184 protein-coding genes, 3 tRNA genes and 2 pseudogenes (2 of these 189 running past the window's edge) are annotated in these 230,686 nt (G+C 46.2%); 109 read left to right on the top strand and 80 right to left on the bottom strand.

From position 1 onward, the window contains the following. The 9 genes from BDI_RS08000 to BDI_RS07960 form a co-directional block, all read left to right on the top strand. Positions 1-834 carry the 3' portion of a M3 family metallopeptidase gene (locus BDI_RS08000; protein ID WP_008779650.1) on the top strand. 1,287 nt of this gene lie to the left of the window's left edge, so only the last 834 of its 2,121 coding nucleotides appear in the window; its start codon lies off the left edge, out of view; its stop codon occupies positions 832-834. A 41-nt stretch (positions 835-875) separates the two neighbouring features. Next, entirely contained in the window at positions 876-3,035 is a 2,160-nt protein-coding gene (locus tag BDI_RS07995) for a M3 family metallopeptidase (RefSeq protein ID WP_005866465.1), read from the top strand. 117 nt (positions 3,036-3,152) lie between these two features. Beyond that, positions 3,153-4,085, top strand: coding sequence for a tyrosine-type recombinase/integrase (locus BDI_RS07990; protein ID WP_005857932.1), 933 nt, complete (start codon positions 3,153-3,155; stop codon positions 4,083-4,085). A 528-nt stretch (positions 4,086-4,613) separates the two neighbouring features. Beyond that, on the top strand, positions 4,614-5,726 hold the full coding sequence (nusG, locus tag BDI_RS07985; RefSeq protein ID WP_011965899.1) for a transcription termination/antitermination protein NusG: 1,113 nt from the start codon (positions 4,614-4,616) through the stop codon (positions 5,724-5,726). A 5-nt stretch (positions 5,727-5,731) separates the two neighbouring features. Beyond that, positions 5,732-6,136: a hypothetical protein gene (locus tag BDI_RS07980; protein WP_005857929.1), complete on the top strand. Its 405-nt coding sequence runs from the start codon at positions 5,732-5,734 to the stop codon at positions 6,134-6,136. Between the two features lie 173 nt (positions 6,137-6,309). Further along, positions 6,310-6,738: a BT0820 family HAD-type phosphatase gene (locus BDI_RS07975; protein WP_005863166.1), complete on the top strand. Its 429-nt coding sequence runs from the start codon at positions 6,310-6,312 to the stop codon at positions 6,736-6,738. A 47-nt stretch (positions 6,739-6,785) separates the two neighbouring features. Next, the gene (locus BDI_RS07970) at positions 6,786-7,583 is read left to right on the top strand and encodes a polysaccharide biosynthesis/export family protein (RefSeq protein WP_011965900.1); all 798 of its coding nucleotides are present in this window, start codon (positions 6,786-6,788) and stop codon (positions 7,581-7,583) included. Positions 7,584-7,620: 37 nt separating this feature from the next. After that, positions 7,621-10,074 (top strand): GumC family protein, encoded by a 2,454-nt coding sequence (locus tag BDI_RS07965; protein WP_011966524.1) that lies wholly within the window; start codon positions 7,621-7,623, stop codon positions 10,072-10,074. A gap of 14 nt (positions 10,075-10,088) precedes the next feature. Next, complete coding sequence (locus tag BDI_RS07960; RefSeq protein WP_011966523.1) at positions 10,089-11,228, top strand: MraY family glycosyltransferase; 1,140 nt, start codon at positions 10,089-10,091, stop codon at positions 11,226-11,228. Positions 11,229-11,277: 49 nt separating this feature from the next. Here the strand turns inward: BDI_RS07960 and BDI_RS07955 are convergent, their stop codons facing one another. Together BDI_RS07955 and BDI_RS20870 are read right to left on the bottom strand one after the other, a co-directional pair. Beyond that, positions 11,278-11,724 (bottom strand): N-acetylmuramoyl-L-alanine amidase, encoded by a 447-nt coding sequence (locus BDI_RS07955; RefSeq protein ID WP_008772489.1) that lies wholly within the window; start codon positions 11,722-11,724, stop codon positions 11,278-11,280. 31 nt (positions 11,725-11,755) lie between these two features. Beyond that, the gene (locus BDI_RS20870) at positions 11,756-11,839 is read right to left on the bottom strand and encodes a smalltalk protein (RefSeq protein WP_158303814.1); all 84 of its coding nucleotides are present in this window, start codon (positions 11,837-11,839) and stop codon (positions 11,756-11,758) included. Positions 11,840-11,858: 19 nt separating this feature from the next. Here BDI_RS20870 and BDI_RS21340 point away from each other — a divergent pair, with 19 nt between their 5' ends. Next, positions 11,859-11,981, top strand: coding sequence for a hypothetical protein (locus tag BDI_RS21340; RefSeq protein WP_255223120.1), 123 nt, complete (start codon positions 11,859-11,861; stop codon positions 11,979-11,981). Between the two features lie 103 nt (positions 11,982-12,084). Here BDI_RS21340 and BDI_RS07950 read toward each other — a convergent pair whose 3' ends face one another. Next, positions 12,085-12,582 carry an HU family DNA-binding protein gene (locus BDI_RS07950; RefSeq protein WP_005855743.1) on the bottom strand — a complete coding sequence of 166 codons (498 nt, stop codon included), beginning with the start codon at positions 12,580-12,582 and terminating at the stop codon, positions 12,085-12,087. Between the two features lie 229 nt (positions 12,583-12,811). On the opposite strand from BDI_RS07950, the gene BDI_RS07945 reads away from it, so the two are divergent. Beyond that, positions 12,812-13,051: a DUF4248 domain-containing protein gene (locus BDI_RS07945; RefSeq protein WP_009017759.1), complete on the top strand. Its 240-nt coding sequence runs from the start codon at positions 12,812-12,814 to the stop codon at positions 13,049-13,051. 133 nt (positions 13,052-13,184) lie between these two features. On the opposite strand, the gene BDI_RS07940 is transcribed toward BDI_RS07945, so the two are convergent. Next, the gene (locus BDI_RS07940) at positions 13,185-15,017 is read right to left on the bottom strand and encodes a DUF3987 domain-containing protein (RefSeq protein WP_011966522.1); all 1,833 of its coding nucleotides are present in this window, start codon (positions 15,015-15,017) and stop codon (positions 13,185-13,187) included. Between the two features lie 55 nt (positions 15,018-15,072). Continuing rightward, positions 15,073-15,636: a BT4734/BF3469 family protein gene (locus tag BDI_RS07935; RefSeq protein ID WP_005855750.1), complete on the bottom strand. Its 564-nt coding sequence runs from the start codon at positions 15,634-15,636 to the stop codon at positions 15,073-15,075. A gap of 137 nt (positions 15,637-15,773) precedes the next feature. On the opposite strand from BDI_RS07935, the gene BDI_RS07930 reads away from it, so the two are divergent. The 13 genes from BDI_RS07930 (at position 15,774) to BDI_RS07870 (ending at position 30,785) form a co-directional block, all read left to right on the top strand. Further along, positions 15,774-16,202 carry a hypothetical protein gene (locus tag BDI_RS07930; protein WP_005855752.1) on the top strand — a complete coding sequence of 143 codons (429 nt, stop codon included), beginning with the start codon at positions 15,774-15,776 and terminating at the stop codon, positions 16,200-16,202. A gap of 69 nt (positions 16,203-16,271) precedes the next feature. Further along, on the top strand, positions 16,272-16,565 hold the full coding sequence (locus BDI_RS07925) for a nucleotidyltransferase family protein (RefSeq protein WP_005855753.1): 294 nt from the start codon (positions 16,272-16,274) through the stop codon (positions 16,563-16,565). Continuing rightward, positions 16,558-16,932, top strand: coding sequence for a HepT-like ribonuclease domain-containing protein (locus tag BDI_RS07920; RefSeq protein WP_005855755.1), 375 nt, complete (start codon positions 16,558-16,560; stop codon positions 16,930-16,932). The genes BDI_RS07925 and BDI_RS07920 overlap by 8 nt, the downstream gene beginning before the upstream one ends. A gap of 219 nt (positions 16,933-17,151) precedes the next feature. Then, on the top strand, positions 17,152-18,699 hold the full coding sequence (locus BDI_RS07915; protein ID WP_011966520.1) for a lipopolysaccharide biosynthesis protein: 1,548 nt from the start codon (positions 17,152-17,154) through the stop codon (positions 18,697-18,699). Positions 18,700-18,799: 100 nt separating this feature from the next. Next, entirely contained in the window at positions 18,800-19,738 is a 939-nt protein-coding gene (locus tag BDI_RS07910) for a glycosyltransferase family 2 protein (protein WP_011966519.1), read from the top strand. A gap of 46 nt (positions 19,739-19,784) precedes the next feature. After that, the gene (gene wzy, locus BDI_RS07905) at positions 19,785-20,966 is read left to right on the top strand and encodes an oligosaccharide repeat unit polymerase (RefSeq protein WP_011966518.1); all 1,182 of its coding nucleotides are present in this window, start codon (positions 19,785-19,787) and stop codon (positions 20,964-20,966) included. Continuing rightward, positions 20,957-22,039 (top strand): glycosyltransferase family 4 protein, encoded by a 1,083-nt coding sequence (locus BDI_RS07900; RefSeq protein WP_011966517.1) that lies wholly within the window; start codon positions 20,957-20,959, stop codon positions 22,037-22,039. Before wzy ends, BDI_RS07900 begins: the two co-directional genes overlap by 10 nt. Before the next feature lie 373 nt (positions 22,040-22,412). Beyond that, on the top strand, positions 22,413-23,459 hold the full coding sequence (locus BDI_RS07895) for a glycosyltransferase (RefSeq protein ID WP_011966516.1): 1,047 nt from the start codon (positions 22,413-22,415) through the stop codon (positions 23,457-23,459). Continuing rightward, positions 23,456-25,573 (top strand): bi-domain-containing oxidoreductase, encoded by a 2,118-nt coding sequence (locus BDI_RS07890; RefSeq protein WP_011966515.1) that lies wholly within the window; start codon positions 23,456-23,458, stop codon positions 25,571-25,573. Before BDI_RS07895 ends, BDI_RS07890 begins: the two co-directional genes overlap by 4 nt. After that, complete coding sequence (locus tag BDI_RS07885; protein ID WP_009017767.1) at positions 25,555-27,141, top strand: alginate lyase family protein; 1,587 nt, start codon at positions 25,555-25,557, stop codon at positions 27,139-27,141. The genes BDI_RS07890 and BDI_RS07885 overlap by 19 nt, the downstream gene beginning before the upstream one ends. Positions 27,142-27,202: 61 nt before the next feature. Continuing rightward, a complete protein-coding gene (wecC, locus tag BDI_RS07880; protein ID WP_011966514.1) occupies positions 27,203-28,408 on the top strand; it encodes a UDP-N-acetyl-D-mannosamine dehydrogenase in 1,206 nt (401 codons plus the stop codon). A 29-nt stretch (positions 28,409-28,437) separates the two neighbouring features. Continuing rightward, positions 28,438-29,598, top strand: a complete 1,161-nt coding sequence (wecB, locus tag BDI_RS07875) for a non-hydrolyzing UDP-N-acetylglucosamine 2-epimerase (protein ID WP_011966513.1) — start codon at positions 28,438-28,440, stop codon at positions 29,596-29,598. Beyond that, the gene (locus BDI_RS07870; protein ID WP_011966512.1) at positions 29,595-30,785 is read left to right on the top strand and encodes a glycosyltransferase family 4 protein; all 1,191 of its coding nucleotides are present in this window, start codon (positions 29,595-29,597) and stop codon (positions 30,783-30,785) included. The genes wecB and BDI_RS07870 overlap by 4 nt, the downstream gene beginning before the upstream one ends. Before the next feature lie 195 nt (positions 30,786-30,980). Here BDI_RS07870 and ndk read toward each other — a convergent pair whose 3' ends face one another. Next, complete coding sequence (gene ndk / locus BDI_RS07865; protein ID WP_011966511.1) at positions 30,981-31,442, bottom strand: nucleoside-diphosphate kinase; 462 nt, start codon at positions 31,440-31,442, stop codon at positions 30,981-30,983. A 224-nt stretch (positions 31,443-31,666) separates the two neighbouring features. Beyond that, positions 31,667-32,296, bottom strand: a complete 630-nt coding sequence (locus BDI_RS07860; protein WP_005855789.1) for a master DNA invertase Mpi family serine-type recombinase — start codon at positions 32,294-32,296, stop codon at positions 31,667-31,669. A gap of 208 nt (positions 32,297-32,504) precedes the next feature. On the opposite strand from BDI_RS07860, the gene BDI_RS07855 reads away from it, so the two are divergent. Beyond that, positions 32,505-35,354 (top strand): bifunctional fucokinase/fucose-1-phosphate guanylyltransferase, encoded by a 2,850-nt coding sequence (locus BDI_RS07855; RefSeq protein WP_229038777.1) that lies wholly within the window; start codon positions 32,505-32,507, stop codon positions 35,352-35,354. Between the two features lie 200 nt (positions 35,355-35,554). Next, a complete protein-coding gene (locus tag BDI_RS07850) occupies positions 35,555-38,113 on the top strand; it encodes a DUF5686 and carboxypeptidase-like regulatory domain-containing protein (protein WP_011966509.1) in 2,559 nt (852 codons plus the stop codon). 8 nt (positions 38,114-38,121) lie between these two features. Here the strand turns inward: BDI_RS07850 and dinB are convergent, their stop codons facing one another. From dinB to BDI_RS07835, 3 genes are all read right to left on the bottom strand, one after another. Further along, entirely contained in the window at positions 38,122-39,183 is a 1,062-nt protein-coding gene (dinB, locus tag BDI_RS07845) for a DNA polymerase IV (protein WP_009276332.1), read from the bottom strand. A gap of 90 nt (positions 39,184-39,273) precedes the next feature. Then, positions 39,274-40,038 carry a peptidylprolyl isomerase gene (locus BDI_RS07840; protein WP_008780281.1) on the bottom strand — a complete coding sequence of 255 codons (765 nt, stop codon included), beginning with the start codon at positions 40,036-40,038 and terminating at the stop codon, positions 39,274-39,276. 5 nt (positions 40,039-40,043) lie between these two features. Then, on the bottom strand, positions 40,044-40,715 hold the full coding sequence (locus tag BDI_RS07835) for a peptidylprolyl isomerase (RefSeq protein WP_008780282.1): 672 nt from the start codon (positions 40,713-40,715) through the stop codon (positions 40,044-40,046). Positions 40,716-40,912: 197 nt separating this feature from the next. On the opposite strand from BDI_RS07835, the gene BDI_RS07830 reads away from it, so the two are divergent. From BDI_RS07830 to BDI_RS07820, 3 genes are all read left to right on the top strand, one after another. Continuing rightward, positions 40,913-42,187 (top strand): MBL fold metallo-hydrolase, encoded by a 1,275-nt coding sequence (locus tag BDI_RS07830; RefSeq protein ID WP_011966508.1) that lies wholly within the window; start codon positions 40,913-40,915, stop codon positions 42,185-42,187. Positions 42,188-42,283: 96 nt separating this feature from the next. Beyond that, on the top strand, positions 42,284-43,447 hold the full coding sequence (locus BDI_RS07825; RefSeq protein ID WP_011966507.1) for an aldo/keto reductase: 1,164 nt from the start codon (positions 42,284-42,286) through the stop codon (positions 43,445-43,447). A gap of 17 nt (positions 43,448-43,464) precedes the next feature. Beyond that, positions 43,465-44,490: an alpha/beta hydrolase gene (locus BDI_RS07820; protein ID WP_011966506.1), complete on the top strand. Its 1,026-nt coding sequence runs from the start codon at positions 43,465-43,467 to the stop codon at positions 44,488-44,490. 202 nt (positions 44,491-44,692) lie between these two features. On the opposite strand, the gene BDI_RS07815 is transcribed toward BDI_RS07820, so the two are convergent. Both BDI_RS07815 and BDI_RS07810 read right to left on the bottom strand, forming a co-directional pair. Continuing rightward, positions 44,693-45,595, bottom strand: a complete 903-nt coding sequence (locus BDI_RS07815; RefSeq protein ID WP_005855808.1) for a nucleotidyltransferase — start codon at positions 45,593-45,595, stop codon at positions 44,693-44,695. Between the two features lie 82 nt (positions 45,596-45,677). After that, positions 45,678-47,213, bottom strand: coding sequence for an alpha-N-arabinofuranosidase (locus BDI_RS07810; RefSeq protein ID WP_011966505.1), 1,536 nt, complete (start codon positions 47,211-47,213; stop codon positions 45,678-45,680). A gap of 182 nt (positions 47,214-47,395) precedes the next feature. On the opposite strand from BDI_RS07810, the gene BDI_RS07805 reads away from it, so the two are divergent. Both BDI_RS07805 and BDI_RS21335 read left to right on the top strand, forming a co-directional pair. Continuing rightward, complete coding sequence (locus BDI_RS07805) at positions 47,396-49,438, top strand: M13 family metallopeptidase (protein ID WP_009276336.1); 2,043 nt, start codon at positions 47,396-47,398, stop codon at positions 49,436-49,438. Between the two features lie 146 nt (positions 49,439-49,584). Continuing rightward, complete coding sequence (locus tag BDI_RS21335; protein ID WP_009276337.1) at positions 49,585-49,710, top strand: hypothetical protein; 126 nt, start codon at positions 49,585-49,587, stop codon at positions 49,708-49,710. A 7-nt stretch (positions 49,711-49,717) separates the two neighbouring features. Here the strand turns inward: BDI_RS21335 and BDI_RS07800 are convergent, their stop codons facing one another. Beyond that, on the bottom strand, positions 49,718-50,587 hold the full coding sequence (locus BDI_RS07800; protein ID WP_008778253.1) for a helix-turn-helix domain-containing protein: 870 nt from the start codon (positions 50,585-50,587) through the stop codon (positions 49,718-49,720). Between the two features lie 195 nt (positions 50,588-50,782). On the opposite strand from BDI_RS07800, the gene BDI_RS07795 reads away from it, so the two are divergent. Then, complete coding sequence (locus tag BDI_RS07795; protein WP_005855817.1) at positions 50,783-51,004, top strand: winged helix-turn-helix domain-containing protein; 222 nt, start codon at positions 50,783-50,785, stop codon at positions 51,002-51,004. 275 nt (positions 51,005-51,279) lie between these two features. Here the strand turns inward: BDI_RS07795 and BDI_RS07790 are convergent, their stop codons facing one another. From BDI_RS07790 to BDI_RS07780, 3 genes are read right to left on the bottom strand one after another with little or no spacing between them, the layout of a single operon-like run. Then, on the bottom strand, positions 51,280-52,389 hold the full coding sequence (locus tag BDI_RS07790; protein ID WP_005855818.1) for a SusE domain-containing protein: 1,110 nt from the start codon (positions 52,387-52,389) through the stop codon (positions 51,280-51,282). Positions 52,390-52,417: 28 nt separating this feature from the next. Continuing rightward, complete coding sequence (locus BDI_RS07785) at positions 52,418-53,965, bottom strand: RagB/SusD family nutrient uptake outer membrane protein (RefSeq protein ID WP_005855819.1); 1,548 nt, start codon at positions 53,963-53,965, stop codon at positions 52,418-52,420. A 20-nt stretch (positions 53,966-53,985) separates the two neighbouring features. Further along, positions 53,986-56,955 carry a SusC/RagA family TonB-linked outer membrane protein gene (locus tag BDI_RS07780; protein WP_011966504.1) on the bottom strand — a complete coding sequence of 990 codons (2,970 nt, stop codon included), beginning with the start codon at positions 56,953-56,955 and terminating at the stop codon, positions 53,986-53,988. Positions 56,956-57,155: 200 nt separating this feature from the next. Between BDI_RS07780 and BDI_RS07775 the strand changes: the two genes are divergently transcribed. Together BDI_RS07775 and BDI_RS07770 are read left to right on the top strand one after the other, a co-directional pair. Beyond that, positions 57,156-58,169, top strand: a complete 1,014-nt coding sequence (locus BDI_RS07775; protein WP_005855821.1) for a LacI family DNA-binding transcriptional regulator — start codon at positions 57,156-57,158, stop codon at positions 58,167-58,169. 127 nt (positions 58,170-58,296) lie between these two features. Beyond that, positions 58,297-59,661, top strand: a complete 1,365-nt coding sequence (locus tag BDI_RS07770; protein WP_005855828.1) for an MFS transporter — start codon at positions 58,297-58,299, stop codon at positions 59,659-59,661. 146 nt (positions 59,662-59,807) lie between these two features. Here BDI_RS07770 and BDI_RS07765 read toward each other — a convergent pair whose 3' ends face one another. Together BDI_RS07765 and BDI_RS07755 are read right to left on the bottom strand one after the other, a co-directional pair. After that, a complete protein-coding gene (locus BDI_RS07765) occupies positions 59,808-60,002 on the bottom strand; it encodes a hypothetical protein (protein ID WP_005855829.1) in 195 nt (64 codons plus the stop codon). 393 nt (positions 60,003-60,395) lie between these two features. Beyond that, positions 60,396-60,797: a hypothetical protein gene (locus BDI_RS07755; protein WP_005855834.1), complete on the bottom strand. Its 402-nt coding sequence runs from the start codon at positions 60,795-60,797 to the stop codon at positions 60,396-60,398. Between the two features lie 93 nt (positions 60,798-60,890). On the opposite strand from BDI_RS07755, the gene BDI_RS07750 reads away from it, so the two are divergent. Beyond that, positions 60,891-61,781, top strand: coding sequence for a 1,4-dihydroxy-2-naphthoate polyprenyltransferase (locus BDI_RS07750; protein WP_008780291.1), 891 nt, complete (start codon positions 60,891-60,893; stop codon positions 61,779-61,781). Here BDI_RS07750 and BDI_RS07745 read toward each other — a convergent pair. Both BDI_RS07745 and BDI_RS07740 read right to left on the bottom strand, forming a co-directional pair. Next, positions 61,767-62,699, bottom strand: a complete 933-nt coding sequence (locus BDI_RS07745) for a DMT family transporter (RefSeq protein ID WP_005855838.1) — start codon at positions 62,697-62,699, stop codon at positions 61,767-61,769. The two genes, BDI_RS07750 and BDI_RS07745, sit on opposite strands and share 15 nt — an antisense overlap. A gap of 152 nt (positions 62,700-62,851) precedes the next feature. Next, positions 62,852-63,052: pseudogene (locus tag BDI_RS07740) on the bottom strand (SDR family NAD(P)-dependent oxidoreductase); the annotation flags it as partial. 120 nt (positions 63,053-63,172) lie between these two features. On the opposite strand from BDI_RS07740, the gene BDI_RS07735 reads away from it, so the two are divergent. Then, positions 63,173-64,249 (top strand): linear amide C-N hydrolase, encoded by a 1,077-nt coding sequence (locus tag BDI_RS07735; protein WP_005855840.1) that lies wholly within the window; start codon positions 63,173-63,175, stop codon positions 64,247-64,249. Positions 64,250-64,376: 127 nt separating this feature from the next. Here BDI_RS07735 and BDI_RS07730 read toward each other — a convergent pair whose 3' ends face one another. From BDI_RS07730 to BDI_RS07710, 5 genes are all read right to left on the bottom strand, one after another. Next, entirely contained in the window at positions 64,377-64,922 is a 546-nt protein-coding gene (locus tag BDI_RS07730) for a DJ-1 family glyoxalase III (protein WP_005868002.1), read from the bottom strand. 9 nt (positions 64,923-64,931) lie between these two features. Continuing rightward, the gene (locus BDI_RS07725) at positions 64,932-65,786 is read right to left on the bottom strand and encodes an energy transducer TonB family protein (protein WP_011966501.1); all 855 of its coding nucleotides are present in this window, start codon (positions 65,784-65,786) and stop codon (positions 64,932-64,934) included. A gap of 5 nt (positions 65,787-65,791) precedes the next feature. Further along, positions 65,792-66,202, bottom strand: a complete 411-nt coding sequence (locus BDI_RS07720; RefSeq protein ID WP_005855860.1) for an ExbD/TolR family protein — start codon at positions 66,200-66,202, stop codon at positions 65,792-65,794. A gap of 91 nt (positions 66,203-66,293) precedes the next feature. After that, on the bottom strand, positions 66,294-67,004 hold the full coding sequence (locus BDI_RS07715) for a MotA/TolQ/ExbB proton channel family protein (protein WP_005855862.1): 711 nt from the start codon (positions 67,002-67,004) through the stop codon (positions 66,294-66,296). 53 nt (positions 67,005-67,057) lie between these two features. Further along, the gene (locus tag BDI_RS07710; RefSeq protein WP_005855864.1) at positions 67,058-67,774 is read right to left on the bottom strand and encodes a pyridoxine 5'-phosphate synthase; all 717 of its coding nucleotides are present in this window, start codon (positions 67,772-67,774) and stop codon (positions 67,058-67,060) included. A gap of 84 nt (positions 67,775-67,858) precedes the next feature. Between BDI_RS07710 and BDI_RS07705 the strand changes: the two genes are divergently transcribed. The 12 genes and pseudogenes from BDI_RS07705 (at position 67,859) to BDI_RS07650 (ending at position 81,913) form a co-directional block, all read left to right on the top strand. Continuing rightward, complete coding sequence (locus BDI_RS07705) at positions 67,859-68,518, top strand: CBS domain-containing protein (protein WP_005855866.1); 660 nt, start codon at positions 67,859-67,861, stop codon at positions 68,516-68,518. A 15-nt stretch (positions 68,519-68,533) separates the two neighbouring features. Beyond that, the gene (locus BDI_RS07700; RefSeq protein ID WP_005855867.1) at positions 68,534-69,409 is read left to right on the top strand and encodes an NAD kinase; all 876 of its coding nucleotides are present in this window, start codon (positions 68,534-68,536) and stop codon (positions 69,407-69,409) included. 245 nt (positions 69,410-69,654) lie between these two features. Next, positions 69,655-70,617, top strand: coding sequence for a glycosyltransferase (locus BDI_RS07695; RefSeq protein WP_041525570.1), 963 nt, complete (start codon positions 69,655-69,657; stop codon positions 70,615-70,617). A gap of 19 nt (positions 70,618-70,636) precedes the next feature. Then, positions 70,637-71,326 (top strand): hypothetical protein, encoded by a 690-nt coding sequence (locus BDI_RS07690; RefSeq protein WP_011966499.1) that lies wholly within the window; start codon positions 70,637-70,639, stop codon positions 71,324-71,326. Positions 71,327-72,006: 680 nt separating this feature from the next. Further along, the gene (locus BDI_RS07685) at positions 72,007-72,888 is read left to right on the top strand and encodes an AraC family transcriptional regulator (RefSeq protein ID WP_005855873.1); all 882 of its coding nucleotides are present in this window, start codon (positions 72,007-72,009) and stop codon (positions 72,886-72,888) included. 141 nt (positions 72,889-73,029) lie between these two features. Then, positions 73,030-74,598 (top strand): PAS domain-containing sensor histidine kinase, encoded by a 1,569-nt coding sequence (locus BDI_RS07680; protein ID WP_011966498.1) that lies wholly within the window; start codon positions 73,030-73,032, stop codon positions 74,596-74,598. Between the two features lie 288 nt (positions 74,599-74,886). Beyond that, the gene (locus tag BDI_RS07675) at positions 74,887-75,426 is read left to right on the top strand and encodes an FHA domain-containing protein (protein ID WP_008771771.1); all 540 of its coding nucleotides are present in this window, start codon (positions 74,887-74,889) and stop codon (positions 75,424-75,426) included. Between the two features lie 339 nt (positions 75,427-75,765). Continuing rightward, positions 75,766-76,965 (top strand): annotated as a pseudogene (locus BDI_RS07670) (MFS transporter). Between the two features lie 61 nt (positions 76,966-77,026). After that, entirely contained in the window at positions 77,027-78,469 is a 1,443-nt protein-coding gene (locus BDI_RS07665; protein WP_011966495.1) for a TolC family protein, read from the top strand. A 27-nt stretch (positions 78,470-78,496) separates the two neighbouring features. Continuing rightward, the gene (locus tag BDI_RS07660; protein WP_009276350.1) at positions 78,497-79,483 is read left to right on the top strand and encodes an HlyD family secretion protein; all 987 of its coding nucleotides are present in this window, start codon (positions 78,497-78,499) and stop codon (positions 79,481-79,483) included. Between the two features lie 62 nt (positions 79,484-79,545). Further along, entirely contained in the window at positions 79,546-80,721 is a 1,176-nt protein-coding gene (locus tag BDI_RS07655) for an ABC transporter permease (RefSeq protein WP_009276351.1), read from the top strand. Then, positions 80,705-81,913, top strand: coding sequence for an ABC transporter permease (locus tag BDI_RS07650; protein WP_008771774.1), 1,209 nt, complete (start codon positions 80,705-80,707; stop codon positions 81,911-81,913). Before BDI_RS07655 ends, BDI_RS07650 begins: the two co-directional genes overlap by 17 nt. Here the strand turns inward: BDI_RS07650 and BDI_RS07645 are convergent. Next, on the bottom strand, positions 81,905-82,630 hold the full coding sequence (locus BDI_RS07645; RefSeq protein ID WP_011966494.1) for an MBL fold metallo-hydrolase: 726 nt from the start codon (positions 82,628-82,630) through the stop codon (positions 81,905-81,907). The genes BDI_RS07650 and BDI_RS07645 overlap by 9 nt on opposite strands. A gap of 125 nt (positions 82,631-82,755) precedes the next feature. On the opposite strand from BDI_RS07645, the gene BDI_RS07640 reads away from it, so the two are divergent. Further along, positions 82,756-84,483 (top strand): tetratricopeptide repeat-containing S1 family peptidase, encoded by a 1,728-nt coding sequence (locus tag BDI_RS07640; RefSeq protein ID WP_011966493.1) that lies wholly within the window; start codon positions 82,756-82,758, stop codon positions 84,481-84,483. Between the two features lie 208 nt (positions 84,484-84,691). Here the strand turns inward: BDI_RS07640 and BDI_RS07635 are convergent, their stop codons facing one another. The 3 genes from BDI_RS07635 to BDI_RS07625 form a co-directional block, all read right to left on the bottom strand. Beyond that, complete coding sequence (locus BDI_RS07635; RefSeq protein ID WP_011966492.1) at positions 84,692-85,402, bottom strand: phosphatase; 711 nt, start codon at positions 85,400-85,402, stop codon at positions 84,692-84,694. Then, positions 85,399-87,018 (bottom strand): ribosomal protection-like ABC-F family protein, encoded by a 1,620-nt coding sequence (abc-f, locus tag BDI_RS07630; protein ID WP_011966491.1) that lies wholly within the window; start codon positions 87,016-87,018, stop codon positions 85,399-85,401. Before abc-f ends, BDI_RS07635 begins: the two co-directional genes overlap by 4 nt. 300 nt (positions 87,019-87,318) lie before the next feature. Continuing rightward, positions 87,319-87,771: a copper resistance protein NlpE gene (locus BDI_RS07625; protein WP_011966490.1), complete on the bottom strand. Its 453-nt coding sequence runs from the start codon at positions 87,769-87,771 to the stop codon at positions 87,319-87,321. A gap of 163 nt (positions 87,772-87,934) precedes the next feature. On the opposite strand from BDI_RS07625, the gene BDI_RS20215 reads away from it, so the two are divergent. Continuing rightward, positions 87,935-88,111 carry a DUF4250 domain-containing protein gene (locus BDI_RS20215; protein ID WP_005855899.1) on the top strand — a complete coding sequence of 59 codons (177 nt, stop codon included), beginning with the start codon at positions 87,935-87,937 and terminating at the stop codon, positions 88,109-88,111. A gap of 12 nt (positions 88,112-88,123) precedes the next feature. Here the strand turns inward: BDI_RS20215 and BDI_RS21330 are convergent, their stop codons facing one another. The 7 genes from BDI_RS21330 to BDI_RS07595 form a co-directional block, all read right to left on the bottom strand. Next, on the bottom strand, positions 88,124-88,252 hold the full coding sequence (locus tag BDI_RS21330; RefSeq protein WP_255348933.1) for a hypothetical protein: 129 nt from the start codon (positions 88,250-88,252) through the stop codon (positions 88,124-88,126). Then, positions 88,249-89,109, bottom strand: coding sequence for a nitroreductase family protein (locus tag BDI_RS07620; RefSeq protein ID WP_009276355.1), 861 nt, complete (start codon positions 89,107-89,109; stop codon positions 88,249-88,251). The genes BDI_RS21330 and BDI_RS07620 overlap by 4 nt, the downstream gene beginning before the upstream one ends. A gap of 94 nt (positions 89,110-89,203) precedes the next feature. Beyond that, positions 89,204-90,205, bottom strand: a complete 1,002-nt coding sequence (locus BDI_RS07615) for a GGGtGRT protein (protein WP_005855903.1) — start codon at positions 90,203-90,205, stop codon at positions 89,204-89,206. Positions 90,206-90,214: 9 nt separating this feature from the next. Next, entirely contained in the window at positions 90,215-90,406 is a 192-nt protein-coding gene (locus tag BDI_RS07610; RefSeq protein ID WP_005855905.1) for a hypothetical protein, read from the bottom strand. Beyond that, complete coding sequence (locus BDI_RS07605) at positions 90,399-91,091, bottom strand: iron-sulfur cluster assembly scaffold protein (RefSeq protein ID WP_005855907.1); 693 nt, start codon at positions 91,089-91,091, stop codon at positions 90,399-90,401. Before BDI_RS07605 ends, BDI_RS07610 begins: the two co-directional genes overlap by 8 nt. A 123-nt stretch (positions 91,092-91,214) precedes the next feature. After that, positions 91,215-91,661 carry an OsmC family protein gene (locus BDI_RS07600; RefSeq protein WP_008771780.1) on the bottom strand — a complete coding sequence of 149 codons (447 nt, stop codon included), beginning with the start codon at positions 91,659-91,661 and terminating at the stop codon, positions 91,215-91,217. An 11-nt stretch (positions 91,662-91,672) separates the two neighbouring features. After that, positions 91,673-92,797, bottom strand: a complete 1,125-nt coding sequence (locus BDI_RS07595) for a TlpA disulfide reductase family protein (RefSeq protein ID WP_011966489.1) — start codon at positions 92,795-92,797, stop codon at positions 91,673-91,675. 421 nt (positions 92,798-93,218) lie between these two features. Here BDI_RS07595 and BDI_RS07590 point away from each other — a divergent pair, with 421 nt between their 5' ends. The 6 genes from BDI_RS07590 (at position 93,219) to BDI_RS07565 (ending at position 108,644) form a co-directional block, all read left to right on the top strand. Next, on the top strand, positions 93,219-98,213 hold the full coding sequence (locus tag BDI_RS07590) for a DEAD/DEAH box helicase (RefSeq protein WP_011966488.1): 4,995 nt from the start codon (positions 93,219-93,221) through the stop codon (positions 98,211-98,213). A gap of 358 nt (positions 98,214-98,571) precedes the next feature. Then, on the top strand, positions 98,572-100,215 hold the full coding sequence (locus BDI_RS07585) for a diphosphate--fructose-6-phosphate 1-phosphotransferase (RefSeq protein ID WP_005855923.1): 1,644 nt from the start codon (positions 98,572-98,574) through the stop codon (positions 100,213-100,215). A gap of 120 nt (positions 100,216-100,335) precedes the next feature. Further along, on the top strand, positions 100,336-102,642 hold the full coding sequence (locus BDI_RS07580; protein WP_011966487.1) for a beta-galactosidase: 2,307 nt from the start codon (positions 100,336-100,338) through the stop codon (positions 102,640-102,642). 380 nt (positions 102,643-103,022) lie between these two features. Then, positions 103,023-106,313 (top strand): SusC/RagA family TonB-linked outer membrane protein, encoded by a 3,291-nt coding sequence (locus BDI_RS07575; protein WP_008771785.1) that lies wholly within the window; start codon positions 103,023-103,025, stop codon positions 106,311-106,313. Between the two features lie 39 nt (positions 106,314-106,352). Then, positions 106,353-108,131 carry a RagB/SusD family nutrient uptake outer membrane protein gene (locus BDI_RS07570; protein ID WP_009276362.1) on the top strand — a complete coding sequence of 593 codons (1,779 nt, stop codon included), beginning with the start codon at positions 106,353-106,355 and terminating at the stop codon, positions 108,129-108,131. A 6-nt stretch (positions 108,132-108,137) separates the two neighbouring features. After that, entirely contained in the window at positions 108,138-108,644 is a 507-nt protein-coding gene (locus BDI_RS07565) for a hypothetical protein (protein ID WP_008771787.1), read from the top strand. A 454-nt stretch (positions 108,645-109,098) separates the two neighbouring features. On the opposite strand, the gene BDI_RS07555 is transcribed toward BDI_RS07565, so the two are convergent. Both BDI_RS07555 and BDI_RS07550 read right to left on the bottom strand, forming a co-directional pair. Then, positions 109,099-109,596, bottom strand: a complete 498-nt coding sequence (locus tag BDI_RS07555; protein ID WP_011966485.1) for a glucosaminidase domain-containing protein — start codon at positions 109,594-109,596, stop codon at positions 109,099-109,101. A 34-nt stretch (positions 109,597-109,630) separates the two neighbouring features. Continuing rightward, positions 109,631-110,089, bottom strand: coding sequence for a hypothetical protein (locus BDI_RS07550; protein ID WP_005855948.1), 459 nt, complete (start codon positions 110,087-110,089; stop codon positions 109,631-109,633). A gap of 141 nt (positions 110,090-110,230) precedes the next feature. On the opposite strand from BDI_RS07550, the gene BDI_RS07545 reads away from it, so the two are divergent. After that, positions 110,231-110,452: a DUF4248 domain-containing protein gene (locus BDI_RS07545; protein WP_005868065.1), complete on the top strand. Its 222-nt coding sequence runs from the start codon at positions 110,231-110,233 to the stop codon at positions 110,450-110,452. A 301-nt stretch (positions 110,453-110,753) separates the two neighbouring features. Here BDI_RS07545 and BDI_RS07540 read toward each other — a convergent pair whose 3' ends face one another. Both BDI_RS07540 and BDI_RS21030 read right to left on the bottom strand, forming a co-directional pair. Beyond that, on the bottom strand, positions 110,754-112,910 hold the full coding sequence (locus BDI_RS07540; RefSeq protein ID WP_011966483.1) for a BT4734/BF3469 family protein: 2,157 nt from the start codon (positions 112,908-112,910) through the stop codon (positions 110,754-110,756). Between the two features lie 119 nt (positions 112,911-113,029). After that, positions 113,030-113,374: a hypothetical protein gene (locus tag BDI_RS21030; RefSeq protein ID WP_005855952.1), complete on the bottom strand. Its 345-nt coding sequence runs from the start codon at positions 113,372-113,374 to the stop codon at positions 113,030-113,032. 163 nt (positions 113,375-113,537) lie between these two features. Between BDI_RS21030 and BDI_RS07530 the strand changes: the two genes are divergently transcribed. From BDI_RS07530 to BDI_RS07480, 11 genes are all read left to right on the top strand, one after another. Beyond that, positions 113,538-114,230 carry a hypothetical protein gene (locus BDI_RS07530; protein ID WP_005855955.1) on the top strand — a complete coding sequence of 231 codons (693 nt, stop codon included), beginning with the start codon at positions 113,538-113,540 and terminating at the stop codon, positions 114,228-114,230. Next, entirely contained in the window at positions 114,227-116,980 is a 2,754-nt protein-coding gene (locus BDI_RS07525; protein WP_011966482.1) for a TonB-dependent receptor, read from the top strand. Before BDI_RS07530 ends, BDI_RS07525 begins: the two co-directional genes overlap by 4 nt. 12 nt (positions 116,981-116,992) lie before the next feature. Then, positions 116,993-118,153 (top strand): DUF4249 domain-containing protein, encoded by a 1,161-nt coding sequence (locus BDI_RS07520; protein WP_009017809.1) that lies wholly within the window; start codon positions 116,993-116,995, stop codon positions 118,151-118,153. 10 nt (positions 118,154-118,163) lie between these two features. Continuing rightward, complete coding sequence (locus BDI_RS07515; protein ID WP_011966481.1) at positions 118,164-119,846, top strand: hypothetical protein; 1,683 nt, start codon at positions 118,164-118,166, stop codon at positions 119,844-119,846. 55 nt (positions 119,847-119,901) lie between these two features. Beyond that, positions 119,902-120,111 (top strand): DUF6722 family protein, encoded by a 210-nt coding sequence (locus tag BDI_RS07510; RefSeq protein WP_005855965.1) that lies wholly within the window; start codon positions 119,902-119,904, stop codon positions 120,109-120,111. Positions 120,112-120,286: 175 nt separating this feature from the next. Next, entirely contained in the window at positions 120,287-121,309 is a 1,023-nt protein-coding gene (locus tag BDI_RS07505) for a threonine aldolase family protein (protein ID WP_009017811.1), read from the top strand. Between the two features lie 14 nt (positions 121,310-121,323). Further along, positions 121,324-123,210: an endonuclease/exonuclease/phosphatase family protein gene (locus tag BDI_RS07500; protein ID WP_011966480.1), complete on the top strand. Its 1,887-nt coding sequence runs from the start codon at positions 121,324-121,326 to the stop codon at positions 123,208-123,210. Positions 123,211-123,218: 8 nt separating this feature from the next. Continuing rightward, positions 123,219-124,544 carry a nucleobase:cation symporter-2 family protein gene (locus tag BDI_RS07495; RefSeq protein ID WP_011966479.1) on the top strand — a complete coding sequence of 442 codons (1,326 nt, stop codon included), beginning with the start codon at positions 123,219-123,221 and terminating at the stop codon, positions 124,542-124,544. A 6-nt stretch (positions 124,545-124,550) separates the two neighbouring features. Beyond that, positions 124,551-125,117, top strand: a complete 567-nt coding sequence (xpt, locus tag BDI_RS07490; protein WP_005855972.1) for a xanthine phosphoribosyltransferase — start codon at positions 124,551-124,553, stop codon at positions 125,115-125,117. Positions 125,118-125,127: 10 nt separating this feature from the next. Then, complete coding sequence (locus tag BDI_RS07485) at positions 125,128-125,541, top strand: PaaI family thioesterase (RefSeq protein WP_005855973.1); 414 nt, start codon at positions 125,128-125,130, stop codon at positions 125,539-125,541. 27 nt (positions 125,542-125,568) lie between these two features. Beyond that, entirely contained in the window at positions 125,569-127,428 is a 1,860-nt protein-coding gene (locus tag BDI_RS07480; protein ID WP_011966478.1) for a serine hydrolase, read from the top strand. A gap of 195 nt (positions 127,429-127,623) precedes the next feature. On the opposite strand, the gene BDI_RS07475 is transcribed toward BDI_RS07480, so the two are convergent. Beyond that, positions 127,624-127,695 (bottom strand) — tRNA-Met (locus BDI_RS07475). Between the two features lie 150 nt (positions 127,696-127,845). On the opposite strand from BDI_RS07475, the gene BDI_RS07470 reads away from it, so the two are divergent. The 10 genes from BDI_RS07470 to BDI_RS07425 all read left to right on the top strand — a co-directional run bounded on the left by BDI_RS07470 (position 127,846) and on the right by BDI_RS07425 (position 140,694). Continuing rightward, complete coding sequence (locus BDI_RS07470; protein WP_011966477.1) at positions 127,846-128,439, top strand: TetR/AcrR family transcriptional regulator; 594 nt, start codon at positions 127,846-127,848, stop codon at positions 128,437-128,439. A 16-nt stretch (positions 128,440-128,455) separates the two neighbouring features. After that, positions 128,456-129,400, top strand: coding sequence for a 3-oxoacyl-ACP synthase III family protein (locus tag BDI_RS07465; RefSeq protein ID WP_005855976.1), 945 nt, complete (start codon positions 128,456-128,458; stop codon positions 129,398-129,400). A 20-nt stretch (positions 129,401-129,420) separates the two neighbouring features. Continuing rightward, positions 129,421-130,167: a 3-oxoacyl-[acyl-carrier-protein] reductase gene (fabG, locus tag BDI_RS07460; RefSeq protein ID WP_005855977.1), complete on the top strand. Its 747-nt coding sequence runs from the start codon at positions 129,421-129,423 to the stop codon at positions 130,165-130,167. Between the two features lies 1 nt (position 130,168). Continuing rightward, positions 130,169-130,843 carry an RluA family pseudouridine synthase gene (locus tag BDI_RS07455; RefSeq protein WP_005855978.1) on the top strand — a complete coding sequence of 225 codons (675 nt, stop codon included), beginning with the start codon at positions 130,169-130,171 and terminating at the stop codon, positions 130,841-130,843. A gap of 279 nt (positions 130,844-131,122) precedes the next feature. Continuing rightward, a complete protein-coding gene (locus BDI_RS07450) occupies positions 131,123-132,289 on the top strand; it encodes an efflux RND transporter periplasmic adaptor subunit (RefSeq protein ID WP_005855980.1) in 1,167 nt (388 codons plus the stop codon). Next, positions 132,286-135,450 (top strand): efflux RND transporter permease subunit, encoded by a 3,165-nt coding sequence (locus BDI_RS07445; protein ID WP_008780328.1) that lies wholly within the window; start codon positions 132,286-132,288, stop codon positions 135,448-135,450. The genes BDI_RS07450 and BDI_RS07445 overlap by 4 nt, the downstream gene beginning before the upstream one ends. Next, positions 135,447-136,799, top strand: coding sequence for an efflux transporter outer membrane subunit (locus tag BDI_RS07440; RefSeq protein WP_011966475.1), 1,353 nt, complete (start codon positions 135,447-135,449; stop codon positions 136,797-136,799). Before BDI_RS07445 ends, BDI_RS07440 begins: the two co-directional genes overlap by 4 nt. Positions 136,800-137,058: 259 nt before the next feature. Continuing rightward, positions 137,059-137,991: a homoserine O-acetyltransferase MetA gene (gene metA, locus BDI_RS07435; RefSeq protein ID WP_005855991.1), complete on the top strand. Its 933-nt coding sequence runs from the start codon at positions 137,059-137,061 to the stop codon at positions 137,989-137,991. Beyond that, the gene (locus BDI_RS07430; RefSeq protein WP_009017823.1) at positions 137,992-139,836 is read left to right on the top strand and encodes a peptidase U32 family protein; all 1,845 of its coding nucleotides are present in this window, start codon (positions 137,992-137,994) and stop codon (positions 139,834-139,836) included. A gap of 39 nt (positions 139,837-139,875) precedes the next feature. Beyond that, a complete protein-coding gene (locus tag BDI_RS07425; protein ID WP_005855996.1) occupies positions 139,876-140,694 on the top strand; it encodes a peptidylprolyl isomerase in 819 nt (272 codons plus the stop codon). A gap of 153 nt (positions 140,695-140,847) precedes the next feature. On the opposite strand, the gene BDI_RS07420 is transcribed toward BDI_RS07425, so the two are convergent. Then, the gene (locus BDI_RS07420) at positions 140,848-141,315 is read right to left on the bottom strand and encodes a WbuC family cupin fold metalloprotein (RefSeq protein WP_008771811.1); all 468 of its coding nucleotides are present in this window, start codon (positions 141,313-141,315) and stop codon (positions 140,848-140,850) included. Positions 141,316-141,435: 120 nt separating this feature from the next. On the opposite strand from BDI_RS07420, the gene BDI_RS07415 reads away from it, so the two are divergent. The 4 genes from BDI_RS07415 to BDI_RS07400 all read left to right on the top strand — a co-directional run bounded on the left by BDI_RS07415 (position 141,436) and on the right by BDI_RS07400 (position 147,641). Next, the gene (locus tag BDI_RS07415; protein WP_008771812.1) at positions 141,436-142,893 is read left to right on the top strand and encodes an MBOAT family O-acyltransferase; all 1,458 of its coding nucleotides are present in this window, start codon (positions 141,436-141,438) and stop codon (positions 142,891-142,893) included. 5 nt (positions 142,894-142,898) lie between these two features. Then, positions 142,899-143,807, top strand: coding sequence for a hypothetical protein (locus BDI_RS07410; RefSeq protein WP_011966474.1), 909 nt, complete (start codon positions 142,899-142,901; stop codon positions 143,805-143,807). A 44-nt stretch (positions 143,808-143,851) separates the two neighbouring features. Continuing rightward, positions 143,852-146,587, top strand: a complete 2,736-nt coding sequence (locus BDI_RS07405; RefSeq protein ID WP_011966473.1) for a hybrid sensor histidine kinase/response regulator transcription factor — start codon at positions 143,852-143,854, stop codon at positions 146,585-146,587. A gap of 175 nt (positions 146,588-146,762) precedes the next feature. Then, positions 146,763-147,641 carry a carbohydrate kinase family protein gene (locus tag BDI_RS07400; protein WP_011966472.1) on the top strand — a complete coding sequence of 293 codons (879 nt, stop codon included), beginning with the start codon at positions 146,763-146,765 and terminating at the stop codon, positions 147,639-147,641. 292 nt (positions 147,642-147,933) lie between these two features. Here BDI_RS07400 and BDI_RS07395 read toward each other — a convergent pair whose 3' ends face one another. Beyond that, entirely contained in the window at positions 147,934-148,422 is a 489-nt protein-coding gene (locus BDI_RS07395) for an SPOR domain-containing protein (protein WP_005856008.1), read from the bottom strand. Positions 148,423-148,507: 85 nt separating this feature from the next. On the opposite strand from BDI_RS07395, the gene BDI_RS07390 reads away from it, so the two are divergent. Beyond that, entirely contained in the window at positions 148,508-150,619 is a 2,112-nt protein-coding gene (locus tag BDI_RS07390) for an alpha/beta hydrolase family protein (protein WP_011966471.1), read from the top strand. A 68-nt stretch (positions 150,620-150,687) separates the two neighbouring features. Here the strand turns inward: BDI_RS07390 and BDI_RS07385 are convergent, their stop codons facing one another. After that, a complete protein-coding gene (locus BDI_RS07385) occupies positions 150,688-151,746 on the bottom strand; it encodes a class I fructose-bisphosphate aldolase (protein ID WP_011966470.1) in 1,059 nt (352 codons plus the stop codon). A 155-nt stretch (positions 151,747-151,901) separates the two neighbouring features. On the opposite strand from BDI_RS07385, the gene BDI_RS07380 reads away from it, so the two are divergent. Next, positions 151,902-152,453 (top strand): NADH peroxidase, encoded by a 552-nt coding sequence (locus BDI_RS07380; protein ID WP_005856013.1) that lies wholly within the window; start codon positions 151,902-151,904, stop codon positions 152,451-152,453. A 138-nt stretch (positions 152,454-152,591) separates the two neighbouring features. After that, positions 152,592-152,678 (top strand) — tRNA-Ser (locus BDI_RS07375). A gap of 8 nt (positions 152,679-152,686) precedes the next feature. Here the strand turns inward: BDI_RS07375 and BDI_RS07370 are convergent. Further along, positions 152,687-153,208 (bottom strand): GNAT family N-acetyltransferase, encoded by a 522-nt coding sequence (locus tag BDI_RS07370; RefSeq protein ID WP_005856094.1) that lies wholly within the window; start codon positions 153,206-153,208, stop codon positions 152,687-152,689. 41 nt (positions 153,209-153,249) lie between these two features. Continuing rightward, positions 153,250-155,448, bottom strand: coding sequence for a tetratricopeptide repeat protein (locus tag BDI_RS07365; protein ID WP_005856096.1), 2,199 nt, complete (start codon positions 155,446-155,448; stop codon positions 153,250-153,252). A gap of 86 nt (positions 155,449-155,534) precedes the next feature. Here BDI_RS07365 and lepA point away from each other — a divergent pair, with 86 nt between their 5' ends. Beyond that, entirely contained in the window at positions 155,535-157,322 is a 1,788-nt protein-coding gene (gene lepA, locus BDI_RS07360; protein WP_005856098.1) for a translation elongation factor 4, read from the top strand. Positions 157,323-157,418: 96 nt separating this feature from the next. On the opposite strand, the gene BDI_RS07355 is transcribed toward lepA, so the two are convergent. Then, positions 157,419-158,258, bottom strand: coding sequence for a CvfB family protein (locus BDI_RS07355; RefSeq protein ID WP_011966469.1), 840 nt, complete (start codon positions 158,256-158,258; stop codon positions 157,419-157,421). Between the two features lie 196 nt (positions 158,259-158,454). On the opposite strand from BDI_RS07355, the gene BDI_RS07350 reads away from it, so the two are divergent. The 3 genes from BDI_RS07350 to BDI_RS07340 are packed head-to-tail and all read left to right on the top strand — an operon-like array spanning position 158,455 to position 161,749. After that, entirely contained in the window at positions 158,455-159,258 is an 804-nt protein-coding gene (locus tag BDI_RS07350; RefSeq protein WP_008780411.1) for a polysaccharide biosynthesis/export family protein, read from the top strand. 7 nt (positions 159,259-159,265) lie between these two features. Further along, entirely contained in the window at positions 159,266-160,879 is a 1,614-nt protein-coding gene (locus tag BDI_RS07345; protein ID WP_008780412.1) for a GumC family protein, read from the top strand. A 6-nt stretch (positions 160,880-160,885) separates the two neighbouring features. After that, entirely contained in the window at positions 160,886-161,749 is an 864-nt protein-coding gene (locus BDI_RS07340; protein WP_008771823.1) for a LicD family protein, read from the top strand. A gap of 44 nt (positions 161,750-161,793) precedes the next feature. Here BDI_RS07340 and BDI_RS07335 read toward each other — a convergent pair whose 3' ends face one another. From BDI_RS07335 to BDI_RS07325, 3 genes are read right to left on the bottom strand one after another with little or no spacing between them, the layout of a single operon-like run. After that, positions 161,794-162,873, bottom strand: coding sequence for a glycosyltransferase family 4 protein (locus BDI_RS07335; RefSeq protein ID WP_011966468.1), 1,080 nt, complete (start codon positions 162,871-162,873; stop codon positions 161,794-161,796). Beyond that, a complete protein-coding gene (locus BDI_RS07330) occupies positions 162,870-164,093 on the bottom strand; it encodes a glycosyltransferase family 4 protein (protein WP_011966467.1) in 1,224 nt (407 codons plus the stop codon). The genes BDI_RS07335 and BDI_RS07330 overlap by 4 nt, the downstream gene beginning before the upstream one ends. Then, complete coding sequence (locus tag BDI_RS07325) at positions 164,071-164,976, bottom strand: O-antigen ligase domain-containing protein (RefSeq protein WP_229033905.1); 906 nt, start codon at positions 164,974-164,976, stop codon at positions 164,071-164,073. The genes BDI_RS07330 and BDI_RS07325 overlap by 23 nt, the downstream gene beginning before the upstream one ends. 1,213 nt (positions 164,977-166,189) lie before the next feature. On the opposite strand from BDI_RS07325, the gene BDI_RS21025 reads away from it, so the two are divergent. Then, entirely contained in the window at positions 166,190-167,812 is a 1,623-nt protein-coding gene (locus BDI_RS21025) for a hypothetical protein (RefSeq protein ID WP_011966465.1), read from the top strand. 214 nt (positions 167,813-168,026) lie between these two features. Here BDI_RS21025 and BDI_RS07315 read toward each other — a convergent pair whose 3' ends face one another. The 3 genes from BDI_RS07315 to BDI_RS07305 form a co-directional block, all read right to left on the bottom strand. After that, the gene (locus BDI_RS07315) at positions 168,027-169,271 is read right to left on the bottom strand and encodes an oligosaccharide flippase family protein (RefSeq protein ID WP_008771829.1); all 1,245 of its coding nucleotides are present in this window, start codon (positions 169,269-169,271) and stop codon (positions 168,027-168,029) included. Positions 169,272-169,296: 25 nt separating this feature from the next. Next, complete coding sequence (locus tag BDI_RS07310) at positions 169,297-171,114, bottom strand: aminotransferase class I/II-fold pyridoxal phosphate-dependent enzyme (RefSeq protein ID WP_008780419.1); 1,818 nt, start codon at positions 171,112-171,114, stop codon at positions 169,297-169,299. 144 nt (positions 171,115-171,258) lie between these two features. After that, positions 171,259-172,206 (bottom strand): ornithine cyclodeaminase, encoded by a 948-nt coding sequence (locus tag BDI_RS07305; protein WP_008771831.1) that lies wholly within the window; start codon positions 172,204-172,206, stop codon positions 171,259-171,261. A 123-nt stretch (positions 172,207-172,329) separates the two neighbouring features. Between BDI_RS07305 and BDI_RS07300 the strand changes: the two genes are divergently transcribed. Next, positions 172,330-173,646, top strand: a complete 1,317-nt coding sequence (locus BDI_RS07300) for a UDP-glucose dehydrogenase family protein (RefSeq protein ID WP_008780420.1) — start codon at positions 172,330-172,332, stop codon at positions 173,644-173,646. Positions 173,647-173,649: 3 nt separating this feature from the next. Here BDI_RS07300 and BDI_RS07295 read toward each other — a convergent pair whose 3' ends face one another. Genes BDI_RS07295 through feoB form a run of 3 tightly spaced genes read right to left on the bottom strand, consistent with a single transcriptional unit; the run spans position 173,650 to position 177,634 of the window. Beyond that, positions 173,650-174,894: a metallophosphoesterase family protein gene (locus tag BDI_RS07295; RefSeq protein ID WP_008780421.1), complete on the bottom strand. Its 1,245-nt coding sequence runs from the start codon at positions 174,892-174,894 to the stop codon at positions 173,650-173,652. A gap of 44 nt (positions 174,895-174,938) precedes the next feature. Next, the gene (locus tag BDI_RS21460) at positions 174,939-175,094 is read right to left on the bottom strand and encodes a FeoB-associated Cys-rich membrane protein (protein ID WP_085931154.1); all 156 of its coding nucleotides are present in this window, start codon (positions 175,092-175,094) and stop codon (positions 174,939-174,941) included. Between the two features lie 50 nt (positions 175,095-175,144). Beyond that, on the bottom strand, positions 175,145-177,634 hold the full coding sequence (feoB, locus tag BDI_RS07290; protein ID WP_008780422.1) for a ferrous iron transport protein B: 2,490 nt from the start codon (positions 177,632-177,634) through the stop codon (positions 175,145-175,147). A gap of 137 nt (positions 177,635-177,771) precedes the next feature. On the opposite strand from feoB, the gene BDI_RS07285 reads away from it, so the two are divergent. Next, entirely contained in the window at positions 177,772-178,257 is a 486-nt protein-coding gene (locus BDI_RS07285; RefSeq protein WP_005856155.1) for a hypothetical protein, read from the top strand. 16 nt (positions 178,258-178,273) lie between these two features. Beyond that, the gene (locus BDI_RS20200; RefSeq protein ID WP_011966464.1) at positions 178,274-178,684 is read left to right on the top strand and encodes a 2-amino-4-hydroxy-6-hydroxymethyldihydropteridine diphosphokinase; all 411 of its coding nucleotides are present in this window, start codon (positions 178,274-178,276) and stop codon (positions 178,682-178,684) included. Here BDI_RS20200 and BDI_RS07280 read toward each other — a convergent pair. From BDI_RS07280 to BDI_RS07240, 9 genes are read right to left on the bottom strand one after another with little or no spacing between them, the layout of a single operon-like run. Further along, entirely contained in the window at positions 178,628-179,641 is a 1,014-nt protein-coding gene (locus tag BDI_RS07280; protein WP_005856160.1) for a class I SAM-dependent methyltransferase, read from the bottom strand. The genes BDI_RS20200 and BDI_RS07280 overlap by 57 nt on opposite strands. After that, positions 179,625-180,758 carry a hypothetical protein gene (locus BDI_RS07275; RefSeq protein WP_005856162.1) on the bottom strand — a complete coding sequence of 378 codons (1,134 nt, stop codon included), beginning with the start codon at positions 180,756-180,758 and terminating at the stop codon, positions 179,625-179,627. The genes BDI_RS07280 and BDI_RS07275 overlap by 17 nt, the downstream gene beginning before the upstream one ends. Before the next feature lie 4 nt (positions 180,759-180,762). Continuing rightward, positions 180,763-181,998, bottom strand: coding sequence for a glycosyltransferase (locus tag BDI_RS07270; RefSeq protein ID WP_005856164.1), 1,236 nt, complete (start codon positions 181,996-181,998; stop codon positions 180,763-180,765). A gap of 14 nt (positions 181,999-182,012) precedes the next feature. Next, positions 182,013-182,648: a PIG-L deacetylase family protein gene (locus BDI_RS07265; RefSeq protein WP_005856167.1), complete on the bottom strand. Its 636-nt coding sequence runs from the start codon at positions 182,646-182,648 to the stop codon at positions 182,013-182,015. Positions 182,649-182,686: 38 nt separating this feature from the next. Further along, complete coding sequence (locus BDI_RS07260; RefSeq protein ID WP_010184336.1) at positions 182,687-183,994, bottom strand: polysaccharide deacetylase family protein; 1,308 nt, start codon at positions 183,992-183,994, stop codon at positions 182,687-182,689. Then, the gene (locus tag BDI_RS07255; protein WP_005856171.1) at positions 183,985-184,938 is read right to left on the bottom strand and encodes a GNAT family N-acetyltransferase; all 954 of its coding nucleotides are present in this window, start codon (positions 184,936-184,938) and stop codon (positions 183,985-183,987) included. Before BDI_RS07255 ends, BDI_RS07260 begins: the two co-directional genes overlap by 10 nt. Positions 184,939-184,979: 41 nt before the next feature. Continuing rightward, entirely contained in the window at positions 184,980-186,032 is a 1,053-nt protein-coding gene (gene recA, locus BDI_RS07250; RefSeq protein WP_005856173.1) for a recombinase RecA, read from the bottom strand. Between the two features lie 9 nt (positions 186,033-186,041). Beyond that, positions 186,042-186,500 (bottom strand): thioredoxin-dependent thiol peroxidase, encoded by a 459-nt coding sequence (gene bcp, locus BDI_RS07245; protein WP_005856182.1) that lies wholly within the window; start codon positions 186,498-186,500, stop codon positions 186,042-186,044. A 1-nt stretch (position 186,501) separates the two neighbouring features. Continuing rightward, positions 186,502-187,695, bottom strand: coding sequence for a saccharopine dehydrogenase family protein (locus tag BDI_RS07240; protein WP_005856184.1), 1,194 nt, complete (start codon positions 187,693-187,695; stop codon positions 186,502-186,504). 202 nt (positions 187,696-187,897) lie between these two features. On the opposite strand from BDI_RS07240, the gene BDI_RS07235 reads away from it, so the two are divergent. Then, positions 187,898-190,183 carry a sensor histidine kinase gene (locus tag BDI_RS07235; RefSeq protein ID WP_008780426.1) on the top strand — a complete coding sequence of 762 codons (2,286 nt, stop codon included), beginning with the start codon at positions 187,898-187,900 and terminating at the stop codon, positions 190,181-190,183. Positions 190,184-190,189: 6 nt separating this feature from the next. Further along, on the top strand, positions 190,190-191,377 hold the full coding sequence (locus BDI_RS07230) for a THUMP-like domain-containing protein (protein WP_011966462.1): 1,188 nt from the start codon (positions 190,190-190,192) through the stop codon (positions 191,375-191,377). A 182-nt stretch (positions 191,378-191,559) separates the two neighbouring features. On the opposite strand, the gene BDI_RS07225 is transcribed toward BDI_RS07230, so the two are convergent. The 3 genes from BDI_RS07225 to BDI_RS07215 all read right to left on the bottom strand — a co-directional run bounded on the left by BDI_RS07225 (position 191,560) and on the right by BDI_RS07215 (position 197,097). After that, a complete protein-coding gene (locus BDI_RS07225; RefSeq protein ID WP_011966461.1) occupies positions 191,560-192,390 on the bottom strand; it encodes a hypothetical protein in 831 nt (276 codons plus the stop codon). A gap of 34 nt (positions 192,391-192,424) precedes the next feature. After that, complete coding sequence (locus tag BDI_RS07220; protein WP_005856192.1) at positions 192,425-195,346, bottom strand: ATP-binding cassette domain-containing protein; 2,922 nt, start codon at positions 195,344-195,346, stop codon at positions 192,425-192,427. An 83-nt stretch (positions 195,347-195,429) separates the two neighbouring features. Further along, complete coding sequence (locus BDI_RS07215; RefSeq protein WP_005856194.1) at positions 195,430-197,097, bottom strand: putative transporter; 1,668 nt, start codon at positions 197,095-197,097, stop codon at positions 195,430-195,432. Positions 197,098-197,194: 97 nt separating this feature from the next. On the opposite strand from BDI_RS07215, the gene BDI_RS07210 reads away from it, so the two are divergent. Then, positions 197,195-197,548: a hypothetical protein gene (locus BDI_RS07210; protein ID WP_005856195.1), complete on the top strand. Its 354-nt coding sequence runs from the start codon at positions 197,195-197,197 to the stop codon at positions 197,546-197,548. A gap of 99 nt (positions 197,549-197,647) precedes the next feature. Further along, positions 197,648-199,954, top strand: coding sequence for a TonB-dependent receptor (locus tag BDI_RS07205; protein WP_005856196.1), 2,307 nt, complete (start codon positions 197,648-197,650; stop codon positions 199,952-199,954). A 191-nt stretch (positions 199,955-200,145) separates the two neighbouring features. Here BDI_RS07205 and BDI_RS07200 read toward each other — a convergent pair whose 3' ends face one another. The 7 genes from BDI_RS07200 to BDI_RS07170 form a co-directional block, all read right to left on the bottom strand. Next, positions 200,146-202,026, bottom strand: coding sequence for a B12-binding domain-containing radical SAM protein (locus BDI_RS07200; protein ID WP_011966460.1), 1,881 nt, complete (start codon positions 202,024-202,026; stop codon positions 200,146-200,148). Positions 202,027-202,043: 17 nt separating this feature from the next. Next, the gene (gene yihA, locus BDI_RS07195; RefSeq protein ID WP_005856199.1) at positions 202,044-202,646 is read right to left on the bottom strand and encodes a ribosome biogenesis GTP-binding protein YihA/YsxC; all 603 of its coding nucleotides are present in this window, start codon (positions 202,644-202,646) and stop codon (positions 202,044-202,046) included. A gap of 44 nt (positions 202,647-202,690) precedes the next feature. After that, positions 202,691-204,154, bottom strand: a complete 1,464-nt coding sequence (locus tag BDI_RS07190; protein WP_008780431.1) for a sodium:solute symporter — start codon at positions 204,152-204,154, stop codon at positions 202,691-202,693. A gap of 41 nt (positions 204,155-204,195) precedes the next feature. Further along, the gene (locus BDI_RS07185; protein WP_011966459.1) at positions 204,196-205,779 is read right to left on the bottom strand and encodes a bifunctional metallophosphatase/5'-nucleotidase; all 1,584 of its coding nucleotides are present in this window, start codon (positions 205,777-205,779) and stop codon (positions 204,196-204,198) included. Between the two features lie 225 nt (positions 205,780-206,004). Beyond that, complete coding sequence (locus BDI_RS07180; RefSeq protein ID WP_011966458.1) at positions 206,005-208,383, bottom strand: ABC transporter permease; 2,379 nt, start codon at positions 208,381-208,383, stop codon at positions 206,005-206,007. A 148-nt stretch (positions 208,384-208,531) separates the two neighbouring features. Further along, a complete protein-coding gene (locus BDI_RS07175; protein WP_008780433.1) occupies positions 208,532-209,845 on the bottom strand; it encodes a SpoIID/LytB domain-containing protein in 1,314 nt (437 codons plus the stop codon). Between the two features lie 17 nt (positions 209,846-209,862). Next, positions 209,863-211,860, bottom strand: coding sequence for an OPT family oligopeptide transporter (locus BDI_RS07170; RefSeq protein ID WP_005868174.1), 1,998 nt, complete (start codon positions 211,858-211,860; stop codon positions 209,863-209,865). A 485-nt stretch (positions 211,861-212,345) separates the two neighbouring features. Between BDI_RS07170 and recR the strand changes: the two genes are divergently transcribed. The 3 genes from recR to BDI_RS07155 are packed head-to-tail and all read left to right on the top strand — an operon-like array spanning position 212,346 to position 214,697. Continuing rightward, a complete protein-coding gene (gene recR, locus BDI_RS07165; protein ID WP_005868175.1) occupies positions 212,346-212,972 on the top strand; it encodes a recombination mediator RecR in 627 nt (208 codons plus the stop codon). A gap of 25 nt (positions 212,973-212,997) precedes the next feature. Continuing rightward, positions 212,998-214,164: a glycosyltransferase family 2 protein gene (locus tag BDI_RS07160; protein ID WP_011966456.1), complete on the top strand. Its 1,167-nt coding sequence runs from the start codon at positions 212,998-213,000 to the stop codon at positions 214,162-214,164. Positions 214,165-214,181: 17 nt separating this feature from the next. After that, entirely contained in the window at positions 214,182-214,697 is a 516-nt protein-coding gene (locus tag BDI_RS07155; RefSeq protein WP_005856217.1) for a GNAT family N-acetyltransferase, read from the top strand. On the opposite strand, the gene BDI_RS07150 is transcribed toward BDI_RS07155, so the two are convergent. After that, complete coding sequence (locus tag BDI_RS07150) at positions 214,689-215,285, bottom strand: YqgE/AlgH family protein (RefSeq protein ID WP_005856219.1); 597 nt, start codon at positions 215,283-215,285, stop codon at positions 214,689-214,691. The two genes, BDI_RS07155 and BDI_RS07150, sit on opposite strands and share 9 nt — an antisense overlap. Before the next feature lie 120 nt (positions 215,286-215,405). Continuing rightward, a complete protein-coding gene (locus BDI_RS07145; RefSeq protein ID WP_005856221.1) occupies positions 215,406-216,719 on the bottom strand; it encodes a pyridoxal phosphate-dependent aminotransferase in 1,314 nt (437 codons plus the stop codon). A gap of 144 nt (positions 216,720-216,863) precedes the next feature. Between BDI_RS07145 and BDI_RS07140 the strand changes: the two genes are divergently transcribed. Both BDI_RS07140 and BDI_RS07135 read left to right on the top strand, forming a co-directional pair. Continuing rightward, positions 216,864-216,937, top strand: a tRNA-Asp gene (locus BDI_RS07140). A 143-nt stretch (positions 216,938-217,080) separates the two neighbouring features. Beyond that, positions 217,081-217,983, top strand: coding sequence for a helix-turn-helix domain-containing protein (locus BDI_RS07135; protein WP_011966455.1), 903 nt, complete (start codon positions 217,081-217,083; stop codon positions 217,981-217,983). Positions 217,984-217,996: 13 nt separating this feature from the next. Here BDI_RS07135 and BDI_RS07130 read toward each other — a convergent pair whose 3' ends face one another. Together BDI_RS07130 and BDI_RS07125 are read right to left on the bottom strand one after the other, a co-directional pair. Continuing rightward, positions 217,997-218,560: a sugar O-acetyltransferase gene (locus tag BDI_RS07130; RefSeq protein WP_005856224.1), complete on the bottom strand. Its 564-nt coding sequence runs from the start codon at positions 218,558-218,560 to the stop codon at positions 217,997-217,999. A gap of 125 nt (positions 218,561-218,685) precedes the next feature. Beyond that, positions 218,686-219,930, bottom strand: coding sequence for a family 20 glycosylhydrolase (locus BDI_RS07125; RefSeq protein WP_011966454.1), 1,245 nt, complete (start codon positions 219,928-219,930; stop codon positions 218,686-218,688). Between the two features lie 100 nt (positions 219,931-220,030). Between BDI_RS07125 and BDI_RS07120 the strand changes: the two genes are divergently transcribed. The 3 genes from BDI_RS07120 to BDI_RS07110 all read left to right on the top strand — a co-directional run bounded on the left by BDI_RS07120 (position 220,031) and on the right by BDI_RS07110 (position 224,213). Beyond that, the gene (locus tag BDI_RS07120; RefSeq protein WP_009017861.1) at positions 220,031-220,528 is read left to right on the top strand and encodes a hypothetical protein; all 498 of its coding nucleotides are present in this window, start codon (positions 220,031-220,033) and stop codon (positions 220,526-220,528) included. Further along, the gene (locus BDI_RS07115; protein ID WP_005856231.1) at positions 220,525-221,436 is read left to right on the top strand and encodes a ThuA domain-containing protein; all 912 of its coding nucleotides are present in this window, start codon (positions 220,525-220,527) and stop codon (positions 221,434-221,436) included. Before BDI_RS07120 ends, BDI_RS07115 begins: the two co-directional genes overlap by 4 nt. Positions 221,437-221,969: 533 nt before the next feature. Then, positions 221,970-224,213: an ATP-binding cassette domain-containing protein gene (locus BDI_RS07110; protein ID WP_009276768.1), complete on the top strand. Its 2,244-nt coding sequence runs from the start codon at positions 221,970-221,972 to the stop codon at positions 224,211-224,213. 75 nt (positions 224,214-224,288) lie between these two features. Here BDI_RS07110 and BDI_RS07105 read toward each other — a convergent pair whose 3' ends face one another. Next, complete coding sequence (locus tag BDI_RS07105) at positions 224,289-227,111, bottom strand: sugar-binding domain-containing protein (RefSeq protein WP_011966453.1); 2,823 nt, start codon at positions 227,109-227,111, stop codon at positions 224,289-224,291. Between the two features lie 84 nt (positions 227,112-227,195). Between BDI_RS07105 and BDI_RS07100 the strand changes: the two genes are divergently transcribed. The 4 genes from BDI_RS07100 to BDI_RS07085 all read left to right on the top strand — a co-directional run. After that, entirely contained in the window at positions 227,196-228,131 is a 936-nt protein-coding gene (locus BDI_RS07100; protein ID WP_011966452.1) for a tyrosine-type recombinase/integrase, read from the top strand. 523 nt (positions 228,132-228,654) lie between these two features. Continuing rightward, positions 228,655-229,767, top strand: a complete 1,113-nt coding sequence (nusG, locus tag BDI_RS07095; protein ID WP_011966451.1) for a transcription termination/antitermination protein NusG — start codon at positions 228,655-228,657, stop codon at positions 229,765-229,767. A gap of 54 nt (positions 229,768-229,821) precedes the next feature. Beyond that, entirely contained in the window at positions 229,822-230,211 is a 390-nt protein-coding gene (locus BDI_RS07090; RefSeq protein WP_005856242.1) for a hypothetical protein, read from the top strand. Next, positions 230,208-230,686 carry the 5' end (the start) of an MraY family glycosyltransferase gene (locus BDI_RS07085; protein WP_005856244.1) on the top strand. 664 nt of this gene lie beyond the right edge of the window, so the window shows 479 of its 1,143 coding nt (coding positions 1-479); its start codon is at positions 230,208-230,210; the stop codon falls past the right edge of the window. The genes BDI_RS07090 and BDI_RS07085 overlap by 4 nt, the downstream gene beginning before the upstream one ends.

Here is a 230,686-nt window from a genome sequence, read left to right as displayed (position 1 = left end):
GATGGTACGCATCTGGGCGTATTGTATATGGATTTCTTTACCCGCCCGGGCAAAGGAGGTGGCGCATGGTGCGGCGGTTACCGTTCACAAACGTATAAGGATGGGAAACGGGTAGCCCCGGTGGTTACTACCGTATTTAATTTCAGCAAACCGGCGGAGGGACAACCGGCGCTTTTGACGGCCGACGAGACCGAGACCGTATTCCATGAGTTCGGTCATGCCTTGCACGGTTTATTCTGCGATGTTCATTATTATGGCGTGTCCGACGTGCCTCGTGACTTTGTGGAGCTACCTTCGCAAGTCGATGAGCATTGGGCCGTTGAGCCGGAGGTATTGAAAGTGTACGCTAAACATTACCAGACCGGCGAGGTAATACCGCAAGCCCTTGTAGACAAGATGATCAAGAGTGGCAAGTATGGACAAGGCTTCGCTACGACGGAGTATCTGGCCGCCTCTTATCTGGATATGGATTATCATGTATTGAAAGAGATCCCTGCCGATTTGGATATCGAGAAATTTGAGGCGAAGGTCTTGGGCGATCGTGGTCTGATCCGTCAGATTCCGTCTCGCTATCGCTCCACTTATTTCGGACATACGATGGAAGGTGGATATACAGCCGGTTATTATAGTTATATCTGGGCGGAAGTGTTGGATTGCGACGCTTTCCAAGCTTATAAGGAGACGGGTAATATCTTCAACCCGGAGGTTGCCTCTAAATTCCGTAAATACGTACTGACCCCGGGCGGCATCGACGACGCTATGGACATGTACGTGAATTTCCGTGGCAAACAACCTAGCATCGATCCGCTGTTGGAGAACAGAGGGCTAAAATGAGCAGAACAATTTATAACTCATAAATCAAAAAATCAGTAAAGATGAAACAATTAATTATGGCAGCAGGATTAGCCGTTATGCTTACTGCCTGCGGTACTTCCGAAAAGAAGACCGTGGAGGGTGAGAACCCGTTCTTTGCGGAATATACCACCCCGTTTGGAGTTCCACCTTTTGATCAAATCAAGTTCGAGCACTACAAACCGGCCCTATTGCAAGGCATGGAAGAGGGACGCAAGGAGATCGAGGCGATCGTGAATAACCCGGAGGAGCCGACGTTCGAGAATACGATTGTCGCTTTGGATGAGCAGGGTGCGTTGCTTCGGAAGGTCCAGATCGTTTTCGGTGGACAGAATAGCGTGAATACGAATGATGAGATGCAGGCGTTAAGCCGTGAGATGTCGCCGCTATTGTCAAAATATAGTGATGATATCAACTTGAATCCGAAATTATTCGCTCGTGTGAAGGCGGTATACGATAAGAAGGATGAGTTGGGTCTCGATAAGGAGCAAATGAAGTTATTGGAGGAGACTTATAAGGACTTCGTTCGGGGTGGCGCTAATCTTTCCGCTGAGGATCAGGCTAAATTGCGTGAGTTGAATAGCAAGATCTCCATGCTACAGCTTACTTTCGGACAGAATATGCTGAAAGAGACGAACGCTTTTAAATTGGTGATCGACAAGCAGGAGGATCTTTCCGGTCTGCCCGAGACCTTGATCGCTAACGCCGCTCAAGCGGCTAAGGATGCCGGGATGGAAGGCAAATGGGTATTTACCTTGCAGAACCCGAGCGTGATGCCGTTCTTGCAATATTCCGATAAACGTGAGTTGCGTGAGAAGATGTTCAACGCTTATATCAACCGTGGTAATAATAATAATGAGAACGATAACAAGGAAGTGGTTCGTGATTTGGTTGCCGCTCGTTTGGCGAAAGCGAAGTTGATGGGCTATGATGATTACGCTTCTTTCGTGTTGGAGGATCGTATGGCGAAAAGCTCGGATAAGGTTTATCAATTGTTAGATGAGGTTTGGAAGCCTGCTTTGGCGAAAGCGAAAGAGGAATTGGCCGATATAAACGCCGAGATCAAGAAAGAAGGCGGCAATTTCGAGGCCGAGGGCTGGGATTGGCGTTATTATTTCGAGAAGGCCAAGAAGGCTAAATTCAATTTGGATGAGAATGAGGTTCGTCCTTACTTGAAGTTGGATAATGTTCGTGAGGGTGCTTTCTATGTAGCTAATAAGTTATATGGTATCACGTTCACCCCGATCCGTAATATTCCGTTGCCTTATCCGGAAGCGCAGGCTTTTGAGTGCAAAGATAAGGATGGCTCTCATTTGGGCGTTATTTATTTCGATTTCTTCCCTCGTGCTAGCAAGCGTGGTGGTGCGTGGTGTGGTTCTTATCGTCCGCAGGCTTATAAGGATGGCAAGCGTGTGGCTCCGGTCGTAACGATCGTTTGTAACTTTAGCCAGCCCGCTCCGGGACAACCTGCGTTGTTGAGCGCTGATGAGGCGAATACATTGTTCCATGAGTTCGGTCATGGTTTGCACGGCTTGTTCCGTGACGTGCATTACTCCGGTGTTTCCGGTGTTCCTCGTGATTTCGTGGAGTTGCCTTCACAGGTTATGGAGCATTGGGTATTCGAGCCGGAAGTATTGAAGGTGTACGCTAAGCATTATCAGACCGGCGAGGTGATCCCGGCCGAGTTGATCGAGAAGTTGGATAAGAGCGGTAAGTACGGACAAGGTTTCGCTACGACGGAGTATCTGGCGGCTTCTTATCTGGATATGGATTTCCATGCGATCAGTGGTGACGCTGCGGATAAGAAGGTGATCAAGTTCGTTGACCAGACGAATAATGTTCCGGCCAACTTGAACGTGATGGATTTCGAGCAACAGACGTTAGGCCGTCGTGGTTTGCTGAAACAAATCCCTTCCCGTTACCGTACGACTTACTTCAACCATACGATGGGTGGCGGCTACACCGCCGGCTATTATAGCTACATCTGGGCTGAGGTATTGGATTGCGACGCTTTCGAGGCATTCAAGGAAACCGGCGACATCTTTAATCAAGAATGTGCCGATAAATTCCGTAAATATGTCTTGACCCCGGGCGGTATCGACGACGCTATGGATATGTACAAGAATTTCCGTGGCAAGGAACCGGGTACGGATCCGTTGCTGAAGAATAGAGGACTGAAATAATCTAGAAATGGAGATTTTATAAAGGCGGACCGGTTGGTTCGCCTTTTTTTGTATATGCTCAACCTCCCGGATCTGTATTACATTTGCTAAGTTTTATCACGAAAAAATAGCGATAGTATGGAGAAAAAGGATTTAGTAGAAGGGATGAGGTTGTATATCTATAAATTGCGTGTGGATGGGCGTTATTCCACGGCGAAGAGCTATCAGGATGCATTGAACTCATTCATGCGGTTTTGTGGGTTGGAGGTAATTCCCTATATCTATGTCAATAAGGAGAACCTTCGGCGTTATCAGGCCTTTTTGTTGAATAAAGGATGTACATGGAACACGGTGTCGACCTATATGCGTCGGATCCGTTGTGTGTACAACATGGCGGTGGAGGAAGGGTTGGCCCCCTATATCCCTTATTTATTTAAGGGAGTTTTCACGGGTATAGAGAGCAAACGCAAAAAGGCGTTACCACAGGATTTATTACGTTCTCTGATGACGGCCTCATTAGATGATCCGGAACTGAGAAAAACACGGCAGGCATTGTGCCTGATGTTCCAGTTTTGCGGTATGGCATTCGTGGATTTCGCTCATCTGAAAAAGGAGAATGTCCGGGGTGGGGTTTTGGAATATAAACGCCAGAAAACGGGTACTCCGATGCTTATAGAGGTACAATCTACCGCATGGGAGTCGCTGAGGGAACTGTCAAGTGATGTAGGTAAGGACTCACCCTATTTGTTTCCTTTCTTGAAAGGGATAAAAGTGGGAAAAGAAGCCTACAAGGAGTACACTTCCGCTTTGGCCCATTTTAACCGGAATTTGAAGAGGTTGGCGAGAGCCTGCGGTGTGTCTATCCCGATCACCTCATATTCGATCCGTCATTCTTTTGCGATGATTTTGAAGGAACAGGATGTCCCGATTGAGATGATCAGCGAACTATTGGGCCATAAATCGATCAAGACTACGCAAATCTATTTGAAAAGTTTCTCGTTGGAAAAGATGTCTGCGGTGAATAAAATTTGTTTTGAGAGTGTGTACAATCATGTACCGAAAGTAGGGTAAAGGGAGTAGGCTACTTGGGGAGTAGCGTATTCTTTCACGGCGCAAATGTAGTAAAAAATAACTAAAAACAAGCAAACAAATGCGCTTGTTTACTCATTGTAGGCGTTTGATCCTCTCTATTTTTTGATTTTCCTGTTTTATCCTAGACGTATAGACATGGTGATGCGGGTGAAATGACCTCTTGTTCCCGGTATCATTCCACCATGCCTTATAACCTGTGTGTATTCCTGTAGAGACGGGGCATGCCCCGTCTCATCCCCTCCAAATGGTAACTTAAAGCTACTATCAGACAGTGGGAGACGGGGCGTGCCCCGTCTCTACAACCGGGTGATAACCGTTCTCGCACCTTTTAGGCTACTCCCCAAGTAGCCTAAGATTTCGAGAGATGGTAATTTTCAGTAATGCCATATTTAAAAATATAAAACGCTGTTTATCAAGATGATGTAAATGATTCTTGGTAGGGCTCTGAATTGCCGTGGGGTCTGTTTTCGGACCATGGGATAACCACTGGAAAAGATAATCATAGAGATGGATATATTAACAGGCAAGTGCTCGGATAGGTTCATGGCGCATGTTCTGAAGCGACGTGACCAGGAGGCCGTCCGCTGGTACGTGCTCACGCTCCCTACCGCCGGTGGCGGGCGTGACAGGATCAGCCCCTCGAAGGGGCTGGACGCTGAGCTTTCCCGCCGTGAGCGTCGTGGGGAGGCCTTGTTCGAGTATTTCTCCCCCTCGTATGTCGAGGCGAGGAAGGTGGGCGGCAAGATGGTCAACACGAAACGGCCCCTGCTGTACAACTACGTGTTCGTCCACGCCTCGGAGAACGAGATCTTTAGCCTGAAGCGTACGCTTCCCCTGTATAATTTCCTCCCCCGGGTTTCCTCCGGCGGGCGGTCTTATTTCCCGTACCTCTCGGATCGTGAGATGGATACCTTGCGTTGGGTCGCGGCTTCTTACTCCAACGAGCTTCCCGTATACGTGCCAGATAGCGGCCGCTTGTTGAAAGGCGACCGTGTGCGTATCACCTCCGGCCCTTTTACCGACATGGAGGCGGAGGTGGTGGTGCAGCCGGGCGGTGGGCATAAGGACGTGATGGTGCGTATCCTCGACTGTCTGTGGGTCCCCTTGTTCGAGGTGAGAGCTGGGGAGTACGAGTTGATCGAGCTGAACACGGGGGGCAAGCACGTGTATACCCATTTGGACAACGACCGTCTGTCGGAGGGCTTGCACGGGGCCTTGGGCCGTTACCACGCCTCTGGCGTGGTAGTGGATGAGGATGCCCGTCTGGCCCGTGAGGTCCTGCGTGGCTACGCCTCTCTCCGTGGTGAGACCGACGTGATCCGTTGCAAGCTTTACTCTTTGCTCCTTCCAGCCTATCTGCTTTTGGGCGAGTCGGATGAGTTCGATCGTTTGCTCTCCACGATGCGCAGCATGCTCCCGGTGATAAAAGCGCCGCAATCCCGTGCCTTGTTGCTGGTCACGCTGTACGGCTGTACGGACAGCAGCCTCTACCAGCGCATGGCGCACGAGCTGGTTGGCCCTTGGATGGAGGAGGCCTCGCCCAAGAGGAGCAAGTCCGTGTTGATACGTCGTTTACGGGATTACGACCGCTGGTTCGGGCACGGGAACGGCGATGAATAAAAGATATGAGAGAAGAGAGAGAGACATGCGGCGTCCCTTCGGGCATCCGGCTGATGAACCTGTTGCGTGAGCGTTTGACAGAGATCATGGATCGTGAGCGTGCGAACCGAAACTCAATACACCTGTATTGCACGGGTCCCTACTGGGTAGCGTTCGAGCGTTCGGCCTACCAGCTGCATCGTGCGTTCCCGGATAGCGAGACCACTCCGTTGCGCCTGTTCGCCTACCCGTTCCCGATCGTGATGGTGTCCGTTACGGATCGCTCGCTCCGCTCATATACCCGCAAGCATATCTTGAGAAGAGACGGGTCGGATTACAAGCTATTGACCGTCCCCGGGTTTCCCTTGGCGGACTACCGTGAATGGCACGCCGGCGAGGTGGAGGGCTTGCCCCGGTTAAGCGAGAATTAGATAAGGGCAGAAAAGAAACGGTCGGATCCCCCGGATGGCAATGGCCGTCTCTAGCGGCTAGGAGACCCCTTGGCTTTGGCCGATAGGCTGACCCCGCTTTAACATATACCACTCCGGCCGTCCGGTGGTCCGGCCCTTTTATAATTGAGAATTGAAAATTGAGAATTAAAGAGATGATAATAGCGGTAGATTTCGACGGTACGATCGTCGAGCACAAGTATCCGGCGATCGGTCGTGAGCTTCCTTTCGCCATCGAGACGTTGAGGAAATTGCAATCGGATCGGCATAAGCTGATCCTTTGGACGGTCCGTGAGGGCGGGCTCTTGGAGGAGGCGTTGTCCTTCTGCCGTGAGCGTGGCTTGGAGTTCTACGCGGTGAACCGTGACTACCCGGAGGAGGAGAGAGACCGGAACAACCACTTCTCCCGCAAGCTGAAGGCGGACGTTTTCATCGACGACCGCAACCTCGGCGGCCTCCCGGACTGGGGCACGATCTACGAGATGGTGACCAAGGGACTGAGCTATGAGGACTTGACGCGTAAATACGAGTCGGAATACGAGCCGGAGAAACCCAAAGGTTTCCTGTCCCGCCTTTTCCGTTAAGTCCGTGTCATCCGTGTTTAAAGAAATAAAAACGATAACAAAATAATATGAAGATCAAAAGACTACTGTTCCTATTCTCGCTGCCCCTTTTGCTGGCGGCGTGCACGTCCTACAAGAACGTGCCCTACCTCCAGAACCCGGAGGCGGTGAACGATTTCGAGGGGACGCTTCCCCTGTATGACGCCAAGATCATGCCGAAGGACCTGTTGAGCATCACGGTCAACACGACGGACCCTCAGGCGGCGGCCCCGTTCAACCTGACGGTGCAGACCCCGTTGAACGCGGCCCTGACGAACATCAACACGACGACGCAACCCACGTTGCAGCAATACCTCGTGAACAACTCCGGCGAGATCGACTTCCCTGTGATCGGTACGCTGAGGGTCGGCGGCTTGACGAAGAACGAGGCGGAGAGCCTGATCCGTGAGAGATTGAGGCCTTACTTGAAGGAGGCGCCCATCGTGACGGTGCGCATGGCGAACTACAAGATCTCGGTCTTGGGCGAGGTGGCCCGTCCGGGCAGCTTCACGATCGGGAACGAGAAGGTGAACGTTCTGGAGGCGTTGGCGATGGCCGGCGACATGACGATCTACGGCGTACGTGACAACGTGAAGCTGATCCGCGAGGACGAGAGCGGGAAGCGCAAGATCATCAACCTTGACCTGAACAACGCCGGAATCGTGACCTCCCCGTATTATTATTTGAAACAGAACGACATCCTTTATGTCACGCCGAACGAGACGAAGGCGAAGAACTCCGATATCGGTAACAGCACGACGTTGTGGGTGAGCTCGATCTCGATCTTGGTCTCGATCGCCGGCCTGTTGGTGAACATACTTAAATAATTGAAAATAGAGAATTGAGAATTGAAAATTTAGAGAGATGGTGGACGATGGTATAAATACAAGCAATAATAATAATAACAATCCGGAGGGGGAGGATCGTGAGATCAATCTTTACGCCGTGTTTTTCAAGTATATGGTTTATTGGCCTTGGTTCGTGGCGAGCGTGCTGGCCTGTTGTATCGGCATGTACGTGTTCCTGCGTTACCAGACGCCGGTGTATAACGTCACGTCGTCGGTGCTGATCAAGGAGGACGAGAAGAAGGGGGCTAACGCCGCCAGCGGCCTTGCCGCCATACAGGACCTCGGCATGCTCTCGATGACGAGCAACTTCGACAACGAGGTCGAGATCCTGAGGTCCCGCACGTTGATCAAGAAGGTGGTGAGTGACATGGGCCTATATATCGACATGGAGGAGTCGAACGCCTTGGGCTTCAACCCCCCGTTATACAAGAACTCCCCCGTTAACGTGTTCATCACCCCCGAGGAGGCGGACCGTCTGGTGGCCCCCGTCGAGCTGCGCATGCGCTACACGAAGGAGGGTCAGCTAACGGTGAGAGCGGAGTACAAGATCGACAAGGAGGGTGACGAGGAGACGATGGAGCAGGGCTTCGACAGGCTCCCCGCCATATTGCCCACCCCCGTGGGGGTTTTCAGTTTCACGGGCATGGATTCCATACCCGAGTTGGAGGGCGGGGAGATCGAGCTGGTGGCCCACGTCCATACGCCCACGTCCACTGCCGAGGCTTACGGCAAGGAGTTGAGCGTGACACCCTCGTCCAAGACGACGACGATCGCCAAGGTATCCTTGAGGAACACGGTGAGGCGACGAGGCGTGGACTTCATCAATCGCTTGGTGTCGTTCTACAACCAGGACGCCAACGACGAGAAGAACGAGGTGGCGCAGAAGACGGCTGAGTTCATCGAGGAGCGCATCGGCATCATCAACGGCGAGCTGGGCACTACGGAGAGCGAGCTCGCTGCCTTCAAGCAACGCTCCGGCCTGACGAATTTGACGAGCGACGCCCAGATGGCTTTGCAGGAAAGCTCGAGGTATGAGCAACAACGTACGGAGAACGCCACGCAGATCAACTTGGTGCAGTATCTCCGCAATTATATCGACGATCCTGCGAACATGGACGAGGTGATCCCTGCCAACGTGGGCCTGCGGGATCAAAACCTCACCTCTGTCATCGACCAGTACAACACGATGATCATCGAGCGCAAGCGCCTGTTGCGCACCTCTTCGGACAGCAACCCGGCCATCATCAACATGAACGCCGGCATCGAGGCTATGCGCCGCAACGTGAGGACGACGGTGAACAGTGTCTTGAAGGGTCTCCAGATCGCCAAGGCGGACATCGACCGTCAGGCGAGCAAGTTCGAGAGCCGCATCAGCGACGCCCCGAGGCAGGAGAAGGAGTTCATGACGATCTCCCGCCAGCAGGAGATCAAGGCCACGTTGTACGTCATGCTGTTGCAGAAGCGTGAGGAGAACGCCATCACGCTGGCAGCCACGGCAAACAACGGCCGCATCATCGAGGAGCCGCTCGCCGATGAGCGTCCTGTCGCCCCGAAGAGGATGGTTTTCATGCTTGCGGCGTTGATCTTGGGCCTGGCGATCCCGGTGGGCATTGTCTACCTTCATGACCTGTTGAAATACAAGATCGAGAACCGTGAGGACGTCGAGGCGATCACGGGCGTGGCTATCTTGGCGGAGCTCCCGTTGGTCAAGAAGACGGGTGAGGGCTCGATCGTGGTGCGTGAGAACAAGAACGACCTGATGGAGGAGATGTTCCGGGGGTTGCGCACGAACCTCTTGTTCATGCTAGGCAAGGACGAGCGTGTGATCCTTTTCAGCTCCACGCAACCGGGCGAGGGCAAGTCTTTCGTCGCTGGCAACTTGGCGGTGAGCTTGGCTTACTTGGGCAAGAGGGTGGTGGTGGTCGGCATGGACATCCGCAAGCCGGGCCTGAACAAGGTGTTCAATATCTCCCGTAAGATGGAGGGCATCACGAACTACCTTAGCGACCCTGATCACGTGGAGTTGTTTGACATGGTCCAGCGATCCGATATCAGCCCTAACCTCGATATCCTCCCGGGCGGTCCCATCCCCCCGAACCCGACTGAGCTGGTCGCCCGTGACGTGCTGGAGAAGGCTATCGCCCGGTTGAAGGAACGCTACGACTATGTCATCTTGGATACAGCCCCTATCGGCATGGTTACGGACACGGCGATCATCGGCCGTGTGGCCGACATGTGCGTGTACGTCTGCCGTGCGGACGTGACACCGAAGGCCGGTTTCAGCTACATCAACGTGTTGCGGCGTGAGCGAAAGTTCCCGAAGCTCGCGACGGTGATCAACGGCTTGGACATGACGAAGCGCAAGAACAGCTACGGCTACGGTTACGGCAAGAAATACGGCTACGGCAAGGGATACGGTTATGGCTACGGCTATGGTTACGGTTTCGAGGCCGGTGACAAGAAGAAATAACTAATACGCAAATCATGCAAATAACATTACTACTACTGTCGGGCTTCCTTTTCTCCGTGCTGTTCGGGATGGTGATCATCCCGAGGATCTTGGTGATCTCCCACAAGAAACGGTTATATGATGTCCCGGATTCCCGTAAGGTACATACGACGCCGGTCCCCCGTCTGGGCGGCCTGTCGTTTTTTCCGGTGATCCTGATGTCCATGTTCCTTGTGATAGGCTTCCGCCTGTACTTTTGGGATATGGGCTCATCGAGCCTGTCGTTCAACATGCTCTATGAGTATCTCTTTCTGTTCGTGGGCATGACGTTACTCTATCTAGTGGGTGTCTGCGACGATCTAGTGGGTGTTGGCTACCGTTACAAGTTCGCCGTCCAGATCGTGTCGGCGTTATTATTAGTACTGTCCGGTAATTGGTTCGGTTCCTTGGGAGGCTTGTTCGGTGTGTACTCGGTTCCCGCTTGGGTGGGGATCCCCGTCACGGTCTTTATCGTGGTGTATATCACGAACGCCATTAACTTGATAGACGGTATCGATGGCTTGGCCTCCGGTTTGTGCAGTATCGCCCTGTCGGTCTTGAGCGTGATCTTCTTTATCCGCATGCAGTATGTGTACGCCTTGTTGGCCATCTGTACGCTGGGAGTCCTCATGCCTTTTTGGTGTTACAACGTCTTTGGCAACGCAAACCGTGGCCATAAGCTCTTTATGGGTGATGCGGGTAGTCTTACGCTGGGCTACGTGATCAGTTTCCTGATCATCCATCTGTGCGTGTCGAACCAAGTCTCACCGGAGTTACCAAATCCCTATATGGTGATCGCTTTCTCCACGGTCTTGGTCCCTTTACTCGATGTGATCCGTGTGGTGCTTCATCGCCTTCGTAATCATCGTAACCCGTTCTTGCCCGATAAGAATCATTTCCATCACAAGCTGCTTCGTACGGGTATGCGTGTACGGATGGTGATGGTGACGATTCTGTGCGTATCTGTTTTTTTCATCGTATTGAATGTCTTATTGGCCATGAAGGTAAACGCCACCTACCTCTTGCTCTTGAACTTGGTTTTATGGTCTATCCTTCACTTGACGATCAACCGCTTCATAACGAGGCATCATAAAGAGCAAGAGCTGAAAGAGATAGGGGGTATTTTTACAAAGTAAGTCGTGAAACCGGACAATCTAGCGAGTGAATGACGAGCCGGTATCTATTTTATAAGACGAGATACTCCTCCCTTGCGTCAAAGCAAGGGCAAGCCTTGCGTATGTAAGGGCTTAATTGGTAATGTCCTAGGATGCGTGCCTCCGGATAGTCCCTTCGTAATTGCCGTAGCAGATCCATCAAGGTACACCGCTGGGCGTAGGTCCGGGTATCAGCTGGACGGCCTTGTTCGTCGAGTCCTCCCTCGTAACATATACCGATACTTTTGTCGTTCCATCCGGCTGCGTGCGCCCCGATCTGATTGACCGGCCGGCAGCGGTGTAATTCCCCGTCCCGTGTGATATAGAAATGATAGCCGATATCGGCGAATCCCCGTGCCTTGTGCGATGAACGGAGCGCCTCCACAGGAAAATCCCTGTCATATCGTGTAGCCGAGCAATGAATTACAAGGAGGCGAACCTCCCTGTAATTCTGGTAGAAACAATAAGCCTTACCCATGATAATTGAAAATTGAAAATTAGAGAATACATTATTGGATGCCAAGTGCTCCCGCGATGGCGGTAGCTACGGCGATGATCACTTTGATAATGGTACTCCATACGGACTTTTTCATGAATTATGAATTTTAAATTATGAGTTATGAATTAGGAATCCCGGCTGATATAAGAGGAAAGCTTCGCTTTCCTTCGGACGGCCTCAGCGGACGGGCGTCAAGCGAAGAGACCGTAGCGAGCGTGAGGAGCATCCCTGTCTGAGCGTAGCGAGTTGGGATGCGACAGCGAGCGTAGGTCTCGAAGTAGCCCGTCAGCGTCAGCCTTGACCTTTTGGTTACTTTTGGGTCAAGCCAAAAGTGACACGTTAGATCTCATCAGGCGACTCCGAATCCCCACCCCCAGCAGCCGGCTTCTTCGAGATATCCACGGTAGTCTCCCCAGCCTTCTCCGCACGGAGCACCGCTTGCTGAGCCTTGCGAGTAGCCACAGGTTGGAACTCCAGCCCGGCGAAGACATTCTTCAAGTCCTCGCCCGGTATATACTGGATACTAACCCCGGTGATGTTTGTAGATGTGAATTTCTCAAGACTCTCCGCACCCTCGTTGAGGATATGGAGCCGGAATTTACCCAGTTCGCCGAAATCCACCTGTTTCCCCTCTTGGAGGGCATCGAGCAGGTTCTCGACAGTGGAGATCAATACCGCCACCACATCCGCCCGGCTGACGGTGGTTTGCATGGATACCCGGCGGCTCAGCTGCTTGAGCGATAGCTCACCATTGATCTGTGCCGTGGCGTACGCTTTCGCCGGCTCGTCTTTCTTGATAGGGTTGGTCCGAAGGGACACGCTGTAATTTAAAGCCATAGATTTGATAATTAAAAATTGATAATTGAAAATTGAAAATGAAATCGATTTGTTTTCGATAACGAATGTACGACATTCGGTTTCCTCTGAAATGAATACCGCTGACAGTGGATGAATAAGGGAGATAAAAGAGGAGATATGCTGAAAAATAAACATCCGTATAGTTGTTCGTGTCGTATGTTTTAAGTATCTTTATACCAATAAGATAAATCTTAAAAATGCGAACGATATGCGAACAGGATATACACAAATCGACGAGTGGCCCGTGCGGCCCTATTCCAAGCGGGAGCTGGCCATGGCCTACGCCCCCGAGATCAGCCCCGTCTCGGCCCTGAACCGGCTGGCGGAATGGATGCGGTATAACGATCGTCTGACCCGGGAGCTTGGTGATACGGGCTACCGCTCGAGGCAACGGGTCTTCACCTCCCTGCAAGTGGAGCTGATCTTCCGTTACTTGGGTCGTCCTTGAGAGGAGACACCGCCACCCGTCGGTATAGGCGAGCGGCGATGCCGGTACTGGCATCAGACAACGCCAGTACTGGCGTAGGGCTGCGACGGTAGTGCTTACGGGCAATGACAGTAGTGGCATTTCCTTCATTCCTTCATTCCTTCGGGCGTCCCTCACGCACACACACGTGCGAGGAGAAAGCGTACTCGCCCCGTGCGGTCTTGATCAGTGTTCCCTTCTCCAGCATCCGTTTGAGGGAGGAGTCGAGTGTTTTCTCGGGTATGCCGTTCTTCGCTGCCTCCTCCACGGCCTGCCGACGGCAGAACATCATTGGGAGGGCATTGAATAAAGCCTGTTCAGGAGAGGTCTGGACAGGGATGGCCTCGGAGGTAGGCAGGAAGCCCAGCACGTAGCTCGAATGGCGGTAAAGAGGCTCTATGAGCGTGAGTACGGCTTGGAAATCCTCGTCGGTGACCCGCAGGTCCAGCTTGGGGACGATACCATCCTTGATATTCTCGATGGGTATCTCCGGGGCGGGGGAGAGACCGGGGGAATTGAAAATGGAAAATTGAGAATTGAAAATTTTTTGTTGGGGAGGGAGGAATTTCTCCAAGGCTCTCAACAGGGCTACTATACTCAGGATCCGGCAGGTATTGATGGCGATACGGGCGACGGCGCTTCGCATGGAACCTCCATAGGCGTAACCGGCGTGGGAGAATAACTGGGCGAACCGTTGGTTGAACAGCTCTTTCTGTTTCTCGGATAGCCTTAGCTGGATCGTTTGGACCGATCCGTTGATCAGGTCCAGTACCTGTTTCCATTGTGTTCCCCATGTGGCGAAGCGTAGGCCGTAATCCTCGCTTTCCGAATCGAATTGGTCCATCCACTCATCGATAGGTGGCATGAAATAGAATAACTGGCGAGAGAACAGGCCGTTCTCCGCCGAGGGGATTAGCGGCTTTACTTGCGCCGGGGTTCCACTTAGCAATACGCTGAGATAAGACTCATCGCATTCCCGGTACTCATGATTAGTACGCCGGTTGAAGGCCAGTCGCTCATGGTCGTGGCATTTACGCAAGGTATCGCTCCAATGGCCGTGATCCGCTCCGATGGCGGTACTCACGGTATCAGCCTCGGTCTCGCAGATCAGCCCCACGCCGTCGGCCTCTATGAGGTTCTCTAAGATACCGGTACCCGAGTTATCGCCGGCTATGAGGAACATCTTGAGGGGCGGTTGTTCCGGCTCGGGCGTCTCGGAGCGTTTCTTGCCGAGTGAGTCCCATCGGTTCTTTTCCTCCCGATAATTCTTTAGGCTGTCTTTGTAGCGGGCCATCATCTCCTCGTGAATAGGTTCAGCTAGGCGCCTGACCCATGTCAAGGCTCCTTTTCCGGAGGCGGGAGGCGCTACGATGAAGGTTTGTAGGCATGGATACATGTATTTTTGTCCGTATAACACCCGTACCCGCTTGTTCAAGGTGCCCCCGAGTACGGTGAATACTCCCAGCAGGAGTATGTCACGCTGGGCGATGGAGTTCCCGCAATCGATCATCTGCTTGATGAACGGGGGCCACGGATAATTCGGGAAAGCGGGTGGCAAGTCCTCACGTGCGTACGTATGTGCGTGTGTGGGTGTGAGAGGGGCTTGAAGGTTTGAAGGATTCTTGTTCTCCCTCGGGTATTGGCGGAAGGTGTCGGCCAGTTGCTTGTCCGTTTTTACGCCGGCAATCTCGGCCCAGTGGAAGACGGAGCCTAATCCGTTGCGCCCGTTGCCCGCTTTGAGGGCGTGGTCGTATAGCTTGTCCGCTTCTTCGTAGACGTATTTCTCGGACAGGCGGCAGATGCGATGAAAGAACGTCCTTCCCGCTTCCCCGCAATCGTTGGCGGTGGCGAAGGCGATCGGCATATACTCTTGGTAAGTGGGAGCGATGTTCGCCCCTTGGTGTTCGATGGCGGCGACAAGCCGCTCTAAATCTGATAATGGGTTCATTTGATTTATAAGTTATAATTTATGATTTAAACTGTCAACAGTCACTTGTCAACTATCAACTCTCCCGCAGCTTAGCGGAGGGATCATGGCAGAGGAAACACGCCCGTGAGAGATCGGCGTTTGAGGCATCCGCATTCAATCCGTATTTCCATTTCAGGTATTCCCATGCCGATAGCCGTGCCTTATCAAAAGATTCCTCTATGGAAGCCTTGGGTGAGAGCCGGTAGGGGACGAGCAGTTTCACGCCTGTGGTGCTTGGGCTGACGAAAGCTAGGTCCGGTCTCAGTTTATTATCGGCGAACAAGGTGTCTCGCCAGTGGAGGGTTTCCTCCGGCGAGGGGAGATGGTCGATATCGATGACAAACTCTCCGGAAAGGAATAACAGGCGGTCTTCCTTGCGATAGGAGAAGACCCCGGCCGGTGTGACGTATGGCAGTAAGTTTTGCTTCAGTTTGCGGAACCGTTTCTCGTCGCTCAAAGCGTCCTGTACGCTGAGCGTTCGTTCTTTCAGCCACTCGTTGGAGGTGATATAGGTATGCAACTGTTTGACACTGGTCACGCCACTCGGCACTTGATTGGAGATGGGGGCGTTGAAAAAGGACATGATACATTCTTTCATTAACTCGTTTGATTTAAAGTTTAGGCTGGTAAAGGAAAGGTAAAAGAGTGAGAAAAAACGGTCCGGTAAGTTATTTGCACCTATCGGTAAGTTATTTGCGCATAAAAGTAATTCGGTGACAGGAAAAAGAAGAAGATATGAGTGAAGAGAAAGCGAGCCCGTGTGTGCTGCACATCCATGGCGAGAACATACAGGTGCTGCCCAACGCCATGTTTGCCATTCAATATATTTGCTTGGACCCGGGAGAAAAGCCGGAGGTCGTTTCGGAAAAAGACGTGAGGCCGGATCCGGAGCCGTGTGATTTATTAGCCTCCTATATCCAAGACGAGGAGGTGCGTCACGACTTCGTAAAGCGAATCGCCCAATGCCCGGATGTGGCCACCCTCTGCCAAACGGTGCTGACCGACCTTTTCAACGAGGTCTTTTGCGACTGCGTGGAACCGGCCAAACTTATCAAGAGCAAGGAATTCATCAACGCCATCATCCCCCTGCTCCCCTTCAAGCAAGGCAAGAGCTTGCGCAATATCCGGCGGGCGATCGTGAAGTATGTGCTGGGGGAGGGGTAGGTGTTTTGGTTTATGAATGATTGCATAATTGGATATTTATTTGTTTCTTTGTCAATATTCTATTTTCTTATGAAGTCGAGACAAGAGATCCTAGCGTTATTAAGAGACTTCAAGGTTCGTAAAGGCAAAAAGTACGGAATCTTGAAGATGGGTATCTTTGGCTCTGTAGCTCGTGATCAACAGACGGAAAGCAGTGATGTGGACATTTATTACGAGGGTGAGGCGCAAGGGCTTTTCTCTCTCTCCCATTTGAAAAATGAATTGGAAGAATTGTTGGGAAGCCCGGTGGATATCATCCGTCTTAGAGACCGGATGAATCAGTTGCTTCGTAAACGAATCGAGAGGGAGGGAATCTATGTTTGATACGGAGTTGGCCTTGGATACCTTGTCGCAGATAAAGGATACTCTTTCAATGATAATGGCAAGAACTTCGCATATTCATAAGGTTGATGATTTTTATATGAATGAGTCTGGTATGATTCTATTGGATAGTGTTTGTATGAAACTTGTCGCTGTAGGTGAGGCAATCAAAAATCTAGACAAAATAACGAATAAGGAATTACTTCTTAAATATCCGGCTGTAAACTGGAAGGATATTAAAGGGATGAGAGATATCATTGTCCATCATTATTTTGATATTGACGCAAGCGTGATACTTTATAGTCTTCAAAAGGAGGTTCCGGATTTGTACTCCACTATTTGTGTTATGCTGAGGGATTTGTCTCGGTGACTTATCACGATAAATATAGTTTAAACTCATTTTAAATCAAGACACTCGTTTTTTGCCCTACTGGTTTACCGGCGGGATGGGAGTGGTTTGTGTACTTGTCTTTATTCCTAGTAAATCAGAGAATAATAAGCGGATAGCGAAGAATACGCTGTTCCTCTACGTGCGTATGCTCTTTATCATGGAGAGCAATTTTTGTATTAAACACAATTCTTTGTAGCAATGGTAACAGACTCACGAACTTCGAAAAGTATAAAAAATAGTTTGGTAGCCTTGGCTTTTTATTTTATTAATCTGGTTCTTCAATTTTTCTCCCGTAAGGTATTCTTGGATTATCTTGGGGCAGAGATCTTGGGACTGAATACTACGGCTACCAATTTGCTTCAGTTCTTGAACCTTGCGGAATTAGGAATAGGATCAGCCATTGCTTGTACATTATATAAGCCTTTATTAGAGAAGGATACGGTTGCTATCAATGAGATTGTTTCCTTGCAAGGCTGGTTGTATCGGCGTATCGCATGGATCGTGATAGTGGGAAGTCTCGTGTTGATGGCGTTTTTCCCTTGGATCTTCGCTAAGATGCCGTTACCCTTATGGTATGCGTATGCTTCTTTCGGAGTGCTGCTAGTTAGTGCATTGCTGAGTTATTTTGTTAATTATAAGCAGATCGTTTTATCCGCTGACCAGAAAGAGTATAAGATCCAGTATAGCTATAAGGCCTCGATGTTGATTAAAACCCTTTGTCAGATATTGGCGATTCGATATTTGAGAGACGGTTATGTATGGTGGTTGGTATTGGAGATTGTGTTTGCGATCGTAGCTTCGTTGGTGTTAAATAGAATGGTCCGGCAGACTTATCCATTTCTAGAAACTAAATTAGGACGAGGTCGGGAATTATCGAGAAAGTATCCAGCTATTATTAAGAAAGTTAAGCAATTGTTTTTTCATAAGATCGGTAGCTTTGCTTTGACACAAACTAGCCCGATCATTATTTACGCCTACACTACACTAACTGTAGTGGCGTTATATGGCAATTACATGTTGGTTATCCTTGGGATTCAAACTTTGATGACTGCCATTTTTAATAGCATGAACGCAGGAATTGGGAATTTAGTGGCAGAGGGAAATCGTAAACAGATTATGTCGGTGTTTGAGGAATTATTCTCTGTTCGTTTTCTATTCACTTGTATAATGTGTTTTGGAGTGTTTATGTTGACTCCTTTATTTATAATACTTTGGGTGGGTAATGAATATGTGATGGATACCATGACATTGCTATTGATGACTGTTACTTTGTTTATTCAATTAAACCGTACGACCGTGGATGCTTATATCAATGCTTATGGTTTGTTTGGTGATATTTTTGCTCCAGTTACGGAGGCTTCTATCAATATCTGTTTGTCTGTGTTATTAGGATATTTTTGGGGGTTAAATGGTGTATTGTTGGGTGTGTTGATAAGTTTATTTCTTGTTGTTTTTTGTTGGAAACCTTATTATTTGTTTCGAAAAGCTTTGAAACAACGATTGAAATTGTATATAATTATGTACGTTAAGCATTTAAGTGTTGCAATTGTTAGTATAATACTTATTTATTCTGTATTGAAATTTGTCCCAATGCACTCATTTGAAAGTGCTTTATCTTCTTTTGTATATGGAGTGTTTATTACAATTTTGTATACACTCATTCTTTTATCTATGTTTTATTTTTTAGGACTTGGTTTGAATCGCTTTATTCGAAGAATTCAAAGTATGATGAATGGGAGAAAATAGTATAGTGATATATAGGTTGTATGATACATTAAAAAGTTAGCTAAGATAGGCTGTATGGTTTATAATATTCAAAGTAAAAAATGTTTAATAAATATAACAAATGATACCTGTAATTTCTATTATTGTTGCTGTTTACAAAGCGGAATCCTGCTTGCGGCGTTGTGTAGACAGCCTGCTAGCACAGACTTTTCAAGACTATGAAATTTTGCTGGTAGATGATGGGAGTCCCGATCGTTCCGGAGAAATTTGCGACGAGTATGCCCGGAAGGACAATCGTGTCCGTGTATTCCATAAAGAGAATGGTGGAGTAGCGTCCGCTCGACAGTGTGGAATGAACAATGCAAGAGGCGAGTACGTGATACACGCTGACCCAGATGACTGGGTGGAACCGAATATGCTGGAGGAACTATACGGAAAGGCAAAAGAAGAAAATGCAGATATGATAATTTGTGATGTATGGCGGGATACTTCCAAGAAATCTACTTACGTGAAGCAACGGTTATTTATATTAGAGCATTGTGTGATGCTAAAAGATGTGTTCCAGCAGCTGCATGGCAGCTGCTGTAACAAGCTCGTTAAGCGAGCTTGTTACAGCAAATATGATGTGAATTTTCCGGAAGGGTTGTCATATGGAGAAGATACTTATGTCAGTGTATGCCTGTTGGCACATCCTATAAAGATGGCATATGTACCAAAAGCATTTTATCATTATGTCCAAAATGTAAATTACAGCTCGTTAACACGTCGTCCTGTGAAAATTTTGGTAGAGCAATGTGAAAAACTCTGCGATTTACTTCGTTGCAAATTATCAGAGAATCAATTTAAAGAAATTTATCCTGCTTTACGATATAGGCAAGCATGTGTTATCCTAACATCTGCAGGAGAAAACCCATATATCGTAACATTTAAAAAAGATTTTGAAGGTGTGAGAAAAGCTATTCTTCATCAAAACTTCTCTTTTAAGAGGAAGACTCTTTTTTGGATAGCATTCTATATATCACCTTATATTGCACGTTTTTTTTATACTTTTTGTCGTTAACTATTGTTGAATCTTATCATAAACAGTTAGCAATTTTATTAGTTTTATGTCTGATGTCTCAAGAATAGATACATATGGTGCAAAGCTGGTTTTACTGCCATATATGTTGGCAATAATTGGCAGTTGTTTGTATACCATTATATTGGGAGTGTATAACGGGGATTTCATACAACGTGATGTGTTATTTCCGTTACCTGCTTTGTTGGTTATAGCTGTATTGACTATCATTCCTTATATAGGTATATATGGATTGTATAAACGGTATAGGTCTAAAGAGACAGAAAATGTACCCGATAAGTTCAAGGTTGCGATAATTCGCAATATTACATGGCTTTTATTGTTGGTTCATATAGGTCTACTCTTTACTGGATATGGCCAAATGGGAACTTCGATAGAAATAGACGGCGGATTTTTTTCTTATATCCGTTCGGCTTTCTTCAAGTTGATGGTACGTCCATGGGTTATTGCTTATTTGCTGATTTCCAATAGCCGTAAAAATCTTGCTGTAACTGTTCTTTTGTTTTCTATTCACACGATTCTTGCTCATTCTTTAGGAGGGTTCTTTATTCTATTACTCATCTTATTGTTTAGGCAAGGCAAGAAGGTGAAATCTTTTGTGAAGCGAAATTTCTTGTTTGTATTAGCGATACTCTATTTGGTTCCGATTGTTGTCTCTTCCGCTTATAATGTTCGTGCACAATTAAGGGGACAAGGAGGGATGAGTGAAACTTCAAACATTGATATAATGGTTGGGAAATTATGTGGACGAATAAGTAGTTTTTCCAACAGTGCCTATATTTTACAGAACTCGTCACAAAATGTTTATGATTTGGAATTAATCCCCGATTTTTTTTACTTTTATGATACATTACATTATTGGGGATACAGACCTGAGTTTAAGAGTACTGGATTCTATGTGGAAGAGCAAATAAAGCATTCAAAATTAGAAAACAGTTCAACTATGCCTGGTGTCATAGGGGTTTTAATAATGTCATATGTTAAATCTCCTTACATATTTCTTTTTAACCTGTTTCTGATGACTTTTCTTCTTATTATAATATTTAATCTAACAAAGAGGATAGGATTTCCAAATGCTTCTGGAATTGCTTATATTTTAACAATAGAGTTTGCTACAAGTGGAGATATTTCAGCTCTTTCTAATACTATATATACCCTGCTGATAATATGGTTTACATTGTCTATATCAAACATAATAATATGGAAATGAAAAAGAAAAAGAAAGTACTTGTGTTATATCCATCGGGGAATTATCTATATCCTACGACAGGAGGAGAATTATATGATTCTTATCTTTTTAAAAGAATACTTTTTTCTGGACAGATAGATATGTCCTTTTTTACAAAGGATCATACTAGACACATTAATAAGTGGTTGTTGCCTGCATACATACTCTGGTCGTGTAGGAGAATCGGTTCATACGATGCTGTATTCTTAAATAGCAGTTGGTTTGCTCAATCTATTTGGTTGCTTTATTTTTTCAGAATATTTTATCCTAAGTTGAAAGTCTACGTTATTCATCATCATTTTCGGTATCAGGAAATGTCTGGAATAAAAAGACTATTACAATACATGTTGGAATGGCTGGGGCTGGGGGTGTCTTTCGCTGTTATAACTCCCAATCCATATACGCATTCCTTGATAAAGCAGATGAGACCAGATAGTCGTACTGTTTTTCTCGAAATGGCATTCAAGAAAGATGTTCCAACATCTTCTTGCTATGTGTTAAAACGGTTATTATTTGTTGGTACTGTATATCAACGGAAAGGACTTTTATATCTACTGGAGGCAATAGGACAGATGTCTGAAAAGGAAAGATCTGGGATTCATTTGGATATTGTGGGAGATCTTTCTTACAAAAAATACTATAAACGTCTGTTGTCTTTGGTTCACTTATATGGGTTGGAGGATGTTGTAACTTTTGTAGGACGTATATCAGATGAAGAATTGAAGTCATATTATTCTCGAGCATATTGTTTTGTATTTCCGTCTTTGTTGGAAGGTTATGGTATGGTGTTAATTGAAGCAATGTCTTACGGACTGCCAGTGATAGCGTTTGACAATTCAGCTATACCTTTTACAGTAAAAAATGATAGAAATGGCATATTAGTGAGGGATAAAAATATATTGGATCTTAAAAAATCCATTTTAAAACTATGTGTAGATACAGATTACCATCGGAAATTGTGTGATGGTGCTCTAGATACTTATCGCAATGCTCGTTCTCTTTCTGATTTGGATGTAGATATAGAAAATTTTGTAATAAAGGAACTAATAAACTAAATCAATATGGAAGTGATTCCGGAGTGTGAATATTTATTACTTATTATAGTTTACTTGGTGATAAACTCTCAATAAAGGGCTCATAGTTAAAAGTAATACATTCGTTACTTACAAAAAATAAAAATTATGTATAGCATCGAATATTTAGAACGATTTTTTTAGTATCAATCAGAGGTATCACCAAGTAGTGACTCTCTTAAGTCCTTTTGTGAAAAGAATAAAGTGCCCTGTAATATCTTTAAAAGTGGTATAAGGTTATTCGTGAAAGAATAGCCGAGGTAAAGGTTGACGCTAGGAGGATCCATCTTTCAGTAATTCTCCTCGTTCTTTCATTACTATAGATGAATATTTAATATCTAATAAATAAGTTGTAATGAATTCTATTAATATTATTAATATTCTAGGAGTTTATCCTCCGCCTTTAGGAGGTGTGTCTATTCATGTTAAGCGATTAATACATGGCTTAAATAAATATAGATTAATCTTTCTAATAAATTATGGATCTAAAGTGAAAGGTTTTGAATATATAGAAAATATACATTCATTGCCATTTTATATTTTTTCTTTATTGTGGAAGAGAAGAAGGATTATACATGTTCATTCAAATTCATATGTAATATTTTTACTCCTTTTGCTATTTGGAATTCGTCATAAGATTGGTGTGACATTACATAATCAAAGAATAGCGAGGATGAAGTCTTCGTTTAAACAATTTGTGTTTACATCGTTTTTTCATAGAGCGGATTTTATTATTTTGAATAGTAAAAAGTATTCAGATATTCTTGTTCAAAAGTATAGATTGTCAGAAAATCGATTGCATGTGATTCCTGCTTTTATTCCTCCGATGAAGTCTGAGTCTTGTGGATTGCCAAAGGGGGTGTTAGAATTTAGAAAAAAATGTAATTATCTGATTTCTGCAAATGCTTTTCGTTTGGTTGTTGAAGATGGTTTGGATTTATATGGATTAGATCTTTTGATAGACTTGATTTATGATTTAAGGAAGGATGGTATTAATGCAGGTTTGTTATTCTGTTTGCCAGAAATAGGTAATAAAAAATATTATGAGGAGCTTCAGAAAAGAATTGAGAATTATCATTTAAAAGAGTATGTGAAGATAGTTTCTGGTATAATACAAAACGCATTTGAATATTGGAAGATTTCAGATGTTTTTATTCGTCCTACTACTACTGATATCGAGGGGATATCTGTAAAAGAGGCTTTGTGGGTAAATACTCCTGCTATAGCAAGTGATGTATGTGAGAGACCTGCGGGAACATTACTTTTTGAAAACAGAAACTATTTAGATTTAAAGGATAAAGTGTTGAAAATCTATAAGAAGGATAAATATGAGACTATAGATTTTAGAGAAAATGTACCTGATGTTGTAAATGAAATATTGAAAATATATAATTCTTTATGAAACAAATAATTCAAGACCTCAAATCCGGATCAACCATCTTGGAAGAAGTTCCTGTTCCTCAAGTAAAATCCGGCTATGTTTTAATCCAAACGACTCGTACGCTAGTATCTTTAGGAACGGAGCGTATGCTCGTGGAGTTCGGAAAGGCGAACCTGATTGATAAGGCACGGCAACAACCGGATAAGGTGAAGCAAGTTTTGGACAAGATAAAGACGGATGGTTTACAACCGACACTGGAGGCCGTGTTCAATAAGCTAGGGCAGCCTTTGCCTTTGGGATATTGCAATGTCGGACGTGTAGTAGCAGTCGGGAAAGGTGTTGCGGAATTCAAGGTGGGCGATCGGGTGGCCTCGAACGGGAACCATGCGGAGTTTGTTTGTGTGCCGAAGAATCTGGTGGCGAAGGTGCCGGATGATATAACGGATGAGGAAGCGGCCTTTACGGTGATTGGCTCGATTGGTTTGCAGGGAATCCGCTTGCTGAATCCTCAGTTGGGAGAGACGGTTGTGGTGGTCGGTCTGGGATTGATCGGTCTGGTGGCGGCGCAGTTGTTGAGAGCGAACGGCTGTAAGGTTATCGGGGTGGATTTTGACCAGCAGAAGGTGGATATGGCCGCCTCGAAGGGAATCGTGGCTGTTAATCCGGGCAGAGGTACGGATCCGGTAAGGTTCGTGGAGGATTATACGGGGGGTATCGGTGCGGATGGTGTCTTGATCACGGCCTCCACGCAAAACCATGAGGTGATCCATCAAGCGAGTGAGATGTCCCGTAAGAGGGGACGGATCGTTTTGGTGGGTGTTGTCGGATTGAATATGCGAAGGGATGACTTCTATAAGAAGGAGTTGAGTTTTCAGGTATCTTGCTCGTATGGGGCCGGACGTTATGACGAGGAATATGAGAACAAGGGGCACGATTATCCGTTGGCTTATGTCCGCTGGACGGAAAAGCGTAATTTTGAGACGATACTCCACGCGATCTCTTCCGGATCGTTGGATGTCAAGTCGTTGATAACGGAAGAGGTGGACTTGGCCGATTATGAGGAGATTTACGGCGATATGCGTAAGAAAGGATCGATCGCTTCCATATTACGTTTTCCCGCTGATTCGAAGATGGAGTCAGTTGTCTCTATCGGCAGTAATGCCTTTGTGAGTGGAAATGGCAAGATCGGGATTATTGGGGCGGGTAATTATACCTCCGCCATGATCATACCTTGCTTGGCTAAGGCCCATGCTAGAATCAAGTATATAGCGAGCGCCCAAGGATTGTCCGCCAAGATATTGGCGAGGAAGGCGGGGGCGGAGAACGCCACGTCGGACTATCAAAATATATTGAAAGATCCGGAGGTGGATTTGGTGATGGTCACGACACGCCATAACCTGCATGCCCGGATGGTGATAGAGGCTTTACGGAATGGGAAAAGCGTATTCGTGGAGAAACCGTTATGCTTGAATGAGACGGAATTGGATGATATCATACGGGCTTATCAAGGGGCTCCTGAGGGCACGACCTTGACGGTTGGTTTTAACCGGCGTTTCTCTCCGTTCGCCGAGAAGATGAGGCGATTGCTAGGTGACGGACCTAAAAATATAGTGGCGACGATGAACGCCGGATTTATCCCGCGGGAAGTGTGGGTGCATGATCTTGAGATAGGTGGAGGGCGGATCATTGGAGAGGCTTGCCATTTTATCGATCTATGTTCCTTCTTGGCGGGCTCGGAGGTCGTGGCGGTCTGCATGAATGCGTTAGGCGAAAATCCGGAGGAGAATACGGATAATGCCAGCATATTGCTTCGTTACGCGAATGGGACGAACGCCGTGATCAATTACTTTGCGAACGGCTCGAAATCGTACGCCAAGGAACGTGTGGAGGTTTTTTCTCAGGAGAGGGTCTTGGTCTTGGATAACTGGCGTAAATTGACCGGGTATGGTTTTAAGGGTTTCTCATCGATGAAGGCCGGTATGGATAAAGGGCAAAAACGTCAATTTACGTTGTTGAATGAACGTATCCGGGAGGGCGGTGAGCCATTGATTCCATTTGAGAGTATATTGAATACGACGAAAGCTACTTTCGCTTGCATTACGAGCTTGAAAGAGAGATGTTGGGTGAATCTCTAAAATTATATATTTCTACTCTTCGGAACTTGAGATCTCGCCAAGTTCGTTATCAAGTCTGGTATAGGCTACGGGCATATATTAGGAAATACAGGAGCTTTCGGTATGTATTGTCATTACCGAGAGTGGGACATCCTTTGTCTTTTAAACTTTTCATCTCGAAATATACGGACTTGGATAGTGTTACGGGGCATTTCTCTTTCTTGGGTACGGAATCCGCTTTTCTAGGATGGAACGATGAGAGCTTTGGTAAGTTATGGTCCTATAATCTAAATTATATGGACTACCTTCATCAAGAAACTATATCTTTCGAACAGGCCGTTTGCTGGATCGATAAGTTTGTCGATGAAATAGAGGGGAATAGGAATGGTCTGGAACCTTATCCGATCGCTTTACGAGGCATCAATTGGATCAAGTTCCTGTCGAAATATCATCCTTATATTCTGGCTGAGAATAAACGAAAATGGGATTCCTCCTTGTATGCCCAATATCAGATTTTACTGGATAATCTGGAATATCATCTTTTAGGGAATCACTTATTGGAAGACGCTTTCTCCTTGTTATGGGCCGGGCTTTATTTTAAGGATGAGCCGATCTATCAAAAGGCGAAAGGCTTATTGTTGCGGGAACTGGAAGAGCAACTCCTTCCGGATGGCGCTCATTACGAGCAATCACCGATGTATCATTGTATATTATTGGATCGATTGCTGGATTGCTATAATGTCTCTGTAAATAATTTGCGGTTTATAGGGCAGGAAGGTTTGAATGAACGCTTACGAGAAAAAGCCGGTGGTATGTTGGGACATTTAGCCTCTGTCGTTTATAAAGATAATACGATACCTCTCCTGAATGATTCCGCTGAGGGAATCGCGCCTTCTCCGACTCAATTGTTTGCATACGCTAAGCGATTGGATATGGACTGGGAAAAGCTTCCGATGGGAGCGTGTGGCTATCGAAAATTGATGGCGGGCCATTGGGAGGCTATCGTGGATGTTGGAGACATAAGGGCCTCTTACCAACCCGGCCATTCGCATGCGGATACGTTCAATTATGAGTTGCGGATAGGGGGTAAGCCTTTCGTTATGGATACCGGAATTTCTACGTATGAAAAGACAGCCCGTAGGCAATACGAGCGTGGCACGGCGGCCCATAATACGGTGGTGCTAGGGGATAAGAACTCTAGCGAGGTATGGGGAGGCTTTCGTGTGGGGAGGCGGGCAAGGGTGACGCTTCTTAAAGATTCTCCGAATGAGGTAGAGGCTTGGCATGATGGTTTTGGCTCATTGGGTAGGCATCTGCGAAAATTTACGATTGATAAGGATCGTTTTAGGATAGAGGATTCTGTCTCAACAGCCGTGAAAGCCGTAAGCTTGATCCATCTGGCTCCGGATGTGGAGATCATATCTTGTTCACGAAATGAGATAGTGACGAGTATCGCGGCGATAAGAGTGGCCGGCGCATCCTCTGTCGAGATTGTAGATGACCAAGTGTCATTTACGTATAACCGTTTTCACCTATCTAAGACAATTCGTATTCATTTTGTGAAGAGACTTTCTTATACAATCGGTTGATCGTTATTGGACCATTCTTGATCTGCCTAATATCTTACTTAAAAAATAACACATATTTCTTATGAAAGCATGTTTCATGGGGTTGGGCTATATTGGCCTGCCCACGGCTATTATTGCCGCAAAGCACGGGGTGGAGATCGCCGGCGTGGATATTAACGCTCAAGTGGTGGAGGTTACCAACCAGGGGAAATTGCATATCATCGAGCCGGGTATGGAGGAGATGTTGCGGGAGGTACTGGCCTCCGGACATTTCAAGGCGTACACCGAGCCTCGGGTGAGCGACGCTTATTTCATGGTGGTACCCACTCCTTTCAAGGGGGATCATGAGCCGGACGTATCGTTCGTTGAGTCGGCTACCCGTATGGTGCTTCCTTTGTTGAAGGAGGGGGATTTGTACGTGATCGAGTCTACATCGCCGGTGGGGACGACCGAACGGATGGCTAGGTTGATTTTCTCGGAGCGGCCGGAACTGGAGGGCAAGATCTATATCGCTTATTGCCCGGAGCGGGTGCTTCCGGGTAACGTGATCCATGAGTTGGTGCATAACGACCGGGTCATCGGCGGCATGGACGAGGCCTCCACCCGTAAGGCGATGGAGTTCTACGGCCAGTTCGTGAAGGGTACGCTTCACCCAACGAATAGCAAGACGGCCGAGATGTGTAAATTGACCGAGAACTCAAGCCGGGACGTACAGATCGCTTTCGCCAATGAGCTGTCGTTTATTTGTGATAAGGCCGGGATCAATGTGTGGGAGCTGATCGATTTGGCGAACAAGCATCCCCGTGTGAATATCTTACGGCCGGGTTGCGGAGTTGGCGGTCATTGCATAGCGGTGGACCCTTATTTCATCACGGCGGAGTTTCCGATGGAGAGCCGTATGATCTCGACGGCCCGTGAGACGAATAATTACAAGGCTTTCTGGTGCGCTGAGAAAGTGAGGAACGCCATGCTGCGGTTTGAGTTGAAGCATGGGCGTAAGCCGGCGGTGGCAATGATGGGCTTGGCTTTCAAGCCTGATATCGATGACTTACGTGAATCGCCGGCCAAGGGAATAACGACGAAGGTGTTGCAATCGTGCAACAACGCTGATATCATGGTGGTGGAGCCGAACGTTTCGGAGCATAAGTTGTTTAAGCTGACCCCTTATAAGGAGGCATACGAGAAGGCGGATATAGTGGTCTTCTTGGTGAATCATAGGGAGTTTGCGGGGTTGAATTATCGGGATGACGTGGAGGTGCTGGACTTTTGCGGGACATTCAAGAAATAATCGTTCGCTAAATAGAAGAATACGCAGTAATGAGAAAAATAATGTTAGTATTCGGGACCCGTCCCGAGGCGATCAAGATGGCTCCGCTGGTGAAGGAGTTCCAAAAACATCCGGAGTCGTTCGAGACCATCGTGTGCGTTACCGGACAGCATCGGGAAATGTTGGATCAAGTGTTAAAATTGTTCGAGATCACGCCGGATTATGATTTGAATATCATGAGGCAGGGTCAGGACTTATATGACGTGACCGCCCGTGTCCTTACCGGTATGCGTGACGTGTTGCGTGAGGCGACACCCGATGTCGTGCTGGTGCATGGGGATACCACCACGAGCACGGCGGCCGCCTTGGCCGCTTTCTACCAACAGATACCTGTAGGTCATATAGAGGCCGGCCTTCGTACCCACAACATCTATAGCCCATGGCCGGAGGAGATGAACCGTCAGGTCACGGGGCGTATCGCCACGTATAATTTCGCACCCACGCGGTTGAGCAAGCAGAACTTGATGCGAGAGGACGTGAATCCGGACTCAATCTTGGTTACCGGCAATACGGTGATAGACGCCTTACGGCAAGTGGTGACTAAGATAAAGACGGACGCTGAGCTGGACAAGGAGTTGGAAGGCGTGCTTTTACGTTCGGGGTATGACGTGAACCGTCTGGTTGAGGGTAAGAGATTGGTGTTGATCACGGGTCATCGCCGGGAGAACTTCGGTGATGGATTCATCCATATGTGTACCGCTATCAAGGACTTGACCCGGAAGTATCCGGAGGTGGATTTTGTCTATCCTATGCACTTGAATCCTAATGTGCGCAAGCCGATTCACGAGGTATTCGGCGAGGATCTTTCTCATTTGGAGAATATGTTCTTCATTGAGCCATTGGAATATCTGTCGTTTGTCTATCTGATGGAGAAATCAACGATAGTGCTGACCGATAGCGGCGGTATCCAAGAGGAGGCCCCCGGATTGGGCAAGCCCGTGTTGGTGATGCGTGATACGACCGAGCGTCCGGAGGCTCTCGCGGCAGGTACGGTGAAACTGGTCGGAACGGACTATGATAAGATCGTGAGCGAGGTCTCGGCGTTGCTTGATGATACTGTTTATTACGATGCGATGAGCAAGGCGGTTAATCCCTATGGGGATGGATTGGCTTGCGGAAGGATCGTGGAATTTTTGAACCGGAAGGAATGAGGGTCTTGATCGTTTCTCCCTCTTATCTTCCAGAGATCGGTGCGGCACCCTCACGCATTACGAACATGGCGGAGGGACTGTCTGGCTTAGGGATAAAGGTGGATGTGTTGACTTGCTTACCCAATTATCCCAAGGGACGTATCTTTGATGGATATAGGGGGGCTTTTTCCAAGACAGAGGATGTAAACGGGATAACGGTCTTCAGGTACTGGACGTATGCCTCGATCTCGAAGAAACCGTTGGTCCGTCTTGCCAGTATGTGCGCTTTCGCCACGACCCTTTGGTGTTTCGCTCTCAAGCGTAAGCGTATAAAATCTTATGATAAGGTGATCATCCAGACCCCTCCTGTTTTGGCGGCGGCCTCGGCCATGTTGCTTTTTCGTTGCTGCTACCGGAAAAAGGTGGTACTGAACGTCTCAGACCTTTGGCCATTGTCGGCCGTGGAGCTGGGGGCCATGAAAGAGGGGGGCGTTTATCATGGGGTGATGGGGCGTATCGAGCGGTTCCTTTATCGTAAGGCCACGGCCTGTCAAGGGCAGAGTAAGGAGATCGTGGATTATATAAAACGGTATGAGCCGGGCAAGGCCTCGTTCTTGTATCGGAATTTGCAGCATCGTTTTGTTTTACCGAATCAAACCCCTTCTTCTCGAAAGCCTTTCAGGATCGTCTATGCCGGTTTGCTGGGCGTGGCGCAGAATATATTGGAGTTGATAGAGTGTGTCGATTTTAAAGGGATGGGAGCGGAGCTTCATTTATTTGGAGGGGGCAATCAAGCCTTGGAGATAGAGGATTATGTGAGGACACATGATAAAGGGGTCTTTTATCATGGCTCTTTGCCCAAGGAACGGATGCGTGAGGAGCTTACACGTTACCATGCCTCCATTATCCCCTTGACGGTTCGTATAAGGGGGGCGGTACCTTCTAAATTATTTGATTTGCTGCCGTTAGGCGTTCCTATCTTGTTTTGTGGAGGCGGCGAGGGCGAGGAGATTGTAAAGGAGAATCAGTTGGGCCTTGTCTCGGCCCCCGGAGATTATGAGCGACTTTCTAAAAATGTACAAGCCATGAGCCACTTGCCGGATGAGGAGTATCGACAGCTAAAAGCGAACTGCTTAAGATTATCCCAGACGACTTTCTGTTTTGAAAGGCAACTGGAGGTGTACAAACGTTTTTTATCGGCTTTCTAATTTCAGGATGAAATCCCTTAAACATTTTGCAGGGATGCCCTGTTATAGATATAGTAGTGTGTTTTTCATGGTATTAGATTTTTAGATTAGTAATTAGGTTGTTCATTCAGTTCGGGAGAATAGGATGTTGGTTTCTAAATATGAGAGCCGGAAAGGTGAGAATGATTTCTCTCGTTTCCGGCTATTCTTTTTTATTTAAAACTCGTCATTGGCGTAAAGACTCAATAGGTTTTTCAGCTCATAATCGAATATCTCGTCATCCTTGAAGAAGCGTTTCAATTCGATCTCGGCTGTCTCCGGTGAGTCTGATGCGTGTACGATATTCTCTTGTACGCTCATACTATAATCTCCCCGTATCGTACCGGGAGCGGCGTTTCTACCATTGGTAGTGCCGGCCAAGGTTCTTACTACATGTATGGCATCTACCCCTTCCCAGCAACATACAATTACCGGGCATACACTCATTGCGTCCTTGATACGTTGGAAGAAAGGCTTTTCTTTCAGGTGGGCGTAGTGCTCACTCAAGATCTCGTCAGTTAGCCAAACCATCTTCATGCCGGCCAGACGGAGTCCCTTCTTTTCGAAACGGGTTACGATTTCACCGATCAGCCCTCGCTGAACGGTACAAGGCTTTAAAATAACCAATGTTTTTTCCATAAGATTTATATTAAAAGATTAAACAAATGTTTGATGTCTTGAATACATGTTAACCTTGCGGCGTTTTATGAATGATAGAGGAATAAAGGATGAAATGTTTTTTAGGATATTTCAAGTATATTTCTATCTTATTCCTCCGCAAGTTAATGGGAATAAACAAATAAACGAGCGATAAGTCTGCTAAACTAAACTAATTTAACATACGTTAATTATTGCTTGAGTTGTTAATCCTTCTGTATTCTTTTCCATTTCCGTGGAATTTCCGGATGAGTCTTGAGAAATTCCCTCAAGGTTTGCCGGTTTACTCCCAGTTTCTTGCTGATATATACTTTAGTCTTATGTTCTTTAATATACTGCAAGATCATCTCTTCCTTACCTTTTAGCTTACAGGCTTCCGGTCGCTCTCCTTTTGGACGGCCCAGTTTGGCACCTTGCACTTTTTTCCGAGCCAACGCTTCTTTCGTTCGTTGCGAAATCAGGTTGCGTTCAATTTCGGCGCTTAGGCTAAATGCGAATGCCAAGATTTTACTGTTAATGTTATTTCCGAGTTCGTAACCTTCCTTTACCGTAAATACAATGATGTCTCTTTCCATACATTGATGAAGGAAGCTCATAACTTGCATAAGATTACGTCCGAGACGTGACAGTTCCGTCGTGATCAGGATGTCGCCTTTACGTATTTGCTTTAATAATTTACCAAGTTGGCGATCGGCGATTACTTTTGTCCCGCTGATCGTCTCATCTACCCACCTGTCGATTCTCATGTTCCTCGATTTTGTGAATTTCTCAATCTCGAATCGCTGGTTTTCAGTAGTTTGTTTGTCTGTACTGACTCTTACATAACCGTATACCATATGTCCTATATTTAATTAAACAACAACCAAGATACTGGAAACGGATTGATTGATAGTGTGTTTTAGTAAAAACAAACTTTTTTATGGGTGTGTTAAAGAAGTTGAGTGGGTTTGAACTCCATACAAATTGTAATAAAAAGGGTTAATGGATATCCGTATAGAAAATTTAAGTTACTTTTGCTTTCGAAAAATAAGAAGGAGTCTTAGAATGATCATGGGTATGAAAAAGTTATTGTCTTTACCTCCAAATTTGGTTGATTGTTTCCATGCGATAGAGCATGTAAGTACGGAGGAATGGTTTTGCACCTCGGATCCGGTAGGTGCCCGCTTGGGATCCGGGGGAGGAACGACTTGGTTGTTGGAGGCCTCCCGGCGAAAAGAGGCCCCTGATGTATCCGTGGAGGAGTGGTTGGGACAGGAGAAGCGTATCTTGTTGCATGCCGGAGGGCAAAGCCGCCGTTTGCCCGGATATGCGCCATCCGGGAAAATATTGACTCCGATCCCTGTGTTTCGCTGGGCAAGAGGGCAGAGGTTATCCCAGAACTTATTGTCTTTGCAATTACCTCTTTATGAACGGATCATGAAAAAGGCGCCGGAATCGCTTCATACCTTGATCGCTAGCGGTGACGTATATATCCGTGCTAACCAGCCTTTGCAGGAGATTCCTGAGGTAGATGTGGTTTGTTACGGTTTATGGGTCGAGCCTTCGTTGGCCAAGAATCACGGGGTTTTTGTATCGAGCCGTAAGTCTCCGGACACTCTGGACTTCATGCTACAGAAGCCTTCGTTGGAAACTTTGGGGGAATTGGCGGGTAGTCATTTATTCTTGATGGATATCGGTATCTGGCTGCTAAGCGACAAGGCGGTGCGGTTATTAATGAAACATTCCTATACCGAAGATGGCAAGGCGATGAAGGCGTATGATTTATATGCTGAGTTCGGGTTGGCCTTGGGGAAGAATCCACGTATCACGGACTCGGAGTTAAATCAGCTTTCAGTAGCGATTCTGCCGCTTCCGGGTGGAGAGTTCTATCATTATGGAACTAGCCGTGAGTTGATTTCCTCTACATTGGCGGTACAGAACTTAGTTAGGGATCAACGTGCGATCATGCAGCGTAAGGTGAAACCACATCCCGCCATGTTTGTGCAGAATGCGGTGTTACACCAGAAATTGACCGCTGAGAATTCGGAATTATGGATAGAGAATAGTTATATCGGTGAGAATTGGACGTTACGTGGCCAGCAAATTATAACGGGTGTTCCGGAGAATAATTGGAACTTATCCCTGCCGGAAGGTATCTGTGTAGATGTTGTCCCGGTAGGGGAAACCAATTGGGCGGCAAGGCCCTATGGTTTTAATGACTTGTTTAAAGGGGCCTTGTCTGATGTGTCTACCTTGTTTATGGGGAAACCTATCTTGACTTGGGCGATGGAGCGAGGTATCACCTTGGGAGGGAATGAGGATATACAAAACGCACCTTTGTTCCCTGTTTGCCAAACCGTGGATGAGCTGGGAAAAGTGCTGCGCTGGATGATTACGGAGCTGGATAGGGAAGAGGGAAAGCATATTTGGCTTTCCGCCCGAAAATTATCGGCGAATGATTTGTCCGATCAAGCGAATTTACGCCGTTTAGTAGCTCAGCGAGAAGTTTTCCGTAAAAAAGACTGGTCATTATTGGCCGCTAATCATGAGAAAAGTGTATTCTATCAATTGGATCTTTCGGATGCAGCGGAAAGCTTCGCCAAAGACAAGATTGTCTTACCGAAAGCCCTTCCCGAGGATAATCCGTTGATGAAAAGGATACATAATCATATGTTCCGTTCTCAGGTGATGAAGATCTCGGGGGTAGCGTATAAGGAGGAGGAGCAAAAGGCTTTCGCTTTGTTGCGGGAGGGGCTGGTCGGTTCCGTCCTCGGAAGTAAGCAGCAGCCGTGTTTGAATGTCTATCGGGACCAGATCGTATGGGGACGTAGTCCGGTACGTATTGATTTGGCAGGTGGGTGGACAGATACGCCGCCCTATTGCTTATATGCGGGTGGAAACGTGGTGAACGTGGCGATCGAGTTAAACGGGCAACCACCACTACAAGTCTATATCAAGCCTTCCGATACCCATAAGATTATCCTTCGCTCGATCGATCTGGGAGCGATGGAGGTTATCTCTTCATGGGATGAGCTTCGTGATTATAATAAGGTAGGATCGCCGTTTTCCATCCCGAAAGCGGCTTTGGCCTTGGCGGGATTTGTCCCGGAATTCTCGGCGGAGGCTTATGCTTCTTTGGATGTCCAGCTGGAAGCTTTTGGTAGCGGGCTCGAGATTACCTTGTTGGCGGCGATACCGGCGGGTTCCGGTTTAGGCACTAGCTCGATCCTCGCGGCTACCGTGCTGGGCGCTATCTCTGATTTTTGTGGCTTGGCTTGGGATAAGAATGAGATCGGAAACCGCACCTTGATTTTAGAACAATTGCTGACTACCGGCGGGGGATGGCAAGATCAATACGGTGGTGTATTGCACGGTTTGAAACTCTTGCAAACGAACGAGGGTTTTAATCAGAATCCTTTGGTACGTTGGCTGCCGGAATATTTGTTTACTGATCCGGAATACCGGCCTTGTCATCTTCTTTATTATACGGGAATTACTCGTACGGCGAAAGATATTTTGTCGGAAATCGTACGGGGTATGTTCTTGAATAGCGAGGTGCATTTAGGTCTTTTGTCCGAGATGAAAGCCCATGCGCTCGATATGTACGAGGCGATCCAATGCGGAGACTTCGTGGCTTATGGTAAATTGGTCGGAAAGACTTGGGAGCAAAATAAGGCACTCGATTCCGGAACGAATCCGGCGGCGGTGGAAGCTATTATCTCCAAGATACAGGCTTATGCCTTGGGATATAAACTTCCGGGAGCAGGCGGTGGTGGTTACTTATATATCGTAGCGAAAGACCCGGGTGCGGCCCTGCAAATCCGAAAGATATTAACTCTTTCTCCACCCAATTCGAACGCCCGGTTCGTGGAGATGAGCTTGTCGAATAAGGGGCTTCAGATTAGTCGTTCGTAGGTTCGTGCCACGCCGGTATAGGTGTTGGCTTACGCTGGTATAGATACAGGCCTATGCCTATACTGCTGAGGGGCGTTGCGTATATACGTGTGTATTTTTGCCTGTTTTGTTGCTAATTGGAATATATTGCATGTGTTTTGGAACATTTATATAAATGATCCTGTTGTACTTTTGCGGAGTTTAATGAGGTGTCAGATCTGATGGGGAAGAGAATTGTTTTTATATGGCTTTTATTGGCGTTCGCTTGGGTAGCGAAGAGCCAGAACTACATGATAAAAGGAATCGTGACTGATTCCATTACGGGAGAACCTTTGCCTTATGTGGCTGTGATTTTGAAGGGAACTACGATAGGTGCTACGACAGATCTGGATGGGGCTTTTACGCTCTCCTCTTCATCTAAGGTACGTACTTTACAGGTCTCTTATTTGGGTTATACGGAGAAAGAATTGAAATTCGTTCCGGGTAAAGCGGAACATTTGAAGATTCAGCTAGCTCCGACAAGTATTAATTTGTCGGAGGTGATCATCAAGCCGGGAAAGGAAAGATATCGGAAGAAGGATAATCCTGCGGTTACCTTTATCAAAAACGCTATCGCACGTCGGGAGAGCAACGATCCTCGTAATCATGATTATTTTCGGTATGATCAATACGAGAAGATGGTCTTCGCTATGAACGATTACCAACCGAAACCGAAAAAGGATGGAAAGGCGGGAAAGTTTGACTTCTTGACTGAGTTTATCGATACGTTGGAGGTGGGAAAGACGATCTTGCCGGTATCCGAACGTGAGAAAATCCAGACCGTTTATTATCGTAAAGACCCGAAGACGGAAAAGAGGGTCGTTCAGGCTACGAAAGCGGCTGGTGTGGATGAGGTCTTCTCACGAGACGGTATGCAACAGTTCTTGAATGAGGTATTCCGGGAAGTGAATATCTTCCAGAATGATATTCCTTTGTTCTTGAACCGTTTCGTTAGCCCTATGTCTACGATGGGACCTAACTTCTATAAATATTATTTGCTAGACACGGTGGAGGTCGCCGGACAGAAGTGTGTGGATTTGGGTTTCGCTCCGTTTACTCCGGAGACGTTCGGCTTTACGGGACATCTTTTTATCACGTTGGATTCTACTTATTTCGTGCAGAAGGTTAAGTTGAATGTCCCGAAGAAGATCAACTTGAATTTTGTCGGTGGAATGACGATCGAGCAGACTTTCGACCGTGCCCCGGATGGGACTCGTATCATTACGAAAGATGATATCAACGTGGACTTCAAATTGACGGAGAAATCGAAAGGAATGTATGCCCGCCGTTTGAATATCTATTCGAATCAAGCATTTGAGGGACCCGATGATCCTAAAGTATTCGAGGAGAGCGCACCTATTATTATACCGATGGAAGCTTATCGCCGTTCGGCGGATTTCTGGGAGGAGAATCGTCCTACTGAGGCGGGAACTCGCAAGCAGAATAACGTGGAGTTGCTAATGGCGAAACTTCGTTCCGTTCCTATTTTCTATGTGACGGAGAAGGTTGTTTCGATCCTTACCTCCGGTTATATCGCGACGAATAAGATTCCGGAGAAGAGCAAGTTCGAGTTTGGTCCGATGAACACCTATATCAGTGGTAACGCGATTGAGGGGGCCCGCTTCCGTGTCGGTGGAACCACGACAACGGCGTTCAGTAAACGTCTTTTCTTGGATGGTTATTTGGCTTATGGATCGAAAGACCGCAAGTTGAAATATGATGGTATCGTAGAATATTCTTTTATCGATAAGAAGGATTATCGGAAAGAATTTCCCGTGCATTCTATTCGGTTTGAGTACCTATATGATATTAACCAGTTAGGTCAGCAGTATATGTATACCAACAAGGATAATATGTTCTTAGCCTTGAAGCGGCAGAAGGATACACGTGCCACCTATTTAAGGAATATGGAACTGACCTATTACCGTGAACATTATAACGGCTGGGCTTATGGGGCGGTACTTCGGAATTTTAAGGAATACTCAACCGGTTACGCCGCATTCGACCGTATCGGTCCGGATGGCCAGATCACGGCTACCGATTCCTACCGGATGTCGGAAGTGGAGTTTAAGTTCCGTTTTGCCCCGAATGAGAAATTCTACCAGACTCGTAATTACCGTTATCCGATTACGCTTGACGCACCGGTATTCACCTTGAACCATACGATGGCTTTCCAAGATGTATTAGGTAGTTCGTATGATTATCAGAAGACGGAGATCGGTATCCAGAAACGCTTCTGGTTCTCTGCTTTCGGTTATGTGGATATTCTCGCTAAAGCAGGTAAAGTTTGGACAAAAGCCCCTTATCCTTTGTTGATCTTGCCAAACGCAAACTTGTCGTATTTGGTGCAACCGGAATCTTATACGAATATGAATGCGATGGAGTTCATCAACGATGAGTACGCTTCGTGGGATATTACTTATTTCATGAACGGAGCCTTGTTGAACCGTATCCCGCTTATCAAGAAGTTAAAATGGAGAGAGGTCTTTTCTTTCCGGGGTATGTTCGGACACTTGACGGATAAGAATAATCCGTATATCAGTGAGCAGAATGAAGGCTTGTTCTTATTCCCGCAGGGCTCTTACCTGATGGACCCGTCTACTCCTTATATGGAGGCGGGTGTCGGTATCGAGAATATCTTTAAGTTCTTGCGTTTGGATTATGTATGGCGTCTGACCTATAAGGATCATCCGGGCATCCAGACAAAGGGTATACGTTTTATGATGAAGCTATCCTTCTAGGGCAAGTATTATTTCCAGTCGCTGAACTCAAAACTTAATTGTTCCCAACGGTCTTTCGTATGAGGCTCCTCTTTTACGGGATTAGATACGGATAGGCCGATCAGTCGGATGGGATGCTCGGTATATTCCACTTCTTTCAGCAATTCCTTGGCCAAGGGAAGGATCTTATCTAAGGTTGTTAACTCTTCCGGACGGCTGAGGCTTCTCGTGATTTGGTTGAAATCGTGGAACTTGACCTTTAAGGTAAGTGTGTTTCCCTTGAATCCGGAACGTTCCAGCCTGCCGATAAGTTCGGTCGCTACGTGATAAAGCTCGATGATAACAGAGGATTTGCGGGAGATATCTTTTTCTAGCGTATGCTCGCAACCTACCGACTTCCGGATTCGTACCGCTTCTACGGGACGGTTGTCTATACCTCTGGCAAACTCATAATAAAGTATTCCCGCCTTTCCGAACTGGCGGGTAAGCATCTCCCCCGAACATTCCCGTAATTGCAGCCCGTTGTGGATACCGAGTGTATGCATTTTCCGGGCTGTTACGGGGCCTACTCCCCAAAAGGACTCAATGGGAAGACGTGCTATGAAATCGAGGGCTTGGCTTGGATGGATGGTGCATAATCCATTGGGCTTTCGATAATCCGAGGCTATTTTCGCTAGAAATTTGTTGTAGGAGACTCCCGCTGACGCTATCAGGTTCAAGTTTTCCCAGATCCGTTTCTTGATCTCCTTGGCGATATCTACAGCGAGAGAGATGCCTTGTTTATTATCGGTGACATCCAAGAAGGCTTCATCCAAGGAAAGGGGTTCTATGATATCCGTATAATCGTGGAAGATCTCGTGGATCTGGCGTGAGACGGATTTATATACGTCCATCCTTCCGTGTACGAATATCAGGTCCGGGCATAAACGTTTGGCTTTTTGAGACGCCATGGCGGAACGTACCCCATATTTCCGGGCCTCGTAGCTAGCGGCGGCTACTACGCCTCTCTGCTCCGCATGCCCGACCGCTAGGGGTTTTCCTCGCAACTCCGGATTGTCTCGTTGTTCCACCGAGGCATAAAAGGCATCCATATCGATATGTATGATCTTTCTCAAGATAGCTCTTTTATTACTGATATTCGCGATAAGCCCCTTCGTCGGTTTATGAAGCCGATAACCGCATTATAAGATCTCTACGGAGTTAATGACGATATTCTCGGTCGGACGATCTTGCTTGTTGGTCTTGGAGGACTGTATGGCGTCTACGACATCCATGCCTTCCACCACTTCTCCGTAAACCGTGTATTGATTGTCGAGGAACGGTACGCCACCTACATTCTTGTAAGCCTCACGGAGTTCCGGGTTTAACTTTACCTCGTCTTTCCGCTTCTCGGCCTCCAGCTCGGTCTTGCCGATCAAGGTATCACGAAGGATCGCCAGTTCTTCCTTGTTACCACTGCGATAGAATTCCATGATCTTAGACTTGTTCTCGTTTTGCAGGCGGGCGAATATCTCTTGTTTCAGACGGCCTTCCAGTTGCTTTTCCATCTGGTTCAACTCTTGTTCCGAATACTTTTTCCCCGTTACGATATAGAATTGGGAGGCGGAAGAGGCCTTTTCCGGGTTCACTTCGTCTCCGGTACGTGCGGCGCAAAGGGTTCCTTTCTTATGGAAATATTTCGGGTAACGGAATTCGGCGGGAACGGTATAGCCCAGATCGCCCGCTCCCAGTTGCTTGTTCATTGGGGCATCCTTGGAAGTTACGTCACCTCCTTGTATCATGAAATCCTTGATCACACGGTGGAACAGCAAGCCGTTATATTGCCCTTCTTTTACCAACTTGATAAAGTTATCACGATGTAATGGCGTGTCGTTATATAATTTCAACTTTATATCTCCTTTGTTGGTGTGCATAAGCACCTTTGTCTCAGTTGCTTGATTTTCCATTTTACTTATTTTTCTATGAGTTTCATTGACTTGATCTTTATGTTCTTCGTGGGCCTGTCTTCGGCGTTCGTCTCGACGAACTGTATCTTATCCACGACTTTCATACCCTGTATAACCTCTCCGAACACCGTATAGTTGCCGTCCAGATGAGGCGTTCCGCCTTCCAGCATATAGGCTTCTTTTTGCTCCGGCGTAAACTTGATGCCTTTCTCCTTGGTCATCTTATCTAGCTCCATCTCCGTAAAGAACTTTCCGGTTACGATATAGAATTGAGTCGCTGATGAGGCCTTCTCGGGATTCTCCTCATCCGGGGTACGTGCGGCACAGAGCATTCCCCGCTTATGGAAATATTTCGGATACACGAACTCGGCGGGGATGGTGTAATCTAGATCTCCGTCGCCCAGATGTGCGTCCAAGGGAGCGTCTTTCGAGTTGATATCGCCTCCTTGTATCATGAATTGCTTGATAACCCGATGGAACAATAATCCATCGTAACGGTGTTCTTTTACGTTCTTGATAAAATTATCCCTGTGCAACGGCGTGTCGTTGAACAGTTTCACCTTAATCTTACCCATATCCGTATCAATCAGCACCAATGTCTCAGTCTCTTGCGCATGCAGCGGGCATAGCGAAAGCATAAATACCGAAACAAACAACATCGTAAGAATCCGTCTCATATTTATTTCTATTAGTTTTAGATGGACAAAAATAAGAATAAATATCGATATCTATGATCAAAGGAATAGGTCTAAACATGATTTCTTTGGTAGGAAACCGTAATAGCGTTACAAACATCTGTAATATGTGCACATCGTTTTATGTTGAATCTAGGTAATTTTGTCATAGAAATTTAAAACTCTAAATTCAATATACTATGAGAGCAAGTATCTTAGCTATTTTAATTTTAGGGGGGATTGTCTTAAACATAAAGGCTCAGTTTTCTTATAATGAAAAGGGTCAAGCCATCCCTCCTGCATCACAACCTTTCTGCAAAGAGGCTTTTGAGTCAACCGGGCATACGGTTATACGCTGGTTGGGGAACGCTGGCTTTCTGATTAATAGCCGTGGTACGTGTTTGATGGTCGATCCTATGTTGAAGGGATTTGATATGCCTTTGTTAATAAATATGCCGATCGCCCCTAAAGATGTTCCCCATTTGGATGCGGTATTGATCACTCATTGCGACAATGATCATTACAGTGTTCCTACTTGTACGGAAATGTCTTCTGTATGCCGGGAATATCATTCTACATTCTACATGGATTCTTTGATGGAAGCACAGGGTTTGAACTCTTTCGGACATCGTATCGGGGAGACTTTTAATGTTGGTCCGATTTCTATCAAGTTAACTCCGGCTTACCATACGTGGCAAAATGAGTATCCGGGATATACGCGTGAATTTAAGGTTGAAGATTATTGTGGTTTCCTCATGAAAACACCGGATGGCTTAATTTGGGCACCGGGAGATTCCCGCTTTCTTCCTGAGTTCTTGGAATTACCTGCCCCGGACGTGATTTTCTTTGATTTTTCGGATGATTCATGGCATATAGGATTGGAGGGAGCCATAAAGATCGCAAATGCTTATCCTAAAGCGCAGCTTCTCCTGTCTCATTGGGGAACGGTGGATGCTCCCGATATGAAACCATTCAATGCCGACCCTAAAATGCTAGAAGAGCGTATCTTCAATCCGGAACGTGTTCATGTCTTAGCCCCGGGAGAAGCTTTTGACCTTGTAGCTCTCAGCTCTAGCGAGGGTGAACAAAGTGCCGAGACATTGATTTTCCCTGCTGACGCAAAGGCTTCGTCGGAGTATAATACGGGGGATGTCTATGTCTCCTTGTTGAAGGAGTCTGGTAATACGATGATCGCGCATTTTATATTCAAACCTTACAGTCGTAATTTCTGGCATTACCATCCGGATGCCGAACAAACCTTGTTAGTACTTGATGGAGAAGGATATTATCAAGAGGAAGGAGGAGAGAAACGTGTGATCCGGAAGGGTGATGTGATCGTGACACCTCCTAATGTACGCCATTGGAATGGGGCGACACCGGGTAGCTCTATCGTGTGTATGACCATTACGGAACATGCGATCGAGAATCATGCCGTACAGCTCCGGGCTGTGACGGATAAGGAGTATGACCGATGAAATTGGTATGTCTATCTGTGGTTTTGATACATGTTTGGATGTAGGAACGTAGTATTTTTGCCGTGAATGGAATATTAATTAGAAAGGTCATAAGTTATGAGAAAGTACAATGAGATAAGCCGTCGGGGATTTTTGAGGTCGGCGGTATTGGCAGGAACAGGGATCTGTGCTTCTTCCGTATTCAATGGAATGGTTGCCTGTGAGGGCGTGAACAGGCAAGGACCCTCGGCCTTGGATTGTAAAACTAATGCCGTGGTCGGTGTAAAGCGGACATTGGGAAGTGGTACGGCTTCCATGGTTGTATCGGCTATGGGATTTGGTTGTATGGGATTGAATCATCATCGCGGCCAGCATCCCGGCAAGAAGCAAGTAATCGCTTTGGTACATGAGGCCATCGATCGTGGTGTTACTTTGTTCGACACGGCAGAGAGCTATGGTTATCAAACGAATGAACGATTAGTTGGCGAAGCGTTGAAAGGTTATTCGGACCGGGTATTTGTAACTACTAAATTTGGGCATAAGTTTGTGGATGGCGTACAAATCAAGACAGAGGAAGATAGTTCTCCCAACAATATACGTAAGGTGTGCGAGAACTCGCTTCGCAATCTTGGAGTAGAAACTCTCGGTATGTTTTACCAGCATCGTGCGGACCCGAACACTCCGATTGAGGTCGTCGCTGAGACCGTGAACGAATTGATCAGAGAAGGCAAGGTATTGCATTTCGGACTTTGCGAGGTGAATGCCGATACCATCCGCCGTGCCCATAGGATCTGCCCTGTTACGGCTATACAGAGTGAATATCATTTGATGCATCGTGCCGTGGAGGAGAGCGTATTGCCGTTGTGTGAGGAATTGGGTATTGGTTTTGTTCCTTATAGTCCGATAAATCGAGGCTTTTTGGGAGGCTTGATTAACGAGTATACTCGATTTGATCCGGAAAACGACAATCGTCAAGATTTACCTCGTTTTCAACCGGAAGCTATCCGTGCCAATATGCGGATCGTGGAAGTGCTGAATGCTTTTGGGAGGACACGGGGGATCACGCCCGCACAAGTTGCCTTGGCATGGTTAATGAATAAGAAACCTTGGATCGTAGCTATACCGGGGACTACGAAGCTGTCTCATCTGGAGGAGAATTTACGTGCTGCGGATATCATTTTCACGGCTAGCGAAATGAGAGAATTAGAGGATGCCGTTTCCGCTATCCCTGTGGTGGGAAGCCGTTATAATGCGCTACAGGAATCAAAAGTACAGAAATAGATTAAGCTATCGGAAATATGAGACCTGTTTTTATACTTGGTATCATTCTCTTGCTTGTTGGATGTAAACAGCGAGATGAGCGTGTTCTGATGGTGGATGAGCAAGGCAGCTTCGCTGTTGGAGGTACGGTCTTGGTTGATTCATTAGGGCATACTTTTCATGGCGACCATGCGTACGTATTTTATCAAAAGCCGGTCGGAGCGAGGAAATACCCATTGGTATTCGCCCATGGTGTAGGGCAGTTTTCTAAGACATGGGAAACCACACCCGACGGGCGTGAGGGCTTCCAGAATATTTTCTTACGTCGCCGGTTTTGTGTCTATCTTGTCGATCAGCCTCGTAGAGGGAACGCCGGTAGAGGTACGGAGAGCGTGACAATTTCTCCGGCGTTTGACGAGGAGGTTTGGTTTAACCGTTTTCGTGTAGGTATCTGGCCGGATTATTTTGAAGGAGTACAGTTTAAGCGGGATAAGGAAACCTTGGACCAATACTTTCGTCAAATGACGCCGACTATTGGCACGACGGATTTTGAGGTCTATTCGGATGCCTACGCCGCTTTGTTCGACAAGATAGGCCCGGGCGTATTTATTACCCATTCGCAAGGCGGGCCCGTTGGATGGAATACATTGCTTAAGACGAGAAACATTAAGGCTATCGCATCATACGAACCGGGTGGAGCGGTTCCTTTTCCGGAAGGGCAATTGCCGGAGGAGGCTAAGTTTATTACGCTTTCCAAGAAAATGGAAGGCATTGAAGTACCTATGTCCGTATTCATGGAATATACCAAGGTCCCTATCGTCATTTATTATGGAGATAATTTACCCGAAACCGATGAGCGTCCGGAGTTATATGAATGGACACGCCGTTTGCGCTTGATGAAGATATGGGCAAAAATGCTGAATGATCAGGGTGGGGATGTCACCGTTATTCATTTACCGGAGGTAGGATTACATGGCAATACCCATTTCCCTATGTCGGATTTAAATAATATAGAGGTTGCGGATTTGCTTTCTGAATGGTTACATACAAAAGCTTTGGACTAGGTCTTTTGGGTAATGGAAATATATATAGTATCGTTTTCATTAGGAGGTATTGATCTTTTCACAGAGGTGAAAAGATCGTATCACCCCCGTGAAAAGATCGCTTCACAGAGGTGAAAAGATCGCTTCACAAGGGTGATACGATAAGAGTCTTAGGCCACGGCTGTTACTTCCTGCTGAGGAATCAGCCATAAGGACCTTATAATCAGAATAATTTGCTTGGATATTCGCCTGCGTCTACCAAGGCTTGGATCTTATCCACAACGCCTTGACGATCCGCCGCGTAAGTTACGCCGAACCATTTGGAGGTTGTATCCAATACTTTCACACGGGCTGTTCCTTCCGTGATCAATTTATTTACCATCAACGGGATGAAATATTCACTCTTTAAATTACCCATATTGGCTTTTAGGAACTCCTTGAAATATTCCTCGGAATACTCGAAGTAATCGGGAGTGAAGCCCCACATATTCATGGATACCGGCGTATTTTCTTCCAATACGACCTTCTTTCCGTTCTCGTCTACAAACTGGATATCTCCGTCGATACGTTCGATAGCGGTACGCTCCACGACGCCTGTCAGATAACCTTCCTCGTTCGTGGCGCAAACACCACGTGCTACGGAACCGCTCTCGCTCAACGTATTACCTACACGGTAGCCTACCATGCAATAATCATTCTTCTTGCCATCCATCTCAGACAATTGCTTGCCTAATACGGCGAAGCTGTCACGTCCGTAGAAATCATCGGCGTTGATTACGGCGAAAGGCTCATTGATAACCTTCTTGCCCATCAATACGGCATGGTTGGTTCCCCACGGTTTCTCACGTCCCTCCGGGCAAGTGAAGCCCTCCGGAAGATCGTTCAAATCTTGGAATACGACTTCAACCGGGATATGGTTCTCATATTTGGAGATGATTTTCTCACGGAAGTCTTTCTCGAAAGATTTGCGGATAACGAATACAAGTTTACCGAACCCGCCACGAATAGCATCGAAAATAGAATAGTCCATGATGGTCTCGCCATTGGGACCTAGGCCGTCCAATTGTTTTAATCCTCCATAACGACTACCCATTCCGGCTGCCAATACAAATAATGTAGGTTTCATAATGCGTTTCTTTAATGTGTTTTTTAATTCTTCGGGCAAAGTTAATAATTATAGAAACATTGCCATGTTATTGTCCGTCTTTTTATAAAACTTCTAATACGACGATCGACATGGGAGGCAGGCTGACGCTTAACTTTCCCTTTTCCACCTTGGCTCCCTTGAAAACTTCCGGCTTGACCTTCTCCGGCGAATCGAATGTGTTATAGTCGTTTATGGAGGACGCTGTCAGGATACGCCCGTTCACGCTCTTTATCGTTACGTTTTGCAGGTCGATATGGATGTTCTCGCTTTGCCGGGGATCTACGTTCGCCAACGAGATATGGATTTTACCCTGCGAATCCCGGGATGCGGAGGCGCTTACGACCGGCACTTCCCGGTTGTCTCTTACTTTCTCCTTGTCGCAGATTAAGTCCATCGGCAAAAAGGTAGCGTCTTGATGAACCTTGTACATCTCGAACACATGGTAAGTAGGCGTAAGCACCATGTCCTTGCCTTTCGTGAGGATCATGGATTGCAATACATTGACAATCTGTGCGATATTGGCCATTTTTACCCGATCCGTATATTTGTGGAAGACATGTAGGGTAAGAGCGGCTACGAAAGCGTCGCGCATCGTGTTTTGCTGGAACAGATGGCCGGGGATCGTACCGGGTTCCACATCCCACCAAGTACCCCATTCGTCTACCATGAGGGCTATATTTTTCTTCGGGTCGTATTTATCCATGATAGCGATATGCTTTTTAACGACATCCTCTATCTCAAGGCATTTTCCTAAGGTCCAGTAATAATCCTCCGTGTTGAAATCGGTAGCGGAGCCTTTATTGTTCCAATCTCCTACTGTATAATAATGTAAAGAGATACCATCCATGCGTCCGCCGATTTGTTTCATCAGCGTCTCGGTCCAGTTGTAATCATAATCGCTGGCACCGCTGGCGATCTTGAACAAGACATTGCTATCATAGTTACGGCAATACGTAGAGTAACGACGGTAAAGGTCGGAATAATATTCCGGTCGCATACTGCCCCCGCATCCCCAACTCTCGTTCCCAACGCCGAAAAACTTGACTTTCCATGCCTTATCCCGGCCATTTTTCCGGCGTAGGTTGGCCATAGGGCTGTCTCCTTCCGAGGTCATGTATTCCACCCATTTAGCCATTTCCTCAACCGTACCGCTTCCCACGTTTCCGCTGATGTAAGGCTCACAACCTAATAACTCACATAGATTCAAGAACTCATGGGTTCCAAAACTATTATCCTCAATCGTCCCTCCCCAGTTATTATTCACCATTTTCGGGCGATTTTCCTTGGGGCCGATTCCATCCATCCAATGATATTCGTCGGCGAAGCAACCGCCCGGCCAACGTAAGTTCGGGATCTGTAGTTTCTTCAACGCGTTTAAGACATCCGTACGGTATCCTTGGGTATTAGGGATGTCGGACTCTGGTCCCACCCATAAGCCACCGTAGATACAACTCCCTAGATGTTCGGCGAATTGCCCGTAAATATGTTTACTGATCTGTTGGTTACCTTGCTCCAGATAAATACGGATATTCGCGTCTCGTTGAGCGAATAAAGGAAGGGCGATAAATGCCCAAACGCTGATTATTAGTTTCTTCATGATATAAATGATTTATTGGCAAAGATACACTTATTCTTGAATATATAAATCCTTTTATCGTTCGAAAAACACGTACGTGTTTTCGGAAAAAGTCGTACATGTTTTAAAAGAAACACGTACATGTTTTTCTTTTGCGTATTTATCGTATCTTTGTAAGGTTTTAAGGCAAAAGACTAAACAAAATGAGAAAGAGAAAAATGTTTCCGTTTTTAGCGGCTGGGATAGTCGCTTTAGCGAGTTGTAACACTCCTCAGAAAGAGGTAGTGAAGATCGCTGCTATTAATCCTGCGAATATGGATACCACGGTTGCCGCAGGTACGGATTTTTATGAATACGCTTGTGGTGGATGGATTAAGAATAATCCTTTGAAACCGGAATACGCTCGTTTCGGAACTTTCGACCAATTACTAGAGAATAACCAAGAGCAGCTCCGGGTATTGATCGAGGAACTTAGCGCTACGCCCCATGAGGCGGGTAGTGTCGCCGGGAAGATCGGCGCTTTGTATGCGATGGGATTGGATAGCACGAAGTTGAATGCCGATGGAGTGGCTCCTATCAAAGAGGAACTGGCCGCTATCAATGCGCTGGCGACGAAATCGGATGTCTCTAAGATGGTGGCTACGCTTCATAAGGAAGGCATGGCTCCGTTCTTCGCTTTGTTCGTGGACGCTGACGAGAAGAATAGTGCCATGAATATCGTCCAGCTGTATCAGGCTGGTATCGGAATGGGCGATCGGGATTATTATTTGTTGGAAGATGAAGGTTCCGCTAAGATGCGTGACGCTTACAGGGCTTATATAAATAAGTTATTTACGTTGGCCGGCTCAAGCCCGGAACAGGCGGATGCGGCGGTGGATGCCGTGATGAAAATAGAGAAGGCTATCGCTGAGATCTCTTATGGCCGTGAGGATTTGCGTGACTCCCAGAAAAACTATAATAAATTGGCTTACGAGGATTTCAAGCAAATAGAATCCCCGTTGGATTGGGATGTATATTTTGAATCCATGGGATTAGCCGGGCTGAAAGAGTTGGATGCGAAGCAAATCAACTTCTATAAGGATATGAATAAGGCTTTGCAGAATACGACGGTCGATGAGCAAAAATATTATTTGGCGTTTAATTTATTGAGTGCGGCGGCTCCGTACCTAAGTGATGATTTTGTAGACGCTGATTTTGAGTTCTATGGAAAGGTAATGTCCGGAAAGCAGGAACAACAACCTCGTTGGAAGCGTTCGTTGAATACGGTAAACGGTGCGTTGGGCGAGGCTGTCGGCGAGATGTATGTAGAGAAATACTTCCCGGCTTCTTCTAAGGAAAAGATGTTGACGCTAGTGGGGAATTTGCAGACTGCTTTGAGCGAGCGGATCAATGGCTTGGAATGGATGAGCGATACGACTAAGGCGAAAGCGCAAGAGAAATTGGCCGCTTTTACGGTGAAAATAGGTTATCCGGACAAATGGCGTGATTATAGTGGCTTGGAGATCAAGGACGATTCTTATTGGGCGAATGTCCGCCGTTCTAACATCTTCGATATGGCCTATCAATTGGCGGACGTGGATAAGCCGGTCGATAAGTCTCGTTGGCATATGAATCCGCAGACCGTGAACGCTTATTACAATCCGACTACGAATGAGATCTGTTTCCCGGCTGCGATCCTTCAGCCTCCATTCTTTAATCCGGATGCCGATGATGCGGTGAACTATGGCGCTATTGGCGTGGTAATCGGCCATGAGATGACGCATGGATTCGATGATCAGGGACGTAACTACGATAAGGATGGTAATTTGATCGATTGGTGGACTGCCGAGGATGCTGTTCGTTTCAAGGAGCGTGCTGATAAATTGGTTGATCAATATGACCAGATTATCGTAATAGATACGCTTCATGCCAACGGACGTTTTACGTTGGGTGAGAATATCGCCGACCACGGAGGTTTGTTGGTCGCTCACCAAGCTTATTTGAATAGCTTGAAGGGCAAAGAGACTCCGGCCCCGATCGATGGCTTCACGAATGAACAACGTTTCTTCTTGGGATATGCGACGTTGTGGGGACAAAATATCCGTCCCGAGGAGATCCGTCGTCGTACCAAGATCGACCCGCATTCATTGGGAAAATGGCGTGTGAACGCTGCCTTGCGTAATATCGCCCCGTTCTATGCCGCTTTTGACATTAAAGAGGGTGATCCGATGTTTATGGCTCCGGCTGATCGGGTAGTTATCTGGTAACCCAAATACAGAGTTTATATAAATGAGGGAAGTATGTCACGTCAAAAAGGCATACTTCCCTTTTTTCGTTTATCCCGATTTGGCGGTCTGATGCACTTTTCTTATTTTTGTTTGATTAAGAACGTTATACATGAAAATTTTATACCATGCGAAACTATATATCAATCGCCTTACTTTTCTTGGCATCTTCTGTTTTTGCGTATGATCCTCCCACGATGGGATGGAGCTCATGGATGCCCGATATCGATGGTATGGTTTTACTAAAGAAGTGATTGCTGGCTACGTGCTTGAGGGAATTTTCATTCTTCTATATTCTTGAGGTGTCATTCCCGTATGCTGCCTGAAATATTTGTTGAAAAAAGACAGGTTGTTAAAGCCTAAAGAGAAAGCGATCTCTTTTACGGTTAAGTCTGTTGATCTTAATTGTGCCTTGGCATCCATCGTGATAATGGAGGAGATGATTTCCAAAGGAGTAAGTCCGATCGCTTTCTTAATAGTCGTGCAGAAATGAGGTAACGACAAATTTAATTGAGCGGCGTAAAAAGAAACGCTGTGCTCGGTGGTATAATGCTCTACGACAAGTTGGATAAACTTACGGTAAATCTCATTGGTGCGCGTACGGATTCCATTTGTCCAATGGCTATGATTTTTATATAACTCAGCCGTTCCTTGCATGAATATCGTGAGATAAGCGATGACTAGGTTTTTATTTACCATAGAATAAGACGGGGATAAGGATTGCGCACGTATCAATAAACGGTATCCGTCAATATATAATTGAGCTACAGATTCTTCCAGCGGCATGATCGGATGTTCCGTGATAACGGGAAGAAAGCTCATGGTTGATTTAATAAAATTGATGTTTGTCATAAACTCCGAAGAGAATCCGGCGAAATAGAAACGTGCGTCGTCCGATATTTCATGAAACTGGATAAAATTGCTGGGCACTAAGGTCACGAAATCATATTTGTTAATCGTATACTTCGCTAGATTGATAGAAGCCTGCACGGAACCTTCTACACAAAGGAGAAACAAACCTGCCTTTATCTTATGAGGCAGCTTGCTGTATTTGTTTAGCGTCTCTTTTGTGATACGATCTCCGACGATAAAATCGTTCGTGATATCGAATGTGAGCATTTCCTTTTCCATATCTAATCGGTAATTCGTCTCAAATATAGGAATTAATAAATACTTATTATTCAAGATAATAAAAATAGAACATAGAAACGAAAGAATGGATATTGATTCCCTAAAATTTAAGGGCGAACTTTACAAATGACTACTAATCGTAGGAAAGAGGAAACAAAAAGAATATAGTTTGTTTACTAGAAAAATATTTTGATTATGGAAAAAGGAAGAATTGGACTAAACGCAGGAAAAGTGTGGCATGCGCTAAACGAGGTAAATGAAATATCTACGCAAGAGTTAAGCCGTAAATTGTCTTTAAGTATTGAGGACCTAGCCTTGGCTATTGGCTGGTTGGCTAGAGAAAACAATATTTATATCACGAGAAAGAATGGTTTGTTGTATGTCAGCAATGGCATCAAATCCAATATGTACTATTAAAAGGAAACAAAAAAAGGCTATCCATCACGGACAGCCAATCTCAATTGTTAACCTTAAATCTAATACCATGAAAAACACAGTGCAAATATAGAGATTTTATGTTATGTAGCATAATGAATAGTTTGGAAATCTCATTTGCTTAACTTGATTTAACAAAATCATGTTCTAAAACATATCTTTTGAGGCATAATTCATAAACACAAGCGTTACTTTTATCTATTACCACCTTTACTTGACTTTTAAATCAAGTAAAGGATGGTAATTTAAGTAATGCCTTATTCGGCTAGTAGAATGATATGTTTCGTTAAGTCATTAAACTTGATAAAATAGGTACCGGCGGAAACCTTTACATTATCACCTCCGTCAAATTTGGCGAATTGTCCTTGTTTATCGTTCCATAAACTATTGCTGCCACCGAAACTTACGGCCCAGTCATGATCCGCACGTAATTTCAAACCGCCATCGGACGGAATCTCTATTTTCTCGCCGATCCAGATGTGCTTGTCGTAACTAGCCTGTTGTAAATCTAGATCACCACCCCAATCATTGAAGTCTCCAATCAGGGAGATTTGTTTGTATTCGGTTGTCGCTCCGGTATAAGGTTCGATGCTGTATTTGTTACCAGCCAAGTCTAACGTGATCGTATAATAGCCATCCTGCGTGAAGCCTTCGATATTACCGCTACCGCCGTCATTGCTTAATGCTCCGTCGCTGTCGTAACCCCATTGAATGCCCCAATCACCCGGGGTTTGAATGATCTTGAATGCGCTACCGGCTTTTACGAAACCTGTGTAAGTGAATAACATATTATTGACATCGTCATCAGCGAATATACGCATCGATGGGTCGTTATTGTTCCATCCGTTGTCGAATATGTCACCCACAAAATAAACTTGGGTACGGGCGCCACTATATGGAGTGATCGCCATGTTTACCGTGTTCGAATAAAGTTCGGGAACACTGTCGTTAATAAATGCTTTAAGACGGAAGTCCACATTATAAGCTACGGTAGGATTAACCATTCCCAAATTGTTCATGGCATCATTCAGCTCGAATGTCTTGATCAAGACTTTTTCGCCGGAACCGGTAGTTGGCAGCGACTCGAATTTCTCGAATTCAGTTCCTCCTTCACAGACTTGTACGGTATACGTTACACCTGCCGCAAAACCGTAATCCGGTTGTTCACAGGTAAAAATATCGATGATACTACTGGCATTTTCCGGCATTAAAGTATATGAACTGTTATTCGGAGCATTGAGGGTAAAAGATATATTATTACCTTCTGAGTCCTTTAGGTCATTGATAACCGGATCTTTATCGTCCGTGCAGGCAGAAAAAGCACAGATGCCCGCAAACACGATGGATAATATATTGACTTTATTCATAATTGTTACTTATTAATAGGTTTTACGATTAATAACCCGGATTTTGTTTCAAGTTACTGTTTGCCACGAGTTGGGTCGAAGGAATCGGTAACAATGAGAAGTGACTGGAGATTGAAGTACCTCCCGCTGTCTCGCCTTTCCAATCCCAAGTATAATTGGAGGTGAACTTATTGTAGCGGATCAAATCCGTACGGCGTTGCGCCTCAAAATAGAACTCACGGGCCTTCTCATCAAGCACAAAATCCAAAGTAAGATCGGTTGCCGTAATTTCCGTGGCTTTCGCTCTTTTCCGTAGCTGGTTAATAGCGCTTAAAGCGGCTTGTTTATCGCCTCCCGCCCGTATTGTGGCTTCGGCAAAGGTCAGATTAGCCTCGGCTAAACGGAACAATGGGAAATCCATATCCGGGAACTGCTGATTCGGATCGTGACCGATTTGTCCGGATTTCGTGATATTCTTGAATTTAGTTACAGAATAACCTTCTGTAAACTCGGTCGGCTTATTGATCTCGAATGTACGGTCTGTAGTCCAGAAAGAGGCACGTGTATCAGTTGTTTTCGATAAGTCTCCGTCAGAAGCGAACTTTTTCACCAATGCCATGCGGGCACGGTTACCACCCCATGCTTCTTTAGTCCCGAAATCAACCAGTGCGTTCATGTCACCACTGATAAAGCTGGCGATAAAGAACAATCCGGACCAAGAGCGGGTCTGTACGCCATCATAACAAATCGGCAGGATCATCTCGGGAGAGGTGTTGTTATCTGCAAGGAAATTATCTCCATAATTAGGAGCCAGAGAGAAACCGGCGTCCATGACTTTCTTTGAGTATTCAGCGGCGGCAGACCATTGAGGGGTACCTGTATATACTTCTGCGTTCAGATATAAGCGAGAAAGTAGCATCCATACGGCGGCTTGATCGGCACGTCCATATACATTTGCACGGGGAGCCTTCATTTGTGGCTCGATTTCTTTCAACTCTTTCTCTATATAGGTATAGAGATTCGCCCGGGTAATCCGTTCGGGAACATAGGTACCGATACCCGTGTTCTCATCAACGAACGGGACATTGCCATATAAATCAATCAAATAATAATAATCCAAGGCACGGATAAAACGAACTTCAGCACGCTGTGTAAGACTTTCCTCGTCATCCTTGCCCTCTGTCTGTATTAAGAAGTTATTACACTGAGCGATTTGGATGTACAGACGGTTGAACATATTCAATACCACACCGTTCGAGGCGGTAAACTTAGCGAAGTTCAAGGGATATACATCCACGTCGCCAGACCAAGCGCAAATCGCCTCGTCCGTAGGAAGCTCATTCAGGTTGAATAGCATACGCATCAAACCCGACGCTCCCTCATCCGTGTCGGCGATATCTCCTTGTCCGTCGGGACCTTTATTTCCTGTGATGGCTAATCCCGCATAGATCTTGGCGAAATTGGCGTTCTGATCGAACTCTACGTTTAGGTTCGGATCGATAGGCGTAACATCGAGATCACCTAGGCAAGAGGTGAAGTTTACGCTGAAAACCAGCGATAAAGCCGGTATTATATATTTAAAGAATTTCGTATTCATATAGATATCCTGATTTAAAATTAGAAGTTAAGACTTACACCGAGTATACCTACCAATGGGCGAGGATATACGTTCTTATCGATACCGAAGGTCTTATCAGCTGCGTTCGCTACCTCCGGATCCAATCCTTTATATTTCGTGATAACAAAAGGATTCTGTACGGTTCCGTAGATACGTCCGCCCAATACGCCGAATAATTTGTTGAAAGAGTAACCCAACGTGATATTATCGCAGCGTAAGAAGGATGCGTTTTGTACATAATAATCGGACAATACGTTCATGTTCTGGAAATTCGTATCGAAAGCGGATAGCGGACGGTTGGATAGATAGCCTTTATTGTTAATACTACCTTCACTTAATGCCGCATTGGATGAGGCTACATTATTATATACATAGTTCCCGAGGTTGGAACGAAGTGAGAAACTGAAATCCCATGCTTTCCATACCAATTTAGAAGTAAAGCCCATCGTTACATCGGCTGCCGGTTTATGGCAGAAATAACGGTCCTCATCATTGATCACACCATCTCCGTTGCGGTCCACGTATAATCCTTCGATCGGATTACCCTGTTGATCATATACCTGCTCGTATACATAGAATGAGTTCGCCGGGTGATTCACACCTTGTGCCTGTATCATGGTCCCGGTACCACCTTCTACGGTTCCTGTCAATACGATGGATGAGGCGTCATCCTGTGCGGTTAGCTTCGTAATCTCGTTGTTGTTCCAAGCGACATTAAAGCCTAGGTCCCATTTCCAATCAGAGGTTGAGATCGCTTTAGCGTTGATGGAGAACTCAACACCTTGATTTCTCAAAGAACCGATATTGCTGACGATACGGTTCTTGAAGTTTGTTCCGGCCGGTACGTCGATCACATTGATCAAGTCCTTAGTTTCCCTGTAATAATAATCCAAGGATGAAGTGATACGGTTATCTAAGAATCCGAAGTCGAATCCGGCGTTCCAAGTAGTAGTCTCCTCCCATTTCAAGTTCGGGTTGTAACCGTCGGGACGGGCGATAGGAACAAATTGGTCGCCAAATTGATAGTAGGCTCCGTCTTGTCCCGCGAAATAAGTCGCCATATACGGGTAGTCTCCTTGCGAGATATCCTGTTGACCGGTAATACCATAACCCAAGCGTAGTTTTAAATCCGATACAGCGTCCACGTCTTTCATAAAGCCCTCTTCCTTGATCTTCCATCCTAAAGCCACGGAAGGGAACAATCCCCAACGGTTGTCTTTAGAGAAGCGGGAAGTGCCATCGTTACGTAAGGTAGCGGTGATAAGATAGCGATTCATGAATGAATAATTGACACGTCCGAAGAAAGAGATCAAATAACTTTCTGTCTTGAAAATATAAGAAGTCGGGTTATCTCCGTTCAAGTTATTGTATGCGTTCTCTGTGGAACGATGGAAATGTTGCCAAGAGTAACCAGCCATGATATCAAAATGATGCTTTTCATTGAAATCCTTAGCGTATTGCAAATAAAAATCCAATAGGTGATTGTATTTGTCGATTGTCTCATAACCTGTTTTGCCGTTATCCACGTAACCTAATGGAGATTCTTTCGGATAGTAAATGTCTTGCGTACCGGTAGCCATATCCATACCTAAATTCAAGTTCGCACGTAATTCGGGAAGGAAATGGAATTTATAATCAACTTGGATATTACCGACCAAGTTTTTAGAATTAGCCTCTTCTTTTTTCTGTTGAAGCATCGCTACCGGGTTTTTTGTAGCGATTGAGATAAATTCACCGGCATTTTCCCAAGCAAAATAACCTCCGTATTTACTGTTGCCGTTCATGACTGGTTGAGTCGGGTCGAATGCGATTGCCGCTCCGATAGCTCCCGTATCGGCGAAACGATTATTTGAGATCATTCCCTTGGCGTTGAAGTTAATATTTAAATGATCTTCGAAGAAACTGGGAGCTAGGTTTACAGATCCAGTATAACGTTCGAACTTAGAGGTTTTCAATATACCATTTTGGTTTGTATATCCGACGGATACACGATAAGGCATATTATTCAAGCCTCCGGATACCGTGATATTATGATCGGTTCCCACGGCTGTACGGAAGATCTCTTTCTGCCAATCCGTATTTTCTTTTCCTAATAATTTAACGGCGCTTGATTCCGCCCCAAAACGATCCGTTACGAAATTACGATATTCGTCAGCTCCCATAACATCGATTGATTTGGTCTTCGTGCTGATAGAAACGTTTCCATCGTACGTAACCCGTGGGCGGGAGCCTTTTTCACCTTTCTTAGTGGTGATAAGAATCACACCGTTAGAGGCACGCGAACCATAGATCGCTGTGGCGGATGCGTCTTTTAATACGGTGAATGTTGCGATATCGTTCGGGTTGATCGTACTCAACGGGTTGGATACCCCTTTGATACCGTCATTGTCGATCGGAAGTCCATCGATAACGATCAGCGGGTTGTTGCTGGCCGATAAGGAAGAACCACCACGGATGCGGATACTGGCTCCCGAACCCGGAGCTCCACCGTCAGTCGTGATATTTACACCGGCGATTTTACCGTTGATCATATCGGTTGCGGTGGTGGTCAAACCCCGGTTCATCTTATCTGGCTTAATGGCCGTCACGGAACCGGTAGCGTCATCTTTCTTCACCGTACCATAACCGATTACGACAATCTCGTCCAATACTTCCGTATCTTCTTGTAATACGACAATTAAATTACTTTGTCCTTGGTTGATAATGTCTTGTGATTTGTAGCCTATGTAAGAAATACCGATCGTACTTCCTTTAGGCGCCGAAAGCATAAAGTTACCGTCGAAATCGGTAACAGTTCCATTCGTAGTTCCTTTTTCAAGGATACTAGCCCCAATGATGGGTTCACCTTTCGCATCTTTCACGTTGCCTTTGATCGTGACGTCTTGTGCGAAAACATTGCAGGAGAGAAACAATCCTATCAAGATAGATAAGATTACTCTTGCGTCGCAAGAATACATTTTTTGTTTCATGCATTAGACAGTTTAAGATTAATACTCTATTATATTTATTGAATTTTAGCCATAGTATGTGAATGCAAATGTATGTTTATCAAACCTCTCATGTTGTTAAAATGTTTGTCGATACCCCTATAAATTTACGCAAACGTTCTCGCAAACGTTTGCATTGTATGACCTAAATACATATCTTTGATTTTATAAAAAAGAGAACCATGAAAAAGCGTCAAATCACGATAAAGGATATAGCGAAAGCCTTGCATATTTCCCCGTCAACAGTCTCTCGTTCCTTGGCTGATCATCCGGATATCAGCCAAGAAACCAAGAATATAGTGAATGCTTACGCTCGTGAACATAAATATAAGCCCAATGCCTTAGCCTTGAGTTTACGGACAAATAATACGAAAACAATCGGTGTTATTTTACCGCAGATCGTACATTATTTCTTTTCTTCTGTTTTATCCGGTATAGAGGATGAGGCGGAAAAGGGAGGGTATCGTGTTATTATTTGTCAAAGTAATGAGAATTATGAGAAAGAAGTAAAAGGTGCGCAAGCTTTATTGGAAGCACGTGTTTGCGGTGTCTTGGCTTCTGTCGCTAAAACAACGACGATCTACAATCATTTCCAAGAACTAATCGATAGCGATATACCTATGGTGTTTTTTGATCGTATATGCACGGGGATCTTGACAGACCGGGTGGTCGTTGATGATTATGCCGGGGTTTGTTCCGCTGTTGAATACTTGATTCGTAGCGGTTGCCGGCGAATCGCCTTTTTCGGATCTCCTTCTCATTTAGCGATCTCTAATAATCGTAGGATGGGATATGAGGATGCTTTGCGTAAAAATGGATTACCGGTAGATAAAGAGTTAATTAAGATTTGTGATAATTATACCGAGGCGCTTCGGTTGACCCCGGAATTATTGTCGTTGCCCAATCGTCCGGATGCGTTCTTCGCCGTAAATGATGAGACTGCTATAGGGGTGCTGAATGTTGTCAAGGCCAAGGGATTGAGGATACCCGATGAGGTTTCGATTTGTGGGTTTACGAATAATAGCTTAGCGGAAGTTAGTGATCCCCTGCTGACCTCCGTGGATCAACATGGTTATGAGTTGGGAGCTATCGCTATGCGTTTACTGATAGAACGTTTGAATGGCGTGCGTGACGGGGATCGTATCGTGAGCAAGATTATCAAGACAAATCTGGTGGTGAGACAGTCTACCCGTTAAAAAAGTAGCTTCCGAAAACGTTTGCTCTACTTCTTTGCATGAATTTGAATAGGGACGACGTCCTGTTTCGGAATAATTCCGTATGTTTGTCACCAAACAAATAAATACCTTAAAAAACATAATTCTCATGAAAACAAAACCATTTTTGAGTTTTTGGCAAATTTGGAATCTAACTTTCGGTTTCTTGGGCATTCAATTCGGTTTCGCCCTTCAGAACGCAAATTCAAGTAGAATACTTCAAACCTATGGAGCGGATGTAGAGCAACTATCCTTATTTTGGTTAGCGGCTCCGCTGACAGGTATGATCATACAACCTATCATTGGTCATTATTCCGACCAAACATGGTGCCGTTTAGGACGTCGGCGTCCGTTTTTTCTGGTAGGAGCTATCTTTACGACGATTGCCTTGATATTGATGCCGAATGCGGGATTGTTCTTGTCACCCGGTACAGAGACGGCTATTTTATCTCCCGTATTGATTGGTGCGGGTATGTTGATGATCATGGATGCTTCCATCAATGTAACGATGGAGCCTTTCCGTGCCTTGGTAGGGGATATGCTACCCGATGAGCAGCATACGACTGGCTTCTCGATCCAGACTTTCTTGATCGGCATCGGTGCTGTCGTTGGTTCCTTGTTGCCGAGTATTATGAATAAGGTGTTTGGTTTATCTAATACGGCGGTTGCTGGTGAGGTTGCCGATAATGTTAAATTCGCCTTTTATGCCGGTGCGGCGATTTTATTAGCGAGCGTATTATGGACAATTTTTAAGACAAAGGAATATTCCCCAGAAGAGATGGCTGAGTTTCGGCTTTCCGGTGGTGAGGTCATTGAAAAAAGGCGGGATAGCAATGGTTTTATGGAGATCATGCATGATATCTTTCATATGCCTAAAATAATGTTACAGTTAGGTTTATGCCAGTTTTTCGCTTGGTTTGCCTTGTATTCCATGTGGGTTTATTCTACGCCTGCTATCGCTGAACATGTATATGGGGCAACAGATCCTGCTTCCGCCGAATATGCGATGGCTGGCGATAAGGTAGGTGAGTTATTCAGTATCTATAATTTTGTGGCGATGTTATTCGCTTTATTATTGATCCCGATTGCCCGTCATTTAGGTCGGAAAATGACTCATGCCCTCTGTTTATGCCTAGGAGGGGCAGGGTTGGTTTCTCTCTATTTGTTGAATAACACAGGAATGATGGTCTTTTCTATGATTGGCATCGGTATAGCGTGGGCAAGTATATTGGCGATGCCTTATGCTATTCTTTCCGATAGTCTTCCCGCTGATAAGATGGGTACTTATATGGGTATATTTAATTTCTTTATAACGATACCTCAGATCACGAATGGAATCATTCATGGATGGATTGTACGTAATGTTTATCATGGGCATGCCGTGTTCGCTTTGTTAACGGGAGGTGTTTTCTTGTTTTTCGCCGCCGCCGCAGTTAGTCTTGTCAAAGAGAAAAAGTTCAGTAGAAAAGTGTAAGGTATATAAGTCCGGTTTCCTGTTGTCAAGCGTAAAAACGCTATACCCAAGTCAAACAGCAAGTTATTATAATGTAGGTAGAAAAACGTATCTCAGATAATCCCGGGTCACCCCGGGACAACAACAGGAAACCAATGGACTAACTACTAAAAGGCTTCTTCCTCTTCCTTTTGGCGTGATCCTATGACGCGAAGAACTAACATCGCTACCGTAATCACACCGAGGGATCCCATGGTTACGTTTTTAGTAACCTCATTGTCAAATGTTGTAGTTCCGACTAATACCAATACGATAAATGAAACCATCATGATTGCATCAGCCAAATCCTTATTTATTCTCATGATCTTCTTATTTTTTTAGGATTCGATAATTGTTGTATTTTATTATTCTTTTTCCAAGACTTCCTCTTCCGATGACGTCCCGGTACTACTCAGTCCTTTCATTATGCCATATAGACCAACACATAGAGTACCCATAACTACTACTAATTTAATATAGTCGTTAGGGATGATAGAACTGCATGCGAATACACAACCTGCGATTGTTAGAAGAACATAAAGATATATACGTATTTTACCTGATTTATTAGTTGTCATAATTGTAATTTTTAATTGTTTATAATAATGTAAATGGGCAATAACTCCCCGGAAATATTGATTTAATAAATGCAATATTCCTACCGATAAGACATATCAATGACTTACCGAAAGATACAAATATGAAACAATTAAAAACTAAATAATGAGTTTTCGTAGGGCAAAGACATGCTCTCCCATACGACACAGAAGTGTGGATAAATTTATGATCTGATAAGTGGATATATGTTGAGATACTCTATGAAGTTGATTTACTCCTCTCAAACGCATGTCTTGAAGGGATTTCTCCATATTTTTCCATATCCGTATTTCGATAGTGTTGTTTGCCGTTTGTGAAATCCTGCGGGGAGTTAAGCAGTTACTGCTTTTCAGCTCGTTACTTAATACTTCGAAACGACGTTGGGCATCTGCCGTGTTTTTTTCTTTCATAACGGCCTCTTTAGTCGCAGACATAACCTCATCCATACTCTTTGTTCCTTCTTCGGGAGCAAACAGCATGAAGCTAATCAACAGACCTAATATGAATAGAAAATTCTTCATGGCGCAAATATACAAGTATTTCTTTAGATAATAACAACAGTATATGTTATTTGTTTTTTATTTTTGTAGTTATTTTAAGAATAAAACAATAGAATGGAGAATAACAGATCGAGAATTCAAGCTTGGTTAGAGGCGGCACGTCCGAAAACGTTGCCGGCATCATTTAGTCCGGTATTAGTTGGGTGTGCGCTGGCTTACAGGGATGGAGTATTTAAATTGGCTCCGGCGATCCTTTGTGTTTTGGTGGCTTTACTTGCCCAGATAGCCAGTAATTTTGCCAATGATTATTTTGATTTTAAGAAGGGGGCGGATAAGGAGGACCGGTTAGGCCCGGAGCGAGCGGTGGCTTCCGGTTGGATAACTCCTAAGGCAATGCTATGGGGGACTTTTATCACGTTGGGGCTTTCTTGTCTATGTGGCTGTTTCTTGTTGTTCTTTGCCGGCTGGGAGCTCATCGGTGTAGGAATTGCTATTGCGATTTGTGTCTTGGCTTATTCAGCAGGGCCATTTCCTTTGGCTTATAACGGGCTGGGGGATGTGTGTGTCGTATTGTTTTATGGGATTATTCCGGTTTGTTTTACGTATTATGTACAAGCATTATCGTTTTCCTTATTGTCATTCTTGCTTTCGTTGTCATTGGGGCTGTTGTCCGCTAATATTTTGATCGTGAATAATTACCGGGATTATGAGCAAGATAAGGCGGCTCGTAAACGGACTACGATTGTGCTATTCGGGCGTACGTTCGGGTTGGTAACTTATTTGCTGAACGGTATATTGGCTTTTTTGATCACGCTGCCTTTATTGATGGATGCCTCACCTTGGCTTGTTTGTTTATTCGCGGCTTTTAGCGTGCTGTTTGCCGCCACATGGCTGGAGATGAAACAGTATCAAGGCCGTGAGCTTAATAGAACTTTAGGGCATACGGCACGGAATGTATTTATCTATGCCGTGTTGCTTTCAGTTGTATTGTTATTTGGTTCTTAAGATGTGCCGTGCTTTGAACAATCGCTTGGCCTCATGGAGATTTTTCTGTATGTATTTGGACAGGATAATCAATGTAACCGCTACGATAATCAGTAAGATTCCTAAAGCGAGGTGAGGGGTGAAAGGCTCTCCAAAGACTAAAACACCTACGCAGACGGCTGTCACGGGTTCTGTTGCTCCCAGTACGGAAGTTAGGGTGGAACCGATATGGTGTACGGCTTGTACCAATGTAATGTTAGATACTACGGTTGGCAAGAAGGCTAATAAGACGAGGTTAATAAAAGAGGGCAGGTCTGGAATGGGTTGGATTCCTGTTCCTGCCTGTGCTTTTATGAAAAATAAAGAGGTACTGACGATAAATACATAGAACGTAAGTTTTCGTCCCGGCATATCATGTACCCTCGATTTATTGACGGTGACGATATAGAGGGCATAAGCGACGGCGGAAAGTAATACGATGATTACGCCTAGCCCGTTTAATCGCATCTCTCCTCCATCAATGGATAGACGGGCTACTCCACAAATAGCGAGCCCGATCGCCAAGAGCGTAATCCATGATGTTTTTTCTTTGAATACAAACAGCATGAATAGGGTTACGAATATCGGATAGGTGAAATGTAGAGTCGTGGCGATTCCCGCCGCCATAAAATTATAGCCCCAAAACAGGAACATTGCCGAGCCTGTATAAAAAGCACCCAATAAAATCAATATCGGTAGGTTTCGCATCTCTGTTCTGAAAGATTCCTTTTTTGCTAGAAGCATACCCGATAAGGCGATGGCCGCGAATAAGAAACGATAGAACAATATCGAATCAAACCGCATACCCTTCTCCATAAGAGGCAATGTAAACAAAGGGATTAAACCGAATGTAACAGAAGTCGCTATTCCATAAGCGAAACCTTTTAGATTATTATTCATATTATACTTTTTGATAAAATGACCGCAAACATACAAAAAAGTCTTGAAATAACATGGGGTTAAAATGCCCCTGCTACTTTTGTGGCATTATATGCTAAATGTATAAAGAGAAGGAATCGCTCTCTTACTAATAATGTAAATAAGAACTTTCATCAATGTGAAATATCCTCTATCGTCGGATTATGGCAAGTCATACCTCCATCAGAGATGATAGTCTGTCCGGAAATGTAACGGGTTAAATTGATGACGCCAGCTTTGCTCATACCATAAAGAGTTCCCCGGAAATCTCCTGTCAATCCTCCAATGGAGGCTACGTTTACGATGCTTCCTTTTCCTTTTACGGTCATTGAAGGGGTCGCTAGCATGTCCAATGCCGCTTGCTCCGCCGGTAATAAGTGCTGTTTGTCTATCTAAAATTTCTTTTCTTGAAAACATCCTTTTCCTGTCGCTTGTTTTTATCAAAAATGATACTTATGAGACATTTCTTTATTTTATTTGCGATTGCCGGCTTGCTTATTAATCCTTCCGCTGCAGAGGCTTGCACCGGTATTACCTTAAAAAGCAAGGACAGTACGACTATTGTAGCACGTACGATAGAATGGGGTGGAAGTAATTTGAACAGCCAGTATGTCGTGGTTCCAAGAGGATACACCGAACGATCGTATACTCCGAATGGGGTTGATGGAATGACTTTCACGGCACGTTATGGATATGTGGGCTTGGCAGTGGAGCAAAAGGAATTTATCGCCGAAGGACTCAATGAGGTTGGGTTATCGGCTGGATTGTTTTATTTTCCAAAGTACGGTGAATATGAGAAATATAATGCCGCAGTTCGGGATAAAAGTATCTCTGATCTGCAATTAGTGTCTTGGTTGTTGGGGGAATGTTCAAATGTAGAAGAGGTGAAAGAGGCTGTTAAGAAAGTGCATGTTATCAATATAGATCCCCGTGCGTCTACCGTTCATTGGCGGTTTGCCGAGCCGTCGGGACGTCAACTGGTTCTTGAGATTATTAAGGGTGAGCTACACTTCTATGAGAATACGTTAGGAGTTCTGACTAATTCTCCCAGTTTCGAGTGGCATCTGACGAACCTGAATAATTATGTTAATCTTTTCCCGGGTACGGCCCCCAATCAACAATTAGGAAATATCGAGTTGTCTTCATTTGGTGCGGGAAGCGGTTTCCTTGGGATTCCGGGCGACGTAACTCCACCGTCACGTTTCGTTCGTGCGGCTTTTTACCAAGCTTCGGCCCCACAACAAGAAACCGCATTGGAAACGGTCTTCCAGTGTTTCCAGATATTGAATAATTTTGATATTCCCGTAGGGATCGAATTCCCATTAGGGCAAGTTCCTTGCGATATACCGAGCGCTACTCAATGGACTTCGGTTACGGATATGCGAAACCATGTGATTTATTACCGTACGATGTACAATAGCGTTATTCGGAATATAGATTTACGTTCCATTGATTTCTCCACGGTTCGTTATCGTGCGGTATCCATGGATGGGACGAAGCGACAAGCGGTTGAAACGATCAAAATAGAATAGGGCAGTGAGCTCTTTGGGGGATATCTCGTAAGTCAATAGGATAGGTGATAAAACTCAATGGAATAGGAAACATAACTCAATGGATTACGTTCCCTATTCTATTGGGTTTCGACTGATGATCTAAATCTTATAATAGTAATCCGGCCGCAACTTCCTCCGCAACTGCGTCACCTTTTAGTACAGATACTAAAGCTAGGCCAAAATTGAATACCAAGCCCGGTCCTCTACCGGTTACCACATTTCCATCTACCTCGACAGCCTCGCCTGTTACGGTGGCACCAATCAATTTCGGTTCGAACCCGGGGTAGCAAGTGGCTTTGCGACCTTTTAACAAACCTAGACCGCCTAATACCATCGGAGCTGCGCAGATAGCCGCTACGATACGTCCTTCACGGTATTGTTGTAATAAGACTTCTTTCACCGGTTCCGAATTGTTCAAGTTGGATGCTCCGGGCATGCCTCCGGGTAAGATCAAGGCATCAGCATCCGAAAGATCGATTTCGGTAAATGTGGCGTCAGCCGTATATTCCATATTGTGAGCGCCAATCACTTTACGGTCGTCTGTGATGGAGACTGTTTTCGTGTCTATACCTCCGCGACGCAAAATGTCTACGGTTCCCGTGGCTTCCATTTCCTCGAAGCCATTCGCTAAGAATACGATCGCTTTCTTCATAAGATTCAATTATTTAAATTTGTACACGTAAGTAATAGTACCACTCTGGTTATTAGCGCCGCTGATACTGTTGAACTTCGCCTTTCGAGCCGCGTCCAAAGCGCTTTTACGCATGGAGGCGTTGTCGATATTAGTTCCCCGGCCTACCTCGGCAAATATAACGTTGCCTTTCGGATCTACGGTTATATTGATAACAATACGCCCCTCCTCTTGGATCGTATAAGCGGGACGGGGGAGACCTCCGGCACCAATGGAACGGCCGTTCAAATTAAATGATCCGTAACCGCCTACGCCTTCATTCGCCCCGTGATCAGAGTTACCGAACGGACTTCCTTGGTTACCGGTTCCGCTTTCAGCGTCGCCTTGGCTGTTACCCTCGGCGTTTCCCATACCAAAAGCTCCGGCCACCTTGTTGCTAATGGCTTGTTCCTTCTTGCGGCGTTCCTCGGCCAGACGTCTCTTCTCGGCTTCTTCCCGGCGGATACGTTCTTTCTCCTCCTCTTCTTTCTGTTTCTTCTCAGCCTCTTGTTTCTTGCGTTTCTCTTCCTCATTCTTCTTTTTAGCCTCCTCAAGGGCTACGCTTTCCTCGATATCTTGAGTGATGAGTTCCTGCTTGGGTGTTTCCACTTGCGGCTCCGGTACGGGAGGAGGGGGAGTGGTCGTTTCCTGAGGCGGTTCTTGCCCGGTATATTTGGGCTCGAACATTCCGGCGGCGGCATCTACATTCCCGAAATTAACGAGTACACCCCCGTCTTCATCCGGTACCTCGGTTTTCAATACGGTAAACCAAAGTATCAGTAGAATGACACCGTGAAAAGCAACGGTACCGATCAAACTGTATATGTCATCCTTATTCAGTCTCATATCTGTTATTTCTGCGGACGGGTGGCAAGCACCATCTTGAATTTATTCTCGTTCGCTATATTCAGTATCTTTACAATCTCTTTGTAAGGCACGGTCTCGTCGGCATATAAGGCGACGAACATCTCCGGTTCCTTTGCGTAACTATCTTGCAAGAAAGGAGTGATCTCATCAAATGAGACCTGTACCTCTTTTTGCTTTCCAAATGCCACGTAGTAATTCAAGTTCGCGTCTATCGTTACCCTCGTAAGAGGTTTCGCCGCTGTTTGCTTTTGCGCTTGCGGCAAGGTAACCTTGATGGCGTTCGGGATTACTACGGTAGAGGTAACCATGAAGAAGATCAGCAAGAGGAATATGACGTCGGTCATAGAGGCCATGCTGAACGCTTCGTTTACCTTTGTTCTTCTTTTTAGAGCCATAATTTTTTATAATTGAAAATTGAAAATGGAGAATTGAAAATTAAATAGAGGAGAGTTGGCTCATCTTCAATTTTCAATTCTCCATTATCAATTAATTAGCCGGTTCATTTAATAAATCCATGAATTCCATCGTACGAGCCTCCATCTTGTTCACGACGTTATCTACTTGAGATACCAGATAGTTGTACGCGAACAATGTAATGATACCAACTACCAGACCGCCAACGGTTGTTACCAAGGCCTCATAGATACCGCCGGATAATAGGGAGACATCAACATTGGTGCCTGCGTTTGCCATATCGAAGAAAGCACGTACCATACCGGTTACCGTCCCAAGGAAACCAAGCATGGGAGCTCCGGCGGCGGTCGTAGCGATCAAGGGGAAACCTTTTTCCAGTTTAGCGATCTCCAAATTTCCGACATTCTCGATCGCTACGAGTACATCGTTCATCGGACGGCCCAAACGGGTAATACCTTTCTCGATCATACGGGCGGAAGGCGTGTTGGTGCTCCTGCATAAATTGAGAGCCGAGTCCACTTTTCCCTCGTGAATATAGTCTTTGATACGATTCATGAACGTCTCGTCTTCTTTTCCCGCACGGCGAATGATGATCAGACGTTGAACAAAAATATAAATAGCCATCAGAGAGAGCAGTAACAATACCACCATAATCCAACCTCCCTTAAAGGCAAGGTCTATCACATTGATTTCCGCTTCCGTAGGAAGGGTTACAGCCGTTAAATCCGGCATTTGATCTGCCGCCTGAGAGCCCACGGCCTGTAGTGAAAGTAAAATACTCATCGTTTCGAATTATGAATTATAATTTATGATTTATAACTATAAACTGTCACTTGTCAACTATTCAAGCATGCCTTGTATAAAGCGATCGTCTCTTGCAAACCATGGTAGAGCGCATCACAAATCAAGGCATGGCCGATAGAAACCTCCTCCAGCCAAGGGATATTCTTGTTGAAGAAAGCCAGATTTTCTAAGTTCAAATCGTGTCCGGCATTTACGCCTAATCCTAAGTTTTTAGCTAATTGCGCGGCCTCGACAAAAGGAGCGATCGCTTTGTCACGATCTTCCGGATAATAGGTCGCATAAGGTTCCGTATATAATTCAATACGGTCCGTACCTGTTTTCGCCGCTAGCTCGATATTCGCCAAGTCTGTTCCGACGAAGATGGATGTACGGATTCCTTGTGAGGTAAAGGTGTCTACCAATTCGCTTAAGTAATCGAAATTGTCCTTTACGTTCCAACCTGAGTTCGACGTGATGGCATCCGGAGCGTCCGGAACCAGTGTGACTTGGGTCGGTTTTACCTTCAATACCAAGTCGATGAATTTATCACAAGGATAGCCTTCTATGTTAAATTCTGTCCGGATAAGAGGTTTTAGTCCATAAACATCGCTATAGCGTATGTGTCGTTCATCCGGACGGGGATGAACCGTAATTCCTTGTGCCCCGAATAATTCACAGTCTTGCGCCACTTTCAGCACGTTTGGCATATTGCCACCTCTCGCATTACGAATAGTAGCAACCTTGTTAATGTTTACACTTAAATTTGTCATTGTATATCGTATATCTTTTTTCTTTCATTACATTTGCACAAAAGTATCGGCAAATTTAGCAGGATTTAGGGAATTAACAGAATAATGTTGGTGAAAGATTTCATAACAAAGGAAATTCCGGTGTTAAAAAGTTTTGACACAGCGGAATATGCGTTGGCATTAATGGAGGATTTTAAACTCAAGCATCTTCCGTTATTGAGTGATAGCGCATACCAGTGTTTAGTGTCGGAAAAAGACTTATTGGCGCTGCCGGATCCTTCGGCTACGATCGGTGAGCCGGTTTTATTCGCTCCGGCGATTTCGGAAAATAGACATTTACATGAAGCGTTGGCAATGATAACCCGATATGGATTGAGCCTGTTGCCTGTGGTTTCCGTGGACGGAACTTATTTGGGGGCGATTACCCGGGATCGTTTGGTGGATGCTTTATCCGAGCTATGTAATGCGGAGGCGGCTGGAAGCGTGATCGTATTGGAAATGATGCCACAGGATTATTCATTAACGGATATCGCCCGTTTGGTAGAGGCGAATAATGCCCATGTCCTTAATTTGCTATCCCATCAAGATAAAGATACGGGCCGTCTGCTTATAACCCTTAAGATCGATTTGGAAGATGCCTCTCCCGTGATCCGTAGTTTCGAGCGTTTCAATTATACGGTGCTTTATCATTTTATGGAGAAGGGGATGGTGGATGATATGTTGCGGCAGCGGATGAATGAGTTATTACATTATATGAATATGTAAAGTAAGGAGCGTAGAATGAAAGTTGGAATATTTGGAAGTGAATATCAGATCGAGAGACAGAATCTGATTAAACGCCTGTTTGAGAAGCTTCGTGAACAAGAGGCTGATATTTATGTGGACAGCCCTTTTTATACATTCCTTACCGATGCTTTTGGTTTTGAGCCAGTGGTGAGCGGGCTATTAGTGGGTGATGAGTTTGATCTGGATATAGCCCTTAGCGTGGGAGGAGATGGTACGTTCCTTCGTACGGCGGCCCGGGTAAATAAACAGGATATCCCTATTTTAGGCATTAATACCGGACGGCTGGGTTTCCTTGCGGATGTCAGCAGTAATGAGGTTGAGGATACGCTGGATGAGATTTTTAAGAATTACTATAAGGTAGAGGAACGAACCCTCTTGCGTTTATATACGGAAGACCGTGCGTTTCGCGGATATAATTATGCCTTGAACGAGATCGCCGTGCTGAAGCGTGATAGTTCCTCGATGATTACGATTCATACATTCTTGAATGGGGAATATCTGACTTCTTATCAGGCGGATGGTTTGGTAGTGGCTACACCTACCGGTTCCACGGCCTATTCGATGAGCGTAAATGGGCCGATTATCGTCCCGCAAAGTAATAGCATTGTCTTGAGTCCGGTCGCTCCGCATTCCTTGAACGTGCGTCCGTTGGTGATTCCGGATTCAGATATAATAACGCTTCGGGTAGAGAGCCGGAATAAATATTTTCTGATCTCTTTGGATGGACGTTCGGAAATATTCCCGGCAGGTATCGAATTAAAGATGAGCAAGGCCGATTATACGACGAAAGTCATCAAGCGCTATAACCATACTTTTTATCAGACGCTTCGGGAAAAATTAATGTGGGGGGCAGATGTGCGAATGAAATAATATTGTGTGCGTCCAGTCTTTGTCCAAATAGTAGCGGATAGTATTGTATTTTGTAAGCTATTGATAAATAGATTATTCTGCATGAATGAACTGAACGTATCTTATGTCTTTTGTCCAGTTTTTCTATTATGGGGTAAAAAATAGGGGGTATTCGATGTCCAGCTATGTCCTCTATTTGTCCAGTGCCCTTTTTTGATACACGCTTTTTAACTCTTTACTTTTGTCGGCAGATTAAATCTAGCTTAATGGAAGTATTTTCAATTATTATTCCTGTCTACAATCGTCCGGAGGAGATAGACGATTTATTAAACAGTCTTACCCGGCAGACATATGTACATTTTGAGGTTATCGTAGTGGACGACGGTTCTTCTATACCTTGTGAGTCCGTAGTCAATGCCTATAATGACCGCTTGAGGATTCGCTATTTCTATATAGAGAATTCAGGCCCGGGCTTGGCTCGCAATCAAGGGGTACGTTATGCGGAAGGAGAGATCGTGATTGTCTTGGATTCGGATTGTATCGTTCCGGCCAGCTATCTGGAACAAGTACACGAGTCCTTGATGCGTTATAAGGTGGATGCCTTTGGTGGTGCCGACAGGGCGCATTCTTCTTTTTCCGCTATACAAAAAGCGGTCAATTACTCGATGACTTCTTTCTTTACGACAGGAGGGATCCGAGGAAGCCGGAGACATTTGGATACATTCTATCCTCGGAGTTTTAATATGGGAATGCGGAAAGAGGTGTATGAAGCCTTGGGTGGTTTCTCTGATATGCGTTATGGAGAGGATATAGATTTTAGTATCCGGATTTTTGCGGCAGGCTATAAATGCCGTTATTTTCCGGGCGCTTGGGTCTATCATAAGCGAAGAACAAATTTCGTCCAGTTTTTCCGGCAAGTATGGCATTCGGGGTACGCTAGGATTATCTTGTACCAGAAGTACCCGGAATCATTGAAATGGGTACATTGCCTGCCGGCCTTATTTGTGGTAGGTCTGCTGGGAGTATGTATTTCCGCTTTTTTCGTTCCAAAGGTATGGGGGCTATTGTTATTTTATATTTCGCTGATCTTTTTTGACGCTTTAGTGAGAAATAAGAACGGAATCGTTGCGTTGTTATCTATCATAGCGGCTTTTGTCCAATTGATCGGATATGGGACAGGCTTTTTGGAAGCGATTTGGAGAGAGGGAATTCTAAGAAAGAAGTATTAAGATAATAAATACTATTTATATGAAGTTTGCGCTGCACACATCTACTGCCATAAGCTCGGTTCTAAAGGAGCCGGAGCATTTCTATGTAGATATTTATTATCTGATCATTTTAATCATCGTTACTTTTGCCCTACTTTTATTATCTTTTTTACGTTATCACCTTTATAAGACAAAAAAGGAGAAAGAACTGAGAGAAATAGCGAGTCTTGTGGATAAAAATGAAATCTTGATACAACGTTATAGTCGTGAGATGTCGCACATCAAGGAGCAATTGGAAGCGAAGGAGAAATGCTTGATGGAATACCAGCATGCGGCTCAGTGGAAAGCGCATCGTGACGTGGAATCCTTGATCAAGGAAAAGGAACGTTTGGCGAAGTGTTTGCTGGAACAGTTGGATACGTTCAAGAAGTTGAAGATACTTTCTAAATCGGAAACGATATTGCCGGATTCGGATTGGAGAAACTTGATCGAGATCGTAAATACTCTTTATGATGATTTTATAAGTCGTTTACGTGTCGCTTATCCGGATTTGACGGAGGATGCCATTCGTTTTTGTTGCTTGATCAAATTGCGGCTAACCTCGGCGGAGCTGATGTCAGTCTTGAATGTGACGAAGGACGCTATCTATAAACGCAAATTTCGTTTGAAAAAAGAATTGATGCCAGATGATGATCCTCGTTCCCTCGACGATTTCTTGGGAAGCTATTAGATCTGAACGAATAGTTTTCTTGTTAATAACTATGTTTTAGGGCATGATTTCGTTAAATCGAGTTAAGCGAATGAATTTTGCAAATAATTCAGTATGCTACATAACATAAAACCACCTATATTTGTACTGTGTTTTTCATGGTATTAGATTTAAGGTTAACAATTGAGATTGGCTGTCCGTGACGGATAGCCTTTTTTTGTATAGAGGCATGAATACACGAATTTTTGAGAACACTGCTTAAGCGCCCCTTTCCGAGGGTAACATCCATACTTTCAAAGTAAGCTAATTTCATCGGCAAAGTAAGTTAACTTGCTTTGGTATTTCAGCTAACTTACTTTGTCAATGAAGCTAATTGTATTTTTATGATCTTTTTCGGTTATTCTTTGTCTGTTTCGATTTTGTATACAATTGATGTGTTTTTGTACGCTTTTAGTTTAGTTATGCATTTAATAGTCAATTTTTTATTATATAATTTTGTCTTGTGTTTTTTTATGATTTCCTTGGTTAGCTGTTAGCACCAATTGATATATAAGGTTTGATGGCTAATAGAAGAGGGGGTAAGGAAAGAAAAATATCAAACGAATATACTTGGGACCTTAACGGACAGAACAAAATATAATATTATTCTGTTGATTGTTGTTGGAGGTAAGATTTCGTATTCCCTTAATTTATAAGAGTATATGCAAGAGAATAGGTATAATACATGTGATCGTTTTTTAGGCGGATTAGAAAAAGACTTTATTATTACGGAACAGATTGAAGATAGTCCATTGACTTCAGAACCTTCTTTTTTGGATTACGGGATAATAGCAGTATGTAATAGAGGTAGTGCGATCATTCATTTGCTTGATAATAAGCATGTATGGAATAAGAATGAATTGATTTTCTTATTTCCGAGACAGTTATGCTCAATGCGGAACGTGAGTGAGGACTTCTCGGCGAAGTTTATCATCATACCACATGTACTACATGGGGATGTATTAAGTTCCTTACGTCATTTTGATCCGGGATTTCATTTTTTCGTGAAGGATCATTTTTACTATAATATAGAGGATAATAATGGTATTGAGCGTTTTCAATCATTTTGCAAATTGATAGAGAATGAGCTTGAGCGGTATCGGGGTAATGGGCTTCTGAGGGAGCGGATTATATGTTACTTGGGGATTTTTTACATGGATGTTTACGACTATTATGTGAAAGTGCGTAAGAAAATCCCTTTCAGGACTAGTTTGAGAAAAGAGCAATTGATCTATGATTTCTGTAGTCTCGTGGCAGAGAATTTCAAGAATCACAAGAATGTCGGATTTTATGCGGATAAATTGAATATAACGACAACTTATTTAAGTGCGATCATGAATGAAAGGTGTGGCATTTCAGCCAAGGAGTTTTTATCTATCTATATAGTGTTAGAGGTAAAGTCGTTGCTACGTGACTCTCGATTAAATATACAGGAGATCGCTATATTGACTAATTTTCCGTCTCAATCGACATTGAATCGCTTCTTTCGTCAACGGACGGGAATGACTCTTTCTCAATATCGAAAACATATATTTTCAACATGATTATGTTTGATTTTCATATTATTTCTATAACTTTAAACTTCTGCTGCAATCGTTATTATCGTTCATTTGTTGTATAAATAACAGAGGAGATTGCTTGATTGATTTAAAGTAGGGAATTAGTGGTTATAATTTAATATGACGATGGGACAATGTAATAAAATGCTAGAGGAAATGAGCTTTAATGCCCTATTCCAGAAATTACCTGTTGGAATTGAAGTTTATGACGAGAGGGGGCAGCTAGTGGATCTCAATAGGACGGACGAGAATTTGTTCGCTATAAGCCGGAAGGATATTATGGGAATAAATCTTTTCGAGAATCCTAATTTTCCAGAGGACAAGATCGCTCGTCTGAAACAGGGAGAAATGGTTGTGTTCGATTGTAATTATGAATTTGATAATATACAAACGAATGAGTACTATAACATAGACCCAAAAAAGGAAGGTATAAATTTACGTCTGTCTATTAAATGTGTGCCGTTGAAAGGAGAGGCTGAAGATATCTGTGGATATGTACTAATGTTTACGGATGAGACGGAAGAATATCAAAAGTCGGAGAAAGTAGAGGAACTGTTCACGAAGTTGAAAACGGTTATGCGTTGCAGTGATTCCTTGCTGTGGGAATATGATGTTAAAACCGATAAGATGCATATCGATCTGGATTTACGTGTTTTAGGTAATAAATCCAGATTGAGAGCAAGTAACTTGACAACGAAAAAAGATTTTTGTGAGATCGTACATCCGGAAGATCGGGAAAGGGTACTTGTACAAGGCTTTGAAAAGATTGTTACGGGTGAGATCGGTGAATATAGTATTCAATACCGACAGCTTTTTGAGGGGCAATATGTTTGGGTGAGAGCGTATGCGTACCCTTATAAATATGATGAGGCGGGAAGACCAGCGAAAATCCTTTATTACTTGATGGACATAACGGATGAGATCGCCATGCAAGATAAATTGCGCTGGGTGGAACGAGAGCGTCAACGGAAAGAATATGAGTTAGCTAAGGCTAAAGAGGCGAATCGGCTTAAGTCTATGTTCTTGGCGAATATGAGTCATGAGATCCGTACGCCTTTAAATGCTATTGTTGGTTTTGCGAATATACTGGCAGAGACCAAGGAGATAGAGGAGGAGGAACGAGAGTTTTATGTGGATATCATTGACAAGAATAGTGAATTGCTTCTGCAATTGATTGAGGATATCCTTGATTTCTCAAAGATTGAGGCGGGAACCTTTGACATTACGAAGAAAAATTTTGATTTTAAGGAGATCTGTGAGGAAACTTATGCGGTACATGCCTTGAAGATTCCGAAAAACGTTCGATTTGTTTTCGACCGGGGCTCACAACCCGTGACCGTTTTCTCAGATCCGAAACGAGTCATACAGGTTATTTCTAATTTCTTGACAAATGCGATTAAGTTTACTTCGGAAGGTGAGATCAAATTAGCCTATAAGGTATCGAATGATGAAATACGAGTTTCGGTCTCGGATACGGGAATGGGAATCTCGGATGACGATTGTAGAACTATATTCGATCGCTTTGTTAAGTTGAACGCTTGCAAACAAGGTACCGGATTAGGATTGGCGATTTGCAAAAATATTATCGAGAAACTAGGGGGACGAATCGGGGTAGAATCTACATTGGGAGTAGGTTCCACTTTTTGGTTTACCTTGCCTTTGAAGGAGATTAAAGAGAATGAACCTAAGTTCTAAGGGAATATATATTATTTTACGGATATGTTTTAAAGCATGGTTTTGTTAAATCTGGTTAAGGAAATGAGATTTGCAAATAAAATATTATGCTACATAACATAAAACCTCTATATTTGCACTGTGTTTTTCATGGTATTAGATTTAAGGTTAACAATTGAGATTGGCTGTCCGTGATGGATAGCCTTTTTTGTTTCAAAAAATCATAACCATGAGATTTTAGGAGTGTAGCTGAAGGTTTTTTCGTAAATTTGCGCTCCGTTTGTAATACTAGATCCTGTATTTAAGTGTATGAAAAGAGTATTCTGTCCAAAATGTGATAATCAGTTGTCTTTTGATGAGACCAAATATCCGGAAGGGAAGGTATTAGCCTTCGTCTGTCCGCAGTGTGGAGCGCAATTTAAGATTAAATTGGGCCGAAAGGTGGTGAAGACGGCTACCGGTGAGGAAAAAGAGGTGAAGGAACCGGATTTCTCTTGCGGTTATATTACCATTATCGAGAATGGTTTTGCTTTTAAGCAAGATCTACCATTAGTGATGGGAGATAATGTGATTGGTCGCCGTAATAAGGATACGGAAGGTGTAGATGTCCCTATTATCACGAGCGATCCAAGTATGGGGCGTAAGCATTGTGTGATTAATGTAAAGAAAGACACTAATGGCAAGTTCGTTTATATGGTGCGTGACTTTCCTAGCTTGACCGGGACTTTTGTGAAAAATGTATTGGTCGGTAAAAAAGAACAAGTACGTATCGGGGAGGGTACGATCGTAACGATTGGCGCTACTACTTTTATCTTACATTCGGCGAACGAGGGAGAAGAAGAGGAATAAATATAAAAAACTTCAGAGGCTGTTCCCGTTAATGATCTCGATCTTTAACTTCGGGTCGGAATGATGGCAGATAAGGGATTTTGGCGTTTGTTTTGGGAGTGAGTTATAAGATATATGCTCATTCCGGGATACAGCTCTGAAGTATCACTGAGAAAACAAGGCTCATAGGTATTAAGATTAAGCCGATTAACATAAAGAAATGAAAAGAACCGAAAGAATAGTTGTATTAACTATGGTTAAAATAGGCTCTTAGGGTTTGTTTTTCTAGAAATTAGCTAACTTTTTGTGTGGTTTTTGAAATGTTAATGAGCATGAGGTTAAATAGAAATATGGACAGTCATGGAGCAGGTTCCTAAACAGCAGCCGGTAAATAAAACAGCATTCCGGGTATTAGTGGCGTTAAGCGTTACGCATTGTTTGAATGATTCGTTGCAATCCGTTATCTCGGCGGTTTATCCACTTTTCAAGGATGATTTAGCGTTGAGCTTCGCCCAAATCGGGTTGATTACGCTTGTTTATCAATTATCCGCTTCTGTTTTCCAGCCTATAACCGGTTTGGTTTTTGATAAGCGTCCCGTGGCTTGGTCGTTACCTATTGGTATGAGTTTTACGTTGGTCGGCTTGTTGAATCTCGCTTTTTCCTCTACGCTCCATTGGGTCTTGATCTCCGTATTCTTGATAGGTATCGGGTCTTCGGTTTTGCATCCGGAAGCGTCCCGGATTACCTCGCTAGCGTCGGGAGGGCGTAGGGGATTGGCACAATCGCTTTTTCAAGTGGGTGGTAATTAGGGCGGATCGTTAGGTCCGCTACTGGTTGCTTTATTGGTGGCGCCTTATGGACGGACTCATATCGCTTTGTTTTCTATACTGGCATTCGTCGCTATTTTGGTGATGATTCCTATCTGCCGTTGGTATAAGGCGTATTTGAGTCGGGTGAAATGGCAGAAGAAGTCGGGTGAGACGCATGTGGAGATGCCTCTTTCTTTGGGAAAAACAGTCTTTTCGATCTCGATATTGCTGACCTTGATTTTCTCTAAATATATCTATATGGCTAGTTTGAATAGCTACTATACCTTTTACTTGATCCATAAATTCGGGGTGAGTGTACAGACTTCGCAGATCTGTTTGTTCGTCTTCCTGATCGCTACGGCCATGGGAACCTTGGCGGGTGGTCCTATCGGTGATAAGATAGGACGGAAATATGTGATTTGGGGATCGATTCTAGGGGCAGCCCCATTTAGCTTGTTGATGCCGCATGTGGGATTCGCTTGGACGATCGTGCTTAGTTTTTGCGTGGGTTTGGTCTTATCATCGGCGTTCCCGGCTATTTTGTTGTATGCGCAAGAGTTGCTTCCTTATAAATTAGGTCTTATCTCGGGACTTTTCTTTGGATTTGCTTTCGGTGTGGCGGGTATAGCCTCGGCCGTATTAGGAAATATGGCGGATCATTATGGAATAGAGGCTGTCTACAACGTATGTGGCTTCATGCCTCTTTTAGGACTGGTTACTTGGTTCCTTCCCAACTTGAAAAAGAAGTAAAAACAATCCTCCCTTTTTCGCTGTTATTACTCCAACTGAACGTCAATTACTAAATGAGTTTATGGTGAGTAATATAGTATCTTACAGTATTCTTTTGCTGTATCTTCTTCCATGCGCTTCATGGAGCCAAGGGAACGATGTGGATTTAAGCTTGGAACAATCTCTCGACCTGCTTCATAAGGAAAATAAAAGCTTGAAAATAGCCGGGAAAGAAGTGGAATGGGCTCGGAATGAGCATCAAAAGCTAAACGCTTTTTGGTATCCGTCGGTGAACGCCGCGGGTGCTTTCGTACATATGTCGAATCCGATAGAGGTACGGCAGTCGCTGAGTAAATATACGGAACCGGCGAAGGAGTTTGTCCATAATTATATCCCGGATAATGAGCTGATCATGTCGGTATTGGATAAGATCGGGCAAGGTACTTTCTCGCTTCCGCTGATCTCCCAAAACATCACTTCTATAGACGCTACGGTGACGTGGCCTGTTTTCACGGGAGGAAAACGTATCTACGCGAACAAGATCGGAAAGACGATGGTCTCTATAGCGGAGGTGAATAGGAATCAAGTGGATGCCAACCAACAATCCTTATTGATCGAGGCTTATTTCGGGCTTCGTCTGGGACAAAGTGTGGTGGACGTAAAAACGGAAGTGTACAATTCTTTGAAAACCCATTATGACCAAGCCCTTAAATTAGAGCAAAACGGGATGATCAATCGGGCCGAGCGTCTGTTCGCTCAGGTAAGTATGGACGAGGCGAAACGAGAACTGGAATCGGCCCGTAAGGATTTAACGGTCGCTCAACAGGCGTTTAAAAGCTTGATTAATATGGAGGAGGGGAGTGACGTACGTACCACGACTCCTTTATTCATTAATGAGGCGCTTCCTCCGGCTCAATACTTCAAGGATCTGGTTCCGATGAATAATTATATAGTCAATCAATTGAAATTGCAGCAGGTTGTAGCCGATAATCAACTAAAGATCGGCCGGTCCGCTTATGTCCCGAATATCGCTTTATTCGGCAAACAGACTTTGTACGCTGATGGACTGGATAAATATTTGTTGCCTCGTACGATGGTGGGAGTTGGTTTTACGTGGAATATTTTTGATGGCTTGAACCGGGAGAAAACCATCCGGCAGGCAAAGATCGCTAGTCAGTCGCTTCGTTTGGGTAAGGAGAAGGCGATTACGGATCTGGAGGTCGGTATCGATAAATTCTACAGCCAGCTACAAAATGCCTTGGATAACGTAAAGGCTTTGGATACGACGATCGAGATGAGCCGGGAACTGGTCCGGGTGCGGAAGAAATCCTTCCAAGAGGGAATGGCTACTTCTACGGAGGTAGTCGATGCCGAGGTTATGCTGGCGAAGGTGAAGACCGCTTTTCTTTTGGCTTATTATCAGTATGATGTAGCCTTGATTAATCTGCTGTCTGTCTGCGGTACGCCGGAGCAGTTCCACCAATACAAGATGGAGGGAAAGACCGAGGAGCTTTTGGGGAATTGAAAATTGAGAATTGAAAATTTAGGAGTTATGGATAAAACTAAGAGATATTTGAGTGTGGCCTTCGTCGCAGTCTTGGCGATTGTTATAGTTGTCTCGTTGATCGGGATGATCTTGTTGAAAAAGAAGCCGGTGATCTTGCAAGGGCAGATCGAGGCAACGGAAATACGTATCTCCGGCAAGTTACCGGGGCGTATCGATACCTTTCTGGTAAAAGAGGGACAGAATGTACGCCAAGGCGATACCTTGGTCGTCATCAATAGTCCGGAGGCGTTGGCTAAATATCAACAGGTGAACGCCATGGAGAACATTGCGAAGTATCAGCACCAGAAAGTGGATGAGGGTACACGAAAGCAAATCATCGCTTCCTTGCAACAATTGTGGAATAAATCCAAATCGGATTTACAATTGGCGAAGATTACCTATGATCGGGTCAATGCCTTGTATAAAGATAGCGTGGTAACCTCACAGCGTAAAGATGAGGTGGAGGCCATGTATAAAGCGGCTGAGGCCGCCGAACGTGCCGCTTATAGCCAATATCAAATGGCGGTAGACGGGGCGCAGATACAAGATAAGGAGAGCGCCCGCTCGTTGGTGACGGCGGCGCAAGGAACCGTGGAGGAGGTGGCGGCTCTCTTACAGGACGCTCGGTTGACGGCTCCGGAATCCGGACAAATCTCAGCTATTTTCCCGAAACGGGGAGAGTTGGTTGGGGCCGGGATGCCAATCATGAACTTAGTCGTATTAGATGACGTGCATGTGGTATTGAACGTACGTGAGGATCGTTTGCCTTTATTTAAGATGGGAGGAACGTTTGTCGCCGATGTACCGGCGATCGATCAGAAGGATATTGAGTTCAAGATCAATTATATCAGTCCGTTGGGCAGTTTCGCTACTTGGAAGTCTACCAAGCAGACAGGTAGCTATGACTTGCGTACCTTCGAGATACATGCCTTGCCGGTGGAGAAGGTGGAGGGATTGCGTCCCGGTATGTCCGTACTCTATCAACTCCCTTGATACTATCCAGTTGTAGAGACGAAGCACGCTCCGTCTCTACAACTAAATAATTTATTGTCGCTATGCTAAAGAAGAGTCCTTTCTATATGGTTTTACGTCGGGAACTGGATCGCATGGTTTCCCGGAGATTATATTTCGGGGTGTGTATCGTGTTGCCTTTGTTCTGTATATTCTTCATGTCTACGATTTTCGGAAGCGGGCAGATGGAGAATATACCGATAGCGGTAGTGGACCAAGACAACACCTCCATGTCTCGGGAGATCATCCGGCAGGTAGAGGCGGTACCGACTTTCCGGGTAACCCGGCATTATACGGACCAAGAGACCGCTCGCCATGCTACCCAAGCAAAAGAAATCTACGGTTATTTAGTGATCCCCAATCAGTTTGAGGCGGATGCCACGGCGGGGCGTGACGCTACTTTATCGTATTATTACCACTATGCCTTGTTGAGCGTGGGCGGTGAGGTACGTGGGGCCTTCGAGACCCTGCTGCGTACGCTTTCGCTCGCCCCGGTGGTTGTGCAAGCTACGGCGATGGGGGTGGGGGAGAATCAGATAACCACCTTCCTATTACCGGTACGATCCAGTAGCCACCCGCTGTTCAACCCGGATCTGGATTATTCCGTTTATCTGAGCAATCCTTTTTTCTTTGTCTTTTTCCAAGTGATCATTTTGCTGGTTACGGTGTACGCTATCGGTAGCGAGATCAAGTTCCGGACAGGCGATGAGTGGCTGGAGGCGGCACGGATGAACATGTTCGTGGCGGTGGTGGGCAAACTGCTCCCTTATACGATTATCTTTTGTATCATGAGCGTCTTCGCTAACTATATCATGTTCGGGGTCATGCATATTCCTTTCGCTTGCGGTTTCTGGCCATTGAACTTGACGGCGATCTTGTTCGTGGTCGCTACGCAAGCGTTGGCGGTATTCCTGTTCTCGTTGTTTCCCGCTATAGCGATCGTGATTAGCGTGGTGTCTATGGTCGGTTCGCTGGGGGCTACTTTATGCGGCGTTACTTTCCCGGTCGATTCCATGTACGCTCCCGTACATTACGCCTCGTACCTGTTTCCGGTACGGCATTTCGTGGAGATCAACCAGAACTTATTGTATGGCGATTACGGATTTCCTTATACATGGGTAAACGTAAGTTCGTTGTTTGCGTTTATGTTATTGGCATTGGTGCTGTTGCCACATTTGAAAACCGCTATTTTAAGTCATAAATATGAGAACATCCGATAATATGAAAGGAACCTTGGCGGATATCGCTTCCTTGGTCAAGGACGAGTTTAAGACGATCTCCACGAGCTACGCTATCTTGCTCGTCTTGGTAGGAGGTATATTTCTCTATGGCCTGCTGTATAATTATATGTATGCCCCGGATCTGGTGCGTAACGCCCCGGTGGTAGTCGTCGATGACTCAAAGACCGACTTGAGCCGGGAGTACATCCGTTTACTGAACGCCACTCCGCAAGTCTCGGTAATCGCCGATGGTTTAGATTACGCCGAGGCGCAGGAGTGGATGAAGGAGGGGGATGCCGTAGGTATCTTGTATCTTCCCTCTGATTTCGAGACCCGGGTGGCACGAGGGAATGAATCCCTGTTTATCATGTACCAGACGACAAGCGCCTTCCTATATTATATGGCGATGCAGGAGGCGTCCAGCGGTGCCATGTTGGCGTTGAACGATCGGTATCGTCCGGAGATGTTGGTGTTCTTGCCCCAGCAAGACGCTTCCAAGATCGTTTCGGCGCAACCCATATCAGTGGTCGGGACGGCGTTGTATAATTTTACGGAAGGATATGGAACCTATTTGATCCCGGCGGTATTGATCGTCATTATGTTCCAGACCTTGTTGATGGTGATCGGTATGATAAGCGGGGAAGAGCGGGATTCGGGTACCATCGTTCGTTTCGCTTCCGAGGGATTATCCTTTGGCCGGATCGCTAGGGTGATAATCAGCAAGACCTTTGTGTATTGCGTATTGTATACGATTTTCGCTTTGTTCTTGTTGGGCTTGATACCGCTATTGTTTGGCCTGCCGGATATCGGTAATTATCTGAACACCTTGATCCTGCTGATACCCTTCTTGCTGGCTACCAGCTTCTTTGGGCTGGCCGCCTCTTATTTCTTTACGGACTCGGAGGCTCCGTTATTGATGATCGCCTTCTTCTCGGTAGGCTTGATCTTTCTTTCCGGAGTCTCTTATCCCTTGGAATTGATGCCTTGGTATTGGCAAATGGCCCATTATATCATTCCGGCGGCTCCCGCTACGCTGGCCTATGTACAGCTCAACTCGATGGGAGCGTCGATTGAGCAAGTCGGTGTGGAGTACGTGACGTTGTGGGTGCAATGTGCCGTTTATTTCCTCTTGGCTTGCTGGGTGTACCGGCGGAATATCTTAAAGGCTAGCCGTGCCTTGTCGTCATTGTAGCTCCCGTATCCTGACGTCGATGCCGCTATCTTTCAAGGCATCTTTCAACTCGCCGATCTTCGTATCCCCGTAATGGTAAGGGTATAAGATTTTAGGCGAGAACATCCGGGCCGCTTTCGCCGCTTGCGAGACGGTCATGGTATAAGGCTGGTTGACGGGAAGGAAAGCGATATCGATGTCTTTCAGGTCTTTCATCTCCGGGATGTCTTCCGTATCGCCGGCTATATAGACTCTTAGTCCGTCGAACGTGAGGATATAGCCATTATCCCGGTGGCGGGGGTGATATTTATCCCGTCCGGGTGTGGTGTTATAGGCGGGGACGGCCTCTATCTTCATATAGCTGATGGAGGTATCCGTATCGCCGTTTTTCAGGACCTTCCCTTTTCCCAGCTTCTTTTGGCTGTTCTCGTTGGCGATGATTTCCGTATCGCTTTTCTCGACAGCTTGTATCGCTTTCGGGTCCAGATGATCGCCATGCTCGTGGGTGATCAAGATGATATCGGCTTTCGGGAAAGTCGTATAATCGGCGTATTCGGAGACAGGATCTACCTGTATCGAATGATTGTCGTACGTAAGCATCAGGCTGCCGTGCTTGATGAACGTGATGGTCAGTTCTTTTCCGCTCTTGGTCTTGAAAGAATCCGAGGCGAAGTTACTAGCGGAGGCTAAGCTCGCCATGAATAAACTACACATAAGCATACATGATTTTAGTCTCATAATCTCGCGGTTTTTTATAAGTGTTTCCGCAAATATACTCATAATAGATTAATTCCCTAATTTGTTCGCCTATCCGGTATAAATATTTACATTTGCGACGTATATTCTGATAACATGAAAACGAAATGAGAAGAATTGTTCTGTTGATTACGATTTGTTGCCAAGTATTTTGGGTGGCGGCGCAAAAGAAAGCGCCCAAATGGATGGATAAGCAACGAAAGGCGGTGGTTACCGTCACCACTTATGGAAAAGATAACCAGAAGAAAGCGTCCGGTACGGGATTTTTCATAACCGAGACCGGTGAGGCGTTGTCCGGCTATTCCTTGTTTAAGGATGCGGCGAGGGCGACCGTGACCGACGCTGACGGAAAAGAATATCCGGTAAGCCGCATCTTGGGGGCTGATGAATTATATGACGTGATCAAGTTCAAGGTAGAGGTGCCGAAGAAAGCCGTGTTCTTGCCGATCGCCCGTGAGCCGATCTCGCAAGGAGCTACCGCTTATCTGATGCCTTACTCGACCGGTAAGATCACGAAGTTCGGGGAAGGACCGGTCTCGGAGGTCAGTAAGTTGAAGGAGCCGTTCAGCTATTATAAATTGTCGATGGCGCTGGAAAGCGGGCAGGTAAACGCTCCTGTATTGACGGCGGACGGCGAGGTGTTCGGCTTGGCGCAGGAAGACGCGTCGGGGAAGAAGGAAGATTCCTACGCGGTCTCGGCGGGATATGCGAATAGCTTGACGATTCAGTCGGCGGACGCCTTTAATTCCACCTATAGCCGGATTGGTATCCGGAAGGCGTGGCCGGCGGACGCGAGCCAAGCGCAGGTCTCCTTATACCTGATGGCAAGCTCGCAAGACCCGAAGACGTATCTGGCTACCTTGAATGATTTCATCGCCACTTTCCCGGATTCTCCCGACGGGTATTTGAACCGTGCCAATCATTACGCTTACCACCGTGCGGATCTGGCTCCTACGGAGGCCGAGCAGGGGGCTTGTCTGGATAAGGCGTTGGAAGATATAAACACGGCTTCCCGCTTCAGCGAGCGGAAAGGGGATGTCTGGTTCAACCGAGCCAAGCTGATCTACGGTGTGGCCGCCGCGGATACGACCTTGAATAAGGAGCAGTGGACCGTCGATGCCGCTACCGAGGCGATACAAAAAGCGATCGGGGAGGAGGACTTGCCGGTCTATCGCCAATTGGAAGGGGACATCCATTTTTATAAAGGAGATTTCGAGCAGGCGTTCGCTGATTATATGAAGGTGAACGATAGCGATATGGCTTCCTCTACCTCTTGGTATTGGGCGGCGAAGGCGAAGGCGAATATCCGGGGCGCTAACTTCGGGGATATCATCGCCTTGCTGGATAGCGCCATCGCCAAATGCGGCAACCCGCCAACGAACGAGGCCGCTCCCTATATCTTGGAACGGGTGGATCTCCGCTTGAAACTGATGCAATACAAGGAGGCCGTGGACGATTATGATTTATACTACGATCTCTTGAAAGGACAGGTCGGCGACCGCTTCTTCTATTACCGCGAGCAAGCGAAGTTCCGCATGAACGATTTCCCCGGAGCCTTGGCTGATATCCAATCCGCGATCCGCTTGAATCCGGGCGACCCGACTTATCCGGCGGAGGAAGCGTCCGTATATATCCGTATGGAAAACTATGATCAGGCGTTGAGGAGCTTAGAGAATGCCTTGCGGATCGCTCCGGATTTCGCCTCTTGCTACCGTCTGCGAGGCATCTGCTACGTCCGTCAGGGTAAGAAGGCGGAAGCGTGCGAGGCTTTCAACAAGGCGAAGGAGTTGGGTGATCCTGTCGTGGACAAATTAATAAAGGAACATTGTAAGTGACGAGATATCCGGGCAGGTATGCACGTCCGTATCTACCCAGCTGCAGGTCCGTATCTGTCTGGTTGCAGGTCCGTATCTGTCTGGTTGCAGGTCCGTATCTGTCCGGTTGCAGGTACGTATCTGCACGGATGCACGTCCGTATCTACCCCGCTGCAGATACGTATCTGCGCGGTTGCAGGAATGTATCTGCCCGGATGTAAGGCACCGCTTATCTCCCTATGAACTTCTTGAACGCCTCTACCTTGTCGTTCAATATCAATTCCTCCGGAAATCGTGTCTCTTGCAATAACTCGTAGATATGATCGTACCGGGCTATATCGAAAGAGATATGCGCGTCGCTCCCTAAAATCACAGGAACCTCGTATTTCTTGCATAGGCGCAAGATCGTGAGGTTATTATCCCGGGCGGTGAGTTTCTTGCGGACCGGGTTGAGAGAGCTGTTGTTGATCTCCAGCAACGTGTGATGCTCTTTGGACGCTAATACGATAGGCTCGAAATCCACCTCGGCCGTGCCGTCTCCCGGGTGGCTGATGATGTGGACATGCGGGTTGCGGATCGCCCCGATCATCGCCTCCGTGTTCTGCTCGACCGTTCCCGGTTTGTAGCAAAGCGAGTGGATGCCCGCTATCCGGATATCCAGCATCGGGAAGTACTCCTCGCCCATATCGATCGTACCCTTATAGTCGATGATGTTCAATTCCGCTCCGAGCAATAACTCGACACCGTATATCCGGCGGGGAACCACATGTAGGTTGCGGAAGTAAATCGGGGAGCATGCCCCCGGTATGCCGGGGGCATGCTCTGTTATACCTAGTAACTTCAATCCTTTCTCGGAGGCGGCCACTGCCATTTCTTGCAGGGTGCTAAAGGCATGCCCACTGGCTACCGTATGGGTATGCACGTCAAGTAACGTCTTCATAAATTCGTCTTTAACCTACCCGCGAAGGTAGTTATTATTTGGTGGATACCCAATTCCCGGATAAAATAAGCGTCGTGCGAGATCAGCAAGATCGTGCCCCTGTACGCACGGACCATGGAGGTGATAATCTCGATGCTTTGGATGTCGAGATTATTGGTCGGCTCATCTAGGATAAATAGGTCCGGAGTCTGGTTACTGATCATCAAGCAACAGAATGCCAACCTCATTTTCTCGCCTCCGCTCAGCTTCCCGCAGCTCTTCTCCCACGTGTCGTGCGGGAAGAGGAAACGGTTTAGCAAAGTCTTGATCTCGTGCTCTTGGAAATGACGCTCGTTGAAGGCTTGCGCTTGCTCGTACACCGTCCGGCCGTTCCGGACGATCGAGTATTCTTGGTCGATATAGATAGAGGAGAAATCCGCACGGATCAAGGAACCGCTACGAGGCGGTAACTGGCCGGTAATCAACTTCAGCAAAGTCGTCTTGCCGGAACCGTTATCGCCTTGTATCAGCCACCGTTCCCCACTCTTGATCTGGAAGCTCATCGGGGAGGGCCATAGATCGCCGGCCTCGGCGTAACCGAAATTGATCTCCTTGGCGGTAACCAATATCTTGCCTTCGTGTAAGCCGGATGCGCTGAAATCCAGTTTCATGCCTTGAAGGTCGGGTAGGGAGGAGAGCATTTGCTTTAGCTCGTTGGCAAGGTTCTCCATCTTGTCCTCGTGAACCTCTTTTAGTTTGGAGGCGCTTTTCTCGGCGTTCTCCTTCAATCCGCCCATCATGATCCGGGGGATTCCTTTCCGGACGCTTTGCTTCTCTCCCCGGGATTCATGCTTTTGTTTTCGCTCGGCTACCTCACGGGCGGTTTTCCTGACCCTGCGAAGCTCTTTCTCCTTCGCTTCCAGTTTCTCTTGCATGGAAGCCTGTTCCTGTTCTTTTTGTTCCTTGTAGAAATCATAATTACCCCCGTAAAGGGTGATCCCCCCGACGGATAATTCCGCTATGGAAGCTAATAGGTTCAATAAGGTACGATCGTGGCTGACGACCAACAAGGTGATACGGCAAGACGTGATGAAATCGTATAACTTCTCCCGGCTGCGCCTATCCAGATGGTTAGTCGGCTCATCCAATAGCAGGATCGAGGGTTGGTGGATCTCGATTCCGGAGAGGAAAACCTTGGTTTTCTCGCCGCCACTTAATGTGCGCATCGGTTGGGAGAGGAGGATATGCTCCAAACCCCAAGCGTGCAGGGCGGCGAGGCTCCGTTCCTCGATCGTCCAGTCATCCGCCAGCGTATTGAAATTAGAGAGGGAGGCGTCGCCCTCGGTAATCGCCCGCAAGGCTTCTAGTTTCCCGTCGATACGTAGGGCCTGGGCCACCGTCAGGTTATCATATTGCCCGAAATGCTGGGGTACGTAATAGGGTGGGGTCGGATAGATAATCTCCCCTTCCTGCGCTTGCAAGGTTCCAGCCAAGATACGGAGGAAGGTGGATTTTCCCGATCCGTTGTTCCCGACTAAGGCTACCTTTTGCCCCTTGTTGATCGTCAAGTCGATCCCCTTGAATAAGACTTGATTGTCCGGATGTATATACGTGATTTTTTGCGCTACGATACTCATAGTGTGAACTGATTTAAAATGTGAGATACTAAAATGGATAAGAAATACCGATGATGATCGGTTTCACTATAGCCTCGAATCTGTCGTCACGAAATCAGCCCTATACGGATAGAGGGCTTTCCGGATGGAAAGAACGACATCTTGAGATAAATTAAGCGGCTATTCTCATTGGAGTAATTATATAGTTATATAGGGACGCAAAGTTAGGAATAGTTTTGGGTTTAGGCAAATGAGTATATACTTTCATGTACAAAAGGGTATGCTTTTGCCCTTGAAAGTATATACTTATGGGGATAAAGCCTAGAATTTCTTTGTTTGCTTAAGGATATAGAACTTGGCTAAGTCGCCCGTGATGGGTTGCTTCTGCTGGTCCAGCATTTTCAGTTGGCCTTCCTCTACCTTATAATACGTGATGTCTCCCCCTTCTTGTCTCGCCGTCAAGACGTTACCATCCAGCGTGTAAGTTCCCTTATCATTAAAAATACCGTCTTTCTCGTCAATATATTCGGAGCGGAGGGTAAAGGTTTTATCCTTGTTCAATGTCAAGGTCGTTTTAATACCCGGCGAGCTGGCGGCTGGTAATGTCCCTTCGTAAACACCCCAGTAATCCAAGGAAGTCTCTGCGTTGTGCATATCCGGTACTTGGGCGGTTTCCTGCTTGTTCTTGTCTGTTTGCGTGGCGTCTGCCTTTGGGTTGCCGCTACAGCTGAATAGGGCTGCGGCTACCGCTACTACTAATACATATTTTTTCATGTCATTCAATTGAATTATAAGTTCTCGTTATTTAAAACCAGTTTGTAGGTTGTTTTGTTGCGTACCGATATTCAAATAATAAGGATCGTGTCTGGGTTCCATCTGGCGAAAAAGCATTATCTTTGTGTTGTAAAACATAGATAACATTTTTATTCGTAAGATTATGTCATTACCAAACGATCCGATGATGCTATTCAGCTTCATCAATATGAAACTTCGTGACAATTATTCTTCCCTCGACGATTTATGCGAGGATTTGCAAGTGAACAAGAAATCCCTTCTTACAAAGCTTAAAGACGCTGGTTTTGAATACAGCCCGGAGCATAATAAGTTCTGGTGATCGGGAGTGATCCTAGCCCGGTAAACCTATGAGATCCGAACCATAGGTCAATGACTTACGTATCGTAATCCATTGACTTACGATGCGTAATCCAATGGATCGCATACCCCGGTCGACAAGGTTGTCTCCATCAAGTCTCATTCGATATAGTTCTTGACGATCTCTTTCCGGTCCGTATACTTCGGATACTTAAAAGCCGGTATGCCGAGCGCCATGATCGCTTGTATCTTGCCGTCGATCCCTAGCGTCTTGGCGAGCGTATCTTTTCCTTCCTGCCGGATAGCGGTGAGCACAAAGCCCATATAGATCTGGCTTACCCCAAGCGATTGCGCCATCAAGGAGGCGTTTTGATAAGCGAGGTTAGCGTCCTCACTTCCGAATCGGTTGGACTTCGGTGTATGGATCAGTAGCAGGGCGGTGGCTTTCCGGAGAATCGGATCTTTACCCGCCTTGTGTTCCTCTTTCAACCGATTGAATACCGGTACGTATTTATAGACATCCTTCATAAACGGCTTGACCACACATTTCACGACGGGATTCAATAATAGCTTCGCCAAGGAGTCGAACACGCCTATCGTATAATCGCTCACCTGCCGTAGCTTTCGCGGATCGGTGACGACGGTGAACGAGAGACTTTGGGAGTTTGTAGCCGTCGGCGCAGAATGAGCGGCCTCCACGATCTTGTCCAGCATCTCCTTGGGGACGGGCCTCGAGGTCAATGTCCGGTTGGAACGGCGTGACTTGATCAGCAACATCACCTGCTCCGGCGTAGGCATTTGGCTGTAATCGATCGTATGCGTTTTCTCCGGCGGGAATTCGCTGTGCGACACGGAGCCCGTCGGACATACGTCCACGCAATGCCCGCAAACGATGCAGCTTTCCACACGTACCAGCCCGATCGTCTCTCCGGCCCTTTCTTGCGTGAATATATCCGAAGGGCATACCCGTACGCATTTCCCGCATTTGATGCAACTCTCTTGGTCTATGTTTAGTGTCATCCTTTTCCTCCTTTTGATAAGTAAAATAAAAACTCCTGCAACCATCAAGATTACAGGAGTCTATATATAAACAATTATTTTATTGTTTAGTTGATTACTTCTTCATAGCTTCCTCGATAGCAACCGCTACGGCAACCGTAGCACCTACCATCGGGTTGTTACCCATACCCAAGAATCCCATCATTTCTACGTGAGCAGGAACGGAAGAAGAACCAGCGAACTGAGCGTCACCGTGCATACGGCCCATTGTGTCCGTCATACCATAAGAAGCAGGACCAGCGGCCATGTTGTCCGGGTGCAAAGTACGGCCCGTACCACCACCAGAAGCAACAGAGAAATACGGGTGACCGTTCTCCATACATTCTTTCTTATAAGTACCGGCTACCGGGTGTTGGAAACGAGTCGGGTTTGTAGAGTTACCCGTGATAGATACGTCAACACCTTCCTTACGCATGATAGCTACACCCTCACGAACGTCGTCAGCGCCGTAGCACTTAACTTTCGCACGAAGACCGTTAGAGTAAGCTTTCTCCTCGATAACGTTCACCTCACCTGTCATGTAGTCGAACTGAGTCTGTACATACGTGAAACCGTTGATACGAGAGATGATCTTAGCGGCATCCTTACCTAAACCGTTCAAGATAACACGCAACGGCTCTTTACGAACCTTGTTTGCCATCTCGGCGATCTTGATAGCGCCCTCAGCTGCGGCGAAAGACTCGTGTCCAGCCAAGAAAGCGAAACACTTCGTCTCCTCACGAAGCAAACGAGCGGCCAAGTTACCGTGGCCGATACCCACCTTACGGTCATCCGCAACAGAACCAGCGATACAGAATGCCTGCAAACCGATACCGATAGCCTCGGCAGCCTCGGCAGCGTTCGTACAACCTTTCTTGATAGCGATAGCGGCACCTACTACGTAAGCCCAGCAAGCGTTCTCGAAACAGATCGGTTGAGTTTCCTTACACATTGTATAAGGGTCGATACCCTTAGCATCGCAGATAGCCTTTGCGTCTTCGATACCGTTGATACCATATTCGTTTAATACCGCGTTGATATGATCAATACGACGGTCATAACTTTCAAATAAAGCCATATTATTTTTTTACTTTTTAAAATTCTTATTTACTAGGAATAAAGATATCAGAAAGTTGAAAACCAATACACCGCCACAACAAGCCACGTAAAACGCCAACCACGGTTTCTCCGGCTTCATCACGAAATACGTGATAAGCGTAGCCACAGCCGTGATAACACTCAGCCCGATGAGGACACGTGTAAATGTTTTCTTATTCATTACGAGGATCGATATATTTTACAGCTTCTTTGAAACGACCGTAAGAGCCTTTCGCCTTTTCCAGTGCCTCGTTAGCGTCCATACCCTTCTTAACCATATCCATGAATTTACCCAAGTGGATGAATTCATAACCGATTACTTCGTCATCAGCGTCTAATGCCATGCGCGTGCAATATCCCTCGGCCATCTCCAAGTAGCGGGGACCTTTAGCCAATGTACCGAACATCGTACCCACTTGGCTACGCAAACCTTTACCAAGGTCTTCCAAGCCAGCGCCTACAGGCAGACCTCCCTCTGAGAAAGCGGACTGTGTACGACCGTAGACGATCTGCAAGAACAACTCGCGCATAGCGGTGTTGATAGCGTCACAAACAAGGTCTGTGTTCAATGCTTCCAAAAGAGTTTTACCCGGAAGGATCTCAGAAGCCATAGCCGCTGAGTGAGTCATACCGGAACAACCGATTGTCTCTACAAGAGCCTCTTGGATGATTCCTTCTTTAACGTTTAATGTCAGCTTACATCCACCTTGTTTCGGCGCGCACCAACCGATACCGTGAGTCAAACCAGAGATATCAGTGATCTGAGTTGCTCTAACCCACTTTCCTTCTTCAGGAATCGGAGCGCACTGGTGGTTAGCTCCCTTCTTTACAACACACATGTGTTGAACTTCATGTGAATAAATCATAATCGCTAATTTATTATATTAAAGTGTAATAAAACCTTATGCTAATTTTATAGTAATATCGCTTTCTCTAAAGATCGCACAAAGATAAATTTTTTAATCCAGCCATGCAAGAGGCGGGATTTGTTATTTGTCGTTAGGGTATGGTTTTAACGGTTCCCCATTTAACAGGATCTCGTACGTGATAGGGGCGATCTTTTTCATCATAAGGCCTACTCCGCAATATTTTTCTTGCGACAAGCGGATCGCCTTGTCTATCTTGGCTGCGTCTTCCTTGTTCCCTTGGATATGGTAGGTCATGTGGAATGCGGTGTATACCATGGGGATGGTGTCGGAGCTCTCGGCCTTCACGTCAATGGATACTTTCTCGAAACGTACCCTCATCTTGTTGAACAAAGGGATTACGTCCATGGCGCTGCATCCGGCTAAGGCTACGAGCATTAGGGCTTTGGGACGGGGGCCCTCGTCGTTGCCCCCGTTCTCCATATCCCTGTCTATTGTCACCTTATGCCCGTCTAGCAAGGTCTCGAATGTCAAGTCCTTTTCCCAGTTTAGAGTGATTTGAGCGGACATGTTATTCTTGTTTATTTTAGTATTTCTTGAAGTTTAGCGTCGATCTCCTCGCCATGTAGGTTCTTGGCGATGATCGTTCCGTCCTTATCCACCAATACGGTGTGAGGGATGCTGTTTACCCCGTATAGTTGAGCACCGGAGTTTTTCCAGCCTTGCAAGTCGGAGAGTTGGGTCCATGTGATATTCAGGTCCTTTACGCCTTTCGCCCATGCGTCAGCCTTGCTATCCAAGGAGATACCAACGATCTCGAAACCTTTGTTCTTGTATTTCTTGTAAGCGGCTACCAAATTCGGCATATCCCGGCGGCAAGGAGGACACCAGCTTGCCCAAAAATCGATCAACACGATGTTCTTGCCATTGCCTACGAACTCGGATAGCTTGTGCGTCTTACCGTTCGGGTCGGCCATCTCGAAGTCCACGAACTTCTTGCCTACGGCTACGGTTTTCAGTACATCTAGGTGAGCCATGAGCTTATCGATGTTCGGAACGGCCTTGAAAGCGGAGTCCGCCTTGGCGATAATCTCGTTCTGGGCAGCCTCGTCCAAGCTATAACGGAAATCGTATAATAACTTGGCGGCGGATTGCTTGGTCGTATTATTCAATATGTAAGTCTTGACGGCATCGGTTACCTTTTGGTCGATCTCGTCATATTTCTTCTCGGCGGCGCTTACGACTTCCTTGTCCTCAGATTTCATGTCGGCGGAAAGCTTCTCCAAATCCGCACGCAAAGTCTTCATTTGTGCTTGCAGGGCTTTCAATCCGTCATTCTCCGGTGTTCCAGAAACGGCGGAAGCGGCCTCGTCAAGAACAGCCTGTAATTTACCGTTCTCCAGTACGAATACGCTTGTAAAAGGAGCGTTCTCGCCGGAAGCGGCACGTTTGGGTTCCACGACATCCTCGGCGAAGGCGAGTTTGCGTAGGGCAGGGGCGCTCTGTGTTCCTTTGAACGTGAACGTGCCGTTCTGCACCAATGCGCTATCCATTGGGGCGGCGTCTTGTACGCCATATTCATACAGGTAAACGTATTTTCCGTTTAGATCGGTGTTCGCTACGGTACCGTTGATCTCGTAACCCGGTTTTTCGCTGCATGCGGCTAGGAGCAGAGCTGATGCGGCAAGAGTAAGATACTTTTTCATTTTGTATTTGTGTTATGTAAGTAATGTATTAAAATATGGAATATTGACTTCGCGAATATACGAAGTCTTTTGGGAAAAAACGTTGCCCGATGACATTTACATAAGGCTTTGCTCCGAAAAAAGAAATATTCTCGCTTATCTTATCTGTAGAAGAGTGAATTTTTAAGTATAGTGTTGTTTTTCAATTTATTGCAGTTTTGTTGTTTTTTATGCTTAGGAAACTTTAGTTTCTTCTAGGGAAAACAAAAGTTTTCCTATGAATAAACAAGAGTTTCTCCCGTATAAAACTCTTGTTTCTATCGGAAGAAACAGATGTTTCTTTTAGAAGGTCGGCTATGTCTCCAATGAAAATCTGTCCGAGTTATTGAAATAAGTGGAGTTTTATGTACTTTTGAGGACTAAACAACGGACGATTGAGACAATGACATTTAAAGAAGTACTTCAAAGATTCCGTACCGGATCTTTTACCGAAAGAGAAAAGGGAGCGAAGTTTGAGAAACTGATGAAGAGATGGTTCCAAACGGACCCTCGCTATGCGGATAAATTGCAGGAGGTTTGGCTTTGGGAGGAATTTCCGGGAAAAAAGGATTTCGGCGGGAAAGATCTAGGTATAGACTTGGTGGCGAAAACTGATTTGGGTGATTATTGGGCCATCCAGTGTAAATGCTATGACGAGAAGGCCGTCATAAGCAAGGCGGTCGTAGACTCCTTTATATCCACCGCTCATCGTGCGTTTATAGATGATTTAACCTTGAAGACCACGTATTTCAGTAACCTGATCTGGGTTTCTACCACCTTGCGCTGGGGAGCGAATGCGGAAGAGACGTTGAAAGGTCAAGACATTTCGGTGACTCGTATCAATATGCATGAGTTGGAGGCTTCTCCGGTTGATTGGGATAAACTCTTGAAAGGGGATACGGGAAAAGCGGCTTTACGGGAAGGTAAACAGCCTCGCAAGCATCAGTTGGAAGCGATGAAAGCGGCTCATGAATATTTTAGGGTACATGACCGGGGAAAACTAATCATGGCTTGTGGAACGGGAAAAACGTACACCTCCTTGGAGATCATAGAGCAAGAGACCGGGGGCAAGGGACTGATTTTATTCATGGTCCCCAGTATCGCTCTTTTAGGACAATCGCTGAATGCTTGGATGACAGATACGAAATACAGGATGAAGGCTGTTTGTATTTGCTCGGATTCCAAGGCTTCCAAAAGGAACGATTTCGATAATGACGAGACGAGTATCATCGATAACCCATTGCCCGCCACGACAAATATCAACTCGATAAAACGGCAATTATTAGGCTATAAGGATACGGACGGACTGGTTGTCGTATTCTCGACCTATCAAAGTATAGATGTCTTGGCCGAGGCGCAGCGAGCGCTATTGGAGGCTGATCCGTCTTATGGTATATTCGATTATATCGTTTGCGACGAGGCGCATCGGACAACCGGTTTTAAGCAAAAAGGTCGTGATGAGAGTCATTTTACTAAAATACATGACAATGACTTGATCCGGGGGAAAAAGCGTCTTTACATGACGGCTACCCCACGTTATTATAATGACAATGCCAAGGCGACGGCTAAAGACAAGGATTTAGTGTTGTGGAGCATGAATAACCCGGACTATTATGGCGAGGAGTTTTTCCGGATCGGATTCGGACGTGCCGTGCGTGAGGGACTGCTGACGGACTATAAGGTATTGGTGCTGACGATTAGCGAGGATGATATCCCGGATTCTATCCTAGAGGATGTCAAGGATAAGCAACAAAAGGAAATAAAGATGGACGACGCCAGTAAGCTCATCGGTTGTATCAATGGCTTGTCCAAACGTATAAAAGGAGATAAGGGGGTTACGAAGGAGGCGGACCCGGTATTGATGCGGAGGGCCGTGGCGTTTTGCTCGACCATTAATCCGAGTGAGCGGGGGAGCGGTATCTCTTCCAAGGGGTTTGCTGCCGTGATGCCTACGATGGTGAGAAAATATAAGGAATCCTTGTCGGAGGAAGTACGGGAAGAGGTCGTGGATATCGAGGTTCAACATATCGACGGGGCGATGAATGCCGCTACACAGGAGGAGAAGATCGCTTGGCTGAAGGAGGAGACCGGCAATCCGAACGAGTGCCGTATTCTATCGAACGTGCGTTGCTTGTCCGAAGGGGTGGATGTGCCGGCTTTGGACGCTGTTCTTTTTGTCGCCGCCCGTAATAGCGAGGTGGATGTCGTGCAGAGCGTGGGGCGTGTGATGCGTACGTTCCACAAGGGGGCTTCGGATGAGAAGAAATATGGTTATATCATTGTCCCGGTAGTCGTTCCGGCAGATGTGGAGCCGGAGAAGGCGATGGAGGATAACGAGCGTTTTTCCGTGGTCTGGAAAATCTTGAATGCCTTGCGTGCCCACGACGATGAGTTTAACGCTACGGTCAATAAGATACATTTGAATAAGGTGAAGCCTCCCAAGGTGGTTGTCGCCGGGATACCGCAAGGCTCGGGCCGGATGCACGGGAAGGATTGGATGCCCGATCCGCAGGATCAACAGACGGGGGCGACCGAGCTAAGTAATGAGGAGATCGCTCGCCAGTTGGAACTTCGTTTCGGTTCTTTGCAAGATGGGATCTACGCGAAGATGGTCGAGAAGGTCGGAGATCGCCTGTATTGGGAGAACTGGGCGAGGGAGATCGGTTTGATCGCCCAGAAATTTATAGAGCGCATCGCCCGTGTCGTGAAAGAGGGATTGCACAAAGAGGCTTTCGTTGAATTCTTGAATGGCTTGCAAAAGAACTTGAACCCTTCCATTGACGAGGGACAAGCGGTGGAGATGCTGGCGCAGCATATGATTACACGTCCGGTATTCGATGCCTTGTTTAAGGACTATCAGTTTGTCAAGAATAATGCGGTCAGCCGTAGTATGCAACGTATGTTGGAGCTACTGGAGAGCGAGGCCATGGAAAAGGATACGGAGGTATTGAATAAATTCTATGAGAACGTGCGCATGAACGTAGGCGATATTGACAATCTGGAAGGAAAGCAGACGCTTATCAAGAATCTGTATGAGAAGTTCTTCAAGGGCGCTTTCCCGAAGACCGTGGATAAGCTGGGTATCGTTTATACACCGGTGGAATGCGTGGATTTTATTATCCATTCCGTTGACGATATCTTGCGCAAGGAATTTGATTGCAGCCTTTCGGATGAGAATGTGCATATCTTAGATCCTTTCACGGGGACAGGTACTTTCATTACCCGTTTGTTACAAAGCGGTTTGATCCGTCCGGAAGATCTGGAACGTAAATATAAGAATGAGATTCATTGCAATGAGTTGGTCTTGCTCGCTTATTATATCGCTGATGTCAATATCGAGAGCGTCTTTCATAGTCTCGTAAAGCGAGATACTTATTTGCCGTTCGAGGGCATTTGCTTAACGGACACTTTCCAGACAACCGAGAACGAGGAGAATGTCTTGGATCAGACTTGGTTTCCCGAGAATGCGGCGAATGTGGATAAGCAAAAGAAAGCTCCGGTACGGGTTATAATGGGTAATCCTCCGTACTCGGTCGGACAGAAATCGGCGAATGATAATGCGCAGAATTTGAGTTACGCTCATTTGGATAAACGGATTGCCGAGACGTATGCCAAAGCCGCTCAAGCGACTAATAAGAACTCTCTTTATGATAGTTATATTAAGGCGTTTCGTTGGGCGAGTGATCGTATTGCGGATTGCAAGGATGGGGGTGTGGTAGCTTTCATTAGTAATGGGGCTTGGATTGATGGAAATGCTCAAGAAGGATTTAGGAAATGTCTTGAGGATGAATATTCGAGTGTATATGTGTTTAATTTAAGGGGAAACCAACGTACGAGTGGTGAGTTGTCTCGTAAAGAAGGCGGTAAAATATTTGGTTCAGGTTCTCGTACGCCTATATCAATCACCTTCTTAATAAAGAACCCGAAAAAGAAAGGGAAAGCGACGATTCTGTATCATGATATTGGTGATTATTTATCTCGTGAGCAGAAGCTTAAAAAGATAAGTGAGTTTGGTTCCGTTGATTCTAGTAAATTACAATGGGAGATTGTTGCTCCGAATGAGAAAGGGGATTGGATTAATCAGAGAGGGGATGTGTTTGATTCTTTGATACTTTTGGGTGATAAGGATAATAAAGCTAATAAGCTAACTCTATTTAATGCTGTTTATGCAAGAGGCATAGGTTCTTCTCGCGATTCATGGGCTTATAACTATTCGAGACAAAAAATGCTTGAGTCAATGAGACGATCAAATGAGTTCTATAATGAGCAAAGATTAAAATATCAAGAATATAAAAGGTATAATCCGAATATTGATGTTGTGAGTTTTATTGACAATGACCCATTAAAAATAAGTTGGAGTAGAGCTTATAGACAAGATGTAGAAAAAAATAGAGAGCATTTTTATGATGTTAAATATGCCTCTATAGGGTTGTATCGTCCATTTTCAAAGCAAAATTTGTATTTTGATAAGACTGTTCTAAATGATGTAGGACCTATTTTTAATATGTTCCCGACTTCAAGTCATAAGAATTTAGTGATTTGCGTTAGCGGTGTCGGCGTAACAAAAGACTTTAGCTGTATCATAACAGATATGCTTCCAGATTTAGAACTTATAGGAAAGAGTCAATGTTTCCCTCTCTACTGGTACGAAGAAAACAAGAACAAGCAGCAAACCTTGTCCTTATTCGATACCGAATCAAGCGATGATTACATCCGTCGAGACGGAATTACCGACTGGATACTGAAAGAAGTCCGTACCCGTTTCGGAAATGCCCGGAAGATCACGAAAGAAACCATCTTCTACTATGTGTATGGCTTGCTTCATTCCCCAAAATACCGGGAAGCCTTTGCGGCCGATTTGAAGAAATCCTTACCACGTATCCCGATCGTGGAAGATATAGACGCATTCCTCGATTTCTCCTATGCGGGTAAGCAACTGGCTAATCTGCATCTGAATTATGAGGAAATACCTGCGTATGAGGGCGTGACAGTCATTGGCGACAGGCAAAAGGAGGAAGCCCCGGATGGTCGTATGATTGCCGGAACTACGGATCTATATGCGGTCAAGGTGGATTATAAATACTATGAGGTAGAGAAAATGCGATTCCCCAAAAAGGGGCAAAAGGATACGATTATCTACAACAGCTCGATTCGCATAGAGAACATACCCGATGAGGCGTATGAGTACATCGTGAACGGTAAATCCGCTATCGAATGGATCATGGAGCGCTATCAAGTGAAAACCGATCCAAGTAGCTTGATCAAGAACGATCCGAATGACTGGAGCCGTGAGCATGATAACCCCCGTTATATCTTGGACTTGCTACTCTCCGTAATCAACGTGAGCGTACAAACCATGGAGATCGTCAAAAAGTTACCGGATTTAAAGTTGGAATAAGAAAATAGTAAAAGGGGCTTCTTGTGAGGAATTCATATTTATTATTTTATAATCTAGAGATACACCTAGGGATAAAGCTTGCATGCATATAAAGTCTTTATGTAAAGGAGCTAAAAAGGTGTGTTTATACGATAAAGTATTATGTATTTGGGGCGGACGATGAAGGAGTTGATCTATATTGTCAGACCTGTTTTAGGAAATCGGCTTGTAAAGTGTTAATCATTCCTTCGGAACCAATTTTAGGGTGATTTTTCAATGAACATATCCCCTTGTCTTTTTATTAATACGGATTTTTTTCCTTATATTCGCGTCACTTTTGAACACGTATCAAATAATTTCTAAATAAATCAATTAAGAAATGACAAAGAGTGCATTACAAATCGCAAGAGCAGCTTACCAACCGAAGGTACCCGCTGCGTTGAAAGGTGCAGTGAAAGCCGTTGACGGCGAGTATACTCAATCAGTAGCCGATCAGGAAGAAATCAAGAAATTGTTCCCGAACACTTACGGAATGCCGATCGTTACATTCGAGAAGAGTAACGAGGAGAAGGCTATGCCTGTCATGAACGTTGGTGTGATCCTTTCCGGTGGTCAGGCTCCCGGTGGTCACAACGTGATCGCTGGTTTGTTCGACGGTATCAAGGCTCACAACGCAGATTCTCGTCTGTATGGTTTCATCTTGGGCCCGGGCGGTTTGATCGATCATAAATATATGGAATTGACGGCTGATATTATCGACGAGTACCGTAACACGGGCGGTTTCGATATGATCGGTTCCGGACGTACGAAATTAGAGACGAAAGAGCAATTCGATAAAGGTCTTCAGATCTTGAAAGAGCTTGATATCAAGGCTTTGGTTATTATCGGCGGTGACGATTCTAACACGAACGCTTGCGTATTGGCCGAGTATTACAAGGCTATTGGCGCCGGCGTACAGGTAATCGGTTGCCCGAAGACGATCGACGGCGACTTGAAGAACGCCCAGATCGAGACCTCTTTCGGTTTCGACACGGCTTGTAAGGTTTACTCCGAGGTAATCGGTAACATCCAACGTGACTGTAACTCCGCCCAGAAATACTGGCACTTCATCAAATTGATGGGTCGCTCCGCTTCTCATATCGCTTTGGAGTGCGCTTTGCAGACTCAACCGAACGTTTGTATCATCTCCGAGGAGGTTGAGGAGAAGAATATGTCTTTGGACGATATCGTTACTTACGTGGCTGGTATCGTGGCTAAACGTGCCGCCGAGGGTAATAACTTCGGTACGGTATTGATCCCTGAGGGCTTGATCGAGTTCGTTCCGGCTATGAAACGCTTGATCGCCGAGTTGAACGACTTCTTGGCTAAGCACGACGCTGAGTTCAAGATGATCAAGAAGAGCGAGCAACGTGCTTATATCATCAGCAAGTTGACGAAGGAGAACTCTGATCTGTATGCTTCTCTTCCGGAGGGCGTAGCTCGTCAGTTGTCTTTGGACCGTGACCCGCACGGAAACGTACAGGTTTCTTTGATCGAGACTGAGAAGTTATTGTCTGAGATGGTTGGCAAGAAATTGGCTGAGTGGAAGGCCGAGGGCAAGTACGTAGGCAAGTTCGCCGCACAACACCACTTCTTCGGTTACGAGGGTCGTTGCGCCGCTCCGTCTAACTACGATGCGGACTACTGCTACTCTTTGGGTTACACGGCATCTTGCTTGATCGCCGCCGGTAAGACAGGTTATATGTCTTCCGTACGTAACACGACCGCTCCCGCTGATCAATGGATCGCCGGTGGTATCCCTGTTACTATGATGATGAACATGGAGAAACGTCATGGCGAGATGAAGCCGGTTATCCAGAAGGCTTTGGTTAAGCTTGACGGCGCTCCTTTCAAGGCGTTCGCCGCTAACCGTGACGAGTGGGCTTTGACTACTAGCTATGTATATCCGGGTCCGATCCAGTACTTCGGTCCGACGGAGGTTTGCGACCAGCCGACTAAGACTTTGCAGTTGGAGCAAGCTTAATACAGACTTATACATTATATAATATATAAGCTAGAGAGGATGTCATTTATTTGGCATCCTCTTTTTATTTACATACATTTGCCACGAGATCTTAAACCTAAAAATAAATCTTTATAACACATGGATTCCATGAAAAAGAAAATCGCCTATCTATTGCTCCTTTTGATGCTGATACCTGTCGGCTCGTTCGCCAAGGAGAAACGTACGTTCGAGATCAAGGACGGTCATTTTTATGTAAACGGGAAGGTAACCCCGATCCTCTCGGGTGAGATGCATTACCCTCGTATCCCTCATCAATATTGGCGGCATCGCCTTCGGATGATGCGAGCGATGGGCTTGAATACGGTCGCTACCTATGTCTTCTGGAACCTGCACGAGACGGAGCCGGGTAAATGGGATTTCGAGGGAGACAAGAATCTGGCCGAGTATATCCGGATAGCGGGAGAGGAGGGATTGATGGTGATCCTCCGTCCCGGCCCGTACGTATGCGCCGAGTGGGAGTTCGGTGGTTATCCGTGGTGGTTGCAGAATATACCGGGCATGGAGATCCGCCGGGATAACCCGGAGTTCTTGAAACGCACGAAGCTTTATATCGATAAGCTTTACGAGCAGGTCGGCGACTTGCAGGTGTCGAAAGGCGGCCCTATCATCATGGTGCAGGCCGAGAACGAGTTCGGCTCTTACGTGGCGCAACGTAAGGATATCCCCTTGGAGGAGCATCGCCGCTACAACGCCAAGATCAAGCGGCAATTGGCGGACGCCGGTTTCAACGTGCCTCTGTTCACCTCGGACGGAAGCTGGTTGTTCGAGGGCGGTTCCACCCCGGGAGCGTTGCCTACGGCGAACGGGGAGAGCAACGTGGAGAACTTGAAAAAGGTGGTGAACGAGTATCACGGGGGAGTAGGCCCGTATATGGTAGCCGAGTTTTATCCCGGTTGGCTGATGCACTGGGCGGAACCATTCCCCGATATAAGCGATTCCGGCATAGCGAGGCAGACGGAGACGTACCTCCAAAACGATGTCTCTTTCAATTTCTATATGGTTCATGGCGGTACGAATTTCGGTTTCACCAGTGGCGCCAATTACGACAAGAAGCATGATATCCAGCCGGACTTGACCAGCTACGACTACGACGCCCCGATCAGCGAGGCGGGTTGGGTGACCCCGAAGTTCGACTCGATCCGCAACGTGATCCGGAAATACGTCACTTATGACGTCCCCGAGGCCCCAGCCCCTATACCGCTGATCGAGATCCCGTCGATCTCCTTGACGAAGGTAGCCGATGTGTTGGCCTTGGCGAAAGAAGGGGAACCAGTAGCGTCTCCGACACCTCTCACGTTCGAGCAATTGAACCAAGGATACGGCTACGTCTTGTACTCTACCCATTTCAACCAACCCCTGAAAGGCCGTTTGGAGATACCGGGCTTGCGTGATTACGCTACGATCTACGTGGATGGCGAGCGTGTCGGCGAGTTAAACCGTTGCTTCAACCAATATGCGATGGAAATCGATATCCCGTTCAACGCTACCTTGGACATCTTGGTGGAGAACATGGGGCGTATCAATTATGGCGAGGAGATCGTACGCAATACGAAGGGGATCATCAGCTCGGTCAAGATTAACGGCAGCGAGATATCGGACTGGAAGATGTACAAGCTCCCGATGGACCGGATGCCGGCTTTGGTCTCCGGCGAACCTTATGTCTATAAGAATGGCTCGCCCGAGGTAGCGGCGTTGGGGAATAAGCCGGTTCTCTACGAGGGAACCTTCCACCTGTCCGATACCGGCGATACGTTCATCGACATGGAGGATTGGGGAAAGGGCATTATTTTCATCAATGGCGTCAATATCGGCCGCTATTGGTATGCCGGCCCTCAGCAAACGCTTTACATACCGGGCGTATGGCTGAACAAAGGAGAGAATAAGATCGTTATTTATGAGCAGCTGAATAATGACCGGAAGTCGAGCGTACGGACGGTCAAGACTCCTGTCTTGACAAAACTAAAGAAAATTGCAGCCATGGAGAAAAAGAATCGTTTGATGGAAAAAACAGTAAGCCCGTTTAGCGTGGATGAGACGATGCGGCGGATCGAGGAGATTATCAAGTCTCAAGGAGGTTCCGTGTTCGCCATGTTCGATCATGGGCGAAACGCTAGCGAGGTAGGGATGAAGCTGCCTCCGAATAAGGTGATCGTCTTCGGCTCACCGAAAGTCGGGACTTTATTGATGCAGCAAGATCCGTCTATCTCTTTGGAGCTGCCGCTACGTATCTCCGTTTGGGAAGATGCGGACGGCAAGGTTTGGGTCGGTTCCCCGAATCTGGAGACGATCGCCTCCGAATACGGGATGGAAAACAGCGGCGTCATCGAGAAGATGCAAGAGGCCGTAACGAATATCGTGAGTAAATCGATAGCTGGTAGCCGGTAAGGCTCATGGATCTAATGCGATAAGAGCTTAGGAGGATGTCGGTAAAACGGCGTCCTCTTTTCTTTTATATGGCCCAAGAGACTCATTTACCGTGCTGTAGATTGATAATAAGGTTTAAAAGTCTTCGGAAAAATTAGGAATAGATTGTATTTTTTATGCGGTTTTTAACATATTGTTGATTCTTGTGAAGGTGTCTTTTTGTTAACAAGAATAAGCCTTATTGGGTCTATAATAGCTATTTGTACGAACACATATCCGCAAGTTCAAGGGAATGTGAAAAAAATATGCATACTATTGTTGTTTATTGAGAATAATAATTTATATTTGTACCCGTATACGAAGAGTGGATATAATTATTAATGTTAACCTATTTTTGTGTTATGATGAACAAACAGTTGGCTTTTGTTAAAAGCGGGCTGGGTTTGGCACTTTGTTTCCTTATGGTCGGTGCGGGTGTAACCCCTCCAATCCATGCGTCTAACGCGAATGTGTCCATCTCCCAACAAGCTAAGAAAGTTACCGGTACGGTAACTGACGCAAAGGGTGAACCCCTTTTGGGTGTGAATGTTGTAGTAAAAGGTACTACAAACGGTACGATTACCGACCTTGACGGTAAGTATTCCTTGGAAGTTGAGCCCAACTCCATTTTAGTCGTTTCCTACATTGGTTATGTATCCCAACAAATTCCGGCTTCGGGAGAAGTGGTAAATGTGACATTGAAAGAAGATACGCAAAACCTTGATGAGGTCGTAGTAGTAGGTTACGGTACGCAGCAGAAGAAAGATATCACAGGCTCCGTGGCAGTAGTCGATACGAAGGACCTTTTGGCATCTTCCGGATCTTCCGCTACCCAGCAGTTGCAAGGTAAGGCGGCCGGTGTATATATCGGTCAGACCGGTTCTCCGGGTTCTCCTTCAATGGTTCGTATTCGTGGTATCAATACGGTTAATGATAACGGCCCATTATACGTAATTGACGGCGTGTCAACACGTAATCAGGATCTAAGTACTTTGAATCCGAACGATATTGAGAGTATGCAGGTATTGAAGGATGCCTCTTCTGCCGCTATCTATGGTGCGCAGGCTGCGAACGGTGTTATCTTGATCACGACGAAGAAAGGTACGAAGAGCGGGCAACCGAGATTAACGTACGACGGTTATATTGGTGTCCAGAAGACGGGTAAGAAATATGACGTGTTGAATTCTATGGATCGCTTGAACCTAGATTGGGAGGCGCAGAAGAATAATATTGCTATGCGTGATATCGGAGGTTATCCAAGTAATCCTCAATTTGGTACGGGGGATAGACCTTCTATCCCGAATTACTTGACACAATCAGGTGCTCAGGGTTCTACTACAATAGATCCGAGCGACTATGATTATCCTACTACAACTTACGCACCATTCTCAGATACGGACTGGTGGGATGAGTTAGATCGTGCCGCCATGATTCAAAATCACCAGATCGGCTTGTCCGGTGGTACGGAAAAGGGACAGTATAACTTAAGCGCAAACTATTTCAAACAAGACGGTACGGTAATTGATTCTTACTATCAGCGTTATCAAGTGCGTGCGAATACCTCTTTCAATGTACGTGACTGGTTACGTGTGGGTGAGAACTTAACGTATGCTTTCACGAAAGATAATGGCTTGAGTGCGAATGGAGCGGAATCTAATCCTTATTCGTGGACATATCGTGCTTCTCCTTGGGTTCCGGTATATGATATCGCAGGTAATTTCGCTGGATCAAAGTTCTCCGGTACGGGTAACTTCCAGAATCCGGTAGCCAATCAAGTCCGTAATAAGGACAACTATTATACTCGCAACCGTATCTTTGGTAACTTATGGGCTGAGGCGGATATTTTCAAGGACTTGACATTCCGTACGAACTTCGGTATCGACTATACGAACCGGTATTATTATCGCATGGAAAAGAAAAATCCGGAGTTCTCAGAGTCTATGGGACAGAATAACTTTGAGGAACAAAGTGAGTTTAATTATCGTTGGGTATGGACGAATACGTTGACCTATAACAAGACTTTTAATGATATCCATAAACTTACCGTTCTGTTAGGTACGGAGGCTATCCGTGACGGTCTGGGACGCAAGTTGACCGGTCGTCGTTACAATTATTTGTTTGAGGATAATACGAATAGTTGGGTGCTGAATATGGGTGAGAATAACAACCAGCGTTTGGCGAATTCCGAATATAAGGGTGAGTTTGCTTTGTTTGGCTTGTTCGGCCGTGTAGATTATTCTTTCAATGATAAATATTTGTTCACAGGTATCATCCGTCGGGATGGTGTATCTCGTTTCTCAAAATCTAATCGTTATGGTGTGTTCCCATCCGCTTCTTTAGGTTGGCGTATTTCCCAAGAGGATTTCATGGAAAGTACGAGAGATTGGTTGGACGATTTGAAGTTGCGTGTCGGTTATGGACAGACAGGAAACTCTGAGGTTCCTCGTATTACGAACTATGCTATGGAACTTGCAACTTACCCGAAACGTTCTGACTACGATTTGAACGGACAGAATAATTCTACTACAACAGGTTTCATCTTAGATAAATATGGAAACGAGGATACCAAGTGGGAGTCTACAGAGATGTGGAACGTCGGAGTGGACGCTACTTTCTTAAATGGTAAATTCAATATTGGTGCTGAGTGGTATTGGAAGAAGACAACGGATATGTTGATCGAGGCTCAATATTCAGCGTTTGCTAACCCGGAGATCAAGAAACCATATATCAATTTCGGTGATATCAAGAATACGGGTGTCGATTTGAACTTGAATTATAGAGATTCAAAAGGTGATTGGTCTTGGGACGTAAGTTTGAACCTTTCCCATTATAAGAATGAGGTACTGCGTATCTCGGAGTCGGATGATGCCTCTTTGTGGGGAGCGGGAACTCGCTTGGATGGAAACGTGACCCGTACGACGAAAGGACATGCTATCTCTGAGTTCTATGGTTACAAGGTGAATGGTTTCTATGAGAACGTTGACGAGGTTTTGGCCTTGCCGCCTCTAGGACAATCCGGATTGAACGCTGAGTCCGCCAAGGCTTGGGTCGGTAAATTTAAGTTTGATGATGTGGATAAGGATGGTAAGTTGACGGAAAGAGACCGTACGTTCATCGGTTCTCCCCATCCTGATTTGATCGCTGGCTTAAACGCTACGGTTACTTGGAAAAACTGGGACTTCACGATGTTCTGGTATTCAACTATCGGCAATGACCTGTTTAACAATACGAAATATTTTACGGACTTCTGGATGTTCAACGGTAACAAGTCTGAGCGTATGCGTGATCAATCTTGGACTCCCGGTGCTGATAATAGCAATGCCATTTTGCCGATCTTGGATTCGAACGATGGTTATTCTGGTAAATTCTCGAACTCTTATTACGTAGAGAATGCTTCGTTCTTGCGTTTGAAGAATGTGGTTTTGGGTTATACGCTTCCGAAGAGCGTGTTATCTAAGGTGGGTATCCAAAACTTACGTTTGTATGTACAAGCCGAGAATTTGCTGACTATTACCGGTTACTCTGGATTGGATCCGGAATATACGAATGCGGATATGGGCAAAGAAAGTGGGGGAGACCTACAGAGAGGTGTTGATATGGGTGGATGGCCTTCAACGATGCGTTTCTTGTTCGGTGTAAATTTCGCTTTCTAATGTTTAGGGATTTGATTAACTTTTAAAATGAATTTTATTATGAAACACAACAAATATATATTAGCGTTGGCTTTTGCCAGTATGCTGACTTTAGGGTCTTGTGGCGATGATTTCTTGGGAAAGGAGCCGCAAGGAGTTTTGACCCCGGAGGCTTTGGCGAATGCTCAAGGTGTGGAGTTGCTGGTTACTAGTGCTTATGCGGGTTTAGCCTCTCCTGTGGAAGGATACGATCCCTATCAAGCTTCTCCGTTTAACTGGGTATGGGGTGGTATTTATGGGGGTGATGCCAACAAGGGATCAGACCCTAACGACCAATCTACGGTGAATGAGATAGAATTGTATAATACATTGTCGACCAATGGCTATATCAAGCAAAAATGGGTTTGGGTGTATCAAATGAGCAAACGTGTTAACTTGGCTCTTCAGGTCTTGGAAAAAGCGGAGGATATGAAGGAGGAAATTCGCCAAATGCGTAAAGGCGAGTTGAAATTCTTACGAGCCTTGGCTTATTTCGAGGGAATGCGTGTGTTTGGTGTTTATCTCCCCTATATTGATGAGACTAATCAAGAGAATGACCCAAAGGTGCATAATGACAAAGATATCTATAGTTTGGTCGTTGCCGACGTGGATGATGCTATAGCGAATTTATCGGATGATCCTAAGGTTGTTGGTGAGGTTGGTCGGGCGAATAAATCCGCAGCGAAGGCTTTGAAGGCTAAGATCTTGATGTGGCATGGTGATTTGGCGGAAGCGCAACCTATCTTAGCGGATGTGTTGACAAATGGTGTTACGTCTAAGGGTATGGCTTATGGACTGGAAGATGATCTGGACAATAACTTCAATGCTTTGACAGAAAATGGTAAGGAATCCGTTTTTGCGGTACAATACTCAAATGCGGCAGAGAATATGGGGGGGGCTCCCTTCTGTTTAGCTTATCCGCATAATACAGGTCCCGGTGGATGTTGTGGTTTCTACCAGCCTTCTTTTGAGTTGGTGAATTCGTTCCAAGTAGATGCGAATGGCCTTCCTTACTTGAACGGTGAATATCGTACGAAGAAGAGTGTATCAGTTCGTAACTCCGATAGTTCCCAAGATGCTGTGCTAGCCGTTAACGATAATAACATTGCGGTCGATCCTCGATTGGATTTTGCTGTAGGTCGTTTTGGTATTCCTTATAAGGATTGGGGATTCCCAGAGAATGGTTGGGTACGAGATGCTACGAATGGCGGTATCTTCATGCCGAAAAAGCATGTATATAGCAAGGCTGAGGATGCGGCTGGTATGAAAGCGTTATATGGTGGTTGGGCACCGGGTTCTGCTATGAACTTGCAATATTTAAGTGTTCGTGACTTAACTTTATTATATGCTGAATGCTTGGCTAACGCTGGGAATCTGAAAGGTGCGATGGAGCAGGTTAACAAGATTCGTCGTCGTGCGGCTTTGGATGTTAATATTGTTAAGTTAGATGATGGGACTCCAGCCGCTAATTATAAGATTGCCGAATATCCTTCTTCACATGCCGCATTCTCAAACAAAGATGTTTGTATCAAGGCGATTCGCATGGAGCGTAAGTTAGAGTTGGCTATGGAAGGTGAGCGCTGGTTCGATTTGTCCCGTTGGGGTGGTGATGTGATGGCTAGTGAGTTGAAAGCCTATGTGGACTATGAGAAACAGTATATCTCTAAGTTTGCGGGTGCCTCTTACCTGCCGGCAAATAAGACAATGTTGCCCGTTCCTGACGATGAGATCTTGACTTTGGGTACAGATCCGGAAACAGGTACTCCGTACTTGGTACAGCCGGAAGCTTGGAGAAACTAAAGGTTTATGGCGATAAGGAAGGCAGGGGACTTCCTTATCGTTTTTATTTTGAATGGTGCTTACAGATTCTTGCTCTTAAAGAGTTTGTCTTCTTATATTTTAGAATTCTTTTTTATTGAAACTCAATTAAATTTTAAAATTATGAAGAAGTTATTATGCTGTTTTATTATTTTGTGCCTTTCTGTGTGTTCTTTTTCTACAATTCAAGCTGTAGAAGTGGAAAACGATAATGTAGATATAATGGCAGTTGCTGCTGCTATGTATATTAAGGGGGAAACTTCTTTGAAGTTTAGTGGTGGTTACGCAGGGTCGTCTTACCAACTGTTCAATGCTCCTAGTGGTGCTGAATTTAGATGGAGTATTGTAGGTTCTGGGAATTGTTATTGTTATCCGAATGGTGATTATTGTTCGATTAACGTATATTCTCCGGGTTCTTATCGACTAGTTTGTGATGTATATGTTAATGGAGTTAGGGTAGATGGAGTGACAACTTATATAACGGTTATGCCATAGAAGAGTTTGTCTTGAATAATTGATGGTTATATGTTCTTTTATAACCACAAAAGGAATAGATGGTTTAATAAAAGTTAAAGGGTATGCATCACGGCATACCCTTTTTGCTTGAAGAAAATAGTATTCTTCAAATTCCCATTTCCTCTAATAACCCCAGTATTTCAAGAGGCACCCTGCGCACCCCGCTATGAGGAGGGTGTAGCCGGAGATACCCAGCCAGTCCGCCCCGGGGGGCGGTGGGGAGGAGGGGTGCCGTCGTGGCGGAAGAGCGTCAGCGAGGCGCCGATCGCCGCTAGCGTCACCTCCGTCTCCCGCATGAGGAGGGAGAGGAGGGCTAGCAGGAGAAGGAGCAGCGCCGGTAGCGTCTGTCGTTTCGGGAACAGGGGGATGCTGCGGGAAGATGACCCGGAGGAGCGCCGTGAGGCAACGGAGGATGAGTTCAAGGTATTTCATTTTAGTTGACAGTTGATGATAGGGGCGGCATCTGCCCGCCCTTTTGATTAACGATTGATAGTTGCGAGCTGATTTTTCGGCAAAGCTGGACGATCAGCTTACGATAGGCTTCCCGGTTATCGCCGTTCACCTCGCTGATGTAGGGGCTGTAAGCGATCTCCTTGGCGAAGGCCGTAGGGTTGGCGCTCATGTCGGCCGCCCGGGGATAGGCCGAGCGAAGCAGGCGGCAGTAATCCATGAACGAGCACTTATCGTCCGGGTAGATCCGGAAACGTAGCGAGCGGGGCGACAGCTCCGTCCACCGGCCGGTCCACCATACGTTGGGCAGCCCGTAGGCCGTGATGCCGAAAAAGTTATGATACTCCCGGCAGAGCGTACTCTCGCCCCAACCCGTCTCGATGGCCGCCTGTGCCAAGATCACCACCGGATCGATCCGGAACGCCCGCCCGGCCTCCCTGGCCAGCGGAGCGTATTCACGTATAAAAACAGAAATCTCCATACCACTTAATTTTCAATTCTCAATTTTCAATTCCCTAAATCTCGTCCGGGCTCTCGGAATCGCCCCCGCCACCTCCCGGGGTCACCTCTCCGTTCGAGTACTCGGTGTACTCACGGAGCTTGGCCGTCAGCTTGAGCGAGGCGCTGGAGAGGTTGCCCGTGGCACGGGCACGGAGGCGTACGCCGATGATATTGCCTTGCGTGGAGAAATCCTCCGGCGTGACGGCCCCCTTCGAGCGGATGCCCACGCTGAAGATGCCGAGGTCGTCTATCTTCACGTTCTTGCCGTCCATCAGCAGCTCCTTGATACAATTCACCATGTCCTTCAGCATGCCGTGGATGGCGCCGGTGGAGAAGGGGGTGTTGTGGGTGGACATGTGCTCGGCCAAGGCGGCGATGTCTACCGTCTCCTCGCATACGGCACGGGCGTACCACTTGTTGAAGGTTGTCACGTTCTTCTCGTTCTTGTTTTGATACTTCTTGTAGCGGATCATAATGTGTTGTTTTTTAATGTTGATACAAAGATACGGCAGGGCATGGGGGCTTTGTCGCTTTGGGTGACTTAGGGTGATTTCGGGTGAATTATTTCTCCGGGAAATGATGGATATATGCCGGAGATTCACTATCTTTAGGATATGGAAACGACATTCAAGATACGAGCGTACGGGCGGATGGAGCTGGCCGAGGTCTACCTGCCCGACCTGCATCCCCGCTCGGCCCACCGCAAGCTGCAACATTGGATAACGATCTATCCCGGCCTGCCCGGTCGCCTCCTCTCGCTGGGTTATCACGAGGGCGAGCGGGTCTATTCGCCCGCCATGGTACGGGCCATCATCGAGTCGCTCGGCGAGCCGTGAGAGCCGGATGGTATCCGGGTGGAATAGGGGCGCTAAGTCAATGGAATCCGTCTTGCGTTCCATTGACTTAGCATCCGTATCTCATTGGTTTTCCGGTCATGTTTCTTAATCCCGGCGAATATCGGTGCCGGGGTTAGGGCGCAAAAGGCGCATCTTTACGTGCCTATATAAAACTTTTCTTGTAAATATATTTTTTCATCACACTGCTATAGTGTGATATATATTTATTTTTTTGTAAAATGTTTTTCCAGACACTGTTTTTTGCGCCTTTTGCGCCCTGCTCATTTTAGAAAGTCAGTTTTTATTCCGGCTTATCTTCTTGACCTTTAAAGATATCATTCTCCTTTTGGGCTCTATCCTCTTCCTCTTGCCTAGGGCGCAAAAAATTGGCTTTTACCTGTTCCGAGGTGATCTCGGCGACCTCAAACAGTAGTTTTCCTCTAGTTTTCGTGAGCTTAAAACCGTGTTTTTTCAGCACCTTGCTCAACGTAACTATATTGGAACGTGTCGGCGTGATACGTGTAAATACACTTAGTTTCGTCATAATATCGCTCGCCGTAAGATACTGTGGCGTGTCAAAACGCTCCGGTTTGCGGAAATAGGTGAAGAACAATTCCTCCTCGGGGCTTCGCTGGCGGAAGGTCTCGTTGTTCTCGTTGATCTTCCGGATGTCTTCGCCGGAGAACCAGTATTTCTCGCCCCGGCGGAAGAGGGCGAGAGCTTGGGCGTAGATGTCGGCGTGTCGCACGGGCGACTGGTAATCGATCCGTGTGGCCTCGAAGCAGAGGAAGCGGCGAGACTCGTTATCGTCCGGCAGCGATTGCAAGTCGTTCACCGTGGCGGCGAAGGAGGCGTGGCGTATCTGCGTCTCGGCATAGTGTCCGTACGGGCGGCGCAGGTAGATGACCCCTGTGGAGGTGAGCGCCTTGAGGCGGTTCAGATCGGCGTAGCTCTGGCCGGACATCTCGTCGATGACGATCAAGAGGCAGTCCACCATCATCTGCGGGAAACCCTTGCTATACGGATTGACATTGCCCGTGAAAAGATAGTCCCGCAGCTCGGGCGGCACGAGGTTCCGCAGCCACGAGGTCTTGCCCAGCCCCTGCCCGCCGGCCAGTAGCAGGATGGTATGGTTTTCCACGCCTAACTCCATGGAGCCGGCCACTTGCGCGATAAGCCAGCGCTTGAGGCAATCCCGCCAGAAGGCGGGCCGGGTGGTGCCCACGGTATCGGCCAGCTGCCCGATCCAGTCCGTCACCCCGTCCCACGGGGCCAGCCCCTCGAAATACGTGCGGAAAGGGTGGAACGTCTCGCTGAAGTCCGACATCAGTATGGCCCGGATGTCGTTATGCGAGCAGTAGTGGCCGTCCTTCAGGAGACTCCGCCAGAGCGAGTTCACCCAGTAGTCGGTCACCGGCTTGAAGACCGGCTTTTGACCGTTCCGCTTTTTCTTCGTGGCTACCTCCACGTACCCCCTCACGCCGTTCTTGCGGGTGAGGAAACGCTCGGATATATAATTCTCCACGGCGACCACGTCCAGCGGGCCCCCGCCCTTTTTCCGGGAGGTGGCGGCGCTCGTCTCGGCGGCGTGCTCCTCCACGTGGCTGTAGGCGCTCTCGATGGCGGCGAGGCGCTCCTCCGCCGGCAAGTCGGCGAAGGCGGTAGCGGCGTAAGCCTCCATCTCGGCCCGCTTCACGCCCAGCCGGTTCGCCCGTGCGGCCATGACGAAGATGAAGTTATTGCGGTTGCCCTCGGCGTAGAGGCCTTTCCGCTCGGCGGTCCGGCGTGCCTTCTCCAGTGGCGATGCCACCTTCCTTTCCTTCGCCCCGGGAGCCGTCTCGCTAACCTCCTCCTTCCAAGTAAGGGGTAGCGGGGCGAGGCCCTCCGGTAGCTCGCCGGTACCCTCCAGCCAAGGGCGGTAGGCAGGCGAGAAGTATAGGGCGGGATCGTCCGATACGAAGCAAAGCCGCCCGATGTCGCTGCCCGAGGTATCCAGCTCCACGCCGAGCCGGGCGGCGTACCAACGGCTCATGGCCTCGTAGACCCTCCGGTGATTGCCCGGCGTGGCGGTCTCGTCCGTGGCGGCGTAGGCGATGAGTTTCGCCCCGTCGCCGCTGGGACTGCGGAAATACGCCACGGTGTAGGGCGCTTCCGTGGCGAGCGGGGTGATACGCTCCAGCTCCCGTTCCCCTACGTGGTCGATGTCGAGTACCACCAATTGGTTATAGCGGGTGATGTGAGGGTCGAGGCGTTTCCCGGAGTAGGTGGCCTGTGGGGTGAAAGCGGGCAGTTTTTTCTTTAGCTTGGCGGCCAGTTCCTTATCGCCCGACGCTAGCGCCTCCCGCGTCTCGTCGATGAGCTGCTTGTACGTTCCTCTTTGGATGTTTTCCAGTACGCCCGCTAGCGAGGCGTCTCCTTTGTATCGTCCGAAAAGGGCGAATAATGACGTGTTTATCATACTATATTTTTAAGTGATAAAAAAAGAGCCAGTGTCTCTGGCTTGATGCCGCTAAGGTAGGGAGGCGCTTTGGGACGCCTCCCAAGTTTTAACTTTTGTTGTGAAAAACGGGAAGCTTGTTATTCATGCGCTTTCCCGTATTCCTCCTGCGCCGTCGAGAGGATGCTCCGGAAGCTCCTTGGCTCCGGGCAGCCGTTGGGGTGTATCTCGAACACCTCGTCCAGCGCCCGTATCATGGCTTCCCGGTTCGTCTGCCCGTTCACCCGGAAACGTTGGTCATCGAGGATGGGCAGCGTCAGCCGCACGAAGTCTTTCACGGAGCCCGTGTAGATGATCTTCTCCCGTTTAACCAGATCCTCCTCCGGCTGGTAGTCTTTAAACAACTTATGCGCCCCTTTTGCGTCTTTTTTCAAGTCCACCCATGCCTTTTGGGCATTTTCCAAACTATCCAGCAGCTTTCTCACGCTTGTTTCCGCTTCCCGGAAACTGATTTTTTTTCATATATGATTAATTGTTAAAGTTAAAAACGTCGCAAAGGTATATTATCCACGTGATAATTCCTCGGAAGTTGTTGGTTTGTCGGATATATATGCTTACATTTGGCATGAAACTTTAAATCTGGATCTTATGAGAAAGCTTCTGGGGTTTTTATGCGTATGCGCGTTGGCTATCGTTACGGCTAGGGCACAAGATGCGGTGGATGACTATGTCTCTTCCGCCGCCGGCCAATCCGTGATTTACCATGGGAAGGAGCAATTAAAATATCCCACCTCGATAAGAAATCACCCCTATTTGAAGAGCGAGAAATACGTACCCGGGGATCTTAGCTTCGAAGGTATTCTTTACAAGGGCGTGAAAATGCGCTTAGACCTGTACAAGAATGAGTTATTACTGCTCTCTCCGGACAATCGCTATAATATCGTCTTGCCGAGCGATCGGGTAGACTACGCTGAGTTTCATGGGTACGATATCTTCTACAGGTATCCGGACGAGCGGTCGGGTAACCTGCCGGAAGGCTATTACCTACGGTTGCATGAAGGGAAGTGTACCGTGCTGGGGAAATGGTCTTGTATATTATCTAAGACGATAAAAGATATGCAGGTCGATGAATCCTTCGATCAGTCCGTAAAATATTATATCCGGAAGGAGGGTGTTTACTATACCGTGAGGAGCAAAGGCTCCGTGTTGAAGGTCCTCAAGTCCAAGAAAAAAGAGCTGGCCCGGTATATCAAGCGGCGAAAGCTGGATTTCAAGCACGCTCCCGAGGAAGCCATCGTAGCCGTGGTGAGACAGTATGAACAGTTAAACGAGATCCCATGAGAAAGAGCCTATATATCGGTATGGTAATGTGCCTGCTGTCCGGTTGGACGGCGAGGGCGCAGCGGACGGTCGATCTGGATTTCCGGCAAGTAACCTTAAATGTCGTGTTCGACGCTATCGAGCGGCAGACCGGACAGCCCGTCTACCGGCAACCCTTGGAGACGGACTCCATGGTCGTTAGCGTACACAGTGAGAAGGAAGAGCCCTTGGTGGCGTTGCGGCGTGCGTTGGAGGGAACTCCCTTCCAAGTATCCTCGTATGGCGGCGCCTTCTTTGTGTTGAGAGATAACACCTTGATGACCTCCCTGCCCGAGAACTTCTTCCTGCGGGAGAAGCGGAGAGAGGGCGATGGCGACGAGGAAGGCTCCGGTATCTCCCTGATGGCGGGCCGGAAGCAGCAGAAGGCTACCTCGGAGAACAAGGTCTACGAGATCGGCGACGCCTCGGGCAAGGCGGCGGACCGGGTCACGGTGACCGGCAATATCAGCGATTTCAAGACCGGCGAGCCGATGGTGGGCGTGGCCGTGTTCGTGAAGGACCCGATGATCGGGGCTACTACCGACGCTTACGGCTATTATACGCTGCGCCTCCCTCCCGGACGACACGAGCTGTACATACAAGGCATGGGCATGAAGGACACCCGGCGGCAGATCATGCTCCATTCCGACGGCAAGCTGGATATCGAGCTGGAGGAACAGGTCTACACCTTGAAGGAGGTCACGATCTCCTCCGAGAAGATCGCCAACGTGCGGAATACGACGATGGGCGTGGAACGCCTGAAGGTGAAGGATATAAAGAATATCCCGATGGCGTTCGGCGAGGTGGATATCATGAAGGTAGTCATGTCGCTCCCCGGCGTGAAGGCGGTGGGCGAGGCCTCTAGCGGCTTTAACGTGAGGGGCGGGGCGACGGACCAGAACTTAATCCTCTTCAACGACGGGACGGTCTATAACCCGACCCACCTGTTCGGCTTCTTCTCCGTCTTCAACCCCGACGTGGTGAAGGACATGGAGCTGTACAAGAGCAGCATCCCCGCCAAGTATGGCGGACGTATCTCCTCCGTGCTCGACATCAACAGCCGGGAGGGTAACAAGAAGGAGTTCAAGGGATCGGCGAGCATCGGCTTGCTGACCAGCCGCCTTACCTTGGAGGGGCCTCTCTTCTCCGAGAAGACCTCCTTTATCGTGGGCGGACGTACCACTTACTCGGACTGGATCTTGAAGAAACTCCCCGAGAAGAGCGGCTATAAGGATGGCAACGCCGGGTTCTACGACCTGAACGCCACGATCAACCATAAATTCGACGAGCGGAACAACCTCTATCTGAATGGCTACTACAGCCACGACCGTTTCCGCTTTAACGTGGATGAGCGATATGCCTACGAGAACGCCAACGCCTCGGTGAAATGGAGGCATATCTTCTCGGATCGTTTCACGGGGGTCCTCACCGCCGGCTACGACCATTATGGCTACAATACCCGTAATACGGATAACCCGGTGAACGCTTATTCCCTCGCTTTCCGTATCGACCAGATGTACGGGAAGATGGACTTCACGCATTACCTGAGCGATAAGCATACGCTGGATTTCGGCGCCAGCTCGTTGTTCTACGGCTTGGAGCCGGGGAAATACCTTCCCTATGGTGGGGAGTCGTTGGTGAAGGAGGACCGGATGGAGAAGGAGAAAGCGGTGGAGTCCGCTATCTATGTGGGCGATCGTTGGGATATCACCTCCCAACTCTCCTTGAACGTGGGAGTCCGTTATTCCATATTTAACGTATTGGGGCCCCGTACCTATAATCTCTATGCCGACGACCAGCTGCCTTCCTTGGCTACCGTGACGGGCACGGTGGATAAGACCGGGGCGTTCAAGACCTACCACGGGCCCGAGTTCCGCATATCCGCCCGCTACGCCTTTACCGAGGACTTCTCCGTGAAGGCCGGCTTTAATACGATGCGGCAGAATATCCATAAGCTATCCAACACGACCATCATGTCGCCCACGGATACGTGGAAGTTGAGCGACGCTAACATCAAGCCGCAGACGGGTATGCAAGTGGCCGCCGGGCTATACCGGAATTTCTTGAGCAATACAATCGAGGTCTCCTTGGAGGGATATTACAAGACGATGAAGGATTACCTGGATTACCGGAACGGCGCCGAGCTGCTGATGAACCACCACATCGAGACGGACGTGCTGAGGACCGAGGGGCGTGCCTATGGCGTGGAGCTGATGGTGAAGAAAACGCAAGGGAAGTTGAACGGCTGGGTAAGCTATACCTACTCTCGCACGCAACTGCGGCAGAACGACCCGATGATCGTGAATCCCGTGAACAAGGGGGATTGGTACGCCGCCGACTTCGATAAGCCGCACGACCTGAAGTTCGTGGGCAACTATAAGTTCACGCATCGTTTCAGCTTCTCGCTGAATTGCGACTATAGCACGGGACGGCCGATCACCTTGCCGGTCTCCAAATATCATTACGGGGGCGGTGAGTTTGTCTACTATTCGGACCGTAATCAATACCGCATCCCGGACTTTTTCCGGATGGACGCCTCGTTCAACATCGAGCCGAGCCACCACCTGACGTTGCTCACGCATAGCACGATCTCTTTCGGGGTCTATAACCTGACGGGGCGAAAGAACGCCTACTCGGTGTATTATATATCGGAGAACGGGAAATTAAAGGGATATAAGATGGCGATATTCGGGGTGCCTATCCCGTTTGTCTCTTATAATATTAAATTTTAGGGGGGAGTTGAGATGAGGAAAGAAGCGAAGATAAAAGATTCTATAAAAGGCTTTCATTGGTGGCTGGGGGCTTTGCTGTTGTTATTGTCCGCCTGTGTCACGGATTACGAGCCGAAGGGCTTGGAGCAGGTACGGGATTTGTTGGTCGTGGATGGTATCATCACGAATGGCGAGACTACGATAAAGCTCCGGAGAAGCGTGGGCCTGACCGACGATTTCACGGAGGATGAGTTCGTGAATAACGCCAAGGTGGTGGTGGAGCGTGAGGATGGAGCTGTTTTCACTTGCGCTAATTCTTCCGGGAAGGGAGAGTATAAGGTGGATATGGGAGAGCTGGACCCGGGTAGCCGGTACCGGCTACATATCTCGCTGGATGGGCTGGAGTATGAGTCGGACTATCTGGGACCGGAGATAACGCCTCCGATCGACTCTCTCTCCTTGCTGAAGAAGGGGCCGGGAGAGGAGGTCCGTCTCTGTGTGTCTACGCATAATGCCCCGGATCGATCCTCTTATTTCCGCTGGATGTATAAGGAGAATTGGGAGGTGAAGGCGGAGATCTTCATGGCCGCCGAGAAAATGGGTAATACGGTCGTAATATATGATTTACTTACATCGAATAATTGGTATTATTGCTGGGGGAAGGACAGCTCGAAGGTGATCTCCCTAGGCAGTTCCGATAGGCTGACGCAGAACGTGATCGCTAACAAAAGTATCGCCTCGTATCATCCCAGCGATCGCCGTTTCTCGATGTTGTATCATGCGGAGGTGGAACAATATGCGTTGCACCGGGAGGCTTACGACTACTATTTTAATTTGCAGAAGAACATAGAGGAGTCTGGTAGCTTGTTTGCCCCTATTCCTTCGGAGATGAAAGGGAATATCCGTTGCGTGACGGACCCGGAGGTTCCGGTGATCGGTTTCGTGGAAGTAGCGACAGTGACTCGCCTCAAGCGTTTCTTTCCGGAGATAGAGAAGGTATATGAGGCCGAGGTTACGGGCTGCGCAAGCACGATCGTACAGGGATCGGAATATGATAATAATCCGGATTACGGATATGTTTCCTATAATCCGATGAATGCGGAGAGTAATACGTATGCGCTGAAACGTTGTATGGATTGCGGCCGTTTTGGTTCGAAACAGAAGCCCTCTTGGTGGCCTACCAGTCATTTATAATTTAGTTGCTATGAAGAAGTCTATGATAAAACAATGTATCTTGTCGCTCCTCTGCCTTTTATGGGTGGGGCAAACGCTTCTCGCAGGGGAATTGCGAGAGCGGGTTTACCTGCAAACGGATAAGCAATTTTATCTGTCGGGCGAGCTTGTATGGATGAAATTCATTGCCACGGATTTGGACCAACGGTTATCCGACGTGAGCAAGGTCGGGTATGTGGAGCTTCTGGATAGCGCCTCGGCGGTCGTGCAAGCCCGACTCGTGCTGGAGAAGGGGGTGGGCGATGGTTGTCTGCAGTTGCCTTCTACCTTGCCGACCGGAAACTACCGGCTGGTGGCCTATACCCGTTATATGCGGAACGAGGGGGAGGAGGTCTTCTTTGAGAAGCCGCTGGCGGTGGTGAACACTTTCGTGACGAACGAGACCCTGCTGACGGATACTTTATTGCCCGCTTACTCTTTTACGAGGCGAGAGGACCCGGTTTCCGTATCACCGGACCGTATGACCTATGATACCCGTTCAGGGGGGGAGATCCGGATAAACGGCCTGCCCCCGGATCTACAGACCCTATCGGTCTCTATCGCCGGGATTGACTTGTATAAACCTTCCGCCCGGAGCGGTATCGTTGATTGGAAACAAAGCATGCCTACTACGGGATCATCGCCTGCCGATCGTAAATTCTTGGCAGAATACGAGGGGCCGATCCTGACGGGGAAAGTGATCGATCTGTCTACGGGCGAACCTTCGTCTAAAGAGGCGGTGAGGCCTTTATTGGGCTTTTCCGGGGGTGAGATCCGTCTTTTCGGGGGGCAACTGGGCCCTGCCGGGGAGGTGACTTTCTTTACGAGACACATATCCGGGACGCACGAGATCGTGACGGTGGCTTTATCCCCTTCCTCCTCTCGCTACCGGGTGGACATCGAATCTCCTTACGCTACGCATCCGGAGAAGGAGCTTCCCGCCTTGAGATTGAATCCCGCTTGGCAAGACGAGTTGGTGAAGCGGAGCGTGGGGCTACAGGTGTTGCATGCTTATCGGTCTGATTCCTTGGTTCGGGAAAAAGCGGAGAAGCCTTGGTTCCAGTGGCAACCGGATTGGAGTTATCTTTTAGATGAGTACACCCGTTTCACGACGATGGAGGAGGTCGTGATCGAGTTTATCCCCGGCCTTCGTTTCCGTAAGATGGATGGGGTTCGCCGGTTGGCGGTCCTGACCGAGGAGCGGATCGGGTATACGATCGGTAACTCATTGGTTTTATTGGATGGTATCCCCATCACCGATCACGAGATCATTTTTAAGTACGATCCCCTAAAAATCCGGAAGATCGATGTGTATAAAGGTAAGTACGTATTCGGTGGGCAGATATTCGACGGTATCGCCTCCTTCTCCTCTTACGAGCATAATTACCCGGGTCTGGTAGTCGATAACTCCACCCAGTTCTTTGATTATGAGGGCACGCAAGCCCAGCGCATCTTCTATATGCCCGCTTACCGGACAGAGGCCGAGAAGCGATCTCCCGTTCCGGATTTCCGCCATACCTTACTTTGGCGACCCGATATCCGGACAAACGGCGAGTCCTCTATATCCATCCCCTTTACCACCTCCGACCTGACCGGTGATTTCACCATCACCATCGAAGGCCTGACCCAAACCGGCGAGGCCCTCTACGCAACGGAACAATTTCAGGTAAAATAACGTGCGGTATGGATTATTCTATTTATCTTTGCCTTGACAAACAAAATATCTTACTATGAAAAAAGAAATCGGAAAATGGTTGATGGATATCGCTAAGTATGTAGTGACTGGCGGAATCATTAGCACATTCATCAGTAATTATCAACAGCAGAGTTGGATTATTTATATAAATGCGGCAATTGTTGCTATAATTACTTTTTGGGCGGGTACCCGCTATTTTAAGGAAGGAGAAAGGGCTGAAAACAGTAAAAAAAGGAGGAAATAGTTATGGGACCTTATTTATTCTTTTGTAGTATAGTGGTTATTCCTTGTGTCGTTTATCTGATATATTCATATACGCATACAAATAAGAATAACATAATGGATAGCGATAAATAGTTACTTGGATATCCTCATTCTCATCTTAAATCCGTACTTTTGGCGAAAAATCAGATTTAAAGATGAGAAGTTTCGCTAGTGACAACAATTCCGGCGTGCATCCCCGGGTAATGGATGCGATCATCAAGGCAAATGATAATCATGCGGTTGGATATGGTGATGATCCTTGGACAGAGGCCGCTACGAGTAAGATACAAGAAGTGTTCGGCAAGGATGCTTCTCCTTTTTTCGTGTTTAACGGGACGGGGGCGAACTCCGTGGCCCTGCAAGCCGTGACCCGTCCGTTTAATAGCATCCTGTGCGCCGAGACCGCCCATATCAACGTAGACGAATGTGGAGCCCCCGCACGGATGACCGGTTGCGCCATCGTCACGATTCCTACGACGGATGGTAAGCTGACACCGGAATTGATCCGTCCCCATCTGAAGAACTTCGGGGTTTGCCACCATTCGCAACCCAAGGCCGTTTATATCTCCCAAGTATCGGAATTAGGTACGATCTATACGATAGAGGAAGTGAAAGCGATCGCCGATCTCTTACATTCGTACGATATGTATCTGCATATGGACGGAGCACGCTTGGCGAACGCCTGCGCTTACCTGAATTGCTCGATGCGCCAAGTGACTGTAGACGCAGGCGTGGATATCTTGAGCTTCGGAGGCACGAAAAACGGTATGATGATGGGAGAGGCCGTGGTCTCGTTCCGCCCGGAGATCACGGAGAACCTGCGATTTTACCGGAAGCAATCCGCCCAGCTAGCCTCGAAGCTACGTTATCTCTCCGCCCAGTTCATCCCTTATCTGGAAAATAACCTCTGGTTGGAGAACGCTATGAAAGCGAATATCAGCGCCGCCAAGCTAGCGGACGTGCTACGACAATACCCGGAAATTCATTTTACGCAGAAGATCGAGTCCAACCAGCTCTTCTTCACGATCCCTGCCGAGGCGTTGAGGAAGTTGCAAGATAAATATTTCTTCTATATGTGGAACGAGGAGATCAACGAGGCCCGTCTCGTTACCTCTTGGGATACTTCCGGCGAGGATATCGCTGAGTTCGAGCAGTCATTGAAAGAGATATTCGGTTAAGGTATAGATATAAAATGAATATAAACATTAGATCGAATCCTATGAGGAAATGGTTTATTTGGGCGATCGTTATGATCGGATGTTTGCCCATAAATAAGGCATTGGCACAGCAAAGCGGCGATGCCGAGCGGAATACGTTGCGTATCATGAGCTATAATATCCGCAACGGAAGGGGCATGGATGAGGTGACGGACCTCGGGCGTATAGCGGACGCTATATGTAAGGTAGCCCCCGATGTAGTTGCCGTACAGGAGGTAGATAGCGTGACCGGAAGAAGCGGCGGGATCGACGTGCTCCGGACGTTGGGAGAACGCACCCTGATGTTCCCTACCTACGCCCCGGCCATCGACTTCGATGGCGGTAAATACGGAGTAGGTATGCTGAGCAAGGAGAAGCCGGTGAGCTACCGCTATATAGCCCTTCCCGGACGGGAGGAGGAACGGGTCTTGCTATGGGTCGAGTTTGAGAGATATATCTTCTGCTGCACGCACCTTTCCTTGACACCGGAAGACCGGATGCTCTCCTTGCCGATCCTTCGGCGGGAAGCAGCTTTCGCTCATAAGCCCCTGTTTATCGCCGGGGATTGGAACGCTACGGCGCATTCCCCCTTTATCACGGAAATCAGCAAGGATTTCCAGCTATTGAGCAATCCTAAACAGGCTACATTCCCGGCTTCCACGCCGGATAGCTGTTTGGACTATATAGCGGGTTATGTAAAGAATGGACAGCCCTTTACCCGTTTGTCCGCATGGGTTCCCGAAGAGGCGGTGGCATCGGATCATCGCCCGGTCGTAACGGAGGTTCGCCTGAAGGCCAAGCCGGAAGAGATCTTTTATGCGGCGCCCTATCTCCAAAATCCTACGGAGGGCGGTATAACGGTGATGTGGCAGACCCATGTCCCTACGTATAGTTGGGTAGAATACGGTACGGACACGCTGAATTTGAAGAAGGCCCGCACCATCGTGGACGGTCAAGTGATATGCAACGGCTTGCATAATAAGATTCGGCTGACGGACCTACGACCGGGGCAAACCTATTACTACCGGGTATGCTCGCAGGAAATCATGCTTTACCAAGCCTATAAGAAAGAGTTTGGCGAGACGGCGGTATCCCCGTTCTACACCTTCACGCTCCCTTCCGCATCCCAAAAGGATTTCACGGCCTTGATCTTTAATGACCTACATAAGCATATCCCGACCCTAGACGCCTTATACGGGCAAGTGCGTGATATCTCTTATGATTTCGTGGTATTTAACGGGGATTGTATAGACGATCCCGCCAATGAGAAAGAAGCTTTGTATCATTTGGCTTATTTATGCGGGAAGGTGGGCGCCAGTAATGTACCCGCTTTCTTCCTAAGAGGCAACCACGAGATACGCAACGCTTACTCGATCGGCCTGCGTGCCTTGTTTGACTATGTGGGCGATAAGACATATGGGGCGTTCAACTGGGGAGATACCCGTTTCGTCATGCTGGATTGCGGCGAGGATAAACCGGATAGCACATGGGTGTATTATGGCCTGAACGATTTCACCGGTCTCCGGAAAGATCAAGTGAGTTTCCTCTCGAAAGAATTGAACGGCAAGGAGTTTAAGCAAGCCTCGAAGCGGGTTTTATTGAACCATATCCCTATCTACGGAAACGGGGATGCCTATGAGCCTTGTCCGGAGCTTTGGGGAAGCCTGTTGGCGAAAGCCCCTTTCAACGTGAATATATCCGCCCATACGCATCAATACGCCTTCCACCCGAAAGGCTCGTTGGGAAACAACTTCCCGGTGATCGTAGGCGGGGGGTATAAGCTCGATTCGGCTACGGTGATGGTATTGCGGAAGAAAGGAAACGAGATGAGTGTACGGGTGTTGAACGCAAGAGGAGAGACCTTATTAGACTTGAAATTATAAGAGACAGTATGGATACGGATTTGATTTACGGGATCGATGACCGTCCGCCTTTGAAAGAGACGCTTTTTGCCGCCATCCAGCATCTACTGGCTATTTTCGTGGCGATCATAACACCTCCCTTGATTATCGCCGGGGCGCTGAAACTGGATCTGGAGACGACCGGTTTCTTGGTTTCCATGGCCCTATTCGCCTCCGGGGTATCCACATTCGTTCAATGTCGTAAATTAGGACCGGTCGGGGCGGGGCTGCTATGTATCCAAGGAACCAGCTTCTCGTTTATCGGCCCGATTATCACGGCTGGTTTGGCGGGAGGGCTTCCCCTTATTTTCGGCGTTTGTATCGCCGCCTCTCCGGTAGAGATGATCGTGAGCCGTACTTTTAAGTATCTGCGCTCGGTGATTACTCCCTTGGTATCGGGTATCGTGGTGTTGCTCATCGGCTTGAGCTTGATCAAGGTAGGAGTGGTCGCTTGCGGCGGGGGGTATACGGCTATGGATAACGGTACGTTCGGTAGTTTGCGTAATATTGGGGTAGCTGTGTGCGTCTTGTTGAGTGTCTTGTTCTTCAATCGTTGTAAGAACAAGTACTTGCGGATGAGTTCCATCGTACTGGGGTTGTGTATCGGTTATGCGATCGCTTTCGCCATGGGGATGGTGGATATGGAGGCTGTCTCCTCGCAAAACCTGAGAGGGTTTAATATCCCGGTTCCTTTCAAATATGGATTGGATTTTAATATCTCTTCATTCGTGGCGATCGCATTGATCTATCTGATCACGGCGATCGAGGCTACGGGGGATATTACGGCCAACTCGATGATATCGGGAAAATCGATCGAGGGAGAAGGGTACCTGAAGCGAGTCTCCGGCGGGGTGCTGGCGGATGGGGTGAACTCGTTTATCTCCGGTGTTTTTAACTCTTTCCCGAACTCTATCTTCGCCCAGAATAACGGGATCATCCAGCTGACGGGAGTCGCCAGCCGGTACGTAGGGTATTATATCGCAGGTATGCTGATCCTGTTGGGATTATTCCCGGTTGTCGGCGTTATCTTCTCCTTGATGCCCGATCCGGTGCTGGGAGGGGCTACCCTGCTGATGTTCGGTACGGTGGCGGCGGCAGGTATCCGTATTATCGCCGCCCAAGATATCAACCGGAAGGCCACGTTGGTGTTGGCGGTTAGTTTGTCCTTGGGGCTGGGGGTGGAGCTGATGCCGGATATTTTAGGGGCCGCCCCTCAGGTGATCCGTGGCATTTTCTCCTCCGGTATTACGACGGGGGGCTTGACGGCCATTCTGGCGAATTTATTTATACGTGTAAAAGAAGATCAAACAGAATAACAAATTATGGAATTATTGAAGCAACGCATCTTGCAAGACGGCCGCTGTTATCCCGGCGGTATCCTTAAAGTGGATAGTTTTATCAACCATCAAATGGACCCGATGTTGATGTATAAGATCGCCGAGGAATTTATCCGTCGCTTTCAAGATCGTAAGATTAACAAGATCGTGACCATCGAGGCGAGCGGCATCGCCCCGGCCATTATGGTGGGTTATATCATGCAGCTGCCGGTGGTCTTCGTAAAGAAGAAGAAACCGAAGACGATGGAGAACATGCTCTCTACCGTGGTCCATTCCTTCACGAAGGATCGTGACTATACGGTATGTATCAGCAATAATTTCCTGACTCCGGAGGATCATATCCTGTTTATCGATGATTTCTTGGCTTACGGAAACGCCGCCATGGGAATGGTCGAGTTGGCGGAGCAATCGGGAGCCGTGATCGAGGGTATGGGTTTTATTATAGAGAAGGCGTTTCAAGATGGTGGGAACCTGCTACGTGAAAAGGGCATACGTGTGGAGAGCCTCGCCATTATCGATAATCTGGATGATTGTAAGATAACGGTTCGTTAAAGGAAAAGATATGGATGAGAGAATAAAAGAAAAGTTGATTAACCGTGCGAAGACGAATCCTTATGTGAATTTTCTGGGGATCGACTTCACGGTTATCGAGGAAGGTCGTGTAGAGGCGCATATGCCCTTGCATGACGAGCAGAGACAATATAGCGGCGTGACGCATGGGGGTGTCTTGGCTGCTTTGGCGGATACGATCGCCGGTTTCGCCGCCTATACGATGACCCCGCTGGAGAAAGACGTGCTGACGGCAGAGTTGAAAATGTCTTTCTTACGGGCCGCTTGGGGTAATGAGCTGATCGCCAAGGGTACCGTGATCAAGGCGGGACGGAATATACATTTTTGTGAGTGCGAGATTTATTGCGACGATAAGTTGGTGAGCAAATCTTCCGGCACCTTTTGTGTGGTCCATCCCCAAGTATAGAAAAGATGTTACTTATTTATCAATATCATGAAGACTTCAAATGTAAAAAGAATCCTTTGCGGCTGCCTGTTGTTCGCCGCTACGTGGCCGGCATTCAGCCAGCCTGCCACGAATCCCCGCCTGATCATCCGTGCGGATGACATGGGGTCGTTCCGTTCCGCCAATATAGCGTGTATGGAAGGGTATAAGAATGGGGTGGAGACCTGTATAGAGGTTATGGTTGTCACCTCGTGGTTCCCCGAGGCCGCCCGGCTGTTGAGGGAGAACCCGGGGATAGATGTCGGGCTTCACCTGACGTTTACCAGCGAATGGGATAACGTGAAATGGCGTCCGCTGACGCATTGTCCCAGCTTGACCGATAGCAATGGCTATTTCTTGCCGATGATGTCTCCGAATTCCGCCTACCCGGGTCTGGCCATTCTGGAGAATACATGGAGCTTGGCCGAGATCGAGCAGGAGGCCCGGGCCCAGATAGAGATGGCCTTGAAGAACATTCCCCAGATCAGCCATATCTCCGGCCATATGGGATCGACCGGTTTCGATCCGGAGGTGGTGAAGCTGATGCGCCGCTTGTCCGAGGAATATCATCTGCCGGTCGTGGATCGGGTAGAGGCGATGCAGGAATATGATTTCACCTATTCCGGGTATGATGGAGCCTCCAAGACCCCGGCCGAGAAGGAGGCCAGTTTCATCCGGATGTTGGATAAGCTGGAACCCGGTAAACGCTATATGTTCTTGGATCACCCGGCCTTGGATAACGAGGAGATGAAAACCGTCGGGCATATCGGCTACGAGAACGTGGCGATGGACCGTCAAGGCGTGACCGATCTTTTTACCAGTCCGAAGGTGAAGCAAGCCTTGAAGGATAAGAACATAGACTTGATCAGCTATAACGACCTGACCAAGGAACTTCCTCGTGCGGAAGCCTCGAAAGCCTTGGATAAGGCATTTGGCAATTACCTGCGGGCGGTGAAAAAGGCGGATCAAGACTTACATAGTATCATGATCCTCCAGCATGGAAAGGTCGTAAAGGAGCAATGGCTGGGTGAGGGCGACCGCCATACGCCGCATATCTTGAACTCCGTTAGCAAGACCTTTACGGCTACGGCTATCGGTTTCGCCGTCGCGGAGGGTAAATTGAAGGTCACGGACAAGGTGATCTCCTTCTTCCCCGACCAATTACCGGCCGAGGTAAGCCCTTACTTGAAAGAACTGGAGATACGTCACCTATTGACCATGTCCTCCGGCCATGATGTCGATCCCACCGCTTTAGTACGGCAGGAGGGGAACGAGAAGGCCGATTGGGTAAAGATTTTCCTCTCGGCGCCGTTGGTACATAAACCGGGAACCTATTTCGTATACAACAGTCTCGGCACGTATATGCTTTCCGCTATCATCCAGAAGGTGACCGGTGAGAAGGTGATCAATTATCTCTATCCCCGTCTGTTCCGTCCGCTGGGTATCGTCGGCGCTACTTGGGAAGAGAGTCCCCAAGGCATCAATTGCGGCGGTTGGGGTTTGTATCTCAAGACCGAGGATCTAGCGAAAATGGGTCAGTTTTTCCTGCAAAAGGGAAAATGGAACGATAAGCAATTGCTTCCCGAAAGCTGGATAGAGGAAGCCACCACATCCAAGATAGCCTCTTTGCCCGCCGGTATGAGACCGGAGAACTTGAAGATGAAGCCGAAAGATAGCGACTGGTTGCAAGGCTACGGTTACCAGATGTGGCGTTGCCGCCATAACGCCGTTCGTGCTGATGGAGCCAATGGACAATACATTATTATATTGCCCGAGCAAGATGCGGTAATCGCCATGACTGCGAATATCGGCGATATGCAGGCCGAGATCAACTTGATATGGAAATATATCTTGCCTGCCTTGAGATAGGAACTGTAGGACCTACGTCCGGGAAACCAATAAGAGCCCCCGGACGTAAGCCTATGACTTGTTGGGCTTAAGCGAATGGTTTACGGTACGTAAGTCAATGGATTACGGGAAAAACTCAATGATTCCCACCCCGTAAACCATTGGGTTACGAAAAAAGAAAAGCCTTCTGGTCACAGACCGGAAGGCTTTTCTTAGTTGCGGAGGCAAGACTCGAACTTACGACCTTTGGGTTATGAGCCCAACGAGCTACCACTGCTCCACTCCGCGATATAGTTGCTATCATTTCTTGATTGCGAGTGCAAAGGTAGGGATATTTTCTTACAAAACAAATTTATTGCAAGTTTTTTTTAATATACTTGGTAGATACGATCTTTTTTAAGTACTTTGCGCACAGTTTTAATCAAAATGTGCAATACAATGCCGATGACAGTTTCTAAAACACGTGACATGTTGGTGGATGTGGCCAGACAATTGTTTGCCCGCATGGGGGTTGATAACACGACGATGAACGATATTGCACAGGCATCTCGTAAGGGGAGACGTACGCTTTATACGTACTTTAAAAGCAAGAACGAGATCTATTTGGCGGTAGTGGAGTCGGAGCTGGACCAGCTTCATAAGATGCTGGTGGACGTGGCCAGCAAGGATCTGCCGGCGGACGAGAAGTTGCTGACGTTTATCTATAGCCGCTTGGACGCTGTAAAGGCGTTGGTATTTCGGAACGGTACGTTGCGAGCTACCTTCTTCCGTGATATATGGCGGGTGGAGAAGGTACGCAAGAGCTTCGACCTTCGGGAAGTGGAGATCATTAAGGGAATATTGGACGATGGCGTGAAGGAAGGTGTATTCAGCATGCCGGACACGGACATTACCGCCCTCGTGCTCCATCATGCCTTGAAAGGACTGGAGGTGCCCTATATCCGGGGGATCATGGGTGATAATATCAGCCAGCGGATTAAACGTAGAGACAATGTGATGAATTTAATATTCAACGGAATAAAGATTAAGTAAATCAAAGACACTAAGGATGTTTATTAATGCGACAGGGTTTTATGTGCCTGAAGAACGGGTAGATAACCAACATTTTCTTGAATTAAACGGGTTGACGAGTGAGTGGATTGAGCAACGGACGGGCATTCATACCCGCTCGAAAGCGAAAGAGGAAGAGAATATCAATACCATGAGCCTTGAGGCCGTGAAGGACGCTCTTCCCAAATTGCCTTACGATATCACGGAGGTAGACTTGATCGTCTCCGCTTCGTATTCTCCCTATGATACGGTTGCGACGGCCGCGCATACGGTTCAACATGAGTATACTATCGCTGACGCGAAAGCTTTATATCTATCCTCGGCTTGTTCTTCTTTCTTGAACGCCTTGGAGGTTGTGGAGGGATATTTCGCCATGGGGAAGGCTTCCAAGGCTTTGGTGCTTTCCGCTGATAAGAACTCCGCTTATTATAATGAGACAGACCCGAAGGCGGGCCATTTATGGGGTGATGCCGCCGCCGCTTTCTTTATCTCCAAGGAGCGGATCGGTGAGGGCGACGCCGAGATCGTAGAGGTTTACACGCAAGGTCTCGGCCATTTGTCGAAAGCGATGGAGGCGGTTCACTTGCGTCCTCGTGACGGCGGTATCTTGATGCCGGAGGGGCGTGACGTATTTATCCAAGCTTGTACCTATATGCCTAAGAATGTCCTTCATTTGTTGGAGAAGAACGGTTATACGCTGGATAACCTTACTTATTTCATCGGCCATCAGGCGAATATGCGTATCATGGCGAATATCGCCAAGCAATTGAACTTGCCGGACGAGAAATTTTTACACAATATCGAGGAGCTGGGAAATACGGGTTCCGTAAGCTCGGCCTTGGTATATGCCCAGAACGATAAGAATTTCAAGAAAGACGACTTGATCGCTATCACGGTATTCGGCGGTGGCTATTCAACGGGAGCTTGCTTGATTAAACATTGATATTAAAAAATTTGAGTAATATGAAACTATTAGAAGGTAAAGTGGCTGTCGTAACGGGTGCCGCTCGTGGTATTGGTAAGGCTATCGCCTTGAAGTTTGCCCAAGAGGGCGCTAACATCGCTTTCACGGATCTAGTGATCGATGAGAATGGCTTGGCTACACAGGCTGAGATCGAGGCCTTGGGTGTAAAGGCGAAAGGATACGCTTCCAACGCTGCTAACTTTGAGGAGACTCATAACGTCGTTGCCGAGATCGTGAAGGATTTCGGACGTATCGATATCTTGGTGAACAACGCCGGTATCACGAAAGACGGCTTGATGATGCGTATGAGCGAGGGACAATGGGACGCTGTGTTGAACGTGAACTTGAAGTCCGCTTTCAACTTTATCCACGCTTGTACCCCGGTCATGATGAAGCAACGTGCGGGTAGCATTATCAATATGTCTTCTGTCGTAGGTGTTCATGGCAACGCCGGACAAGCTAACTACTCCGCTTCCAAGGCCGGTATGATCGGCTTGGCTAAGTCTGTCGCTCAGGAGTTGGGTTCTCGTGGCATTCGTGCGAACGCTATCGCCCCGGGATTTATCATCACGGATATGACCGCTCAGTTGTCTGACGAGGTACGTGCCGAGTGGTGCAAGAAGATTCCTTTGCGCCGTGGCGGTACGGTGGAGGATGTGGCTAATATCGCTACCTTCTTGGCTTCGGATATGTCTTCTTATGTATCCGGACAGGTTATTCAGGTTGACGGCGGTATGAACATGTAATATGGAGGTTATTTACGAGGATAATCATATTATAGCGGTAGATAAGACCTGCCGTGAGATCGTACAAGGCGACAAGACGGGCGATAAGCCTCTCTCGGAGATGCTGAAGGTATGGCTGAAGGAGAAGTATTGCAAGCCCGGGAATGTCTTTGTCGGTGTCACGCACCGTCTGGATCGTCCGGTGAGCGGGGTCGTGATTTTCGCCAAGACGAGCAAGGCCCTCTCTCGCTTGAACGAGATGTTTCGTGTCGGTGAGGTGCGCAAGACGTATTGGGCGATCGTCAAGAACCGTCCCCCGCAGGATGAGGGTGAGTTGGTGGATTGGCTGGTGCGGAACGAGAAGCAAAATAAGAGTTACGCTTATGATACCGAGCGGCCGAATGCCAAGAAAGCCATCCTGCGTTATAAATTGATCGCCCATTCGGATAATTATTATCTGTTGGAGATCGATTTGAAGACGGGGCGGCACCATCAGATCCGCTGTCAGTTGGCGAAGATGGGATGTCCGATCAAGGGGGATCTGAAATATGGTTTCGATCGTTCCAATAAGGATGGGGGCATTAGCTTACACGCTCGTAGCGCGGAGTTTATCCATCCGGTTTCAAAAGAGAACGTGCGAATTGTCGCTCCCGTGCCGGATGATAATTTGTGGAAAGCGTTGTCGGTTGACCGATAATAATTGATATTGATAAAGATCTGATATATGTGGAATCCTTTCGGATGGAGAAAACGTTTCATTCGAAAGGATTTTGTTTTTAAAGTGTAGACTTACCCAGTAGGTGTGGATTTATTCCCCGGTTGGATACACCCTAATTTTAGTATAAATGTTAACATAAACGCTATACGATTTGTTATTAAGTGAAGTAATGTTAATTATCGGTCTCCTCGAGAAAAATGGAATGATTCTTTCTTTCTTTACATAACAAATGTGACATAAGTAATTTATATAGGTAGAATGAGCAGGAAAAGATTGGCAAAAGTACAGGTTATCTTGATAGCCCTTGTAGTAGCGATGACGGGTTGCCGCCATAAGGAAGAGCAGCAATTGCCCATCGTGATCGTAGACAAACCCTCAAAAGAAGACGTGCAGATTTATGGCGAGTACGTGGGACGTATCCGTGCCGCCAGCTTTGTCGAGGTACATGCCCGTGTGGAGGGATTCCTAGAGAAAATGTTGTTTGAGGAAGGTAAACGGGTGAAGCAGAATGAGCCCCTGTTTATGATTAATCCCGATAAATATCGTGCTAGAGTAGAGAAAGCGAAAGCCCAACTGAAGAAAAGCCAAGCCCAAGCGGCCAAGGCCCGGCGTGATGTGGAACGCCTGAAACCGTTGTACGAGCAACACGCCGCCAGCCAACTGGATTTGGATAACGCCACAGCCGCCCTGGAAGATGCCGAGGCGAATATCGCCATGAGCAAGGCGGATCTAGACCAAGCGGAGATGGAGCTGAGCTATACGGTGGTGACCTCGCCGCTGTCTGGGTATATCAGTGAGCGTTTCGTGGATGTGGGTGCTTTGGTGGGCCCGGGGGTCAATTCGAAATTGGCGGCTGTTGTGAAAAGTGACACGGTATTGGTCGATTTTAAGATGACCGCCTTGGATTACCTGCGTGCCGAGCGTCGTAACGTGAAGTTTGGCGAGCAGGATACGACCCGTTCTTGGCAGCCTACCGTGACGGTTACCTTGGCGGACGACTCGGAATACCCGGTAAAAGGTATCGTGGACTTCGCCGACCCGCTGGTGGACCCGAAGACCGGTACGTTTGGCGTTCGTGCGGAACTATCCAACCCGAACCAGAAATTATTGCCCGGACAGTTCACGAAGGTGAAGCTCCTGCTGGATGTCCGCGAGCGTTCGATCGTCGTTCCCCGGAAAGCCCTCTCGATCGAGAAAGGAGGTGCATTCATCTATATCATCCGTAGGGACGATATCGCCGAGAAGCGTTTCGTGCAGACCGGCCCGGAGATCGGCAACAAGGTCGTGATCGAACGGGGCTTGGGCGAGAACGAGCGAGTAGTGGTAGAAGGTTATCATAAATTGGTGCCGGGCGTGAAGGTACATGCGGTAGAGGCCGGCGACGAGAAGGCTATCCAAGCGCTTAGAGAGGAGGAAGAACAATGAAACCGGGATTCTTTATAGACCGTCCTGTCTTTTCGACCGTCTTATCGATACTGATCGTGATTGTCGGAATCATCGGACTGGCATTGTTGCCTGTGGACCAGTATCCGCAGATTACGCCCCCTGTAGTGAAGATCAGCGCCACGTATCCGGGAGCGAGCGCCTTGACGGTGTCTCAAGCGGTCGCTACCCCGATCGAGCAGGAGCTGAACGGTACGCCGGGTATGATCTATATGCAAAGTAGTAGCTCGAACTCGGGTAGCTTGAATATTACGGTGACCTTCGATGTATCCGCCGATGCGGACTTGGCGGCTGTCGAGATCCAGAACCGTGTGAAACTGGCCGAGAGCCGTTTGCCCGCCGAGGTGATCCAAAATGGTATCACGATCGAGAAGCAGGCTCCTAGCCAGCTGATGACCTTGAGCTTGATGTCCGACGATCCGAAGTTCGATGAGATCTATCTGAGTAATTTTGCCACGATCAACGTGTTGGACGTATTGCGCCGTATCCCGGGCGTAGGTCGTGTATCGAATATCGGTAGCCGTTATTACGGTATGCAGATCTGGGTATATCCGGATCGGTTGGCCAACATGGGATTGACGGTAAGTGATTTGCAAGATGCCTTGAAAGACCAGAACCGGGAGTCGGCGGCGGGCGAGCTGGGTAAGCAGCCCGTGCTGGATGTGGATGTCACCTTGCCTATCACGGCCCCGGGACGTTTGTCTACCGTGAAGGAGTTCGAGGATATCGTGGTGCGAGCAAACCCGGATGGCTCGATCGTCCGGATGAGCGACGTGGCCCGGGTATCGCTGGAGGCTTCCTCTTATTCTACGGAGAGTGGGATCAATGGGAAGAACGCCGCTATCTTGGGTATCTATATGTTGCCGGGGGCGAACGCTCTGGAGGTCGCCACGAAGGTGAAAGAGGCGATGAAGGATATCAGCAAGAACTTCCCGGAAGGCTTGGAGTATAATTTCCCGTTCGATATGACGGAGTATATCTCACAATCCGTGCACGAGGTGTATAAGACCTTGTTCGAGGCCCTTTTCTTGGTCGTTCTCGTAGTGTTCCTCTCGTTACAGAATTGGCGTGCGGCTTTGATCCCGACGATCGCCGTCCCGATCTCCTTGATCGGTACGTTCGGTTTCATGTTGATCTTCGGTTTCTCGTTGAATATGCTAACCTTGCTGGGATTGATCTTGGCGATCGGTATCGTGGTGGACGACGCTATCGTGGTGGTGGAGAACGTGGAGCGTATCATGGCCGAGGAGCGTGTGACTGCCCGTGAGGCTACGCATAAGGCGATGCGGGAATTGTCTGGTGCTTTGATCGCTACCTCCATGGTATTGGCTGCCGTGTTCGTGCCGGTGAGTTTCTTGGGGGGTATCACGGGGCAGCTGTACCGTCAGTTCTCTGTTACGATCGTGGTTTCCGTGCTGTTGTCCACGGTAGTGGCCTTGACGTTGAGCCCGGCGATGTGCGCCATCATCTTGCGTCCGTCTCATAAGAAGAAAGCGTTTATTTTCCGTAAGATCAATCTGTGGTTGGCGAAAGGAAATAAGAAATATACGAAGTTGTTGCGTATCTCTATCGCTAATCCCCGCCGTATCTTGGCAGGGTTCGGGATGGTACTGGTGGCCATCTTTGTCTTGAACCGGATGTTGCCTACCAGCTTTATCCCGGAGGAGGATCAAGGGTTCTTCACTGTAGAGCTGGAGATGCCCGAGGGTACTACCTTGGAACGTACACGTGCCGTAACCGACCGTGCGATCGAGTTCCTCGACCATCATCCGGCCGTGGCCTACGTACAGAATGTAACGGGTAGCAGTCCCCGTGTCGGTACGAACCAAGGGCGTGCCACGCTGACGGTGATCTTGAAACCGTGGGAAGAGCGTAAATCCTCCGGCATGAAGGTAGAGGACGTGATGGCCGATGCCCGCCGGGAATTCTACTATTACCCCGAGGCTAAGTCGTATGTGAACCGTCCACCGGTAATCCCGGGTTTGGGTGAGAGCGGTGGCTTGGAGATGCAGTTGGAGGCTAAGGGAGACGCTAGCTGGGATAATCTGGTAAGTGCCACGGATACTTTCCTGTATTACGCTTCGCAAGCGCCTGAGCTTCAAGGTGTGTCTTCCGCCATGCAGAGCGAGATCCCGCAGTTGTATTTCGACGTGGACCGTGATCAGGCGAAGTTCCTCGGCATCCCGTTGTCTGATATCTTCTCGACCATGAAGGCTTATCTAGGCTCCGTGTACGTGAACGACTTCAATATGTTCAACCGTATTTACCGTGTATATATCCAAGCGGAGGCGCCTTATCGGGCCACCCGGGATAATCTGGATTTGTTCTTCGTCCGCAGTAAGGATGGGGCGATGGTTCCATTGACTGCCTTGGGCACGACCCAATATACGACCGGTCCGGGAACGATCAAGCGTTTCAATATGTTCACCACGGCCTCGATCAACGCCGTAGCCGCTCCGGGATATAGTACGGGTGAGGCGATGGCTGCGATGGAACGGATCGCTAGGGAGCATCTGCCCGAGAATATCGGTCTGGAGTGGAGCGGTCTTTCCTATCAAGAGAAACAGGCCGGTGGGCAGACTGGTTTTGTCTTGGCGTTGGTCTTCTTGTTTGTCTTCTTGTTCTTGGCGGCTCAGTATGAGAGCTGGATCGTGCCGATCGCCGTATTGCTTTCCTTGCCGGTAGCTACGCTGGGCGCCTACTTGGGCATCTGGGCGACAGGGTTGGAGAACGATATTTATTATCAGATCGGTCTGGTAACCTTGATCGGTTTGGCGGCGAAGAACGCTATCTTGATCGTTGAGTTCGCCAAGGTACAGGTGGATAACGGGGTAGATGTGGTGAGAGCCGCTATCCATGCCGCCCAGATGCGTTTCCGCCCGATCTTGATGACCTCGTTGGCCTTCGTGTTGGGTATGCTTCCGATGGTGTTAGCCAGCGGACCGGGCTCAGCTTCCCGCCATAGTATCGGTACGGGCGTGTTCTTCGGTATGCTGGTGGCGATTACGGTAGGTATCGTGTTGGTTCCCTTCTTCTTTGTTTTGATCTATAAGATAAAGGGAAAGATGCGTATGGAACGTATCGCTCAAAAGAAAGAAGTGGTAACCTCTATTTTAAAGAGACACAAAAACGGAAAATTATGATGACAAAGAATTTCTATATAGCCGCTTTCGTCGTTTCTATGCTGGCGTTCTCTTCCTGCAAGATCGGAAAGCGGTACGTACGTCCGGAGTTGAACCTGCCGGACCGGATCGAGGCTTATACGGATACGACCGATACGGCATCCGTGGAGAATATCCCATGGGAGAGCCTTTACGCCGATGAGGCCTTGAAGGATCTGATCAGAAAGGCGCTGGATAATAATAAGGATATGAAGATCGCCGCCAAGCGGATCTCTTTCGCGAGTATGCTGCCGGAGGTGGGAGCGAATGTCTATGCGCAAAAGGAACGCTTGAATTATGGAGGGGATAACCCAAAGCCCGATCCAGAATTTGGGGCGAAGCTGACTTTGTCTTGGGAATTAGATTTATGGGGCAACCTTCGCTGGGCGAATGAGGCAGCCATCGCTTCCTATATGGAGACCGTGGAAGGACAACGTGCCTTGCGATTGACCATCATCGCCGAGGTTGCCGCCAATTATTATCAACTTTGCGCCTTGGACCAAGAGTTGTCGATCGTACAGCAAACTTTGGACGCACGCCGTGAGGGTGTTCGCTTGGCGAAGCTTCGCTATGAGGGCGGACTTACTTCCGAGACGGCTTACAACCAAGCCCAAGTGGAGTTGGCCCGTACCGAGACCTTGATCCCCTCGCTGGAGCGTCAGATCAAGATCAAGGAAAGCGACCTCAGCATGTTGTTGGGCGAGTATACGGATGATATCCCCCGTGGTCTTTCCTTGAGCGACCAGCACTTGCCGGATGCCTTACCGATCGGCTTACCGTCTTCTTTGCTGGAGCGCCGACCGGACATGCGTCAAGCGGAGTTTAAGCTTCGGGCGGCGAACGCTCAGGTAGGTGTGGCGCAAACGGACTTATTCCCGAAGATCCGTTTGACAAGTAATTACGGTTTCGAGAGCGATGAGTTAAGCAGCATCTTGAAGAGTCCGGCTGGTTTTATCGCCGGAAGCCTGTTGCAGCCGATCTTCGCCATGGGGAAGAACAAGGCGAAAGTGAAAGCGGCGAAGGCTCGTTACGAGCAAGAGGTCTATAGTTATGAAAAGAGCGTATTAGGCGCTTTCAAGGAGGTGAACAACGCTATCGTGACCGTCCGCAAGGTGAAGGAGATCCGTGCTTCCCGCATGAATCTGGAAGCCTCCGCCAGTAAATATCTGGAACTCGCCCAACTGCAATACATCAACGGTGTCATCAGCTACATGGACGTATTGGATGCCCAGCGTGGTTTGCTGGACGCCCAGATCGGTTTGAACAATGCCGTGCTGGATGAGTTGCTGTCGGTGGTATACCTGTATAAGGCTTTAGGGGGAGGGTTTTGATAGCGCACCCTCCTCATAGAGGAAACTATCTCAATGGAATATGCCCCGTAAATCAATGGAATCTACTTCGTGTTCCATTGATTTACGGGGCATATTCCATTTACTTTCTGATTGTGTATCCGAGTATGTCCTATATAACGACGAGATAGCCGCACAGGTATGCACGAGGAGGACAACCCGGTGATCATGGTGGCGAAGTATAAGCGATAATGAGAAAATTCTCATTATCTTTGCGCTCATATAAAATCAGAGATAGAAAATGCCATTAAATTTACAAAAGAACTTACCGGCTATCGAGCTGCTGAAGAAGGAACATATCTTCGTGATGGATTCCTTGCGTGCGTCGGAGCAGGATATCCGCCCCCTTCGGGTAGTCGTATTGAATTTGATGCCCCTTAAGATAACGACCGAGACGGACTTGGTTCGCCTCCTCAGTAATACACCCCTGCAAGTGGAACTTGATTTCATGAAGATCAAGGGACATACGCCGAAGAATACGCCCATCGAGCATATGCAAGAATTTTATAAGGATTTCGATGAGATGGCGGATGATTTCTACGACGGGATGATCGTGACGGGCGCTCCCGTGGAGCAGATGCCTTTCGAGGAAGTTAGTTATTGGGAGGAGATCACGCAGATATTCGATTGGGCCCGTACGCACGTTACCTCCACGCTCTATATCTGCTGGGCGGCGCAAGCGGGGCTATACCATTTCTATGGGGTGCCTAAATATGATTTGCCGGCCAAGATGTTCGGTGTCTTCCGTCATTCGCTCCGGGAACCGTTTGTTCCGATCTTCCGGGGGTTCGATGACGAGTTCTTCGTGCCTCATAGCCGTCATACCGAGATTCGCCGGGAGGATATCATGAAGGTGCCCGAGCTCACCTTATTGTCCGAGAGCGAGGAATCCGGCGTCTATATGGCGATGGCTCGTGGCGGACGGGAATTCTTCATCACCGGCCATTCCGAGTATTCGCCCTATACGCTGAATGATGAGTATATGCGTGATTTGGGGAAGGGATTGCCCATCAACAAGCCTCGTAATTATTACCGGAATAACGATCCGGCGCAAGGTCCGGTGGTACGTTGGCGGGGGCACGCGAACCTGCTGTTCACCAATTGGCTGAACTACTACGTATACCAAGAGACCCCGTTCCGCCGGGAAGATATTAAAAAACTAGGAAGCTTGTAAATGAGAAAAGAACCCCGTTCGATAGAACTGTTATCTCCCGCTAAGGATCTGATTTGCGGCAGGGAGGCGATTAACCATGGTGCCGATGCCGTGTATATCGGTGCCCCGAAGTTCGGAGCCCGTGCCGCTGCCGGTAATACGCTGGACGATATACGGCAGCTTTGCGATTACGCCCATCTCTATTCGGCTCGTATTTACGTGGCCTTGAACACTATCTTGAAAGAAGAGGAGCTGGCAGAGGCCGAGCAAATGATCTGGCAGCTTTACGAGGCCGGGGCAGATGCCTTGATCGTTCAAGACATGGGTATCACCCAGTTGAACCTTCCGCCCATCCCCTTGCACGCCAGTACGCAAACGGATAACCGTACGCCGGAGAAGGTGAGATTCCTGCAAGAGGCAGGTTTCACGCAAGTCGTATTGGCGAGAGAGCTATCACTGAACCAGATACGGGAGATCGCCGAGCGAACGACCGTGCCTCTGGAGGTCTTCGTGCACGGGGCGCTGTGCGTAAGCTATAGCGGCCAGTGTTACCTGAGCGCCGCCTTGAGCGGACGAAGCGCCAACCGGGGGGAATGCGCCCAGTATTGCCGCCTGCCTTATAGCTTGATCGATGCGGATGGGAAGGAGATCGTATCGGGTAAACATCTCCTATCCTTGAAAGATATGAACCGAGGGGAATACTTAGAGGAGCTGTTGGATGCCGGTGTCTCTTCCTTGAAGATCGAGGGTCGTTTGAAGGATGTATCTTACGTGAAAAACGTAACGGCTTGGTATCGGAAGAAACTGGACGCTATCTTGGCTCGTCGGCCGGAATACCGTCGTGCCTCGGCCGGGCATAGCACTTACACATTCCAGCCTGTGGCGGAGAAAAGCTTCAACCGGGGTTTCACGCCTTTCTTATGGAAGGAGCGCACGAAGGATATCACCAGCTTTGATACGCCTAAGTCCTTGGGTGAACCGGTGGGTACGGTGAAGGAACTGAAAGGAAACTCTTTCACGATCGCCGGACTGAAACAATTGAATAACGGAGACGGGCTTACCTTCTTCAACGAGAAAGGGGAGTTGGAGGGTTTCCGGGTAAACCGTGTGGAGGCGAACCGAATCTTTACGCTGGATCGCCCGGCGATCCGTCCGAAGATGCCTTTGTACCGGAATTTCGATCAAGAGTTTGATAAACTGCTATCCAAGCCATCCGCCGAGCGGAAACTCTCTGTCCGGATGGAATTTCAAGATAACGCCTTTGGCTTCACGTTAAGTATGGCGGACGAGACAGGAGCCCGTATCATGCTCACCAAGCCGTTCGAGAAAGAACCGGCCCGGAGGGAGCAGGCGGAGAATATCCGTACCCAGCTCTCTAAGTTGGGGAACACGCCTTTCGAGGCGGAGGAAGTTGCCGTGGCGATGTCCGATAACTGGTTTGTCCCTTCTTCTTTATTGGCCGAGATGCGTAGGCTAGGGGTGGAGAGGCTTATCTCTACCCGGCGGATTCGTTACCGCAGGGAAGAGGCTCGTCCGTTTAAGCCGTGTGTAGGCGAGACTCCGGAAGCCCCTTTCCCCGAGAAGTGTCTGACCTATTTAGGGAATGTATCCAATAGCAAGGCTGGTGCCTTTTATAAGGCGCATGGCGTGACTGCCGTGGAAGACGCTTTCGAGTTGTCTCCCCGGAAGGATGTCCCTTTGATGTTCACGAAACATTGCCTGCGGTACAGTATGGGATGGTGCCCTACTTACCAGAAGCAGAAGTCTCCCTATAAGGAGCCTTACTTCCTGCGCTATAAGGAAACGCTCTTGCGTTTGCGCTTCGACTGCAAGAATTGCCAGATGTTGATCTATGCGGAGGAATAACGGGCTTTGTAACTACTTAATCCGATAAATAAAACAGGTATGAAACGACAAATTTTCTCGCTGTTCCTGCTCTTGCTCACGTTGGTAGCTTGTGGGGATAAGCCTTTGGACCCGAATAAACCCGTATATGTGAAAATCAAGACGACGATGGGAGACGTCACCGTCCTGCTATACGACGATACGCCTCTTCACCGGGATAACTTCATCAAGCTTTGCCAGTCGAACGAGTATGAGGGTATGCTTTTCCACCGTGTTATCAAGGAGTTTGTCGTGCAAGGTGGTGATCCGGAGAGTAAAGCGCATGAGCCGGGTGCCTTGTATGGGGATGGCGATGGTGGTTATACCGTTCCCGCTGAGATATTACCTAATCATTTTAATAAGAAAGGCGCTTTGATCGACGCGAAAGAGATCGATGCCGTGAATCCGGAACGTGCTTCCGCCGGTACGCAGTTCTGTTTTGTGCAAGGGAAAGTCTTGGACGACAAGGAGCTTGCGGAGAAAGAGGCTCGTATCAACGAGATCCGCCGCAACTGGTTGTACTATAAATTCCGGGATGAGCTGAAAAAGCAAGATCCTTCCTTGGCCGCCGATTCCTTGGAGAATGAGTTACATGCCCGTGCGTCCATCTTGGTGGAAGATACGTTGGCGGTATTAGGCCCGGTAGTGATCCCGGCCGAACGGCGTGAGATTTATAAGACAATCGGTGGCGTTCCGCATCTGGATGGCTCGGTAACGATCTTTGGCGAGGTAGTGGAAGGCTTCGATATCGTAGAGAAGATCTCCGTGGTAAAGACGGATAAGAACGATCGTCCTTTACACGACGTGATGATTAAATCGACGAAGGTTTTCCAGAAATAATAACAATGCCTATTATAAGGAGGTAACGATGCCCATTGTAAGCTCCTTATAATGGGCATCGTAAACACTTTAGAATGGGCATTGTTAAAACCCTCGGATAGCTCTTGTTATACGAGGCTGATCGCTAGCTTGTTATACTAAAAGTATCATCAATCATATTTGGCTCTCGAGCCATTCCAGATACTTCTTTACTCCCTCCGTATCTTCCGCCTCGGGGCTCCAAGGCGCTAGGTTCTCCGGTGCTAGCGGCGCGAACGGCCCTTGCTTTATCTCATAAATAACCGATCCGGATTCCAGTACCAGAAGCCCGTGCCATGTCCCTGCCTTGATCTCCGCTCCATAAGCGCCTTCCTTTGGATTCAGTATCGTTTTCTCCGTGATATTCCCTTCCTCGTCAAACAAGAATACCGCTACCTTCCCACGCAGCAGCAAGAAGATCTCGTCTTTCGCCGGATTTAAATGCCGGTGCGGACGCAAATACGTACCGGGCTCCATGGCATTCAGTAACCGATTGATCGGATCATCCAATTTCTCATGGAAATTATAGTTCATTCGCAGGCGGGGAGACTGCAAGGCTTTGGCCTGGGTCTCGTCGAGTAATTGTTCGTTGATTATCTTCATCTCTGTATCTTATTGTATTTCTGAGCTACGAATATACGAAATATTTATTGGTCAATGCTTGATATTCCTTATCTTTGCGCCTTGATGATACATATTCTTGAGTCTGAAAATTAAATATTTATGTTATTTAATTCCATAGAGTTCCTTATATTCCTGCCATTGGTTTTCTTTGGTTACTGGTTTGTTTTCAAGTCTTTGCGGTGGCAAAATCTATTTGTGGTAGCTGTTAGTTACCTGTTCTACGGATGGTGGGACTGGCGCTTTTTGCTGCTGATCCTGTTTACGTCGTTATGCAGTTACTTGAGTGGAGTCTATTTGGAGAAATGCGCTGGCAACCGGTTGGTCCAAAAGTGGATAAGTGCCGGTAATATTTTACTGAACCTTTCGATCTTGGGCGTATTTAAGTACTTTGATTTTTTTACCGAGAATTTGGTAAATGTCCTTCACCTATTGGGCTGGGATGCCGATTACGTGACGTTGAATATCTTGCTCCCTGTCGGGATCAGTTTTTATACGTTTCAGGCTTTGAGCTATACGATTGATGTTTACCAAGGTAAAATCAAGGCGACTCATGATATCGTGGCATTCTTCGCTTATATCAGTTTCTTCCCCCAATTAGTGGCGGGCCCGATAGAACGGGCTACCCATTTGTTGCCTCAGTTTCTCCGGCCTCGTAATTTCGATTGTGATCTGGCGTTGGATGGTATACGCCAGATGCTTTGGGGATTTTTCAAGAAAGTGGTGGTTGCCGATAACTGCGCTTTGTTCGTGAACGGTGTGTTTGAGAATTACCAGACGTTGGATGGGAGTACCTTGTTTCTGGGGGCTTTCTTCTTTACGATACAGATTTACGGGGATTTTTCCGGATACTCGGATATAGCGATCGGCTGTGCCCGGTTGTTTGGCATAGACCTTATGCAGAACTTTAAGTATCCTTATTTCTCCCGGGATATAGCGGAGTTTTGGCGGCGTTGGCATATCTCTTTGACGACTTGGTTCCGGGATTATATCTATATACCCCTAGGGGGAAGCCGGGCAGGGAAATGGAAGAGCTTCCGGAATACCCTTGTTATTTTCTTGGTAAGTGGGTTCTGGCACGGGGCTAACTGGACGTTTGTGGCATGGGGAGCGTATCATGCATTGTTGTTTCTGCCATTGTTATTGTTGGGTCAAAATAGGAGGTATAGAGATTCCGTGGCGGAAAACAGTTTCCTTCCCTCTGTGAAGGAATTGACACAGATGGGAGCTACGTTTTTGCTGGTCTTATTGGGATGGATTCTGTTCCGGTCGGAAGATATATCCCAAGCGGCTGTGTATCTCGAGCGGATGTTCAATGTCTCGTTATTCTCAGCTCCTCAGCTTGTGGGCTTGGGATTCGGGCAACTCCTGCTGAAGAAATGTTTCTTTTTCACGGCTCTTATGTTCGTCGTGGAATGGATCGGCCGAAAACAGGCGCATGGGTTGATGATAGAGGACCTGAGCCTTCCGGTTCGGTATGTTATCTATACGGTATTGCTGATTATCATCTATGGTTTCGACGCCAGTAATCCACAAGGTTTCATTTATTTTCAATTCTGATAAGTATGAGAAGGTTCTTTATAGCTATATTCCGGTATTTAGGGGTGGTAGGATGTTTAGGGTTGCTTAGTTGCCTGCTGATCCGCTCTTATTTTCATATAAGCGTACCCAGCCTCAAAAGTGATCCGGAAGTGGAGGTATTGATTTTGGGCGATTCCCATCCTTTACATTCGATATCCGCCGATATGCTGGGGAAATCGAGGAATGACGCTAAATCCAGTGAGAATTATTTCAATACCTATATCGATTTATGCTTGAAAGCGCCTTACCTTCCCCATTTGAAAACCGTGATATTGGGGTTTGGTTACCACACGTTTACCGTGGCCGATGATTCCTATCAAAATGAGTTTCCTGCCTATATGTCTATTTATCCCCATCTAAAGGAGCGGGAGGATTTGCGACTTTTGGTACAGGAGGCTGTTTCGCCGGTAACCCGTAAGGAGGTCATGTATTCGTATGAGTTTGGCGTTCCGTTCAAGAATTGCGTAGCTGAGATTAAAAGGAATGTGATCGAGCGTATTTTCACGGGGGCGACCGGGGGAACACTAGACGTTATTATCGATCGTCATTACTATGATGATAAGGGTGCTTATTTATTGCCATCCTCATTTCAACAAGAGATGTTGGGGCGAATCGTAGAGGAATGTAAGAAGCGGGATCTGTCTCTTATTTTGTACAATGCCCCTGTTTCCACGGAATATATGGAACGGGTTCCTTCGAGTTATCGAGAATTGACGGATTCTTTGGCTCGGGAATACGTGGATGATAAAACGGTCTTTTATTTGAATTATACGGCTGTACCGTTACCTGATTCTTGCTATAGGGACGCTGATCATTTGAATGAAATCGGTATCCATAGATTTACCCCGTTGTTAAAAGATACCTTGACTTGTTTGGGGGTAATTTCGGAATAGTTTTCGTATATTTGTAGAATAAACGATCGAATTAAATATACCACATGAAAGGAAACCCGCTTTATATCCTGCTTTGGCTATTCCTTATTCTTTGCTTTGCCTGTTCGCCCGGTAAAAAAGAAAAGAAATATGTCATCGGTGTATCTCAATGCTCGATGACGGATATTTGGCGTCAATCCATGATACGTGATATGGAAGTAGAGGCTTTAAATCATCCGGAGATCGAGTTGGTCGTAATGGATGCTAGTCAGGATAATGATACTCAGATCAGCCAGATAAAAGGTTTTATCAAGAAAAAGGTGGATTTGCTGATTATATCGTCGAATGAGACCGAGCCTGTTACGCCTGTCGCTGTTGAGGCGTACAGGGCTGGTATTCCCACTATCATATTGGACCGGAAAATTAATAGCGATGAATATACGACGTATATTGGAGCGGATAATTACGAGATCGGTCGTTCGATCGGAATGTACATCAGCTCCTTGATCAAGGGGGAGACAACGATTTTAGAGATATGGGGACGAAGAGGCTCTTCCTCCGCTACAGAAAGACATCAAGGTTTTGTCGATGCGATGTCTATTGATCCGAATGTGAAGATCCGGGAGTTGGATGGGTATTGGTATAAGGAGAATGCCTATGAGGAAGTCTTGAAGCTGGATTCCATAGAGGATGTCGATATCGTTTTCGCTCATAATGATATGATGGCCTTAGGGGCCCGTGAGGCGATTGAGGAGCGAGATTCGTCGCTGGTGGGGCACGTGGAATTTATAGGCGTGGATGGACTCTTGGGAGGAGGCTTGGGCGTGGAGGCGGTTGCGCAGGGTAAGTTGGATGCCTCTTTTTATTATCCGACAGGTGGTGGGGTGGCTATTAAGGTAGCATGGCAGATCTTAAGCGGACAAGCTTATACGAAAAAGTATGCGTTAAGCACCGCTATGATCGATAAGACCAACGCCGGTACCCTTTATTTACAATCAGACCGGTTGGTAGAATATCAACGCCAGATCGAGAAACAGCGTGCGAATTTGTCGCAATTGCTCTCGAAATATAACTTTCTTTATAGTTCCTTGATTATTATCTTGATATTGGCGCTTTTGTTGGGTGGTTCCGCTATTTACACGGTTTATATTAATCGTAAAGTGCGCCAGAAGAATCATTTGTTGAATGAGAGAAATCGTTTGGTACAACAACAGAAAGAGGAACTCTCGGTAGCGAACCAGCGTATCGAGCAAGTCACGACACAGAAATTGCAGTTCTTTACGAATGTATCTCACGAGATAAAGACTCCTTTGACCTTGATTCTAGGGCCTCTGAACAAGATGGCGCAAGATGCCCCGGCAGGCGCTTTTGCGGATGATATCCGCATCGTTAAGAAGAATGCGGAACGCTTGAAACGTGTGATCGACCAATTGCTGGATTTCCGGAAGATAGAGAATAATAAGATGGGATTGCGGGTTACTAAGATGGATTTGGTCTTTTTAATCCAAGAGGTGAAATCTTATTTTAATACTCTGGCCCAGAGTAAGCGAATTGATTATACCTTCCTGCATGAAATGAATTCTCTTTTTGTTTGGGTGGATACGGACAAAATGGAGAAGATATTAACGAACTTGCTTTCGAACGCTTTTAAGTTTACCCCGGAGCAGGGGAAGATTACGATTCGTTTGCGGGAGGAGGAGACGGAGGTTGTCTTATCGGTGGAAGATAATGGAGAGGGTATTCCCCCGGAAAACCTAGCCTCCGTATTCGAGCGCTTTTTTACAAGCGGGCAAAGCTATGCTCCGGGAACGGGTATCGGACTGCATCTGACACGGGAATTTGTCCTTATGCATAAAGGCTCGATCCACGTGGAAAGCGAGCAAGGCGAACGGACAGTGTTTACCGTTCAGATCCCGAAAGGTAAATCTCATTTTGATGAATCTTGTGTCTTTCTGTCGAATGCGACAGAATCGTCCTCTGGTGTAGCGCATTTGGATATATCCCAAGTTCAAGAAACGTTGAATAAGAAATATGATTATATGATCTTGATCGTTGAGGATGATTGGGATATTCGCGCTTATTTACAGCATGAGTTGTCCGGGAATTTTAATGTACTTGTAGCGGAGAATGGTGCCAAGGCCTTGGATATTCTATTGAAGGAAAATGTATCACTGGTCGTCAGTGACGTGATGATGCCGGAGATGAATGGCTTCGAGCTTTGCCGCCGGGTTAAGTCGGATATGGTCCTCAGTCATATCCCGGTAATCTTGCTTACGGCTCTTTCGGATGACAGTCAACGCTTGTATGGATTTGAGGGGGGAGCGGATGAATATATCCAGAAACCGTTCAATATCGAGATCGTGAAATTACGTATCATTAAATTGTTGGAAGAACGTAATCGTTTGCGAGAGGTTTTCTTGAAAGAGTCTCAATCGCCTGCGGGACTTTCCATCGAGACAAAAGGGAAGGTAGAGAGTCTGGATGATTTGTTTATGCGTAAGTTTATCGCTTTGATAGAGGAGAATTATAGCGATCCCGATTTCAGTATAGAGAAAGGCAGTGAGAAACTGGGCCTGTCTCGTGTGCATTTATATCGAAAGGTGAAGGAGTTGTCCGGGATTACCCCTACGGACTTTTTGCGTAACTATCGTTTGAAAAAGGCATCCGCCCTATTGAAGCAGCGATCCGGAACGATTAGCGAGGTTGCTTATGCCACGGGATTCGGCTCGCCGGCCTATTTCTCCAAATGCTTTAAAGCGGTTTATAATATAACGCCAACCGAGTTTATAGAGTCTTTGTAAGGATGCTGCTTGTACAGATGTTACATACGGGTAACGTCTGTTATTGTCCCTTGAAAATAAATCTTTTATGTAACTTGTGTGATTTATCTTGTAGCTATAGTTATCGTTGTATTTATAACGATGATATACTTTTGCGGTGTCGATAAGTACGAAAGTTGTTTTTAATAGAAAGACCATGGAACAGGTGACTGAATCAAGACGTAAACCAATTGTCGTTGGGATTGGAGAATTATTATGGGATATGCTTCCTTCCGGGAAAAAGGCTGGGGGGGCCCCGATTAATTTTGTCTATCATGTGTCTTGCCTAGGTGCTGAGGGATATGCTATCAGCGCTGTCGGAGATGATGAGTTGGGTAAAGAGATCGTTGATGAGTTGGATAAGAATCATATCCAGCATTTGATCGAGAAAGTGCCTTACCCGACGGGAACCGTTCAGGTAGAGTTACGAGAAGGTATCCCTACTTATACGATTCATGAGCGAGTGGCTTGGGATCATATATCGCCTACATCCGATGCGATTGATTTGGCGGAGAAAGCGGACGCTATTTGTTTCGGTACATTAGCCCAGCGTTCCCGTCAGTCCCGGGAGACGATACAAGCGATCTCGTCGTTTGCGCCGAAAGACGCTTATCGTTTGCTGGATATCAATCTTCGCCAGCGATACTATGATAAGGAGTTGATCGAGGAGTCTTTGTACTTAGCGAATGTGTTGAAGGTGAATGATGAGGAGTTTAACGTTCTTCGGGACTTATTCGGCTTGAATGGAACTGAGAGGGAAGTGGCTTTATGGTTTATTGAGAAATACGGCCTTCGGATGTTTGTCTTGACTGCGGGGAGCTCCCATAGTACGATTTATACGAGAGAGGAGATCTCTACGTTGCCCACGCCGGAGGTCACGGTGGCGGATACGGTCGGGGCGGGGGATGCTTTTTCGGGGGCTCTAATCATTTCGCTCTTAAAGGGGAAGTCCTTAAGCGAGGCCCATCATTTCGCTGTAAAGACAGCGGCTTTCGTTTGTACGAAAGAAGGTGCGTGGCCGGTTTATGAAGAGTAATTCGTTTATATCATATGTGTTTAGATGTTTTGAGTTTATACAATTTCGAATAGGTATTACGTTTTTAAGGTAAAAAGGTTGTTAGGATATAAGAAGAGAAAGGCAAAAAGAAAAAGATGGTTTTTGTTTTAGGTTAAGTTAGATTAGATTGGTGAAAAGTGGCTCGGCTGTTGAAGTCGGGCTATTTTTATGTCCTTATGTTTCCTTCAAATAGAATGGTCTCGATAACCTGCAAGATTCTTCTTACAGGCTAACGAGACCTTCCGCTTTTATCTTTTCTGATAGCTTACAATTAATAAGCTCTCTCCAATAACCAAGCATCTTGGAAGTTAGGAGCGTATTTCGCCTTGATGGCGTCACGGCTATCGGCGGCGTCCGCTTTATTGTCGAAGCTAGCGACGATCACACGCAACATCCCTTGCTCGTTCTCGCCCAACACTGCGTTGTAACCATCATTCTGCATACGTTCTTTTAATGCGTAAGCGTTTGTCTTGTTCTTGAAACTACCGACAACGACGCTATAACGTTTCAGACGGCTGGCGTCCTCACCTTGAGCGGCGTTGATTTTTTCCGTACGAGTGGTAGCCGTAGAGGTTCTGGGTTTTGAGACAGGAGCGACCTCAACAACTTCTTCCTCTTGTTCTACAACCTCAACAGGAGCTGTCGACTCTTTTTCTTTGGCCTGTTCGTAAGCAGCCTTGTACGCGCTCTGTTTAGGTTTACATGAGCCGAGTGCTAATACCATACATACAGCGGCTCCAAATAACCAAATCTTATTCATACTGTTCAGTTCTTATAATTAGTAACGCGAAGATATAAATTATATTTAGTACTTTCGCACTCAAATTGTAATATATTATAACGGCATGAATAAATCTATCGGAACAATGATTATGGCAACATCCCTACTGTTAGGTGCTTGCAATCCGGCTACGGATGTGAACGTGAAGGAGACCGGCGATAAGAACCTTATCGGGAAGTCGGACATCCGGATCAAAGACGGCCGCATGACCCCGGAGGCTTTGTGGGCCATGGGACGTATCGGCGGTATGAACGTATCTCCGGACGGGAAAAGAGTGGTGTATACGGTGGCGTACTATAGTGTACCGGAAAACAAGAGCAACCGTGAGGTCTTCGTGATGAACGCGGACGGATCGGATAATAAGCAAATCACGAAAACCGGATTCGCTGAGAACGAGGCCGTATGGATCAAAGGAGGAACCAAGATCGCTTTCTTATGTAACGAGAGCGGTAGCAGCCAGCTTTGGGAAATGAATCCGGATGGGACGGACCGTAAGCGACTTTCCGATTATGATAAGGATATCGAGGGTTTCGCTTTCTCTCCCGATGAGAAAAAGGTCTTGTTTATCTCGCAAGTGAAAACCGTGAACAGTACCGCTGATAAATATCCGGATTTGGATAAGGCGACAGGTGTTATCATTACGGATTTAATGTACAAGCATTGGGATGAGTGGGTGACTACCGTTCCGCATCCTTTTGTCGCCGATTTCGATGGCGAATCGATCAGCAATCCTGTGGATGTGATGGAGGGCGAGTTGTTTGAGAGCCCGATGAAGCCGTTTGGCGGTATCGAGCAATTGGCTTGGAACACTACCTCGGACAAGATTGCCTATACCAGCCGCAAAAAGACGGGTAAAGAATATGCGATCTCCACGAATTCGGATATTTATGTATATGATCTGAATACGAAGCAAACGACCAATATAACGGAAGAGAACAAGGGATATGATACGAATCCCACCTATTCTCCGGACGGAAAGAGTATCGCTTGGCTAAGTATGGAACGGGATGGTTACGAGGCGGATCAAAATCGCTTGATGGTAATGAATCTGGAGACGGGTGAGAAAACATTCGTAAGCAAGGATTTTGACTCCAACGTGGATTCTTATTGCTGGAGCGCTGATTGCAAGCGTATCTATTTCACGGGCGTTTGGCATGGCGAGTCGCAGGTTTATCAGATAGACTTGGCGAATGGCAATAAGATTACCCCGCTGACCGAAGGTATGTACGATTACGCCTCTGTCGCTCTTCTGGGCGATAAGCTGATCGCTCAACGTCATTCCATGAGCATGGGAGACGAGATCTATTCGATCGATTTGACAGGGGATCATACGGTAACTCAACTTACGTTCGAAAACAAACATATTTACGACCAGCTTACGATGGGTAAGGTAGAGGAACGTTGGATGAAGACGACGGATGGCAAGCAGATGCTAACGTGGGTTATCTATCCGCCTCAGTTCGATCCGAATAAGAAGTATCCTACCTTGTTGTTCTGTGAGGGTGGCCCGCAAAGCCCTGTGAGCCAGTTCTGGTCTTACCGTTGGAATTTCCAGATCATGGCGGCTAATGACTATATTATCGTGGCACCGAACCGTCGGGGTCTTCCCGGATTTGGCTTGGAATGGAATGAGGCTGTCAGCGGCGATTATGGCGGACAATGCATGAAAGACTATTTCACCGCTATTGACGAGGTAGCCAAGGAACCGTATGTAAATAAGGATCGCTTGGGTTGTGTAGGCGCCAGCTTCGGTGGATTCTCCGTATATTGGTTGGCAGGTCATCATGATAAACGTTTCAAGGCGTTTATCGCCCACGATGGTATCTTTAATATGGAAATGCAGTATCTGGAAACGGAAGAGATGTGGTTCGCCAATTGGGATATGGGTGGAGCGTACTGGGAAAAGCAAAACGCTACGGCTCAGCGTACATTCGCGAACTCCCCGCATAAGTTCGTGGACAAATGGGATACGCCTATCCTTTGTATCCATGGAGAGAAGGATTACCGGATCTTGGCTAATCAAGGAATGGCAGCGTTTAACGCTGCGGTTCTTCGGGGTGTACCGGCCGAGTTGCTGATTTATCCGGATGAGAACCATTGGGTATTGAAGCCCCAGAATGGCGTTCTATGGCAACGCACATTCTTTGAGTGGTTGGATATGTGGTTGAAGAAATAAAATTTGAAGGCCGTCCCCAAAGTATATAGCTTTGATGGACGGCCTTCTTTTCTCAACGCAATAACAAACTAAGCGATAGTAATATCCTTATCCAAATAAATATCTTGAATTGAATGAAGTAACTCCACGCCGTCTTTCATCGGACGTTGGAACGCCTTTCTTCCGCTAATCAACCCCATGCCACCCGCACGTTTGTTTATGACAGCGGTGACGACAGCGTCTTTAAGATCTGAGGCGCCATGAGATTCCCCGCCGGAGTTGATAAGCCCGACACGTCCCATATAATTATTGGCTACTTGGTAACGGCAGAGGTCGATCGGATGTTCTGTCGTTAACTCTGTGTACATCTTTTGATCGATCTTCCCGAAATTGATAGCGGTGAAACCTCCGTTGTTCTCCGGTAGCTTCTGCTTGATGATATCGGCCTTGATCGTGACACCAAGGTGATTAGCCTGTCCGGTCAAATCGGCTGCCGCGGAATAGTCGATGCCATCCTTTTTAAAAGAGCTGTTTCGTAAATAGCACCATAATACGGTCGCCATACCTAGTTCATGGGCATACTCGAATGCGTTGGCAATCTCGACTAGCTGACGTCGGCTTTGCTCTGATCCGAAATAGATCGTGGCCCCTACAGCTACGGCGCCCATATTCCATGCTTCCTTCACCGTACCGAATACGATTTGATTGTAAGAATTCGGATAAGTAAGAAGCTCATTATGATTTAGTTTTACCAAGAATGGAATCTTATGAGCATATTTTCGTGCGACTGACCCTAGTATGCCGAACGTAGAAGCGACTGCGTTGCAACCACCCTCGATCGCTAATTTTACGATATTCTCCGGATCGAAATAAATGGGGTTTGGAGCGAAGGAAGACCCTGCGGTATGCTCGATATCTTGATCTACCGGGAGGATAGAAACATATCCGGTGTTAGCTAATCTTCCGTGCCCCAACAAGGTTTGCAGACTATTGAGAGTCTGTATGTTTCTATCTGAATTGCCCCACACATCGTCCACGCAAGTGGGTGATGGAAGATGAAGCAGCGATTTATCAATAGTCTTACATACGTGATTTAAATAATAATCACTTTTGTCTCCTAATAAACTAATAATCTTTGATGTATCCATATAAATAAATATTTACTTAGTAAACAATCGCTGTCAAAAATAAGTTCCATAGTTTTTATCGATTAACACATAGAATTAATCTATCGATGAATTATGGTAGTATCGGATAGTTTAGTTAATTTTGTGCCATACAACCAATAAAAATTTTGCGATATATGAAAAAGAAATGGATTTGCACAGTATGTGGTTATGTACACGAAGGTGATGAGGCTCCTGAGTTCTGCCCTCAATGTAAACAACCGAAAAGCAAATTTAAGGAATTAGTAGAGACAGAAGGTGCGTTGCAGTTCGTTGACGAACATGTACTAGGTGTTGCTAAAGGTGTAGACCCAGTGATTTTGGAAGGTCTGAACGCTCACTTTATGGGAGAATGTACCGAAGTTGGTATGTATTTGGCCATGAGCCGTCAAGCAGACCGTGAGGGTTATCCTGAGGTAGCTGAGGCATTCAAGCGTTACGCTTGGGAAGAGGCTGAGCACGCTGCTAAGTTCGCAGAGCTTCTTGGCGACGTAGTTTGGGATACGAAGACTAACTTGAAAAAGCGTATGGAAGCTGAGGCTGGCGCATGCGAGGACAAGAAACGTATCGCTACATTGGCTAAACAACAGAATTTGGACGCAATCCATGATACCGTACATGAGATGTGCAAAGACGAGGCACGTCATGGCAAAGGATTTGAAGGTTTATATAATCGTTATTTCAAGTAATTTAGAGGTATTAGTTATATGTTTTAAAGAGGGGCGTTCTGTGAAGAATGCCCTTTTTTGTATTTGATAAAGTAATTTTAGCCTTTCAAGAGAATAACGATACTATATTTTATGTACTTTTGTACACGTCAACCACAAGGAAAGATGCCGGAGTGGTCGAACGGGCCGCACTCGAAATGCGGTGAGCGGGTAACCGCTCCCTGGGTTCGAATCCCAGTCTTTCCGCTTGATAACTATGACTTATCCACGCAGAATACTAAATGAAGCATATCGATATTGCGATAATGTTTTATGAAATTTGCGATTTCCCTCATATCGTTTCTTAGTGCTACTTTTTGAGAGGGGATATTTGTGTCCCGTATGATGGAGTATACTTTGTCGAAGTTAAGGATATTGAAGGCGTATTCCTTACAAGCTATGGCGGCCTCGGTAGCATAACCTTTATGCCAGTATTCCGCCCTAAGCAAATAACCGATCTCCGGAACCTGTTGACCGTTGAATTCTTGATAGGTGAGACCACACTGACCGATAAGCTCTCCGCTGCCTTTCTCTATCATCCCCCATAAGCCAAAGCCATCGTTTTGATACCTCCTTAATTGCTTATCAAGCCATTCTTGTACCTCTTTTTTACTGAACGCTCCTTCGTAAGCGTACATTACAATCGGATCTTGTAAAAGCTTACAGATATCATCAAAATCATCTTGTTTTAATTCCCTTAATAGGAGTCGCTTTGTCTTTAGTATCATCTCTTTCATACGATATTTTTTCTTGTCTTCTCAAATTGTTGGATGACTAGTTAGAATATATCGCTCAAGGAATACCGGAGTTGATCCATCATCAACGGCACTTCCGCCTCCTCGATTCCCGCTACAAGAAGATCGGGGATATCTTGATTGAACTGCTCTTGGAACTTCGAGAAATCACCGGACTCTTTCTCCACGGCTTTTTTATAAAAAGCAAGCGCTCCCTTTATATTCTGTAATGCCCATTCCGTATGTCCCGCATTCAAGAAATCTTGGGTGTTGGGTTGATTATCCATGATCTTTTTGTAATAATTACGGGCCTGATCGTATTTACCGGTCAAGAAAGAACACCAAGCGATCGGACGCCAAGCCTTCGTGCTTTTATTGTCCAGATAATCTACCTTGAAATAATATTTCAGCGCCTCATTATAATTCTTGAGTTCAAGATGGCAGTGGCCGATACATATTTGGATCGATAAATCATCCGGATTGAAAGCCTCGTAACGATGATAGTATTTCAACGCTTCTTCCGGTTGCTTTAAGGTACGGTAACAACCGGCGATCCGGCGAATAACCCATTTACTGTCCGGATTGATAAGATCCGCATGTAAATAAGCCTCCAAGGCGCCTTGTATATCGCCATTCATTTGTTTGCAGTAACCGATTTTCTGGAATAAGATATCACTTTCTTGATTTGCATCGGATAAGCGATTGTAGATCGTGAGCGCATCGAGGAAGTAATTCTTCCGGAGATAATACTCCGCTATAGTTGTCAAACTTTCCTCATCACTGACGTAAGGCTGCAAAATTGGCAGGTTATGAAAGTCTAGCGCAGATGTAAATATGTCATCAAAATCCAGATGTCCCGGATAAAGTTTGAAGAAACGATACAAGTCCTGTATGTACTGTCCGGATATGATTTCCAGTTTTCCCCGTTTACTGATCAATTCCTCCTTCGTTTGCTGAATCATCTCGGAGGCTTGGCTACCAAATTGTCCCATCATCATTTGACGGGCTTGGTCCGGCAATTGCATCATACTGAAATATAAGGAGTATTTATCGGAATTACACATGAATGCCGCAAGAGTCATGGAATCTAGCATGTCCTTTTCCGTTTGATTCTTGCTCAACTGATTGCCAAAAGCGGAATGCTCGGTCGTGAATGGCATGAACCAGTTACCCAGTTCCCGGAAAAAGGGGAAATGCTTTAGGTGCACGAAAGTAGAGTGCATTACGTCCGCGCCTTCTTGTTGCAGTTCGCTGAACTCCTCCATTTTCTTCCCTAAGGAGCTGTTCGATAACATATTCTGCCACTCCGGATTCATCTCGTTTCCGAGAAGTTCCGGATTGATATCCTTTAAGTTTATCTTTTGACTGATTTTAGGGCCTAGCTTGATCATCTCCGGAATGATCTCGTCTTGTAGCTTACGGGTGATCTTCTCTGTCTCACGGGCTAGGATAAAACGAAGGGTAATCGTTCGGATCGCTTTCGTGAAATTAGGAAATCCCTCGGATAAAGCCGCTAGTCGATCCGCTATCTGCGGATATAGCGCCGTACGTTTCCTATAGGTATAGAGCGTCAGGAGAATCCCGATCAACGCGCGGTAACGAATCTCGTCTTCTTGGATATTGGCCGCATCGAATAATAATAGCAGTTTCTCCTTATCGAAAGCGGCTTGCAATCCCAACATTAATGCCGATACGATTTGGCTACCGATGATAAAAGGCAACTCTTGGTCATTCAATAGGTTCCTGATGGAGGCTATTTCTTCCTTATTGAGAGGATTCGAGGTCCAGATCTTATTGAATAATAGGATCGTGGCGGATTCGATTTGCTGCTGCTCCGTGATGGTTCCGGTCGGAGTCTCTATCTTCACCAGAGAGGCGTTTCTCAAGACCTTGTGGAGCTGGTCATAGTTGGTAAGCTCCTTTTGCATCATTCGCCTACGGCTATAATAGGAGAGAGGCGAATCTACCGATAAGGCCTTGTGCTTCACTATATCCGCGAACTCATAGCTGGATGCGATCAAGTTGTTGTATATCTGGTCTTGCATCGGATCTTTAGCCCCCTCGATCCGGTATCGCAACATATATTTATAAGTATCTTGTAGCTCGTTCAACCTGTCTTGGAATGAGTACTCACGTATTCCCGCTATTAAACCTTGGAGAAAATCGAACGCATTCTTTAGCTCCTTTTCGTCTAATGAACCGATAATTCGGTTGTATGCTTTATTTATTTCTTGTATTGTCATATACTATTAACAACAAATGGTATGCCAAAAGTATAGTATTTAGGCTAAATTTCCTATCTTCGCGTACCTAAAAATAAATTTGGCAGATGAAGAATATCCGCAATTTCTGTATTATTGCTCATATTGACCATGGGAAAAGTACCTTGGCAGACCGTTTGCTTGAGTATACCAAGACAGTAGAAGGTAAAGACATGCAAGCTCAAGTCCTTGACGACATGGATTTAGAGCGTGAGCGTGGTATTACGATCAAGAGCCATGCGATCCAGATGAAGTATAATTATAAGGGTGAAGAATATATACTGAACCTGATCGATACTCCGGGGCACGTGGACTTCTCGTATGAGGTTTCCCGCTCTATCGCCGCCTGCGAGGGTGCGTTGCTGATCGTGGACGCGGCCCAAGGTATTCAGGCGCAAACCATCTCTAACCTGTATATGGCGATAGAGAATGACTTAGAGATTATTCCGGTGATGAACAAGATTGACTTGCCTAGCGCCATGCCGGAGGAGGTAGAGGACCAGATCGTGGAACTGTTGGGCTGCCCTCGTGAGGATATCTTACGGGCGAGCGGAAAGACAGGCGAGGGAGTGACCGAGATCTTGAATACGATCGTGGAGAAGGTCCCGGCCCCGAAAGGTGATCCGGAGGCCCCGTTGCAGTGTTTGATTTTTGACTCCGTCTTTAATCCGTTCCGTGGTATTATCGCTTACTTCAAGGTGGTAAACGGCGTGATCCGTAAAGGTGACCATGTGAAGTTTATCGCTACAGGAAAAGAGTATGACGCCGACGAGGTAGGTATATTGAAATTAGATATGTGCCCCCGTGAGGAGATCCGGACGGGAGACGTAGGATATATCATTTCCGGTATCAAGACGTCCCGGGAGGTGCGTGTCGGTGATACGATCACTCATGTGTCTCGCCCGGCTAAAGACGCGATCGCCGGTTTTGAGGAGGTGAAGCCGATGGTCTTCGCCGGTGTCTATCCAATCGATAGCGAGGATTTCGAGAACCTTCGTGCGTCATTGGAGAAATTACAGTTGAACGACGCTTCCTTGACTTTCCAGCCGGAGAGTTCCGCCGCGCTGGGTTTTGGGTTCCGTTGCGGTTTCTTGGGCTTGTTGCATATGGAGATTGTTCAGGAGCGTTTGGATCGTGAGTTCAATATGGATGTGATAACCACTGTACCGAACGTTTCTTATATCGTGCATACAAAGAAAGGGGAGGAGATCGAGGTACATAATCCGGGAGGCTTGCCGGACCCGACCTTGATTGATCATATCGACGAGCCGTTTATCCGTGCTTCCGTGATCACGAACACTACCTATATCGGCCCGATCATGACACTCTGTCTGGGTAAGCGTGGCGTCCTGCTTAAGCAAGAATATATTTCAGGTGATCGTGTCGAGATTCATTATGACTTGCCGTTGGGCGAGATCGTAATCGACTTTTATGATAAGTTGAAGAGTATTTCAAAAGGGTACGCTTCTTTCGATTACCATTTACATGATTTCCGTCCCAGTAAGTTGGCTAAATTAGATATCCTGTTGAACGGTGAGCCGGTAGACGCTTTGTCTACATTGACGCACGTGGATAATAGCGTTACTTTCGGACGTCGTATGTGCGAGAAACTGAAAGAGTTGATCCCCCGCCAGCAATTCGATATCGCTATCCAAGCGGCGATAGGCGCTAAGATTATCGCTCGTGAGACAATTAAGGCTGTCCGTAAAGACGTGACGGCGAAATGTTATGGAGGCGATATCTCCCGTAAGCGTAAATTGCTGGAAAAACAGAAAGAGGGAAAGAAACGAATGAAGCAGATCGGTACGGTAGAAGTTCCGCAAAAAGCGTTCTTGGCCGTATTGAAGCTGGATTAGAAAGTCAATGGAATCCGTTCGCTAACTCAATGGATTTATAAAGAAAAGTCAATGGATTCTGTAACGGATTCCATTGACTTTTTTTATATAAATGGGTCACTTCTCGTTCACGAGCCGTATCCCGCCATCTTCCAGCGTGATAAGATGTTGCTTATAGAGTGCCCCGATCGCTTGTTTGAAAGCTTTCTTGCTACAGCGGAATAAGGAATAGATCACGTCCGGATCGCTCTTGTCGTGTACCGGGATGTATCCCCCTTGTGTTTTCATCGCTTCCATAATGACGCCGGCGATCCCCTCTACCTTTTGGTAGCCTTGCGGCGTTAGGCTCACATCTATCTTATCATCCTCACGTACCTCTTTTATATAGCCTTTCAGATGCTCGCCTTTCTCAAGACGCTGGAATACCTCATTATAATAGATCAATCCCCAATGCTGGTTATTGATGATCACCTTATAGCCAAGATCCGTCTCGTCGGCTACCAATAACTGAACCTCTTGATTCTGCTCGTAATCGATAGGGGTATTGTTCAAGAACTTCTCGATACGTGCGGATGCCATGATACGTCCTGTCACATGATCCAGCCGGACATAGACCAAGTACCATTTCCCCTCTCTCATCGGCATTTTCTGCTCCTTGAAAGGAACGAGCAAATCTTTCATGATACCCCATTCCAGAAATGCGCCGGCATTATTCACGTCTTTTACCTCCATGAACTGGAACTCCCCGACCGTTGCCAGAGGACGTGCGGTAGTAGCGATCAACCTCCCTTCATTATCATGATAAATAAACACCTCGACCTCATCCCCGGGCTTCACGTTTTTAGGTACGTAACGAGTCGGCAACAAGATCTCCACCCCGTTACCTCCATCCAGATAAACCCCGAAGTCAAGGTCTTTCACTATTTTCAGCGTGTTATATTTTCCTATCTCAACCATATATTTTTGTTTTGTCACAAACTTACGCAATAATCATGAAAAAGCGGTAAAAACAACTATAATTTTGATTTAGCATGCAGCAATATCTAGACAATTGCATCGTTATAGAAGTATCTTTATACTTGTGGTCCTTTTGAGACCTCATGTTCAAACTAAAAAACGTATATTTGCACCTTATTTGAAGAAAACAAAGATTATGAAAGTGAAATTAGTATCAGTAGTGGCATTGTTTGTCTTATTGTTAGGGGCTTGTTCTGTTCCTAAAGATGTGGTTTATTTCCAAGGAGTGGATGCCTTGACCCCCGAACAGGTGAGTAAGATGAATCAAGCTTATACCTCGAAGATTTGCCCTGATGACTTACTTACGATAACCGTTACGGCATGGGATCCGACAGTCGTTACTCCCTTTAATCCCCCTGTATATGCCTATGCAACTCAAGGTGAGACTACGACGGTTTCTTCTGGTCAATTAAGAACGTATTTGGTTGATCAGGAAGGTGACATAAATTTCCCTGTTTTGGGAAAGATCCATGTGGCGGGATTGACCAAGCAACAGTTAAGTGATAAAATGCAAGAAATGATCTCCCCTTATGTGAAAGATGCTTTGGTTAATGTACAGATTGTTAATTATAAGGTCACGATGATGGGTGAGGTCTCTCGGCCGGGTGCGATTTCCGTGAAAAATGATCGTCTTTCAATTTTAGATGCTATCGGTCAGGTCGGTGATTTGACAATTAACGCAAACCGTAAGAACATCTTGGTTATACGAGATAATAATGGAGAAAAGGAGTTTGCTCGTTTGGATATTACCGAGCCGGATATATTTACTTCCCCCTATTATTATCTTCAACAAAATGATGTTGTTTATGTGGAACCGAATAATGCGAAGAAGAGAAACGCCCGTTATAGTCAAGCCCAACAATATAGTATAACCGTGTTCTCCTCAATTTTGAGCGCTGTATCTGTGATAACGACTGTTATATTGGCTATTACTAAATAATAATTAGATGATGGAAGTGAAAGACAACGAAACAATCGGACTTAAAAGTATTATCGTAAGATATCTATTGCATTGGAAATTATTTTTAGGGGTATTCCTGTTTTCTATAATCCCTGCGGTTTTATATCTGATTTATTACCCTCGTACATATGAGATGATGGCCCGTATCCAGATTCAGGAAGATAAAGACCTCGGAGGAGGTAGCTTTGGATTGGGAGAGGCCGCTGGGTTGATGAAATCTTTTGGGTTGGGATCTGTTTCTGGAGGTGTCGTTAATATTGATGATGAACTAATGACATTGACTTCTAATAAAATGCTTCGGAATATGGTTCTGAAATTAGGCGTGAATGTCGATTATTGTGAACCATTTTCTTTGGGCTATCGTTTATATGATGAATCTCCTTTAAAGTTGATTGCCGATTCTGCTACAAACGCACGCTTGGCAGAAGCTGTGGAGTTCTCGGTTTTCGTAAAAAATGGTAAGGCGGAGGTTTCAGCGGAGTCTGTTAATATGAAAAAGAAACATTTTAGTTTTCCATCATTGCCTGCTACCATTGAGTTACCGATGGGAAACTTCACCTTGGACTTTGCGCCGGGAAAAAAAGATATCACCTCAGCGAAACTTGATATTACATATAATCCTGCGGGGTGGGTCGCAGAGGATTTGGAGAAAGAATTTTTAATAGAAGGAAGCTCCAAGACTTCAAACGTAATAGAGTTGAGTTGCACTGATTATGAAAAGAATCGGGGTACGGATATGCTAGATACATTAATTGCGATCTATAACAAAGAAGCTGAGGCGTATAAAAAAGGAGAGGCTCGTAAATCTTTGGTTTTCTTAGATGGGAGGATTGAGAATATTATAGCGGAACTTGCCGCTGTCGAAAACCAAATTGAAGAATATAAGAGCAAGAACCAATTGATGGATATAGAGCATGACGTTCAATTCTATGTGGAACAAATGAAAGAACTACAAACAAAGTTGATAGAATTGGAGGCTCAATCCAATGTCATCAATATGATGGATGAATTCGTGAAAGATCCTGCGAATAAATATAATTTGGTACCTGTTTTATTGACCGCTCAGGAAGGGGAGAAAGGAAGTGCGTTAACTAGTTATAATGAAGTTTTGCTAGAACGTGCACGCGTAATTCAAAATTCGAGTATCAATAACCCGCTGGTCGGAACTTTGACTGAGCAAGCGGATAAGTTACGTGGAAGCGTAATAGAAACCATCGGTAATGCTCAAAAAGGAATGCAGCGGTCAATAAAGGATGTAAAAGCGAAGGAGCAGGAAATTTATAGTAAAATGAATAATTATCCGGTTGCGGAAAGACAGTTTGTAGAGTTGAAACGTAGACAGGAAATTATTCAAGGCGTTTATTTGATATTACTTCAGAAGCGAGAGGAGACCGCTCTTATTTTAGGTCAGACAAGAGATAAGGCTCGGGTGATTGATCCTGCCTATGTAAAGAGCAAGCCTGTCGGTCCTCGTAAGTTGTTTGCGCTTATTGGAATGTTGGTCTTAACATTGGTGATACCTATATCTTACTTATTTGTAAGAAGACAATCGTCTCTTCTTATCCAAGAATATAAAAAGCAAAGTAAAGATTCTAAGTAATATTTTATGAGTGTTGTTGATTTCTCGAAATTATATCCTGACAATCGTCAAGAAGGAGAAACGGTATTGCGTCAAGCGCAATTAGTGATGTTGAGGATGCTTAAGATTATTGATTATATATGTCGAAAGCATGATATTTCTTATTGGATGTGCTCGGGTACCTTATTAGGTGCGGTTCGTCATAAAGGTTTCATACCTTGGGACGATGATTTGGATATCTGTATGATTCGTGAGGATTATGAGCGTTTTGTAGAGATTGCCGTGAATGAGTTCCCTGAAGATATGATGTTGCAGACCAGAGAGACTGATCCTCATTACCATTATTTGCCTTTACCTTGTAAGGTTAGAGACAAGAAAAGCTTTATATTATCTCCGGGATATGAGGATGAAGAGTGCGAGAAGGGGTTGTTTATAGATATATTTCCTATGGATCGTTATCATAAACAGAAATTGCCTTTTATGTTTGAAAAAATGGTGAAGGTCTATAATACGTTTATATGCAAGAGCTTGGATGCGATATATTTCAAGGATGAGTCTATAGATAAAAAGATATTGGCTTTTTTTCATCCCGTATTCCATAAACTGGTTCTTCAATATATGAAATTCGCAAAGAAGCTTATTGATAAGAATAGGGGATTAGGTACAGACTGCCGCCTTGGTCATGGTTTCGATACCTTGTGGAAAAGATATCTTCGATTTGACGATATCTTTCCTGTAGTAGAGATAGACTTTGAGGATTCAAAGTTTTTTGCGCCTCATAGACCAGATGTATATTTAACGACATTATATGGTCCTAATTATATGACTCCACCTCCTGAGAAGCAGCGTTTGGCTGCGCAACATGCTCATGAAATAAAGCCAATTATATAAAAATATCCCTCAAAATAGCTAAACAGTATTTTGAGGGATATTTTTTATATCTTGTCAAAGATTGTAGTTACTTTGTCGCTGACATTCTGCCACGTATACTCGTCGAGTGGATAGTCAACTCTGGTAAATTCTTGAGCCAGTTTTTGTTTTATGTGCTTAGATAGATCCAAAGCATCCCCTGTTTTGAAATAGTCCCCTGGATTTAGCTCAAGTAATTTATTAGCGGGTATATCACTTGCCAATATAGGTAGATGATAACTCATCGCTTCTAAAAGTACTAATGGGAAGCCTTCATTATAAGAAGGTAATACAAAAAGTCTGGCATGGGAGTATAATTGCCTTAGAAATTCTCCATCCACATATCCGGGCATGATTACATTCTGTTTTTGGGCTCTTTCGCTGATTTCGGACGAATAGGAGGAGTTATGGTCTACTCCTCCGGCTAAAACGAGCTTGAAGTCATGAGGTAAAGATTGTACGTAGCTATCAATCAGATAATCAAATCCTTTCTCCTGTGTAATACGTCCAACAGCTAAAATATATTTTTGAGGTTGTAACCCAAGTTTCTCTATATAATCAGTCCTTGTCGCTAGTTGCTTGCGATATACTCCATTCGGTATATAAGTGGATTTACGCTGAATTTTATCATTGAAAAGACACATTTGCTTTTTATTGACAAAGATTACGGCTGTAGAACCATTAACAGCTATCCATTCGCTGAATTTTAATATTTTTCGGGATATGTAATTCCATTTCTTATGTTCATAGTTTGCGCTATGATACGTAAGGACAACTTTCAACCCAGCGAGTTTAAGGAGTGGTATAAACATTCCGGGACCAATGTTATGGATATGTACGATATCTGGTCTCTTAATAATACAATATATAGTGCACAAGAATGAATGGAAAAAAGGCTCAAACCCTTTTATTCGTGTAGAAGGTAGATCTATGAATCGTATGCCTTTATATACCTTTTCCGCATTTTTCTTTAAGAATGGAATCCTTCTGAATATAGAAATGTTATATTTAGAAGTCAGTTCCGGATAAAGTTGCTCACAATGCTTCTCTACGCCTCCTTGTACATTCGGAAAGCCTCTTGTCCCAAATACATAGACATTTTTCATCGCTTATTCTGATCGATAATGAGTTGATAGTTTTTGATGAGTTTTTGATAATGGCTTTCTTCTGAGAAGTTATCCATTGCGAATTTCTTCGCCTCATCCGACATTCTCGCATATTCTTCCTCTGATATAGAACAAGCCTTTGTAATCGTTTCTTTTAGGTCATCGGGTGATTTTGGCTTGAATGTATATCCGGTTTTGTTTTCAATAATCAACTCTGGTATTCCTCCCAAATCACTACCAATAACAGGAGTTCCTATCATATAGGATTCAATGATTGTCATCGGGTTATTCTCATAGCATTCGGATGAGACTACAACAAAAGAGGCATTGTGAATAAGTTCCCGCAGTTCTTCTCCTTGTTTGAATCCCAGAAACTCTGCGTTTGGAGGGCATTGAGACTTTAGTTGCTCCAATAAAGGTCCGGTTCCAGCTAATTTTAATTTTATATCAGGAACTTGCTTGATCGCATTCAATAAGGTGAGGATACCTTTTTCCTCGGATATTCTTCCAAAGAAAAAGATATAATCTCCTTTTGTTGAACTGTAATCTTTTACCTTCGGGGTAAAATTATACAAATAAGTACATCTATCCTTGAATCGGTTCTCTACTTGAATATGCTTATTCATAGAGAATTTGCTGACAAATATGAATCGATTGATGTAATCGATCGGAGAATAGAATTTTGATCGGAAATAACTATCCATGCTCAACATGAAACTGTTGATGAGGCTACCTTTTGAGCATTTGTGTGTTATGCAATTGTAGTAATTCCCGGTCTTACAACGCTCACAAAAATTCCTTTTTCCATCCGTGAATGTGTATGCAGGACAGACTAAACGATAGTCGTGGACACTCATGATAATAGGAATATTGTATTTCTTGAGGACTGGTAAGATCGATACAGACATACTATTAAACATCAGATGTATATGTGCTACATCCGGTTTCTCCTTTTGGATCAACTTCTCTAATTTACGTGCGGCTTCTTTATTATAGATAAAAGCCGGTAAATTTTTTATTTTCTTGGGTAAAGAAGATTCCGATAGTTCTGGATAGTCTACAAAATACGACTCATAAGGAGAAGGTTCGTTCTTCTTATTCTTAAGACTGAATGGGATAACTGTGTGCCCATGTCTCTCGAGGAGCTGAATCGTGTTGAAAAAGACAGTTTCCGCACCTCCTTTTTTGAAAAAGTATTTATTTATCTGAAGTATTTTCATCTTGTAACTCTTTTGCATTTGGATGAACTTCATCTGTCACCCCGTTCTTCAAATCTGATAATATTAAACCTAATAGCATAAGGACAAAAAAGCCTCTATGCGTTGTAAATGTTGAGTCGGTAGTGCCCTCAATGATAAAGAAACCAATGATCATCAATACCATCGATAAGCATTTCATATTATATGTCCTTTTATGGAATTTAATTGCCTTCATAAGGATATAGATCCAAAAAGTGATGTATAAGATAATCCCTACAATGCCAAATTGAGCTAAAGAAGGGTAGTAGGTATCCGCTATAAAGTTGTAATGGTCCTTACTCATACCCCATACTCCATCTATTCCATATTTTGAATAGATACTCGAATAATACACTCCTGAGGAGAAAGTCCCAAAGCTGGCGAACCCGCTACCGAAAGGAAAGTAATCTATTAATATCTGTGGGGCGGTCGCATATAATACATACCGGGCGATCATGTCTTTGTCTACCTCGCTGGTTAATGTCTGATAGAAATAGAAATAGATCTTCTCTCTAGCGACAAATAATACTGCGACAATAGTTAGTAATATGATCGTAATATTCTTTGCGTCTAACTTGAACTGCTTTATATTTGAGAAGTAGAACGTGATAAATGTGGCTAGAGCGAAAAATCCATAGAATTTAGATCTACCAGATATTAGTCCAATAGACAATAAAGCAACAAATGTAATCTTATCCAGATTAGTGAACTTACTGCAATACAAATAACAAAGGGAAACGCATACAACGGCTGCCGCATAATAAGCCGGATGTCCCATGAGATGGAATAAAATCCTAGGCTCTACAGCTTTTCCTAGTCCCATCAGAAGCAAGAGAAACCAAAATACAAGGCATATTGATTTCATGATATTTTTCTGGGATTCGCTAAATCTTGGCATCATTGAGTATACGCAGAAAAAAGCGAGATAAGGCTTGATCTGGATTAACATATCTGATATTATCGCTGTTTTCGTATTACTTCCAATGTATAGGGAGTAGCAAAAATAGAACAGGAAAATACCAATGGTTGTTAAAAAGCCCTTGTTGAAGTTCCAGTCGGATGTGGAAAACAGATATATACCGAATAAAACGAATAGGAATAAGGCGCAAATTTCATCTGTATAATCAAACCCGATGGCATCGTATAACAATATACCAAAAGTCAAGGTGAAAAGAAGCAGATTGAAAAAATGTTTATTAATCAAAGACTGTATCATACTTTTATAAGAGTACGTTGAGTAACTTGTACATATTTATATTATGAAACAAAGTTATGGGTTATTCTTGGAATAAACTATGTTTCATCATCCTTTTTGCATTTATTTGCTTTTTGTGGTTTGTATGAAAATGTGTAAATTGTTGATTGATAGATTTTTGTTTGTATCTGGTGAAAATGAAGAACTGAGATATTATTGAATTTTTTTTCTTTTAGGAAAATTATCTATATGCATATTTTTATTTTGTTTGACTTTATTTGTTTCTTGCTCAAATGAAGATTTGTTAAATTCTAATTTGGGAGTGAGAGATGGAGCATGTTTGTCTATAAATATGCAGGATACAACAGATGTTGTACCTGAGAATCTGAGAGCAATATCAAGAACTAATGAATATTGTGTGGCTAGAGGGTGTAGTGCGATACGAATTCTTTCTTCTAATATTAAAATGGCGTTTGATACTTCAACGGCTTAGTTGGTAGGCGTTCTGCCGCATACAATATATATTGTTGATACGAGGCAGGGTGAAATTGACGTTTATGAGTCTGAGGATTTTATTGTTACTTCAAATTATTCTCCAGAATGTGGTTATATGCCGACAGCTGGATTATCAGATATTGGTTATACTATAGGTAGAAGAAATGGTAAAATGATATTTTCTTCAAATACATTACATATTAAATAAGGAATATACGATAATATATGTTTCTATTTTCCATTTATATCTAATAATATTAGATGGAGATAATTATGAAAACATTGAAATGGTTTGCCTATGTATTTGCGATTGTGTTTATTGTGGGATGTTGAAAAGAAGACCCGATTCCTGATCCGACCCCAACTCCTCCTGGTAAAGGAGGGCTGAATGGGAAGATTACATTATGGATCCGGGAGAAGAGTTCAAATCTTACGGATCAATGAAGGGATTGAGTTTTTCACTTCGTTAGAGTCATTGACTTACGCACTGGTTGATTCTGTAGATCTTAGTCAGAATAAAGCATTAAAGATCTTGGTATGTAATTCCCATACCAATTATCTGAAGCTTCCCGAAGATTGTAAGTTAGATAGTTTGACTTGTTCTACGGTGGTTCTTGAATCGATAGATATAAATGCTTGTAAGCAATTAAAGAATTTATGCCTCAAAATAAAGACAACAGGAGTTATTCTTAATGATTTGCCGTCCTTGGAGCAGCTATCATCTATCGCATATTACTCAGATGGGGCTAGTTTCCAAAACTTAGATTTAAAGAATAATAAACGTTTGAAGCGCATTGTTTTTACGGGAGCTATTGGTTTAATGGATATTGATTTGAGTGGTTGCGAAGCATTAGAGGAATTTACTCCTACAGGTAAGAATTATGCATTGAACTTGAAAGGTTGTAAGTCTTTAAAAAGTTTGGCCGCTGATTATGCGTATTCGATTAACTTGGAAGGGTGTGTTGGCTTGGAAACGTTTGAAAGTAGACGCATTGGCAATATAGACCTATCAGATTGTATTCGTTTGAAGGAAATATTTATTGATAGTGGAGATGGTGTTTTGGATTTAAGTAAGAATCATGCTTTAGAAAGTATCACGGTATATAATATGACGATAAAAGAACTAAAAGGAAGTCTTTATCCTAATTTGCGGAATTTGACTTATCGGTCGGATGCCCAACCTTCTTCTGTTGATATCCAGAATTGTTCAGCGTTGGAATCATTGTATATAACATCTAGCCTCCTGACCTCATTACAGTTTAAAGGTTGTACGAGCCTTGATAATACCCGGTTGGAGGGAAATGCGGGGGAAGTAGATGTTAGTGATTGTCCTAATTTGTTTTTAGATTGCTATGGATTAACTTGCTTGGATTTCAATAAAAGTATCCGAGGCCTAAAACTATATACAACTGAAAGTTTTCCGGGCTTGGATCTTAGTGGATGTGCTTCCCTTGAGCATCTGGAATTTTATAATTATAATCCTAGTGCTTTTTTACGTTTGAATGGATGTCAATCTCTTAAATACTTGAAAATTTATCATTTATATCAAGATGAGTTGTCGTTCGCTGATTGCGGAGCGTTGGAAGAGGTAACAATGGAATGGGTGGGCATTAAAGAATTAGACTTGAGCGAGAAAACTAATTTAATTTATCTTCTATGTTCTAACATGGATATAGAATGTTTGGATACGAGTAATTCCCCGTTATTGGAAACCTTGAGGTGTCCATCAAATTCTCAACTTAAGATGTTGAATATAAAAGGTAATCCTAGCCTGCAAAACTTGGATTGTAGATCCTGTGCTTTGCAATCGTTAGATTTATCTGGTAATCCTGCGTTGCAATATATTGATTGCTCATCGAACTATGTTTTACGAACAGTAGACGTGAGACCTTGCCTTTCTTTGTTTAGGTTTACTGGGCTTGATAGTGTAGAAACCGTGTGCGTGACCGCAAAGCAATTTTCTTCTACTACTTTAAATGTGCATCCAAATACACGCATTTTAATACAATGAACTATATGTTGTAATGGCCATGAACTTTTAAATCTTTATGGCTATTACGACCTTTTATCGGGAATTTGCGTTTTGTGGGAAAGTTGGGCAAAAAAGTAAGTTAACTTCATCGGCAAAGTAACTTAACATACTTTGCCAACGAACCTAAGATACTTGGTTGATGAAGCTAAGATATGTCTTTTCTTAAATCACTTGTCAAATTTGCCTCAGCTTCTTACGCTCGGAATAGCCCGAACCTACGTATCCCCCAAATACGGAAAAGGAAAAGAAGTGTCTCAGACACGACTACCATCATTGCTACCGTGATAGGGGCGATCATTCCGCAAACATATAGGATCGCTAATCCAGTGATGTGTACCATGGAGGTGGTCATAACTGTATAGTTCGTATATAGAGGGTGCCCCATGGCCGCCAGAAATGGATATCCTAGTAACATAGAGGGGATGGTTACGAAACAAGCGATTACAAGTATCCGGAATACTTCTAAGATATCCGGATCGGCTGTCCCATAGACAAATCTTAATACATAACTTGAGAATAAAAGTACGGTCGTTACGCAAAAGAAGTTGGAGAATGTTATTCTATAGAATACTTTTTTAAAGAACAAGACATCTCTACTTTTCGCTATATGCGGAAATAAAACCCCAGTGAATGGTGTCAATAACTGATTGTACGCTTGATATAGCTTCTCTGCTGCCGAATAGTAACCCACCGCTGTGTTTCCGCAAATCAAACCCAATAGAAACGAGTTGCTTGTGGTGAACAAAGAGGTAGAGGCCCGGGAGAGAAAATAAGTGGAACTATCTTTTAAGGAGTTACTAACTTCTTCGATTGATGTGAAGTACCATTTCATCCCCATTCTGAAGTAAACAATAAAGATACTAACGATCCCGGCAAGAATAAAGCCAAAACTATAGCATATCGGTACGTATATATAATTTTCCGGTTTTCGAATGAAGATGAAAAAGGGAAGGAAACTCAATGATTTCGCTACGATATTGAATACCGTAATGTATTTCATATTCTCCATGCCTTGAAAAAACCACATAGGAAACATAACATTGCCTATGATCATGCCAAAATATAGGAGATAAAAAGAAGATTCTGACTTAAACTTATCAAAACAAGTGATCAGAATGAGTAGTATGGCGAAGCTGACCCCACATAAAAAGAAACGTCCAAGCATTGTGCTATTTAGGTAAGAGTTGATTTTACCTAAATCCGTTTTATGCTCAGAGATATATTTCGTGGCTGATAGGTTAAAGCCAAAATCCGTAAACATAATGAAATATTGCATCAAGGCATAGCCGAACGTCACGAGCCCCCAGCGTTCTACACCGAGTACTCTGAAAAGAAAAGGGAATGATAATAAAGGTAATAAATAATTAACTCCTTGGAGCAATGCCAAGGAGATAAAATTTATAACCATAGGATTCTTGAGCTTCTTTTTTATTTCCATATAATAAAGACCGGATTGAACTTCCTTATTTATTCAATGAAGTCAGCGCTTCTATTAGCTTATCATTGTCTTCCTTGTTCCGGATAGCGATTCGGATATATTGTTTCCCTTCAAACCCTGCTTTAGTTCCACAGTTTTTTATCAAGATATTATTTCCCGACAATAAAGAGCTACAAAGTTCCTCCGATGTGTAAGTATCGGTTACTTCACATAAGAAATAATTTGCGGCGGAAGGAATAACCCTAAGATATGAGACTGCCTGTAGATTCTGGAAGAAACGCTCTCTTTCGTTTAAGAATTTATGGCAGGCTTTGTCGTAGTCATCACTGTATTTCACGAAAATCTGCATATAAAATTCAGCGAAGGAGTTGATGTTCCAAATCGATATGTCTTTTTTCAACGTTCTTATGAGATCTTTGTTTCCCGACGCTAAGAAACCTAATCGTAATCCGGGAACGCCGTATGACTTTGATATGCTCTTAATGACAATCAAATGTGGATATTTGTTTAAAAGCTCTTTATCTAACAGGGAAAGTTTATTTTCAGGATTTGCGAAATCAAGGAAAGATTCATCTATGATTAAACGAATCCCTTTTCGTTCGGACCATTCGACTAGCGCAAATATCTCATTTTTAGATAATAAATTTCCAGATGGGTTATCAGGGTTAATTATCAAAAGTTGCTCAATCGCTTTGTTATCAAAGAAAGATATAATGTCTAAAGCAGTATAAGAGAAGTCTCGGTTGCTGGGAGTATAATACACCAGCTGCTTAGGGGCCAAACGGTTCGGGTATTCCTCGAATGTTGGTAATATAACTCCTGTGGTATACTTAGAGGTCATACGCATATAACCACTGATTAACTCGGCCGCTCCGTTTCCTACGATGATTTGTTCGGAGGATATTCCCGCATAACGGGCGGCTAGTTGAGCGTTTTCTTGCATACCGGAAGGATATTCGGTAAGGAGAGTATCGAAATTGGCTTTCATTTCTTCCTTCAATCGGGTATTTGGGAAATAAGGGTTGACGAGATAGCAGAAATCCAATAACATAGGGAAACGCCAGTATCCACCGTAACGTTTGCCGTATAAAGATAATGCTTGCTTGCCTTCCGAAAATAAGGCTTCCGCATTATTTAAGTCCTGTTGGTCATCTATCTCATACCATTTTTCGGTTGTAATCGTCAAGGCCTTTAAATCCGGTCTGTCTAATAAGGATATTACCTTTAGAACTTGTTCGTAGTATTCATTATTACCGAGGGCTTTACAATAAGCTTCCAAGAACGGAATATACTTATTAGTGGAAAATTCCTTACTGAATTTATATATATTTACGGTCTTGTAATAAGACTCCTTTTGGCAAAATTGAAACGCTTTCTTTGAGATGAAGTTCAATATATTGTTATCCTCATCCAGCCGTACGACGGTACCATCCATCCAACTTTGGTATTTGGCAACTACTGCCAAATTTGGATAGGGATGGTTTATCAATTTGCTGAGAATGGAGTTCTCAAAAATTAGATCGGATTCAAGTAGAATTGTCTCGTCCTCCACCAGATAGTTTTTAGCGAGATATAGCGAGTATATATTATTTGTTTTATCATATACATTGTTCTCTACATAAAGAACAGGAGTGTTGTTTATCTTATCTCCGATAAGCTCACGTACCTTTTCTCCTTTATAACCTATCACGATAATTATACGTTTCAGAGATAGAGCTTCCAGTTGTTTAAGCATACGTTCGATTAAGGTTTGATTATGTACCTTAATCATGCATTTTGTGTTGTTTTTTGTCAACTCTTTAAGGCGTTTGCCCATGCCTGCCGCTAATATGATCGCTTGCATATCTTATTCTTTTTTAATTGTATAAACAAATACCCCTGTCGATTTTACTGTCAAAATATCAATTTGACTGTACATAACCGAGAAGGGGTTGTCTTTATAAGATGATTCTATTATCTAAAACGCTGCATATAATGTAAACCGATATCATATCCAGAATTTTGATACCTCTCTTTCTATCTTAATCTCTGGAGATTGCGCAGATAAACTATCATAAATTTTACTTGCGAATAGAATATCATGTAGACCAAGACCTATATTGTAACTTAATATCCGTTCATGGTCATTTTCTCTGCCAGCCGTTCTACCTGATAAAACGTCTTCTAGCTCGGCATATTGTTTGAATTGGGAAAAATAACGGAATCCCTTCACATGATCGGTATCATCGCCATATACCTTGTCGAAAAAGAGATCGCAATTTTGAAATCCTCTCGTATGTATCGGCACGACTAGGCATCCTTCTTTAAATAGGTCATTTTTCGGACAGATCAAGTTGCTTGCGTCTGTTATACAACTGATAATAACATCTGAGTTGGATATGAGATTCTCTATATTGTCTATGATCGAGAATGTAACATTGGGATAAGCCCCGAATCTCTCTATAAAGGAATCCGCTTGATCCTTATATTTTAATAGCTGAACTGTATGATGCGTATTTTTTTGGCTATCAAGTAAACATAACATAGTTGCTCTAGCTGTATTTCCTAAGCCGATGAAACTGTAAGTAGTGGCATCGGTCGCTTTTAATGTTTGGATAGCGAGAGTGGCGACAGCTCCTGTACGCATAGCGGTTATCCAATCTCCACCCAATAGGGCTAATAGTTCTCCCGTATTGGAATCATAGAGTAGGATATCGCTTCCTAAAGCAGGTATGCCACCTACAATACGATGAACCACCTTGATTCCAAACCTAGAGAATTCTTGGGGTAAGAGGCAGGGCATGGAAGTGAAAAAGTCATTACCTTGGGGGTGTACACTTATTTTTGCGGGTAATTGAGCCTTGTTTTTTATAGAGAAACTTTCTTTCGCCCAATCTACACAGGTCGCAGGCGTAATTCCTAAATCCTTAATCTGATTTTCAGAGATAATTTTCATATTGACTTCCTTTTTTAGTTCATGCTTATGCCAAAAAAGCTTCCAAAGTTATGTATAATTCTTGAAATAGTCTTACTTTTGTATCTCTTTTAAATGCACTATAAACATAAGTAATAGATATATATGAAAATAGCGATTGTAGGTACAGGCTATGTCGGGTTGGTAACGGGTACTTGTTTTGCGGAAATGGGGACTGAGGTCTTTTGTGTGGACGTGGATAAGGTAAAGATTGAGAATCTAAAGAAAGGCATAGTTCCTATCTATGAACCGGGGCTAGACGAGATGGTGGCACGCAATTCCCAAGCTGGTCGTCTTCATTTTATGACTGATTTAAAAGAATGTTTGAATGAGGTCGAGGTACTGTTTTGTGCGGTTGGTACACCTCCCGATGAGGATGGTAGCGCAGACTTGAAGTATGTGCTTGAGGTTGCCCGTACGGTAGGACGCTATATGAATAAATATATCTTGGTTGTTACGAAAAGTACGGTTCCGGTAGGCACTGCCCAGAAAATCAAGAAAGCGATCAAGGAGGAACAAGCCTTGCGAGATGTGAGTATTGAATTTGATATCGCTTCTAATCCTGAATTCTTGAAAGAAGGTGCGGCTATCAAGGATTTTATGAGTCCAGACCGGGTTGTTGTTGGGGTTGAGTCTGATCGTGCTCAGAAGTTGATGGCGAAATTGTATCGTCCTTTTTTGTTAAATAATTTCCGTGTAATCTTCATGGATGTGCCATCTGCGGAGATGACAAAATATGCGGCGAACGCTATGTTGGCTACTCGCATCAGTTTTATGAATGATATTGCCAATTTGTGTGAGATAGTTGGGGCGGATGTTAATATGGTACGTAAAGGAATCGGTACGGATGCCCGTATAGGTAGTCGTTTCTTATATGCGGGTTGTGGATACGGTGGGTCTTGTTTTCCTAAAGACGTTAAGGCGCTTGTGAAGACCGCAGCCAACAGTGGTTACCAAATGCGTATCCTAGAAGCGGTGGAAGCCGTAAACGAGGAGCAGAAATCGATATTGTTCCGTAAATTAATGAAACATTTTAGAGGAGATATACAAGGTAAGCGAATTGCTTTATGGGGATTGGCATTTAAGCCGGAAACGGATGATATGCGAGAGGCTCCTTCGCTAGTCTTAATCAAAAAGTTGAAAGAAGCCGGATGTGTAATTTCCGCCTATGATCCGGTTGCAATGCCCGAGGCTCAAAGACGTTTACCTGTGGGGGTGATTTCATATGGTAAAGATATTTATGAGACCGTGATAGATGCAGACGCTCTGTTGCTTGTTACGGAATGGAAAGAATTTCGTATGCCCTCCTGGTCTGTTATCAAGAAATTGATGTCCACGCCTTTAATTTTAGACGGACGTAATATTTATGACAAGACAGAGTTAGAGGAAACCGGCTTTATCTATCATTGTATAGGTCGGTAAATTTTAATTATACGAGATTGTATGAATCTCCGGATAGTTACAATCATTAGAAGGTTTATAGGCACCGAAATAGGTGATGTAAATCTTCTTTTCTTTTGTATCTACAGCATAGATACAAAAACTGTTACTTGATAGGCTATCCTCTTCACGTATGACCCTGTTGTATACCACGCCTTTTTCACTTGGAGCTTGATTGGTACAAAGGATCATTTTTTGTGGAACGAGTTCCGTGCTTTCGTTTTCTAATCCAGTCACGTCAAAATAGGCGTTGCAGTGGATATGTCCACCTAGATAGCAGACAAATTCTCCTTTGCGGTCACTGAAATCTGCTTTGACATTGATGGGGTCTAGGTTGAATTGATTTGGATATACTTTTTCTAATAAGGAACGAGTACGAAAGGCTTCAATGATTTCGGGAATCATATTCCACGAATGGACATAATCCCCATCACATAAATAGGTATCGTTATTTACACTACGGCGTTGAAATGGGTAATGAGTTAAGATAATGACGCTATGATGGTCTGTCATGCCATTTTTTAATGCGGTGTTTATAAGCCAGTCTATTTGTTTCTGGGAGAAATATGCGTAAGATAAAGTATTATATTGGGATGCTGGTTGGTCTAACATATCGAGGGCGATGAAACGGATCGTACCTCCTTGAGGGTTTGCTACATCCGAATAGTAATAATTCTCGGCACTATTTCGATTCTTCGAATAATTACTGTTGGCGAATAATATTTCGTTGATCTCGTTTTTATAAAAGAAGGTACTGCCTATCTCTTCTTCGGAATTACTATCATGATTTCCTGTACAAATAAAGGTGGGGACATGATTTTCATCATAAAGGTAATGAATAAATGAGTGCATATATTCTTTCGCCTTCTTTTTCTTATCAATAGAGATAAAATCACCCGTAGCGGTTATCGCATTGATCCGCAGTTCTTGTTGATTGGCGAATTGGATGGATTGTCGTAGATTTATAGGTAACTCGTAATTATTGCTCGGAGACCAAGAGGATAAATGAGAATCCGAAATATGGACGATCTTAAAACGTTCATAACTTCCACTATCTGTTTTATTGTACATGATTTTCGCTAGTCTCTGAGCTGCGAGCTTATTGTTTTCCCAATAAAAAGGTTCATTCTCTCCGCTACGCAAGTTAAGGTTTTTCCAATCATCTTTACAGCCTACTGATAAGATCAGCAGGATAAAAAGGGCATATATTTGTAAGGCCGTGTTATTCATAACCTATGGTGTATTAGAATAACGCAAATATAAAAAATATTTTGTTATTCCTTCATTCTAAACTCTTTTTTCAACGAACACCCACTACACCCACAGCAAGGATCACTGGATTTCGGTTTCGTAAGCATTCGATAAACCTTATATGCGATATATCCGATAACCGAGATACCAATAACGCAAACTGCTATATCTTGCCACATACCTATAAATTTACCTCCTATATATAACTAAATAAAACATAGGAAAGTTCTTAGCTGAATAAACCCACAAAGAAATTCCCCGTTTGATAAACAATGAAAGAAACGATCCATGCTAGGACACAAGTATAAATGATAACGAATATACCCCATTTCCATGAGCCAGACTCGTTGACAATAGCCGATATAGTCGCTATGCACGGAAAATAAATCAAGACGAAAAGCATTAAGCTAATCGCTATGAGCGGTGTGAATACCAAATTACCTTCCGCGTTACGGTCTTGCTTCAAACGCTCCGACAGGGCTTGGCTGTCATCATCGGCATTCCCCGTGTATAATACGCTTAACGTGCTGACAACAACTTCTTTCGCCGCCATACCGGTAAGTAGGCTTACACTCATTTTCCAATCGAATCCTAAAGGAGCCAAGATCGGTTGAATCGTCTGGCCGATACGCCCGATATACGAATTTTGTTGGTGGTCGATTGCCTTCAAGCGTTCTAACTCCTCTATCGTATCTGTTTTTTCTTGAGAATCCAACTCCGTATTTTCGATCTCCGCTATCTGGCGATCAAACTGATCTCCGCTCTCCGAATGTCTGGGGAAATACCCAAGGAACCAGATGATGATAGAAGCGACCAAGATGATACCTCCCATCTTGTGCAAGTATTGTTTCGCTTTCTCCCACATATGGATCATGATGGATTTGCCGGTAGGCATCCGGTAGGGGGGGAGTTCCATTACGAAAGGAACATCCTCCTCGTTAAACAGGAAGCGTTTGAAAAGACGGGCCATGATAACTGCCAGCAAGATTCCGGATACATATAAAGCTAATAACACAAAGCTGGCGTTCTTCGGGAAAAACGCCCCGGTCAGCAATACATAAACCGGCAGGCGGGCGCTACAGCTCATCAACGGATTTACCAACATCGTTATCATCCGGCTATTACGGCTCTCTATCGTACGGGAGGCCATGATAGCAGGAACATTACAACCGAATCCCATCACTAAAGGGATGAACGACTTTCCATGCAGTCCCATCTTATGCATGATCTTATCCATGATAAAAGCCGCACGTGCCATATATCCGGAGTCTTCCATGAACGATATGAACATATACAGAATCAAGATATTCGGCAGGAACACGATAACACCTCCCACGCCACCGATGATACCATCCACGAGAAGATCCTTCAAAGGTCCTTCCGACATATGGTTGCGCACGAAATTACCGATCACCTCGACCAATGCCTCTATCCATTCCATCGGATAGCCTCCCAAACGGAAAGTGGCCTCGAACATGATCCACATGAATAGGATAAAGATAGGGAAGCCTAAGACTTTATGCGTGACGAATAGATCGATGATCTGCGTACTCGTTGCCTCTTTGATCATATTTTGTTCGTAAGTCTCACGCAACGCTCCGGAAATAAAGCCATAGCGTGCGTTCGTGAATGCGGTCTCACAATCCTCTTGCAATAACTTTTCTATTAGGGCTGTATTACGGTCTCTTTCTTGGAAGATCGTTTCGGCACCGGGCAGCGTTTTTATAAATGTCTCTATCTCCCGGTCTCCCTCTAATAGCTTGATAGATAGATAGCGCTTTGACAAGCTTTTGGGTATATCCACGCTATTTTTCAAGGTCTTCCTAACGTTGCTGATCCCTTTCTCTAAAGACTCTCCGTAATTAATATGGATATGACGGATGACAGGATCTTCTTCTTCGTATACCTTGATTACACGGTTAAACAAATCCTCTATGCCAAAGCCTGTTTTACTTACGGTCGGGATAATCGGTGCCCCGATCATTTTCGCTAAGGACTCATGATCGAATTTATTACCATGGCGTTCCAGCTCATCATACATGTTTAAGGCGATTACCATGCGAACGTCCATATCGATCAGTTGGGCGGTCAAATATAGGTTTCGCTCCAGATTGGATGCGTCGATAACATTGATCACCACGTCTGGTTGCTCTTCATTCAAATGCTTACGCACGTATAATTCTTCCGGCGTGTAAGCGGATAGGGAGTAAGTACCCGGTAAATCTACGATGCGGAATGTATAGCCATTCTGTTGGAAGGTTCCTTCCTTGGCATCTACGGTCACGCCGCTATAGTTACCCACATGCTCATGTGCTCCGGATGCGAAATTGAAAAGAGAGGTCTTTCCGCAGTTCGGATTACCAACCAAGGCTACGTTAATTGTTTTTCCTTTATGTAATGCGATGGCTTGCAATTCATTGCCGGAAGGCAGGATAAAAGAGTCTGCACTCCTGTTCGTATCTTGTACCGAGGTAGCTTGTTCCTTCTCGAAATCCGCCGCGCTAACGACTTCGATCAATGCGGCGTCCGAGCGTCGCAATGAGACATCATATCCCATTACACGATAGTGAATAGGGTCTTTGAGCGGAGCGTTTTGTATAACGATCACTTCTTTCCCTCTGATAAATCCCATCTCGATAATGCGTTTGCGGAAAGCTCCGCGACCCATTACCTTTACTATAACACCTTTATCGCCTGTGCGAAGTTCTGATAATCTCATGTCCTATTAAATGTTACGCGAAGGTAGCTTGAAAACTTCGTACCACCAATACCAACTAATAGGTATTTTTTTATTTCCATGGGTTGTTTTTCGAGTATTTTATGTATGTTTGTGCCACAAATTTCAACTTTAGACAAATGAAACTACGAATTACTTTGTTCACCACCTTATTGGTTCTTCTGTCTGCTTGTTTTACAGGCTGTAAAAAAGAATTGAAGGATTTCTCTTTTAGTTATAGTATGGAAAGTGTAGATAACTACAAACTAATGGTTCTGTTTGATAGTGACAAGACATTCCGTATCGAGGAGTATAATTATTATATGGATAATTTCGCCAAGAAACGAGATCCTAAAATTATGGAGGGGACATTGACTGACGAGGAGTTTGCTTCTTTAAAACCGATTCTGCAAAAATGTAATTTCTTTAAGATGAAAGACTCTTATGGCTTTGAGGAGGAGACGAACCGGGATTTAGGGGATATCATGTATCAGGTTTCATTTACCACGGAAGGTAAGGAGAAATTTATCTCTATCCGTAATAGCGATACCGGACAATTTTCCGCTTCTTTCGTGAAGTTGATCGGTTTTATCAATACATTCTTGAATAATCATAAGAATGACTAAACGCTTTTAGCCGGAGATGGAGAATAAACGAAACCGGGTTCTATTGTGCTTAGGCTCTAATTGGGATAAAGAGAAAAATATGGAGCGCGCGGCGGAGATGCTGCGTGCTCATTTTGTTTTTATACAGTTTTCTCAGCCAGTTTATACGGAACCGATCGATTGTCCATTATCAACTACATTTTTGAATCGAGTGGCTGTTTTGTATAGCGAGGAGAGTCCGGCGCGAATAAAGGATGTCTTGAAAGGTATAGAATGCTGCATCGGCCGTAAGCCGGAAGATAAATCTTGTGGGCGTGTGCCGATAGATATTGATTTATTGCAGTGGAACGACCAAATCTTGAAAGCAGAGGACTTGACCCGTGAATATGTTCTAGATGGCATCTGCTCGCTCCTTGCCGCAGGAGAGAATGATGAATGGTGCCAATAGAAAACCAAAGGAGCCGCTGTTGCGGATCAATGCGTTGATACCTTTGCATATCAAAGAAAGAACTGGGTTGTTTCGGTCTGCGTTATAAAATCCTTTCTCTACTTTAAGCTTGAACTGGTAGGGTGCCAATAAGTCCTCATAAGTCTGTATGGGAAGGATTCGTTCGGCCCAATTACCTGTAGCCGGATCGCAAGTATTGTATGGGTCTTCCGGGCTTGGTAAACTCTTTTTCTCGATCGCTTTTTGGATATCGGGATAGGTCAAGCCTCTAGTCTGCCGGGCCCATGTCTCTACTTCTTTTGGGGAGAAAGCCGGGCAAAGTTTCGTTATGAATTGCTCTCGTAATGTATAATAGTTGGGGGATTCCAAAGATCCACTTTCGCATCCGATCATCATCTTATGTAACCGTTGTTGGACATACGGGTTGAATGGTGTAGAGGCTGTCGTGAATAGTAGATACATGGAATCGTTTATATGGATTAAATCCTTGAAGAACAAAGATAAATCATAGACATGTTCTATCAGGTCCGTAGCGATTAAAAGTTGGGGGGAGACTTTGTTCCTTGCGCACCAGTCCGCAAGAACATCTGAATCTCCATGGAGTATGGTATCGGGGCCTATTCCTATTATTTGTTTCAATAGCTGGATCGTCTCCACGGAAGATGGGTTAAGATCAATATAAATAACTTGTCCTATTCCTATGGATTTCGCCAGAATACTAAGGAAGCCGGTTCCTCCTCCATAATCGATTAGCGTGACATCGGAGATAGGGGTTTGTATCGCTTGAAGTCCTCTTTGTAGGCAATCTGCGTATATATGCATGAAATAGCTTAACGCCGGCTTTAAGTTGCCGATGTATCGCTTATTATAATCGCTGATAGGTAATTTATTATAGTCGATCGCTTTCAAACGTTCGGTTAATGTATGTAATAAATCACTTCTATTCTCTTTCATCATATATCATCTTGTATAAACGTATCCCCTGATCTTCATTAGAAAAAGCAGGGAACAATAATTGTTTTCGTTTATCTATCGCCTCTTTATCTATAGGTAGGGCCATTAATTGTTCGCAAGCCCGTATCATCTCATCCGGCGTATCGGCGATATGGCATAAAGGATCTAATCCGCTACCCGCTAGCATGAGATGATTGACAATCGTATGCCTTCCGGCGAATAAGCTGTTCAAAAGCTTTAGTTTTAGGCCGGTATCTTGAAATGTGATTAGCATATGAATTTGTGCGTTGTGGATCAATGCGTCCATACGTTCCTTACTGGGATTTGCTTCTACTTTTATATGTGGGTAAGGAGCGGCTGCCTCTCGTATCAAACGGGTCGGGTTCATGCCCGCTATTATGCAGGTATGTTTTAATTGGCTGAAAACATGCTTGGTGAGAAATAACACGGCTCGCTCATTCTCGATAACGGATAACTTGCCATGATATAAAATATAATCGGATTTTCCCGGTTTGGCCGTAATCCGGTTATTCTCGTGGAAACAAGGAACGAACTCGATCCTTTGATTGGGAAATTGTTTTCGTAAATAGTCTGCGTCTGTCGTGGATACGGCGATTATCAGATTTGCGTACTGTGCTACTTTCTGATAGGCTTGGAAGCGCATGGCCTCGATCTTGAAAAAGGCATTGCGAACCAATCCTTTGCCAGACTTTGCCAAGTGGCGATAATAATCGTGCTCGATATTGCACTCCCGGAATATCTTCATCCGGTTTCTTAAACGGGGATCGTCCATATAATAGCAGGAGTGGAGGCCCTCAAATAAGATCGGGTAATCATTTTGTAAAAGATTCTCGATCAAGCGATGATCTTTACGGCTATATACATTGTAAGGGAGCCATGTTAAATTAGCGATTACCCCGGTACGGCGTTTATAATAGAAAACCTTGTCGCAAATGCTTTCTAATTCCGGTGCGTGCGGACGTTCATATTCGAAACAATGTAATATGAGTTTCACGCCGCATGCATGCAAGGCCTCCAGTTTATAATACACATCAATGACCCCTCCGTAATTGGCGGGATAAGGTATATTGAACGATACTATGTTGAGGTATTTATCCATCTGCTTAAATCTCCTCAAATATACGCGCAAATTGGCTAGCTTGCTCTTTCCGGGAATAATTCGATAGCTTATCCCGATTGACGGGCGAGGTCGTATATCCTTTTTCCTGCCATTCCTCATAGTAATGTTTCAAGAAATCGTACACCTCGTCTACCCGGGTTGCGGCCAGTCCGGAATGGGTCTCCTTGATGGCTTCGGCGAGGTAAGCCTCGTCACTCTGTACGCATAAGATGGGTTTTTCTACCGCAAGCGATTCAAAGAACTTAGTTGTCATGAAGCCTTTTGGACCAGACGTGTCAAACTTATTCGTCAAGGAAAGCAGCACCGAGCTTTTGTTCAAGATGAGGGGAATATCGGATGCCGGTACATACTCATGGTAATCCATGAAAGATTGCACCCCATGTTGTTCGGCCTCTTGGCGGATGATGGAGCGGGACTCTTGATCGGTATACCATACAACTCGAAAAGTTTCGGGGATAATGACCTTGTCCTCCGTAAGACGGGCGATGGCCGCAAATAATAACTCCGGATTTCGGATCGCTAAACTTAACAACCGTCCGGTATAGGTAATGATAAACCGGGAGGTCTTGATTTGTTGCGGATAGAACAACTCGGGATCGAATCCGTTATAAATCAGTTTTACATTGGGATTATATTGTTTAAGTACCTCCACGTGCCAAGGCGATACGGTCGTGACACAATCCGCTACCTCCAAAGCGTTATTCCGCTTTCTAAGTAACCGTTTGCGAAATCGCTTTGTGATGAATGCGTCTAGCCATGAAAATGTATGGAATTTATGCGATATATATTCGTTGGAGGCGTATTGCTCGATAATATCTCGTAAATCCACGACGAAAGGGAGGTTGGTATGGATCGCTAACGTCTTGGCGGCGGTTAAAGGAAAGGTACGGTATGTGCTACACAATATTCCTTTGTACTGGTTGGTCTTTATTAAGGGAATACATGCGTTGATTATTTTCATGTCTTTATAACCAAACAAGATGTCTAGAAACATGACCCACATCCATTCGATATGCTTTGAGATCTTTCCTGATGCTTTGTAGTAGCGGACGCAATATACGTCCGCATACCCCGTAAGGAATTCGAATGTATTGTCTTCTATGTATTCTGTCACTACGGTAACTTCCCATCCCATGCGTGTCAAATATTTGCATAGATATCCCATTCTGGGGGCGAAAGCGGGTGGGAACATATCACATATGATAAGGAGTTTATTCATGGATTCAATCAGGGTTATAAGAATAGACGAATGACTTCAAACGCTTCCGCATAGGTACATCCTGCTTGGACGCCCCGTGCTCTTGCTAATGAATAGATAAAGTCCTTGGATAGATAATCTCTCGCTCCTTGCGATTTATAGGCTTTCAATGATTCTACCTTTGCGTCGATATGGCGCTCTTCCAGCCTTACAAAACATTGTGTATTGAATGTCAGGTTGTTCCAGATTAACTCATAACCTAATATATTCGTGTTTTTGAACGCTCGTAGACCCTCTTGGGCGATCGTCGTATGATCTTGGTGGATGTCGTGCAAGCTAGGGATGAAGACTAGGTCAAAATCGGATACTTTTTTCAGGCGTATTAACTCCTCTAATATCTCTTGTCTTGCGTATCCCAGTTTTCTTACTTCGTAATTGTATATGATTAGGTTTCCCGGTTCTATACCTAAGGTCTGGGTCGCTTGCTTGACCTCTGTCTTCAAGATATCTTTCGGAAAACCTTCGGGAACCGATTGCTGTGCGGTGGAGAAAGCCACATAGGTCACTTTTTTACCATCTTCTATCAGGCGTGAGATAGTTCCCCCCAACCCAAGTTCCCCATCATCCGTATGAGGGGCGAGGACTAAAATATTTTTACAATTAGTAATCATTCTTTCTGATTTATTTGAATACAGGGATTTTGTTGTTTTCACTGCTTCGCTAATTCTTTTAATAGCTGGGCGTATAATTTACGTAAATAACTTCCGGACCCTTCTTGTACGGAGTCATTATGCCATAGTAAAACCAATTCACCTCCTACATTATTTACTTGTTCCACTAAATTCCGGCAATAGGTTAAAGCCCTGTCAAAATCCAGTCCCATATATTTTTCCTCCTCTAGGGTACAATCCATTATAATAAGCGGATGTAGTCGGAGAGGAGATAGCCGGCGGGTGATCGGATTGATCCAACGAACCGGGTAGCAAGTCCCTAACCGGAATCCGGAGACATCGGCATACCCCATGGTGAAATCGTCCGTAACCCCAGCAGCCTCTATTTGGTCCATATCTTCCGGTTCCCGGATAGCCAAGAAATGATGACGGTTGAACCGAACATTTTTACCGATATGATCTTCCAGACCGGTTTTCTCTTTCCGGATAAGGCTGGGAGTCGTACCCGCTTGGTAGCTACTATGCAAACCAATAGTTACATTATGCTCTAGAGCACTTTTTATCAATTTACGAATATCTTTATTCCTCAAATCGTAATGAGGTTTGTCGTGCTTGGCTTTCCCCCCGTTCCGGATAAATAGGATAGGGTGACATTGTTCCTTCCCGATCAAATCCTGAAGGATACTATTCTGGCGGAAAAACCAAGGGAAGGTATAAAACGGGTCTTTCTCAAGGGTACCGAATTTACCTTGAAAGGATTTATATAAACCTCTTCTATCTCTAATAGACCGTATCAAACCTTTCCACGAACGATATAGAGTCGGAGAATCTACGTCGTGCGTGAGGTAGATCTTCCGGATTTGCTTTTTTACCTCGGGTACACGTAACCGGGATTGGCGTAGCCAACGATGAAGCAGCATGCGATATTCATCCACGATCGGACGATGCAGGAAACCGGCCCGGTAGGGCAAGGACTCTTTACCGGGAAATCTTCCATGCTCATCCCGAAGTCCACGCCGTACCATCTCCTCGTATCTGGAAATGAGAAAATAAGTACTTGCGATGATATCGGCATGAACCACCCATGTATCTCTTACCCATTCCTCTTTCGGCGAGCCGAATAACAAGGGGATACCTTGAACCTCTTGCAAAGGGAGTTCCGGTAAGGAAGCAGGAGTCCCGTATGTTTGTCCATCAAAGAAGCCGGATGGAATGATAACGACGTTATATCGGTCGAATTTATTGGGATCAGCCGTGTACCCGATCGTTTCCACCAGTTCGCTAGGGACATCATCTCCTACAAGAAAACGTATTATATAATGTAAAGTGCGATTTTTCATACCCATTTGCTTAGTTTAATGCGTGCTCTGTCTAATAAACTCAATTTCCCCCTAGATATTGTGAAAAATGGGGTTTGGATAGCTCCGAACTCGCGGAAGAAACGTTCTACTCCGGGTAGCATAGACCCTTCGAAATCAAATACCGTCGTAAATTGAGAAACGAAATGAAGACATTCCCACAGGACGTAGCTTTGCGCTCCGGAACCTCTATAGACCGGATTTCCTCCTCCAGCGAGATAGTAAGCCGATCGATCTTGCCATACGATGAAAGCGGCCGCATGTAAATGGCCTTGCTCGTCATAACCTCCCCATAAATCACCTTGTCCTCTTTGTCGGCAAGTGGCGATCAAGTCTTTCAGTACATTCGTGTCTTCCTTGATTCGTACATGCTGGCGGTCAAATGTTTGGGCTTGTACAGCTAGGAACTCATTCAAAGGAATCCCTTTTTTTACGGATATATGGTATTTATTCTGCGCTTTCGTAATATTTCGCCGGATATTGGGGCTCATATTCTCCCATACCGCTTGATGATCCCGGATATTTTTTAATAAATAGGTATAACGTGTCGTTTGGTTATATCCCGCCCAATAAAACGGAAGCCAATCCGTGATGTCATAATTGAAATTTTGCAGGAAGTGCGGATAGCGTTTTAGTTCTTCCGTGAATTGTTTGCATAGTTCTTGACGTCGTCCTAACTCGGTCGTATATTTCGTGTCGGAGGAACTTGCGGTGAACCAAGGGCCCATTGTTTGGGTGTAAGAAGGCATTGAGACAATATCGGAATGGGGGACGTAAAGGGGGAGGGTTGCCTGTATCTTTCCCTTTTGTTCTATAAGCAAGACATCCCATTTTTTTTCTCCGCAAACCGTATCCAACCACCAGTCATGTGAGAAGATCGGTATATTTTTTTCAGTATTGCAAAGTAAACGATATTTGTCTTTATTACTCATTACAATTTCGTATAGGGGCGGGGGGTGCCCGCCCCCGCAAATTACTTGTTGGCTTTTAATGCCTCAAATATTAATTCGGATAATTCGTCTGCCAATTCGGGATTGTCCTCGACACATTGTTTTGCCGCATCACGACCTTGTCCCAATTTGGTATCATTGTAGCTGTACCACGAACCGCTCTTCTTGATGATATTCAGTTCAGAGCCAAGATCGATGATCTCTCCGGAACGGGAGATACCTTGACCGAACATGATATCGAACTCTGCCTTGCGGAATGGAGGAGCCACCTTGTTTTTTATGACTTTCACACGCACTTGGTTACCCTTGATCTCGTCACCATCTTTCAGCTTTCCAATACTACGGATATCCAAACGGACTGAGGCGTAGAACTTCAACGCATTACCACCAGTCGTCGTTTCCGGGTTCCCGAACATTACGCCGATCTTATCACGCAATTGGTTGATGAAGATACAGGTCGTATTCGTCTTATTGATCGCAGCTGTCAATTTACGAAGGGCTTGCGACATTAAGCGAGCTTGCAGACCCATCTTGCTGTCTCCCATATCGCCCTCAATCTCAGCTTTAGGAGTCAAAGCGGCTACGGAGTCGATAACAATGATATCTACGGCGGATGAACGGATCAACTGCTCGGCTATTTCCAAGGCCTGCTCACCGTTATCCGGCTGGGAGATCCATAGGTTCTCTACATCAACGCCTAACTTTTCAGCATAGAAACGGTCAAAAGCATGCTCCGCATCGATAAATGCGGCGATACCTCCTTTTTTCTGAGCCTCGGCGATCGCATGGATCGCTATGGTTGTCTTACCGGAAGATTCCGGACCATAGATCTCGACGATACGTCCTTTCGGATATCCGCCTACGCCCAGCGCTGCGTTTAAAGCGATAGAGCCTGTCGGTATCACCTCGATATCCTCGATGTTTTCATCGCCTAGTTTCATGATCGAACCTTTTCCGTAGTTCTTCTCGATTTTATCCATTGCCGCACGTAAAGCCTTTAGCTTATCCGTGTTAGCGGCTGGTTTACCACCTTCTTCTTTCGCTTTTTCTTCGAACAAATTTTCTTCTTTTGCCATATGTGTCCCTTATAAATTAAGGATTTGATTTGCATGGTCTTTTGTCTTCACCTCTTTCGGCCCGATGATATTAGTAACAATACCTTCCTCGTTAATGATAAAGGTGGTCCGGAGAGTCCCCATGTATGAACGTCCGTACATTTTTTTCTCAGCCCACACACCAAACTGTTCTTGTAAGGTCGTGTCTGTGTCCGCTATTAAACGGAAAGGTAAGTTTTGCTTTTGTATAAAGCCTTGATGCGATTTGGCGCTATCTTTGCTTACTCCGATGATCTCGAAGCCTTTCGCTTGTAAGGCTTGATAGCCGTCACGTAAGCTGCATGCTTCCGCCGTGCAACCGCTCGTGTTATCTTTCGGATAGAAATAGAGCGCTACTTTTTTCCCTTTATAGTCACTCATCTTTACCTCTTTACCGTCTTGATCGGTTCCCAAAAACTCGGGAACCTTATCGCCTATTTGTACTGCCATATTACAATTCTAAGTCAATGTTAAACAATTCATGCCAAGGCAAACCTTGCTCATTTAGCTCTTTCATGAATGGGTCCGGATTGAATTCCTCTACATTCCATACTCCCGGTTTCTTCCAAATGCCTTGCATAAATAATTTGGCGCCGATCATGGCGGGAACACCGGTGGTATAACTAACACCTTGCGCTCCTGTCTCTAGATAAGCGGCATGGTGGCTACAGTTGTTGTATACGTAATAAGTTAATTCCTTACCGTCCTTGATACCACGGATGCGGCAACCGATGGAAGTCTCGCCAGTATAATTCTCTCCCAGATCACCCGGGTTCGGCAATACGGCTTTTAAGAATTGGATCGGAACGATTTCCTGCCCGTTGTAAAGGATCGGGTCGATACGAGCCATACCGATATTTTGGATGACACGTAGATGAGTCAAGTATTCCTGTCCGAAAGTCATCCAGAAACGAGCCCGTTTGAGGGTCGGGAAGTTTTTGGTCAAACTTTCCAATTCCTCGTGATACATCAAATACGATTCTTTCGGTCCTACATTCGGATAATTCAAGGCTTTATGTACGCTTAACGGATCGGTCTCCTTCCATTCCCCATCCTCGAAATATTTGCCACGTTGAGTAATCTCACGGATATTGATTTCCGGATTGAAATTGGTAGCGAATGCCTTATGGTGATCTCCTGCGTTGCAGTCTACGATATCCAGATAGTGTATCTCGTCGAAATGATGCTTTGCCGCATAGGCTGTATATACGCCGGTAACCCCCGGATCGAAACCACATCCCAAGATAGCGGTAAGACCGGCTTTCTCGAAACGATCTTTATAGGCCCATTGCCAGCTGTATTGATATTTGGCTTCATCAAGCGGTTCGTAGTTGGCCGTATCTAAATAGCTAACGCCGTATTCCAGACAAGCATCCATGATATGCAAGTCTTGATAAGGTAAGGCCAGATTTACCACCAAATCCGGTTTGAAGGCGTTAAACAAGGCAACAAGCTCTTGCACGTTATCTGCGTCTACCTGTGCGGTTTGCACTTTTACGTTCTTGATATCGGCGGCGATCTTGTCGCATTTACTTTTCGTACGGCTAGCTACCATGATATCCGTGAAGACATCCGCATTCATCGCTATTTTCTTAACAGCAACGGTACTTACGCCCCCTGCACCAATAACTAATACTCTTCCCATTTACTAATAGAATTAATCTTGTTAATATACAGTTTACAAGGTTTTCAACCAATGGACAAATATACGGCTTTTCCTTGACAATCCCTATAAAAGATTTATTTATTCATTTTAGAAGGGATGAAAGGAAAGAAAGATACAGCTAATGAATGTGAATACTGAAAATAGTCGTACTTTTGTCACATTTACTGTTTAAAGTTTGGACATGAGATTTTTAAATTATGCCGGGGGTGTTTTTATTCTGCTCTTATTGGCGTTGGGGTGCAAACCCGAGGCGAAGCGGAGCCGTGTGCTTGTGATCCAATCTTTTCGGTGGGATGACAAGAACTATCTGGAATTAAACTCGGATATCCGGAAAGAACTGAGAAAAAACCGGGTGAATGCGGACATCCGCACGTTTTATCTCGATTGTGAGTGCTATATGGCTGAGGAGGAAGAGGAACGGATGTATAACTTTATCGATACGATACGTCTTTGGAAGCCCGACATCATATTGGTGAATGATGATCAGGCTACCTATACGTTGATGAAATGCGGCCATCCTTTTGTAAAGAAAGTTCCGGTTGTTTTCTCTGGCGTCAATTTCCCTAATTGGGATTTGCTGGAAAAATATCCGAACGTAACAGGTAGTTGGGACAAGATTGATTATAAGGAAAACCTTCGTTTGATCGATCAGCAAATGGGAAAGTCTCGCATTTATATCAATTATGATAAGACCTCCTTAGGGCAGTTGGCTTTCCGGGAGTTGATAAAAGCGGTCGATACGAGCCGATATGTATTGAATTATAATCAATTGGCTTTCCAATTAAATGACCCGGACTTTAAGGTAGATTCCATGACGTTTAGAACCGAGATGAGAATGAAGGCGATACGTCCTTCGAAAAATGTAATTCATTTCATGCCTTTTCGTAAAGCCAATGGGGAGTTTTTATTGAGTAATATTAATGGTACCTATCCTTATTGCGTATTTTTCAATATCCGTTATGACTATACATCCGCAGGTTTGTCTAAGATGTTCGTGACTCCTTCATTTACGGCGGTGCGGGAAATCTTTAATATAAACGTGGAAGTTCTGGGAGGCTATTTTTGCTCGAATCGCATACAAGCGGCGGAACAGGCTCGGTTGGCGGCTAAAATTCTTTCCGGTACGCCTGTCTCTTCCGTTCCGATCGTAGAGAGTCCTAAAGAGTATCTGTATGATTGGGGGGAGATGCAACGTTTAGGTATCTCAAAGGAGGAGGTCCCTACTAATGTTCACATCATCAATATGCCTATTTCTGAACGGTATAAGATTGGGGTTTTTATCGCCTCTTCCTTGGGCGTGATCTTATTGCTGGCATTGATCGGTTATTTGTTTTATCTCTATTGGCGGGAAGCAAGACGAAGGAAAGCGGTGCTCGCTAATTTAAAGCAAGAGAAGGAGCATCTTTCTTTAGCGTTGGAAGGGGGGAATATATTCGCTTGGAAATTACAGTCTGGTACCTTCCGGTTTGACAACGAGTTCTTTAGCTATGTGAATATTTCTCCCCGGGAAATTCCTTTGGATGAGCTGTACGAGATGACTCATCCGGACGATAGGCAGAGTTTGCGCTCCTTGATTGATTTCATTTGTACGGGTACGATCTCTCATCATATCCTTCAATATCGTTGCGATTTTAACGGGAAAGGTTACCAATGGTGGGAATTTCGTTACGGAAGCTTAGAGGATGCGAATGATGGGTATGTAATCAATGGCTTATGTTTGAATATCCAAAATATCAAGGATACGGAGGAGGTCTTGATCTCTGCGAGGGAAAAAGCCGAGGAGTCGGATCGGATGAAGTCGGCTTTCTTGGCGAATATGAGCCATGAGATCCGTACGCCGCTGAATGCGATTGTCGGTTTCTCGAATTTAATGAACTCGGAAGAGGTCTTGGAGCCGGAAGAGCGTGAGCAGTTCGTGAAGTTGATTAATACGAACTCCGACTTACTATTGAAACTGATCAATGATATTTTAGATCTTTCCCGTATGGAATCCGGAAAGATGAGTTTTGTTTTCGATCGCCATGATTTGAATGTCTTGATCAATGAAATCTATTGTACTTTCCAGTTGATGATGCCCGAGGGGGTAGAGCTACGCATGCGTGTCCCCGAGATCCCGGTGGTTGTGGCGGTAGATCCTTATCGGCTGAAACAAGTATTGTCTAATTTTATCAATAATGCCATCAAGTTCACGACTTCGGGCTATATAGAAGTGGGATACTATTTCTGTACGAAAGGCGACTGCCTTCATATCTATGTAGAAGACACTGGTATCGGTATCCCTGAGGAGAAACAGAAGCAAGTTTTTGATCGTTTTTGCAAATTGGATGAGTTTGCGCAAGGCACCGGACTCGGACTGGCGATTTGCCAAGTGATAGCGCAGCGTTTCGGCGGTGAGATACAATTGAAGTCGGAATATGGTAAAGGTAGCCGTTTTATGCTAACTTTGCCTAAAGAACGTATAGGTTGACAAAGCATGGAACAAATAGAGGAACTTTCACGATTTATCAAGGAACATGCGTCGGATGATTTGAATCGTCTGTTGCTTTCCGCCTCTCGTTATCCGGGGATCGATATCCCTTTCGTGGTGGATCAATTAAAATCTCGGCGGCAGATCAAGGATAAACTACCTTCATGGTATCAAAACGATCGACTGGTTTTTCCGGCGAAGATAGCGGCGGAGCAATGTTCCTCGGAACAAACTGCCTTGTACAAACAGAGGTTGGTAGATCCACAGGCACATGTATGTGATTTGACCGGAGGGTTGGGGATCGATAGCTATTTCTTCTCTCGGAAAGTACAGCAGGTTACTTATATCGAACGCTTTCCCGCTTATTGCGAGGCGGCTATCCATAATTTCAAGGTACTAGAGGCTGATAACGTAACGGTATTGAATGGCGATTCTACGGAGTTGTTGGCTGAGATCGATGGAATAGATGTGTTCTATATCGATCCGGCTCGTAGGGGAGAAGGAAATAAGCGGGTTTTCGCATTGCAAGATTGCGAGCCGGATTTAACAAAGCTAGTCCCCGTCTTATTTAGTCATGCCCCAAGGGTGATCGCTAAACTATCCCCGATGGCGGATATTCGTATGACACTGGATTTACTTCCGGGTGTGACTGACATACAGGTTCTTTCGGTGAAAAACGAATGTAAGGAACTTTTATTTGTGCTGGAACGAGGCTCGAGAAACGGGAATCCTCGGATCTGTTGCGTGAATTTTATCTCGGAGGAAGAGTCGGAATCGTTTACGTTCTCATTGATGGAAGAGCGGGAAGCGGTCGCCTCCATCCGTGGAGAAGTCAAGCGTTATTTATATGAACCGAATGTCTCCATCTTGAAGGCAGGTGCGTTTAAAGCGGTCGCCACTCGTTTCGGATTGAGTAAATTGCATGTTAGCAGTCATTTATATACGTCGGATGAGGTAGTCCCTTGTTTTCCGGGACGTTCTTTTGTGGTAGACGAAGTGATCCCCTTTACGAATAAACAATGTAAGACCTTGTCGAGGCAGATTCCCCAAGCGAATATCACAGTCCGTAATTTCCCCCTCTCGGTGGAAGAGTTACGTAAGCGAACTAAAATTGCGGATGGAGGAACTATCTATCTTTTCGCTACTACTCTGGAAAATGGGGATAAGGTACTTATCAAAGCTCATAAGATATAGGATACTGCATAGGTGCTGCAGCATTACTGCATAAGGGTTGCAGTACTACTGCTAGGCCTGTTGCAGTACTACTGTAAGGCTTGTTGCAGTACTATTGCAAAGCCTGTTGCAGTGATATCCGAAGGGATATAAAAAAGTGTATGATGTTATCACCATACACTTTTTATGATATGAGGTTTATATTACTTCAATAGATTCGCACGCATTTCCTCAATCTTAGCTTTTGACTCACGAGCCGTATTTATGGTTGCTACCATTCCGCTTAACGGAGCGATTGTAGTTCCTAATTGCTCCAAGTCAGGATAATATTTAGCTAAGTCGGCTGTGATCTGCTGGATGATACCGATACGTTTTTCCATATTCTCGCTCAAACCGGCGGAAATAGCGTCGCCTTTAACAACCAAGCCCGGATTTGCGTATACAATGGCATATTCTACAGCCATGCCCCCTAACAACTCAAGCTCAACGTCAGCCTTATCATTTTCCATCATAGCGTCGATCAATTTGTTTTCTTGGTTTTTCATGAATTTGCTTAACTCCTCTTTGCTGGCGTTAGCGGGAGCGGACTCTTTCATGATGTCGATAGCGAATGGAATGTCCAGATCCGTAGTCAATTTAACCAATACGTTCTCGATATCTGTAGTCGGCTTTTTCATAGCCTTCAATACGTTCAAGTCTGCGAAGTAGATACCGCAAGCACGTGCTTTCTGGGCTTGTGTGTTCAATTCGGAAACCTTGCTGACCGGCAACATAAAATCAGTATTAGCGACAGAGATCGTAACCTCGCCGGTAGATACTTTGTAAGGCAACTCCGAATCCGGCATATCTTTCAAGAAACGAGTGACCTCGTCTTTCAACTCGGCAGTAAGCAGACCTTTAGATACTTCTCCTGCGATAACTGCTTCTTCCTCTACTTTTTGCTCAGCGGCGTCTTGTTTTTTACTGCTGTTGCAAGATACCATTCCAAATGTAATCGCTGCTATGGTTAGCAGGCTAACAAAACTCTTTTTCATGTTATTCTTTATTTTTAGATTATATATTTTGTCATTAATCGCTCCCTTTGTTTAAATACTTGCCGGGAAACTCTGCGAAGATAGATATAATTACCAATAAAGCAAAGATTCCTAACATTAATAAATTAAATGTAAAAGTAGAAAATGTATAACCGGCGAATTTTTTCTCATGACTATAGAAAGGCGCACGTCCCCAATTATTGTCCGGTTCCAGATAAATCTGCCCGATTTTAGGGTAGATCCGGTTGTGGGCCTCCTTATAGAATTGGGTACTGGTTGAGTTGAGTACCAGCTCCTCGATGGCTGAGTTATGATGTTCCTTTTTCAAGGTGTTCAACCATTCGGAGCCGTGTTCTTGAATGACCTCTTTCCGTTTTTTCTCTAATAACGCCGTGAAATTATCGCTACGGGTATGCAGGGCTTTTTCTACTTTATCCATATAGCTCTCGTAACTCTCTTTGGACGTATAGGGGGCGATACGGGCGGCACGGGATAGTACGGCCAGTTCGTTGTGGATCGTCCGGGTGTTCTTTTCCCGTTTCTCCGGGATCAGGTTGAGGCTGTTTATGAGGCTGCGCACCTCGTCAGCATGGACATTCCGGTAATATTGCGCTAGGAACTTTTCTTTCTCGACCGTGAAAAATAGGCGGTTGTAGCTGTTGTTCCGGAATTGTTCCGTAACCAACGCCTCGAATGCCCAACGTGAGGGAATAACCTCACCGATAAGGGGCACTATGTTCCGGCTGGATGCGCTTCTGCTCAAATCGTCGAACTTGACAACTAAGCCGCAAAGTAAGATCTGCGGGATTAAAAGCAGCGGTATCGTTATATAGATCGCTACGATCGAGTTTAGGGATTGCGATAGTACCAAACCTGTCAGGTTGGCGAGGAATGAGGTTGCCCATAGCGTGATCCACCAAGTAAGGAACATCTCGCTTCCAATGCCTATCAATAAATTTCCTACCACTATGAATAGCAAACTTTGGATCGCTGAGATACAAAGCAGGTAGAACATCTTTGACGAGAGATAACTGCCTCGGCTCAATCGCAAGAATCGTTCTCGCTTTAGGAGCGTCCGGTCCTTGATGATCTCTTCGGCGCTGATACTTAATCCCGTGAAAGTAGCGACAATCACCGCCATGAAAATGTAGGATACCAGATTTTTGTTCGCCAGCAAAGAATACCCGTCATCGGGTACGAAGCGGGTGAGCAGGGCCACGATCACCGCCAATAAAGGAGTCTCCAGTAAGGCGATGCACAAGTACTGCTTATTGGTCAGCTTGGTCTTTATGTTTCTTTCCAAGAAGATACAGAATTGCTTCCAGATCGAGGGCTTCTGCTGATGATTCGGGGGCAGGGGGGTAGGCTTAACCTCTTGGAACTTCGGGCGGGAAGCTACATATAACTCATGCCATTCTTTTGAAGTTATCTTCCGGATGTTTGTCTGGTTTCCGCTATCGTCTATCTTTTTTGCGTCGATAATGGTTAGGATTAGTTCCGGATTGATATTTCCGCAGGTGCCGCAAACACTGATGTCTTGATCTGTATAATTGGCGATCCGTTTGAAATAGGTGATCGCCTCGATCGGGTTACCGTCGTAAATCGGGTAACCGCCGGTATCTAATAACCATAGGCGGTCGAACAGTTTATAGATCTCGGACGAAGGTTGGTGGATATTGACAACCACGAGCCGTCCCCGGTGTGTTTGTTCCTTTAACAGCATGATGACCTTTTCGGAATCGGTGGACGAGAGGCCGGAGGTAGGCTCATCCAAATAAAGGATCGCCGGCTCACGGATAAGTTCCAGTGCTATATTTAAACGTTTACGTTGCCCTCCGCTGATCGTTTTCCGGATTGGAGACCCGACGGCCAAATCCCGGATCTTGCTCAGATCCAAATCCTCCAGTATCGTATTGACACGATCCTCGATCTCCTTTTTGGTCAGGTTGGCGAAACAAAGGCGGGCGGTATACCATAGATTTTGGAATACGGTCAGCTCCTCGATCAGCAAGTCATCCTGAGGCACGAAACCGATCAATTGCTTGCATTCCGGATCACTCAGCGGATGTCCGTTCAGGCATACATTTCCCTCTCCGGGGATAATATTCCCATTTAAGATGCTTAACAAGGTCGACTTACCAACGCCGCTTCCTCCCATGATGGCTACCAACTGGCCAGATTCAAGGTTGAAAGAGAAATTGTGCATACCGTTCTCGCTATTCTTGAAGCTGAACTCGATATCCCTCCCGGTTAATAAAATACGTTCCTTATGCTCATTCTGATTGAATACATCGAGGACATCACTATAATAAACCGGCAAGAATAGTGGGCTTTTGATTACGCTGCTGCGTTGCCAGCCATAGAAGATACCGGAAGTAAGCGGGATATCGTTCATGAATACCCGTCCGCTGCCTTGGTAGATAAAGACCATTCGGTCGAACCGGGTCAGTCTCAACACCCGTATCTCGCCCTCCAACCCCCTTCTGTAGATATGGTTGACGTCTTTATCGCTATCATCAGCGTTGATCGTAAGTATGGAGGGGGATTTTTTACCGACTACAAAGGCGTATAGGTTGTCGAAGGTATCCGTATCGATATTGAATATCGTAGCGATCTTATGGAAAATGGCTAAGTTCTCGTTCAATCCTTCATTGTTGCCATGGGCGAACTCCATGAAACGGAGAAGAAGCAATAGTTGGTCTTCCGCGATCAATTTGGGCTTGAGCTGGTTGCATACGTTAATAATAACGCTTTCTCTATCGATGTCGAACTCCGGGTCATCGTAAACACTTTGTATCTCTTCAAATAGCTCCATATATTCTTTATGGGAGCGGATACCAAAGTGACTGGTTAAGTAAGAATTGACAGCTTGACGTGCTTGATCACTTTCTATTTTTGCCAAGGACGCAAATATAGCGAACAAGTTTAGTAGCCCATTGAGTATAGTTTCATTCATTCATCAAAGTATTGTTTCAAATGTCTTGCAAAGATAAGGTAAGTGAAACAAAAAACAGGTCGAATGTTAGACTTTTTAAGCGGTCAAGTGAATAACATGATCAATAATTGGGCAGAAATCACCCGGATGAACATGGATAACGGGTAAACCGTAGCGTAAGATACGGAAGGCTCGTCACCCTCGACGGTCGTATTGGCATAACTCAAGGCCATCGGATTGGCCATGCTTCCGCATAGCATACCTATGTTGTGGGCGTAATCTAACTTGAAGAATTGCGAGGCGATGAACCCGACGATCAAGACCGGTACGATCGTCAATAGGAAACCGAGACCGATCCATAACAATCCCTCGGCACGGAAGACGGTCTCGAAGAAATGAGCTCCGGAGTCGATTCCCAGTCCCGCCAGATAGATCACTATACCGAACTGCCGCATCATCAGGTTTGCGCTCTGGGTGGTATAAGTCGTTAGGTGGAAACGGGGGCCGAACGCACCCATCAAGATTCCAACGATGATCGGTCCTCCGGCGATACCCAGCTTGATGGGGGTACTCATTCCCGGTATGGCGATTGGGATCGCCCCGATTAATACGCCCAGCGTAAGTCCTACGAATATGGCAAGCAGGTTGGGGTTATCCAGCCGTTTCAGCTCGTCTCCCAATATCTTACCCACGTTATTCACGGAATTGGCCTCGCCTACGATCGTTAGTTTATCCCCAATCTGTAGACGGAGGTCACGGGAGGCCACCAGATCGATACCCGCACGGTTTACCCGGGTGATGTTGATCCCGTATAGGTTGCGGAGCCGGAGCGAGCCTAGCTTTACCCCGTTTACCCGGTTGCGGGTTACGACGATACGGCGGGAGATCAATTGGCTGTCGATAGCGTTCCAGTCAATATCTTCCTTATTCCAGTCCGTAGTCTCTTGTTCTCCGAAAAGTACCTTGATGGATTCGACATCCGCCTTTACGGATATGATAAGCAAATGGTCTTTTTCCTTTAAGATGGTTTCAGAGGTAGGGATCGTCACCTTTCCGTTCCTCCAGAGGCGGGAGATCACGAAATGTTTCTCTGTCAATTTCATGACTTGCTGGATGCTCTTATTGTAAATAGAGGGGTTTAATACCTGAAATTCCGCTACGTTTGTTGTCGTGTCTTGCTCCTTATGCGTGCTCTGTGTCTTTTTTGCGAATAAGGACCTCAAGATGATAATAGCGAGAATTACGCCTACGACACCTAATGGATAAGCTACGGCACAGGCCAGAGCCATATCCGTTACGTTCCTCGTATTTTCCGGATCCATTTGTAAGAGCGCTTGCTGGGCGGCACCTAGGGCCGGGGTATTCGTTACGGCACCGGATAGCAACCCTACCATAACGGGGACGGAAATTCCTGTTATCCAATGAAACACCAACGTCAAAATCAGTCCTAAAGCGATCACCCCTAATCCCATCGTATTCATTTCCACCCCGCCTTTTTTTAGGGAAGAGAAGAAACCGGGACCTACCTGCAATCCCAAGGTATATACGAAAACGATAAGCCCGAAGTTCTGAGCGAAGTTCAGCATGTCCTTATTTACGGTAATGCCCAGATGCCCTGCCATAATACCGGCGAAGAATACAAAAGTGATGCCTAATGAAATGCCGAATATCTTTAGCCGCCCTAAATACACACCAACCGCCGCCACGATAGAAATGACGGCCACGGCCTGTATCATCGAGGGTTCTGTAAGCGTCTCAAGTAACCAATTCATAAGAGTTTCTTTTTTGCTTTAGAAGCGCAAAAATATATAAAACAAAGCAATTAAAAAAATTGTAGTATCTTTGCCCACGAAATAACGATGATACAGGGTGAGGGAAACGATGGTTAAATATATAAAGTGGTTGCTGCCGGTACTTTTTATTGCGTATTATAGCAGTGTCTCGCTTTTTACGCACGTCCATGTGGAGCATGGTACGACCATCGTGCATGCGCACCCTTTCAAGAAGACGGCGGACGGTACTTGCCATCATCATACCTCTTTGGCGGAGATACAGTTGTTTCATATGCTCTCATCTATTCACGTGATGGACGGGGCGATTCACCTGTTACGTTTACAATTCTATTCTTTAAAAATATCTAATCTCTCTGAGTCTCCGGTCTATCCGGATCATGTCACTTCCGTTGAGGGACTGCGATACCTGCGGGCTCCCCCAGTTGTTTGATTACATATCCAGAAATCAATATCCGTTTGTAGAGACGGGGCATGCCCGTCTCCTCGGCAATTCGTAATCATTAATATTCAAACAACTATTAATCAAGCAATGAATAAGTTCATTACACTTATACTATGCCTGTGCTGTGTCTTTACATCAGCGTGGGCAGAGGGAGACGATCATACCTCCCTGAATCCTTCCGACGCTAATATCGTAGGCCATATCCTCGATAAGAAAACAGGAGAGCATCTCTCTTTTATCAATGTCTACCTCCACGGTACGACGATCGGTACGACCACCGACGCTACCGGTCATTACTATATGAAGAATCTTCCCGAGGGAAAATACACCTTGGTCATGAAGTCTATCGGATATAAAACCGAGGAGAAGACGGTGACCCTTAAGAAAGGGAAGACATTGGAGATCAATTTCAATGCCGAGGAAGACGCTGTCTCCTTGGACGGTGTCGTCGTATCGGCAAACCGTAACGAGACGACCCGCCGTCTGGCTCCTTCTTTGGTAAATGTACTCGACTCCAAGGTGTTCGAGACTACGCACGCCACTTCCTTGGCCGACGGTCTGAACTTCCAGCCCGGCGTGCGTGTGGAGAATAACTGCCAGAATTGCGGTTTCCAACAAGTACGTATCAATGGTCTGGAAGGCCCTTATACCCAGATCTTGGTGGATAGCCGGCCGATCTTCAGCGCCCTGACCGGCGTATATGGCTTGGAGCAGATCCCGGCGAATATGATCGAGCGGGTAGAGGTGATGCGCGGAGGAGGCTCGGCCTTGTTCGGCTCGTCCGCTATCGCCGGTACGATCAATATCATCACGAAGGAACCGATGCGCAACTCTGCCCAGATTGCCCATTCGTTGACGATGATCGGGGGAAGCCGTCCGGATAATAATACGACCGTGAACGCCTCGTTGGTGACGGACGATCATAAGGCGGGTATCTACCTCTTTGGGCAGGGCCGCCACCGTGCCTCTTACGACCATGATGGCGATGGCTACTCGGAGCTGGGTAAGCTGGAGGCGAAGACCCTCGGATTCCGTTCCTACTTGAAGACCAGCAATTATTCCAAGCTGACTTTCGAGTACCATAACATCAGCGAGTTCCGGCGAGGTGGTAATTTATTGGATCTTCCGCCTCACGAGACGGATATCACCGAGCAGACCGACCACCAGATCAACGGGGGAGGCCTGAAATTCGATCTTTTCTCTCGCGACTACCATCATCGGCTGAATGTGTATACCTCCGCCCAGCATACGAAACGCCAGAGTTATTACGGTGCCGGAAAAGATCCGAACGCCTATGGTAACACGACGGACATGACCTTTATCGGTGGCGCCCAATATTCCTACGAATGGGATAAATGCCTTTTTATGCCCGCTACCTTTACGGGAGGCGCCGAATATAGCTACGATGATCTGCAAGACGAGATGCTTGGCTATCACCGTACGATCGCCCAGACCGTGCATATCGGTAGCGCTTTCGCCCAGAACGAGTGGAAGAATGACCGTTGGAGTTTCTTGATCGGTGGCCGTTTGGATAAGCATAACATGATGGATCATGTGATCTTTAGCCCTCGTGCGAACGTGCGCTTCAATCCGACGAAGGATATCAACCTGCGTATGTCGTACTCCAGCGGTTTCCGGGCCCCTCAAGCGTTCGACGAGGATTTGCATATCACCGCCGTGGGGGGCGACGTGGCGATCATCCAGATTTCTCCGGACTTGAAGGAGGAGAATTCGCAGAGCGTGAGCGCTTCCGTGGATTTTTATCATCGCTTCGGCCCGGTTCAAGTGAATTTCTTAGTGGAAGGTTTCTATACGGATTTACGGAACGTGTTTATCTTGGAGGAGATCGGCCGTGACGAGGACAATAATCTGCTGATGGAACGCCGTAATGGAAAGGGTGCCCGTGTGATGGGTATCAATCTGGAGGGTAAGATGGCCTATTCTTGGATGCAGATACAGGCGGGCGCTACTTTGCAACGGAGCCGCTACAAGGAGGCAGAGCAATGGAGCGAGAACCCGAATATCACCCCGCAGAAGAAGATGTTCCGCTCTCCGGACGTATATGGCTATTTCACCTCTACCTTCACGCCCGTGAAACGTTTCTCCGCCTCATTGACGGGAACCTATACGGGCAGCATGTTGGTGCAGCACTTGGCGGGTTACATTCCCGAGGATCGTGAGGAGAAGACTCGTGATTTCTTCGACTTGAACCTGAAGCTGTCTTACGACTTCCCGATCTTCAAGTCCGCAACCTTGCAGGTGAACGCCGGAATACAGAATATCTTCGACTCCTATCAAGATGATTTCGACAAGGGAGCGCATCGGGATGCCGGGTATATCTATGGCCCGGGAATTCCTAGAAGTTATTTCGTGGGGTGCAAGATCAGTTATTAAATACTCGGCGAGCCTTGCCGAGGGAGTTGGAAGGACTTTGAAGCATCCGGCGGCTATCGCCGGGGGATGTGGAAGACTCTTGGGATGCCCGGCGGGGGTCGCCGGAGGATCGGAAGGGAACTCAAGATGCCCGGCGGAGATCGCCGCGGAGTTCCAACCCGTTTCCAATCCTCCGGCGAGCCTCTACGGGGCTATTCCTCCACTATCCTCTCTATATAATTCGGCGGCAGGGTGGTGCGTGGTACTTTCATGCCGCCGAACCATTTATGCAAGGGCAAGTCGAAGCCTGTTCCATTCATGTAATTGTAGAGGGAAACGCGAAGCCCCTCGCTGAAAAGCTCCGGATCGCAGCCGGATAGCGCCTCGAACTGTACGTCATTACGGGCGAATCCGCCAAAGGGAGGCTCCGTGACACGGCAACTGTACTCGGCGGGGTGCAACCCCACAGGGCTATGCGCTGTCATGGCGAAACGATGCCAAAATCCGGATTGAATCAGCCCAAGCTCAAACATTTGCCGGACCGTTTCTAAGGAATCTATGGTTTCTTGAGCGGTTTGGGTCGGGAAACCATACATCAAATAGGCATGGACCATGATGCCTGCCCCGGTAAAGTTGTTGGCGACCCGTGCCACTTGAGCCACTGTCACCCCTTTATTTATCAGCTTGAGGAGTCGGGGAGAGGCTACTTCCAGACCTCCCGACACGGCGATGCAGCCACTTCGTTGAAGAAGGTCGCATAGTTCCTCAGTATAGCTTTTCTCAAAACGAATATTTCCCCACCACACGACGGTTATCCCACGGCGGATAATCTCCTGCGCCATTTCCCGTAGCAAGGCGGGTGGAGCGGCCTCGTCCACGAAATGGAAGCCGATCTCGCCGGTTTGCTCGATCAAGCGCTCCATACGGTCTACCAAAGTCTTGGCTGTATTCGGCTCATATCGTTTGATGTAATCCAATGAGCCGTCGCAGAAGGCGCATTTCCCCCAGTAGCAACCGTGCGCCAAGGTCAGTTTATTCCAGCGACCATCGCTCCAAAGCTTGTGCATCGGGTTGGCCATTTCCATGACGGAGATGTATTTGTCCAGCGGCAAGCCCTCGTAATCCGGGAATCCGGTCTCGCTTTGCCGGCAAGCGGGGTAAGCGGGATTATCTTGATAAACGACCCGGCTACCGTTCTCGTCCAAGGAGAAGGTGCGTACCAGTTCCTCTTTTTGGATCGCCCCGTCCAGATAGCGTAACACTTGGAAGAGTGGGTCCTCTCCATCATCTAGCAAGAGGTAATCGATGTATTTGAAGAAGCGTGTATCCGTGATGGAGCGAAGTTCCGTATTCACGAAACCACCTCCCATAAGGATCGGGATATCGGGATGTGCCTGCCGTAGCCATTGGGCGAGCCGGAGGGTACTGAATAAATTCCCCGGGAAAGGTACGCTGAAAGCGATCGCCTTGGGCTTGCTCTTGGCGATGTGCTTTTCCAATAGCGGTTGCGTCAGGCGGTCGATAAAGCCGAAAGGTTTTTGGAGGGCTTCCTCGATCTCGTCGAAAGAGGAGGCGCAGCGGCCCAGATGCTCGGCATATCGACTGAAGCCGAAATCCGGGTCGATCGTTTCCCTGATCAAGTCGCAGAGATCCTCCAGATACAAGGTCGCCAGATAACGGGCCTTATCCCGTAATCCCGAAGTGCCGAACGCCCATTCCAGCTCCTCCTCGTTTTGGCTCCCGCAGTCGCTTTCGGGAAGGTAATCTTGGTTACAGATGCGATAAGCGAGAGGATCGTTCTTTCCCTGAAGGAAAGCGACGACGGCGGCTATCGTGTCGATATACCGTTGCTTATTAGCTAGCATCCCCCGGACTTTAGCCGGATATTTACCTTTCCGTCGCTCGATCTCGGCGAATAACTCCCCGAGACCCTGCGTGGAAAACAAAGCCAAGATTGTCTCGATACCCAGATCGGTCTGCCCGGCATGTACACCCTTTGCCTCCAAATAACCTTTTAGGTAAGCCGTGGAAGGATAAGGCGTATTGATCTGCGTAAACGGAGATAAAACCAGAAGAACCGAAGCTAATCCCATATCAACTCAACTAATTTTCAATTATTCAAGCTATTGTTGATAGACTCGATATAGTCCAGAATCTCATCCCGTCCCTCTTTCTTCTCCGAGGAAGAGAGGAAGATCGGAGGAAGCTCTTCCCAAGTCTCCAGTAATTTATCCGTATAGACTTTTAGGTTCTCTTTCAAGCGTCCCTTGCTGATCTTGTCGATCTTCGTGAAGATGATAGAGAAAGGAACCCCGCTCTCACCCAGCCATTCCATAAACTCCAGATCGATCTTTTGCGCCTCGTGACGGCAGTCCAAAAGGACAAATAGGTTGGTCAGTTGCTCTCGATCGAGGATATAGTTCTCGATGATACGTTTCAATTGCTCCCGGTTCTCCTTGCCTCGTTGGGCGAAGCCATACCCCGGAAGATCTACCAGATACCACTCGTTATTGATAAGAAAATGATTGATAAGTAAAGTCTTACCCGGTGTTTGCGAAGTCATCGCCAAGCCCTTCTTGTTGGTAAGCATATTGATCAAAGAGGATTTGCCTACATTGCTTCGTCCGATGAAGGCATACTCCGGCTTATTACCCTCGGGGCATTTCCTTACGTCTGTGTTGCTGATAACAAATTCTGCGCTTTTAATTTCCATAAAATATAAATTAATGAATAATGAGTATTGAATAATGGCTAGGCTTAATTCTCAATTTTCAAATTTCCATTTTCAATTGCCGAAAGCCACAGCCCGGCGAACGTGATGCCTCCGTTTACCATAAGCATCTCGTAGCCGAACGTATAGCCTGCGTATTGTTTCACCAAGAAATCCGTGGCGAGGCAAATCAACGGGGAGGCTATACAGATATAGGGCACGTATTTGTCACGGGGTTTCCGCTTCGTGAAAAGCCCGAAAACAAACAGCCCCAATAGAGGACCATACGTGTACGACGCTATCATGTAGATCGCGTCGATAACACTCCGGTTATTTACGGCCTTGAACGCCAAGATGATCAAGACGAACAAGACGGATATCATCACGTGTACCTTTAGGCGGGTACGTTTCGCCCTTTTCGCTTCCTCTCTCTGCACGCCGAGGATATCCACGCAAAAAGAGGTGGTGAGCGCTGTCAACGCCGAGTCGGCGCTACTGAAAGCCGCCGCTATGATACCGATCGTAAAGAAGATCAAGATACTCCCGCCCAAGATCCCTGAGGTACAAAACATCGGGAGGATATCGTCGTTGAGGGTTGGCAACTGGATGTTCTGCTGTGCCGCCAATGTCAGTAGTAGTACCCCCAGCGCGAGAAACAAGAAGTTGACCGGCGTGAAGGCGAAGCCATATGTGTACATATTCTTCTGGGCATCCTTCAAGCTCTTGCAGGAGAGGTTCTTTTGCATCATGTCCTGATCCAGCCCGGTCATGACGATCGTGATAAAGATACCGCTGAAGAACTGCTTGAAGAAGTTTTGCGTACTATGCCAATCGCCAAACTCGAAGATCCGGAAATGAGGACTTTCCACCAAGGTCTGCGCCATACCCCCGAAATCCAGTCCCATCTTGTCCTTCACCTGCCAGATGATCACGATCAACATTGCCACGAGACAAAGGGCCTGCAACGTATCTGTCCAGATGATCGTCTTGATACCGCTCCGGAACGTATATAGCCATACCAGCAGGATACTGAGGATAGCGGTCACGGCGAATGGGATGTTCCAAGCGTTGAACACGTAGGTTTGCAAGATCAAGACCACTAGATATAAGCGTGCGGCCGCCCCTACGATCTTCGAGAGCAGGAAGAATGAGGCCCCTGTCTTGTACCCCCTTCTCCCGATCCGGTCATCCAGATACGAGTAGATGGAGGTAAGCTGCAACTTATAGTATAGCGGTAGCAATACCTTGGCTATAATGATATATCCCACGAAGAAGCCTAATACAGTCTGCATATACGTCATATCGATCGCCCGCACCATGCCGGGTACCGATACGAACGTCACCCCCGATAAGGATGTCCCTACCATACCGATAGAAACGATATACCAAGGTGATTTCCTGTTCCCGAGGAAGAATGCCTCGTTGCTGTTATTACGTCCCGTGATCCATGCTATCAGCAGCAAGACGGCGAAATAGGCAGCGATAATAAAAAGGATCATATAGCTGTTCATGTATTGCTAACTTCTTTCTTCTTCTCCGCAAAGATACGGCTTTACTTTGAAATAACCGGCATATGCGTGGATTCTACCGTGATGGGTTTCTTGAAGCCCTTTAGGTAGTCCATGAAAGCGTCAGTCGATATGATACCTAAATTGTCGAATTCCGGGATCTCGTAGCCCTTGAATAAAGAGGCGTCGTACCCGTCTCCGCCATCGGTGATGAAAGCGTCTAGGGTCACCACGCAAGGGGTATTGTCCTCGATCTCGGTCTTTTGCCCGTCTCTCGTATAGACTATTTTCTCGATCTTATTTCCGCTTAGGGTAAGCGTGAGGTCGGAGGATTGAAGGAAACCGTTCGGATTCTTCCGTCCATCCTCCAATAGCTTCTTCAACCGCTTGCCGTCGAAACGATAGGCAACGATAGCGGAGCCGAAAGGCAAGATGTTGCCGGCACGCAGTCGGGTGATATCTCCTTTCGGGAGGGCTGCACGTATACCTCCGTAATGGTTTACGCCGATCACCGGCTGATCCTTGTAAGCGGGCATCTCTTTTTGGAAACGCTGGGCGTAAGCGGCCGTGACCAACGCCCCGATAGGCGTATAGTCGAACTTATTGATGGTACGGTCGTGGATCAAGGCCTCTTTTGCCGTGGCAAGTTTCTCGTTCAGCCGATATTTATCCATGATCTTCTCCACGGCCTCTCGCATCTCCGGGTTCTCCTCGCAGGCTACACGCACGGTATCCCCTTGGATGAAAGAGATATCCCGGTGTCCGTTGAAATCCTGTATCTGGAACAGCAGTTTCCCGATATGGGTACCGTTTACGCCGGCTTGGATGATGGGAATGTTATTGATCTTATCGAGCACCAGCTCATGCGAGTGGGCGGATATGATGGCGTCTACCTTATCGATGAACGGCAGTCCTTGGGCGTTCTCCTCGGTGATGCGGTAAGGCATTTTCATATCCGTGCCGATGTGTATCAAGAGGATAATCATATCGATCTGGTCCTCTTTCTTTAACTGGTAGACGGTTTGTATGCAGGCTGCTCCCAGCGGATGCGTGAACTGAAGCCCTTTCAGGTTCTCCGGCTTGGTCTTGACGTAGGTGTCCGTCGTGGTCAGTCCGATGAAGGCTATACGTAGGGAGGAGCCATCTTTCAACTTACGCTCTACGATACGGTAGGGACTCAACCAGTCGGGGTGAGTATATCTCTTCTCTTCGGTGATATTGGCGGCCACATGGGGGATATTCAAGGCGGCGGTGTCCACTAGATAAGGAAGCCCCCAGTCGAACTCGTGGTTACCGATGGCGGACATTTCCACGTCCATCGCCTCGTACATCTCTTTGATAGGCTCGCCTTTCGTGATCTTGGAGAAATAGCTTCCGCTGAAATTATCTCCGCCTGAGACAACGATGGAATGCGGATAGCGTTGCTTCTCGTTTTGTGTCATTTGTACCAACCGGGCGGCTCCCGGCGTGATCCCGTCGGAGGCGAAAGCCCCATGGAAATCGTTGAATGAGAAAATGGCTAAAGTGTCTATCGAGCTGGACGGGGTGGCGATATCTTGTGCGAATAGGGGAGCGGTTAGCGCGCTGCCTAGCAAAATCGCTGATACGAATTGTTTTTTCAGTCCCATGGTTGTATGTATTAATAGGGACAAAAGTAGGAAAAATAACGGGATTCACCGAGGAAAACGCCCGATTCGTCGAATTCTTTTTGATCGTTTTAAACCTTCGGCCTACCTTTGTGTCATAGTAATAGCTCGTGAGAGTGAAAGCGAACCGGTTGTTCATCATAACTGGGAAATAGGTAAACATTAAGTCAAAGGGCCGCCGTCCGGATAAGATGCGGCCCTTTTGATTTATTCGGACTTGAGGTTGTTTATGGGATTGTCGTGGGTGGTACGGAATACGTTATATCCGGAAACCGCCAGTATGACGGTGAGTACCAATACGCCTCCTCCCACGAATAGATACCAGGATAGCTGGATCTTTTCCGAGAATTGCTCTTGCCATTTCTGGGAGATATAGAAAGCGATACCGCAACCAAGTAAGATGGCTGGCAATGCCATGGTGATGATATCTTTCAAGAAAATATGGAGTATGTCTTTTACCGTGGCTCCGTTAATCTTGCGGATCGCCATTTCTTTCCGGCGACGGTTCACCTCGTCGTTCGTGTATCCGATCAATCCGATGAAGACGATCAGCAAGGTGACGATACCACCGATCATGACGGAGTCACGGAATTTCCGGGAGGAGGTGTATCCTTCCAGCATCTCGCTCTTGAAGGAGATCACGTTGAGTTCTTTATCCGGGATGAGTTGCCCCATTAGATCCTGCGTCTTGCGTAGGGCCTCGGAAGAAAGGCTATGGTATCGAATGACCATATGTTGGGCCGCCCCTTTCGTATAGAACATGATCTTGGCTCGCGGATCTTCTCCCGCTATGGAACCTAGGCGGAAATCCTCGAATACGCCCCGGATCGTGAAGAGAGGCATCGACTCGGACTTGGTATCGTGTCCGGTTATTTGTACCGTCTTGCCCACGGCTCCATCCTTCCAGTCGGCGAAAGGTTTCATGTATTCAATGAAATTGCGGCTCACCAGTATCTCTTGCGAGGAGGTGGTATTCTCTGTGAAGTATTGTCCTTCTACGATCGGGATTTCCAATACGTTCAGGTAATCGTTTCCTACGTCGTAGAGGTCGGCGATGTTGAATAGTTCCCGGTCGTCTCCCGGAAGATAGACGTTATTGCCCGAGGCTCCCCAGAAAGGAAGGTTATAGCAAGTCGTGATGGCGTCTACCTCGGGCAATCTTTGGGTTTCCTCGATCAGTTTGGCACGCCCCGTGGAGTCTACGGCGCCGATATACACATAGGCGAGGTTCTCGGGATTGTATCCCGGATGATCATTTACCATATGGTCGTATTGCTTGCCTACCACTAGCAATAAGGAGGCGAGGAAGCTGATTGCCGTGAACTGGAAGAACAAGAGTCCCAGTTTCCAAAGGCGGCGTGCTTCACGAATGCTCCGGAAAACAGCCGCTACAGGAATGCGTCCTAAGAACCAGCCGGTAGCTATGCCCGTAGAGATAAGTACGACTATGACCGTGAGGCATATCGCCCACATACCGGTGGATAGGAATAACGATCGGACTCCCGTGCCGATCAGCTCCTTTATAATTCCTTGAAATCCTAGGATCAGAAGTACGACCAGCGCTAGCGCGACGGTGACGTGGGTCCCTACCTCGGACAACGCCATACCTTGGATATCCTTACCGCTCGCCCCGTAACATTTGCGTACGGCCATCTCTTTCGTGCGGTTCACGATGGAGGAGATCACGATCAATATATAGTTCATTACGGCGGTGAAGATCAATACGAAGGCGATGAACGAGAGGATCAAGGCCATACGTTTGGCCATATCGTCCTCCATATGTACGTTGAGTAGTTTGTGGAAGGTGAAGGTCAGTTCCACGCCGGCTTTCTTAAGGTCGTTTACGGGGAAATGCTTGTCGATCATCTGTCTCATTCCCGCTTCCAACTGGGCCTCTGTCGTACCCGGCGATACCTTGACATAACTTTGGTAGCGGTCGTTTCCGGTTAACATATGGGTTCCGTCCCACATGAACTTGCTGATGGAAGAAAGGGATACGATAATGTCATAACTCTGTTCGGTGTTGTCCGGTAGTTTCTTGAATACGCCGCCTATCGTGAGGGCTTGTCCCGGCGCGTCGTCAATCTCGAAGCGTTTTCCCATCACGTTGCCGCCGATACGTTCGGCGATCTCGTCGGATACGAGCACGTACATGGGTTGGGAGAGAACTTGCTTAGGGTCTCCGATGAGCATGGGGCGGGGCAATACGTCGAAAAGACAACTGTCCGCTAGGATGAAGGTCGCTTTGAGCCGATGCTTGTTGTCGGACATCGTAAAAGGGGAGTTTCCCCGGAAGTACGTATAGCGTGTGGCGGCCTCGATCTCTGGTGTCTCTTGTTTCAAGAGGGGGATTACTCCGGCGGGCGTTTGCCCGTGGTCGCCCACTTCCCCGTTCATGAAAAATTTCTCATATACTCGATAGATCCGGTCTCCGTTCGAATAGAAGTTATCGTAGGTGTTCTCGAAGTGGACTTTAGCGATCAGCACCAAGCCGATGGTCAGTCCTATACCCAAGGAGATAATCTTCATTACATTGTGTTGCCCTCTCTTAAAAAGGGAGCGAATTGCGATCCCGATGTTTTTCATATTGTTATTGTATTATTTTCCGGTAAGATAAAATCAAATACCGTGCCATTGTGTTTATGTGGTTGAAAAACAGAGGGATGAGTGGCGTACGATTGTTTATGAGTGTCCAATAATTGGACAAGGGTGTCCAAAATCTGGACACCCTTGTTTAATACCTTTTCTCAATAGAGGCTCCGGGGAAATAATGCGTGAGGATTTTCCGGTACGAATATCCTTTGGCTCCCATCACGGCGGCTCCGATCTGGCAAAGCCCTACGCCATGTCCCCATCCGGCTCCTGTCAAGATGAAGCGGGAGGGGATATCAAGGCGGATATCCTTCTTATCGACAACAAAGGCCGAGCTGTATAGATGCGTCTCGGATAATGTCCGGCGTATCTCAAGCTCTTTGCCGATGGTGAACGAACGGCGTACCCCTACGATCTTGAGTTTCGTGATGCGTCCGGACGAACCTCTTTCCAACGGTATGAGATCGATGATCGGCCCGAAATCCATACCCGTTTTCCGGTGGATCAACCTTGATAGTTCCTCCTGCGTATATTCTACCTTCCAACGGTAGAAATCCGTGGTCTCTTGATCGTAGTTGTTTAGCACTTGGCTAAGGATCTCCTTGTCCGTTGTATTACAGAAGGCTTCGGGTGAGGTACGTATCCATTGTTCCGCTTCCCGCTCGTCCGTCAAGTCGGGATAGGAGGGAATCTCGTCATCCCTCAAGGCGGTAAGATAGGAGTGGGGAACCGGTTCCCAGCAATTCTCGAATTTCTCGGTCACGCCTCCGCAGCATTTCGAGAAGCGGGCGTCGCAGATCGTATCGTTATCCATCAATACCTCTCCACGTGTCTCTTTGATCACCTCCCTGACTATCGGGTTCGATGCCCGGGTAATACCTTGGTAACGCTGGCAATGGTCGTCGGCACAGACATCGAACAGATCATGGTCCTCCCGGTCGTACCAGCGGATCAAGGTCTCGCTGTCGCGGTAACAACTTTTATAGGGCGTAACCGATCCGTTCAAGTTGAAATTCTTCTCGACCTGCGCCAAGAGCCAGCTTCGCGAGATCACGGCATGGGCTTTCAGCAACTCTTTGGAAGCGTTGGCGCTCATCTCCGAGGAGATTACGCTGGTAAGGTATTCCTCCACGTCCACTTGGTTGATCGTGACGATACCTTTATCGGTCGCCACGAGGTTCAACGCTCCCTTGAAGCGTTGATCCTCCTGTCGTTGCCAGTGAAAATCCACGCCGATCGTGACCGCCTTCAAGTCGAAAGAGGATTGCGGGCTGGTCGGCTCGAAGAATAGCTCCTGATAAAGCTTCCCATTGTACACGATCTTGCCGTTTACCCAGAGGGCACGTTGCTCGCCTATGGTGAACGTGCCGGTTTCCGTATGTACATACTCCTCGTTAAAAACAAATGAGATTGCTTTGTGGGTCATGATTCCCACATTGATTACAGGTGCTTCCATATCCTTATTCCTTTATTCTATTCTTTTTTCGCGTTCAGGGAATTAAATGTGAGGTAAGCGATCATGACAAGGTACATGACAACCGCCAGTATCTCGGCGGCATTGCTAGATGCCCATTCCTCGTTCATCAAGTTGATTCCGCCGAAACGTAAGGCCGCGCTAACCACGCCCATCAAGGCACCGCCGGCGATAAAGCCGGAAGCCAGTAACGTACCTTTCTCCAAGCGGGCTGAGTTCAAGCTTTGGTCTTTGCTACGGCTTCCCACGTACCAACTGATCGCTCCACCGATCAAAAGCGGCGTATTCAGGTCCAAAGGGATAAACATACCCAAGGCGAATGCCAACGCTGGTATCTTGCAGAAGTTCAATACGACGGCGAGGACGGCTCCAATCGCGTATAAAGCCCAAGGTGCCCCCGAGCCACTCATCAACGGCTCGATAACGGCGGCCATAGCGTTCGCTTGCGGAGCGGCCAATTGTCCGGTCGTGAAACCGTACGTCTGGTTCAATATCAAGATCACGCCTCCTACCGTAGCGGCGGAAACTAGTGTGCCTAGGAATTTCCAAGTCTCTTGCTTGGCGGGCGTACTACCCAGCCAGTAGCCAATTTTCAAGTCGGTAATGAAACCTCCCGCCATGGAAAGCGCCGTACAAACCACGCCTCCGATAATCAGGGCGGATACCATGCCGGCCGGCCCTTTCAACCCTACGGCGACCAAGATGATGGAGGCGAGGATCAACGTCATGAGCGTCATGCCCGATACCGGGTTCGTCCCTACGATAGCGATAGCGTTTGCCGCTACGGTCGTAAACAGGAAAGCGATCACCCCGACCAGCAATAAGCCGATGGCAGCATGGAACCAATTATGAAGTACGCCGAACTGGAAGAACAGGAAGGTGACAATCAGCGATACGATGATACCGATCGTTATCACTTTCATCGACAAATCCTTTTGCGTACGTATAGTATTACTCTCCACAGCGTCTCCTTTTCCTTTCAACTCGTTCGCCGCCAAGCCTACGGCTCCCTTGATGATTCCCCAAGAGTTGATGATGCCGATCACCCCGGCGGTAGCGATACCTCCGATACCGATGTGGCGGGCGTAGGTGGTGAAGATTTGCTCGGCGCTCATGCTCCCGACGGTCGCCGTGATAGCGTCATTGCCGAACGTAAGCACGTCGGCGCTGAAAATGGCGGACATGGCGGGGATGATCACCAACCATACCAAGAATGAACCGGCGCAGATGATCAAGGAGTATTTTAATCCGATGATGTAACCCAGACCTAGCACGGCTGCGCCCGTATTGACTTTCAACACGATCTTGGCTTTCTCCGCCAGCATCTCGCCGGCCCCGACGATACGGGTACTGATCGTCTCGCCCCACCAACCGAAGGTGGCGATGATGAAGTCGTACAAACCTCCGATTAATCCGGCGAAGATCAAGGGCTTCGCTTGGCTTCCGCCTTTCTCGCCGGAGACGAGTACTTGCGTGGTAGCCGTAGCTTCCGGGAAGGGATACTTACCGTGCATGTCGGATACGAAATATTTACGGAACGGAATCAAGAGCAAGATCCCGATGATACCTCCTAACAAGGAACTCATGAAAACCTCGAAGAAATTGACCGTGATCTCCGGATATTTGTCTTGCAGGATATAAAGGGCGGGCAAGGTGAAAATGGCCCCCGCCACGATCACGCCGCTACTGGCCCCGATAGACTGGATGATGACGTTCTCTCCCAAGGCGTTCTTCCGCTTGAATCCGCTGGACAACCCTACGGCGATGATAGCGATCGGGATGGCGGCCTCGAATACTTGACCGACCTTCAGGCCCAGATAAGCGGCCGCCGCGCTGAATATCACTGCCATGACCAATCCCCAAAGGACGGACCAAGGCGTAACCTCCGGATAGTGTTTGTTGGGAGACATAAGAGGCTTGTAGCTTTCCCCTTCTTTTAATTCTCGGTAGGCGTTTTCTGGCAGCCCGGTTACCTTTTCTTCATTTTCTGGTTTCACGATATTAAAATGTTAGATTATAAGTTCGTAATAGCTCCACCAAACGGGTGTTGGGTGACAAATTTATGTTTTCTGGCTGAGACATGCAAGGATTCTTTAGAATAGTTAGGGCAACCGTACCCAAATTATCTATATGAATTCTTGCCCAGTAGCGTATGAATTCTTGTTCGCATGCTGTATAATTCTACAAACCACGGCGTGATCTGTACAGACCAAGTCGTGGAATATACAAATCACGTCGTGGTCTGTACATCCCACGTCGATCTTTTGGAAATAGATCAAGTAGCAAGTATGCCATGTATATGGCAAAAAGAATGTTTATTACTTGAGGACATGAACAATTATACCTAGAGCAGTTATAGTTGTACATATCAAGCAAGAGATGTGCGACTTGAATGGGATGGGGGAGAAGCCGAGTAAATAATTTGAGGTTTATCGTTAATTCGTAAATTCTTTCTATTTTTGTAGTCAAATACAGAAAGTAGATGAATCAAAGATATCCTTCAGCCTTGTTGGAAAATGCCGTAAATGAATTGGCTTCCTTGCCGGGGGTGGGGAGGAAGACAGCGCTCCGGCTAGCGCTTTATATGTTGCGCCGGGACGTCGGCTATACGGAAAACTTCGCTGCGGCCTTGGTCGCCCTCCGTCGGGACGTGAAGTACTGCAAGGTCTGCCATAATATATGTGATGATGAGGTTTGCTCTATTTGCGCCAACCCCAGCCGTGACCATTCCTTGGTTTGCGTGGTAGAGAATATCAAGGAGGTGATGGCGATAGAGAATACCGGGCAATTCCGTGGCGTATACCATGTGTTGGGCGGGATCATCTCGCCAATGGATGGCATCGGACCGGGAGACTTGCGTATCGACAGTCTGGTGCGACGTGTGGCCGAAGGTGAGGTGAAAGAGATCATCTTGGCGTTGAGCACTACCATGGAAGGCGATACGACTAACTTTTTTATTTACCGGAAGCTATCCGGTTACGATGTGAGGATCAGTGTCATCGCACGTGGCGTGTCTATCGGTGATGAGATCGAGTATGCCGACGAGATCACCTTAGGACGATCCATTATCAATCGTACTGAGTTCAATCTCACCTCTTCTAATTCATAATCATAACTCATAATTAATATCCGGAATGACCTACGAAGAAACCAAGTTGTCCGTTATCATCGTTAACTATAACGTGAAGTATTTTCTGGAGCAATGCCTCTATTCTGTCCGTGCCGCCGTAATGGGGATGGATGCCGAGGTGTTCGTGGTGGATAATAACTCGACGGATGGATCTGTCGAATATCTCCGGCCTAAGTTCCCGGAGGTGGTTTTCATTGAGAATAAAGATAATCCCGGTTTCGCCAAGGCCAATAATCAGGCGATTCGCCAGTGCGCCGGGGAATACGTGTTATTGCTGAATCCCGATACCGTGGTGGGAGAGGAGAGCCTCCGCAGCCTGTGCTTCCAGATGGATGAGGACCCGGAGATCGGAGCTATCGGTGTGAAGATGTTGAATGGGCATGGGGTATTCTTGCCGGAGAGCAAACGGGCTTTCCCTTCGCCTTGGGTGTCGTTCTGCAAGATATTCGGCCTTTCAAAGCTGTTTCCTAACTCTCCGGCATTCGCACGTTATAGCCTTCCGTATCTGGATAAAGAGCAGACGCATAAGGTGGAGGTGCTGGCGGGTGCGTTCATGTTGCTTCGTCATGAGGCGTTGGATAAGGTTGGTTTGTTGGACGAGTCGTTTTTCATGTATGGGGAGGATATCGATCTGTCTTATCGGATCGTGTTGGGAGGTTATAAGAACTTGTACGTGCCGGAACGGATCCTGCATTATAAGGGGGAGAGTACGAAGCATGGTGACTTGAAGTACATAAGGGCTTTTTACGGCGCCATGTTGATTTTCTATAAGAAATATTATCCGGGGTCCGGTTGGTTGATGCGGATACTGATCCGGTTGGCTGTCCTGCTGAAAGCTTGCTGGGCGATGATTTCAGCCCCTCTACGCAAGAAGGCTAAAGCGGTTAAGCATCGCCGCCTTTTGATCTTGTGTAGGGAGGATCATTTTGAGGAGGTAAAGGCCGTTTGCCTGAAAGCTATGCCGGATCTGGAATTCGTGAATCTCTGGGATTTGGACGTGGAGCGTGTGATGGATGCTATCTGTCGCAAGAACCAGATGAAAGGCTTTACGGACTACGCTTTCTGCTTCCCCGATGCCCGCTACGAGCAGATGCTCTTGTTCATGGACAAGCTCGTGAACAAGAAAGCGGTTTTCCATATATATACGAAGAAGAGTGGTCGGCTTGTTTAAGTAATCCTTGAGTAAATATGTTGTTGTCGAATGATAGAGTCCGTTTGAGGGCATTGGAACCAGAGGATCTGGAGTTGTTGTATCGTTGGGAGAATGATCCGGAGTTATGGGAAGTAGGGAATACCTTGGCGCCCTATTCCCGTTATATATTGAAGGAATATATAGCGGGTAGCGACCGGAGTATCTATGAGTCTCGCCAACTTCGCTTCATGATCGAGGAATGCGATACGGGGACTTCCGTGGGGATCGTGGATTTATTCGATTTTGAGCCGCATCCGAATCGGGCGGCTTGCGGTATTATGCTGGACCGTAGGTATCAAGGACGTGGCTTCGCTACGGAAGCGTTAAGACTATTGATGGAATACGCTTATACGTTTTTGAAGCTTCATCAACTTTATGTGCATATTCCCGTGGCGAACGAGCCTAGCAAGAAATTATTTACCCGTCTGGGATTTGTCGAGGCGGGGACGCTTAAGGACTGGATCAGGACACCGGATGGTTATTCCGATGTCTGCATAATGCAGTTAATTTAAATACGGGTCCTTCGGATATTTTGTCCAAGTTTTATAATCATTGCCTAATAATTCTACGGAATCTTTCCAATAGCCCTCCCCGTCGGCAGACAGGATATTATCGGTGGTGATATGGCTTACGGCCCACGAGTTCCGTTTGATTTCATGGTTTAATTGCCCTTCGGTCCATCCGGAATATCCCAAGAAAAACTTCACTTTCCCATCGATTGGGTGCCCGTTGAGGATGTATCGTTTCAATGCGTTGAAATCCCCGTCGAAATATAAATAATCATTGATCTTTAACGCGTCCGGAATGATATTATCCCCTAAGGAATGAATAAAGAACAAACGGTTGGGGCTGACCGGCCCCCCCAGATAAATCGGTATCTCCGGAAATTCGGCAAACTCCTTGAAAAAAGAGTTTACGATAAGATCCGTTTTTTTATTCAAGACAAATCCCATCGATCCGTGTTCCGTATGCTCTATTAATAATACGACGGAACGTTGGAAATAGGCATCTTGTAAAAAAGGCTCGGCAATCAGAATACTTCCTTGAATAGGAAGGACATCGTTATGTGTTATTTTAAATATATTTTTATAAGATGCCATGATCGTGAATGTTAGGTTGTTACTAATTCACCGACAATATAAGGCGTTTTTTAATAAGAAGCAAATGAAAAGCCCGGGATTCAAGTTAATAAACGTGAACCGACCGGGCTTATTGTTAATTTATGCTTGATGATTTTCCTCGAATAATCTCAGTCTTTCGTCCAGCAAATCATATTGGTGATCTTTTATGAAAGAGGTACAAGCCCGTAGTCCTTGTTGGTTACTGCCTGTGGTACTTAATGATATGGCGCTTACTCCGTAATAAACCAGCTCTTCCATCAATTGTCCGCCGGTCATTCCCGGGTAACCGATCGTGAAATAGAAACCGTCGGCTATCGGTTGGTCCAGATCGTGATCATAAACGATTGTGAAACCATGATCCGTAAAAATCTTCTTTAGTTTCTCCGCACGACGTCCGTATTCTTTCACTTGCGAGACAAAGTCGAACGTACCGTCTGCGGCGGCCTTGAACATAGCGGCTAAGGCGAATTGGGCCGAGTGGCTGGTTCCGGAAGATAGGGCGTATAAGACACGGTGGATATATACCGTACCGAACGTACCACCTCCATAACGCTGAGTCAATCCCGGATAGGAGCGATGGTAAAGTTTATTGGAGATCGCTGTCACGCCGATACGCTGTCCGGCATAGCTGAACGCCTTAGAGCCGGATATCTGCATGATATAATTATCGGTATAACGGGCTACGCTCGCTTGGTAAGGAGGCTCGAAAGGACATCCGAGGTCCTTGCGGAAATCCATGGCAAAATAGGCGAGATCTTCTATGACGATCACGTCGTATTTGTTGGCCATCTCGCCGATGATCTTCAACTCCTCGTCGGTGAGGCAAAACCAAGCCGGATTGTTCGGGTTGGAATAGATCATCGCAGCAATATTGCCTTTGGAAAGATGCGCTTCCAAGGCCTCACGCAATCGCTCGCCACGATATTCGTATACGTCGAACGACTCATATTTATAGCCCATAACGGCTATTTGCTGTTTCTGCACGGGGAATCCGGGGTCGATAAACAAGATGGTGTCTTTTCCCGGCGTACATTGTCCGGCCGTAAGGAAAGAGGCGTATGTGCCCTGCATGGAACCGGTTACGGGTACGCAACACTCCGGGTCTATATCTATATTTATAAACGCCTTGATAAAGCGGGAAGCTTGCTTTTTCACTTCGGGAGTTCCGTTGATGTTCGGGTAGATAGACGCTATACCGTTACGAAGGGCTTCGATCTCAGCGTCTACGCCTACTTGAGCGGCTTTCAAGCCCGGTACGCCCATTTCCATATGGATGAACTCGGTTCCCGTTTCTTGTTCCAATTGCGTGGATATGGCAACTACCTCCCGGATAGTCGCTTTCCCAAAATCGGGAAGTCCAAAGCCATCGATAATCCGTCTGGCTGTCTGATAGTCTACAGGAGTATTTTTCATGCTAGTGTTAATTATATATGGGGGACAAAAGTATGAAATTTATCGATTTGTTCTAATTTTTTCATCCTAAACTATTGCTAATTCAAAAAATCCACCTATCTTTGCACCGCAATTCAACGGAATAGCGATAAAGAATAACATTTTGGTCTGGTAGTTCAGCTGGTTAGAATACATGCCTGTCACGCATGGGGTCGCGGGTTCGAGTCCCGTCCAGACCGCTTTTTATTTCTCCTTCCTCCTCTTCAATATTCCTTTCGTACATATTTTTCAATACGATATCATCCGGTTTGGTGGATTTTATCTGATGGCATGAGGCTGTTAGATTTGGAATGTTTATCTTTGCGATAAAACAGATAGCCTTATGGAGAATCTAATAAAGATCGATACCGTCGATCAATACAACAAGATGTTTGGCTTGGAGACGTTGCACCCTTTGGTGAGCGTGGTAGATTTATCCAAGTCCGAGACATGGCCTACTAATTTCCGGGTTAATTATGGTATATACGGACTTTTCCTGAAAGATACGAAGTGCGGGGATATCCGGTACGGGAGGCAATATTATGATTATCAAGAAGGAACCGTAGTAGGATTCGCTCCTGGGCAGGTGACGGGTATTGAGCTTAAGGATGGGACCCGGCCTTTGGCGCATGGGTTGCTTTTCCATCCGGACTTGATCCGTGGTACGGCTTTGGGACGGGACATCAAGCGTTATTCTTTCTTCTCCTATGAATCGAACGAGGCGTTACATCTCTCTGAGGAAGAGAAGGGGATCTTCGTGGATTGCCTGAGGAAAATCCAGATCGAGTTGGAGCACTCCATCGACAAGCATAGCAAACGGCTGATCGCGATGAATATCGAGTTGCTGCTCGATTATTGCCTGCGTTTTTATGATCGTCAGTTTACGACCCGTGCGGAGACGAATAAGGATGTGTTGGTGAGGTTCGAACGATTGCTGGATGAATACCTGCAAAGCGATCTGTTAAGACAGGAAGGGCTACCTACTGTACGGTATTTCGCCGAGAAGATTTGTTTGTCCCCGAACTATTTCGGTGATCTGATCAAGAAAGAGACAGGGAAAACTGCCCAAGAAAATATACAAGACCGGATTATTTCCTTAGCGAAAGAATGGATAGTAGGGACAAACAAGACCGTCAGCCAAATCGCTTACGACCTAGGATTCCAATACTCCCAGCATTTCAGCCGCATATTCAAGAAGACCGTGGGGTGTACCCCGAATGAATATCGGAAATCCCAGATGTCGTAATCGGTGTTACGGGTTATTGGATGTATTTTATGACCTTGGCGGGAACACCTCCCACGATGGCATTGTCCGGTACATCTTTAGTAACTACCGAGCCGGCTCCGACTATAGCGTTCTCGCCAATGGTTACGCCGGATAGGATCGTTGCGTTCGAGCCTACCCAGACATTCTTTTTCAGAACGATCGGGGCAGGGTAGGTAGTGCTCCGGTCTTCGGGGGCGAAGCCGTGGTTGAGGGTGGCAAAGACCACGTTATGCCCGATCTGGCAACCGTCGTCCAGTGTCACCCCGCCATGATCTTGAAAATGACAGCAAGCGTTGATGAAAACGTTCTTGCCTACCGTGATATTCTTCCCAAAATCCGTATAGAACGGGGGGAATACACGAAAAGACGGATCGACCGGCTTATTAAACAAGCGGGATAACAGCTCACGGATTTCCTCGGGATCGTGATATGAGCCGTTTAACTCGAATGTCATGCGTCTGGCCTCATCGCTCATCTTGTTCATAAACTGATGGATCTCGTCTCCTTTAAGAGGCTTTCTTGTCTCTACATACTTCAAGAATTCGTTTAGTGTCATAATTGCTATTTTAATAAGTTCTACTTCTTGGTTTGTTTATCCCTTTTCGATTGCAACGGCAAAGATCGATGAAATCCGGAGAAACTTTTGTAGATGGATTACAGGTATTATGACCTAAATTACATTCACTGATTCTCCAAAGCCTTATATTTCTCGATTAGTTTCTTGACCGTGACAGCGTCTGAGACCTCTTGCTTATAGGTAGTCGGGTTATAATAGGCCTCGAGGAAACTGTCTGCACCGGACCAGACTGTCTCGATAATTCCTTGGAAATGGCGAGACATTTCCGGATTTGAATGCTGGCGGAAATGGATCATATCATCTACCTGTTGAAGCGCTATCTGAGGTTTACGCCAAGGGCATGTAGCAACGTCGAAGCCTTTCATGGCAAAGTAAACAGCGGTTTGCTCGGCACGCTCATAATGCCAGTCGCAGATAAAAACATCTTTCGGGATCAAGTCGATCGCACGGTAGGTATTGTTCATGCTGGCTTCCCAAGCGCCGATCCCGGTAGTTTTGCCATCGATCAGGCGGTCTCCCCATATCATCAATCGTTTGCCTTGTGAGGCTAAGTGGTTTTGTATTTTAGTGACCTCACCGGCATATAACTCAGCCTTGTCATGTCCGCCGCAACGGACGCAACTATCATGTCCGATATAAAAGACCTCGTCCATTCCGGCATGGAATAATTGAGTTTCGAAAACATCCGTCAACTCGTCTACTAAAGCGAATACGATTTTATGTACTTCCGGATGAAGCGGGCAGTAACTTTTACAATAAAGTCCGTCTGAGTTGGGCCAACCCGTATAGTTCTTGGTATCCACATGTGGCGTCTCGTCGAACTCCGGATACTCACGTAATAAAGCGTAGGTAGTCTCAGCCCATGATTGATGCCCCAAGAGATTGATCTGGGGAGCGATACGTATTCCGTTATCCCGGCAAACCTTTACGATCTTTTTCACATCCTCTCGTGTGAGTGGGGTCGGATCCCTCAGTTCTGGATGGGACTCATAGGCATAATTCCAGTCTACCCGTAGAATCAACAAGTTGAAATGACTGGGAGCCAGTTCCTCTTGGACGAACTTCAAGAATAGATCCAACTTCTGTGCGGATGGAGCGGCGATGGCCAAGCCTCGTACGGGCATGATACTATCTAAACGGTTTGTCTCTGATTGGGCGGAAACTTGGGCTGAACCTATAGCCCATATAAGCAAGAATAGTCCGATAATCTTTTTCATATAGCGATATGTTTTAATGTTTAAATTTTTAATTTGATGTACGCTTTCGAAGATCATCACGCACATCGTGACGGCCCGGAGGATGTCGATGGCTATGTTACGTTGCGTAAAATCTATTGGTTGATCGCTCATAATATATTTAGACTAAAGGTGAATTTAATACAAGACAAATATAATCAATAAGAGACATATCATTACATTTGTGCCTTATAAATATGAATAATAATTAAAAATGATAGACATGATAAGACGATTGATTTATTGGGTTCTCCTACTTTTCGTTTGTATGGGCGCCCATGCCCAATTCCGGGTGACAGCCCATCAAGAGGGTTGGGACCGGATTCCTCCGCAAGCGCAAAAAGACGGCTTTTGGTTTCAACAATCCGTTTTAGCGAATATGGATGATGATGCCGCTATGGAAGAGGTCATGCTTTTCGGGCGGGATAATGGGCATTACCCTACTTTCGACCTGTTTAAGTTTTATTACGTGATCGTGGATAATTATACGAAAGAGATCCAATATATATCGGATGAGATCTATGTGACGGATAAATATGCGCTTACGGTGGAGGATCGCAATAATGACGGGATCTCCGAGTTATATATCGATTATTTCAAGGATGGGAAGTTTACGGTTGATGAGCGAGGATATAATTTGCGAACCACCCGTTGCTATGACCGTATCGAATGGAGCCCCGAGAGTAAAAACATTAAACCCCAACAACCATGAGAAAGTATATCTATTTTATAGCGCTTATCTGTTGCGCCTTATCAGCCTCAACCTCTTACGCCCAGAAAAAGGTGATAAAAACGATGATGATCGCCGGGCAAGATGGCAGTCATTATTGGCGAGGTGCTTGCGAGGCCATGAAGCAGATCTTAGAGAACAGTGGAATGTTTAAGGTGGATTTCGTCTTTACCCCGGATTTCGGAGGAGATATAAATACCTTTAAGCCCGATTTCGCTAAATATAACTTGGTTGTTGTCAATTACGGAGGTGAAGTCTGGCCCGAGCCTGTCCAAAAAGCTTTCGAGAACTATGTAGCGGATGGTGGCGGGGTCGTGATTATCCATTCCTCCGTGGTACCTATGGCCGGTTGGAAAGCGTACAACGAGATAATCGGCATGGGAGCTTGGGAGGGGCGAAACGAGAAAGACGGTCCTTACCTGTATTGGAAAGAGGGCAAATATGTATACGATTATACACCCGGTTATGCGGGTTATCATGGCTTGCAGCATGAGACGATCCTAGAGCATCGTGCGCCGGAGCACCCTATTTTGAAAGGTCTGCCTATAAGATGGAAACATTTTAAGGACGAGATTTATACCCGCTTGCGTGGTCCGGTACGGAATGTGGAGATATTGGCTACCGCTTATGAGCGTGGACGCCATGAACCGTTGATGTGGACGGTGAAGTGGGGGAAGGGGCGTGTCTTTGTCGATCTGTTGGGGCATTGCGGCAATGACCCGAATATGATTTACTCGATGGAGTGTACGGGTTTTCAGGTAACCTTACTAAGAGGGGCTGAATGGGCAGCCACCGGGGAAGTGACGCAAGAGGCCCCTCGGGATTTCCCATTGGAAGATACCTGTACGCTCCGTCCGGAATTCAAGGCTCCTTTCCATGCGACGAATTAAATGCCTTAATAAGATGGTGTCTTTCGACAGAATAATCAAATTGACAAATTGTAAAGTTAAGTCCCGGAGAATCGATTTTTCCGGGACAAAGTACGGCTCGCTCCTAAATACGCAAGAAAAAATCAGTAATCGTCTGTTAAATAGATAGATGTCAAAAAACAGCCTTTCATTCTAGCGAAATTAGTTCATCGTAATTCATATCTTATGGGTTGTTTGGGCTATCTCATAGGGGTACGATGGGGAAATGATAGGGTTATGATGCCTATTCATGACAGTTCATAACCCTATTCATGACTGCTTTCGATGCCCAACGTGACTATTGGCGTTGCCTAACACGACTAGTTGCGTAGGCTTTCATGACCTATCGTGTATAAAAAGCGGCCTTTTTGAGTAAAAAGCGCCATATATAGCTATCCTCTTTCCTCTACTTGGCAACCTCTCTCAAAAGGTAGTGTTACAAGATACGCTTTATATCTATTAAAAAGACAGGATTAGATCGTATCTTTGTCATTCGTTCATTAAGGTCATTGGTTATGTCAAATCAAGAATATATCAAGATCGAGGGAGCTTATGAGAATAACTTGAAACATATCTCTCTGGATATTCCGAAGAAGCAAATCACTATATTCACCGGGGTCTCGGGTTCTGGGAAATCGTCGTTGGTATTGGATACCATCGCCGCCAGTTCACGCCGGGAGTTGAATGAGACGTTCCCCAGTTTCGTGCAGCAATACCTGCCCAAATATGGCCGTCCGCATGTAGACCGGATCGGGAATCTGCCGGTCGCTATCGTGATAGACCAGCGGAAGCCCGCTCCCAACGCCCGTTCTACGGTGGGGACTTATACGGATATCTATTCATTGCTCCGTCTCTTGTTCTCACGGGTGGGCAAACCCTTTGTCGGATATTCGGATACATTCTCCTTTAATCATCCGCAAGGCCGTTGTACCCGTTGTGACGGATTGGGGGAGATTCGTGAGCTGGACGTGCATAAGCTGGTTGATTTTGATAAATGCCTGAACGATGAGGACGTGATCCATTACGTCACCTTCCAGCCCGGCCAATGGCGATGGATACGTTATGCTTGCAGCGGCCTTTTCGATCTGGATAAGAAGATCCGGGATTATACGCCGGAGGAGTTGCGCTTATTCCTTTATTCCCCGCAAATCCGTTTGAAGAATCCTCCTGCCGACTGGCCGAAGACGGCGAAATATGAGGGCTTGGTAACCCGTATGTATCGCAGCATCATCAATTCCGAGGAAGGGAAGATCCATCAAAAGGTCTTGGAACCGATGGTTACGATGGGAATCTGCCCGGATTGCGGTGGGACCCGCTTGAACGATAAGGTACTTTCTTGCCGGATCAACGGGAGAAATATAGCCGAAGTAACTCATATGGCGATCCCCGAGATAATCGCTTGGCTTCGGGAGATTGATGACCCGTTGGCGAAAGACATGAAGCAGGCGATCGGAGGCCGGTTATCCGCCTTATTGGAGATCGGTTTGGGGTATTTGACGCTGGATCGCTCCATGGAAACCCTTTCCGGCGGGGAGGCGCAACGCTGTAAGATCGCTAAATATATCAACTCATCTCTTTCCGATATGCTTTATGTGTTGGATGAGCCGAGCGTGGGCTTGCATAGCCACGATATCCATTTATTGAAAGCCTCGGTCCGAAAGTTGCGGGATCATGGGAATACGGTCTTGCTGGTGGAACATCATAAGGAAATGATACAGATCGCCGATCATATCGTGGATATGGGGCCGGGTTCGGGTATGGAGGGCGGCCGTATCTTGTACGAGGGAGATTATGCGGGCTTACTCCGTAGCGATACCTTGACCGGCCGTATGCTAGGAGAAAATACCCCTCTGAAGGAAAGCCTCCGGATCCCGTCCGGTTGGTTTACGGTAAAGCATGCCCGTCTTCATAACTTGAAGGACGTGACGGTAGATCTTCCTATGGGAGTACTGGCGGTGATCGCCGGTGTAGCCGGTTCAGGGAAAAGCTCGTTGATGGAATGCTTCCGCCGGGATTTCCCCGAGGAGGTGATTTATATCAGCCAAAAGAATATCGGGATCAGCTTGCGTTCCACTCCGGCCACTTATCTGGGAGTTGCGGATGATATTCGTAAACTTTTCGCTAAGGAAAGTAAGGCTGGGCTTAGTATGTTCACGTTTAACGGAAAAGGCGGTTGCCCGGTTTGTGGGGGAAAAGGCGTGATCGTGTCTGATATGGCTTTTATGGATTCGATCGAGACCGTTTGTGAGGCTTGTGGAGGATTGCGTTATTCCCCGGAAGCCTTGCGGTATACAGTGGATGGTCTTACGATCGCTGAGGTGATGGACTTGACAGTCCGCAAGGCTTCCCTTCGTTTTGCGGGAACGGTGATAGCGGAGAAACTCCGTCCGCTTATGCTGGTTGGTCTGGGGTATTTGCATTTGAACCAAGCCTTATCCACATTATCGGGAGGTGAGTTGCAACGGGTGAAACTGGCGTCTTATCTAGGAACCCAAAGCAAGGTCTTTGTCTTGGATGAGCCGACGGATGGCTTGCACGTGAAAGATGTCAGGCATATTATCTCCTTATTCGATTCTATGGTAGATCAAGGCAATAGTGTCTTTTTGATCGAACATAATCTGGATGTCTTGAAAGCGGCGGACTATGTGATCGAGATAGGTCCTGGAGGCGGACTAATGGGGGGTGAGATCTTGTTTAGTGGTACTCCCAAGGAGTTACTATCCTGCGAGCGTTCCGTTACGAAAGACTATCTTGTTTGATGATTATGAATATTATAGGGAAAGAGACGCAGCGTGCTGCGTCTCTATGTGAATATACGTCAAAAGTGAGGTCGCTTACTCATCATACGAGATATTCCCTAATTCCTTAATCTTCGAATCTCCGACTTGATGCGTGAATAACTCAATCAATTGAGCGGGCGTTAATGTCATCTGAGGCGAGAACTCGGAGGAATCCATATAACTTAATAAGCTATGGTATAATTGGCGGACTTCCGGGTATTCTTGTTGGGTTTCCAAGTCTGTCATACAGATTAATAACTTGCCCGGGCCGACATTGAATTCTTGGATCATCCCTAATTTATGATTACGCTCCACGTTATCGATCACCTGTACGATTGGCCTGTAATTATCCGGAAGCTGGTCCAGTATCAACGGATGGCTATTCTTTATCATCGTGAACCATTGCCAGTTTGTATGGAAATCCGTCGGGAAATGAGCGAAAACCGGATGAGAGGGATTCATTAATAATCCGAGGGTACCCGGAGAGACCGGTTTCTTTACCCATTCGCAGATGGACTTAAACATCCGGTAATTCCAGTAATCTGTCTGGAATAATCCTTCTACCGTCACGTTCTTGTAAGTCTTGGCATCCGGGAACCACAATACTTTCGCCCCGTTCGCCAATAAGTTCTCGGCCTGTTTATCCCATTTCTTAATAACATTGATATCCGTAGGGATTTGCACGTTATTATGTTCCGGATAAATCCATAACGGATAATGATTGTGATAATCCGTGCCCTCGATCGCCAGCCGTAAAGTATAGGTCTCAGCCTCTTGAATGGCAGGTAAAGCGATATTTAATGGGCCTACCTCGGCCAACGTACCTTGATTGATTTGCAGCGGTATGTTGTTTTGGGCGATTACTTGATCTTGACTATTCGTCAAGGTCCAAGTTAGATGTTTCCCTTTTAAAGTGGTAGGTGTATAGTTCGCTACCTTGATGGAGCCTTTGAGCGCCTCATTCCCAGAGTAACAGAATTTAGGTAGGAGAGCCAGTAATACGACATCATCGCAAGACTCTTTCCATTCCTTGGCGGTTATCAAGCCCTTATTATCCATAAAAGCGTCCAAGATACCGACTAACGCCGTGCCCTGTCCCGGATAATCCTGTAAATCCAATAATTGGAAGCCGGCCATTCCCGGAGTACGGAACGCCATTTCCATCTCGGCCCGGTAAAGTTGCGCCATCCATTTACCGGAAGCCTTGAAGAAATCATCCGCTTGTCCGGCCATACCGGACTCGCCCAGTCGTTTGCGGAATATCTCCAGATTCCAAGGTTTTAGTGCCCCGGTATATTTCTTGATTTCCTCATAATTCGGATAACATTGGAATTGCCCGGTCTCATGTCCGATGATAGGCAATGAACATTGTTCGATAGCGGATTCGAAATTCATGACCGAGTTTGGATAGGTATGGTTGATATAACCGCCATCCTCCGCATCTGCGAAAGAGAAGGAACCCCGGGTATGGTTGCTGAATACGTTAGCGCCGGGGACTCGACAGGTCGTGAAGTAATCGTCACCCGCCGCAGGGCCGTTGAAGCCTAGATAGTCATTCGATCCAGATGCGTATAAATGCCGTCCGTCCTCACTACGGAAACGGGCGATCATGTCTACCATCGCTTCTTGATCCCCGGAAAGCTCGTTGCCGATCGCCATCATGACGAAAGAGGCGTGATTCCCGTAAGCCTCCTGTATTTGTAATCCTTCTTTGGTGAGGAAATGGATCAAAGTGGTATCGCCCTTTTCCATCTTTCCCCAGAAAGGTAGTTCCGGTTGGAGGTAAAAACCTTCGATATCGGCCGCCTCGAAACAAGCTTTAGGAGGACACCATGAATGGAAACGGCAATGATTGATACCGTATTCCTTGGCGATGCGGAAATAGCGTCTCCATGCTGCGGTATCCATCGGTACATGGCCTGTAAGCGGAAATACGCAAGCATCGTGTTTTCCACGAAGGAAGGTGGTCAATCCGTTGATGTTGAATTGTGTTCCTTCTGCTTTGAAATCTCTTAATCCGAAAGTAGTACTTTGGCTATCTTGGATATTCTCTCCTTGGATGTTCGCGGTCAAGCGATACAGGGTAGGGGAGAACTCGCTCCATTCCAAGGCGTCATCACCCATCGGTATTTGGAATATGATCTCGTCTTGTTGAACTACGATATTCTTATTGAATTTGATATGGTGCTCTAAGCCTGTGTTGAAAGCCTCCATCTCTATTTGAACGGCGGCTACGATCATTTGCTCGAATGGATTTGAAAGCTTTATTTTTACGTCCACCGTTTTTTGATCCGCATGTGGATATACTTGTATCCGGCGGATATGGAATTGTGGACGGGCTTCCAATTTCAGGTCTCCGATAATACCGTTCCAGTTTGTCTGCGTGGATTCCGTATAAGCGTGTGAATTGTCCAATAATTGGGGCGGAACGCTCAAACCGTTATCGACTAGAATAGTCAAGTGATGCTTCCCAGCCCGGAGATATGTGGACAGATCGTATTCTTGAGGGGTGGAAATATGGTCGGATGAACCGACATATATGCTATCTACCCATATTTGGGTCGGTTTTGTTCGCTCCAAGATTAACCAAATGCTCTTGCCTTCCCAGTTCTCCGGAATCGTGATCTCTTTCTGATACCAAGCCTTACCTTGATAGCGGAAGGGCCTAGACAAATGAGTTGTCTCCTCCTTATCATTGTTAGGGTATCCTTTTTGGTTGGTGTCCGTGGTACCCGGTAATTGAACTTGCTCGGTGACATCTGTTGAATCCAATCGTAATTCCCAGCAACCGGCAAGCGATAATTCCTCTCTACTCTCTTTGGGAGTTTGGCATGCGAATAGCATGAGCATAAGTGGAATACTCCAAAATCTCTTCATGGTAATGTTTTTACTCTAAATATGGTTTACTTAATTAATAGTGTACAAAGGTAGTATTTTTGGCTTTTTTATTAAGGAGAAGATATGAAAAAAGAAGAAGATTTTGTTATGGGCCTGTCCATCTACATGGCTTGTCTGCGTGAGAAAAAACGGTATTCCACGGCGAAGAGTTATCAAGATGCCTTGAACTCGTTCAAGTGCTTTTGCGGTATGGAGGCGATTCCTTATGCCTATATTAATAGGAACAGGCTTTTGTGCTATCAGTCATGGTTGTTGGACAAGGGCCGTTCGTTGAATACGGTGTCTACCTATATGCGTCGGATTCGTCACATTTATAACTTGGCCGTGGAGGCGAACGAGGCTCCCTTTGTACCCAACCTGTTCAAAGATGTCTTCACGGGCGTTGAAAGCAAGCGGAAGAAGGCGTTGCCGCGAGAGATGCTGGAGCGTATGTTTAACGCCCCGTTGGGGGATCCGTCCTTGCGGCGTGTACAGTTGACCGTTCGGTTGATGTTCGCGTTCAGCGGGATAGCGTTTGTGGATCTCACGCATTTGAAATGGGAGAATATCCGGGATGGGATATTGCAGTATCACCGACAAAAGAGCGGGTCTCTCATACAGCTGGAGATTCCCTCCGGGGCGTTGCGGCTGTTGGATGAGTTGTCCGCTTGTACGGCAAAGGAATCCTTTTATTTATTTCCTTTTTTGAGTGGAAGGAGAACCGGTGAGGCGGCCTACAAAGAATATAACAGGACCTTGTCCCGCTTTAACCGTGACTTGAAGTTGTTGGCGAGATCGACAGGCGTTACGCTTCCGGTCACCTCATATACGATCCGTCATTCATTCGCCTCGTTCTTGAAGGAACAAGATGTATCGATCGAGGTTATCAGTGAGTTGTTGGGGCATAAGTCTATTAAGACAACACAGATCTATTTGAAGAGCTTCTCGTTGGAACGTTTGTCGACAGTGAACCGGAATTGTTTTGAGAGCGTGTGTAAACCGATACCCAAAGTGGGGTAAGAGGCTTGCTACTTGGGAAGTAGCGTATTCTTTCACGGCGCAAAAGTAATAAAAAATAACAAATAACAAGCAATCATTAGGCTTAGTTTGTTCATTAGTTTGTACTCCGACCTTGATTCTCCTTAAATCTTCGTTCTTATTCCTAGTGCATAGACATGGCAATAGAGACGAAATGATCTCGTATGTCCTACATCATCACGTCCCTCCTAAAAATCGAACATACATTCTTGTAGAGACGGGGCGTGCCCCGTCTCATCCCCTCAAAATAGTATTCTAAATTACTGTCAGACGGTGGGAGACGGAGCACGCTCCGTCTCTACAACTGGGAAATGATTATTTCCCATCTTTTACGCTACTTCCCAAGTAGCTTAATATTTCAAGCGATGGTGATTTTCAGAAAAGCCATTTTTTAAAACATAAAGTGTTGTTTATCAGGAGTAAATAGGGTGCTCTTGGTAGGGCTTTGAATTGTCGTGAGGCTTGAGTGGAGATCCTGCTATAATCTTAGGAAAAGATAATCATAATGATGAATGTTTTGAGAGACGGTCGCTCGGAGAGGGGTACGGCGCGAGTTGGCAAGCGTCATGACCTGAAGACTGTACGCTGGTACGTGCTCACGCTTCCTACTACGGGTGTGGCACGACGCGACAGGATCAGCCCCGCTAAAAGCTTGGATGCCGAGCTTTCCCGGCGCAAGCGTCGTGGGGAGACGTTGTTCGAGTATTTCGCCCCCTCCTATGTGGAGGTGAGGAAGGTGGACGGAAAGATGGTCAACACGAAACGACCCCTGCTGTTCAACTACGTGTTTGTCCGGTCCTCGGTTGAGGAGATCTTCCAGATGAAGCGCACGCTTCCCCTATACAATTTCCTTCCCCGGGTCTCTTCCGGAGGCATGACTCATTTTCCTTATCTGTCGGATGACGAGATGGGGAATTTACGTTGGGTGGCGGAATCTTATTCCAACGAGCTTCCGGTGTACGTACCGGACAGCGACCGCTTGCTGAAGGGCGACCGTGTGCGTATCACGTCCGGTTATTTTACCGGTATGGAGGCGGAGGTGGTGATCCAGCCGGGTGGCGGTCATAAAGATGTGATGGCTCGTATCCTCGATTGCATGTGGGTCCCCTTGTTGGAGGTGAAGCCGGGCGAGTACGAGCTGATCGAGCTGAACACCAAGGGCAAGCACGTCTATACCCATCTGGACAACGACCGCCTGCGGGAAGGCTTGCACGATGCCTTGGGACGTTACCATGCCTCCGGCAACGTATCAGAGGAGGATACTCGTTTGGCCCGTGAGGTGTTGAGATCCTACGGTTCGCTCTGTGCGGAGACGGACGTGATGCGTTGCAAGATCTACTCATTGCTTCTTTCTGCCTACAAGTTGTTGGGCGATGAGGAGGAGTTCACACGTTTGCATGACACGATGCGTGGTATGCTCCCGGTGGTGAAAGCTCCGCAATCCCGTGCCTTGTTGCTGGTGACGCTCTACGGTTGCACGGACAGCGCCCTTTACCGGCAGATGGCACATGAGGTGGTGGATCCGTGGCGGGGTGAGTCCTCGCCCAAGAAAAGCAAGTTATCCTTGATCCGCCGGTTGGACGATTACGACGGGTGGCTCAACCATGAAATAAGTTAACAGTAGACAAGTGACAGTTGACAGTTTAAATCATAAATCATAAATCAAAAATCAATGTCTTCCCTTCCTTCCGGCGTTCGTTTGGTGCGGTTGCTGAACGAGCATTTAAATGATATCATGAGCCGCGAGCGTGCGAACCAAAACTCGATTCACCTGTATTGTACGGGGCCTTACTGGGTGGCATTTGAGTGCTCGGCCTATCAGTTGCGCCATGTATTCCCGGACAGCGAGATTACGCCAATGCGTTTGCTCGGCTACCCGTTCCCGGTGGTGATGGTGTCCGTTACGGATCGTTCGCTCCGCTCGTATGCCCGCAAGCACATCTTGCGAAGAGACGACATAGATTACAAATTATTAACAGCATCCCAACTCTCCCATGAGGACTACCAAGCGTGGCATGCCGGCGAGGTGAAGGGGTTGCCTTCATTAAGTGAGATCGTATGAGTGAGGTGCAAATTCTATTATTGTTATTACTGTCCGGATATCTGATCTCCGTGTCTTTGGGCATGGTGATCATCCCGAGGATCTTGGTGATCTCCCACAAGAAAAGACTGTATGATGTCCCGGATTCTCGAAAGGTACACACGACCCCGGTTCCCCGCTTGGGTGGCCTGTCGTTTTTTCCCGTGGTCTTGATGTCGTTTGCCTTGGTGATAGGCTTTCGCCTTTATCTGTGGCCCTCGGATCTGTCTAGCTTCTCGATCGAGATGCTCCATGAGTATCTTTTCTTGTTCGTGGGCATGACACTTCTTTATCTGGTGGGTGTCTGCGATGACTTGGTCGGGGTGGGTTACCGCTACAAGTTCATCGTACAAGTCGTGTCGGCCCTCCTGCTGGTGTTGTCCGGCAATTGGCTCGATACGCTGGGAGGCCTATTCGGGATCTATTCGGTCCCGGCCTTGCTGGGTGTGCCAGTCAC

This window comes from Parabacteroides distasonis ATCC 8503, from assembly GCF_000012845.1.
GTDB lineage: Bacteria > Bacteroidota > Bacteroidia > Bacteroidales > Tannerellaceae > Parabacteroides > Parabacteroides distasonis.
The sequence above is the reverse complement of the archived record's forward strand: the minus strand, read 5'-3'. Positions and strand labels throughout refer to the sequence as shown.

What these genes read in the sequence shown, in the direction of transcription:
- BDI_RS07385 (WP_011966470.1), bottom strand. Translation starts at nt 151,746, where the DNA reads ATGGATACATCAAAGATTATTAGTTTATTAGGAGACAAAAGTGATTAT.
- BDI_RS07110 (WP_009276768.1), top strand. Translation starts at nt 221,970, where the DNA reads ATGTCAAATCAAGAATATATCAAGATCGAGGGAGCTTATGAGAATAAC.
- BDI_RS07660 (WP_009276350.1), top strand. Translation starts at nt 78,497, where the DNA reads ATGGATAAAACTAAGAGATATTTGAGTGTGGCCTTCGTCGCAGTCTTG.
- BDI_RS07750 (WP_008780291.1), top strand. Translation starts at nt 60,891, where the DNA reads ATGGAGAATAACAGATCGAGAATTCAAGCTTGGTTAGAGGCGGCACGT.
- BDI_RS07200 (WP_011966460.1), bottom strand. Translation starts at nt 202,026, where the DNA reads ATGGGATTAGCTTCGGTTCTTCTGGTTTTATCTCCGTTTACGCAGATC.
- BDI_RS07565 (WP_008771787.1), top strand. Translation starts at nt 108,138, where the DNA reads ATGGCGATAAGGAAGGCAGGGGACTTCCTTATCGTTTTTATTTTGAAT.
- BDI_RS07570 (WP_009276362.1), top strand. Translation starts at nt 106,353, where the DNA reads ATGAAACACAACAAATATATATTAGCGTTGGCTTTTGCCAGTATGCTG.
- BDI_RS07495 (WP_011966479.1), top strand. Translation starts at nt 123,219, where the DNA reads ATGGATACGGATTTGATTTACGGGATCGATGACCGTCCGCCTTTGAAA.
- BDI_RS07945 (WP_009017759.1), top strand. Translation starts at nt 12,812, where the DNA reads ATGCGAACAGGATATACACAAATCGACGAGTGGCCCGTGCGGCCCTAT.
- BDI_RS20215 (WP_005855899.1), top strand. Translation starts at nt 87,935, where the DNA reads ATGTCATTACCAAACGATCCGATGATGCTATTCAGCTTCATCAATATG.
- BDI_RS07550 (WP_005855948.1), bottom strand. Translation starts at nt 110,089, where the DNA reads ATGATCCGCTACAAGAAGTATCAAAACAAGAACGAGAAGAACGTGACA.
- BDI_RS07280 (WP_005856160.1), bottom strand. Translation starts at nt 179,641, where the DNA reads ATGATGAAAGAGAATAGAAGTGATTTATTACATACATTAACCGAACGT.
- BDI_RS07300 (WP_008780420.1), top strand. Translation starts at nt 172,330, where the DNA reads ATGAAAATAGCGATTGTAGGTACAGGCTATGTCGGGTTGGTAACGGGT.
- BDI_RS07610 (WP_005855905.1), bottom strand. Translation starts at nt 90,406, where the DNA reads ATGAATAAGAAAACATTTACACGTGTCCTCATCGGGCTGAGTGTTATC.
- BDI_RS07765 (WP_005855829.1), bottom strand. Translation starts at nt 60,002, where the DNA reads ATGAGAATAAATAAGGATTTGGCTGATGCAATCATGATGGTTTCATTT.
- BDI_RS07350 (WP_008780411.1), top strand. Translation starts at nt 158,455, where the DNA reads ATGAAAGTGAAATTAGTATCAGTAGTGGCATTGTTTGTCTTATTGTTA.
- BDI_RS07265 (WP_005856167.1), bottom strand. Translation starts at nt 182,648, where the DNA reads ATGATTACTAATTGTAAAAATATTTTAGTCCTCGCCCCTCATACGGAT.
- BDI_RS07755 (WP_005855834.1), bottom strand. Translation starts at nt 60,797, where the DNA reads ATGAAGAATTTTCTATTCATATTAGGTCTGTTGATTAGCTTCATGCTG.
- metA (WP_005855991.1), top strand. Translation starts at nt 137,059, where the DNA reads ATGCCATTAAATTTACAAAAGAACTTACCGGCTATCGAGCTGCTGAAG.
- BDI_RS07525 (WP_011966482.1), top strand. Translation starts at nt 114,227, where the DNA reads ATGAGAAAGAGCCTATATATCGGTATGGTAATGTGCCTGCTGTCCGGT.
- BDI_RS07225 (WP_011966461.1), bottom strand. Translation starts at nt 192,390, where the DNA reads ATGAAAAAGAGTTTTGTTAGCCTGCTAACCATAGCAGCGATTACATTT.
- BDI_RS07255 (WP_005856171.1), bottom strand. Translation starts at nt 184,938, where the DNA reads ATGAGTAATAAAGACAAATATCGTTTACTTTGCAATACTGAAAAAAAT.
- BDI_RS07640 (WP_011966493.1), top strand. Translation starts at nt 82,756, where the DNA reads ATGAGAAGAATTGTTCTGTTGATTACGATTTGTTGCCAAGTATTTTGG.
- BDI_RS20870 (WP_158303814.1), bottom strand. Translation starts at nt 11,839, where the DNA reads ATGAAAAAGTCCGTATGGAGTACCATTATCAAAGTGATCATCGCCGTA.
- BDI_RS07815 (WP_005855808.1), bottom strand. Translation starts at nt 45,595, where the DNA reads ATGAAACCTACATTATTTGTATTGGCAGCCGGAATGGGTAGTCGTTAT.
- BDI_RS07685 (WP_005855873.1), top strand. Translation starts at nt 72,007, where the DNA reads ATGCAAGAGAATAGGTATAATACATGTGATCGTTTTTTAGGCGGATTA.
- BDI_RS07785 (WP_005855819.1), bottom strand. Translation starts at nt 53,965, where the DNA reads ATGAATACGAAATTCTTTAAATATATAATACCGGCTTTATCGCTGGTT.
- BDI_RS07635 (WP_011966492.1), bottom strand. Translation starts at nt 85,402, where the DNA reads ATGAAGACGTTACTTGACGTGCATACCCATACGGTAGCCAGTGGGCAT.
- BDI_RS07420 (WP_008771811.1), bottom strand. Translation starts at nt 141,315, where the DNA reads ATGAAGATAATCAACGAACAATTACTCGACGAGACCCAGGCCAAAGCC.
- BDI_RS07965 (WP_011966524.1), top strand. Translation starts at nt 7,621, where the DNA reads ATGGTGGACGATGGTATAAATACAAGCAATAATAATAATAACAATCCG.
- recA (WP_005856173.1), bottom strand. Translation starts at nt 186,032, where the DNA reads ATGGCAAAAGAAGAAAATTTGTTCGAAGAAAAAGCGAAAGAAGAAGGT.
- BDI_RS07180 (WP_011966458.1), bottom strand. Translation starts at nt 208,383, where the DNA reads ATGAAAAACATCGGGATCGCAATTCGCTCCCTTTTTAAGAGAGGGCAA.
- BDI_RS07970 (WP_011965900.1), top strand. Translation starts at nt 6,786, where the DNA reads ATGAAGATCAAAAGACTACTGTTCCTATTCTCGCTGCCCCTTTTGCTG.
- BDI_RS07405 (WP_011966473.1), top strand. Translation starts at nt 143,852, where the DNA reads ATGAAAGGAAACCCGCTTTATATCCTGCTTTGGCTATTCCTTATTCTT.
- BDI_RS07430 (WP_009017823.1), top strand. Translation starts at nt 137,992, where the DNA reads ATGAGAAAAGAACCCCGTTCGATAGAACTGTTATCTCCCGCTAAGGAT.
- BDI_RS07770 (WP_005855828.1), top strand. Translation starts at nt 58,297, where the DNA reads ATGAAAACAAAACCATTTTTGAGTTTTTGGCAAATTTGGAATCTAACT.
- BDI_RS07295 (WP_008780421.1), bottom strand. Translation starts at nt 174,894, where the DNA reads ATGAATAACACGGCCTTACAAATATATGCCCTTTTTATCCTGCTGATC.
- BDI_RS07990 (WP_005857932.1), top strand. Translation starts at nt 3,153, where the DNA reads ATGGAGAAAAAGGATTTAGTAGAAGGGATGAGGTTGTATATCTATAAA.
- BDI_RS07665 (WP_011966495.1), top strand. Translation starts at nt 77,027, where the DNA reads ATGGTGAGTAATATAGTATCTTACAGTATTCTTTTGCTGTATCTTCTT.
- BDI_RS07695 (WP_041525570.1), top strand. Translation starts at nt 69,655, where the DNA reads ATGGAAGTATTTTCAATTATTATTCCTGTCTACAATCGTCCGGAGGAG.
- BDI_RS07910 (WP_011966519.1), top strand. Translation starts at nt 18,800, where the DNA reads ATGATACCTGTAATTTCTATTATTGTTGCTGTTTACAAAGCGGAATCC.
- BDI_RS07220 (WP_005856192.1), bottom strand. Translation starts at nt 195,346, where the DNA reads ATGAATGAAACTATACTCAATGGGCTACTAAACTTGTTCGCTATATTT.
- BDI_RS07105 (WP_011966453.1), bottom strand. Translation starts at nt 227,111, where the DNA reads ATGAAGAGATTTTGGAGTATTCCACTTATGCTCATGCTATTCGCATGC.
- BDI_RS07330 (WP_011966467.1), bottom strand. Translation starts at nt 164,093, where the DNA reads ATGAAAATACTTCAGATAAATAAATACTTTTTCAAAAAAGGAGGTGCG.
- BDI_RS07155 (WP_005856217.1), top strand. Translation starts at nt 214,182, where the DNA reads ATGTTGTTGTCGAATGATAGAGTCCGTTTGAGGGCATTGGAACCAGAG.
- BDI_RS07325 (WP_229033905.1), bottom strand. Translation starts at nt 164,976, where the DNA reads ATGAAATCAATATGCCTTGTATTTTGGTTTCTCTTGCTTCTGATGGGA.
- yihA (WP_005856199.1), bottom strand. Translation starts at nt 202,646, where the DNA reads ATGGAAATTAAAAGCGCAGAATTTGTTATCAGCAACACAGACGTAAGG.
- BDI_RS21025 (WP_011966465.1), top strand. Translation starts at nt 166,190, where the DNA reads ATGGGAAGATTACATTATGGATCCGGGAGAAGAGTTCAAATCTTACGG.
- BDI_RS07600 (WP_008771780.1), bottom strand. Translation starts at nt 91,661, where the DNA reads ATGTCCGCTCAAATCACTCTAAACTGGGAAAAGGACTTGACATTCGAG.
- BDI_RS07510 (WP_005855965.1), top strand. Translation starts at nt 119,902, where the DNA reads ATGAAAAAAGAAATCGGAAAATGGTTGATGGATATCGCTAAGTATGTA.
- BDI_RS07580 (WP_011966487.1), top strand. Translation starts at nt 100,336, where the DNA reads ATGGATTCCATGAAAAAGAAAATCGCCTATCTATTGCTCCTTTTGATG.
- BDI_RS07100 (WP_011966452.1), top strand. Translation starts at nt 227,196, where the DNA reads ATGAAAAAAGAAGAAGATTTTGTTATGGGCCTGTCCATCTACATGGCT.
- BDI_RS07730 (WP_005868002.1), bottom strand. Translation starts at nt 64,922, where the DNA reads ATGAAGAAAGCGATCGTATTCTTAGCGAATGGCTTCGAGGAAATGGAA.
- BDI_RS21460 (WP_085931154.1), bottom strand. Translation starts at nt 175,094, where the DNA reads ATGTGGCAAGATATAGCAGTTTGCGTTATTGGTATCTCGGTTATCGGA.
- BDI_RS07395 (WP_005856008.1), bottom strand. Translation starts at nt 148,422, where the DNA reads ATGAATAAGATTTGGTTATTTGGAGCCGCTGTATGTATGGTATTAGCA.
- BDI_RS07805 (WP_009276336.1), top strand. Translation starts at nt 47,396, where the DNA reads ATGAGAAAGAGAAAAATGTTTCCGTTTTTAGCGGCTGGGATAGTCGCT.
- BDI_RS07175 (WP_008780433.1), bottom strand. Translation starts at nt 209,845, where the DNA reads ATGGAAGCACCTGTAATCAATGTGGGAATCATGACCCACAAAGCAATC.
- BDI_RS07240 (WP_005856184.1), bottom strand. Translation starts at nt 187,695, where the DNA reads ATGGGAAGAGTATTAGTTATTGGTGCAGGGGGCGTAAGTACCGTTGCT.
- BDI_RS07995 (WP_005866465.1), top strand. Translation starts at nt 876, where the DNA reads ATGAAACAATTAATTATGGCAGCAGGATTAGCCGTTATGCTTACTGCC.
- BDI_RS07470 (WP_011966477.1), top strand. Translation starts at nt 127,846, where the DNA reads ATGCCGATGACAGTTTCTAAAACACGTGACATGTTGGTGGATGTGGCC.
- BDI_RS07505 (WP_009017811.1), top strand. Translation starts at nt 120,287, where the DNA reads ATGAGAAGTTTCGCTAGTGACAACAATTCCGGCGTGCATCCCCGGGTA.
- bcp (WP_005856182.1), bottom strand. Translation starts at nt 186,500, where the DNA reads ATGGCAGTACAAATAGGCGATAAGGTTCCCGAGTTTTTGGGAACCGAT.
- BDI_RS07090 (WP_005856242.1), top strand. Translation starts at nt 229,822, where the DNA reads ATGTCTTCCCTTCCTTCCGGCGTTCGTTTGGTGCGGTTGCTGAACGAG.
- BDI_RS07900 (WP_011966517.1), top strand. Translation starts at nt 20,957, where the DNA reads ATGGAAATGAAAAAGAAAAAGAAAGTACTTGTGTTATATCCATCGGGG.
- BDI_RS07135 (WP_011966455.1), top strand. Translation starts at nt 217,081, where the DNA reads ATGGAGAATCTAATAAAGATCGATACCGTCGATCAATACAACAAGATG.
- BDI_RS07555 (WP_011966485.1), bottom strand. Translation starts at nt 109,596, where the DNA reads ATGGAGATTTCTGTTTTTATACGTGAATACGCTCCGCTGGCCAGGGAG.
- BDI_RS07955 (WP_008772489.1), bottom strand. Translation starts at nt 11,724, where the DNA reads ATGGGTAAGGCTTATTGTTTCTACCAGAATTACAGGGAGGTTCGCCTC.
- BDI_RS07895 (WP_011966516.1), top strand. Translation starts at nt 22,413, where the DNA reads ATGAATTCTATTAATATTATTAATATTCTAGGAGTTTATCCTCCGCCT.
- BDI_RS07980 (WP_005857929.1), top strand. Translation starts at nt 5,732, where the DNA reads ATGAGAGAAGAGAGAGAGACATGCGGCGTCCCTTCGGGCATCCGGCTG.
- BDI_RS07315 (WP_008771829.1), bottom strand. Translation starts at nt 169,271, where the DNA reads ATGGAAATAAAAAAGAAGCTCAAGAATCCTATGGTTATAAATTTTATC.
- BDI_RS07840 (WP_008780281.1), bottom strand. Translation starts at nt 40,038, where the DNA reads ATGGAAAATCAAGCAACTGAGACAAAGGTGCTTATGCACACCAACAAA.
- BDI_RS07700 (WP_005855867.1), top strand. Translation starts at nt 68,534, where the DNA reads ATGAAAGTTGGAATATTTGGAAGTGAATATCAGATCGAGAGACAGAAT.
- BDI_RS07940 (WP_011966522.1), bottom strand. Translation starts at nt 15,017, where the DNA reads ATGAACCCATTATCAGATTTAGAGCGGCTTGTCGCCGCCATCGAACAC.
- wecC (WP_011966514.1), top strand. Translation starts at nt 27,203, where the DNA reads ATGAAAGCATGTTTCATGGGGTTGGGCTATATTGGCCTGCCCACGGCT.
- BDI_RS07415 (WP_008771812.1), top strand. Translation starts at nt 141,436, where the DNA reads ATGTTATTTAATTCCATAGAGTTCCTTATATTCCTGCCATTGGTTTTC.
- BDI_RS07480 (WP_011966478.1), top strand. Translation starts at nt 125,569, where the DNA reads ATGAAGACTTCAAATGTAAAAAGAATCCTTTGCGGCTGCCTGTTGTTC.
- wecB (WP_011966513.1), top strand. Translation starts at nt 28,438, where the DNA reads ATGAGAAAAATAATGTTAGTATTCGGGACCCGTCCCGAGGCGATCAAG.
- BDI_RS07115 (WP_005856231.1), top strand. Translation starts at nt 220,525, where the DNA reads ATGAGAAAGTATATCTATTTTATAGCGCTTATCTGTTGCGCCTTATCA.
- BDI_RS07285 (WP_005856155.1), top strand. Translation starts at nt 177,772, where the DNA reads ATGAAACTACGAATTACTTTGTTCACCACCTTATTGGTTCTTCTGTCT.
- BDI_RS07150 (WP_005856219.1), bottom strand. Translation starts at nt 215,285, where the DNA reads ATGGCATCTTATAAAAATATATTTAAAATAACACATAACGATGTCCTT.
- BDI_RS07780 (WP_011966504.1), bottom strand. Translation starts at nt 56,955, where the DNA reads ATGAAACAAAAAATGTATTCTTGCGACGCAAGAGTAATCTTATCTATC.
- BDI_RS07335 (WP_011966468.1), bottom strand. Translation starts at nt 162,873, where the DNA reads ATGAAAAATGTCTATGTATTTGGGACAAGAGGCTTTCCGAATGTACAA.
- xpt (WP_005855972.1), top strand. Translation starts at nt 124,551, where the DNA reads ATGGAATTATTGAAGCAACGCATCTTGCAAGACGGCCGCTGTTATCCC.
- lepA (WP_005856098.1), top strand. Translation starts at nt 155,535, where the DNA reads ATGAAGAATATCCGCAATTTCTGTATTATTGCTCATATTGACCATGGG.
- BDI_RS07455 (WP_005855978.1), top strand. Translation starts at nt 130,169, where the DNA reads ATGGAGGTTATTTACGAGGATAATCATATTATAGCGGTAGATAAGACC.
- BDI_RS07590 (WP_011966488.1), top strand. Translation starts at nt 93,219, where the DNA reads ATGACATTTAAAGAAGTACTTCAAAGATTCCGTACCGGATCTTTTACC.
- BDI_RS07125 (WP_011966454.1), bottom strand. Translation starts at nt 219,930, where the DNA reads ATGAGCGATCAACCAATAGATTTTACGCAACGTAACATAGCCATCGAC.
- dinB (WP_009276332.1), bottom strand. Translation starts at nt 39,183, where the DNA reads ATGGATGCCTTTTATGCCTCGGTGGAACAACGAGACAATCCGGAGTTG.
- BDI_RS07950 (WP_005855743.1), bottom strand. Translation starts at nt 12,582, where the DNA reads ATGGCTTTAAATTACAGCGTGTCCCTTCGGACCAACCCTATCAAGAAA.
- BDI_RS07960 (WP_011966523.1), top strand. Translation starts at nt 10,089, where the DNA reads ATGCAAATAACATTACTACTACTGTCGGGCTTCCTTTTCTCCGTGCTG.
- BDI_RS07920 (WP_005855755.1), top strand. Translation starts at nt 16,558, where the DNA reads ATGTTTGATACGGAGTTGGCCTTGGATACCTTGTCGCAGATAAAGGAT.
- BDI_RS07855 (WP_229038777.1), top strand. Translation starts at nt 32,505, where the DNA reads ATGATCATGGGTATGAAAAAGTTATTGTCTTTACCTCCAAATTTGGTT.
- BDI_RS07585 (WP_005855923.1), top strand. Translation starts at nt 98,572, where the DNA reads ATGACAAAGAGTGCATTACAAATCGCAAGAGCAGCTTACCAACCGAAG.
- BDI_RS07145 (WP_005856221.1), bottom strand. Translation starts at nt 216,719, where the DNA reads ATGAAAAATACTCCTGTAGACTATCAGACAGCCAGACGGATTATCGAT.
- wzy (WP_011966518.1), top strand. Translation starts at nt 19,785, where the DNA reads ATGTCTGATGTCTCAAGAATAGATACATATGGTGCAAAGCTGGTTTTA.
- fabG (WP_005855977.1), top strand. Translation starts at nt 129,421, where the DNA reads ATGAAACTATTAGAAGGTAAAGTGGCTGTCGTAACGGGTGCCGCTCGT.
- BDI_RS07120 (WP_009017861.1), top strand. Translation starts at nt 220,031, where the DNA reads ATGATAGACATGATAAGACGATTGATTTATTGGGTTCTCCTACTTTTC.
- BDI_RS07400 (WP_011966472.1), top strand. Translation starts at nt 146,763, where the DNA reads ATGGAACAGGTGACTGAATCAAGACGTAAACCAATTGTCGTTGGGATT.
- BDI_RS07935 (WP_005855750.1), bottom strand. Translation starts at nt 15,636, where the DNA reads ATGAAAGAATGTATCATGTCCTTTTTCAACGCCCCCATCTCCAATCAA.
- BDI_RS07680 (WP_011966498.1), top strand. Translation starts at nt 73,030, where the DNA reads ATGGGACAATGTAATAAAATGCTAGAGGAAATGAGCTTTAATGCCCTA.
- BDI_RS07830 (WP_011966508.1), top strand. Translation starts at nt 40,913, where the DNA reads ATGAGAGCAAGTATCTTAGCTATTTTAATTTTAGGGGGGATTGTCTTA.
- BDI_RS07745 (WP_005855838.1), bottom strand. Translation starts at nt 62,699, where the DNA reads ATGAATAATAATCTAAAAGGTTTCGCTTATGGAATAGCGACTTCTGTT.
- BDI_RS07450 (WP_005855980.1), top strand. Translation starts at nt 131,123, where the DNA reads ATGAGCAGGAAAAGATTGGCAAAAGTACAGGTTATCTTGATAGCCCTT.
- BDI_RS07850 (WP_011966509.1), top strand. Translation starts at nt 35,555, where the DNA reads ATGGGGAAGAGAATTGTTTTTATATGGCTTTTATTGGCGTTCGCTTGG.
- BDI_RS07540 (WP_011966483.1), bottom strand. Translation starts at nt 112,910, where the DNA reads ATGATAAACACGTCATTATTCGCCCTTTTCGGACGATACAAAGGAGAC.
- BDI_RS20200 (WP_011966464.1), top strand. Translation starts at nt 178,274, where the DNA reads ATGGAGAATAAACGAAACCGGGTTCTATTGTGCTTAGGCTCTAATTGG.
- BDI_RS07355 (WP_011966469.1), bottom strand. Translation starts at nt 158,258, where the DNA reads ATGGTTGAGATAGGAAAATATAACACGCTGAAAATAGTGAAAGACCTT.
- BDI_RS07545 (WP_005868065.1), top strand. Translation starts at nt 110,231, where the DNA reads ATGGAAACGACATTCAAGATACGAGCGTACGGGCGGATGGAGCTGGCC.
- BDI_RS07310 (WP_008780419.1), bottom strand. Translation starts at nt 171,114, where the DNA reads ATGCAAGCGATCATATTAGCGGCAGGCATGGGCAAACGCCTTAAAGAG.
- BDI_RS07605 (WP_005855907.1), bottom strand. Translation starts at nt 91,091, where the DNA reads ATGATTTATTCACATGAAGTTCAACACATGTGTGTTGTAAAGAAGGGA.
- BDI_RS07975 (WP_005863166.1), top strand. Translation starts at nt 6,310, where the DNA reads ATGATAATAGCGGTAGATTTCGACGGTACGATCGTCGAGCACAAGTAT.
- BDI_RS21340 (WP_255223120.1), top strand. Translation starts at nt 11,859, where the DNA reads ATGAGTTATGAATTAGGAATCCCGGCTGATATAAGAGGAAAGCTTCGC.
- BDI_RS07425 (WP_005855996.1), top strand. Translation starts at nt 139,876, where the DNA reads ATGAAACGACAAATTTTCTCGCTGTTCCTGCTCTTGCTCACGTTGGTA.
- BDI_RS07305 (WP_008771831.1), bottom strand. Translation starts at nt 172,206, where the DNA reads ATGAAAATTATCTCTGAAAATCAGATTAAGGATTTAGGAATTACGCCT.
- BDI_RS07365 (WP_005856096.1), bottom strand. Translation starts at nt 155,448, where the DNA reads ATGACAATACAAGAAATAAATAAAGCATACAACCGAATTATCGGTTCA.
- BDI_RS07885 (WP_009017767.1), top strand. Translation starts at nt 25,555, where the DNA reads ATGTTGGGTGAATCTCTAAAATTATATATTTCTACTCTTCGGAACTTG.
- BDI_RS07675 (WP_008771771.1), top strand. Translation starts at nt 74,887, where the DNA reads ATGAAAAGAGTATTCTGTCCAAAATGTGATAATCAGTTGTCTTTTGAT.
- BDI_RS07370 (WP_005856094.1), bottom strand. Translation starts at nt 153,208, where the DNA reads ATGAAAGAGATGATACTAAAGACAAAGCGACTCCTATTAAGGGAATTA.
- BDI_RS07930 (WP_005855752.1), top strand. Translation starts at nt 15,774, where the DNA reads ATGAGTGAAGAGAAAGCGAGCCCGTGTGTGCTGCACATCCATGGCGAG.
- BDI_RS07710 (WP_005855864.1), bottom strand. Translation starts at nt 67,774, where the DNA reads ATGACAAATTTAAGTGTAAACATTAACAAGGTTGCTACTATTCGTAAT.
- BDI_RS07595 (WP_011966489.1), bottom strand. Translation starts at nt 92,797, where the DNA reads ATGAAAAAGTATCTTACTCTTGCCGCATCAGCTCTGCTCCTAGCCGCA.
- BDI_RS07625 (WP_011966490.1), bottom strand. Translation starts at nt 87,771, where the DNA reads ATGAAAAAATATGTATTAGTAGTAGCGGTAGCCGCAGCCCTATTCAGC.
- BDI_RS07890 (WP_011966515.1), top strand. Translation starts at nt 23,456, where the DNA reads ATGAAACAAATAATTCAAGACCTCAAATCCGGATCAACCATCTTGGAA.
- BDI_RS07800 (WP_008778253.1), bottom strand. Translation starts at nt 50,587, where the DNA reads ATGGAAAAGGAAATGCTCACATTCGATATCACGAACGATTTTATCGTC.
- ndk (WP_011966511.1), bottom strand. Translation starts at nt 31,442, where the DNA reads ATGGAAAAAACATTGGTTATTTTAAAGCCTTGTACCGTTCAGCGAGGG.
- BDI_RS07615 (WP_005855903.1), bottom strand. Translation starts at nt 90,205, where the DNA reads ATGGCTTTATTTGAAAGTTATGACCGTCGTATTGATCATATCAACGCG.
- BDI_RS07410 (WP_011966474.1), top strand. Translation starts at nt 142,899, where the DNA reads ATGAGAAGGTTCTTTATAGCTATATTCCGGTATTTAGGGGTGGTAGGA.
- BDI_RS07620 (WP_009276355.1), bottom strand. Translation starts at nt 89,109, where the DNA reads ATGACACTAAACATAGACCAAGAGAGTTGCATCAAATGCGGGAAATGC.
- BDI_RS07720 (WP_005855860.1), bottom strand. Translation starts at nt 66,202, where the DNA reads ATGGCTCTAAAAAGAAGAACAAAGGTAAACGAAGCGTTCAGCATGGCC.
- BDI_RS07215 (WP_005856194.1), bottom strand. Translation starts at nt 197,097, where the DNA reads ATGAATTGGTTACTTGAGACGCTTACAGAACCCTCGATGATACAGGCC.
- BDI_RS07440 (WP_011966475.1), top strand. Translation starts at nt 135,447, where the DNA reads ATGATGACAAAGAATTTCTATATAGCCGCTTTCGTCGTTTCTATGCTG.
- BDI_RS07820 (WP_011966506.1), top strand. Translation starts at nt 43,465, where the DNA reads ATGAGACCTGTTTTTATACTTGGTATCATTCTCTTGCTTGTTGGATGT.
- BDI_RS07655 (WP_009276351.1), top strand. Translation starts at nt 79,546, where the DNA reads ATGCTAAAGAAGAGTCCTTTCTATATGGTTTTACGTCGGGAACTGGAT.
- BDI_RS07515 (WP_011966481.1), top strand. Translation starts at nt 118,164, where the DNA reads ATGAAGAAGTCTATGATAAAACAATGTATCTTGTCGCTCCTCTGCCTT.
- BDI_RS07690 (WP_011966499.1), top strand. Translation starts at nt 70,637, where the DNA reads ATGAAGTTTGCGCTGCACACATCTACTGCCATAAGCTCGGTTCTAAAG.
- BDI_RS07205 (WP_005856196.1), top strand. Translation starts at nt 197,648, where the DNA reads ATGAATAAGTTCATTACACTTATACTATGCCTGTGCTGTGTCTTTACA.
- BDI_RS07530 (WP_005855955.1), top strand. Translation starts at nt 113,538, where the DNA reads ATGAGAAAGCTTCTGGGGTTTTTATGCGTATGCGCGTTGGCTATCGTT.
- BDI_RS07650 (WP_008771774.1), top strand. Translation starts at nt 80,705, where the DNA reads ATGAGAACATCCGATAATATGAAAGGAACCTTGGCGGATATCGCTTCC.
- BDI_RS07575 (WP_008771785.1), top strand. Translation starts at nt 103,023, where the DNA reads ATGATGAACAAACAGTTGGCTTTTGTTAAAAGCGGGCTGGGTTTGGCA.
- BDI_RS07775 (WP_005855821.1), top strand. Translation starts at nt 57,156, where the DNA reads ATGAAAAAGCGTCAAATCACGATAAAGGATATAGCGAAAGCCTTGCAT.
- nusG (WP_011965899.1), top strand. Translation starts at nt 4,614, where the DNA reads ATGGATATATTAACAGGCAAGTGCTCGGATAGGTTCATGGCGCATGTT.
- BDI_RS07235 (WP_008780426.1), top strand. Translation starts at nt 187,898, where the DNA reads ATGAGATTTTTAAATTATGCCGGGGGTGTTTTTATTCTGCTCTTATTG.
- BDI_RS07465 (WP_005855976.1), top strand. Translation starts at nt 128,456, where the DNA reads ATGTTTATTAATGCGACAGGGTTTTATGTGCCTGAAGAACGGGTAGAT.
- BDI_RS07795 (WP_005855817.1), top strand. Translation starts at nt 50,783, where the DNA reads ATGGAAAAAGGAAGAATTGGACTAAACGCAGGAAAAGTGTGGCATGCG.
- BDI_RS07230 (WP_011966462.1), top strand. Translation starts at nt 190,190, where the DNA reads ATGGAACAAATAGAGGAACTTTCACGATTTATCAAGGAACATGCGTCG.
- BDI_RS07645 (WP_011966494.1), bottom strand. Translation starts at nt 82,630, where the DNA reads ATGAGACTAAAATCATGTATGCTTATGTGTAGTTTATTCATGGCGAGC.
- BDI_RS07160 (WP_011966456.1), top strand. Translation starts at nt 212,998, where the DNA reads ATGACCTACGAAGAAACCAAGTTGTCCGTTATCATCGTTAACTATAAC.
- BDI_RS07275 (WP_005856162.1), bottom strand. Translation starts at nt 180,758, where the DNA reads ATGGATAAATACCTCAACATAGTATCGTTCAATATACCTTATCCCGCC.
- BDI_RS07380 (WP_005856013.1), top strand. Translation starts at nt 151,902, where the DNA reads ATGAAAAAGAAATGGATTTGCACAGTATGTGGTTATGTACACGAAGGT.
- BDI_RS07810 (WP_011966505.1), bottom strand. Translation starts at nt 47,213, where the DNA reads ATGAAGAAACTAATAATCAGCGTTTGGGCATTTATCGCCCTTCCTTTA.
- BDI_RS07270 (WP_005856164.1), bottom strand. Translation starts at nt 181,998, where the DNA reads ATGAATAAACTCCTTATCATATGTGATATGTTCCCACCCGCTTTCGCC.
- BDI_RS07190 (WP_008780431.1), bottom strand. Translation starts at nt 204,154, where the DNA reads ATGAACAGCTATATGATCCTTTTTATTATCGCTGCCTATTTCGCCGTC.
- BDI_RS07340 (WP_008771823.1), top strand. Translation starts at nt 160,886, where the DNA reads ATGAGTGTTGTTGATTTCTCGAAATTATATCCTGACAATCGTCAAGAA.
- BDI_RS21330 (WP_255348933.1), bottom strand. Translation starts at nt 88,252, where the DNA reads ATGAGACTTGATGGAGACAACCTTGTCGACCGGGGTATGCGATCCATT.
- BDI_RS07860 (WP_005855789.1), bottom strand. Translation starts at nt 32,296, where the DNA reads ATGGTATACGGTTATGTAAGAGTCAGTACAGACAAACAAACTACTGAA.
- BDI_RS07715 (WP_005855862.1), bottom strand. Translation starts at nt 67,004, where the DNA reads ATGAGTATTTTACTTTCACTACAGGCCGTGGGCTCTCAGGCGGCAGAT.
- BDI_RS07445 (WP_008780328.1), top strand. Translation starts at nt 132,286, where the DNA reads ATGAAACCGGGATTCTTTATAGACCGTCCTGTCTTTTCGACCGTCTTA.
- abc-f (WP_011966491.1), bottom strand. Translation starts at nt 87,018, where the DNA reads ATGAGTATCGTAGCGCAAAAAATCACGTATATACATCCGGACAATCAA.
- recR (WP_005868175.1), top strand. Translation starts at nt 212,346, where the DNA reads ATGAATCAAAGATATCCTTCAGCCTTGTTGGAAAATGCCGTAAATGAA.
- BDI_RS07520 (WP_009017809.1), top strand. Translation starts at nt 116,993, where the DNA reads ATGAGGAAAGAAGCGAAGATAAAAGATTCTATAAAAGGCTTTCATTGG.
- BDI_RS07790 (WP_005855818.1), bottom strand. Translation starts at nt 52,389, where the DNA reads ATGAATAAAGTCAATATATTATCCATCGTGTTTGCGGGCATCTGTGCT.
- BDI_RS21335 (WP_009276337.1), top strand. Translation starts at nt 49,585, where the DNA reads ATGCGAAACTATATATCAATCGCCTTACTTTTCTTGGCATCTTCTGTT.
- BDI_RS07130 (WP_005856224.1), bottom strand. Translation starts at nt 218,560, where the DNA reads ATGACACTAAACGAATTCTTGAAGTATGTAGAGACAAGAAAGCCTCTT.
- BDI_RS07390 (WP_011966471.1), top strand. Translation starts at nt 148,508, where the DNA reads ATGAATAAATCTATCGGAACAATGATTATGGCAACATCCCTACTGTTA.
- BDI_RS07185 (WP_011966459.1), bottom strand. Translation starts at nt 205,779, where the DNA reads ATGGGACTGAAAAAACAATTCGTATCAGCGATTTTGCTAGGCAGCGCG.
- BDI_RS07835 (WP_008780282.1), bottom strand. Translation starts at nt 40,715, where the DNA reads ATGAGACGGATTCTTACGATGTTGTTTGTTTCGGTATTTATGCTTTCG.
- BDI_RS07735 (WP_005855840.1), top strand. Translation starts at nt 63,173, where the DNA reads ATGAGACATTTCTTTATTTTATTTGCGATTGCCGGCTTGCTTATTAAT.
- BDI_RS07925 (WP_005855753.1), top strand. Translation starts at nt 16,272, where the DNA reads ATGAAGTCGAGACAAGAGATCCTAGCGTTATTAAGAGACTTCAAGGTT.
- BDI_RS07260 (WP_010184336.1), bottom strand. Translation starts at nt 183,994, where the DNA reads ATGGGTATGAAAAATCGCACTTTACATTATATAATACGTTTTCTTGTA.
- feoB (WP_008780422.1), bottom strand. Translation starts at nt 177,634, where the DNA reads ATGAGATTATCAGAACTTCGCACAGGCGATAAAGGTGTTATAGTAAAG.
- BDI_RS07705 (WP_005855866.1), top strand. Translation starts at nt 67,859, where the DNA reads ATGTTGGTGAAAGATTTCATAACAAAGGAAATTCCGGTGTTAAAAAGT.
- nusG (WP_011966451.1), top strand. Translation starts at nt 228,655, where the DNA reads ATGATGAATGTTTTGAGAGACGGTCGCTCGGAGAGGGGTACGGCGCGA.
- BDI_RS07870 (WP_011966512.1), top strand. Translation starts at nt 29,595, where the DNA reads ATGAGGGTCTTGATCGTTTCTCCCTCTTATCTTCCAGAGATCGGTGCG.
- BDI_RS07345 (WP_008780412.1), top strand. Translation starts at nt 159,266, where the DNA reads ATGATGGAAGTGAAAGACAACGAAACAATCGGACTTAAAAGTATTATC.
- BDI_RS07485 (WP_005855973.1), top strand. Translation starts at nt 125,128, where the DNA reads ATGGATGAGAGAATAAAAGAAAAGTTGATTAACCGTGCGAAGACGAAT.
- BDI_RS07825 (WP_011966507.1), top strand. Translation starts at nt 42,284, where the DNA reads ATGAGAAAGTACAATGAGATAAGCCGTCGGGGATTTTTGAGGTCGGCG.
- BDI_RS07725 (WP_011966501.1), bottom strand. Translation starts at nt 65,786, where the DNA reads ATGAGACTGAATAAGGATGACATATACAGTTTGATCGGTACCGTTGCT.
- BDI_RS07915 (WP_011966520.1), top strand. Translation starts at nt 17,152, where the DNA reads ATGGTAACAGACTCACGAACTTCGAAAAGTATAAAAAATAGTTTGGTA.
- BDI_RS07500 (WP_011966480.1), top strand. Translation starts at nt 121,324, where the DNA reads ATGAATATAAACATTAGATCGAATCCTATGAGGAAATGGTTTATTTGG.